The sequence below is a fragment of the Streptomyces sp. NPDC055966 genome (assembly GCF_042269865.1).
In the GTDB taxonomy this organism is placed as follows: Bacteria; Actinomycetota; Actinomycetes; order Streptomycetales; family Streptomycetaceae; genus Streptomyces.
In genome coordinates this window covers 1-229,356 of record NZ_JBHJYK010000003.1, presented here as the reverse complement: position 1 = coordinate 229,356, position 229,356 = coordinate 1, and the positions used below count along the sequence as shown (strand labels likewise).

The following is a 229,356-nucleotide window of genomic DNA, read 5'->3' as shown; positions in this document are numbered from 1 at the left end:
CCTCGACTTCGAACCGGACCTCGCCGAACGCGAGGGCACCTCCGCCGACGAGAAGGACCGCATCGCCAAGGCGGCCCTCACGGAACTGCCGACCGAGGGCACGATGATCCTCGACGCCGGTACGACGGTGGCGCGGCTGGCTGCCGCCATCCCGCTGGAGTCCTCGCTCACCGTCGTCACGCACAGCCTGCCGATCGCGGCCCGCCTCGCGGACCACCCCGGCATCCAGCTCCACCTCGTCGGGGGGCGCGTACGGCACCGTACGCGCGCCGCCGTGGACGCCTGGGCGCTGCGCGCGTACGGCGAGATCCGGGCGGACGTGCTCTTCGTGGCGGCCAACGGCTTCTCCGCCGAGCACGGCCTGACCACCCCCGACCTCGCGGAGGCCGCGGTGAAGCGGGCCGCGGTCGCCGCCGCCCGCCGCGTGGTGCTCCTGGCCGACTCCGCCAAGCACGGCCAGGAGCACTTCGCGCGCTTCGCCGACCTGAGCGACGTGGACCTGCTGATCACCGACAGCGGGCTGAGCCCCGAAGACACCGCCGCCATCGAGCGCGGCGGCACGGAAGTAGTGCGCGCATGATCCTCACCGTCACCCCCAACCCCTCCCTCGACCGCACCTACGAGGTCCCCACCCTGGAGCGCGGCGAGGTCATCCGCGCCACCGGCGAGCGCATGGACCCGGGCGGCAAGGGCGTGAACGTCTCGCGCGCCGTGGCGGCCGCCGGACAGCGCACGGTCGCCGTCCTGCCCCTGGGTGGTGCGCCGGGGGCGCTCGTCGCCGATCTGCTCGACGCGCAGGGCATCGAGGTCGCGCCGGTCCCGGTCGCCGGAGCCACCCGCTCCAACATCGCGCTCGCGGAGTCCGACGGGGTGCTCACCAAGATCAACGCGCCGGGGCCCGAGCTGTCGCCCTCGGAGCAGGAACTGCTTCTGGACACCGTGCGGGAGCAGTCGCGCGACGCCGACTGGATCGCGTGCTGCGGCAGCCTGCCCCGGGGGCTCGCGCCCTCGTGGTACGCCGATGTCGTCACGCGGGCTCACGCCGGGGGCGCGCGCATCGCCCTGGACACCTCGGGGCGTGCGCTGCTGGAGGCGCTGCGCGCGCGGCCCGACGTGGTGAAGCCGAACGCCGAGGAGCTCGCGCAAGCCGTCGGCCGCCCCCTGGCCACCGTGGGCGACGCGCTGAAGGCGGCCGAGGAGCTGCGCGGCATGGGCGCGCGCGCCGTGCTCGCGAGCCTGGGCGCCGACGGGCAGCTCCTCGTGGAGGACACGGGCGCCTGGTTCGCCCACGCGCGCGTGGACGCCGTCCGCAGCAACGTCGGTGCCGGCGACTCCTCCCTCGCCGGCTTCCTGATCGCAGGCGGCAGCGGCCCCGGGGCCCTCGCCTCCGCCGTCGCCCACGGCGCCGCCGCCGTCCAGCTCCCCGGCAGCGTGATGCCGACGCCGGCCGGCCTGGACCCGGCGGCGGTGACCGTCACGGCCGAGATCCCGCTCGACCGCGAACTGACGGAGCCGGTGTCATGACCCGGCTCGCGCTCCGTGGCGGACGCCCCGGCACTCGGCACCTTGGCGCGCGCCCCCGACCGGCACCCCCAGGCGCACGCACCCCACCGGCCCCGAAGCGGCGGGACTCCCCGTTACTCGCCGCGGCCACCGGGCGGCACCACCGGCCGAGCCACGGTGCCGCCCCCGGGAGGCGGGGTTTCCCCGGCCCCGCCTCCTGCCCGATCCCATGCCCCCACCGCACCCCCGTCCCCCTTTCCGCCCACTCCTCCCCCCGGGCGATACGCGTGCATAGGAGCCCGCGATGAGCGACATGATCACCGCGGACCTGGTCGACCTCGACCTGTCCGCCGACACCAAGGAAGCGGCGGCCCGTGCCCTCGCCGAGCGCATGGTGGCCCAGGGCCGGGTGACCGACCTGGAGGGCTTCCTCGCCGACGTGGCCGCCCGCGAGGCCCAGATGCCGACCGGCCTCGACGGCGGCATCGGCATCCCGCACTGTCGCAGCGCGCATGTCACCGAGCCGACCCTCGCCTTCGGCCGCAGCGCCGCCGGTATCGACTTCGGCGCCCCGGACGGCCCGGCCGACCTGATCTTCCTGATCGCGGCCCCTGCCGGCGCGGACGACGCCCACCTCACGATCCTCTCCTCCCTGGCCCGCCAGCTGATGAACACCGAGTTCACCTCGGCGCTGCGGGCGGCGTCGGACGCGGAGACGACGGCGGCACTGATCCGCGGGGACGAGAAGCCGTCGGCTGCGCAGACGGCGGAGACTTCGGGACACGGCGCGGACGGTACGGCGGGCGCGGCCGGCGCGGAGCGCGCGGCGAGCGCCGGGAGCGCGGGCGCAGCCGAGGGCGCGGAGGCCGGCGAGGGCGCCGTGAGCGCCCCCAAGGACACCGCTGCGACGCCGGTGGCGGCCTCCGCCGGCGCCGCAGCGGTCACCACGACGGCGCGGGCGCGGAGCGCGTCCGCCCCGGACTCGGGCGAGCGGCCCTTCCGTATCGTCGCCGTCACCTCCTGCCCGACCGGTATCGCCCACACCTACATGGCGGCCGAGTCCCTGGAGAACGCCGGTCGCGAGGTGGGCGTCGAGCTGGTCGTCGAGACGCAGGGCTCGGCCGGCTTCACCCGGCTCGACCCGGAGGCGATCGCGGCGGCGGACGGCGTGATCTTCGCGCACGACGTCCCGGTACGCGACAAGGACCGCTTCGCCGGCAAGCCGACCGTCGACGTCGGTGTGAAGGCCGGCATCAACCGTCCCGCCGAACTCATCGGCGAGGTGCGCGAGAAGGCGGCGCGCGGCGAGACGAGCGCCCCGGCGTCCGCGTCCGGCGGCACACCGGTCGAGCGCGCGGGCGACTCCACCGAGGGCTACGGCACCAAGCTCCGCAAGTGGCTGATGTCCGGCGTCAGCTACATGGTCCCGTTCGTCGCCGCGGGCGGCCTCCTCATCGCCCTGGGCTTCGCGATCGGCGGCTACAAGATCAACAAGGCGCCGTCGGTGATGGACCACTTCGTGTGGACCCAGGCCGACAGCTGGGGCGCCCTGCTCTTCCAGATCGGCGCCGTGGCCTTCGGCTTCCTGGTCCCGGTCCTGGCCGGCTACATCGCCTACGGCATGGCCGACCGGCCCGGCCTGGTGCCCGGCTTCGTCGGCGGCGCGATCTCACTGACCATCAACGCGGGCTTCCTCGGCGGCCTGGCCGCCGGTCTGATCGCCGGTGGCGTGGTGCTGGCGATCCAGAAGGTGCGGATCCCGGCGGCGTTGCGCGGCGTCATGCCGGTGGTGGTGATCCCGCTGATCTCCTCGGCGCTCGTCGGATTCCTGATGTTCGTCGTGATCGGCAAGCCCATCGCATCCGCCCAGAAGGGCCTCACCGACTGGCTGAACGGCCTCACCGGCACCAACGCCGTCCTGCTCGGCGCCCTGCTCGGCCTGATGATGTGCTTCGACCTGGGCGGCCCGGTCAACAAGGTCGCCTACACCTTCGCCACCGCCGGCATCGCGGTCGCCAACCCCAGCGACTCCGCGATGAAGATCATGGCAGCGGTGATGGCGGCCGGCATGGTCCCGCCGCTGGCGATGGCCCTGGCCACCACCGTGCGCGGCAGGCTCTTCACCCAGACCGAGCGCGAGAACGGCAAGGCCGCCTGGGTCCTGGGCGCCTCCTTCATCTCCGAGGGCGCGATCCCGTTCGCCGCGGCCGACCCGCTGCGGGTCATCCCGTCCGCCATGGTGGGCGGCGCGCTCACCGGCGCCCTGTCGATGGCCTTCGGCGCCACCCTGCGCGCTCCCCACGGCGGCATCTTCGTGGTCCCGCTGATCGGCAACCCGTTCCTGTACCTGGTCGCCATCGCGGCCGGCGTCTGCGCCACCACGGCCCTGGTCGTCCTCCTCAAGGGCATGCGCAAGCAGACCCCCGAGTCCACGCCCGGCGGCCCCGCCGCGAACACCACGACCGCGAAGGGCACCAAGCAGCCGGTGGCGGCCTGACCGCCGGCCGCGCCACCCCGCCCCACACCTTGTCCCTTTAGGTCCCTTTAGTTCGCTGTGAGTTGTTCACGGCACCTGCGAGATACGTCACGGTCCGGGATCAAAGTCCCGGACCGTGGTGTGTACTGGGCGCATGCCTGAGCACGTCCCGACTCTCCAGCTGATCGGCGTGGCCGTCCTCGCCGTGGCGGCCGTCGTCTGGGCCGTCACCCTGCTGCGCCTGCTGGATCGCGCCGGTCTGCGGTCCCCCGTCCGGCACACCACGAGCCTGCTGCCGGCCCTGCCGCGCCAGACCCGGGTCGGCCCCGAGCTGGAGTCCGTCGAGCTGACCCCCGCCGAACAGGACGCGTTCGCGGGCCTGGCACGGCAACTCGCCGACGGCTGACGGCACAAGGCGCCCACGCCGGCCGCACGCGCACCGGGTGCACTACCCCCGGCGTACGACCCCTGGTGCGCTACCCGTGCCGCGCCGCCCGCCGCTCCATGGCGTCCCGCGCCTCGTCCTCCGACATGTAGACCTCGCACATGTGCCGTCCGTCGGGCGTCGCCGTGTGCTCGACCTCCCACAGGGAGATCTCGCTCTCGTCCGGCAGCAGGAACGCGTGCTCGTACAGCGCGTAGCTCAACCCCACGCGTCCGGCCCGCCCCGGGCGCCCGAACGCCTGCGTGATCTCGTGCGCCGTCGCCGTCGCCAGCAGCGCCGCGGTCTGCGCGCCGGGCCGGTCCGGATTCTCCGCGCGGCGCAGCAGCCGGCGCGCGTGGTCCGCCGAGTCGTCGGAGGCGAACACATGCCGGGGCTCGGGAATCGCCCACAGCCGCATCGGCGCGGGCAGCTCGAACTCCGGCGCGTCCGGCGGCAGCCCGAGCCGGGCCGTGGCCGTCTGCAGCTCCTCGTCGTCGACGTACACCTCGTGTTCCGGTGCGCTGCCCGGCGTGGGGTTGTGGACGAGTTCCCACAGCGTGACCGCCGAGCCGTCGGCGAGCAGCCAGGTGTGCCGGTACGTCTCCCGGTGCAGCCCCGCGCTGTGGTACGCGGAGTGCAGCGAACTGTCGTGCGCCAGTGCGCAGTCGAGCTGCCGTATCACGTCGTCGGGCAGCTCGAAGGAGTTCAGGGCACGGCCGAGGAGTCGCGCGAGATGCTCCTCCGGAGACTCGGGCGACTCGGCTGGTTCGTACGCTGCCGTCTCGTACGGAACGCTCAAGACATCTCCCGGCGTTGCTGCATGTCACCTTGTGGGTGCATACCGTAGCCCCTCGGTCGGACATCATGTCCGGGAACCGAGAAAACGTACGCCGGGAAAACGCGCGGGCCGCGCGAGAAGTTCCCGCGCGGCCCCACATCACGTCAAAAGTCGCCGCTCAGACGGCACTTCCGGCGGTCCAGGCGCTCCACGACATGTTCCAGCCGTTCAGCCCGTTGTCCGGGGCGACCGTCGTGTCCGGGGAGTTCTTCACGATCACGACGTCCCCGACGAGCGAGTTGTCGAAGAACCACTTGGCCTGGGTGTCACCCTGCGCCCCCTGCACGTCCGCGAGCCCGACACAGCCGTGGCTGGTGCCCGAGCGCCCGAAGGGCGGGTTGCCCTTGTTGTACCAGTAGTTGCCGTGGATGAACGTCCCCGACGAGGTCAGCCGCATCGCGTGCGGCACGTCCGGGATGTCGTACTCCCCGCCGAAGCCGACCGTCGAGCCGTTCATGCGGGTCTGCACGAACTTCTCGGCGATCACCATCTGCCCGTTGTACGTCGTGTGCTCCGCGCTGCCCGCGGAGATCGGCACCGACTTGATCGTCTGGCCGTCCCGCACGACCGTCATCGTCTGCGTGTTGGCGTCGACCGTGGACACCTGCGCGCGCCCGACGGTGAAGGTGACGGTCTTCTTCTGCACCCCGTAGACACCGTTCGCGCCCTGGACCCCGTCCAGGTCGATCTTCATCGTGACCTTGGAACCGGCCTTCCAGTACTCCTGCGGCCGGAAGTCCAGGCGCTGGTTCCCGAACCAGTGCCCGACCACCTGCTGGCCACTGCTGGAGTTGACCGTGATGTGCGACTGCACGGCCTTCTTGTCGGTGATCGCCTTGTCGAAGGTGAACGACACCGGCATGCCCACCCCGACCGTGCTGCCGTCGTCCGGCGTGTAGGTGCCGATGAAGCTGTTCGCCGAGGTGACGGTGGTGAAGATGGAATTGGCCGCCGCGGTACGCCCGTTCGCGTCCTTCGCGGTCGCGGCGATCTGGTACTTCGTCCCGCGGTCCAGCTGCTCCTTCGGCTTCCAGGTGCTGCCGTCCGCCGATATCGCCCCGGCCACGGTCTGCCCGGTCCCCGACACGGTCATCTTCACGTCCGTCAGCTTGCCGTCGCTGACCTTCACGCCGGTCGCGTTGATGGACGCGCTGGTCGAACCGTCCTTCGCCGAGATCATGATCTTCGCGGTCGACGTCTTGGGGGAGTCCTTGCCGCCCTTGTCGTCGGTGGCGTTGGCGCTGCCACCACAGGCGGTCAGGGTGAGGGTGCCGACCATCAGGGCGGCACAGGCCCCCAGTACGCGCCGCGCTGCAATGTCCGGCGTTGTCACGGGCTGCTCCAGGTTCATGTGATGTGCGTGATCCGTTCCAGTGCGTGGAGAAAGAGTGCTCCGGCACCCGGGTAGGTTCCCGCCGGCTCCCCTGAACGCCATCACGTGACAGAACCGCGACAATCCGGCCCCGCCGGACCCCCGCACCACCCCTACCGCTCCTCGTACAACTCCCCGTACGACGGCCACACTCCGCCCGGCCCGTCGACCGACTCGGCGGCCCGCACGCCCCGGACGATCGCGCGCGTCACGAGATCCGCGCCGGCGGCCAGGATGTCGTTGAGCGCCAGGGGATGCCCGTCGAGCGGGCGCGCGCCGGTCGCCAGCGCGAACACCGTGTCCCCGTCGTGCAGGAGGTGCACCGGACGCACGGCGCGCGCGATGCCGTCGTGCGCCGTCCCCGCCAGCTTCTGCGCCTGCGCCTTGGAGAGGTCCGCGTCGGTCGCGACCACCGCCAGCGTCGTGTTGAGCGGGGGCGGCGCGTTCCTGGCGGCGGCTTCGTCGAGCCGTCGGCGCGCGGCCGCCACCACGCGTTCCTGCGGATACTCCACCCGCCCCCGCAGCAACAACTCTCCGTACAGCGCCCCCGTACCGGTGTCCACCACGGCACCCGCGGCGTTCACGACCGCCAGCGCGGCCACGGTGACGCCCGAGTCGAGCACCGTGCTCGCGGTTCCCACCCCGCCCTTCAGCCGCCCCGCCACGGCGCCCGCACCGGCCCCGACACACCCCTCGGGCACATGGGCGCCCGGGGCGGTCGCCGCCGCGGCCTCCACCGCCGCGCGGCCCGTCGCCGCGTCGGGCCGCGCGCGGAAGTCTCCCCCGCGCCCCAGGTCGAAGAGGCACGCGGCGGGCACGACCGGCACGACGTGCGCCGGGTCCGGCCCCACCCGCACTCCGCGCGAGCGCTCCTCCAGCCAGGCCATCACCCCGGACGCCGCGTCGAGCCCGTAGGCGCTGCCCCCGGTCAGCACGATCGCGTCGATCCGCTGCACCACGTTGCGCGGGTCGAGCGCGTCGGTCTCCTTCGTGCCCGGGCCGCCGCCGCGCACGTCCACGGCGGCGACGGCGCCGCCCTCGGGAGCGAGGACGACGGTGGTGCCGGTGAGCCAGCCGTCCCCGGTGCGGGTGGCGTGCCCCACCCGCACCCCGGCGACGTCCGTCAATGCGTCAACTGTCATGGGGGCAAGTGTGGCCGCCCGGGCACCGGCGATGGCTCAGTGGGCCGATGCGCCGCCGCTCGCCGCACGCTCCCGGCCGGCCATGCGCGCCGTCAGCGTCACTCCGGTCGCCACCGCGCCGGCGCAGACGAGCCCGGCCGCGAGCACCGCCCAGTGGCCCAGGAAGGTGCAGCAGATCACCAGCAGCGCCGTGCCCGGCAGCACCAGCTGCTGGGCGATACCGACCTTGAAGTGCCGCGAATGCAGCGCCCAGACGGTCAGCAGATACAGCGCCGTGGGCAGGGTCACCGCAGCCGAGGCGGACAGCGTGGAGATGTGGGTCTTGCCGACCGTCTGCTCCACCGCGACCTCCAGGCCGGCGCCGATCGCCGCGGCCGACGCGAAGATCAGGTAGTGGCCGTAACCCCAGAGGAACGCCTGCCCGTTGGAGCGCAGGTGACCGTGGATGGGCACCACGAAGTAGATCCACCACGCGGAGAAGACGATCAGCAGGCCGCCCGCCGCGATCGGCAGCAGCTCGCCCAGCGCGCTGTGCTCGTTCACCGCCGACTTCACGGCGATCGTCGCCGCGGAGATCGTCTCGCCGAGCACGATGATGGTGAACAGGCCGTACCGCTCGGCGATGTGATGCGGATGCCAGGAGGTCGTGCTGCTCTTCTCGGCGTACAGCGGCACGCACATCTCCGCGATCGCCATCACGAGGAACACCCAGGGCCGGGCGGGCCCGGGCAGGACCACCAGCCCGGTCCAGCCGACCTGGCACAGCAGCACACCGCACGCGTAACGGAGCGCCATCGTTCTCTCCGCGCCGGTGGCCGCTCTCGCGGCTCTCAGCCACTGTGCGGCCATCGCCAGCCGCATGATCAGGTAGCCGAGCCAGACCATCAGGTAGTCGTGACTCTGGAAGGCCTGGGACACACCGGCGGCCAGCACCAGGACACCGGCGATCTGCACCAGGGTGACGACCCGGTAGAGGGCGTCGTCGTTGTCGTACGCCGAGGCGAACCAGGTGAAGTTCATCCAGGCCCACCAGATGGCGAAGAACTGCATGGCGTAGTTGAGGATTCCGCCGCCGGCGTGCCCTTCGGCGACGGCGTGGACCAGTTGCACGCCCGCCTGCGCGATCGCCACGACGAAGCACAGGTCGAAGAACAGCTCTAGCGGGGAGGAGACCCGGTGCGCTTCGTCGCGCCCGCGCGAGGTGAGCCGTCGCAGAGGCCCGGGGAGCCGGGGTGCGCCCGAGGAGGCGGGCGGCGGAGCGGAACTCGACGTCATGCCTCCCAGGACAGCAGAAATCCGCCCCGAAATCTTGTGAACGGATTCACAAATGCCCTGGCCGCCGGAGGCGGGGCCGTACCCTTGGGGCATGAGCACCGCCCCCGAATCCGAGCCCCGCGACCCGAAGCCCGCGCTGGTCTTCGACGACCCGCTGGACCAGCAGTCCTCGGACGACACCGACCGCGGATGGGGCGAGCGCACGGACGGTGACAGCGCCGCCGACCTGTTGCGCTTCCTCGACGAGAAGCCGCCCCACCACCTCTGAGCCCGCCGCCGCCTCCGAGCCTCGCGCGGCGGCGCCGCTAGCGTTCGTCGTGCCCCGACCCGCGCTGGGCGACCAGCGCGTCGCGGATCTCCTTGAGCACCTCCAGCTCGGTCACCTCGATGACCTCCTTCGTGCCCTCCCGCGCGGCCTTCTGCGCCGCCTGCCGGGCCAGGTACTTCGACATCGGCAGGACCATCAGGAAGTACACGACTGCCGCGGTGATCAGGAAGTTGAGCGTGGCACCGAGGACGGAACCCCACATGATGTGGATGCCCTGGTTGGCACCGCACGTGGAGCTCAGGCAGGAGCTGTAGTTGTCCAGGCTCTTGGTGCCGAAGGCGCCGACCAGCGGGTTGATGACCCCCTTCACGACCGAGTTCACGATGTTCGTGAAGGCCGCGCCGATAACCACCGCGACTGCCAGATCGACGACGTTGCCGCGCATCAGGAAGGCCTTGAAGCCCTGCCAGACGCTCGGTTCCTTCTTCGCGCTCACCTCGGGGACACTCCTCGCGTGCACAGGTTGTGGAACGAAACGCTCCGCAACCTACGGCACGGTGCGGCCATTGTGTCCAGTCCCGTCGCTCGATCGAGCGACTTGACAGCAAGCCGCCGAAGAATCGTCCCCGTCGGTTCAGCACAGCGTCACCGCCAGGCGGGCCGTGGCGCTCGCGCCGACGAGCCGGGCCGCCGTGGCGCGCGGTACCGACAGCACCACGAGCGCCCCGCTCTCGGCCCCGCCGTCCAAAGGCTCCGGAACCCTGGTCACGCGCACACCGCGCGCGAGCACTCGGGCGACGCCCCCGGCCGACGGGTCCTCCGCGGCGATCACGTCGACGCGGTCGCCGGGCCGTAGCAGCCGGACCGTGGCGGCGTCGGCGATCCGCACGGGTGCCGTCACCACCTCCACCGGCGCATGGCGCCGTACAGGGGCGGTGACCGGATGACCGCGGGGCTGTTCCGCGCCGTGCGGTGCGGTCGCCGTGCGCGGCCCGGCCGCGACGAGCGCGGCCGCGGTCACCGCGAGGCCGGCCGCGATGGCCCGCCGGCGGTGTCGTACGAGCCGTTGCAGCTGATACCGCCCGCCGCGCACCCACACCGGAGGGAACTGCGGGACCTCACACGTCGCGGGGGCGTCCGTGCCCAGCGGACGCGGGAGCCGGATGGGAGGCGGACAGGGGAGAGGAGCGGGAGGAGGCGAGGGCGGAGCGGGGGGCGACGAGGGGGACGACGAGGACCAAGGCATGGGAGACCACCGCCTGCGACGAGGAATTCGGCTTGCGATGCCACGATGGGACATCGCGCCGAATCCCGTCGGAGCCGGTGGAAGACGGACGGGTTGTGGACAACTCGGCCACCCGAACGGGGAATTCCGCCCCCTTGTCCACAGGCCCGGCCGTGAACCGGCCCCTAACCGGCCAGTGTCTTACGGCAGTTCGAAGCCCGGGTCCATCCCGCCGAGCGCGTTCCCGCACGGGCAGTCCCGCTCCCCGGTCCCGGGCAGCGCCGCCACCGCGTCGAACAGCACACCGCGCAACCGGTCCACGTTGGCGGCGAACACCTCCAGCACCTCCTCGTGCGAGACGCCTTCGCCGGTCTCGGCGCCCGCGTCGAGGTCGGTGACCAAGGTCAGCGACGTGTAGCACAGCTCCAGTTCCCGGGCGAGCGCCGCTTCCGGGTGGCCCGTCATGCCCACGACCGACCAGCCCTGCGCCTGGTGCCACAACGATTCGGCACGCGTCGAGAAGCGCGGCCCCTCGACCACGACCAGCGTGCCGCCGTCCACCGGTTCCCAGTTCCGGCCGCGGGCCGCCTTCAGCGCGGCGGCGCGTCCGGCGGGGCAGTAGGGGTCGGCCATGGAGACGTGCACGACGTTCGGCACCGTGCCGTCGGGCAGCGGCAGCCCGTCGAAGTACGTCTGCGCCCTGGACTTCGTACGGTCCACCATCTGGTCCGGCACGAGCAGGGTGCCGGGGCCGTACTCGGGGCGCAGCCCGCCCACCGCGCACGGGCCGAGCACCTGACGGACGCCGACGGAGCGCAGCGCCCACAGGTTGGCGCGGTAGTTGATGCGGTGCGGCGGAAGGTGGTGGCCGCGGCCGTGCCGGGGCAGGAAGGCGACCCGCCGGCCGGCGATCTCGCCGAGGAAGAGGGAGTCGCTGGGCGGCCCGTAGGGGGTGTCCACCTGGACCTCGGTCACGTCCTTGAGGAACGAGTAGAAGCCTGAGCCGCCGATTACACCGATCTCTGCGTTCGCCATGGTCAGCACACTAGCTGTCGGCGAAAGAGCGGGGGAGGCGGTGCCCGGAAACGCCGGAAACCCTGCCGTCGCGCGACGGCAGGGTGCGGTGTGAGCGGGTCAGGCGGCGGAGCTCTTGGCGGAGCTCGACGAGGAGGAGGACGGCTTCGCGTCGGACGACGAGGACGTGGTGCCCGACGACGTGGTGCTCGACGACGAGCCGGACGGCTTGGACGCCGGGCTGCTGCTCGACGTGGAGCCGCGGGAGTCGTTGCGGTAGAAGCCGGAGCCCTTGAAGACGATGCCGACCGCGGAGAACACCTTCTTCAGGCGGCCACCGCAGTTGGGGCACTCGGTCAGGGCGTCGTCGGTGAACTTCTGCACCGCCTCGAGGCCCTCGCCGCACTCGGTGCACTGGTACTGGTAGGTCGGCACTGTCTTCCTCCTGGCACTCTCACTCGATGAGTGCTAACGACGGTCCATAGTGACGTATTCCCGGGGATCAGTCCACCGTCACCGGCACGCGGTGACCGACGCCACGTGCGACGGTGACGTTCCGCCGGGGTGCGACCAGCCGCGATCGCAGCGTCACCAGGGTCGACAGCGCGAGCACGGTGCCCGCCGCCGGCACCAGGAATCCGGCACCGTTCCACAGCCGGTCCTCAAGCTGGCCGGCGACGGTGACGGCGGCCGCCTGCCCGAGCGCGACCGCGCCGGTCAGCCAGGTGAAGGCCTCGGTGCGGGCGGCGGCCGGCACCAGGCCCTCGACCAGCGTGTAACCGGTGATCAGCGCCGGTGCGATGGACATGCCGACGAGCAGGCCGAGCCCGGCGAGCAGCAGGACCGAGTGTGCCGTCCACAGGGCGGACGCGGTGATCGCGAGCGCCGTGTAGCCGGCGACCAGGCGGTGCTGGGGCGCGACCTTCCACGCGATCGCGCCGCAGACGATGCCGGACAGCATGTTTCCGGCGGCGAAGACGCCGTACAGGACGCCGTTCAGGCCGGGCTCGCCGATCGACTCGGTGAACGCCGCCAGCGACACCTGCATGCCGCCGAAGACGGACCCGATCCCGAGGAACGTCACGACCAGTACGCGCACGCCGGGCACGCGCAGCGCGGAGGCGTGCTGCACGCGCGCGTGCCCGGTCTCCACGGTGACCGGCGGCTGCGTGCTCTTCTGCGCGGCGAACAGCAGACCGCCGACGAGCGTCAGCGCGCCCTCGGTGACCAGGCCCGCCGCGGGCGTCACGGTGGTGCACAGCGCGGTCGCCAGCAGCGGACCGAAGACGAAGGTCAGCTCGTCCGTGACCGACTCGAACGCCGCCGCGGTGGTCATCAGGGGCGAACCCTGGAGCTTCACGCCCCAGCGCGCCCGCACCATCGGGCCGACCTGCGGCACCGAGGCGCCGGTCGGGACGGCCGCCAGGAAGAGCGCCCACAGCGGCGCGTGCGCCAGCGCGAGCGCCGTCAGGGTCAGGCCCGACAGCGTGTGCACCAGAACGCCGGGGACCAGCACGGCGCGCTGGCCGTAGCGGTCGGCGAGACGGCCGCTGTACGGCGCGAACAGCGCCATGGACACACCGGTCGCGGCCGCTGCGGCGCCCGCCGCGCCGTACGAGCCGGTGGTGTGCTGCACGAGCAGCACGATCGAGAGGGTGAGCATCGCGAACGGCTGGCGCGCGGCGAAACCGGGGAGCAGGAACGTCCAGGCGCCGCGGGTGCGCAGCAGCTGTCCGTAGCCCGGGCGGGACGACGCCGACGGGTTCTCCGCCGGCTCGGTGGTGACCGTGGATTCCACGGCCCGTGCCTTTCTTCCGCCTGGTAGCGCGCCCGTGCGGGGGCGCCGAGAGCTGTCCTCTTGCGCGGAACTGCGGTAGATACCGGTGCCACTGCGGAGGGCGTTCCGGCCGCCATACGGTCGCGCCAGCTCTGCATCAGACAGAGTTGGTTCGATCTGGGTGCCTTGATACTACAGGGAGCAAGGGCTTGTGCACCTGTGAAAACGAGCACGGTCGGGCCGGTTCACCTGTGATTGGCGCGCGTGTGAATCGCACGAAACGCACCCGTAACGCACGCCCTCCCCGCTCCCGTGCGCCCCGCGCTCACCGCCAGGCGGTCGCCCCGCTCACGCCCAGCCACCCCGCCAGCTTGCCGCCGTGGGCGACCGCGCGCAGCCGCCGTTCCGTCGCGTCGCGCACCGGGTCGGTGGCGACGACCAGCAGTTCGTCGCCCTGGCGCAGCACGGTCGTCGGCAGCGGAACGAACGATTTTGCATCGCGGACGACGAGCGTGACGGCGGCCCCGGTCGGCAGCCGCAGTTCGTTGACCTCGACGCCGTGCATCCGGGAGCCCTCGGGGATCGAGACGGAGAGCAGGTGCCCGCGCAGCCGCTCCAGGGGTGCGGACTCGATGCCGAGGTCCGCGGCCTCGCCCTTCTCGCCCAGCCGCAGCGTGCGCGCCAGCCAGGGCAGGGTCGGCCCCTGGACCAGGGTGTAGACCACGACCAGGACGAAGACGATGTTGAAGATGCGGCGGCTGCCGGCGACGCCGTTCACCATCGGGATGGTCGCCAGGATGATGGGTACGGCGCCGCGCAGTCCCGCCCACGACATGAGCGTCTGCTCCTGCCATGCCACGCGGAACGGCGCGAGGCTGAGGATCACGCTCAGCGGGCGGGCCACCATGGTCAGGGCCAGGCCTATGACCAGGGCGGGCCAGACGTCCTCACCCAGCTCGTGCGGGGTGACCAGCAGGCCGAGCAGGACGAACATGCCGATCTGGGCGATCCAGCCGAGCCCCTCGGCGAAGCCGCGCGTGGCGGGCCAGTGCGGGAGCTTGGCGTTGCCGAGCACCATCGAGGCCAGGTAGACGGCCAGGAAGCCGCTGCCGTGCCCCAGGGCGCCGGCGGCGTACGCGGTGACGGCGATGGCCAGCACGGCGATGGGGTAGAGGCCCGAGGCGGGCAGGGCCACGCGCTTGAGCCCCCAGGAGCCGATCCAGCCCACCGCGAGCCCTATGGCGGCGCCGACCGCCAGCTCCAGAAGTATCCGGCCCAGCAGGACGTACCAGTGCTCGACGGGCCCCGCCGTGGAGAAGGCGACGACCAGGATGACCACCGGGGCGTCGTTGAAGCCGGACTCCGCCTCCAGCGTGCCCGTCACGCGCGCGGGGAGTGGAATCCTGCGCAGCACGGAGAAGACCGCCGCCGCGTCCGTCGACGACACCACCGCGCCGATGATGAGCGCCTGGCGCCACTCCAGCCCGACCAGATAGTGCGCGCCCGCCGCCGTGACGCCCACGCTGACGGCGACGCCGACGGTCGCCAGGACGGAGGCGGAGGCCAGGACCGGGCGGACCTCTTTCCACTTCGTGCCGAGGCCGCCCTCGGCGAGGATCACGACCAGGGCCGCGTACCCGATGACCTGGGTCGTCGCGGCGCTGTTGAAGTGGATGTGCCCGATGCCGTCCTGGCCCATGAGGATGCCGATCCCCAGGTACACGAGCAGGCTGGGGAGCCCGCTGCGCGAGGAGATCCGGACGGCCGCGACGGCGACGAGCAGGACCAGGGAGCAGACGAGCAGGAGCTGGTCGAGGTGGTGGACAGTCAGCGGCGGTTCCCTTCCTTGGCCCGCGCGCGGGGCGCGCGGGCACACGTACACAAGATCCGAGGCTGCGGCACGCCGCACCCAAGTACTTCGTTACCTTACCTAACTCTTGACGCTTTCTTGACGCTCGCCGAGGCAAGATCGAACGTTCGTACACGCTGGTTCCCCACTCCGCGTCAAGCGGGACAGGGCCCTGCGCCTATGGTTGCTCCAGCGCTCATTCAAAGTCACAGCCCGACCTGCCGCTCGCGTTAGGACAGCAAGGACAGCGATGCCCCCGAATACCACCGCCACAACGGGTGACAAGCCCGCCAAGTCCGGCAGGAAGAAGGGGCGCAGAGCCCGACTGATCGTGCTGGTGCTGGTCCTGGCCGTCATCGGCGGCATCGCCTACGGGGCGTACTGGTCGATCAGCACCGTGCGCGCCTCCTTCCCGCAGACCACGGGTTCGCTCACGCTCCAGGGCCTGTCCGGGCCGGTGGACGTGAAGCGGGACGGCAACGGCATCCCGCAGATCTACGCGTCCTCCGACACGGACCTGTTCATGGCGCAGGGCTACGTGCAGGCGCAGGACCGGTTCTACGAGATGGACGTGCGCCGGCACATGACCTCCGGGCGCCTGTCGGAGATGTTCGGCAAGAGCCAGGTCAAGAACGACGAGTTCCTGCGCACCCTCGGCTGGGACCGGATCGCCAAGCAGGAGTACGACACCAAGCTGTCGGCCTCCACGAAGAAGTACCTCGACGCGTATGCCAAGGGTGTCAACGCCTACCTCCAGGGCAAGGACGGCAAGGACATCTCCCTGGAGTACGCGGCGCTGGGCCTCACCAACGACTACACGCCGCAGCCGTGGACCCCGGTCGACTCCGTCTCCTGGCTCAAGGCGATGGCCTGGGACCTGCGCGGCAACATGCAGGACGAGATCGACCGCGCGCTGATGACGAGCCGGTTCGGCCCGCAGCAGATCAAGGACCTGTACCCCGAGTACCCCTACAGCCGTAACAAGCCGATCGTGCAGGAGGGTCAGTACAACGAGCTGACCAGGACCTTCCAGCAGAGCGGCGCGACGGGCGGCTCCCAGGGCACAGGCGTGACGGGTGCGACCGGCGGCAGCACGGGCTCCACGGGCGCCTCTGCGGGCGCGACGGGTACGACCGGCTCCGCCACCTCGGGCGCGACGGGATCGTCGCTCACGAGCCAGCTGGGGGGCCTCTACAACGTCCTGGACAACGTCCCGACCGCCGTCGGCGTGAACGGCCAGGGCATCGGCTCCAACTCCTGGGTCGTCTCCGGGAAGTACACCATCACCGGCAAGCCGCTGCTCGCCAACGACCCGCACCTGTCGGCGTCCCTGCCGTCCGTCTGGTACCAGATGGGCCTGCACTGCCGGACCGTCTCCGCCCAGTGCCAGTACGACGTCAGCGGTTACACCTTCGCCGGCATGCCGGGCGTGATAATCGGTCACAACGCCGACATCGCCTGGGGCATGACCAACTCCGGGGTCGACGTGACCGACCTCTACCTGGAGAAGGTCACCGCGAACGGCTACCTGTACGACGGCAAGGTCCGGCCCTTCCAGACCCGCGAGGAGACCATCAAGGTCGCCGGCGGCTCGTCCAAGACGATCGTCGTCCGCCAGACCCAGGACGGGATGCCGCTGCTGTCCGACCGGGACGACGAACTCGTCCAGGTCGGCAGGAAGGCCACGGTCAACACCGCCGCGCCCGACCGCGGTGACGGCTACGGCGTCGCCCTGCGGTGGACCGCGCTCGACCCGAGCACCTCCATGGACGCCGTCTTCGCCCTCGACAAGGCCTCCGGCTGGAGCGAGTTCCGCCAGGCCGCCGCCCTGTTCGACGTGCCGTCCCAGAACCTGGTCTACGCCGACACCAACAACAACATCGGCTACACGCTGCCGGGAAAGATCCCCACGCGCTCCTCGGTGGACGACGGCTCCGTGCCGGCGCCGGGATGGGAGTCGAAGTACCGCTGGACCGGCTTCGTCAAGCAGGGCGAGCTCCCCTACGAGTACAACCCCAAGCGCGGCTACATCGTCACCGCCAACCAGGCCGTGGTCGACAAGGGCAAGTACCCGTACACGCTGACCACCGACTGGGGCTACGGCACGCGCAGCCAGCGCATCACCGACCTGATCGAGTCCAAGATCAAGGACGGCGGCAAGATCTCGACCGACGACATGCGGCAGATGCAGCTGGACAACAGCAGCGAGATCGCCAAGCTCCTGGTGCCGAAGCTGCTGAAGATCAACCTGGACGACAAGAACGTGCGCCAGGCGCAGAAGCTGCTGGAGGGCTGGGACTACACCCAGGAATCCGACTCCGCGGCGGCCGCGTACTTCAACTCGGTCTGGCGCAACATCCTCAAGCTCGCCTTCGGCAACAAGATGCCCAAGGAGCTGCGTGTCAAGGGCCAGTGCCTATGGGTCGACAAGATCGACAGCACCGGTCCGGTCGACGACAACACCAAGGTGCGCGAGTGCGGTGAGCGCGACGCCGACCAGGCGCAGCCGGACGGCGGCGACCGCTGGTTCGAGGTCGTGCGCGACCTGATGGACAAGCCGGACAGCGACTGGTGGAAGACGCCCAAGTCGGGCACCCGCCCCGCCGCGAACAACATGGACCAGCTCTTCGCCCGCGCCATGATCGACGCCCGCTGGGAGCTGACCGCCAAGCTCGGCAAGGACATCGACACCTGGAGCTGGGGCCGGCTGCACCGCCTGTTCCTGAAGAACCAGACGCTCGGCACCGACGGCCCCCAGGTCCTGCAGTACATCCTCAACCGGGGCCCCTGGAAGCTCAGCGGCGGCGAGGCCACGGTCAACGCGACCGGCTGGAACGCCGCGGGCGGCTACGGCGTCGTCTGGGTGCCGTCGATGCGGATGGTCGTGAACCTCGCCGACTTCGACAAGTCCAAGTGGATCAACCTGACCGGCGCCTCCGGGCACGCCTTCAGCGCGCACTACACGGACCAGACGAGCCTGTGGGCCAAGGGCGAGCTGCTGCCCTGGTCGTTCTCGGCCACGACGGTCGACAAGAGCACGAGCGACACGCTCACCCTGAAGCCGTGAGCACCTGACGGCACGCGATCCGAAACGGCCCTCCACGCACGCGTGGAGGGCCGTTTTCCGTGAGGGCGGCGCCCGCTCAGGCGCCTCGGAAACGGTGCACGCCGGAGGGCGTCACCACCGCGTGCACCGGCTTGTCGTGCGCCTCCGCCGGGACGTGGGCGACGACCTCCGTGTCGTGGAGCAGGACCACGAGGCGGGGTCGTACGCCCGCGCGCTCCAGGCGGGCCAGCACGCGGTCGTACGACCCTCCGCCCCGCCCCAGGCGCATCCCGCGCGCGTCCACCGCCAGCCCGGGCAGCAGGACCACGTCGGCGCCCGTCACCGCGTCCGGGCCGAGGCGCGCGCCCGCGGGCTCGAAGAGCGCCATCTTTCCGCCGTGTCGGATCCGCGCGAGGGAGTCCGGGCCGGTGTACTCGCCCCAGTCCAGATCGTTGTCCGGCAGCAGTGCGGGGAGCAGGACCCGCACGCCCCGCGCGCGCAGCGCGTCCAACAGCGCCCGCGTGCCGGGTTCGCTCCCTACGGAGACGTACGCCGCCACCGTGCGCGCACGCGCCAGTTCGGGCAGCTCCAGCGCGCGCTCCGCCAGCGCGCGCCCTGTCGCGTCGGCGTCATCCGGTGTCAACCTGTTCCTCACCGTGAGGAGCTCCCGCCGCAACGTTCGCTTGTCAGGCTCGCTCATGCGTCCCTCGTGTTCCACGGGTCGTCTGCGTCCTTCTTGATTGTTCAATGCGGTCATAAAGGGTCAACCAACCGGCACTACGGATTCCGTACAAAGAGCCGGTTAAGGTGGCGGGCATGACTCAGTCGCACCCCAGGATCAGCAAGGCTGTCATCCCTGCGGCAGGCCTCGGTACGCGGTTCCTGCCGGCCACCAAGGCCACTCCCAAGGAGATGCTGCCGGTCGTCGACAAGCCGGCGATCCAGTACGTGGTCGAGGAGGCCGTGGCGGCGGGTCTCGACGACGTGCTCATGGTCACCGGACGCAACAAGCGTCCCCTGGAGGACCACTTCGACCGCAACTACGAGCTGGAATCGGCCCTTCAGAAGAAGGGCGACGCCGGCCGGCTCGCCAAGGTCCAGGAGTCCAGCGACCTGGCGACCATGCACTACGTCCGCCAGGGCGACCCCAAGGGCCTGGGCCACGCCGTCCTGTGCGCCGCCCCGCACGTGGGCCACGAGCCCTTCGCCGTCCTCCTCGGCGACGACCTGATCGACCCTCGCGACCCGCTGCTCCAGCGCATGATCGAGATCCAGGAACAGCACGGCGGCAGCGTGATCGCCCTCATGGAGGTCGCTCCCGAGCAGATCCACCTCTACGGCTGCGCGGCCGTGGAGGCCACCGCCGACACCGACGTCGTGAAGGTGACCGGACTGGTCGAGAAGCCGGACCCGGCGGACGCCCCGTCGCACTACGCGGTCATCGGCCGCTACGTCCTCGACCCGCACATCTTCGACATACTCCGCCGGACCGAGCCGGGCCGCGGCGGCGAGATCCAGCTCACCGACGCCCTCCAGCAACTCGCCCAGGACGAGAAGGTCGGCGGTCCGGTGCACGGCGTCGTCTTCCAGGGCCGCCGCTACGACACCGGCGACCGCGGCGACTATCTGCGTGCCATTGTCAGACTCGCGTGCGAACGTGAAGACCTGGGCCCGGACTTCCGGGCCTGGCTTCGCAGTTACGTAGCCGAGGAGATGCAGCAATCTTGAGCAGCGCCGCGACCCGCCCCGCCGGCCCGGACCATCTGTGGTCGGTGGACGAGCACCTGGAGGACATCCTCTCCGCCGTCCGCCCCCTGGAGCCCATCGAGCTGCAACTGCTCGACGCCCAGGGCTGCGTCCTGGTCGACGACGTCACGGTGCCGGTGTCCCTGCCGCCGTTCGACAACAGCTCCATGGACGGGTACGCGGTGCGGGTCGCGGACGTCGGGGGTGCCAGTGAGGAGTTCCCGGCCGTCCTGGACGTCGTCGGGGACGTCGCGGCCGGCGCGGCCGACCCGGTCCGGGTCGGCCCCGGGCAGGCCGCCCGCATCATGACCGGCGCCCCGCTGCCGCCGGGCGCCGAGGCCGTCGTCCCCGTCGAGTGGACCGACGGCGGGCTCGGCGAGGGACCGGTGAGCGGCATGCGGGCACGCAGCCTGGCCCCCGAGGGCGCCGAGGGGCAGGTGCGCGTGCACCGTCCCGCCCGGGCACGCGCGCACGTGCGCGCCAAGGGCAGCGACGTGAAGGCCGGCGAACGCGCCCTGGAGGCCGGCACGATCCTCGGCCCGCCGCAGATCGCGCTCCTCGCCGCGATCGGCCGCGGCACGGTACGCGTGCGCCCGCGCCCGCGCGTGGTCGTCATGTCCACCGGCAGCGAACTCGTCCAGCCCGGCGAGGACCTGGCCGACGGCCAGATCTACGACTCCAACAGCTTCGCCCTCACCGCCGCCGCGCGGGACGCCGGCGCCATCGCCTACCGGGTGGGCGCGGTCGCCGACGACGCCGACACCCTGCGCTCGACCATCGAGGACCAGCTCGTCCGCGCCGACCTGCTGGTGACCACGGGCGGGGTGAGCGTCGGGGCGTACGACGTGGTCAAGGAGGCGCTGTCGTACGCCGGTGACGAGGACGAGGCGGGCGGCGGCGTGGAGTTCCGCAAGCTCGCCATGCAGCCCGGCAAGCCCCAGGGCTTCGGCTCGATCGGCCCCGACCACACGCCGCTGCTGGCCCTGCCCGGCAACCCGGTGTCGTCGTACGTCTCCTTCGAGCTGTTCGTCCGCCCCGCCATCCGCGCCCTGATGGGCCTGCCGGACCTGCACCGGCCCCGTACGCGCGCGACGCTGAAGGCGGACGAGGCGCTGCGCTCGCCCAAGGGGCGCCGGCAGTTCCTGCGGGGCGCCTACGCCGACGGCGAGGTGGCCCCGGTGGGCGGGGCCGGTTCGCACCTGATCGCGGCGCTGGCGCAAGCCGACGCGCTGATCGTCGTCCCCGAGGACACCGAGTCCGCCGAGCCCGGCGACGAGGTGGAGGTCGTCCTGCTCGGCTGACGCACGCGCGCGTGAGCGAGCGACGGGGCCCCACGGGGGTCCTGGCCCGGTGCGTGCGCCGACTTGGCGGTACCGTGGCGCGCACAGCAGGCCCGCGCAACCGCACTGTGACGGGCCCGGACCGGGAGCGGCACAGAGCATGAGTACGCAGGACGGACTGACGCACATCGACGAGGCGGGCGCCGCCCGTATGGTCGACGTATCCGGGAAGGACGTGACCGCGCGCACCGCCCGTGCCAGCGGCCGCGTGCTCGTCTCGCCCCGCGTGGTCGAGCTGCTGCGCGGCGAGGGGGTACCCAAGGGGGACGCCCTCGCCACCGCGCGGATCGCGGGCATCATGGGCGCCAAGCGCACCCCGGACCTGATCCCGCTGTGCCACCCGTTGTCGGTGTCCGGTGTGAAACTGGATCTGTCGGTCGCGGACGACGCCGTGGAGATCCAGGCCACCGTGAGGACGACGGACCGTACGGGCGTCGAGATGGAGGCCCTCACCGCCGTCACGGTCGCCGCGCTGACCGTGATCGACATGGTCAAGGCGGTCGACAAGGGAGCGGTCATCACGGACGTACGGGTGGAGGAGAAGACGGGCGGCACGTCGGGCGACTGGAGCCGGGCATGAGCTACCGGGCTCTGGTGGTCACCGCCTCCAACCGGGCCGCGGCGGGTGTCTACGAGGACAAGGGCGGCCCGTTGATCGTCGACGGCCTGACGGGCTTCGGGTTCGCCGTGGACGGCCCCCGGATCGTGCCCGACGGGGATCCCGTGCGGGAGGCCCTGCTGGCGGGCGTGGCCGCCGGGTACGACGCGATCGTCACCACCGGCGGCACCGGCGTCTCGCCGACCGACCGCACTCCCGAGGCGACCCGCGCGGTGATCGACTACGAGGTGCCGGGCATCGCGGAGGCCATCCGGGCGTTCGGCAGTCAGAAGGTGCCGACCGCCGTGCTGTCCCGGGGCCTGGCCGGGGTGGCGGGACGGACCCTGATCGTCAATCTGCCGGGCTCCACGGGCGGGGTGCGCGACGGCCTCGCCGTGCTGGAGCCGCTGCTGGTCCACGCCGTCGACCAGATCCGCGGCGGCGACCACCCCAGACCCACGAGCGGGGGTGCGAGCTGAACAGCCCCTACTGGCCCGTCGTGCTGGCGGACGGCGATGTCGTCCTCCGGCCGATAAGGCTGCGCGACCAGCGAGCCTGGCGCGAGGTGAACCGGCGCAACCGGGACTGGCTGCGCCCCTGGGAGGCGACCATTCCGCCGCCCACGCCGAGCGGGCCGATCACCCACCGGCCGACGTACCGCCAGATGGTCCGGCACCTGCGGTCGGAGGCCAACGCGGGCCGGATGCTGCCGTTCGTCATCGAGTACCAGGGGCGGCTCGTCGGGCAGTTGACGGTCGCCGGGATCACCTGGGGGTCGATGTGCTCGGGGCACGTCGGGTACTGGGTGGACGAGTCGGTGGCCGGCCGCGGCGTGATGCCGACGGCGGTCGCGCTCGTGGTGGATCACTGTTTCCGTGCCGTCGGGCTGCACCGCATCGAGGTCTGCATTCGGCCCGAGAACCGGCCCAGCCGCCGGGTCGTGGAGAAACTCGGATTCCGCGAGGAGGGGCTCCGGCCGCGCTATCTGCACATCGACGGGGCCTGGCGCGACCACCTGGTCTTCGCGCTCACCGCGGAAGAGGTGCCCGACGGGTTGCTCGCGCGCTGGCAGCGGGCACGCTCCCAAAGGGAGCGGCACATCGAGCGCCCGGCGGACGACGCGGATCCGTCGCGGAATCCGCAGAACACGCCGGGGAATCCCGCCTAGGCCCGCCGAAATTGAATATGTGTTCGAAATTGATCGGATGCTGACCGTCTCAGGGCATTGAATTCGCGACTGAGGCGGTCCTCTGATCGCATGGATCGCAAAAAAAGCTGGAAATATCAGCCAGATCGTGCGACACACCGGCCCAATTGGCGGATGGCCTCAGGCAAACCCCTCTACGGTGTGAGGCGTGAGCAGCAGCGGCCTCATCTACGCAGTCATTGTCGGGGCCTGGGCCGCCTACTTGGTGCCGATGTGGCTCCGTAGGCAGGACGAGCTGAACGAGGCCCGTCCGACGGAACGCTTCAGCACCGCCATCCGGCTGCTGTCCGGACGGGCGGGCATGGAGCGTCGATACGCCAGGGACCTGCGGGCGCGCTCCGCCCAGGAGGGGGAGCCGGACGCCGGTGACCCGGACGCCGCCACCGACTCGGTGGACGTCCGGGCCTTCGCCATGCCTCCGGCCCGTCGTCAGGTGCACGCGGAAGCCGGGGGAGAGTCACCCGGAAGAGCGGAAGCGGCACGCGGACAGGAGCCCGCACGGGCGCCCAAACCGGCGCCCGCGCCCCCGCAGCGGCCGGTGCCGGCCGCGCGGCGCACGGCCTCGGCACAGGCGGCCGCAGCGCGCGACCGGCGCCTGAAGGTCCTGGCGCGCCGCCGGCGCACCACCGTGATGCTCTTCCTCGGCTTCACGCTCGGTGCGATCGTCGCCGCGGTCGGCGGGCTCGCCTTCCTGTGGGCGCCCGCCGTACCGGCCGTGATGCTCAGCGGGTACATCGCGTACCTGCGCTCCCAGGAGCGCCGTCGCTTCGCCTACCAGATGGACCGCCGGCAGGCCGAGGTCGCCGCGCAGCGGCTGCGGGAGCGCGAGCGTCAGCCGCGTCGGCGCGTGTCGCCCGATACGACGAGCGCCGGCGCGGACGAAGCGGAGGAGGTTCAGGAGGCCGAGACGGATCCCGGTCTCTCCGCGCTCGCCGCGGACCGGCGTGCCCTGGTCGAGCAGACCGACCACGCCGAGTGGGTCGACCAGCAGCGTGAGCGGCAGCGGCGGCCCGGCGGGGACAGCTGGGAGCCCGTGCCGGTGCCCCTGCCGACGTATGTGACCGCGCCGGTGGCGCCGCGTGCCACGTCCGACGTGGACCTGGGGGCGCCGGACACCTGGAGCTCGGCGCGTTCCAGCTCGGTCGCGCCGGAGCAGGAGGCCGTCCACGCGCCGGAGGCCGGCGCCGACGAGCAGGCGCCTGTGGCCGAGGACAAGCCGGCGGGCGGCCGCAGCGACGCGCGCCGCGCCGCGTCCGCGCGCCGGGCCCGTGAGCGCGGACGCACGCCCCTGTTCGATCAGTACGAGGACGGCGACCGCCCGCGCGCGGCGAACGAGTAACTCCCGCACGCCCCTCCGGCGCGCTCCCCGTCGCGCGCCCCCTCCGGAGACCCCCGCCGTGACCAGTCACGGAACGGATTTCCAAGCACCCCGACGGGGATGCTAGAGTTTCACTCGTTGCAAGGGCCTGTGGCGCAGTCCGGTAGCGCACCTCGTTCGCATCGAGGGGGCCAGGGGTTCAAATCCCCTCAGGTCCACGCAGCATGAAGCCCCTGTCGGCAGTAGTCGACAGGGGCTTCATCGTATGTCCGGGCGCGGTGTCGGACCGCGTTCAGGCCTGCCGGGGCTCAAGCGGGCCTGGTGTGATCCGAGTTACCGGCTCAGGGCCGCTCAGAGCTTCTTCGCGAAGCAGAGGCTCTCCTCGTGGAAGCGGTAGTAGCCGAACTTGGCGCACGGCTCGTAGCCGCTCGACGTGTACAGGGTGACGGCCTCCGGCTGCTTGCTGCCCGTCTCCAGCACCATGCGGATCCGGCCGGCGGTTCGGGCGTCCTCCTCCAGGGCCGCGAGCATGCGGCGCGCGAGGCCCCGGCCGCGCATGTGCGCGACCACGTACATGCGCTTGAGTTCGGCGTCGCCGTTCTCGTTGCCCTCGTCGTTGAGGTCCTGGCTGCGCCAGCCGCCGGTCGCGACGGGGCGGTCGAGCTCGTCGTACGCGATCAGGTAGGCGCCGCGCGGCGGGTCGAAGTCCGTGGTGTCCAGAGCCGTGGCGTCGCCGTCGCCGCCGTAGCGCAGCTGGTACTCGGCCTGTACCTCGTCGTTGAGCGTGACGGCGTCGGGGTGATCGAAACGGACGCGGCGTATATTCATGCTGGGCATCGTACTTCTATGCAGGACGGTGTTCGTCGGACGGTGTGGACGGGCTCCGACCAGTGTGCCGGTATCGTGCCCTGGTGCTGACTGTGACCTCGGTGAACGTGAACGGGCTGCGGGCCGCCGCCAAGAAGGGCTTCGTGGAGTGGCTCGCCCGGACGGAGGCGGACGTCGTCTGTCTCCAGGAGGTGCGTGCCGAGCCGCACCAGCTGCCCGAGGAGGTCCGGGAGCCCGACGGCTGGCACGTCGTGCACGCCCCGGCCGCCGCCAAGGGGCGTGCGGGCGTCTCCCTCTACACGCGGCGGGAGCCGGACCGCGTCCGGGTCGGCTTCGGTTCGGACGAGTTCGACGGCAGCGGCCGCTACGTCGAGGCCGACCTGCCCGGTGTGACGGTCGTCTCCCTGTATCTGCCCTCCGGCGAGGTCGGCACCGAGCGGCAGGACGAGAAGGTGCGCTTCATGGACGAGTTCCTCGTCCACCTCAAGGAGCTGCGCGCGCGGGCCGCCGCCGACGGGCGCGAGGTCGTCGTCTGTGGCGACTGGAACATCGCCCATCAGCATTCCGACCTCAAGAACTGGCGCGGCAACACCAAGAACTCCGGCTTCCTGCCCGAGGAGCGGGAGTGGCTCGGCCGGGTGCTCGCCGCCGAGGAGGGCGGTTACGTCGACGTCGTGCGCGCCCTGCACCCCGATGTCGAGGGGCCGTACACCTGGTGGTCGTACCGCGGGCGGGCCTTCGACAACGACTCGGGGTGGCGCATCGACTACCACGTCGCCACGCCCGGGCTCGCCGGCAAGGCCGTCAAGGGGGTCGTGGAGCGCGCGGCCACGCATGCCGAGCGGTGGTCGGACCACGCGCCGGTGACCGTCGTCTACGACCTGTAGGCGCGGCCCCGCCCGCTGGTCCGTCGGCGGCAGGCGGGCTCAGATGGCGCGTTCGCCGGATTTCTTGGTCAGGCGGCGGTCGAGGGCCAGGGAGAGTTCCGCCTCGACCACGCTGCGGGCCAGGGGGCGCAGGCGGTGGAGGTCCTCCTCGGGGGCGTGGCGCAGGATCAGGTCGGAGAAGAGTTCAGCCAGGGCGTCGGCGTGTTCGCGGACTCGGGTGGCGGCCGTGAGGACCTCGCCGAGCGGGATGCCCTCGCGGACCAGGGCGGAGGAGACGTCCAGCAGGCGGCGGCTGATGTGGACGATCTCGTCGCCGTCGGTGCCGAGGTAGCCCAGTGCCATGGCCGCGGCGAGGTTCTCGGGGGTGACCTCGCCCTCGAAGCGGGCGGCGAGTTCCTCGGGCGTGAGCCGGACCGGCTCCTCCTCGGTGGGGGTGCCGACGCCGAGCAGGTCGGCGACGTCGCGGCCCTGGTCGAGGGCCTCCGCGAGTTCCGCGATGCCGTTCAGCGTGTGGCCGCGCTCCAGCATGGCGGCGATCGTGCGCAGGCGCGCGAGGTGGTGGTCGTCGTACCAGGCGATACGGCCCTCGCGCCGGGGCGGCGGGATCAGCTTGCGCTCCCGGTAGAAGCGCAGGGTGCGCACGGTGATCCCGGCGAGCCGGGCCAGCTCCTCCATGCGGTACTCGCGCCGTTCCCGCGGCCTTGTCCCCGAGTGTTCTGCGTCCTCTGCCACGTCCGCAGCCTATGTTGTACCGCCGGTAACTTTCGTGCCCCCGCCCCCTACCGCTCGGTACGGAGCTGCTCTACAGTCCCATTGCGCCAGTGTTCACTGGCAGGGTCGAAGGCGATGCGTGGAGGCTTCGGGATGGCCGAGCACGAGCATGTACGGGTGGCGGTGATCGGGTCCGGGTTCGGCGGGCTGGGGGCCGCCGTGCGGCTGCGCCGCGAGGGGATCACCGACTTCGTCGTCCTGGAGCGGGCCGACAGCGTCGGCGGCACCTGGCGGGACAACAGTTACCCCGGGTGCGCCTGTGACGTACCCTCCCACCTCTACTCCTTCTCCTTCGCGCCCAACCCGGACTGGCCGCGTACCTTCTCGGGGCAGCAGCACATCCGTGCCTACCTGGAGCACGTCACCGACCTTTTCGGACTGCGCCCGCACCTTCGCCTCGACTCCGAGGTCAAGCTGATGACCTGGGACACCGAGAACCTGCGGTGGACCATCGAGACCACGCGCGGCTCGCTGACCGCCGACGTCGTCGTCTCCGCCACCGGACCGCTGTCCGACCCGAAGATCCCCGGGATCCCGGGCCTGGAGTCCTTCCCCGGCAAGGTGTTCCACTCCGCCCGCTGGGACCACGACTACGACCTGCGCGGCAAGCGCGTCGCGGTGGTCGGCACCGGGGCCTCCGCGATCCAGATCGTGCCCACGATCCAGCCGCAGGTCGGCCGGCTGACCCTCTTCCAGCGCACGCCGCCGTGGGTGATGCCCCGAGTGGACCGCGCCATCAGCGGCGTCGAGCGCGGACTGCACCGGCTGCTCCCGTTCACGACCCAGGTGCGGCGCGGACTGCTGTGGGGCATCCGGGAGCTTCAGGTCCAGGCGTTCACCAAGCACCCCGACGAACTCGGCCTGGTCGAACAGCTCGCCAAGCGCAACATGGCCCGCGCGATCAAGGACCCGGCCCTGCGCGCCAAGCTCACGCCCGACTACCGCATCGGCTGCAAGCGGATCCTGCTGTCCAGCGCGTACTACCCGGCGCTGGCCAGGCCGAACGTGGACGTCGTCGCCAGCGGGCTCGGCGAGATCCGCGGATCGACGCTCGTGGCGGCCGACGGCACCGAGGCCGAGGCCGAGGCCGACGCGATCGTCTTCGGGACGGGCTTCCACGTCACGGACATGCCGATCGCCGAGCGGGTGGTCGGCGCGGCGGGCGACACGCTCGCGGACTCCTGGAAGAACGGCATGCGGGCGCTGCGCGGTGCCACCGCCGCCGGGTTCCCGAACTTCATGACGATCATCGGGCCCAACACCGGCCTCGGGAACTCCTCCATGATCCTCATGATCGAGTCCCAGCTGAACTACATGGCCGACTATCTGCGCCAGCTCGACGTCCTCGGCGGCCGCACCGCCCTGGACGCCCGGCCCGCCGCCGTCGAGTCCTGGAACCACCGGGTCCAGGAGCGCATGAAGCGGACGGTGTGGAACACCGGCGGCTGCACCAGCTGGTACCTGGACGCGAGCGGCCGCAACACCACGATCTGGCCCGGCACGACGTCCGAGTTCCGCAGCGCGACCCGGCGCGTGGACCTGGCGGAGTACGAGGTCGTCCGGAACGCCGACGGCAAGCCGGCCGGTACGGCCGTGCGGCGGACGCCGGCCGCCGTCGTGGAGAGCGAGGGCGCCGCATGAGCCGGACCGCCCCCGCGCCCGCCCCTGTCACCGGCGGCCGCTACGCCCCGCCCGCCCCCGCCCACGAACTCACCGTCGTCTCCGCCGACGGCGCGCCCCTGCACGTCGAGGTGCACGGCCCCGAGAACGCGCCCCCGATCGTCCTCTCTCACGGCTGGACCTGCTCGACCGCCTTCTGGGCGGCGCAGATACGGGACCTGGCGAGGGACCACCGGGTGATCGCGTACGACCAGAGGGGGCACGGGCGCAGCCCCGCGAGCCCCGCGTGCACCACCCGGGCGCTGGCGGACGATCTCGAAGCCGTGCTCGCGCGGACGCTCGCACGCGGGGAGAAGGCCCTGATCGTCGGCCACTCCATGGGCGGCATGACGGTCATGGCCGCGGCCACGCGCCCCCGCTTCCAGGAGCACGCCGCCGCCGTCCTGCTGTGCAGCACGGGCAGTTCGCGGCTGGTCGCGGAGTCGCGCGTGGTGCCTATGCGCGCCGGGGGCGTGCGCACCTGGATCACCGGGCACATCCTGGGCTCGCGCGCTCCCCTCGGGCCGGTCACGCCGGTTGCGAAGAGCGTCCTCAAGTACGCCACCATGGGCGCCGGTTCCGCCCCGCACATGGTGGAGGCGTGCGCCCGGATCGTGCACGCCTGCCCGCGCGCCGTACGCCATGCGTGGGCCGGGGTGCTGGCGGCGCTCGATCTCGACCACGGCGTACGGGAGTTGCACACGCCCACCGCGATCGTGCACGGCGCGTCCGACCGGCTCACGCCTGCGGTGCACGCCCGCGCGCTGGCCGCCGCGCTGCCGGAATGCGTCGGTCTCACCGAGCTGACCGGCGTCGGGCACATGACCCCGATCGAGGCCCCCGACCTGGTGATCGGCAGGATCCGGGAGCTCGTCACCACGTATGTCACGGCGCAGATCAAGGAGGGCGCATGAGCAGGGTCAGCCTCGAAGGGCAGGTCGCGGTCGTCACGGGGGCGGCGCGCGGCGTCGGTGAGCTGCTGGCGCGCAAGCTCTCGGCACGCGGCGCGAAGGTCGCGCTGGTCGGGCTGGAGGAGGAGGCGCTCAAGGAGGTCTCCGGGCGGCTGCACAGCGACAGCGCGTACTGGTACGCCGACGTCACCGACCACGAGGCGATGGGCCGGGTCGCACGGGAGGTGAAGGAGCGGTTCGGGAAGGTGGACATCGTGGTCGCCAACGCCGGTGTGGCGACGGGCGGTCCGTTCATCGACTCCGATCCGCAGGCCTGGCGGCGGGTGATCGAGGTCAACCTGATCGGTTCGGCGGTGACCGCGCGCGCGTTCCTGCCGGTGCTGGTCGAGAGCAGGGGCTATCTGCTCCAGATCGCCTCGCTCGCCGCGATCACGCCCGCGCCGATGATGACGGCGTACTGCGCCTCCAAGTCGGGCGTGGAGGCGTACGCGCACAGTCTGCGCGCCGAGGTCGGCTACCAGGGCGTGCGCGTCGGCGTCGGCTACCTGTCGTGGACGGACACCGACATGGTGCGCGGTGCCGACCAGGACGACGTGATGCGGGAGTTGCGCCAGCGGCTGCCGTGGCCGTCGAACAAGACGTACCCGCTGGGCCCCGCCGTGGACCGGATCGTGGAGGGCATCGAGCGGCGCTCGGCGCACGTGTACGGACAGTGGTGGCTGCGCGGCATGCAGGGGGTGCGCGGATATCTGCCGGCGCTCATCGGGACCGTGGGGCAGCGCGAGATGAAGCGGTTCGCGCCCCGGTTGCAGGGGATGAGCTCGGGGCTCGTGGGCGCGGGCGGCGCGGCCGACGACGCGGCGCGGGCTACGCACCGTAACTGATCCACATGCGTTGCCCGGTCCGCCGTGTGAGTCTGGTCGAGGCCCCAGCGGGGCCGTTCCCCCGATTTCCCTCTCACTCACCACAGGAGTGAACCCTCATGGGTATGAAGGACCAGTCCCGGAACAAGGCCGGCGAACCGAAGCAGCGGGCGAAGGGCAAGGGCGACCAGGCCCGTCAGCAGGCCGGGCAGCGCGGTAAGCAGCAGGCGCCGCCCGAGCGGGGACTCAAGCACGAGAACATGCGTGACATCGAGGACTCGGACCAGGAGATGAAGGACCGGTTCGACCGGGACTACGACGCGTAGCCGCTGCGCTCGGCTTCGGCCGGCTGTTCGGCGCGGGGCACCCTCCTTCTGGAGGGTGCCCCGCGCTCCTTATTGACGGCCCCCTTGCCGACTGTTCCTCGGCGGCAGTTTCGGGCGGGAGCGGTTCGGGACGTCGCTGTAGTCCGGGGGGATGGCCGCGGGGGTGGTGGTCAGGAGGTCCAGGGCGAGTTGGATCGCGTCGTCCATCTGGGCGTGGCGGCCCTCGGCCCAGTCCAGGGGGGTGCGCATGATCTCCAGGTCGGGGGCGACGCCGTGGTTCTCCACGGACCAGCCGTAGGCGTCGAACCAGGCCGCGTTCATCGGGACCGTGATGACCGTGCCGTCGCCCAGCCGGTGGCGGCCGGTCATGCCGACCACGCCGCCCCAGGTGCGCTGGCCGACCACCGGGCCGAGCCTGAGCAGCTTGAAGGCGGCCGTGATCATGTCGCCGTCCGAGGAGGTCGCCTCGTCGGCGAGGGCCACCACCGGACCCCGTGGCGCGTTCGAGGTGTACGACACCGGCTGGGCGTCCCGGGTCAGGTCCCAGCCCAGGATCGTCCGGGTCAGCTTCTCGATGACGAGTTCGCTGATGTGCCCGCCCGCGTTGCCCCGCACGTCCACGATCAGCGCGGGCCGGGACACCTCCATGCGCAGGTCGCGGTTGAACTGGGCCCAGCCGGAGCCGCCCATGTCGGGGATGTGCAGATAGCCGCACTTGCCGCCGCTCAACTCCCGTACGACGCCGCGGCGTTTGGCGACCCAGTCCTGGTAGCGCAGGGGGCGGTCGTCGACGAGCGGGACGACCGCGACCCGCCGGGCCCGGTCCGCGCCCCCTTCCGCGGGCACGAACGTCAGCTCCACGGTTGTTCCGCCGGCGCCGGCGAGGAGCGGATACGGCCCGGTCACCGGGTCGACCGGGCGGCCGTCGACATGGGTGAGCACGGCGCCCTCGCGGATGCCCGTGCCGGCCAGCGGCGAGCGGGCCCGGGAGTCGGAGGAGTCGCCGGGCAGGATCCGCCTGAGGGCCCAGCCGGCTTCCCGGCGGACGAAGTTGGCGCCGAGCAGGCCCTGCCGGCGCTGGTAGTGCGGCGGGCCCTCGTTGCGGCGGGCGGCGGTGACGTACGCGTGCGAGGTGCCCAGTTCGCCGAGGACCTCGCGCAGGAGGTCCGCGAACTCGTCGGGGGAGGCGACGCGTTCGACCAGCGGGCGGTACTGGTCGAGCACCGCGTCCCAGTCGATGCCGCACATGCCCGGGTCCCAGAAGTAGCCGCGGATGATGCGCCCCGCCTCCTCGTAGGCCTGGCGCCACTCGGCGGGCGGGTCGACCTCGTGCAGGATGCGGCGCAGGTCGATCCACACGGTCGTGTCGCCGTCGCCCGGTTCCGTGGACGGGACCGCGCGCAGCTCGCCCTCGTCCACGACGACCAGGCGGGTGGCGTCGCCGCTCACCGCGAACCAGTCCAGATGGTCGACCAGTTCGGACTTCTTGGCCTTGGTGATGTTGAAGTACTCCAGCGTCGGACGGCCGCTGGTGTCGGCCGGGTTGGCGAAGGTCTCGCCGAGCGCGCCGGAGATCGGCCAGCGCAGCCAGACCAGGCCGCCGCCCGCGACCGGGTGCAGCGCGGAGTACTTGGAGGCGATGACCGGGAACGGCGTGACCCTGTTCTCCAGGCCCTCCACCTCCACCGTCACCGTGCCGGCCTCGCCCGTCTCCTCGTCCTCGACCGGGTCGAGCCCGCCCGCGGCCGGGCGGCCCTCGGGGTTCAGCGCGAAGGGGGAGGGGGTCGCCGAGCTCAGCGGGACGAGGTACGGCCGGCAGCCGAGCGGGAAGGAGAGGTCGCCGGTGTGGACGTCGTACACCGGGTCGAAGCCGCGCCAGGAGAGGAAGGCGAGGTAGCGGCCGTCGCGGGTGAAGACGGGGTTCTCGTCCTCAAAGCGGCCGTTGGTGACGTCCACGATGTGCCGGTCCTTGATCCGGGCCAGCTTGATCTCGCGCAGGGAGCGGCCGATGCCCGGGTGGGACCAGGCGAGCCAGGCGCCGTCGGGGGAGAAGGCGAGGTCGCGGACGGGGCCGTTGACGGAGCGGATCAGCTCGGTCACCTGGCCGGCCGTGCCCCCCGGCACCTCGGCCCGCGCGCTCTCCCCGGCCTCCTCGCCCTCCTCGGGCCCCTCTGCTTGCGCGGAGCCCTCGGCGGCGGCCCGCGCGGCCGGGGTCTCCGCGGCCTCGCCGCCCTCCCCCTCCCCCGTGTCGAGCAGCAGCAGCCGCCCGTCGTGCGAGGCGATGGCGAGCCGTTCGCCGAGCGGGTCGCAGACCATCTCCAGGACCCGGCCGAGCGCGCCGGAGGCCAGCCGGTGCGGGGCGCGGTCGCCGGACGCGCGGGGCAGCTGGGCGATCTCGACGGCGTCCTCGCCGTCGGCGTCGGTGACGTACGCGACCTTGCCGGTCGTGCCCAGCATCTCCGGCAGCCGTACCCGGACGCCGGGCGTGTCGGCGATGGTGCGGGCCGGGCCGTCGCGGTGGGTGAGCCAGTACAGGCTGCCGCGGACGACGACGGCGCCGGCCCGGCCGGTCTCGTCCACGGAGATGCCGTCGACGTTCTGCGCGGCGGGCACCTGATAGCGGCGGCGGCCGGTGGCGGGCCCGGCGAGGCGGACGTCCAGCTTGTGCGGCACGGCGTTCGGGGAGAAGTCGTCCACGAGCCACAGGTCGCCCGCGCACTGGTAGACCACCCGGGTGCCGTCGCCCGCGGCGTGCCGGGCGTAGTAGGCGTCGTGGTCGGTGTGGCGGCGCAGGTCGGTGCCGTCGTACGCGCAGGAGTAGAGGTTGCCGACGCCCTCGTGGTCGGAGAGGAAGGCGACGCGGCCGGCGACGAACATGGGGCAGGCCAGATGGCCGCCGATGTCGGGCACGAGCTGCTCGCCGTGCAGCCACAGGCGGCCCATGGCGCCGCCGCGGTAGCGCTTCCAGGAGGCCGGTTCGTGCGGCGGGGTGCCGGTGAGCAGCAGGGTCCGGTGTTCGCCGTCGACGTCGGCGACCTGGATGTCGGTGACCGGCCCCCAGGGCAGCCGCGCGCCGGGGTCGCCGTCGGTGGGGACCTTGTAGGCCCAGGTGAAGTAGGAGAAGGGCTGGTCGTGCGAGGCGACCGCGAGGATGTCGCTCTCCCCGTTCTCGGGGGGCGTCCAGCCGCAGACCCGGGTGTCGGAGCTGCCCCAGTACGTCAGCTGCCGCGCGGGACCGCCGTCGACGCCGACGAGATGGATCTCGGGGTCGAGGCTGCGCCAGGTCGTGTAGGCGATGTGGCGGCCGTCGGGCGAGAAACGCGGGTGGCCGGTCTTGGTACGGTCGGCCGTGAGGCGCCAGGCGCGGCCCGGCGCGTCGAGGGGGGCCAGCCAGAGGTCGTCCTCGGCCACGAAGCACAGCAGGTCGCCGCTGAGGTGGGGAAGGCGCAGATAGCTCACCTCCCTATGCTTTTCCGGGCAAACGGCACGGGCAACTCGTACGCGGGAGACCGGCGCCGGTTTATGGAAAGCCAACAAGCGTGACCCAACCCACGTACGAAACGGTTTCGTTTCGCTCGCTCTCAGGGTATGTTCATGGAGTACGAAACAGGAGGCTCCGGAGCGGAAGGGTGAGTGGCATGACCGAGGTCGTCGCAACAGGGCGCCGCAGTCGGATCACGCCCGAGCGGGAGGCCGAGTTGTACGAGGCCGTGCTCGACCTGCTCCGCGAAGTCGGCTACGACGCCCTCACCATGGACGCCGTCGCCGCCCGTACCAAGTCCAGCAAGGCGACGCTCTACCGCCAGTGGGGCGGCAAGGCCGAGCTGGTGGCGAAGGCGGTGCGGCACACCAAGCCGGGCGGCATGGGCCTCGACGAGATCGACACGGGATCGCTCAAGGGCGACCTGCACGCTCTCACCCTGCGCTCGGACGACTGCGAGATGGAGCAGAACTCCGCGCTGATGCGGGGCCTGGCCATGGCGGTGCACAGCAATCCGGATCTCCTGCGGGCGTTCCGGGATCATCTGATCGAGCCCGAGATGGCGTCGTTCCGCCGCGTGGTGCAGCGGGCCGTCGACCGGGGCGAGGTCCGAGCGGACAACCCGGCGGTCGAGTTCATGATGCACATGATGCTCGGAGGGTTCGCCGCCCGCACCATGATCGACGAGCTGCCGCCGACGCAGGCCTTCCTGATGTCGTACATCGACGCCGTGGTCCTCCCCGCCCTCGGCGTTCCCACCGACTGATCTCTCTCCCCAGCAAGCCCACCTTCTGACGTCTCCGCTCACGTCGTCGGGCTGACCACCCCTGCCCTGATCAACCCCACGACCTGACCGGGAGTACGCCTCCGTGGCCACATTCCTGTACAAACTGGGCCGTCTCGCCTTCCGGCGACGGCACTTCGTCGCCCTCATATGGGTGGCGCTGCTGACCCTCGCCGGGGTCGGCGCCGCCTCCGCGCCGCCTGCCGGCAGCACGTCCTTCTCCATCCCCGGCACCGAGGCGCAGAAGGCTTTCGACCTGCTCGAACAGCGCTTCCCCGGGATGAGCGCCGACGGCGCCACCGCACGTGTCGTCTTCAAGGCGCCGGCCGGCGAGAAGATGACCGACAAGCTCAACAAGACGGCCGTCGAGAAGACCGTCAAGGAGCTGGGCAGCGGTTCCGAGGTCGTCTCCGTCGCCGACCCGTACGCCGGGCACGCCGTCAGCCGGAACGGCTCGATCGCCTACGCCTCGGTGAAGTACAAGGTCTCCGGGATGGAGCTCAAGGACTCCTCCAAGAACGCCCTGAAGGAAGCCGCGCAGCACGCACGCGACGCCGGGCTGACCGTCGAGGTCGGCGGTGACGCGCTCACCGCGACCCCGGAGACCGGCTCCAGCGAGGTCATCGGCATCGCGATCGCCGCCGTCGTCCTCGTCATCACCTTCGGCTCGCTGCTCGCGGCCGGATTCCCGCTGCTGACCGCGCTCATCGGCGTCGGCATCGGCGTCTCCACGATCACCGCGCTCGCCAGCGCCCTGGACCTGGGCTCCACGACCTCCACCCTGGCGTCGATGATCGGCCTGGCCGTCGGCATCGACTACGCCCTGTTCATCGTCTCCCGCTACCGCGCCGAACTGGCCGAGGGCCGCGAGCGCGAGGAAGCGGCCGGCCGCGCCGTCGGCACGGCGGGCTCGGCGGTGGTCTTCGCGGGCCTGACCGTCGTCATCGCCCTGGTCGGCCTGTCGGTCGTCAACATCCCGATGCTCACCAAGATGGGCATCGCGGCCGCCGGCACCGTCGCCATCGCCGTCCTCATCGCGCTGACGATGATCCCGGCGCTGCTCGGCTACGCCGGCCGCAGGGTCAAGCCCGCCGGCGAGAAGAGCAAGCTGCTCGGCGGCGGCCGTAAGCCCAAGAACCCGGGCCGGCCCAACATGGGCACCCGCTGGGCGAGCTTCGTCGTACGCCGCCCGGTCGCCGTCCTCCTCCTCGGTGTGATCGGCCTCGGCGCGGCCGCGGTCCCGGCCGCCTCCCTCCAACTCGGCCTCCCGGACGACGGCTCCCAGCCGACCTCCACCACCCAGCGCCGCGCCTACGACCTGCTCTCCGAGGGCTTCGGGCCGGGCTTCAACGGCCCGCTGATGGTCGTCGTCGACGCCAAGGGCAGCCAGGACGCGAAGGCCGCCTTCACCAAGGTCGGCGACGAGATCAAGGGCCTGAAGGACGTCGTCACGGTCACCCCGGCCGTGCCCAACAAGGCCGGTGACACCGCGACCATCACCGTCGTCCCCGGATCCAAGCCGTCCTCGAAGACGACCGAGGACCTGGTGCACACCATCCGCGACAAGGGCGCGGAGGTCGCGCGGCAGACCGACTCCAAGATCCTGGTCACCGGCTCGACGGCGATGAACATCGACGTCTCGCAGAAGCTGAACGACGCGCTGCTGCCGTACCTGGCGCTGGTCGTCGGGCTGGCCTTCCTCCTGCTGATCGTGGTCTTCCGCTCCGTCCTCGTCCCGCTGAAGGCGGCCCTCGGCTTCCTGCTCAGCGTGACGGCGGCGCTCGGCGCCGTGGTCGCGGTCTTCCAGTGGGGCTGGCTGTCCGGCCTGTTCAACGTCTCCGAGACCGGCCCGGTCATGTCGATGATGCCGATCTTCATGGTGGGCGTCGTCTTCGGTCTCGCCATGGACTACGAGGTCTTCCTCGTGACCCGGATGCGCGAGGCGTACGTCCACGGCGAGAAGCCGACCCAGGCCGTGGTCACCGGCTTCCGGCACGGGGCGCGGGTCGTGACCGCCGCCGCGGTCATCATGATGGCCGTCTTCTCCGGCTTCATCGGCTCCAGCGAGTCGATGATCAAGATGATCGGCTTCGGCCTCGCGATCGCCGTCTTCTTCGACGCGTTCATCGTCCGCATGGCGATCGTCCCGGCGGTGCTCGCCCTGCTCGGCAAGCGGGCCTGGTGGCTGCCCAAGTGGCTCGACCGCGCCCTGCCGAACGTCGACGTCGAGGGCGAGGGCCTGCGCACACAGTCCTCCACGGACGGCAAGGACACCGACCCGGACGGGGAGCGGGAGCTGGTACGCGCGTGACGTACCGCTCGTAGTCCGCAGGGACTACGAGGACCAGCCGGTGAGGGTGCCCGTGGGGACGGGGCTGCACCCTCACCGGCTGCTTTTGTTCCGGCGGCAGCTGAAAACGCCGTGAGCACGGCCGGAACGATGCCGTAGCGTGCCCCGCATGACGACGACCGCCACCGGCACCGGCGAGTCCGGTGCCCACCCCCGGTTCGCCGAAGCGATGCGTGCGCGCGGGCTGGAGGACGTCCTCGCGCGGACCCGGCGCTTCCCGGAGGCCACCCGGACCGCCGCCGAGGCCGCCGCCGCGATCGGGTGCGGGCTGAACCGGATCTGCAAGTCGCTGGTCTTCGCCGCCGACGGCGTCCCGGTGCTCGTCCTGATGGACGGCGCCTCGCGCGTGGACCTGGAGCGCGTGCGCGAGGAACTGGGGGCGGGCGAGGTCACCCGGGCCGACGCCGGTGTCGTGCGCGAGACCACCGGGTACGCCATCGGCGGCGTCCCGCCCTTCGGACACCGCACGCGCACGCGTGTCCTCGCCGACCGCTTGCTGCTCGCGCACGACGAGGTGTGGGCGGCGGCGGGCACGCCGTACGCCGTCTTCCCGGTCGAGCCGCAGGCGCTGGTGGCGCACGCCGGTGCGGCCGTGGTGGACGTGCGCGAGCAGATCACGTGACAGCGGACATCAGGTGGCGGTGAGAGTCCCGGTGACGCGCGTCAGCGTGGCCGGGGCGGTGCCGGACAGGTTGGTGAACAGGTTCGCCGTGACCGTCCCGCCCGCGGAGACGGTCCACAGGTCGGGTGTGCCGTCACCGTTGGCGTCGGCGGCCTGCAGGTCCAGTGCGGCTCCGGTGTTCCACCCGGTGGCGACCGTCCAGTTGTTCCAGTCCGCGCTGCCGTCGTCGTGGTGGTGCGCCCGGGGCGGGGTCTGTGTGACGAGGACGAGCCCATGAAGTCGTCGGCTTTCCGAGGGGGCCGACCGGCCCCGAATGGAGTCAAGTTACGGTATGCGTCACGGGAGTTCGCAGGGTCCCTACGGACTGTCCGACCAGGTCGCGCCCGGACTCTCGCAGCTGCGTGCCGACCCGTGCTGCTTCCGGAGCAGCAGGCGTGAACCGCCGTACGCGTGCGTGCGTGTGTCCGTCCGCGCCGCGAAGATGGCCGGGGACCACGTGGCCGGGGACCATGCGACAGCAGCCGGACGACGACAGGGAGCCGTCAATGACCGACAAGCCGACCGTGAGCGTGCTGGGCACCGGCATCATGGGGGCCGCCATGGCCCGCAATCTGTGCCGGGCGGGGCTGGACGTGCGGGTCTGGAACCGGACGCGCGAGAAAGCCGAACCGCTCGCCGCCGACGGCGCCCGCGTCGCCGCCACGCCCGCCGAGGCCGTGGCGGGCGCCGACGTCGTCCTGACGATGCTCTACGACGGCCGGACGGTCCTGGACACCCTGCGCGCGGCCGCCCCGGCGCTGCGCCCCGGCACGGTGTGGGCGCAGTGCACCACCGCCGGGGTCGACCTGGTCACCGACCTGGCGGGCTTCGCCCGCGAGCACGGGCTGGTCTTCTACGACGCTCCCGTCCTCGGCACCCGCCAGCCCGCCGAGGCCGGTCAGCTGACCGTGCTGGCCGCCGGGCCCCAGGAGGGGCGGGCCACGGTCACGCCGGTCTTCGACGCGGTCGGCGCGAAGACCGTGTGGACCGGGGACGACGGCGCCTCGGGCAGCGCCAGCCGGCTGAAGCTGGTGGCCAACAGCTGGGTCCTCGCCGCCACGGCCGCGACCGGTGAGGTGCTCGCCCTCGCCCGGGCCCTCGGCGTGGATCCGCAGGGCTTCTTCGACCTCATCGAGGGCGGCCCGCTCGACATGGGCTATCTGCGCGCCAAGGCCGCGCTGGTGCTCGACGGCAGGCTGTCACCGGCGTCGTTCGCCGTGGCCACCGCCGAGAAGGACGCCCGGCTGATCGTGCAGGCCGGTGAGCGCGGCGGCGTACGCCTCGACGTCGCCGCCGCGACCGCCGAGCGGTTCGCCCGCGCCGCCGCCCAGGGCCACGCCGACGAGGACATGGCCGCCGCGTACTTCGCCAGCTTCGACGAGAAGGGCGCGTAGCCGAGAAGGGCGCGCAGGCGCCGACATGACGGCCGGGGGTGCCAGGGCGCACCCTGGAAGCAGCGGTCTTCGGAGGTGGTCGTCATGTTGCAAACCGCTGTCGGATGGCATGTCGAGATGGAGTTCGTGGAGGACGATCTGCACACGCGCGCGGTGGCCATGGTGCGCTTGCCCGACGGCTCGGAGATGCGCGCGCACGGCCGGGCCAGCAGGCACACCGTCGACGCCAACCAGCCCAGGGTCGGCGAGGAGATCGCGGGTGCGCGCGCCCTCAACGAACTGGCCATGCAACTGCTCACCAAGGCCCACGAGGAGATCGACGCGGCGTCCGGACGGACCTCGCACCCGATCAACGTGTGACACCGGGCGGGCCCGGCGGCGCGCGTTACGCGAGCGCCGTGCGCAGCGCCCGTACCAGCGCCTGCGCCCGCGGGTCCGCCGTCACGCTTTTGTGGAAGCCGTTGGTGACGTAGCCGAAGGAGACTGCGGTCTCCGGGTCGGCGAACGCGAGGGCGCCGCCGCGGCCCGGGTGGCCGAAGGAACCGGGGGTGAGGAGCGGGGACGCGCTGCCGTGCAGCATGTGGCCGAGGCCGAACCGGGTGCCCACCACCAGGACCCGGTCCGGTCCGGCCGACCGCTCGGTGCGCGCCAGTTCCGTCGTCTGCGGGGTGAACAGGCGCGTGCCGCCGTCCACGTCGCCGATGAGGGACGCGTAGACGCGGGCCAGCCCGTCGGCGGTGGCGATGCCGTTGGAGGCGGGCAGGGCGGCCGCGCGGTAGGCGGGGTCGTTCTCGTCGGGGAGCGGGGTGATGGCGGCGAACGCCCGCCGGGTCAGCGAGTCGGGATCGGCGTAGGCCTCGGCCACCGCGCGCTTGGGGCGCGTCTTCAGCGTGCCCGCGGTCTCCGGCGCCTGGACCGGTCCGACGCGGCCCACGCGCGCGTGCTCCGATTCCGGCAGCCCGAGCCAGAGATCCGCGCCGACGGGTCCGGTGATCTCGTCCGCGATCCAGTCGCCGACCGGGCGCCCGGTGACCCGCCGGACCAGCTCGCCGGTGAGCCAGCTGTAGGTCTGGGCGTGATAGCCGTGGTCCGTGCCCGGCTCCCACACCGGCGCCTGCGCGGCGACCGCGGCGGCGCCCAGGTCGGGGTCGGCGGCCTCGGCGGGGGTCAGCGGGCGGTCCAGCACGGGTATGCCCGCGCGGTGGGCCAGCAGATGCCGGACGAGGGTGTGCTCCTTGCCGGCGGCCTTGTACTCGGGCCAGTACGTGCCGACCGGGGCGTCCAGGTCCAGTTCGCCGCGCTGGTGCAGGAGCAGCAGCGCGGCGGCGGCGACGCCCTTGGTCGCCGAGCGGACGATCTGCGCCGTGCCGCGCTCCCAGGGAGCCCCGTCGGCCCTGCCGTCGACGTCCTTCGCGCCCGCCCACAGATCGACGACCTTGTGCCCGTCGCGGTACACGGCCACCGCCGCGCCGCGCTCCCCGAGCAGCGCGAAGTTCGCGGCGAACGCCTGCTTGACCGGCTCGAAGCCCTCGGCCACTGTGCCGTGCACGTCCACGCCCACGTCCGTCGTCCCTTCCCGCACTGTCCCGTCGCCTGCGACAGTGCGTGCAACGCCGCCCGTGGGCCTGCGATTCCTCGGCGGGATCAGCCCAGAAGAATCGTTACGTCGATGTTGCCGCGCGTCGCGTTGGAGTACGGGCAGACCTCGTGCGCCGCGTCCACCAGCTGGGCCGCCAGGTCGGCGTCCAGGACCGGAAGGGAGACGCTGAGGGCCACGGCGAGGCCGTAGCCGCGCTGCTTGTTCGGGCCGATGCCGACCTTCGCGGCCACCGTGGAGCCGGTCAGGTCGTAGCCCGCGCGGTTGCCGACCAGGATCAGCGCGTTGTGGAAGCAGGAGCTGTAACCGGCCGCGAACAGCTGCTCCGGGTTGGTGCCGTCGCCGTCGCCGCCCAGCTGCGGGGGCATCGCGACCTTCAGCGCGAGCCGGCCGTCCTGGCTGGTGACATGGCCGTCCCGGCCGCCGTGGGCGGTGGCTTCGGCGACGTAAATGATCTTCGTCGGACGGGTGTCGACGGCGGAGTCCTCGGTCATGGCCGGCCTTCCCCGGAATGAGTGGTGCACAGATACATCGTGCACAAGGTACTGGCCGGTAGGTCGGTGTGTGCCGTCAGGGTGGGCGACCGCGGGTAAGGCGGGATCAGCGCGCTCGGTGCCGGTCGGCCGCCGTGGCGGCGCGCTCGGCGAGGTCCCGCAACTCCGCGCGCAACCGCGCCACGTCCTCGGCGCCGAGCCCCGTCGTGGTGAGGAGCGCGCCGGGGACCCGCGCCGCGCGCTCCCTGAGTTCCTCCGCGCGCCCGGTGCACGCGACGAGCACCGAGCGCTCGTCGTCCGCCGCGCGCTCCCTGCGCACCAGACCCGCCGCCTCCAGCCGCTTCAGCAACGGCGAGACGGTCCCGTAGTCCAGGCGCAGGGCGCGCGCCAGTTCCTTCACGCTGGTCTCGCCGTGCTCCCAGAGCACCAGCAGCACCAGGTACTGGGGGTAGGTGAGCCCGAGGTCGTCCAGAAGTGGACGGTATGCGGCGGTCACGGCGCGCTGTGCGGCGTACAGCGCGAAGCAGAGCTGGTCGTCCAGCAGCAGCGACCCGGCGGCCTCTTTGTCGTCTCGGTCGTCTTGAGGCGTCACGCGCCCCATTCTCGCGGACGTGTGTCGCCGGTCGGCGTGAACAACCGGTCGCCTCCGGGGGCATAAATCGGAAAATATGGCACATTGGAGACAAAGCGGATGCGGGACTTCCGTGAAGGTGACTCAGTGTGAAAGGGCAGTCCGATGTCTGTGGTCGAACAGTACGCGCGCGTCCACATCGTCACGGAAGAGGACGAGGAGGATCCGGAGGCCGTACCGGTGCTGCTGCGGTACGACCCCGACAGTGATCCACGCTCGGTGCGGATCGACCTGCCCGGTACCCACGAGTGGACCTTCTCGCGCTCCCTGCTGGAGCAGGGACTGCGGACGCCGGCCGGGAGCGGCGACGTACGCGTGTGGCCGTGCGGCCGCGTGCAGGCCGTCGTGGAGTTCCATTCCGACAACGGTGTCGAGGTCGTCCAGTTCGAGTCGAAGGCGCTGCTCAGGTTCCTGCGGCGCACCTACACCGCGGAACCCGTAGGGACCTGATCAGCCGCCCGTCTTCAGCAGCGTCGCCACGATCGGCCCGGCCGTGTCGCCGCCGTGGCCGCCCGCCTGGACCACCCCCGCCGCCGCGAGGTCGCCCTTGTAGGCCGTGAACCAGCCGTTCGGCTTCTTCTGGCCGTCGACCTCGGCGGAGCCCGTCTTGGCGCCGTAGTCCCCGCTCATGCCCGCCATCGCCTTGGCGGCCGTGCCGTAGTCCGCCGTGAACTTCATGACGTCCTTCAGCTGGGACTGGGTCTTCGCCGACATCGTGCGCGCGGCCTTCGCCAGCGTGCGGTGGTCCACCGAGGGCGCGACCAGGTACGGCTGGTGGAAGGAGCCCGACTCGACCGTCGCCGCCACCGACGCCATGTTCAGCGGGTTCATCCGCACCGCGCCCTGGCCGATCAGCGAGGCGCCCATCTGCGCGCCGCTCTGCACCGGCACGGAGCCGTCGAACGACGGGACACCGATGGCCCAGTTGTCCATGCCGAGGCCGTAGACCTGCTGGGCCTCCTTCGTCAGGTCGTCGTTCGACAGCTTCGGCGCGAAGTCGATGAAGGCGTTGTTGCAGGAGGCCCCGAAGCTCTGCCTGAACGTGCCCTTCTTGATCTCGGAGTTGTCGTCGTTGTGGAACGTCCAGCCGGCGACCTTGTACGTCTTGGGGCAGGGGTGGGAGGCGTCCGGGGTGATGAGGTTCTTCTCGAACAGCATCGTCGACGTCACGATCTTCATCGTGGAGCCGGGCGCGAGAGAGCCCTGGAAGCCGACGTTGAAGCCGTGTCCGCTGTTGGCGACCGCGAGGATCTCGCCCGTGGACGGCCGCACGAGCACCACCGAGGCCTGCTTCTGCTTGCCCACCTGCTGCTCGGCGGCCGCCTGGAGCGTGGGGTTCAGCGTCGTCTGCACCGTGCCCGGTGTGCCCTGGCTCAGCGCGACGAGCGTCTTGTCGGACAGCTCGGCCTTCTGCGACGCCTTGCCGCGCACCACGCGCAGCTCGATGCCCGCCTTGCCGCCCGCGGTCTTGCCGTACTTCGCGCGCAGCCCGTCCAGCACCGGGCCCAAGGAGGGGTACTTGGCGGCCGTCAGCTCGCCGCCGTCGCGGTCCAGCGCCTTGACGGGCGGGGTGCCCGACGCGCCGGTGACGAGGGTGTCGCCGTCCTCCAGGTCCGGCTGGACGACGGAGGAGTGCCAGTCGACCAGCGGCGTGCCGTCGCTCGCCCGGCGCACCACGGTGAGCGAACTGCCGTACGTCAGCGGCTTGCTGAGCTTGTCGTACGTCACCGTCGCCTTGACGGAGAAGGGCACCTTCGCGCCCGTGGCCGTGCCCGGGGTGAGGGTGACGCCCGTCAGGTGGGCGTCCTTGGCGACGCCGGTGAGCAGCGCGGTGGCGGCCGAGGCGTCGTTCGTGGCGCCGGCCGCGTCGGCGACCTTGCCCTGCTGCCAGGCCGACAGGAAGCGGGTGGCGGCCGCGTGGACCTCGGCGGCGCTGAGCGGACCGGTCTTGACGGCCTTGTGGTCGGCCGAGGCGGACGTGCGCTCGTCGGCCGCCGCGCCGCCGTCCGCCACCGCGTAGACGGCGAATCCGGCGCCGGCGGCGACCACGGCGATCACCCCGCCGAGCACCGCCGGCCTCGTCGTCCTCCGTCGCTCGGCGACGCGCCTTCTGTTGCCCACAGCCTCAGTTCCTCCGTGCGTTCCCCAGGGTCCCCGCCACCCCTTCACTCTCCCCAACGACGGCAATCACCTTAAAGTCCCCACCTTTGAGGGTGACGTCAGTCGGCATTTCGTAGCACGGTTGCGACAATCGGGCCGGCCGCGTCAATGCCGTGCCCGCCGTCCTGGGTCATCGCGGCGGCGGCGACGTCGCCCCGGTAACCGGTGAACCAGCTGTTGGACTTCGCCTGTCCGTCGACCTCCGCCGAGCCGGTCTTGGCGCCGATGTCACCGCCGAGCCCGGCCATGACGCCGGCCGCCGTGCCGCTGTGCGCGGTGCGGCTCATCATGGCGCGCAGCTGCTGGACCGTACTCGGCGACAGCCCACGCGCGCGTGCCGGTTCACGGCCGTCCAGGGAGAGTGGCACGACGACCGGCTGGCGGAACGTTCCGGTCGCCGCGGTGGCCGTCACGGAGGCCATGTTCAGGGGGTTCATCTGGACCTGGCCCTGACCGATCAGGCCGGCCGCCGTGTCCGGGCCGCCGGAGGCGGGGACCCGGCCGTCGAAGGACGGCACGCCCACCTTCCAGTCGCCGCCGAGCCCGAAGCACTGCTCGGCCTCCTGGGTGAGCGAGTCCACCTTCACCGAGTCGGCGAACTTCACGAACGCCGTGTTGCAGGACCGGGCGAAGCTCTCCGCGAGGGTGGCGTGCTCGTCCGGCGCGAGGCCCGTGAGGTTGTGGAAGGTCTGGCTCTGCCAGACGGCCGACGGCGGGCAGGGCGCCGGGCCGTTCGCGGTGGTCAGACCGGAGTCGATGAGGGTCGCGGCGCTGATGATCTTCATCGTGGAGCCGGGCGCGAGGGTGCCGAGGAAGGCCGCGTTGAAGCCGTCCGCGCGGTGGTTGGCGACGGCCAGCACCTCGCCCGTGCTCGGCTTGACCGCCACGACCGACGACTCGGCGTACTTCTGCACGGCCGTCTCGGCCGCCGCCTGGGCGCTCGCGCTGAGCGTCGTGCGCACCCGGCCCGGTCTGCCCTCGGCGAGCGTGAGGAGCGGGGTGTCGGCGTCGTCGCCCGCGTGACGGATCGCCAGCTCCACGCCGGCCGTGCCGCCCGCCCTGTCGCCGTACCGCTCGCGCAACTGGTCCAGAAGGGGACCGAGGGACGGGTACTTCTCCTTCGTCAGCACCGCGCCGTCGCGGTCCACCGCCTCGATCGGCGGGGCCGCCGACTCACCGGTCGTGAGCGTGTCCCCCTGGCGCAGCCGCGGATGGACGACCGACGGCCGCCAGTCGACCAGCGGACGGTGCGAGGTCTCGCCGCGCACGACGGTCAGCGTGCTCCGGTAGGACAGCGGCCGGCTCTTCCTGCCGTAGGACACCGTCGCCTCGACCGTGAACGGCACGCGCGTGCCGGTCGCCGTGCCCGGTGTGACACGCACCTTGCCGATGTGCGCGGCGCCGGCGTAGGCCGTCAGCAACTCCCGGGCGGCCTGCGGATAGTTCGTGTACGACGCCGCCGTCGCCGCGTCGCCCTTCTCCCAGGCGGCGAAGAAGCCCTCGGCGGCCTCCGTTACCTCGGAGCCGCCGGGCGGGCCGGTCTGCACGCCCGCGTGGCCGTTCGTACCCGCGTCGCCGTTCAGCGCGGAGACCATGGTGTAGGCGCCGTAACCGGCTCCGCCCAGCATCACCGCGCACACGGTGCCGATGACGGCACCCTTCACCCCGTTGCGCATCGCGCGCATCCCTTCCCCGTTTCCCCGTGCATGACCGAGCCCTGTTGAACGCGTTCAACAGGGCAGCGGGGGAACTGTAAGCGCTTGTGGGGGAGTTGCGACCGATGTTGTCGAAACCGTGACTCGGGCCGTGGGCTAGACCCACGTATCCAGCCACATCCGCGCCCGCCACTGGTCTATGGGGATCGCGGTGCCGGTGTAGAGCGGCCAGAAGTAGATGAAGTTCCAGATGATCAGCAGCACCAGCACCCCCGCCGCGGACGCGCCGATCACGCGGCGGGTGTCCGAGGAGCCCGGTGGGCCGATGATCGCGCCGAGCAGCATCGCCACCGCCAGACACAGGAACGGCAGGAAGACGACCGCGTAGAAGAGGAAGATCGTCCGCTCCTGGTACATGAACCAGGGCAGCCAGCCGGCCGCGATGCCGCAGGCGACGGCACCGGCCCGCCAGTCGCGGCGGAACGCCCAGCGCCACAGCACGTAGAGGATCGCGAAGCAGGCCGCCCACCACAGCAGCGGTGTGCCGATCGCCAGCACCTCGCGCGCGCACTTCTGGCCCGCGTCCGCCGGGCAGCCGTCCGCGCCGGGGTTCGGGGACTCGTAGAAGTACGACACCGGGCGGCCCAGCACGATCCAGCTCCAGGGGTTGGACTGGTAGGTGTGCGGGGAGGTCAGCCCGACGTGGAACTCGTACACCTCGTGCTCGTAGTGCCACAGACTGCGCAGCCAGTCCGGCAGGAACGTCCAGCTGCCGCCCTTGCCGTCGGTGGCCGCCCAGTTGCGGAAGTAGCCGCCGGTGCCGTCGGACGGGGAGAGGATCCAGCCGAGCCAGGACATCAGGTAGACGGCGATGGCCACCGGAACGGTCGCGACGAAGGCGAGGCCGGTGTCGTACTTGAGAGCTGCGGCATACGGGTGATGGGCACCGGCCGTCTTCCGGGCGCCGACGTCCCACAGGACGGCCATCACACAGAACGCGACCAGGATGTACAGGCCGTTCCACTTGGTGCCGATGGCCAGGCCCAGCATCAGCCCGGTCGCCCAGCGCCAGGGGCGCGGGCCGAAGCGGAACGTGTCGGCCACGCGCGCGTCCGGGCGGACCCGGCCGTCGCAGTCCACGGGCAGGGCCGCGGCCAGCCGCGCCCGTGACCGGTCCCGGTCGAGGACCAGGCAGCCGAACGCGGCCACCACGAAGAACATCAGCACGCCGTCCAGCAGCGACGTCCGGCTCATCACGAAGTGCAGGCCGTCCACCGCCATCAGCGCGCCCGCGAGGCAGCCGAGGAACGTCGAGCGGAAGATCCGGCGCCCGATCCGGCACAGCAGCAGCACGCTCACCGTGCCGAGCAGGGCGGTCATGAACCGCCAGCCGAACGGGTCGAACCCGAAGAGCAGCTCGCCCAGCCCGATCACGTACTTGCCGACCGGCGGATGCACGACGTACGACGCGTCCGTCGGGATCGCGAGATGGCCGTGCGTCTGCAGGACCAGGTCGTTGGCGTTCTTGTCCCAGTTGACCTCGAAGCCGCGGTGGACCAGCGCCCACGCGTCCTTGGCGTAGTACGTCTCGTCGAATATCACCGCGCGCGGGCTGCCCAGGTTCCAGAACCGCATCAGGCCCGCCACCAGCGTCACCAGCAGCGGGCCGAGCCAGGCCGACCACCGGGTGATCCGCCCGGCGAGGACCGGCGGCACGCCGAGCGCCTGCCACAGCCGCGGGCTCGGCTCGGTGTACGGGGGTACCAGACGGTCGCGCACGTCGCCCGACGGCGCGTCCTTCGCCGGTACGTACCCGAATCGGCGCAGCCGCTGCTGCCACGCCGGCCGCCGGTCGTGCGGCGACTGGCCCTGCCGGAGGTCCATGGAGGACGCGGTACTGGTCACCGCGCCATCGTAGGGAACCGTTCTGTGGGAGTCCCGTGCATGTGCGGTACCGGCCGGGGCGCGGTCCGCTTCCCGGGCCGGACTGTCAGTGGTTCCTGGGAGGATGGGGGTGTGACTGGAACCCTTGTCCTCGCAGGTACCCCCATCGGCGACATCGCGGACGCGCCGCCCCGGCTCGCCGAGGAGCTGGCCGGCGCCGACGTGGTCGCCGCCGAGGACACCCGGCGGCTGCGCCGGCTCACCCAGGCGCTCGGCGTCATGCCCAAGGGGCGCGTGGTGTCGTACTTCGAGGGAAACGAGTCCGCCCGCACCCCGGAGCTGGTCGAGGAGCTGCTCGGCGGCGCGCGCGTGCTGCTCGTGACGGACGCCGGGATGCCGTCCGTCTCCGACCCGGGCTACCGGCTCGTCGCGGCGGCCGTCGAGAAGGACATCAAGGTCACCGCCGTGCCCGGCCCGTCCGCCGTGCTCACCGCGCTCGCCCTGTCCGGGCTGCCCGTCGACCGGTTCTGCTTCGAGGGCTTCCTGCCGCGCAAGGCGGGCGAGCGGCTGTCCCGGCTGCGGGAGGTCGCGGACGAGCGCCGCACCCTCGTGTACTTCGAGGCCCCGCACCGGCTCGACGACACCCTCGCCGCCATGGCCGAGGTCTTCGGCGCGGAGCGGCGGGCCGCCGTCTGCCGCGAGCTGACCAAGACGTACGAGGAGGTACGGCGCGGTCCGCTGGCCGAGCTGGCGCGGTGGGCCGCGGAGGGGGTGCGCGGGGAGATCACCGTCGTGGTCGAGGGGGCGCCCGAGGCCGGGCCCGAGGAACTCGACGCGGAGGAGCTGGTGCGGCGCGTGCGGGTGCGGGAGGAGACCGGGGAACGGCGCAAGGAGGCCATCGCGGCGGTGGCGGTGGAGGCGGGGCTGCCGAAGAGGGTCGTTTTCGATGCCGTGGTGGCGGCCAAGCGCTCCGCCGGGTGAGGTGTTTCGGGACCCGCCCCCACCTGCGGGAAAACACCCTCTGAGCAGGGGTGTTCTCGGGTGAGCGAGTGGGCCATGGGACGGCAAAAGGCTGTCGCCGATGGCAAAGCGAAAAGGGACCGGACGGGGCGTATTCGGCAAGGAAGCGCCAAATCGCCTCCAACACTCGACAGGCCGGATGCGTTCGGCTCCACGGAAGCGTCCACTGGTCGAAGGGACGCACACGGGTCCCTCGACCAGCGGACCAGAGGAGCTGGCATGAGCGAGATCGCAGGGCAGACCGGCCTCCGCGGTACGGCCACAGCCGTCGTTCACGAGTCGTATTCGTTCGCCTGCATGCGCTGCGGGCACGGCTGGGAGCAGTCGTACGAGATAGAGCACCACAAGGATGCCGACGGGCAGGAGTTCGTGCTGTACGTGGCCGACGGCCGGGTCGTGCCGTCGCCGCTGAGCAGGCCCAGCTGCCACAACTGCGACGGTCACGTCGTGCGGATCATGCGCGCCGGGCAGGTCTCCTCGGTGTGCGGCACCGCGGAGCACCGGCACAGCGTGCCGCAGGCGGGCCCGGTCGAGACCCCCGCGGTGCCCTCCGGGGCCGTGGCGCCCGAGCTGCCCCGGGAACCGCACCACTGGCATCTGTCGGATCTCCTGCACCCGTTCCAGCGCAAGGCGGGCTGAGCGGGCGCCGGCGTCCGGCGGCATGCCCCTTTCGTAGGATCGGGGCATGCCTTCGAACGCCGGCCAGAGCACCAAGGACGACAAGAACAGCGCACCGCCGCTGCCGCCACCCCTCACGGTGCCCGTCGCCGACTCCCACACCCACCTCGACATGCAGTCGGGCACGGTCGAGGAGGGCCTCGCGAAGGCCGCGTCGGTGGGGGTGACGACCGTCGTCCAGGTCGGCTGCGACCTCAAGGGCTCGCGGTGGGCCGCCGAGACCGCGGCCGCGTACGACAGCGTGCACGCCACCGTCGCCCTGCACCCCAACGAGGCCCCGCGCATCGTGCACGGAGACCCCGACGGCTGGTCGCGGCAGGGCGCCCGCGAGCCGGGCGGAGACGCGGCACTGGACGAGGCCCTCGCCGAGATCGACCGGCTGGCCGGGCTGGCGCAGGTCAAGGGCGTCGGCGAGACGGGCCTGGACCACTTCCGCACCGGCCCCGAGGGCAAGGCCGCCCAGGAGCGGTCCTTCCGCGCCCACATCGAGATCGCCAAGCGGCACGGCAAGGCGCTCGTCATCCACGACCGCGACGCGCACGCCGACGTCCTGCGCGTCCTGAAGGAGGAGGGCGCCCCCGAGCGCACCGTCTTCCACTGCTACTCCGGCGACGCCGAGATGGCGGAGATCTGCGCGCGCGAGGGCTACTTCATGTCCTTCGCCGGCAACGTCACCTTCAAGAACGCCCAGAACCTGCGGGACGCCCTCGCCGTCGCCCCGCTGGAACTGGTCCTCGTGGAGACCGACGCGCCCTTCCTGACCCCGGCGCCCTACCGGGGCCGGCCCAACGCTCCGTATCTGATCCCGGTCACCGTGCATGCCATGGCCGCCGTGCGCGGCCTCGACGAGGACACGCTGGCCACGGCCCTGGCCGCGAACACCGCCCGCGCCTTCGGTTACTGAGCGCACACGGAACACGCGGCACACACGCGCGTACGGGCAACAGTGCGTAGTCGCGTCGCTTTGGAGAGTGACGACCGCTCCGCTAGGTTCTGGGGGCCCGATCCGGACCCCTCTGGCGCCTCTGGAGCGTGTCGGTGTGAGCAAGTCGCAGTACGAGACGTTCGAGCAGTACGAGCCGTACGGCCCTGACGTCTCCGCCCCGCCGTACGGCCCCGGCAGGGTCTCCGCCCTGGTGTACGGCCGCGGCGCGTCCGTGCACCACACGGAGACCCAGTCGTACGGGCCGTACGAGGACACCTACCGGCCCGCCTACGAGGCGCAGGCGTACTACGTCACCGAGCCGGTGCTGCCCCGGCAGGGCGGCGCGGGCTGGGACGCGGGCTGGGACACGGTCGGCGCGCACGCCGGGAGCGCGCTGGAGGAAGAGGCGCACACGACAGAGTGCGACACCGGGACGCCCGCCGGAGCGAGTCGGCGTGCCGCGCGCCGACGCAGGGGGCGCGGCGCCGCGCGCCCGGAGTCCACCGCGCGCCGTCTGCTGCCGCAGGCGCTGGTCGTGGCCTTCCTGGCCGGCGGCACCACCGCGTTCATCGCCAAGGACAAGGCGGTCGAGCTGACCGTCGACGGCAAGCCGCGCACCCTGCACACCTTCGCCGACGACGTGCGCGAGCTGCTGGAGGACCAGGGCGTACGCGTGGGGTCGCACGACATGGTCGCGCCCGCCCCCGACGCGGTGCTCGCCAGCGGCGACGCCATCGCCGTGCGCTACGGGCGCCCCGTCCGGCTCACGCTGGACGGCGAACAGCGCGAGGTGTGGACGACGGCGCACACCGTGGCGGGAGCGCTGGCGGAGCTCGGCGTGCGCGCCGAGGGCGCGTATCTGTCCACCTCGCGCGCCCAGCCCATCGGACGCTCCGGGCTCGCGCTCGACGTGCGCACCGAACGCGCCGTCACGGTCATGGCCGACGGCCGGGCCCGCACCATCCGCACCAACGCGGCCACCGTCGCGCAGGCGGTCGAGGAGGCCGGGGTCACCCTGAACGGCCAGGACACCACCTCCGTCCCGCCCGACAGCTTCCCGCGCGACGGACAGACGATCACCGTGCTGCGGGTCAGCGGCGTCCGGGAGATCCGCGAGGAGGAGCTCCCGTTCGCGACCGAGCGCACCGAGGATCCCACCCTCTTCCAGGGCACCGAGGTCGTCGCCCAGCCCGGCCGGCCCGGACTGCGGCGCGACGTCTACCTGCTGCGCACCGTCAACGGGGTGCAGGAGAAGCCGCGCCGGGTGACCTCCGAGGTGGTCCGCACGCCGCGCCCGCAGATCGTGAAGGTGGGCACGAAGAAACCGCCCGCCTCCGTGGACGGCGCCGACGGCCTGAACTGGCAGGGCCTCGCCGCCTGCGAGTCCGGCGGCCGCCCGGACGCGGTCGACGCCTCGGGGACGTACGGCGGGCTCTACCAGTTCGACACCCACACCTGGCACAGCCTCGGCGGCGACGGCCGCCCCCAGGACGCGTCGGCCGACGAACAGACGTTCCGCGCGAAGAAGCTGTACACGCGGCGGGGGACGACACCCTGGCCGCACTGCGGGGCGAAGCTGCACGGCTAGGCGGCTTCGTTCCGATCGGCGGGCGGACCAGGGGTCACCGCCCCGTACCCTTGTCCCGTGAGCAGCCCCACCCCCGACGCCCTCCTCGGCCCCGCCGACATCCGTGAGCTGGCGGCCGCGCTCGGTGTCCGTCCCACCAAGCAGCGCGGCCAGAACTTCGTGATCGACGCCAACACGGTCCGCCGCATCGTCCGCACCGCCGAGGTCCGCCCCGACGACGTGGTCGTCGAGGTCGGCCCGGGGCTCGGCTCCCTCACGCTCGCGCTGCTGGAGGCCGCCGACCGGGTCACCGCCGTCGAGATCGACGACGTCCTGGCCGGCGCGCTGCCCGCGACCGTCACCGCGCGCATGCCGGCGCGCGCCGGCCGGTTCGCGCTGGTCCACTCCGACGCGATGCACGTCACCGACCTGCCCGGCCCGGCCCCGACGGCCCTGGTGGCGAACCTGCCCTACAACGTCGCCGTCCCCGTGCTGCTGCACATGCTGGCCACGTTCCCGACCATCGAGCGCACCCTCGTGATGGTGCAGTCCGAGGTCGCCGACCGGCTCGCCGCCGTGCCCGGCTCCAAGGTGTACGGCGTGCCGTCCGTGAAGGCCAACTGGTACGCCGAGGTGAAGCGCGCCGGGGCCATCGGCCGCAACGTCTTCTGGCCCGCGCCGAACGTCGACAGCGGCCTGGTCTCGCTGGTCCGGCGGACCGAGCCGATCAAGACCACGGCCACCAGGGAAGAGGTCTTCGCGGTCGTCGACGCCGCCTTCGCGCAGCGCCGCAAGACCCTGCGCGCGGCGCTCGCCGGCTGGGCCGGGTCCGCCGCTGCCGCCGAGGCCGCCCTGGTCGCGGCCGGGGTCTCGCCGCAGGCGCGCGGGGAGGCGCTGACGGTGGAGGAGTTCGCGCGGATCGCCGAGCACAAGCAGCAGGGGGAGAGCGGCAAGTGAGCGTCACGGTACGGGTCCCGGCCAAGGTCAACGTCCAGCTCGCGGTCGGCGCCGCGCGCCCCGACGGGTTCCACGACCTGGCCAACGTCTTCCTCGCCGTCGGCCTGTACGACGAGGTGACGGTGACCCCCGCGGACGAGCTCCGCGTCACCTGCGAGGGCCCGGACGCCGCCGAGGTCCCCCTGGACCGCACCAACCTGGCCGCGCGCGCCGCGATCGCGCTGGCCGCGCGCCGGGGCATCGAACCGAACGTCCACATCCACATCGCCAAGGACATCCCGGTCGCCGGCGGCATGGCGGGCGGCAGTGCGGACGGCGCGGGCGCGCTGCTCGCCTGCAACACGTTGTGGGGCACGGGTGCGTCGCGGGCCGAACTCCTCGCCGTGTGCGCCGAGTTGGGCAGTGACGTGCCCTTCAGTCTGGTGGGGGGCACGGCTCTGGGGGTCGGGCGCGGCGAGCAGCTGACGGCCCTGGAGACCGGCGGCACCTTCCACTGGGTGTTCGCGATGGCCGAGCGGGGGCTGTCGACCCCGGCGGTCTTCCGCGAGTTCGACCGGCTGGCGGAGGGGCGGGAGATCCCGGAGCCGGTGGCTTCGGCGGAGCTGCTGGAGGCGCTGGCGAAGGGGGACGTGGAGGCGCTGGCGGCGGCCGTGTCCAATGACCTTCAGCCTGCGGCACTGTCCCTGTTCCCGGAGTTGGCGGACACGCTGGAGGCGGGGCGGGGGGCGGGTGCGCTTACCGCGCTGGTCTCGGGTTCCGGGCCTACGACGGCGTTCCTCGCGCGTGATGCGGAGTCGGCGGAGAAGGTGGCCGCGGCCCTGCGGTCGTCGGGGACGTGCAGGGCCGTGCGGATGGCGGAGGGGCCGGTGGCGGGGGCGACGGTGGTCTGAGGGACGTCCCCTCAGAGCTCGTCGATCGCCGTCAGGTCGATGTCGATGGGGTATGGCTTGTCGACCTTGACGCGGTCCCGGTAGGTGCCGGTCGACCGATACGTCCCTGTGTCCGCCGAGAGTTCGAAGACCTCGACAACGGGGTGGTCGTGCGGCTCGGTCATCTCGACCAGCCAGTAGTACCGGATACCTGCCGCCGCGTACTTGTGCGTCTTGGTCAGCCGATCCCGGGCCTCGGACTCCGGAGAGATGACTTCTACGGCGAGCACCACGTCCTTTCCTTCGAAGTACGTCTGGTCCAGTCCCTTCCTCGCGGCAGCCTTGATCACGGAGATGTCGGGCTCGGGGCCGTTGCGGCGATCCAGTACCACCGTCATCTCACGCGCGACCTTCAGGTCAGACGGCACGGTCTGGCGCAGGCCGCTCACCAGCAGGTCGATCGTGGCGAAGTGGAAGTAGCGCTGCGGGCTCACAAGGACCAGGCTCCCGTCGATCAATTCTGTGTGCGGCGGGAGATCCGGCAAGGTGAGCAGGTCGTCAATGGTGTAGCCGTCCAGCGGGGGCATTCGCCATTCCGGCTGCTCAGCACGCTGGGCTGTCATGGTTCCTCCCATGGACGGGATCCTGCTGCCTGCCCTCCACGGTAGCGGCCCGCTCCCGATCACGTCATCACAAAGAGTGACTACCCCCTCGCTCCCCGCCCCCGCCCCCCGAGGCCCTACGCTAGAAGGCTGACCGACCCCCGCGCACAGGAGTGAAATGGCCGTCAACCTGGTCAATGTCGAGAACGTCAGCAAGGTGTACGGCACCCGTGCCCTGCTGGACGGCGTCTCACTCGGCGTGTCGGAGGGTGACCGGATCGGCGTGGTGGGTCGCAACGGCGACGGCAAGACCACCCTCATCCGGATGCTCGCCAAGCTGGAGGAGGCCGACACCGGACGCGTCACGCACTCCGGCGGGCTGCGCCTCGGCGTGCTCACCCAGCACGACTCCCTCGACCCCGCCGCCACCGTCCGGCACGAGGTCATCGGCGACATGGCGGACCACGAGTGGGCCGGAAACGCCAAGGTCAGAGACGTACTGACCGGACTGTTCGGCGGGCTCGACCTGCCCGGCTTCCCGAAGGGGCTCGACACCGTCATCGGACCGCTGTCCGGTGGCGAGCGGCGCCGGATCGCGCTCGCCAAGCTGCTCATCGAGGAACAGGACCTGCTCGTCCTCGACGAGCCCACCAACCACCTCGACGTCGAGGGCATCGCCTGGCTCGCCCGGCACCTGCAGAACCGACGGTCCGCGCTGGTCTGCGTGACGCACGACCGGTGGTTCCTCGACCAGGTCTGCACCCGCATGTGGGACGTGCAGCGCGGCGACGTGTACGAGTACGAGGGCGGCTACTCCGACTACGTCTTCGCCCGCGCCGAGCGCGAGCGCATCGCCGCCACCGAGGAGACCAAGCGGCAGAACCTGGTGCGCAAGGAGCTGGCCTGGCTGCGCCGCGGCGCCCCCGCCCGTACGTCCAAGCCGCGCTTCCGGGTCGAGGCCGCCAACGAGCTGATCGCGGACGTGCCGCCGCCCCGGGACAGCTCGGAGCTGATGAAGTTCGCCTCCTCGCGGCTCGGCAAGACGGTCTTCGACCTTGAGGACATCACCGTGCAGGCCGGGCCGAAGGTGCTGCTCAAGCACGTCACCTGGCAGCTCGGCCCGGGCGACCGGATCGGCCTCGTCGGCGTGAACGGCGCCGGCAAGACCTCGCTGCTGCGCGCCATGGCCGAAGCGGCCCGCACCGAGGGCGAGGAGCAGCCGGCGGCGGGCCGTATCGCGGTCGGCAGGACGGTCAAGCTCGCCTACCTCTCCCAGGAGGTCGCCGAACTCGACCCCACCTGGCGGGTCCTGGAGGCCGTGCAGCGGGTACGCGAGCGCGTGGACCTCGGCAAGGGGCGCGAGATGACCGCCGGGCAGCTGTGCGAGACGTTCGGCTTCAACAAGGAGAAGCAGTGGACGCCGGTCGGCGACCTCTCCGGTGGTGAGCGGCGCCGGCTCCAGCTCCTGCGCCTCCTGATGGACGAGCCCAACGTCCTCTTCCTGGACGAGCCCACCAACGACCTCGACATCGAGACCCTCACCCAGCTGGAGGACGTCCTCGACGGCTGGCCCGGCTCGATGATCGTCATCTCCCACGACCGGTTCTTCGTCGAGCGCACCACGGACCGGGTGTTCGCCCTCCTCGGCGACGGCGCCCTGCGGATGCTGCCGCGCGGCATCGACGAGTACCTGGAGCGGCGCCGGCGCATGGAGGAGGCGGTCGCCGCGCAGCCCTCCGCCGCGGCTCCCAAGCCGGCCACGCAGGAGAAGACCGCCGCCGACCAGCGCGCCGCCAAGAAGGAACTCCAGAAGATCGAGCGCCAGTTGGACAAGATCTCCGAGAAGGAGTCCACGCTGCACGCGCGGATCGCCGAGAACGCCACCGACTTCGCGAAGGTCGCCGACCTGGACGCCCAGCTGCGCGACCTCGCCTCGGAGCGTGAGGAACTGGAGATGCGCTGGCTGGAGTTGGCCGAGGACGCGTAGCGCGGGCCCTCCCTCCACGACGTGAACCAGCCACCGCGCCCCCTCCTCGCGTGCACCGCGTGAAGGGGGCGTGAAGGCGCGTAACGGCGGCATCACGGGCCGGTTCTCCCTTGGGAACAGCGACGGATCCGGGCCCGTGCGCTGTCAGGGGCGGGTGATAGAAAGGGCCGTCTGAGAACTGTCTGAGTAACGACCCAGGGTCCGTCAAGATCCTCAGGGCGTGGCTAAAAATCAGTGAACGAGGGGGAAGAGCGCTGATGACCCAGCCGCCCAACCAGCCGCCGCAGGGCGGTTTCGGAGCGCCGCAGGACCAGCCGCCGGGCGGCGGATTCGGAGCCCCGCAAACGCCGCCGGCCCAGGGCGGTTTCGGCCCTCCGAGCGCCCCGCAGACCCCTCCGGCCGCACCGCAGGGCACCCCTCCGCCGCCGGCCCAGCCGCCCGCGGCCCCGCCGCAGCCCCCGGCCGGACCCCAGCCCGGTTACGGCTACCCCCAGCAGCCCGGCCCGTATGGCGCCCCGGCCGCGCCCGGCGCCCAGAACCCGTACAACTCCCCGACGCCGCCCGGTACTCCGGGCCCCTACGGCTACCCGCAGCAGCCGCAGCAGCCCGGTTTCGGGTACCCGCAGCAGCCGCCGTACCCGGGCGCGCCCGCCGGCGCGCCGGGTGCCGGGGGCGGCAGGCGGAAGACGGCGCTGATCGTCGGTGCCGTGGTGGCCGCGCTGGCCGTCATCGGCGGCACCGTGTACGCGGTCACCAGCGGCGGCGACGGCAAGAAGAAGCCCGTCGCCCAGCAGAGCGACGACCCCAAGAACGCCTCCGGCTCGCCGAGCCCCTCCAGCAGCGGCGGCGGCGACGACCCGGAGAACCTCAACTCGGGCCGCCAGGCCGGCGAGGCGAAGGTGCTCTGGTACCAGTCGGCCCCGGACGTGCCCGGTTCCGGCGCCGACGCCCCCGGCATGTGGATCACCGACAAGGTGGCGGTGAAGGCGGCGTACAAGCAGGTCTTCGCCTACGGCATCGGCGACGGCAAGCCCGCCTGGGCCCCGATCGGCTTCCCGCAGAAGATCTGCGCGGTCACCCCGCAGAAGTCGGCCGACGACAAGGTCGTCGTGGCGTACATGAGCGGTGTCAGCGACAACGCCAAGTGCAACCAGCTCCAGCAGATCGACCTCGCGACCGGCCAGAAGGGCTGGAGCGGCGAGGTCGCCGACGGCGGGCTGTTCGACAGCGCGCTCAACGTCGAGCTGACCGTGAGCGGCAGGACGCTGATGGTCGCCCGGTCGGAGTCGGGCACGGCGTACGACATCGACAGCGGCAAGAAGCTGTACGACGAGAAGAAGTACGGCTCGGCCTGTTTCCCGGCCGCGTACGCGGGAAGCGCGAGCCGGCTGATCCAGGTGGCCTCGTGCGGCGCCGGCACGTCCGGCGAGCACGACGAGATCCAGGAGCTCGACCCGGCCACGGGCAAGGTCAAGTGGACCCAGGCGGTGAAGAAGGGCTGGCAGGTCAGCCGGATGTTCTCCGTCGACCCGCTGGTGGTCTACCTGACCAACCAGGACAAGAAGGCGTGGAACATCTCCACCTTCACCAAGGACGGCAGGTTCCGCTCCGAGGTGAAGGTCGACGAGAAGTTCGCCCCGCGCTGCGGCTGGCAGATCCTCGAACGCGACCTCCAGGGCTGCCAGGGCGTCGTCGCGGACGCCGACACGCTGTACCTGCCGACGGACACCACCAGCAGCGCCAACGAGATCGTCGCGGTCAGCCTCGCCGACGGCAAGGCGAGGTGGCGGGCCAAGTCCCCGGCGGACGAGCCGATGTACCCGATGAAGGAAGACGGCGGCAAGCTCGTCGCGTACGTGCAGCCGTCGTACGACGCGGGCGGCCAGGTGGTCTCGATCCCGCTCGGCGGCTCCTCGCACCCGACCTCCAAGCTGCTCCAGAACCCCTCGGGCACGGCCCGGATCGAGGACACCTTCTACGACGGCGTCATCGACTGGTCCGGCGGGCGGTTCCTCATCTCGTCCGGCCGGCTGTCCGGCAATGACAAGACGAAGGAGAAGCTGATCATGGCCTTCGGCAACTGAGCCGCGGCCTGCGTCGCCTTCCCCGTCCGTCCACGTCCCCGTCCCTGTGCCGTCAGGCCGTCCGCCGGCCCCGCCTCACCGAGGTACCACGTCATGACCCAGCCGCCCCCTCCGCCGCCGAACCAGCCCCCGCAGCAGCCCGGCTTCGGCCCCCCGGCCCCGCCGCCGGGCGCGCCGCAGGACCAGCCGCCGGCCGCCCCGCCGGCGCCCCCCGCGCCGCCGGCCCAGCAGCCGCAGCCCGGTTACGGCTACCCGCAACAGCCCCAGCCCGGTTACGGCTACCCGCAGCAGGCGCCGGCCCCGCAGCCGCCGCAGCCCGGCTACGGATACCCGGGCGGGCAGCCGGCGGCCGCCCCCTACGGCGCTCCCGGAGCGCAGAACCCGTACGCGCAGCCCACACAGCCGATGCAGGGCGCGCAGCCGGGCTACGGCTATCCGGGCCAGCCGCAGACCGTGCCGATGCAGCCGGCGCCGGCCGGTGGCGGCCGGAACAACACCGCCCTGTTCATCGTCGTCGCGGCGGTCGTCGCCATCGCGCTGATCGTCGGCGGCGGAATCTGGTACGCCGGTTCCTCCGGCGGCGACGGCAAGAAGAGCGACACCGCCTCCTCCAGCGGCGGCAAGAACGGCGCCGGCGGCACCGGCGGCACCGGCGGTTCTGGGGGCAGGGAGAAGGTGCCCGCGAACCCCGCCGCCGGCGTGCTGTTCCAGGTCCCGATGCCCACGACGGACAACCTGGTCAGCACCCCGGGCTCGTGGCTGACCGACAAGGTGTACGCGAAGAGCGGCATCGCCGAGGTCGTCGGCTACGACCCGGCCACGGGCGCCAAGCGGTGGACGATCAAGCTGCCCGGCCCGGTCTGCCAGGCCAGCGAGCACATCGGCGCGGACAACCGGACGGCGATCGCCTACCAGCCGAAGATGCCCGGCAAGAACTCCTTCGCGGGCTGCACCCAGATCGCCGCGATCGACCTCGACACGGGCAAGAAGCTGTGGACGAAGTCGGTCAACTCCGGTGACTCTCCGATCAGTTTCGAGAATGTGACGGTCGCTCAGCACACCGTCGCGGTCGGCAGCACCAGCGGCGGCGCCGCGCTCGACCTGGACTCCGGCACGGTGCTGTGGCAGCCCAAGGCGGACGACACCTGTTACGACGCGGGCTACGGCGGCGGCGCCAAGCTGGTCGCGGTGCGCAAGTGCGGCGATTTCGGCAACCAGCAGGTGCACATCCAGAACATCGACCCGCGGTCGGGCAAGGTGATCGCCGACTACACGATGGACTCGGGCATCGACTACGCGTCCGTCGTCTCCACCGACCCGCTGGTGGTGGCGGCCCAGGCCGGCTCCGACAGCAAGTCCCTGGAGTACTTCTCCGTCGACGACAAGACCGGCAAGCTGCTCGCCCACATCTCCGCGCCGAACGACACCTACGGCGGCCACTGCGAGACCACGACCGTCGAGAGCTGCAAGGAGATCGTCGTCGGTGGCGGCAGGCTGTACCTGCCGACCGCGGAACACGACGGCAACGGCGAGTTCGGCAGCACCAACGAGATCGTCTCCTTCGACCTGAACACCGGAAAGCCGACCGGCCAGCGCGTCGAGGCCGGGGACGGCTACACGCTCTCCCCGCTGCGCATGGACGGCTCGAACCTGCTCGCCTACAAGCGGCCGCCGTACAACAAGGGCGGCCAGATCGTCAGCATCGACGGCGTCGGCTCCAAGGCCACCGAGCTGCTGGAGAACCCCGCCGCCCAGGACGTGCGGAACGCGGAGACCAGCATGCTGCCGGACTCCGCGGAGATCCTCTTCGGCGACGGCCGGCTGTTCATGTCGGCGGTGTTCGCCAACAAGCCGTACGCGGGGGCCGGCAAGCAGTATCTGGTGACGGCGTTCGGCACCAAGGGCTGAGCCTCGCGCGCCTTCGCCCGAATGGGTGACATACCAAGAAGTGCCCCGGATTTCATCGATCCGGGGCACTTCTCATCAAGAGGGGCAGCAATACGTCGAACAAGCGTGTAGCTTCCGGGGGCATGAAGGGCGAGGTGCCGGGGGGCCCTCTGTCCTTGCGGACCGGTGGACGTCCATAGTGGGGCGTCCACGGGGGGACTGGGGGGTGGCTCTATGGGAGTACGGCTCATGGTCGTCGACGACCATCGCCTGCTCGCGGAGGCGCTGGCGTCGGCGCTCAAGCTGCGCGGGCACCGGGTGCTCGCCGCCGCGGCACCGGCCGCGGGCGCGGCGGACCTGGTGATCGCACGGGCGCCCGAGGTGTGCCTGCTGGGTACGGCGGCACCGGCCGAACCGGGCGTCTTCGACCCGGTGGTAAAGATCAAGCGGGAGCGGCCGCAGGTGGCGGTGGTGGTGCTCGGCCCGGTGCCGTCGCCGCGCGGCATCGCGGCGGCGTTCGCGTCGGGGGCTTCGGGGTACGTCCGGCACGACGAGCGGATCGAGGGCGTCGAGCGGGCCATCATGAAGGCCCGGGCGGGGGAGGCCGCGGTGGCTCCGCAGCTGCTCCAGGGCGCGTTCGGGGAACTGCTCAACCCTGCGGCCCAGCCCGACGACGAGGCGCAGCGGCTGCTGGAGATGCTCACGCCGCGGGAGGTGGAGGTGCTGGTCCGGGTGGCCGACGGCGAGGACACCCGCCTGATCGCGGCCGGCATGGGCATCGCCCCGAGCACCGCACGCACGCATGTGCAGCGGGTGCTGATGAAACTGGGGGTGGGGTCGAGGCTGGAGGCGGCGGCACTGGCCGCGAGGACGGGGTTGCTGGACAGGGCGGGGCCTTTGAACTCCGGCCCGGAGTAAGCGCCCCGAAGGGGCGCGGGGCTGTGTCGATTTGCGGCTTCGCCGCGTGGGCGCGACCAGCCTCCGCGCACCCGCAGTCGGGAACGGAGCCTTACTCCCCCTGCGTCTCCTGCGGCGAAACCGCCGGAGGTGTCGGTCGCAACTTCAGCCACACCAGGAAGAACGCTCCCAGCAGCAGCATGCCGATCCCGGTCCAGAGGTTGATGTTGACGCCCTGGGCCTTGTCGATGGCCGACTGCGAGTCGGTGATGCCGGTGATCGTGACGATGACGCCGTACAGCACGAACAGGCCGCCGATGATGCGGCGCAGGTCGAAGATGCGGGCCGCCGTCGCGGACTTGCTCTCCAGCTCGGTGACCTCCCGCTGGACGTCCTCCTCGCTGTAGTGGAAGCCGTCGTGCGCGTTGTCGCTCATGATTTCCTCGGTCCTTCCGCGTCAGAACGAGAACGGGATGTAGCAGGCGGCGGCCAGGACGACCGCGCCCCAGCCCAGCAGGGCCGGCTTGCGGTACCAGGCGTCGTCGCCGGCGGCGGGCGCCTCGGCCATGCCGGGGGAGCGGGTGCCGTAGACCAGGCCCTGGAGTTCCTCCGCCGGCTTCGGCTTCGTGAAGAAGGACACCGCGATCATCACGACCGCGCCGGCGACGAACCCCGCGATGGCGGAGACGAAGTTGGCGCCCTGGTCGGAGGGGAGCGAGATGATGCCCTTCTTGTAGAGCACGAAGTAGTTGACCATCGCGGTCACGGTGCCCGCGAGCAGGCCCCAGAAGCCGGACTTGGCCGAGGCGCGCTTCCAGAACATGCCGACGATGAAGACGACGAACATCGGCACGTTGAAGAAGGAGAACAGCGTCTGGAGGTAGCTCATGATGTTCGAGAACGAGGACGCCAGGAACGCCGTGCCGACCGAGGCGGCCACGCCGATGGCGGTGATCAGGCGGCCGAAGCGGACGTAGTAGGCGTCCTCGCGGCCGCGCACCACGTACTTGGCCCAGATGTCGTTCGTGAACACGGTGTTGAACGACGACACGTTGGCCGCCATGCCGGCCATGAAGGCGGCGAGCAGACCGGTGACCGCGATGCCGAGCACGCCGTTGGGCAGCAGCTCCTGCATCAGGTAGGGGATGGCGTCGTTGTACTGGTAGCCGGAGGCGGCGGTGCCGAAGTGCGGGACGACCGCGGCGGCGACCAGGCCCGGGATCATCACCAGGAAGACGATGAAGATCTTCGGGTAGGCGGCGATCAGCGGGGTGCGCTGACCGGCGGAGAGGTTCTTCGCGGACAGGGCGCGCTGCACCTCGGCGAAGTTCGTCGTCCAGTAGCCGAAGGAGAGGACGAAGCCGAGGCCGAGGACGATGGTCAGCCAGTTCGCGCCGAGCGGGTTGACGCTGCCGATGCCGGTCCCGCCCCAGGCGGTGGTGAAGTTGTGCCCGTGGGACTCGGTGAGCTTGTGGGTCAGACCGCCCCAGCCGCCGACCTTCTTCAGGCCGAGGACGGCGATCGGGATGAGGGCGGCCAGGATCACGAAGAACTGGAGCACCTCGTTGTAGATCGCCGAGGAGAGGCCGCCGAGGGTGATGTACGCGAGGACGAACGCGCCGGCGACGACGATCGCGACCCACTGCGGCCAGCCCAGCAGCGCCTCGACGACGATCGCGAGGGCGTAGAGGTTGACGCCCGCGATCAGGATCGCGGCGAGCGCGAACAGGATGGAACTGAGCAGGTGGGCGGCCCGGTCGAAGCGCAGCAGCAGGAACTCGGGGACCGAGCGGACCTTGCTGCCGTAGTAGAAGGGCATCATCACCAGGCCCAGGAAGACCATGGCCGGGATGGCCCCGATCCAGTACCAGTGCACGGTGTAGGCGCCGTACTGGGCGCTGTTCGCGGCCATGCCCAGGATCTCGGTGGCCGCCAGGTTCGCCGAGATGAAGGCGAGGCCGGTGATCCAGGCGGGCAGCGAGCGTCCCGAGAGGAAGAAGTCGAGGCTGGTCTTCACCGAGCGGCGGGCCGCGAAGCCGATGCCGAGCACGACGACGAAGTAGATCGCCAGGATCGTGTAGTCCAGCCAGTTGACGGGGAGCTGTAGCCCCGCCGCCAGATTCGTCGGTCCGTATGTGGGGGTTTGCATGAGTACTCGCTTCGTTGCGCGAACTGATCCTCAGCGGAACCTACGCCTCCGCGTTTAGTAATTGAACACTTCTGTTGGTGTTCTTTGTTTGATTGTGATGATCCTGGGGGTGGTGAGTTGTGGTCTGTTATGTTTGATTGTGTTGAGTGATTGGGTGCGGGATGCAGTGGGACGCAGAGGAGTCCGGCGTTGAAGAAGACCTCGACACGGCTGGCCGACGGTCGTGAGCTGATCTATTACGACCTCCGGGACGACACCGTCCGCGACGCCGTCGACCGCCGTCCCCTGGACCGTACGGTCACCACGTCCGAGATCCGCCGGGACGCGCTGCTCGGCGACGCGGTGGCGATCGCCTCGCACCGCCAGGGCCGTACGTACCACCCGCCGGCCGACGAGTGCCCGCTGTGCCCGACGCGGGACGAGCGGCTCAGCGAGATCCCGGACGCGTCGTACGACGTCGTCGTCTTCGAGAACCGCTTCCCGTCGCTGGCCGGTGACTCCGGCCGCTGCGAGGTCGTCTGCTTCACCTCCGACCACGACGCCTCCTTCGCCGGCCTCACCGAGGAGCAGGCCCGCCTGGTGCTGGACGCCTGGACGGACCGCACCTCGGAGCTGTCCCACCTGCCCGCCGTCGAGCAGGTCTTCTGCTTCGAGAACCGGGGCGAGGAGATCGGCGTGACCCTCGGCCACCCGCACGGGCAGATCTACGCCTACCCCTTCACCACCCCGCGCACCGCGCTGATGCTCCGCTCGCTCGCCGCCCACAAGGAGGCGACCGGCGGGGAGAACCTGTTCGACGCGGTCGTCGAGCGGGAACTCGCCGGTGAGCGGGTCGTCCTGGAGAGTGAACACTGGGTGGCCTTCGTGCCGTACGCGGCGCACTGGCCGTACGAGGTGCACCTGTACCCCAAGCGTCGCGTACCCGACCTGCTCGCGCTCGACGAGGCGGCACGCACAGAGTTCCCCCAGGTCTATCTGGAACTCTTGAGGCGCTTCGACCGGATCTTCGGCGAAGGTGAGCCTCCGACGCCGTACATCGCGGCCTGGCACCAGGCCCCGTTCGGCGCACTGGAGGAGTTCGACGGTGTCACGCGCGACGACTTCGCGCTCCACCTAGAGCTTTTCACCGTCCGCCGCACTTCCGGCAAGCTGAAGTTTCTCGCGGGTTCCGAGTCCGGCATGAGCGTGTTCATCAACGACGTGCCGCCGGAGCGCGCGGCCGAACGACTGCGAGAGGTAGCGAGTTCATGAAGTACCTGGTGACGGGCGGGGCGGGTTATGTCGGCAGCGTGGTCGCCCAGCACCTGCTGGAGGCCGGCCACGAGGTGACGGTCCTCGACAACCTCTCGACCGGGTTCCGCGCGGGCGTCCCGGCCGGGGCCGCCTTCATCGAGGGCGACATCCGTGACGCCGCCAAGTGGCTCGACCCCTCCTACGACGGCGTCCTCCACTTCGCCGCGTTCTCGCAGGTCGGCGAGTCGGTGGTGAAGCCGGAGAAGTACTGGGACAACAACGTCGCCGGCTCCCTCGCCCTGCTCGGCGCGATGCGCGAGGCGGGCGTGCGCAGGCTCGTCTTCTCCTCCACGGCGGCCACGTACGGCGAGCCGGAGCAGGTCCCGATCCTGGAGAGCGCCCCGACGAAGCCGACCAGCGCCTACGGCGCCACCAAGCTCGCCGTCGACCACATGATCACCAGCGAGGCGACCGCCCACGGCCTGGCCGCGGTGTCGCTGCGCTACTTCAACGTCGCGGGCGCGTACGGCGCCTTCGGCGAGCGGCACGACCCCGAGTCGCACCTGATCCCGCTGGTCCTCCAGGTCGCCCAGGGCCGCCGCGAGGCGATCTCGGTCTACGGCGACGACTACCCGACCGAGGACGGCACCTGCGTCCGTGACTACATCCACGTGGCGGACCTGGCCGAGGCCCACCTGCTGGCGGTCGCGGCGGCCCGTCCGGGCGAGCACCTGATCTGCAACCTCGGCAACGGCAACGGCTTCTCGGTCCGCCAGGTCATCGAGACCGTCCGCCGGGTCACCGGCCACCCCGTTCCCGAGGTCGCGGCCCCGCGCCGCGGCGGCGACCCGGCGGTCCTGGTCGCCTCGGCGCGGACGGCCCGCGAGAAACTGGGCTGGAACCCGTCCCGCGCGGACCTCGCGGGAATCGTCGCGGACGCCTGGGAGTTCGCGCAGCACATCGCTAAGGAGCACTAGTGGCACCAGTGGGGGCACAGCAGGTCGCGGCCCGCTTCGCCGAGCTGTACGGCGCCGGGCCGCAGGGGGTGTGGGCGGCGCCGGGCCGGGTCAACCTGATCGGCGAGCACACCGACTACAACGACGGCTTCGTCATGCCGTTCGCGCTGCCGCACCGGGCGACCGCGGCGGTCTCGCGCCGGGACGACGGCGTCCTGCGCCTGTACTCGGCGGACATCGGGGGCGACGCGGTGGAGCTGCGCCTGGACGCCCTCGCCCCCGGGAGCGACGCGAACTGGACGGCGTACCCGGCGGGTGTGGTCTGGGCGCTGCGCGAGGCGGGCCACGGGGTCACGGGCGCGGACGTCCACCTGTCCTCGACGGTCCCGACGGGCGCGGGCCTGTCCTCCTCGGCGGCGCTGGAGGTGGTGATCGCCCTGGCCCTGAACGACCTCTACGGCCTGGGCCTCAAGCGCTGGCAGCTGGCCCGCCTGTGCCAGCGCGCCGAGAACGTCTACGTCGGCGCGCCGACCGGCATCATGGACCAGACGGCCTCGGCCTGCTGCGAGGCGGGCCACGCGCTCTTCCTCGACACCCGCGACCTGTCCCAGCAGCAGATCCCCTTCGACCTCGCGGCCGAGGGGCTGCGCCTGCTGGTGGTCGACACCCAGGTCAAGCACGCGCACAGCGGCGGCGAGTACGGCAAGCGCCGGGCCGGCTGCGAGAAGGGCGCGGCCCTGCTCGGCGTCGACGCCCTGCGGGACATCCCGTACGCGGACCTGGACGCGGCGCTGGAGCGGCTGGGCGACGAGGAGGAGGTGCGCCGTCTGGTCCGCCACGTGGTGACGGAGGACCAGCGGGTCGAGCGGGTCGTCGGCCTGCTCCGTGCCGGTGAGACCCGCGCGATCGGCCCCGTCCTCACCGAGGGCCACGCCTCGCTGCGCGACGACTTCCGCATCTCCTGCCCGGAGCTGGACCTGGTCGTCGACACGGCTCTCGCGGCCGGCGCCCTGGGCGCCCGTATGACGGGCGGCGGGTTCGGCGGCTCGGCCATCGTCCTGGCCGACGCCACCGAGGTGGACACCCTGACCAAGGCGATCGAAGAGGCCTTCGCCAACGCCGGCTTCACGCCCCCCCGGGCCTTCGAGGCGGTGCCGTCGGCGGGGGCGGGACGGGTGGTCTGAGTTCCGCGACCCCGGGATGCGACGGCGCCGGTGTCACGAGCCGGCGTCGCCGCCCGCGAAGCGGACCGGTGAAACGAGGGCGATACGGATCAGTCCGGGCTCGGGTGGCGGGGCGTCGTAGACGTAGGTGACCGTGAGCGCCGGGCGGGTGTCCGTGGCCTCGATGCGTGTCGTGTACAGCTTCATGTCGCCGACCGCGCTGCGGGCCTGCCGGCCGAGGGCCGGGCTCTTCTCCAGTTCGGCGCGGAGGGTCTCCACGGCTTCGAGGGCCCCGTGGCCGATGGCCCGACAGCGCGCGAGGGCCTCGTGCGTGATCTCGGCGACGGCAGGCTGCTGGTTCTCGGTCAACGGCCGGACCCTCGGGTGGCCCGGATCTCGGCGACGGCCGCGGCCACGGCGGAATCGAAACCGGGATCCTGGCGGGCGGCGATCCGGCCCCGGAACTCCTCCACCAGACGGACGACGCCGCTGAGATCGGCCGGGTCGGCGTGGTTGATCTCGCGCGCCAGCTCGGCCTCGAAGTCGTCGGCGTCGCCGGGGAAGCCGTAGCCCAGAGTGAGGGCCGCACGGAGTTCACCGATGGTGCGCATGGCAGGGAGACGGGACGAGCCGGGGGCTGCCGGGTCTGCGGTCATGACGGTCGGGCTCCCTTCATGGTGAGGGTTTCACCGTACCGGTAGCCGCTTCGTCAGCGTGTACTCCGTGATCCCCGGCGGATAGTCCGGGATCACGCAGACCACCTCGTAGCCCTGTTTCTGGTAGAAGCGGGGGGCCTGGAAGTCCCAGGTCTCCAGGCGGGACGCCGTGCAGGACCGGGTGGTGGCGATGTGCTCGGCCCGCGACAGGAGGCGGGAGCCGAGCCCCGCGCCGCGGTGGACCGCGTCGACCCACAGGTAGGTGACGTGCAGCCAGGTCGCCCAGGTGTGGCCGACCAGGCCGCCGGCCAGGCCGCCGGTCTCGTCCAACGCCCAGACGTGGAGGGGGACTTCGCGCGCGCCCGGGGTACCGCGCAGCGCGGCCAGCACCGGGGACGCCGCCGTGTTGGTGTCCCGCAGCCGGGAGTGGAGCAGATCGCGTCGGGCTTTGTCGACTTCCGCCTCAATACGAAACATGCGGCACACGATAAACGCGCCGGACGGCCAGTTCTGTAAATCTGCTTCCGCTGCGTGCTCGCATCCGTACTCTGAGGAGCAGCACCGGTGGGGGCCGGTGCTGATCAGGGGGCGAGACATGCGGGTACGGCGCCCGCGGTGGGGGTAGCAGTCTCCGCGACGGCGGCGGCCGTGCGGGGTGTCCTTTCCGCGGGTGTCGTGCTCCGTGAGTGTCGTGCCCGACGTGGGCCGGCGTTCGCCGGACTTCGGCCGGTCGGCCGGGTTTTCCAAACCTTGGGTATCCCCTGCTCCGCGCGGAGCCTGGGGAAGGGGGTTTCGTGGTTCGCATCCGAGTCCTGGTCGTGGACGACCACCGCATCTTCGCCGAGTCGCTCGCCGCCGCCCTGGCCGCCGAGCCCGACGTCGAGGTCTCCGCCGCCGGCAGCGGTCCCGCCGCGCTGCGCTGCCTGGAGCGGGCGGCGAACGACGGGCGCCGCTTCGACGTCCTGCTGGTCGACGCCGACCTCGGCGGCAACGTGCCCGGCAGCCGCCCGGCCGTGCCCGTGCAGGAGGGCAACGCGGAGGGGCTCGTCGACGGGATCTCGCTCGTGACCGGGGTCCGGGCCGCTCAGCCGGCGGTGCGCATCGTCGTGCTGGCCGAGAAGGACGATCCCCGGCGGGCGGCGCTCGCGCTCCAGGCCGGGGCCTCGGGCTGGGTCGCCAAGGACTGCTCGCTGTCCCGGCTGCTCACGGTGATCCGGGGCGTGCTGCGCGACGAGACCCATCTGCCGCCCGCCCTGCTCACCGGCGTCCTGCGCGAACTCACCGCCGCCCGCCGGCACCGTACCGAGAGCGAGCGGCTCGTCGAGTCCCTCACCCCGCGCGAGCGGGAGGTGCTGCGCTGCATGGTCGCCGGGCTGGGCCGCAAGGCCGTCGCCGAGCGGCTGTTCCTCTCCCCGCACACCGTGCGCACCCACATGCAGAACGTCCTCGGCAAGCTCGGGGTCCACTCCACGCTGGCCGCCGTGGCGCTCGCCCGGCGCGCGGGCGTCGGCCCGGCCGACCTAACCGGGGATGTTGTCGAACGGGGCGGTCAACTGGCGTAGCAGCCCGGCCAGTTCGGCGCGCTGGGCGCGGGACAGCTCGGCGAGGATCGCCCGCTCCTGCTCCAGCAGGCCCGCGAGCGCCTGGTCGGCGCGGTCCCGGCCGGTCCCGGTCAGCCGGACCAGCACACCCCGCCGGTCGCTCGGATCGGGCAGCCGCTCCACCAGGCCCTTCTGGGCCAGCCGGTCGATCCGGTTGGTCATGGTGCCCGAGGTGACCAGGGTCTGCGTCAGCAGCTGCCCGGGCGAGAGCTGATACGGCGATCCCGCGCGGCGCAGCGCGGTCAGCACGTCGAACTCCCAGGGCTCCAGCTGGTGCTCGGAAAAGGCGAGCCGACGCGCGCGGTCCAGGTGCCGGGCCAGTCTGCTCACCCGGCTGAGCACTTCCAGCGGCTCCACGTCGAGGTCCGGGCGCTCCCGGCGCCACGCTGCGACCAGCCGATCGACCTCGTCCTCCATGCGATCAGTGTAGTGGTTCTGTCGACATGAAGTCTCTTGACCTCAAGTCTCTTGACATCAAGATAATGGGGAGGGGAGAGTGGTGGGCATGACGAACCCCACCTGGGACCCCGGTCAGTACCTGCGCCACGCCGGCCATCGGGCCCGCCCCTTCGCAGACCTCCTCGCCCGCGTCCCCGCCCTCCCCACGCAGCCGCCCGCCGGGCACCCGCGCATCGCCGACCTCGGCTGCGGCCCCGGCAACGTCACCGTCCGGCTCACCGAGCGCTGGCCGGGCGCGCACGTCACCGGGTACGACAACTCGCCCGAGATGCTCGATGCCGCCCACACCGGCCACGCGGGCCCCACGGCCCAGGGAGGCCTGCTGGACTTCGCCGCCGCCGACGCGCGCACCTGGACGCCCGCGGTGCCGTGCGACCTGATCGTCTCCAACGCCACGCTCCAGTGGGTGCCGGGCCACGCCGACCGGTTCGCCGACTGGATCGGCGCCCTGAAGCCCGGCGGCACCTTCGCCTTCCAGGTGCCCGACAACATCGACGCCCCGCTGCACGCCCTGATGCGCGACCTCGCCGCCACGCCCCGCTGGAAGACGCGCCTCGGCGACGTCCTGCGCCGCACCGACTCCGTGCACACCCCCGGCGCCTACCTCGACCGGCTCGCCCGCCTCGGCTGCGCCACCGACGTGTGGCAGACGACGTACCACCACGTCCTGCACGGCGAGGACGCCGTCCTGGACTGGGTGAAGGGCACCGGACTGCGGCCCGCGCTGACCGCGCTCGCCGACGACCCCGAAGCACGCGACGCGTTCCTCACCGAGTACCGGGACCTGCTGCGCGAGGCCTACCCGAGCGCGCCGTACGGCACGGTCATGCCGTTCCGCCGGCTGTTCGCCGTCGCCGTGAAGGAGGCCTGAGCATGCTCGTCGCGGTCGATCACGTGCAGCTCGCGGCCCCGCCCGGGTCGGAGGACGCGCTGCGGGCGTACTACGTCGGCGTCCTCGGCATGACGGAGATCCCCAAACCGCCGGTGCTGGCGGCACGCGGGGGCTGCTGGTTCGAGGCGGGCTACGTCCAGCTGCACATCGGCATAGAGGAAGCCCCCGCCGGAGGCGGAGCATGTCACTGGCGGGCGGCGAAGAAGGCGCACCCGGGGCTCAGGGTCACGCGGATCGAGGAGTACGCGGCCCGCCTCGAATCGCTCGGCGCCCCGGTGACCTGGGACGACAACCTCCCTGGCCATCTGCGCTTCTACTCGCAGGACCCGGTGGGCAACCGGCTGGAGTTCCTCCAGCCCCGGTGACCGCCCAGGACTACGCCTTGCGGTGCCCTATCAGCCGCGGCTTCTGCTCCAGTCCGTCCAGCCCGTGCCACGCCAGGTTCACCAGATGGGCCGCGACCTCCGCCTTCTTCGGGCGGCGCACGTCCAGCCACCACTGGCCGGTCAGCGCGACCATGCCGACCAGCGCCTGGGCGTAGAGGGGAGCGAGCTTGGGGTCGAAGCCCCGGCTCTTGAACTCGCGGCCCAGGATGTCCTCCACCTGGGTGGCGATGTCCGAGATCAACGAGGCGAAGGAGCCCGTCGACTGCGGGATGGGGGAGTCGCGGACCAGGATGCGGAAGCCGTCCGTGTACTCCTCGATGTAGTCCAGCAGGGCGAAGGCGGCCTGCTCGCACAGTTCGCGCGGGTGCCCGGCGGTCAGCGAGCCGGTCACCATGTCCAGCAGGCGGCGCATCTCGCGGTCCACCACCACCGCGTACAGCCCCTCCTTGCCGCCGAAGTGCTCGTACACCACCGGCTTGGACACCCCGGCCTTCGCCGCGATCTCCTCCACCGACGTGCCCTCGAAGCCCTTCGCCGCGAAGAGGGTGCGACCGATCTCCAGCAGCTGCTGGCGGCGCTCGGCGCCGGTCATACGGGTCCGGCGGGTCCGCCGCGGTTTGTCGGTGCTGGAAGTGCTGCTGGAGTCGGTCGCCACGGCCTCCATCATGCCGCCTCGGCGCTCACCTTCCGGCGCCGGGAGCCGTCATCACCGGTGTTACGGCGCGAATCGATACGTGAGCGTGACGGCCAGCGCACGTCGTACGCCCAGCCGAGCAGCTCGAAGATCCGGATGAAGCGGGCCGAGGAGTCGACCTGGCCGCGCATCACCCCGTGCCGCGCCGACGTCGGGTCGGCGTGGTGCAGGTTGTGCCAGGACTCCCCGCAGGACAGCACCGCCAGCCACCACACGTTGCCCGAACGGTCCCGCGACCTGAACGGCCGCTTGCCCACCGCGTGGCAGATCGAGTTGATCGACCAGGTCACATGGTGGAGCAGCGCCACCCGGACGAGTGAACCCCAGAAGAACCCGGTGAACGCGCCCCACCAGGACATCGTCGCCAGACCGCCGACCAGTGGGGGCAGCGCCAGCGACACCGCCGTCCACATCACGAACTGCCGGGAGATCGCCCGGATCGCCGGGTCCTTGACCAGGTCCGGCGCGTACTTGTCCTGCGGGGTCTGCTCCTCGTCGAACATCCAGCCGATGTGGGCCCACCACAGGCCCTTCATCAGCGCCGGCACGGTCTCCCCGAACCGCCACGGCGAGTGCGGGTCGCCCTCGGCGTCGGAGAACTTGTGATGCCGGCGGTGATCGGCCACCCAGCGCACCAGGGGGCCCTCGACGGCCAGCGACCCCATGATCGCCAGCGCGATCCTGAGCGGCCGCCTCGCCTTGAACGAACCATGCGTGAAGTACCGGTGGAAACCGATCGTGATGCCGTGGCACCCCAGGAAGTAGAAGAAGACCAGCAGGCCCAGGTCGAGCCAGCTCACCCCCCAGCCCCAGGCCAGCGGCACGGCCGCCACCAGTGCCAGGAACGGCACGATGATGAACAGGAGCAGCGTGATCTGCTCGATCGAACGCTTCTGCTCGCCGCCCAGCGTGGCGGAGGGGGCGGAGGTGTCGGTGGCCTTACGGGCTTCGTCGATCACATCGGAACTGGAGGTCATGCGCGTCCCCTGGCGGGTCGAGGGTCGGGGCGGACACCGGGCGGCCGGAACCGGACGGGAGTCGACGATATTCCCTACGGTTCCGTAACCTACGGCGTCGTAAGTATGGCAGCGTGTCACACAGCGGCAAGAGCCCCACAGCCTGCGCCTCCGTATGGACACCTATCCTTGGTCTCGGTCGGACAGCGCGGTCCGCTGAAGTTTCCTTCCCGGACGCTCCGGCCCGTATGCGGCTCCCCGCCGCGTGGCAGACCGCCGGGTTCCCTCCAGACGTTCCACACTGCAAGGAGCCGCACCTGTGAGCAGTGCCGACGACCAGACCACCACGACCGGCAGCGAGCTGCGCGCCGACATCCGCCGCCTGGGTGATCTCCTGGGCGAGACCCTCGTACGGCAGGAGGGCCCGGAGCTGCTCGACCTGGTCGAGAAGGTCCGCCGCCTCACCCGCGAGGACGGCGAGGCCGCCGCCGAGCTGCTGCGCGGCACCGAGCTGCAGACCGCGGCCAAGCTGGTCCGCGCCTTCTCCACCTACTTCCACCTCGCCAACGTCACCGAGCAGGTGCACCGCGGCCGCGAGCTGCGCGCCCGCCGCGCCGCCGAGGGCGGCCTGCTCGCCCGCACCGCCGACCGGCTCAAGGACGCCGACCCCGAGCACCTGAAGCAGACCGTCCGGCACCTCAACGTCCGCCCGGTCTTCACCGCGCACCCCACCGAGGCCGCCCGCCGGTCCGTCCTCAACAAGCTCCGGCGCATCGCCGCCCTCCTGGACGCCCCCGTCCTGGACTCCGACCGCCGCCGCCACGACGTCCGCCTCGCCGAGAACATCGACCTGGTGTGGCAGACCGACGAGCTGCGCGTCGTACGGCCGGAACCGGCGGACGAGGCCCGCAACGCCATCTACTACCTCGACGAACTGCACGCCGGGGCCGTGGGCGACGTCCTGGAGGACCTCACCGCGGAGCTGGAGCGGGTCGGCGTGAAGCTGCCCGACGACACCCGCCCCCTCACCTTCGGCACCTGGATCGGCGGCGACCGCGACGGCAACCCCAACGTCACCCCCCAGGTCACCTGGGACGTCCTCATCCTCCAGCACGAGCACGGCATCAACGACGCCCTGGAGACCATCGACGAGCTGCGCGGCCTGCTCTCCAACTCCATCCGCTACGCCGGCGCGACCGAGGAACTGCTGACCTCCCTCCAGAGCGACCTGGAGAAGTTGCCCGAGATCAGCCCCCGCTACAAGCGCCTCAACGCCGAGGAGCCCTACCGGCTCAAGGCCACCTGCATCCGGCAGAAGCTGGAGAACACCAAGCAGCGCCTCGCCAAGGGCACCCCGCACGAGGACGGCCGCGACTACCTCGGCACCGGCGAGCTGCTGAGCGACCTGCGGCTCGTCCAGACCTCGCTGCGCGAGCACCGCGGCGGCCTCTTCGCCGACGGCCGCCTCGGCCGCGTCATCCGCACCCTGGCCGCCTTCGGCCTCCAGCTCGCCACCATGGACGTCCGCGAACACGCCGACGCCCACCACCACGCCCTCGGCCAGCTCTTCGACCGGCTCGGCGAGGAGTCCTGGCGCTACGCCGACATGCCCCGCGAGTACCGCGCCAAGCTCCTCGCCAAGGAGCTCAGGTCGAGGAGGCCGCTCGCGCCGACCCCGGCACCTGTCGACGCGGCCGGCGCCAAGACGCTCGGCGTCTTCGAGACCGTCAAGAAGGCCCTGGCGGTCTTCGGCCCCGAGGTCATCGAGTCGTACATCATCTCCATGTGCCAGGGCGCCGACGACGTCTTCGCCGCCGCCGTCCTCGCCCGCGAGGCCGGCCTGATCGACCTGCACGCCGGCTGGGCCAAGATCGGCATCGTCCCGCTCCTGGAGACCACCGACGAGCTGCGCGCCGCCGACACCATCCTGGAGGACATGCTCTCCGACCCGTCCTACCGGCGCCTGGTCGCGCTGCGCGGCGACGTCCAGGAGGTCATGCTCGGCTACTCCGACTCCTCCAAGTTCGGCGGCATCACCACCAGCCAGTGGGAGATCCACCGCGCCCAGCGCCGGCTGCGCGACGTCGCCCACCGCTACGGCGTACGGCTGCGCCTCTTCCACGGCCGCGGCGGCACCGTCGGCCGCGGCGGCGGCCCCTCCCACGACGCGATCCTCGCCCAGCCCTGGGGCACCCTGGAAGGCGAGATCAAGGTCACCGAGCAGGGCGAGGTCATCTCCGACAAGTACCTGATCCCCTCCCTCGCCCGGGAGAACCTGGAACTGACCGTCGCCGCCACCCTCCAGGCCTCCGCCCTGCACACGGCACCCCGCCAGTCCGACGAGGCCCTCGCCCGCTGGGACGCCGCCATGGACGTCGTCTCGGACGCCGCCCACAGCGCCTACCGCAGGCTCGTCGAGGACCCGGACCTCCCCGCGTACTTCTTCGCCTCCACCCCCGTCGACCAGCTCGCCGACCTCCACCTCGGCTCGCGCCCCTCGCGCCGGCCCGACTCCGGCGCCGGACTCGACGGCCTGCGCGCCATCCCGTGGGTGTTCGGCTGGACCCAGTCCCGCCAGATCGTCCCCGGCTGGTTCGGTGTCGGCTCCGGCCTGAAGGCCCTGCGCGAGGCGGGCCTGCGGCAGGAAGGGGACACCGTGCTCGACGAGATGCACCAGCAGTGGCACTTCTTCCAGAACTTCATCTCCAACGTCGAGATGACCCTCGCGAAGACCGACCTGCGCATCGCCCAGCACTACGTCGACACCCTCGTCCCCGACGACCTCAAGCACGTCTTCGACACCATCAAGGCCGAACACGAGCTGACCGTCCGCGAGGTCCTGCGCGTGACGGGCGAGCGCGAACTGCTCGACGCCCAGCCCGCGTTGCGGCAGACCTTCACCATCCGCGACGCCTACCTGGACCCGATCTCCTACCTCCAGGTCGCCCTGCTCAAGCGCCAGCGCGACGCGGCCGCCGCCGGCGCCGAGGCCGACCCGACGCTCTCCCGCGCCCTGCTCCTCACCGTCAACGGCGTGGCGGCCGGCCTGCGCAACACCGGCTGACCCGGCCCCGACACAGACGGTGCCCCCGAGGCCGTACGACCCCGGGGGCACCCTCTTTTTCGCAGCCTTTTCCTCAGCTCACTGGATCGCCACGAACGCCGCCGTCAACAGCCCCGCGCCGGACAGCCCCAGCACCCAGGCCACCCGCGTCAGCCGCATCCCGCCCGCGACCACCACCGAGGCCAGCAACAGCGCCCCGCCCAGCGGCACCCACGCGTACAGGATCCCCGCCGGCCCCGAGCGCACCGCGTCCGCCGTACCCGGCTTCAGAACCACGTCGTACGTCCGCCCCGCACGCACCGCCACCGACTCCGGCAGCTCCACACGCGCGCGTGCCCGCGACCCCGACGTCGTCGGCGTGAACGGGCCGGCACACGTGTTTCTGGCGCAGGAGGTCACCCGGACCGTGCCCGCCTCCCGCCCCTTGGCCAGCATCACGTGCTGCGCGGTCCCCCACGAACCCCACACCCCGGCGAACAGGATCAACGCGGCGACCGCGCCCATCGCCACGACCCGCCCGAGGCGCAACGCGGACACGGACACCTGGCGGGCGGTGGCGGCTGTGGCAGGCATGGCCGGGATCATTGGCCATACCCACGCGGCGGGTCAACCCGCGTGTCCGCCGTAGAAGCACATGTCAGGAGTTGTACGCGCTCTGCGCCCGCTCCAGCCCCTCCGCCAGCAGGCACTCCACCGCGTCCGCCGCACGGTCCACGAAGTAGTCCAGCTCCTTGCGCTCCGCCGACGAGAAGTCCTTCAGCACGAAGTCCGCCACCTGCATCCGCCCCGGCGGCCGCCCGATCCCGAACCGCACCCGGTGGTAGTCCGCGCCCATCGCCTTCGTCATCGACTTCAGACCGTTGTGCCCGTTGTCCCCGCCGCCCAGCTTCAGCCGCAGCACGCCGTAATCGATGTCCAGCTCGTCATGGACCGCGACGACGTTCGCCACCGGCACCTTGTAGAAGTCCTTCAGCGCGTTCACCGGACCACCGGACAGGTTCATGTACGACGCCGGCTTCGCCAGCACCACCCGGCGGCTCGCCGGCCCCGCCGGCCCGATCCGCCCCTCCAGCACCTGCGCCTGCGCCTTGCCCGCCCGCTTGAACTTCCCCCCGATCCGCTCCGCGAGCAGGTCCACCACCATGAAACCGACGTTGTGCCGGTTCATGGCGTACTCCGGCCCCGGATTGCCGAGCCCGACGATCAGCCAGGGGTCACTGGCGGCGGTGGTCACGTCCATGTCTCCTTGATACGCGCCAGCCGCCGCCCCCGGACAAGGGAGCGGCGGCTGAACAGTTGACGACGCCTACGGCGCTCAGGCCTCGGCGGCCTCTTCGCCCTCGGCGGCCTCGCCCTCGGTCTCCTCGGCCTGCGCGGCCAGGACCTGCAGCACCACCGCGTCCTCCTCGACGGCCAGCGTGGTGCCCTTCGGCAGCACGATGTCCTTGGCGAGGACGGAGGCACCGGCCTCCAGACCCTCCACGGACACCGTCACGGCGGCGGGGATGTGCGTGGCCTCGGCCTCGACCGGCAGGGCGGTCAGGACGTGCTCCAGCAGGTTGCCGCCCGGGGCCAGCTCGCCCTCGGTGTGCACCGGAACCTCGACGGTGACCTTCTCACCACGCTTGACCAGCAGCAGGTCGACGTGCTCCAGGAAACCCTTGATCGCGTCACGCTGGACGGCCTTCGGGATCGCCAGCTCGCTGGCCTTGCCGTCGATGTCCAGGGAGATCAGGACGTTCGGCGTACGAAGCGCCATCTGAAGGTCGTGGCCCGGCAGGGTCAGGTGGACCGGCTCGGTGCCGTGGCCGTACAGGACAACCGGAACCTTGTTCTCGCGGCGGATGCGACGAGCCGCACCCTTGCCGAACTCGGTACGGGTCTCGGCGGCGAGCTTCACCTCGGACATGCTGATCACTCCTCGTAGAGGTAGGAACGGACGGGGTCACCCGGCCACGAACGGCCTGCTACGAAGAGCGCGTCGATAACGGAGCGCCGTACATACGCGTACGGCCTCCCTCGCCGAGCAACTTCAGCAGTCTACTCGGCGGGCAGGCCGTACCCAAAAGGATCTTCAGCGACTCACTGCTCGTCGAACAGGCTCGTCACCGAACCGTCCTCGAAGACCTCACGCACCGCGCTCGCGATCGTCGGAGCGATCGACAGCACCTTGATCTTGTCCAGGTCCGCCGCCAGCTCACCCGGCGTCGGCAGCGTGTTCGTGAACACGAACTCACTCACCGGCGAGTTCTTCAGCCGGTCCGCGGCCGGACCGGAGAGCACACCGTGCGTCGCCGTGACGATGACGTCCTCGGCGCCGTGCGCGAACAGCGCGTCGGCGGCCGCACAGATCGTGCCACCCGTGTCGATCATGTCGTCCACCAGGACACACACCCGGCCCTTGACCTCACCCACGACCTCGTGGACGGTCACCTGGTTCGCCACGTCCTTGTCACGCCGCTTGTGCACGATCGCCAGCGGCGCACCCAGCCGGTCGCACCAGCGGTCCGCGACCCGCACCCGGCCCGCGTCCGGCGACACCACCGTCAGCTTGTCCCGGTCCACCTTGTCGCCCACGTAGTCGGCGAGCAGCGGCAGCGCGAACAGATGGTCGACCGGGCCGTCGAAGAAGCCCTGGATCTGGTCCGTGTGCAGATCCACCGTCAGGATCCGGTCCGCACCCGCCGTCTTCATCAGGTCGGCGATCAGACGCGCCGAAATCGGTTCACGACCCCGGTGCTTCTTGTCCTGCCGCGCGTAACCATAGAAAGGCACGATCACCGTGATGGAACGGGCCGACGCACGCTTCAGCGCGTCCAGCATGATCAACTGCTCCATGATCCACTGGTTGATCGGAGCCGTGTGGCTCTGGATCACGAAGCAGTCCGCACCACGCGCCGACTCCTGGTACCGGACGTAGATCTCGCCGTTCGCGAAGTCGAAGGCCTTGGTCGGGACGACCCCGATACCCAGCTGATGGGCGATCTCCTCGGCAAGCTCGGGGTGGGCGCGGCCGGAGAAGAACATCATCTTCTTCTCGCCGGTCGTCTTGATCCCGGTCACAGCACTGTCTCCTCAGAGGTTGTCTCATCCAGCCGGCTGCTCGTACGGCCTCCCGTCTGGGCATGAAAGGCCGAACCAGCTGGTAGGGGTGCGGGTGCACGCGTGCGGATGTGCACTTATCACGGTACGCCGTGTTTGGCGCACACGTTTCCGGTCAGTCCTCGCTCTCGCCCTGCCGGGACGCCGCCTCGGCCGCCTTCGCCGCCGCGCTCCCCGGACGCTTCCGGGCCACCCAACCCTCGATATTCCGCTGCTGACCACGGGCCACGGCCAGCGAACCGGGCGGCACATCCTTCGTGATCACGGACCCGGCGGCGGTGTAAGCGCCGTCCCCGACCGTGACAGGAGCCACAAACATGTTGTCCGAACCCGTCCGGCAATGCGACCCGACGGTGGTGTGATGCTTGTCCTGGCCGTCGTAGTTCACGAACACGCTCGCCGCGCCGATGTTCGTGTACTCACCGATCGTCGCGTCACCGACGTAGGAGAGATGGGGCACCTTCGTCCCCTCCCCGATCGAGGCGTTCTTCGTCTCGACGTACGTCCCGATCTTGCCCTTGGCACCCAGCCGCGTCCCCGGCCGCAGATACGCGTACGGACCCACCGTCGCGTTCGCACCGATATGGGCCGAGTCGGACACCGTGTTGTCCACCCGCGCGCCCGCACCCACCTCGGTGTCCTTCAGCCGGCTGTTCGGCCCGACCTCCGCGCCCTCGGCCAGGTGCGTGACACCGGTCAGCTGCGTCCCCGGATGCACGACCGCGTCCCGCTCGAAGGTCACGGTCACGTCGACCCAGGTCGTCGCCGGGTCGACGACGGTGACCCCGTCGAGCATCGCGGCCGTCAGCAGCCGGTCGTTGAGGATCCGGCGCGCCTCGGCGAGCTGCACCCGGTTGTTGATCCCGGCGATCTCGCGGTGATCGCCCGCCACCGACGCCCCGACCCGGTGCCCGGCCTCCCGCAGGATCCCGAGCACATCGGTCAGGTACTCCTCGCCCTGGCTGTTGTCCGTCCGCACCTTCTTGAGCGCCTCCGCCAGCAGCTGCCCGTCGAACGCGAACACCCCGCTGTTGATCTCCCGGACCGCCCGCTGGGCCTCGGACGCGTCCTTGTGCTCGACGATCGCGGTGACCGCGCCGGTGGCCTCGTCGCGCACGATCCGCCCGTACCCCGTCGCGTCCGGCACCTCGGCCGTCAGCACGGTCACGGCGTTGCCGTCGGCGGCGTGCGTCCCGGCGAGCTGCTTCAGGGTGTCGGCGGTGAGCAGCGGCGTGTCCCCGCAGACGACCACGACGGTCCCCTCCACGGTCCCGCCCAGCTCCTCCAGACCCATCCGCACGGCGTGCCCGGTGCCGTTCTGCTCCGCCTGCACGGCGGTCCTGGTGCCGGGGTCGATCTCGGCGAGGTGCGCGGCGACCTGCTCACGGGCGTGACCGACGACGACCACGAGGTGCTGCGGGTCCAACTCACGGGCGGCGGCCAGCACATGGCCCACGAGGGAACGGCCGCAGATCTGGTGCAGGACCTTCGGTGTGGCCGACTTCATACGGGTGCCCTCACCCGCTGCGAGAACGACGACGGCGGCCGGGCGAATGGCGCTCACGGGGTTGCCCTTCGGCTCTGGATGGGTGGGGATACAGCCGCAGGATACCGGGGCGTTTCGTGGAGGACATGAGAGCGGGCCCTGACGGTGATGACACCGGTCAGGACCCGAACTGAGGTTGTGCTCCCGGGGGAGGACTCGAACCCCCATGATCAGAACCAAAATCTGACGTCTTGCCCTTAGACGACCCGGGAATTCCGCTATGTCCGATTTGCTAGATCGGCTGCGGTGGCAGCACCTACTATGCCGTACCAGGCGCCTTCGATGCGACGGTACAGCTCTGCGCTCTGCCGTACGGTGAGAGCCAGGCAGCCGCGGTAGTTGTCCCCCGTGTTCTTGCGCACGGTTTTCGGGTTGTGCCGTTTCACGGTGGTCTTGCCGAAGGTGCTGAGGTCCGCCTGGACGACGCCCGCCCAATATTGCTCGGCGGCCTCGATGTCGGCTGACTCGTGGATCATCAAGTGGAACCTGATGCGCTCCCGCTCAACTTGGAGTAGGTCGAGCCAGGCGAGGAAGAGGCGGATCATGTTCGGGTCGCTGTTGACGAAGGTGACTCGTTCGCGCCGTGCGTGGGGCTTGTCCTTGGTGCCTTCCGCCCAGTAGGCGGCGACACCAGCGATGAACAGCTCGCGGGTGCTCATCGTGCCGATCTCGCTTGCGGCGGCCGCCTTGGTCTGCTGCCTCTCCTCGTCCCTCACTGCCAGTTCGTGCTCCCACCTCTTGCGGGCCGCCAGCTTCGCCTGCTGGGTTGGCTCGTGTCGCTCCGGCTTCGGTAAGTCCCGCACCCACAGCGAGATCGAACTCTTCGAGCACCCCAGCTCGACCTGGATCTGGTCGTACGTCCAGCCCTGGAGTCGTAGCTCCCGCGCCCTGTCCCGCAGGTCGTCCTTCGCGTTCGGGCGCTTGGTCCAGTCCGGCGGGGGCTCGCCCTCCAGGAGGCGGTTGAGGATGTCGTTGTTGTCGACGTGCAGGCGGTCGCGGATCTGTCGTCGGCTGAGGCCCGCCCGCCGCAAGGCCGCCGCCCGTTGCCGTAACCCCTCGAAGTCGGCGTATTTGCCGTGTGCATGTGTCATACGCATACCGTCCTGACGGAATGATCCGTTCCGGACGTGAACGGGTGTGGTTCACCAGTTCGAGGGATATCGGATCGTTTCGAGGTCGCTCGGTCACGGAGTGTGGTGTGTTGCGGTAGGCGAAAGTCGCCGGAAATGGCGGACCGGTCGCCCGTAGGCTGGATGCATGACCACGACGGGGGAAGAGCACACCGGGGGCCCGACCGGCCCCTGGTGGTGGGCCAGGTGGCGCAGTGCGGTGCTCGACGGGAGTCTCGCGCTGGTGTCGGCTGTGGAGTGCGGTGCCGAGGGGGTGCCGTTCGCGCGGGACGCGGGGATTCCGGTGTCCCTGGGGGTTCTGTTCGGGGTGATCGCCGGGTCCGTGCTGTTGGTGCGGCGGAAGTGGCCGATCGCCGTCGTGCTGGTCGCCATCGCGATCACGCCGGCCGAGATGGGCTTCCTGATGGGCATCGTCGGCCTGTACACGCTGGCGTCGTGCGAGCTGCCGCGGCGGGTCATCGGCGCGCTGGCGGGGATGACGTTGCTGGGCACGATGATCGTGACGTTCGTGCGGGTGCGGCAGAGCACGGCGCGCGGGGATCTGACGCTGGGTGACTGGTTCGTGCCGTTCGCGGCGGTGACGACGTCGTTGGGGCTGACGGCTCCGCCGTTGCTGTTCGGGCTGTACGTGGGTGCGCGGCGGCGGTTGATGGAGAGCCTGCGGGAGCGGGCGGACTCTCTGGAGCGGGAGCTCCAGTTGCTCGCGGAGCGTGCGGAGGAGCGGGCCGAGTGGGCGCGGGGTGAGGAGCGGACGCGGATCGCGCGGGAGATGCACGACGTCGTGGCGCACCGGGTGAGCCTGATGGTGGTGCATGCGGCGGCGTTGCAGGCGGTGGCGCGGAAGGATCCGGAGAAGGCGGTGCGCAATGCCGCTCTGGTGGGGGACATGGGGCGGCAGGCGCTGACCGAGTTGCGGGAGATGCTCGGGGTGTTGCGGGCCGGTGAGGACGTGGTGGGCCGGCGGGGTGCGGGGGTGCCGTTGGCGGCGGTGCGGGAGGCGGCTGCTGCGGCGGCTTCGCGGGCGGTGGACGAGACGGTGTCCGGGGACGGGCCGTGTCTGTCGGAGCTGGACGAGTTGATCGGGCAGTCGGCGGCGGCGGGGATGGTCGTGGAGCTGTCGGTGATGGGGGAGGCGCGGTCGTATGCGGCGCAGGTGGAGCAGACGGCGTACCGGGTGGTGCAGGAGGCGCTGACGAACGTTCACAAGCATGCGGCGGGTGCGAAGACGCATGTGCGGCTGGCGCACCGGGTGTCGGAGATCGCGATGCAGGTGGAGAACGAGGCGCCGCCGGAGCCGGGTTCCGCGTCCGCGGCCGGGCTGCCGTCGGGTGGGAACGGTCTGGTGGGGATGCGGGAGCGGGTCGCGGCGCTGGGCGGCGTGTTCGTGTCGGGGCCGACGGACGCGGGGGGCTTTCGGGTGTCGGCGGTGATTCCGGCGGTGTAGCCCGGTGGCGTCCGTGCGGTGGGCCGGTGGTCAGCCGGCGGTGAGGCGTACGGGTTCGATGCCGGTGATGAGGGTGGCGAGGGCGTGGTCGATGTCGGGGCCGACGTACCAGTCGCCGGTGTGGTCGAGGGTGTAGACGCGTCCTTCGGTGTCGATGGCGAGTGCCGCGGTGGTGTCGGTCTCCTGGCCGAGGGGGCACAGTTCGGTGCCGAGGGCGAGGCCGAGGTCGCCGAGGGTGCGGGCGAGGTGGCGGCCGTGGAGCGGGTCGAGGTGGAGGGTGGCGGGTGCGATCTGGCGGCCGGGTCCGCCGGGGGTGATGCGGAGTCCGCCGAATTCGGCCCAGGCCTCGACGGCGGCGGGGAAGACGGTGTGCCGGTGGCCGGCGGGTGAGGTGTGTTCGCGCAGGGTGTCGGCCCAGTACTCGGCTTGTTTTATGTCCCAGCGTCCCGGTTGCCAGCCGGCGGAGCGCAGGGCGGCGTCGACGGGGACGGCGAAGCGTGGTGCGGTTGCCCCGTGCTCGGTGGTGGGGCGGTGGTGCTTGGGGGTGGTGGCTTGGTCGGGGTGCATCTGCCCTTCGTTCGTCGTGCCGGCGGTGGTGCGGCGTTGGTACTGGGGGTGACGGCGGTTTTCGGCCGTCGGTTGCCGCGGGTCAGCCGTCGGTTGCCGTGGGGTCGACGATGCGGACGCCGAAGTGGGCGCTGAGGGCGGTGCAGGCGCGGCAGGGGGTGGCGAAACTGCCGTGGAGGGGGTCGCCGTCCTCGCGTATGCGGCGGGCGGTGAGTTTGGCGTGTTTGAGGGCTTTGCGGGCCTCGCCGTTGGTCATGGGTTTGCGGGCGGCGCGTTTGCTGCGGGTGGCGTCGGCGGCGGTGATGTGCCGGGAGATGAGGATCGTCTCGGCGCAGCGGCCGGTGAAGCGGTCGCGTTGGGCGCTGGTGAGGGTGTCGAGGAAGTCCTGGACGAGGTGGTGCAGGGCGGGGGGTGTGTCGCCGCGGGCGGCGGTGCCGGTGAGGGTGGCGCCGTGGACGGAGAGGGCGGCGGCGACGGTGGGCAGGATGCCGTCGCGGCGGTGGCGGAGGGTGGGGACGGGGGGTGCGTCGGGGCCGCTCCAGCCGATGCGGGGGTCGCCGGAGCGCACGTCGGTACCTCCGTGGTGCAAGGTATTCATGATCGTCTTCCCCTCCCGGGCATCCCCCCGAAGGACACAGGGTGCCAAATGCCGTGGCTGGTGCGGAAGCTGGGGCGGGGCGACACGCCACGGTCGGGGCAGGTCGTCACGGTGGGGTGACGGCCGGTCACGGAAGCGGAGGGGTGCTTTCCGCGGGGTTGCGGTGGGCCGGTGACCGGGGTGCGTGTACCGCATAGGCTGTCGCCATCCGCGATCGACACCGCCGATTGAGGCCTAAGAGAACGCCGCAGGGGGCTACCGCCATGACGACAGGTCGGCTCGGGCAGCAAGCCGCGCCACCGAACGCGGCCTACGCCGGGCAGGTCGTGCACTTTCCGGATCCGGTCCGGGCGGCGCGTCACCCGAGAGGAGTACGGGTCGACGAGCGCGGTTACCCGGATTTCGCTCCGTACGCGCGCGTGGCGGTGGAGATCGCCGAGCCGCCGGACGGGTTCGGGGTCGACGAACTGCGGCTGACGGACTACGTGTCGGCGAACGCCGCGCTGGCCGCGGACCGGCACGAGTTGTGGGACACGGTGCCGGACGTGGCGACGCCGCACGGCTGGACGTGGCACCACGTCGCGGGTACGCGGCGGTTGGAGCTGGTTCCGGTCGAGGTGAAGGCGCTGCTGCGGCATCACGGCGGGATCGCGACGGCGCCGGTGGACCACGGCAAGCGCGGGACGCGGCCGTTGCAGGAGACGCGGCCGGCGCACTTCGGGCTGCCGAAGTCGGGTGCGGCGGTGTCGGAGGCGCAGGTGCTGGGGGTCGAGGAGGATCTCGGTTACCGGCTGCCGGGCGCGTACCGCTCGTTCCTGAAGGCGGCGGGCGGTTGCGCGCCGGTGGGCACGGCGTTGGACGCCGAGTTGGGTCTGCTGGTGGACCAGCCGTTCTTCACGGTGCGGGACGAGGCGGCGGTCAATGACCTCGTGTACGTCAACAAGTGTCTGCGGGACCATCTGACGAAGGACTACCTCGGTGTCGCGTTCGTCCAGGGCGGTCTGCTCGCGGTGAAGGTGAAGGGCGCGCGGCCGGGTTCGGTGTGGTTCTGCGCGTACGACGATGTGCGGGACGTGGATCCGTCGTGGTCGCCGGCGGAGCGGGTGGAGCGGTTGCTGCTGCCGGCGGGCGACGACTTCGACGCGTTCCTGTCCCGGTTGGCGGGTAGTCCGCCGGAGTTGGAGACGGTGGCGAATCTGATGGTCGACGGTGGTTTCGCCCATGTCGTCCCGGTGTCGTCCGGTTCGGCGTCGTCCGGTCCGGTGGGGGAGTGAGCTTCAGGCGATGGTGACCTACGCGCAGGCGCAGGAGCGCGCCGAGGAGTGGATCAACGGCGACGTGCCCGCGTACCAGCATCGTGAGGTGCGGGTGCGGGAGTTCGAGCTGGGGTTCGTGGTGTGGGGCGAGGACCGGGCGGAGGGCCCGCGTTCGGACGGGGGTGCGCAGCGGCTCGTCATCGCCCGCGACAGCGGGGAGGCGACGCTGTGGCCGGCGCTGCCGGTGGGTGAGGTGATCCGCCGCTTCGAGGAGGAGTACGGCGGGCCCGACGGCCCGCAGGGCGCGGCACCGGCGCCGGCGCCCGCCCGTGTCGACCTGAACCAGACGTCGTTCCTGCTGACTCCGCCGGAGTGGTTGCAGGAGGCGGCGGACAAGATGGGCATCGGCGAACGGCGTCCGGAGCCCGGGTCCGGTGCCGGGGTTTCGGCTGCCGGTGGTGCGGGGCCGGCGCAGACGCAGGCCGGGGTGCCGGCCGCCGCGCCCCCTGCGGCCGCGCCTCCCGCGGGTGCGCCTGCTGCCGATGTGCCGGTGGGCGCGACGCCGTGGGCGGGTACGGACACCAACGCGGACCCGGGTGAGGACGACCGTTCCGTGCCGCTGCCCGCGACGGTGTTCGCGCCGCCGCTGAGCGAGCCCGACGTTCCCCGGCCTCCGGCGTCCACGCCGGAGGCGAAGACGGCGCTGATGTCGGGGGGCAGCCAGCTGCCGCCGACGGCGGTCGCCCCGGCGCTCGACGCTTCCCGGCTGCCGGGCACGCAGGGCGGTCCGCCCGCTCCCGCTGGAGCGCCGGGGGCGCCCGGTGCACCCGGGGTGCCCGCGGCTCCGGCCGTGCCGGGTGCCGCGCAGACCAGCACGCCCCCGCCCCCGCCGCCCGGTACGGCGCCGTACGGCTACCCGCAGGCGCCGGGCGCACCCGGCACGCCGCCGCCGGGCGTACCGGCCCAGGCACCGGCGCCCGGTGCCCCGTTCCCGCCTCCGGGCGCCCACATGCCTGCGCCGCCTCCGGGCGCCCCCTCGTACGGCTATCCGCAGGCGCCGGGCGGCGCTCCGGACGCGTCGCTGATGTCGGCGGACTCCGGCACGTCCGGGCGGTCGCTCGCGCCGAACGCCGGGGACATCGCGGACGCCGCGACGAGCAAGGCCGCGCCGCCGCCGAGGAAGGCGCGCGGTGGCGCGGGTGCGCCGCCTCCGCCGCCAGGTGCTCCGGGCACGCCGGGCGCGCGCCCGGGGGGTGCGACGCCGCCGCCCGCGCCGAGCGCGTCCGCGAACGCGTATGTACCGACGCAGTTCGCGCCGGCGCTCGGGCCGGAGGGGCTCCAGGGCCCGGGCGCTCCGGGCACGCCGAACGCGCCGGGCGCCCCCAACCCGCCTGCCCCGCCCGGAGGCAACGTGCACCAGGCGGCCACGATGCTGGCCGACCCCAGCCAGCTGGGCGGCGGCGCACCGCAGCCTCCGGGCGCCCCTGGAGCTCCGGGTGTCCCGGGCATGCCTCCCGCGCCCGGCGCGCCCCAGCCTCCGGGAGCCCCCGGAGCCCCCGGAGCCCCCGGGGCTCCTGGCGCACCCGGCGTGCCGCAGCCTCCGGGCGGTCCCGGTGCGCCCGGTGGCGGCCGGGGTGCCGTGCACCAGGCGGAGACCATGCTGGCCGCCCCGCCGGTGGGCGGACCGGGCGCGCCTGTGCCGCCCGCCCCGCCTGCCCCGCCCTCTCCGGGCGCCCCCGGGATGCCGCCGGGCGCCCCGCAGCCGATGCCGCCGGGCGGGCCCGTTCCGGGGCAGCCGCCGGCGTACGGGTATCCGCCGCAGGGGCAGCCGACGGTCGGCCCCGGCTACCAGGCCGTGCTGCGCTACCGCGCGCAGGACGGTTCGGAGCAGCAGCTGATCCGGCGTTCGGCGCCGGGCACGCCGCATCCGGAGTGGCAGATCTTCCATGAGCTGCGGGCGATGAACGTGCCGTCGGACCAGGTGCTGGAGCTGCACACGGAGCTGGAGTCGTGCGAGCTGCCGGGTGCCTACTGCGCGCGGATGATCCGGGAGCAGTGGCCGCAGGCGCGCATCGCGAGCATCGCGCCGTACGGCACGGACCACGCGAGCCGGCAGCAGGGGATGCAGCAGTTGCTGGCGCACCAGGGCGAGTTGCACCAGGTGGCGGACGGGCCCGCGCGGCCCGCGCCGCTGCGGGCGCCGCTGCCGCCGGTGCAGGCCGTGCCGCCCCTGCCGCCGGAGGGGATCGCGCAGGAGCTGGCGGCGGCGTTCGGGCCGGCGGTGTTCCGGTTCGAGCAGCAGGCGGTGTCGCGGCAGGGCGTGCCGCCGGTCGTGGCGCACACGCTGGTGGTGGCCGGGCTGCCGGTGGACATGGGGCCGTTCTTCTGGGCGCAGGCCCAGCCGGGCCGGCCGGTGCCGACGCTGGCGGAGCTGGCGGCCGAGCGGGGGGTGCAGCCGGCGGCGGACGCGGGCTCGTACCTCGTGATGGGCACCGACTTCGGCCGGGCGATCTGTGTGCAGTACGGCACGGCGAACATCGTCGCCGTCCCCGTGGAGGCGGGGCCGGGCGGTGCTCCGGTGCCGCCGCAGTTCGTGAACACCGGGCTGCCGGAGCTCGCGCGCTGTCTGGCGCTGCTGGGCCGGATGTGGCGGCTGCGGTACGGCCTCAACCAGGAGCAGGCGGGCCGCTGGACCGTCGACTTCCAGGCGCAGCTGGCCGCGCTGGACCCGGCGGCGCTCGGTTCGCCGGAGAGCTGGTGGTCGGTGCTGCTGGAGCAGATGTGGGACGGCCTGCTGTAGCGAACGCCGTCCGGTGGTGAATTCGGGATGCCCTTCACGCGTGCGTGGAGGGCATCCCGCGTTGTGCGGCCGGTCCGCGTTCCGCCCGGGCGCCCGTCGGCCGAACGGGTTCGCGGTGTGGTCGTCCGCCGTGCCGACCAGCTGCCGCGAACGGCCGTCCGTACGACGCCGATCGCGGTGTGCGGGTATTCGAGCGTGACGTGACTGCGGAGTGTCGCGTTATGAACACTTACGCCCGATCCATCAAGATGTGCGCGAAATCAACCTGACGGGTATGTCGTGGATGTCTGGTGGAGAGGGGTTCCCACGGTGACCAGTGCATCGATGCCGCCGCACGGCTTCGTGACCGTCCGGGGGCGCGGCTACCGCCCGGATCAGGTGGACGCCTTCGTGCGGGCGCTGTTCGACGACCGGGACGCCGCGTGGGAACGCGCCGCGCGGCTGACCGTGCTCGCCCGGGAGATGGGGGAGGAGGCCGCCCGGGCGCGCGAGGTCGTCGCGCAGCTCGCGCCGCAGACGTACGAGACGCTCGGGGACTCCGCGCGGCGCCTGTTCCAGGTCGTGCAGGAGGAGGCGGCGGACCTCAGGAAACGCGCGCGGCGTGAGGCGGAGAAGCGGGTCGCGCAGGCCGAGGCGGACGCGGCGCGTGCCCTTCAGGAGGCGCGGGACGCCGCGGACGCGCTCCGCGCGGAAGCCGACGATTACGCCCAGCGGCTCCTTCTCGCCGCACGCGCCGAGGCCGACGACTACCGCATCGGCAGCCGGCGGGCGGTGAAGGCGGGGCGTACGGAGGCGCTCGCGGCGGTGCGCGAGGTACGGCAGCGCGCCACCGGCATGCTCGGCGAGCAGTCCCGGGAGCACACCGAGCGCTGGGCCGAGGTGGAGCGCGTGGAGGCCGAGCGGGCCGCCGCGCTGGACGCGCGGTACACCGAGCGGATGAGCCGGGCCGAGGCCGAACTGGCCGCGGCCGAGCGGGCCCTGCGGGAGGCCGAGGAGGCGGCGGTCCGCGACCAGGAGGAGGCACGCGTGCGTGCCGCCGAGATCCTCGCGCACGCGCGCGTGCGCGAGGAACGCATCGCCGGCGAGACCGAGCAGGTGCTGCGCGAGCACGGCGAGACCTGGGACGTCGTGCACGCGCAGATGGACACCGTGCGCAACCGCCTGATGATGCTGACGGGGCGAGCGGTGGACTAGTTGCGGTCAGCCGGTCTCGTGGGATCGGGACCGGAACTGTTCCGCCACCACCGCCGCCATCAGCTCGGCGTCGAAGGCGGAGGCGTCGGCGAGGCGGGTCGGGGCGCTCAGGGAGTTGAGGAGGGTCTTGGTGACCCTCAGGGCGGTCGGGGGACGGCGGACGATGGGCCTGGCCCAGGCGCTGACGGCCGCGTCGAGTTCGTGGGCGGGGACGGTCTTCTGGAGGACGGACAGGGCCGCGGCCTCCGTGGCGTCGAAGACGCGTCCGGTGAGGATGAGTTCGCGCACGCGGGCGGCGCCGACCTCGCTGATCAGGCGCGGGAGCAGGCCGCCCCAGGCGGTGGGCAGGCCGAGGGCGAGCTCGGGGAGGCGGAAGGTCGCGTCGTCGGCGCCGACCCGCAGGTCGCAGGCGAGGGCCAGGGCGAGGCCGGCGCCGATGGCCTTGCCCTGCACGCGTGCGATGGTGACGGCGGGGTTGGCGGTGAGCGCGTCGCAGACGCGGCGCGCCTTGGTGCCGGAGAGCCGGATGCCGCTCGCCGTGGGGTCGGCGGCGAGGTGCTCGGCGAACTCGCTCCGGTCGCCGCCGAGACAGAAGTCGGGGCCGGCCGCGCGGAGCACCAGGACCCGAATCGCGGGGTCCTCGTCGCCGAGGACGGTCAGCAGGTCGTCCAGCATCGCGTCGGTGACGGCGTTGCCCTGTTCGGGGACGTTCAGCTCGATGGTCAGCACGGGACCCTGCCGGTCGGCGCGCAGGGTCTTGAGTGTCCGGCCGGCCGGGAGCGCGGTGAGGGGCGGGGCGGTCGTCATGTCGTCACTTTCAGGGAGGCGGCGCGTCTGAAGACCATACGAGGGGCGTAGACGGGTGGCTGGGCGGGCCGCAACGCGGGGAAGCGGCGCAGCAGTTCGGTGAGCAGGACCCGGGCCTCCAGCCGCGCGAGGGCCGCGCCGAGGCAGTAGTGCGCGCCGCCGCCGAAGGTGAGGTGGCTGCCGCGGCGCCGGATGTCGAAGACGTGGGGCTCGGGGTTGCGGCGGGGGTCGTGGTTCGCGGCGCCGTACAGGACGTGGACGGCGGTGTCCCTGGCGATCGGCACCCCGGCGAGGACGGTGTCGTCCGCGGCGACACGGGAGTTGAGGTGGATCGGCGGGTCGTAGCGCAGGACCTCGTCGATGGCGTCGTCGAGGTCCTCGGGCCGGCGGCGCAGCCGTTCGGCCCGGGCGGGCTCGCCGGTCAGCAGCCAGACGGCGTTGGTCAGCAGGGTCGCCGTGGTCTCCAGGGAGGCGATGGTGACGAACATCGTCAGGTCGTAGAGGATCTGGTCGGCGGCCGCGCGGTCGCCCGCGTGCACGGCGTCCCAGTAGCGGATCCAGCCGGACAGGACGTCGTCCCCGGGGCGGGCGCGCCGCTCGCTGATCAGGCGGGTGAAGAAGGCCCGCATCTCCAGGGTGGCCTCGGCGGACACGGCGAGTTCGCTCTTGGTCGGCAGCAGTTCCTGGGCGTGCACCTGGCGGTGGGTGAAGCTCAGGATGCGCGGATAGTGCTCCTCCGGGATGGCGAGCCACCGGCCGACGGTGTGGATGGGGAGCTGTTCGCCGACGACGGCGGCGAAGTCGGCCTCGCCCCGGCTGCGCAGTTCGTCGTCGAGGCGGTCCAGGAGCCGGGTGACGTGGGCGGTGACCTGGGGCTCCATGACCTCCAGCGTGCGCCGGTCGAAGAGGTTGCCCAGGGCGCGGCGCTGACTCGTGTGAGCGGGCGCGTTGAGCCGGGAGAGGGTCCGGGTCATCTCCTGGGTGGCAGGCGCATGCCAACGCTCGGCGTCGGACTGGCGCTGCTGCCAGGCGAAGTCCGGGGTCAGCCAGTTCCTGCCGCGCAGGACCTGGTCGCAGGCGTCGAATCCGGTGACGAAGAAGCCGCCCCAAGGGGCGGGCACCACATCGCCCAGAGCGCGTAAATCGGCCCAGACGGGGCGGGGGTTGGACTGCCCCTCGGCAGAACGCAGGCGACGGAGAAGGGAGATGACGGCCCGGCGGTCGGTCGTGGTACCGCGTATGTCGCCAACGGCGGTCACGCGAAGCTCCTTTGTGGCGTGGACGCTACCGATACCGCCGGAACCTACCCTTCCCCTCCCCCGCATCATGCGCCTCTGTGTGTTGCTCCTGTCACATGCCGTGGCTGGATTTCACCGCCGTCACTTTTCCGCCACAAGTACGGCGTCCGGTTCCGTGTCAGACACGGAAAATGTCCAGGAAGGAGCTCCAGAAACCCTTCTTCCTGGCCGGTTCCTGACGCGTGGACGCGGCGGCCGGCGCGACCGGGTGCGGCTGCTCCGCCGGGACGTGCGCGGACCGGCTCTGGAGGTGCGCCGCCATCCGGGTGGCCGGCGCGGGGCTGAACGCCACCGGCATGGCGACCAGCGCCCGGTGGAAGGGGCCCGGCCGCCACTGGAGGTCCTTCTCGGGGACGACCAGGGTCAGGTCGGGCAGCGCGTTGAGCAGCCGTTCGACCGCCGTGACGGCGATGACCTGTGCCGGGTCCTTGGCCGGGCAGGCGTGCGGGCCCGCGCCCCAGGCCAGGTGGGCGCCCTTGCCGTGGGCGCGCCGGGCCTCGCTCAGCGTGGGGTCGCTGTTGGCGGCGGCGAAGCTGATGACGACCGGGGTGCCCGCCCCGGCCACCACGCCCCCGAGGTCGACGTCCTGGAGCGGGTAGTGGGTGGCGTAGTTGGCGATCGGCGTCTGGTGCCACAGCACATGGTCGATCGCCTCCTCCACCAGCATGCCGGCGCCCTGGTCCTCGTCGGGCGCGAGCAGCAGGAGCAGGGCGTTGCCGATGAGGTTGCGCTCGGGTTCGACGCCCGCGCCCATCAGCATGACCAGCTGGTCCTTGAGCTCCTCGTCGGTCAGGCCCGCCGGGTGCTGGATGAGCCAGGAGGTGACGTCGTCGCCGGGCTGGCGGCGCTTGAGGGCGATCAACGCCATGAGGCAGGCGGTGAGTTCCTCGTTGGCGCGCACCGCGTCCTTGCCGTCGAAGATCGCCGACATGGCGCTGGTGAGGGTGTCGCCGATGTCCGCCGGGCAGCCGAAGAGCTTGTTGAACAGCAGCAGCGGCAGCAGCTTGGCGTAGTCGTTGAGCAGGTCGGCCCGGCCGCGCTCGCTGAACTGGTCGATCAGGTAGTCGGCGATCGGCTCGACGTCGCGGCGGATCCGGCTGATGTTGAGCCGCGCCAGGCTGTCGGTGACGGCCTTGCGCAGCCGCAGGTGCACCGCGCCGTCCGTGAACAGGCAGTTGGGCCGGTACGCCATCATCGGCAGGACCGGGTTGTCCATGCCGATGCGCCCCTCGTTGAGGGCTTTCCAGCGGCGGGCGTCGCGGGCGAAGAGCGTGGGGTTCTGCAGGACGCGCAGCGCCGTCTCGTACCCGACGACCAGGGTGGCGTCGACACCGGGCGCGAGTTCGACGGGGCCGGCCGGGCCCTTCGCGCGCAGCCGGTCGTAGACCTCGTGCGGGTCGGCGGCGAACGTGGCGTCGTGCATGGGGCATCTGCCACCGACGGCGGCGGATGCGATCGGGCTGTCCATGAAACTTCTTCCTCCAGGTCCCGGCGCGAGGGCCGGGGGTGGGCCGGCGGGCTGGTCAGGCCGCGCGGTCGAGCAGATGACGGACCAGCGCGATCAGCGCGTGGCCGGAGGACTGGCGGTCGCGGGCGTCGCAGTAGACGACCGGGGTGTCCGGGAGCAGGTCGAGCGCCTCGCGGACCTCCTCCTCGGCGTAGACCCGGTCGGCCTCGAAGGTGTTGACCGCGATGGCGTATTCCAGCCCGTAGCTCTCGATGAGGTCGATGACGGGGAACGTCTCCTCCAGCCGGCCGGGGTCGACCAGCAGCAGGGCGCCGAGCGCGCCGCGGGCCATGTCCTCCCACAGCTGCATGAACCGCTGCTGGCCCGGGGTGCCGAACAGGTACAGCACGAGTTCGTCGCTCAGCGTCAGCCGGCCGAAGTCCAGGGCCACGGTGGTCGTGGTCTTGCCCGTCACGCCGTGCAGGTCGTCCACGTGGAGCGACGCCTGTGTCATCTTCTCCTCGGTGCGCAGCGGGGTGATCTCCGACAGCGAGCCGATCAAGGTCGTCTTGCCCACGGCGAAGTGCCCGACCACCAGGATCTTCGCCGCGCTGGTCACCTCGCTGGAGACGTAGATGGAGCCGCCTGGGCTCCCGTCCGCCGTCTCAGCCGATGAGGGATTGGAGTCCATTCAGAACCTTTTCGAGGGTCGCTCTGTCTACGTTCTGGTGTCGGGGCGGGGCGGCGCGCAGCAGCAGGTGCCCCTGTGCCGATAAGTCGGTCAGCAGCAGCCGGACGACGCCGACGGGCAGTTCGAGGTGGCCGGCCACCTCGGCGACGGACAGGTATCCCCCCGAGACCAGCTCCCAGATCGCCCTGACCTCGGGGCCGGCCCCCAGCGGAAGGGTCCGCTCGGGAGCCAGGGTGACGAGGCTGTGCAGGGCGAGGTCCTCGGAGGTGGGCAGGCTCCGGCCGCCGGTGATGACATAGGAGCGGACGAAGTCGCTGGTGACTGCTTCCTCGCCGGGCGTCCTCATGAGCGGGCACCGCTCTCCGAGCGGGGCGCCACGCTCATCGCCTTGCTGAGGGCGTTCACCGTCTTCTGCATCCGGAACGACACCGCCTCCATGTCGACGTCCAGCGCGGCCGAGACCGCCAGGTAGGATCCCTGGCCGGCGGCGCTGAGGAAGATCCAGCCGCCGTCGTACTCCAGCAGCGTCTGCTTCCAGATCCCGTGACCCGCCCCGACGAACCCCGCGACGGCGCGGCTGAGCGACTGCATCGAGCTCATCGCGGCTGCGTTGGTCTCCGCGTCGTCCCGGCTGATGTCGTCGGAGCGCTGCAGCAGCAGGCCGTCGCCCGAGACGAGGATGGCGTGGCGGGCCCCGCGCACCTCAAGCACGTCGTTCAGCACCCACGACAGGTCGGTGTTCACTGGTTCTGAGGTCCTTCCGTGGTGTTGTCCCGCCCGAGCTGCGTTCCGCGGGCGAACGCTCCGATCCGCGACGCCGTCACCTCGCTGGCGGGTACGGACGTGCCTTCCTGTGCGAGGGGCGCGGCGTCGGGCACGGCCGCCACCGGGACGGGGCCCTTGCGCCGCCGGCGCTTGGGCAGACCGCCCTGCGTGGTCCCCACCACGTGCGAGGGGCCCACGACCGGGACCGGGGCCAGCCGCTGCGGGGCGGGGGCCTCCTCGACGCCGGGCTCCTGGACGGGCTCGGGCTGCGGGACGTCGGCGGTCAGGAGATCCTCCGGGACACGAATCACTGCGCGCACACCGCCGTAGGGCGAGACCGAGCCGACGGACACGGCGAAGCCGTAGCGGGCGGCGAGCATGCCGCAGACGGCGAAGCCGAACCGGGGCGGGTCGCCGAGCGCGGTGATGTCCACCGGGCGCTCGGGGGAGAGCAGGGCGGCGGCGCGGTCCTTGGTCTCCTGGTCCATGCCGAGACCCGCGTCGTCGACGATGAAGCACACGCCGGTGGGCACGGCCTGGATGTTGACCTCGACCGGCGTACCGGGGGCGCTGTAGTTGGTCGCGTTGTCCAGCAGCTCGGCGAGGACGACGGCCACCGGCTCCACGGCCTTGTTCGCGATGGAGATGCTGACCTGGGAATGGACGCCGACGCGGCTGAAGTCCTTGATACGGCCCTGGGCGCTGCGGGCGACGTCGTAGACGCTGGCGGCGCTGTCGCGGCGGCCCAGCCAGCCGCCGCACAGCACCGAGATGCCCTTGGCGCGGCGGCCGAACTGACTGCCGGTGTGGTCGACGGACATCAGGTCGGCGAGCACGCCGGTGTCGTCGCCGTACTTCTTCAACAGTCCGTCCAGGAGGAGCTGTTGCTCCTCCGCGAGGGACTGCAGGGTGCCCATCGCGGACTTGAGCACGGCCTTGGTCGCCGCCTCGGCGTCCGCGCGGACGTCGGCCAGGTCGTGGTCGTGCTGCGCGCTCAACGTCGTGATGTGCGCGTGCAGTTGGCCGGCCTCGCCGCGGGCGGCGGTGAGGCCGGCTTCGAGGTCGTTCTTCTTTCTTCGGAGAGCCTGGTTGGTTCTCCTGGCCCGCAGTACTGCGATCACCGCAGCGGCGAGCACAACAATCAAGATCCACAGGAGTGGATCTTGGGTCAATGACGTCATGAGACTCTCTTCAAGTCGCGTCGCGCGGGGGAACAGGCCTCAGTCCTACAGGCGGACCAACATCCACTCCTTAGCGACGGGGCCTTGCAGACTTCCCCCGCGCGCGTCATCACGACGCGCCGTCAGCCTACCGAAAAGTGGCATGATCGTATCAGTCACAAGGCGTCAACAAGCGTGCACCTGTTGGTGTTTAACTGGTCATCACCGAACGTCCACATGTCTCGGTGGTGAAAAAACTTGACTCTCCGTCAATTCCCCCTGCGTACGGCCCCCGCGAGGATCCAGCCCTCCACCGCCTCGTACTGGCGCCGCTGCTGCTCCGCCTTGTCGCGCCCGGAGGCCAGCGTGCCGAGCCAGCCGAACAGGAAGCCGGCCGGGATGGAGACGATGCCGGTCGTGGTGAACGGGAAATAGGTGAAGGAGGCGTGCGGGAACGCCGCGAGGGGCGAGCCGGAGACCAGCTTGGTGCCCGGCATGAGCAGCAGCACGCTGAGCGTGCCCCCGATCAGCGTGGCCAGCAGTCCGCCACGGGTGTAGCGCCGCCAGAAGAGGCCGTAGACCAGGGCGGGCGCGAGGGCCGAGGCGCCCAGGCAGAAGGAGAGCGTCACCAGGGGCTGCAGGCTGTGGTGCTGCACCAGGGTGGCGAGCAGGATCGTCGGCACACCGATCGCGAGCGCGGACACGCGCGCGAGGGCCATCTCGCGCCGGGGCGGCATCTCCCGCACGTGCGCGGCGAAGACGTCGTGGGCGAGGGAGTTGGCACAGGCGAGGATCATCCCGGCCACCGAGGCGAGCAGGGTCAGGAAGATCGCGGTGGTGACCAGGGTGAACAGGAAGGTCTCCGGCACCGACACGTCCGCCCCGAACGCCGCCCGGGAGCCCAGCAGATACGCCGTGTTGCCCTGCGGATCGGCCCCGGCGATCACGCCGCGTCCGAGCAGCGCGGTGGCGCCGACGCCGACCACCGTGATGACCAGCACGAACAGGGCGACGATCGACACCGCCCAGGACATCGAGCGGCGTACCTGGCGGGCGCTGGAGGCGGTGTACATGCGCATGGTGATGTGGGGCAGGCAGGCGCCGCCGAGCACGACGGTCAGCTCGGAGGCGATCATGTCGAGCCGGGAGCGGCCCGAGGTGCCGAACTCCAGCCCGGAGTGCAGGAAGGCGGGCCCGGCACCGCTGCGCCGGGCGGCGGCGGAGAACAGGGCGCCCGGGTCCCAGTCGAAGCGGCGCAGGATCAGTACGGCGACCACGGCGCCCGAACCGACCAGCGTCACGATCTTCAGGATCTGGATCAGGGCGGTGCCCTTCATGCCGCCGATCGCCGCGTACGCGATCATCAGGGCGCCCAGCGCCACGACGCACGCGGTCTTCAGCGACGCGTCCGAGAAGCCCAGGATGAACGCCATCAGCTGCCCCGCTCCGGCGAGCTGCACCAGCATGAGCGGCAGCAGCGCGGCGATGGTCACCGCGCAGGCCGTGACGCGCACGCAGCGGCCGGGCAGCCGGCGCGCGAGCGCGTCGCCCATGGTGAACCGGCCCGCGTTGCGCAGCGGTTCGGCCAGCAGGAACATCAGCAGCATCAGCGACAGCGCCGTGCTGAGGGCGAGCACGAGCCCGTCGTAGCCGCACAGGGCGATCACGCCGCCGGTGCCGAGGACGGTGGCCGCGGAGATGTAGTCGCCGGCGATGGCGAGGCCGTTGCGCAGCGGGGACAGGGAGCCGTAGCCGGTGTAGAACTCGTCGAGGTCGTCGTGGTCGGGGCCGGTCATCACGCACAGCAGCAGGGTCACCGTGGCGACGGCCGAGAAGGCGACCAGGGACATGGTCTGGGTCCGGCCGCTGAAAGCGGTGAGGCCCCACACGGCGGGGGAGACGGCGGCCGCGCTCATCGGACCGCTCCGCGCCGGGCGTCCAGCGCGGCCTCCGCGCGGATGCGGTCCGCGAGCGGATCGACGTGCACGCGCGCGGTGTACTCGTACAGGGCGATCGCGAGCCAGGTGACGGGCAGTTGGAGCAGGGCGAGCAGCAGGCCGGCCGGGATGCCGTCGGCGACCGGGCGGGTCATGACGCCGGGCGCGCCCGCGGACAGCACCAGGAACAGCGTGAAGTAGCCGAGCGCGGTGAGCGTGGCGGTGCGCCGCTGCCACCGGTAGGCGCCGCGCAGGACGCGCAGGTCGCGGTGGTGACCGACGGGCGCGCGGGGCGGGCGGCGGGGCACGGGCGCCGGTTCGGGGGGCGGGGGCTGCCAGGGGTAGGTGAGCGGGGACGGGGGCTGCGGGCCGTACGGCGCGCGGGGCGGCGCGTACGACGCGTGCGGGGGGTGCGACGGGTCGTGGGACATCCCGGGGCTCCTTGCGTGGCTCGGGTCCGTGGCGGCGGACCGCAGGGAGGTGGGGGGTGGGCGGAGCCCCGCACGCTACTCGCGGGTACCCGGGCCGCGCGGCGTTTTCGCCGAACTGGCCGGTCGGTATGCGCTTACTTCGCAAAAACGTTTCCGACCTGGGGTGTCACCCGCGTCGACCAAGCCGTGCCGGGCCGGGCGCCGGCGCTCACTCGGTGCGGACCGGGAACCGCCGCGGTGCGAGGAACAGCAGGACCAGGAAGGCCAGGGCCGCCGCGCAGGCCGCGCCGAGGTACACCGCGTGCACCGCGTCCGCGATCGCCCGCCGGGTCGCGCCCGGGGCCGTACCGGCGTTCAACGCGCGCGTGACGGAGTCCAGATCGCCCGCGCCGCCCAGCCGCGCGGCCAGCACCCCGTTGGCGACGGCACCGAACAGCGAGGCGCCGAGGGTCTGTCCGGTCTGCCGGCAGAACAGCACGGACGCGGTCGTGGTGCCCCGCTCCGACCAGCCCACCGTCGACTGGACCCCGACGATCAGCGGCAGCTGGAACAGCCCCAGCGCGCCGCCCAGCAGCAGCATCAGCAGCGTCGGCTGCCACCACGACCCCGGGTAGGGCAGGAACGGGAACGCGAACAGGATGAGCGTCGCCAGGCCGATGCCGAGCAGGGCGGTGTCGCGGAAGCCGATGCGCCGGTAGACGTGCTGGCTGAGCGCCGCCGACACCGGCCAGCTCAGCGTCCACACCGACAGCACGAACCCGGCGGCCACGGGCGCGAGTCCGAGCACCGACTGCGCGTACGTCGGCAGGAACACGCTCGGCGCCACCATCAGCAGCCCCAGCGCGCCGAGCGCCAGGTTGACCGCCGCGATCGTCCGGCGCCGCCACACCCACCCCGGGATGATCGGCTGCGCCGCCCGCCGCTCCACCCACACCACGACCCCGGTCAGCGCGAGGCCCGCCGCGAACAGCGCGAGCGAGGGCGCCGACAGCCACGGCCAGGCGACCCCGCCCTGCACCAGCGCCGTCAGCAGCACCCCGCCGGCCGCGAACACCGCGAGCGCCCCGGCCCAGTCCACGCGCGCGCGTGCCCGCTGTCCCGTGCCCTCTTCGGCGCTCTGCGGCAACTCCCGCGCGGGCTCGTGCAGATGGCGGACGACCAGCCACAGCGCGGCCGCGCCGATCGGCAGATTGACCAGGAAGATCCAGCGCCAGTCGGCGTACGCGGCGAGCAGTCCGCCGAGCCCCGGCCCGGCGACCGCCGACACCGCCCACACCGTGGACAGCTTCGACTGGATCTTCGGGCGTTCCGCGAGCGGATACAGATCGGCGGCCAGGGTCTGCACGGTGCCCTGCAACGCCCCGCCGCCCAGGCCCTGCACGACCCGGAACGCGATCAGCGCCGCCATGTTCCACGCGGCCGCGCACAGCAGCGAGCCCAGCAGGAACACGGCCGAGCCCACCACCAGCACCGGCTTGCGGCCGAAGGTGTCGGACAGCTTGCCGTAGACGGGCAGCGAGACGGTCACGGCGAGCAGGTAGCCGGAGAACAGCCAGGAGAAGACGGAGAACCCGCCGAGGTCGCCGACGATCTGCGGTACGGCCGTGGAGACGATGGTGGAGTCGAGCGCCGCCAGCGCCATCGACAGCATCAGCGCGGCGACGACCGCCCCCCGCCGCCGGGTGCCGTGCCGCTCGCCGGTGCCGCCGCGTATCGCGGGCCGTGTACTCCCCACCGCTGATCCCTCCCCATGCGTCCCGGGCTGCCGGAATCCCCGGATCCCCGGGGAACCTACCCCGTGCCCCTTGCAGCCATCTGCGTTCCGCGAGGCCGCCGCGAGGCCGCCGCGAGCCCGTGGACTTGACCCTGACGCGACGGGAGGGTGGAGGCTCGGGGCGTCGAAGGGTGGAGACGACCCCGAGACGGCCTCCGCCTCAGGACGGAGGACCCCTAGGGGTGTCTCCGTACCAGGGCTCGGGGAGGGTTCGTCCGGGCGGAGGAGGAGACGGGCCGGGAGCGTTCCTTAACCTGGCTTTACGCCGCTGGGGGGCGGCCGGCCGAACCGGCGGGGGTGGGGTTTACCCCAGGGGAAGACGGGGCTTCGCACCAGCGCGCGGCGCCCCCGCCGGCCGCGAGACTCATCGACGTACCCAGGACGACGCACCGCACCGCGGCGCACCCTGCACCGACCTGTCAACCGACATAGGAGACATACCGTGACATCGGCTGTGACCATTCCCAGGCACGGGGGTACTGGAGGGACTACGGCCGTTGCCGCGCGGGCGCGGCAGGTCGTGAAGGCGTACGGGTCCGGCGAGACCCGTGTCGTCGCCCTCGACCACGTCGACGTGGACATCGCCCGCGGCCAGTTCACCGCGATCATGGGCCCCTCCGGGTCCGGCAAGTCCACCCTGATGCACTGCCTCGCCGGCCTCGACACCGTCTCGTCCGGGCAGATCTACCTGGACGAGACCGAGATCACCGGCCTGAAGGACAAGAAGCTCACCCAGCTGCGGCGCGACCGGATCGGCTTCATCTTCCAGGCGTTCAACCTGCTGCCGACCCTGAACGCGCTGGAGAACATCACGCTGCCCATGGACATAGCCGGCCGCAAGCCGGACCGGGCCTGGCTGGACCGCGTGGTGGAGACCGTCGGGCTCGCCGGGCGGCTCAGGCACCGGCCGACCCAGCTCTCCGGCGGACAGCAGCAGCGCGTCGCCGTGGCCCGCGCGCTCGCCGCCCGCCCGGAGATCATCTTCGGGGACGAGCCGACCGGAAACCTCGACTCGCGCGCGGGTGCCGAGGTGCTCGGCTTCCTGCGCCGTTCCGTGGACGAACTCGGCCAGACCATCGTGATGGTCACCCACGACCCGGTGGCCGCCTCCTACGCGGACCGCGTGCTGTACCTCGCCGACGGCCGGATCGTCGACGAGATGTACCAGCCGACGGCCGATCAGGTCCTCGACCGCATGAAGGACTTCGACGCCCGGGGACGTACGTCATGACCGTCCTGAAGACCTCGATGCGCAACTTCTTCGCGCACAAGGGCCGGATGGCGCTCTCGGCGGTCGCGGTCCTGCTGTCGGTGGCGTTCGTGTGCGGCACCCTCGTCTTCACCGACACGATGAACACCACCTTCGACAAACTGTTCCAGGCCACGGCCTCGGACGTGACGGTCAGCGCGAAGAGTTCCTCCGACACCGGCCAGACGACCTCCCGCACCGGCAGGCCCCCGGTCCTGCCGGCCGCCGTGCTCGGCACGGTCCGCGGTGCCCAGGGCGTGCGGTCGGCCGAGGGCACCGTGTTCTCCACGTCGGTCACCGTGATCGACGCGAACAAGGACAAGCTGTCGCCGAGCAGCGGCGCCCCGACCATCGTGGGCAGCTGGAACGGCAACGACGCCCGCACCATGCAGATCACCAAGGGCGCGGCGCCCAAGGGCCCGGACCAGGTCATGGTCGACGAGGACACCGCCGACAAGCACCACCTGAGGATCGGCTCCGACATCGGCATGATCTCGGTCGTCGGCACGCACCACGCGCGCGTGTCCGGCATCGCCGCCTTCAAGGTCACCAACCCGGGCGCGGCCATCTTCTACCTGGACACGAAGACCGCCCAGCAGACCCTGGTCGGCCGGACCGGCGTCTACACGAACGTCAACGTCACCGCCGCCCAGGGCGTGACGAACGACCAGCTGAAGAAGAACGTCACGGCCGCCCTCGGCCACGGCTACAAGGTGCAGACCGCCAAGGAGGTCGCCGACGCCAACCAGAAGAGCGTCAAGAGCTTCCTGAACGTCATGAAGTACGCGATGCTCGGCTTCGCCGGGATCGCCCTCCTCGTCGGCATCTTCCTCATCATCAACACCTTCTCGATGCTCGTCGCCCAGCGCACCCGCGAGATCGGCCTGATGCGCGCCATCGGCTCCTCCCGCAAGCAGGTCAACCGGTCCGTGCTGGTCGAGGCCCTGCTGCTCGGGGTGATCGGCTCCGTGCTCGGCGTCGGCGCGGGCGTCGGCATCGCGGTCGGCCTGATGAAGCTCATGGGCCAGATGGGCATGCACCTGTCCACCGACGACCTGACCATCGCCTGGACGACTCCCACGGTCGGCCTGCTCCTCGGCGTCGTGGTCACCGTCCTCGCCGCCTACCTGCCCGCCCGGCGGGCCGGCAAGATCTCCCCGATGGCCGCCCTGCGCGACGCCGGCACCCCGGCCGACGCCAAGGCCGGCCTGCTGCGCGCCGTGATCGGCCTGCTCCTCACCGGCGCCGGCGGCTACAGCCTGTACGTCGCCGCCACCGCCGACAAGGCGAAGGCCGGCTCCGGCTGGCTGGGCCTCGGCGTGGTGGCCACCCTGATCGGCTTCGTCGTCATCGGCCCGCTGCTCGCCGCCGGCCTGGTCCGGATCCTCGGCGCGATCATCCTGCGCGTCTTCGGCCCGGTGGGCCGCATGGCCGAGCGCAACGCGCTGCGCAACCCGCGCCGCACCGGCGCCACCGGCGCGGCCCTGATGATCGGCCTGGCCCTGGTCGCCTGCCTGTCGGTGGTCGGCTCCTCCATGGTCGCCTCCGCCACCGACCAGCTCGACAAGACCGTCGGCACGGACTTCATCGTCCAGCCGGACAACCAGCAGCTCATCGCCCCCCAGGCGGTCAAGCTCCTCAGGGCCACCCCGCAGCTCGCGCGGGTCACCGAGTACCGGCCGGCCCAGGCCGACCTCACCACCCCGGACGGCCGGACGCTCAAGGACACGGAGATCACGGCGGCCGACCCGACGTACGCGACCGACCTGCGCAAGAAGACCGTCGCCGGGGACCTCAAGGACGCCTACCTGCCCGACTCGATGTCCGTCCACGACAAGTTCGCCAGGGCGCACGGCATCCACCTCGGCTCGAAGATCACCGTGGCGTTCAAGGACGGATCCGCCGCCCGCCTGACGGTCCGCGCGATCACCAGCAGCGACGACGTGATCGACCAGAGCGCCCTGTACACATCGATCGCCACGCTCGCGCAGCACGTCCCCGCCGACCGGATGCCGCTCGACCAGATGGTCTTCGCCACCGCCAGGGACGGACAGCAGGCGGCCGCCTACAAGGCGATGAAGTCGGCCCTGCACGACGACTTCCCGCAGCTGACCGTGCGCGACCAGACCGACTACAAGAAGGCGCTGAAGGACCAGATCGGCCAGCTGCTCAACATGATCTACGGCCTCCTCGCCCTCGCGATCATCGTCGCCGTCCTGGGCGTGGTGAACACCCTGGCCCTGTCGGTGGTCGAGCGGACCCGGGAGATCGGCCTCATGCGGGCCATCGGACTCTCCCGCCGCCAGCTGCGCCGCATGATCCGCCTGGAGTCCGTGGTGATCGCCCTCTTCGGCGCCCTGCTCGGCCTCGGCCTGGGCATGGGCTGGGGCGCGACCGCCCAGAAGCTCCTGGCGCTCCAGGGCCTGAAGATCCTGGAGATCCCCTGGCCGACGATCATCACGGTCTTCGTCGCCTCGGCCTTCGTGGGCCTGCTCGCCGCCCTGATCCCGGCCTTCCGCGCGGGCCGCATGAACGTCCTGAACGCCATCGCGACGGACTAGCGGCCACAGGGCCGACCAGCTGCCGCAGCTGGTCCAACGACCACCGCATACGGGGGTTGCGGGGGAAAGACCCGGTGCCGGGGAGTTCTGCGGGACTCCCCGGCACCGGGTTGTCCACAGGCCCGACGGCGACGTCGGCAGCGTCGTACGCTGGGGGACGTTGCCCACTCCTCGGACGGAAAGCCCACATGAGCCTGCACGGTCTGCTCGACGCCCTCGTCAAGGACCCCGCCCTCGCGGAAGCGATCACGGCGGCCGCGGACGGCAACCGCATGCACGTCGACCTCGTCGGCCCCCCGGCGGCCCGCCCCTTCGCGGTCGCCGCCCTCGCCCGCGAGGCGGGCCGCCCGGTGCTGGCCGTCACGGCGACGGGCCGCGAGGCCGAGGACCTGGCCGCCGCCCTGCGCTCCCTGCTGCCCGAAGAGGGCGTCGTGGAGTACCCCTCCTGGGAGACCCTCCCGCACGAGCGGCTCAGCCCGCGCAGCGACACCGTCGGCCGCCGCCTCGCCGTCCTGCGGCGCCTGGCCCACCCCAGCCCCGACGACCCCGAGACCGGCCCGGTCTCCGTCGTCGTCGCGCCCGTGCGCTCCGTGCTCCAGCCGCAGGTCAAGGGCCTCGGCGAGCTGGAGCCCGTGTCCCTGCGGACCGGGCAGAGCGCCGACCTGAACGACACCGTGGCAGCCCTCGCCGCCGCCGCCTACGCGCGCGTGGAACTGGTCGAGAAGCGCGGCGAGTTCGCCGTGCGCGGCGGCATCCTGGACGTCTTCCCGCCCACCGAGGAACACCCCCTGCGCGTGGAGTTCTGGGGCGACGACATCGAGGAGATCCGCTACTTCAAGGTCGCCGACCAGCGCTCCCTCGAAGTCGCCGAGCACGGACTGTGGGCCCCGCCGTGCCGCGAACTGCTCCTCACCGACGACGTCCGCGCACGCGCGCGTGCGCTCGCCGAGGAACACCCGGAGCTGGGCGAGCTCCTGAACAAGATCGCCGAGGGCATCGCGGTCGAGGGCATGGAGTCGCTCGCGCCGGTCCTCGTGGACGACATGGAGCTGCTGCTCGACGTCCTCCCCAAGGGCTCGATGGCCGTCGTCTGCGACCCGGAGCGGGTCCGCACGCGCGCCGCCGACCTCGTGGCCACGTCCCAGGAGTTCCTCCAGGCCTCCTGGGCGGCCACCGCCGGCGGCGGCGAGGCCCCGATCGACGTCGGCGCGGCCTCCCTGTGGTCCATCGCCGACGTCCGCGACCGCGCGCGCGAGCTGGACATGATGTGGTGGTCCGTCTCACCGTTCGCCGCCGACGAAGAGCTTGACGCGGACACCCTCAAGCTCGGCATGCACGCGCCCGAGACCTACCGCGGCGACACCGCGCGGGCCCTCGCCGACACCAAGGGCTGGCTCGCCGACGGCTGGCGCGCGGTGTTCGTCACCGAGGGCCACGGCCCCGCCGCCCGCACCGTCGAGGTCCTCGGCGGCGAGGGCATCGCCGCCCGCCTGGACACCGACCTCACCGAACCGACCCCGTCGATCGTGCACGTCTCCTGCGGCTCGATCGAGTACGGCTTCGTGGACCCGGGCCTGCGGCTCGCCGTGCTCACCGAGACCGACCTGTCCGGCCAGCGCACCGCCGGCCGCGAGGGCGCGCGGATGCCGGCCCGCCGCCGCAAGACCATCGACCCGCTCACCCTGGAGGCGGGCGACTACATCGTCCACGAACAGCACGGCGTCGGCCGCTACATCGAGATGGTGCAGCGCACCGTGCAGGGCGCCACGCGCGAGTACCTCGTCGTGGAGTACGCGCCCGCCAAACGCGGCCAGCCCGGCGACCGGCTGTACATCCCGACCGACCAGCTGGAGCAGATCACCAAGTACGTCGGCGGCGAGGCGCCCACCCTGCACCGCCTCGGCGGCGCGGACTGGACCAAGACCAAGGCCCGCGCCAAGAAGGCCGTCAAGGAGATCGCCGCCGACCTGATCAAGCTCTACAGCGCGCGCATGGCCGCCCCCGGCCACTCCTTCGGCGCCGACACACCCTGGCAGCGCGAGCTGGAGGACGCCTTCCCCTACGCCGAGACCCCGGACCAGCTCACCACCATCGCCGAGGTCAAGGAGGACATGGAGAAGACGGTCCCCATGGACCGCCTGATCTGCGGCGACGTGGGCTACGGAAAGACCGAGATCGCGGTGCGGGCCGCCTTCAAGGCCGTACAGGACGGCAAACAGGTCGCCGTCCTCGTGCCGACGACCCTGCTGGTGCAGCAGCACTTCGGCACGTTCTCCGAGCGGTACGGCCAGTTCCCGGTCAACGTGAAGGCCCTGTCCCGCTTCCAGACCGACACCGAGGCCAAGGCCGTCCTGGAGGGCCTCAAGGACGGCGCGGTCGACGTCGTCATCGGCACCCACCGCCTGTTCTCCTCCGAGACCCGGTTCAAGGACCTCGGCCTGGTCATCGTCGACGAGGAGCAGCGCTTCGGCGTCGAGCACAAGGAGCAGCTGAAGAAGCTGCGCGCCAACGTCGACGTGCTGACCATGTCGGCCACGCCCATCCCGCGCACCCTGGAGATGGCGGTCACCGGCATCCGCGAGATGTCGACGATCACCACCCCGCCCGAGGAGCGCCACCCGGTGCTCACCTTCGTCGGGCCGTACGAGGAGAAGCAGATCGGCGCCGCCATCCGCCGCGAACTGCTGCGCGAGGGCCAGGTCTTCTACATCCACAACCGGGTCGAGTCCATCGACCGGGCCGCGGCCCGCCTGCGCGAGATCGTCCCCGAGGCCCGTATCGCCACCGCGCACGGCCAGATGTCCGAGCAGGCGCTGGAGCAGGTCGTCGTCGACTTCTGGGAGAAGAAGTTCGACGTGCTCGTCTCGACCACGATCGTCGAGTCCGGCATCGACATCTCCAACGCCAACACCCTCATCGTGGAGCGCGGCGACACCTTCGGCCTGTCCCAGCTGCACCAGCTGCGCGGCCGCGTCGGCCGAGGCCGCGAGCGCGGGTACGCGTACTTCCTGTACCCGCCGGAGAAGCCGCTGACCGAGACCGCGCACGAGCGCCTGGCCACCATCGCCCAGCACACCGAGATGGGCGCGGGCATGTACGTGGCCATGAAGGACCTGGAGATCCGCGGCGCCGGCAATCTGCTCGGCGGCGAGCAGTCCGGCCACATCGCGGGCGTCGGCTTCGACCTGTACGTCCGCATGGTCGGCGAGGCGGTCGCGGACTACCGGCGCCAGCTGGAGACGGGGGAGATCGAGGAGGAGGCCCCGCTCGAAGTCAAGATCGAGCTGCCCGTCGACGCGCACGTCCCGCACGACTACGCGCCCGGCGAGCGCCTGCGCCTCCAGGCCTACCGCGCCATCGCCTCCGCCAACAGCGAGGAGGACATCAAGGCCGTCCGCGAGGAACTCACCGACCGCTACGGCAAGCTGCCCGAGCCGGTGGAGAACCTGCTGCTCGTGGCCGGACTGCGGATGCTCGCGCGCGCGTGCGGCGTCGGCGAGATCGTGCTCCAGGGCACCAACATCCGCTTCGCGCCCGTGGAGTTGCGCGAGTCCCAGGAACTGCGCGTCAAGCGGCTGTACCCGGGCACGGTCATCAAGCCGGCCGTGCACCAGGTGCTCGTCCCCCGCCCGAAGCCAGCGAAGGTCGGCGGCAAGCCGCTGGTCGGCCGCGAACTGCTGGGCTGGGTCGGCGAGTTCCTCGCCTCGGTCCTCGGGTCGTAGCGGGCGGACCCCGGAGCTGCGTCAAGGCCGAGCGTGCGGGGGTGCGGAGTGACCGGGCGCACAGGAGCCGCGGCCGTACTCCCCCTGGCGGGCCCCCGTATGCCCCAACTCGTTCGCGAATTGCGTGGATACGCCCATTTTGGCCCCATCTCCCCCTGGTCATAGGGCGGTTACCGTAAGGGAAGGAACGATTCCGCCTGTGTCCGCGGGCGGGCCGGGGAGAGCGAGCGAGGGGGACGTACCGTGACGCGTCTGAGGGGCGGGGCGGTCGCGGCCGCCGCCGTGGTGGTGGTGACCGCCGTGGCCGGCTGCAACACGGACAAGACCAAGGGGGCCTCCGGGCCCGAGCGGTCCGGAGGCGGGGGCGCGGTCATGGCCGCCGTCGACTCACTGACCGTCAAGGGGCGTGCCCCGAAGACCGGTTACTCCCGCGCCCGGTTCGGCACCGCCTGGGCCGACACCGACTCCAACTCCTGCGACACCCGCGACGACATCCTCAAGCGGGACCTGAAGAGCGTGAAGACCACCGGCGGCAGCTGCAGGGTCACGTACGGCCTGCTCGAACCCGACCCCTACTCCGGCAAGGAGATCACCTACCGGCGCGGCGCCAGCCAGGTCGACATCGACCATGTCGTCCCGCTCTCCGACGCCTGGCAGAAGGGCGCCGAGTACTGGGACGCCGGCAAGCGCATCGCGCTGGCCAACGACCCCCTCAACCTCATCGCGGTCGACGCGGGCACCAACCGCGGCAAGGGCGACGGCGACGCGGCCACCTGGCTGCCGCCGAACGGGGCGTACCGCTGCACCTATGTGGCCACCCAGGTCGCCGTGAAGAAGAAGTACGGCCTGTGGGTCACCGACGCCGAGAAGGCCGCCATGAAGAAGGTCCTCGCCGGCTGCCCGAGCCAGAAACTCCCCTCCGGCGGCAACCCGACGAAGGCGCCGGAGCGCTTCACGGCGAAGTGAGCCGGGAAATCCGGTACCGGGCCGGGCGGGGCGCCGCCTACCGTGAAGGTCATGGACGTCAAGGTGAGCAGTGTCGCCGAGCGGCCCGACCGGCTGCGCGCGGTGTTCGAGATGGCCGACACCTGGCCCGAGTTCGTCACCAACGACCCCGTGGGCACCGCGCACTACGGCCGTATCGCCGCCGAACTGCCGCAGCACGCGCTGTTCGCCGAGGACGAGCACGGCGAGATCCTCGCCCACGCCTTCAGCGTGCCCTTCGCCCTCGACGCCGAGGGCCGGGGCGCGCTGCCCGCGCGGGGCTGGGACCAGGTCCTGCTGTGGGCCTTCGCCGACCTGCGCCGCGGCATCCGCCCGGACACCGTGAGCGCCATCGCCGTCACCATCGCCCCGCGCGCCCAGGGCCACGGCCTGTCCGCCGTCATGCTCTCGGCGATGCGGGACAACGCCCGCGCCCACGGCTTCCGCGAGGTCGTCGCCCCCGTCCGCCCCAGCGCCAAGCACCTCGAACCGCACACCCCGATGACCGAGTACGCCTGCCGGGTACGCCCCGACGGGCTGCCGGAGGACCCGTGGCTGCGCGTCCACGCGCGCGTGGGCGGCACCATCGACTCCGTCGCCCCGGCCTCCATGACGGTCGGCGCCGCACTGGAGGAGTGGCGCCGCTGGACCGGGCTGCCGTTCGACACCACCGGGGACGTCGAGGTACCCGGGGCGCTCGTCCCGGTCCGCTGCGAGGCGGAGCGCGGGTACGGCGTCTACGTCGAGCCCAACGTGTGGATGCGGCACGCGCTGTGAGGGCGCGGGTGAGCCGCGGCCCGGAGGCCGCGGCTCACGCCCATGCCGTACGCGGGCGGGGGCCCGGCTCCTGGATCAGGCGGTCCTGATGTCCTTCAGGGAGCCGAGGACCTGGGCCGTCACCTTTCGCGCGGACGCGGCGCCGTTGTCGCTGCCCGCCGTGGACAGCACGGTGACCACGGCGGTGCCGGACCGGACCGCGAGGAGCGTGGTGCCGTTCTGCCAGGCGTCGCTCGTCAGGGTCATCGTGTAGGCCTCGTCACCGAGTCCGGGCGTGGACCGGCCGGTGACCTTCACCGTGGCGTGGGCCTCGGTGTCCGTGAACGTGGCGCACTCGGCGGCGACGGACCGCAGGTCCTTCATCAGCGCGGCCGCCGCATCGCCCTGGAACTCGTCGATCTCCTGGGCCACTTCCTGGGTCTTGTCCTTGGTCGCGTAGTCGTTCTGAGCGAACGACACGCCCCCTTCGAGACCGGTGGTCTGGATCCAGGACGTGCCCCCCAGCCGGGTGCAGTCCGGCTTTCCGGTGCTCTTGCCGGACGGCGAGACGAACTGGACGCCGCTGTCCGCGGCGCCGTCGGCCTCAAGGGTGAGCCCGGCCGGGAAGGCCGACGCGGGCGCCAGCGCCTGCTTCAGCTGCGTACCGGTGGCCGGCCCGGCGTTCACGTCCTTCTCCTTGGCCGGCCCGGCGCTCGCGGAGGCGCCGGTGGACGCATCGGAGGAACCGGAGGAACCGGAGGAACAGGCGGTGAGGGCCAGCGGGAGTGCCGCGACGGCGAGGAGCGTGGCGACGCGGGACGAGTGGCGCATGACAGTCCTTCAGGGGATGGGTGGAACAGGGTGAACGGACAATGGAGCGTGTGAGCGGCCGGCGGTGTTACGGGAGGGGCCTGGTCAGGAGGCCTTCTTCCAGTCGCCGCAGCCGGTCGTCTTGAAGTAGGCGTCGCCGGCGCCGATGGTCACGACGGCGGTGCCGGTCACGTTGTCGTTGGCGGTGATCGAGTCCACGCCGTGCTCGGCGTCCTTGGCGCGCTCCCAGTAGCAGGAGCCGTCCTTGTTCCCGGTCGACCGGTAGGTGCCCGGCGCGATGTCCGTGCCGACCTTGAACATGCCCCCGTCGCCGGCCATCGAGGTGGCGGGGGTGCCCTTCGCCCCGGGGCCGACGGCCTCCCAGTCCTTGCAGCCGCTGGATTTGAAGATCTTGTCGGTGGCCTTGACGGTCACGTAACTCGTGCCGCTGACGCTGTCGTTGGCGATCAGGGAGCCGGTCCCGCCCGAGGCGTCCTTGGCGCGCTCCCAGTAGCACATGCCGTCGGTGTTGCCGCGCGTGCGGTACGTGCCCGGCTTCACGTCGGAACCGACCCGGAAGTCACCGTCCCCGGCGAGCGCGGCCTTCTCGGCGCCGGCCTCACCGTCCCCCGTGCTCTTTCCTGAGCCCTTCCCCGAGCCCTTCGTGCCACCGGGTTGGTGCCCGGCGGAGGCGGACGCGTCCTCGCCGTGTCCGCCGAAGCCGTCGCCGCCCTTGCCGTTGCTGCCCGCGTTCGCGGACACGGCGCCGATGACGGCGATCCCCACGACGGCGCCCAGCGCGAGCCTGGCCTTCATGCCCATGGCGAATTCCCCTCCCCAGCGAGGCGGCCTCCCCCTCCGGCGGCCGCTCCGTTCGCTGGGTCAATGAGAGCAGAGGCTGTGAACCGAGTCAACATGATTCATGTGGCTGGTTGTGTACACGGCCGTGAATGCGTCGGTCCTGTCTACGCCGGTATGCTCGGCGCACACACGGTACGAGGGGAGCGGGGCCGGTGCAGGACAACGCGACAGAGGTGACCGCGGCCGGTATCGCCCGGCTCGCCGGAGTGGGCCGCGCCGCCGTCAGCAACTGGCGCCGCCGGCACGCCGACTTCCCCAAGCCGGTCGGCGGCACCGAGACCAGCCCCTCCTTCGCACTCACCGCGGTCGAGGCCTGGCTGCGCAAGCAGGGCAAACTCGCCGAGGTGCCGCTGCGGGAGCGCGTCTGGCAGCAACTGGCCGGCCACCCGGAGGGCCCGCTGACCGCCCTGGTGCACACCGGTTGCGCCCTGCTGCTGATCCACGAGCGCCCGACCGTCTGGCTCGACGCGAGCGCGGGCTCCGACGCACGTCTGGCCGCCGTGCTGACCGGTGCGCTGGAGCAGGTGCTGACCCCGCGCTTCGGCGGAGCGCCGGGGCGGGGGATGCACGGCGGTGGGCGCCGGGACGCCGGGGAGGCTGTGAACGCATCAGGCGAGGCGCGGGCTGTGAACACCTCCCGCGAGACGCCGGGTGTGAACGCGGTCGGCGAGACGCCGGGTGTGAACGCGGTCGGCGAGGTGCCGGGTGTGAACCCTTCTGGAGGTGGGCCGGGTGTGAACGCTGCCGGTGGCGCGCTCGGTGTGAACGCTGCTGGAGGGATGCAGCGTGTCAACGCCTCCCACGACGCACAGGATGTGAACGCCCCGCCGACTGTTCACGGCACGCCCGCCGCTCACGCCGCAGCTCACACCGCCCCTGTTCACACGAGCCCCACCCGTCACGCCGCCCCCGCCGTCCGTATTCCCACCGGCCCCCAGCTCCTCCCCTCCGTCCCGCTCCTGAGGGGCGCCGCCGAGCTGGCCGCGGAGATGGGGGCGCGGCAGGCCTTCGAGTTCCTGCTGGGGCGGCATCTGGACGTCAATCCCCGCCAGTACACCCTCACCCCGGCCGAACTCGCCGGTCTCATGGCCGACCTGGCCGGCCCCGCCCGCACCGTCCTGGACCCGGCCTGCGGCACCGGCGCCCTGCTGTGCGCCGTGGACACCCGCCCCGACCAGGAGCTGTACGCCCAGGACAGCGCACCCGGCCTGGCCGCGCTCACCGCGCTGCGGCTCGCGCTGCGCTCCCGGGCGACCGTGCGCGGCGCCGTCGGTGACACCCTGCGCGCGGACGCCCACCCGGAGCTGCGCGCCGACGCGGTGCTGTGCCATCCGCCGTTCAACGAGCGCAACTGGGGCCATGACGAACTCGCCTACGACCCGCGCTGGGAGTACGGCTTCCCGGCCCGCACGGAGTCCGAACTGGCTTGGGTGCAGCACGCGTTGGCCCGGCTGGCCGACGGCGGCGCGGCCGTGCTGCTGATGCCGCCGGCCGCGGCCTCCCGCCGCTCCGGGCGCCGGATCCGCGCCGACCTGCTGCGCCGGGGGGCGCTGCGGGCCGTGGTCGCGCTGCCGGTCGGGGCGGCACCGCCGTACAACATCCCGCTGCACGTGTGGGTGCTGCGCCGGCCCGACCGGACGCCGGCCGCGCCCGAGGTGCTGCTCGTGGACACCGGGAGGTTCGCGGGGGAGGGGCGCGGCGGTCCGGACTGGGCGGCGGTGCGCGAGGCCGTCCTGGACGCCTGGCGGAGCTTCGAGCGCACCGGCCGGCCGGCGGAGCGGCCGGGGCTCGCGCGGTCCGTGCCGGTCATCGAACTCCTCGACGACGACGTCGACCTCGCGCCCGCACGCCATCTGCCGCCGGCCGCCGTGGCCGACGGGGCGGAGCAGCTCACGGCGGTGCGCGAGCGCCTCGGCGCGACCCTGCGCCTGACCGCCGATCGCACGCCTCCTCCTGCCGTGCCCGCGCCCGGCGTGCGCTGGCCGCTCACCACCGTCGGTGAACTCGCGCGCGGGGGCGCGCTGGTGATGCGCACCGGTGGAAACGGCGGCCACGCGCGCGTGCCGGTACTCACCGACCACGACGTCCTCGCCGGAACCGCACCCTCCGGGACGTTGCCGGAGAGCGAGGAGGAGGCCGTGCTGACCGAGCCGGGCGACGTCGTCGTACCGGTGCTCGGCGGTGGCGCGGTGGCGCGCGTGATCGACGACGCGACGGGAGGCGCCGCCCTGGGGCGCAACCTCGTGCTGCTGCGCCCCGATCGCACGGCGCTCGACCCTTGGTTCCTCGCCGGATTCCTGCGCGGCACCGCGAACAACCGGCAGGCCAGCAGCTACGCCTCCACCGCGACCCGGCTGGACGTGCGCCGGCTCCAGCTGCCCCGGCTCCCGCTGGACGAACAACGGCGCTACGGCGCGCGTTTCCGCGCGCTCGACGAGTTCGAGCGGGCGCTGCGGCTCGCGGGCCGGCTCGGGGAGCAACTCGTGCGCGGGATGTACGACGGGCTGACGGACGGGACGGTGGCGCCGGAGTGACCGTGGCACCGGCCTGAGGGCGCGTGGCGCGGCAACGGTTCGGTACACCCGGAACCGGCTGTCCGTGTCGGCCTATACGCTCGGACTCAGCACACACGTCCGCACGCATCAGGCCTCCAGGAGCAGCCATGCACGGCCACGGCTACGCGCCGCCTCCGCCGCAGCCACCCTCGACCGGGGTGCTGGTCGTGTTGCGCGTGATCTTCGTGGCGGTGGCGCTCCTCAGCCTCGGATTCCTGGCGTGGGTGGCGCCGCTGCGCGCGGCGATCGTGTCGCGAAGGCCCGCCGAGTGGTGGTTCTTCGGCGGTTCCGTGGTGCTCCTCGGCATCTGCTTCGGCCTCTTCAGCACCGACCACACCGACGACTTCAGCTCGCCGAACGGCAACCTGGGCATGAGCATGCTGCTGCTGAACGCCGTCGCCTGCGCGGGCTACTACCTCTACGCGGACATACGCCACTTCCATCGGCTCCGTCGGGCCTACGCCGGGCAGGTGCCGTCGGCGCCGGGCTACGGATACCCGCGGCCCGGGGCACCGTTCATCGCGACGACCACCCCGACCGCCCCGATCACCGCGAGCACGCCGCAACTCCCGTACGCCCCGGCCCCGATACCGCACACCGCCGCGCCCGGGCCGCACATCCCCGCACTGCCCCAGCGCCCGGCGCCCAGCCACATCGAGCAGGTCCGTGCCGAACTGGACGAGCTGAGTGACTACCTGCGCAAGCACGACGGCCGGCCCGACGGGCACGAGGGCGGAAGGTGAGCGTGGCGGCAGGACGAGTCGTCGCCGGCCGGTACGAACTGTCCACGCTCATCGGGCAGGGCGGCATGGGCCAGGTGTGGACGGCGTACGACCGGCGGCTCGACCGGCGCGTGGCGGTGAAGCTGCTGCGCCCCGACAAGGTGGCGGGCCAGGAGGCGGACGAGCTGCGCCGCCGGTTCCTGCGCGAGTGCCGGGTGACCGCGCAGGTCGACCACCCCGGCCTGGTCACGGTGCACGACGCGGGCAGCGAGGGCGAGGAGCTGTTCCTCGTCATGCAGTACGTCGACGGCGCCGACCTGTCCGACCACCTCGCCGAGCACGACCCGTACCCGTGGCCGTGGGCGGTCGCGGTGGCCGCGCAACTGTGCGCCGTACTGAGCGCCGTGCACGCCGTGCCGATCGTCCACCGCGACCTCAAGCCGCGCAACGTGATGGTGAAGCAGGACGGCACGGTCACCGTGCTCGACCTGGGCGTGGCCTCGGTCATGGACACCGACACCACGCGCCTGACCCACACCGGCTCCCCGATCGGCTCGCCCGCCTACATGGCGCCGGAGCAGGCGATGGGCGGCGCGGTGGGCCCGTACACCGACCTGTACGCGCTCGGGGTGCTGCTGCACGAACTGCTCAGCGGGGACGTGCCGTTCGCGGGTTCCACGGCGCTGGGCGTGCTGCACCGGCATCTGTACGAGCCCCCGCAGCCCGTGCGCCGGATCCGCCCCGAGGTCCCCGAGGCGCTGGAGACGCTCGTCCTGCGGCTGCTCGCCAAGGACCCCCAGCACCGGCCGGGCTCCGCCCAGGAGGTGTACGAGGACCTGGCGCCGCTCCTGCCCGCGCGGGGGACGCCCACCGGGGCGCCCCTGGACCCCACCCGCCCGTTCCTGCGCCCGCACGCCCCCTGGCCGGACCGCGCGCGGACGCCCGCGCCCCAGCCCGCCCCCGTCGCGCCGGTGCCCCCGGTGGACGGGAAGCCCGATGTCGCCGCGGCCGTGGACGAGGTCAAGCGGCTGCTGGGGGAGGGGCGCATCACCCAGGCCGTGGACATCCTGGGCGCGATCCTGCCCGCGGCCGCCGCACAGCACGGGGAGCACTCCCCGGTCGTGCGCTCCCTGCGCAAGCAGTACGCGGCCACGCTCATGGACGACGGCCAGTACCGGCGCGCGCTGCCCGAACTGCGCCGCCTGGCCGCCGAGCGCGCCGCCGAGGCCGGCCAGGCCGACCCGCAGTCGCTGCGCTACCGCTACGAGTCGGCGCAGTGCCTGGAACAGCTCGGCGAACCGGCCGCGGCGCTCGCCGAGTACCGCGCGCTGCTGCCGTACTACGAGAACCAGTACGTCTCCGGCGACCCCCAGCTCGCGCACGAGGTGCGCCGGCGCATCGGCCATCTCCTGCTCGCGCTCGGCGACCGGCCCTCCGCCCACGACACGCTCGCGCGCCTGCTGATGGACGTGGAGCGGCTGCACGGCCCCGGCCACCCGATGGCCCTGGAGATCCGGCGCACCCTGCAATGGCTGGGCCAGGTGCGCGGCTAGCGGGGGCAGTTGATACCTTGCGCTTCGCTCTGCCGGGTGAGGCAGGGGCGACACACGCAAGGGGTGGGGATCATGGCCGGTCACCGGCAGTCGAAGAAGCGCAGATACATCACGTGGGCGGCGGTCGGCGCCGCCGTGGTCGCCGGGGCCGGGATCGCCGCGCAGACCTCCATGGCCGCGACCGTCTGGCCGGCGCAGAAGACGTTCACCGGGCGCGCGTTCGACACGTGCACCGCGCCCTCGCTGTCCGCGATGAAGGCCTGGCACACCGGCTTCTACGGCGCCGCCGCCGTGTACGTGGGCGGCAGGAACCGCGGCTGCGCCCAGCCCAACCTCACCGCCTCCTGGGTGAAGTCGGTCGACTCCCTCGGCTGGAAACTCGTCCCGCTCTACGTCGGCGCCCAGCCGCCCTGCCAGTCCGGCTCCAACCCGGAGAAGCTGACCGCGTCGACGGCCGCCTCCCTGGGCACGCAGGACGCCGCCGACGCCGTGGCCAAGGCCTCCGCGCTCGGCATGAAGGCGGGCAGCCCGGTCTACCTCGACATGGAGGCGTACGACACCACGAACACGGCGTGCAACGACGCCGTGCTGACGTATGTGCGCGCCTTCGACAAGGGGCTGCGCGCGAAGACGTACCGCAGCGGCTACTACGGCTTCAGCAGCTCCAGCGCCAAGGCGATCGCGACCGCCAAGGACAGGACGGACCTGCCGGGCAACCTCTGGTACGCGCTGTGGGACAAGCAGAACACGACGACCGCGGACTGGCCGTGGGGGACGAGCCAGTTCACGAACCACAGCCGCGGCCATCAGTACATGGTCAACAGCAAGGAGACGCACGGCGGCGTCACCCTCACCGTCGACCGCGACGCGTGGGACGCGCCCGTGGCCGTCGTCGGCTGAGCCCTGCGGCGTAAGAGGCGCGTGCGGCGGTGCCCGAAGCGCGCGTGAATCGTTGGTCCCATGGGTTGGCCCCGGCCCTCCCACTGCCTACCATCGATCACCGCAAGACTTTGTGCTCCGTCGCACAATCTCCCCTTGGAGGTTTCCTTGCACCGCCGCCGTCGCACCGCGCTCGTCCTCACCGCCGCGATCGCCGCCGCGGCACCCCTGCTGACCGCCTGCGGAAGCGATGCGCACCCGGGCGCCGCGGCCGTCGTCGGCGGACAGCGGATCACCGTCTCCCAGCTGGAGAACCGGGTCGACGAGGTCCGCAGGGCACAGCGGGCCGCGGTGCCCGACGAGGCCCAGTACCAGCAGGTCCTCGCCTCCACCAGCAGCCTCACCCGCGACACCCTGCACAACATGGTCCTCGACCAGGTGCTGCACCGCGCCGCGCAGGACCAGGGCGTCTCGGTGACCCGCCACGAGGTCGAGCAGATGCGTACGAGCCTGGAGCAGCAGGCGGGCGGCGCCACGGCGCTGGAGACGGCCTGGCTGCAGAAGTACGGCATCGCCCCGGCCCGCCTCGACGACAACCTCCGGCTCCAGCTGGAGGCGCAGAAGCTGGCCAAGCAGCTGGGCACCGACACCAGCCAGCCCGCCTTCTGGAAGGCGCTGTCCAAGGCGTCCCAGGAACTGCGCATCGACCTCAACCCGCGCTACGGCACCTGGGACATGCAGAAGAGCAGCCGCGTGGACGCCAGGACACCCTGGGTGCGGGAGGTCACGACGGGCGCCGGGGGCGGAGAGCCGGTGACGGCGTAGTACGGCCCTGCGGCCCACGGACGTCTGCGCGTCGGTGTGTCGGTCATACGATCACACGACTCTCCCCTGCCTGTGGACAACCGAATCCGCTCGTCGGCGCCGTGGGCTACGTTCGGATCGTGAACGCATCCAGCTCCGACCTCGCCCCCACGGCCGGCCCCGGCCGCACCGTCCTGCTCACCACCAGCCACCGCGTCGCCCCCGGCCTGCTGTCCTGGCCCGCCTGGCAGGCGCTGCGCGCGGCCGACACCGTGCTGTGCGCGGACGGCGCGCACCCGCAGCTGCCGTATCTGCGCGAGGCCGGGATATCGGTGATCGAGGCGTCCCCGACCGCGCAGGAGCTGGTCGACGCGTGCGCCGGCGGGCGGACGGTCGTGGTCGTGGCCACCGGCGAGGGCGAGCCCGCGCTCACCGACGGCCTGGCCCGGCTGGCCGGCTCCGGCCGGGTCGCCATGCCGGAGCTGGAGCTGCTGCCCGCCTCCTACGACCTGCCCGGCGCCCGCCTGCTCGACCTGGTGCAGGTCATGGACCGGATCCGCGTCGAATGCCCCTGGTCCTCCCGGCAGACCCACGAGGGCCTCGCCAAGTACGGCATCGAGGAGGCGTACGAACTGGTCGAGGCGATCGAGGCCGGCGACCGCGAGGAGTTGCGCGAGGAGCTGGGCGACGTCCTCCTCCAGGTCGTCTTCCACTCCCGGATCGCCGAGGAGCACCCGGACGCGCCGTTCTCCGTCGACGACGTGGCCGGCGGCATCGTCACCAAGCTCATCCACCGCCACCCGCACGTCTTCGGCGACGAGAAGGCCGAGACCCCGGAGGACGTCAAGGAGCACTGGCTGCGCACCAAGGCCGAGGAGAAGCGGCGCACCTCGGTCACGGAGGGCGTCCCGCTCGGCCAGCCCGGCCTGGCCCTCGCCGCCAAGCTCGCCTCCCGCGCCCGTACGGCGGGCCTGGACGTCCCCCTCCCGCGCGGCGAGGGCGTCGGCTACGACCTGCTCGGCCTGGCGGTCCGTGCCGAGGCGGCCGGCGTGGACCCGGAGGCGGCCCTGCGCGCGGCGGCGCGGGTGTACCGGGACGCGATACTCCGGGCGGAGGGCACGGCACCGGAGCAGGGGTGACGGGCGGGTCCGGATACCGTCGAGGGGTGACCGACCAGCACCACCCCTCGCCCGCCCCCGGCGCGCCCGGCGTTCCCGAGCTGTTCTCCTGGGAGTTCGCCACCGATCCGTACCCGGCGTACGCCTGGCTGCGGGAGCACGCCCCCGTGCACCGGACGCGATTGCCCAGCGGGGTCGAGGCGTGGCTGGTCACGCGGTACGCCGACGCCCGGCAGGCCCTCGCCGACCAGCGGCTGAGCAAGAACCCGGCCCATCACGACGAGCCCGCGCACGCCAAGGGCAAGACCGGTATCCCCGGCGAGCGCAAGGCCGAGCTGATGACACATCTGCTGAACATCGACCCGCCGGACCACACCCGGCTGCGCCGGCTGGTCAGCAAGGCGTTCACACCCCGCCGTGTCGCCGAGTTCGCGCACCGGGTGCAGGAGCTGACCGACCAGCTCATCGACCGCTTCGCGGAAAGGGGGTCCGCCGACCTCATCCACGAGTTCGCCTTCCCCCTGCCCATCTACGCCATCTGCGACATGCTCGGCGTCCCGCGCGAGGACCAGGACGACTTCCGGGACTGGGCGGGGATGATGATCCGGCACGGCGGAGGCCCGCGCGGCGGGGTCGCGCGGTCGGTCAAGAAGATGCGCGGCTACCTCGCCGAGCTGATCCACAAGAAGCGCGAGGCGCTGCCCGCCGAGCCCGCGCCCGGCGAGGACCTGATCTCCGGCCTCATCCGCGCCTCCGACCACGGCGAGCACCTCACCGAGAACGAGGCCGCCGCCATGGCCTTCATCCTCCTGTTCGCCGGTTTCGAGACCACGGTGAACCTGATCGGCAACGGCACCTACGCCCTGCTCACCCACCCCGGGCAGCGCCGGCGGCTCCAGGACTCCCTGGCGCGCGGGGAGCGGGACCTGCTGGAGACCGGTATCGAGGAACTGCTGCGCTACGACGGCCCGGTGGAGCTGGCCACCTGGCGGTTCGCCACCGAGCCGCTCGTCATCGGAGGGCAGGACATCGCGCCCGGCGACCCGGTGCTCGTGGTGCTCGCGGCGGCCGACCGGGACCCGGAGCGGTTCGCCGAGCCGGACGTGCTGGACCTCTCCCGCCGGGACAACCAGCACCTCGGCTACGGCCACGGCATCCACTACTGCCTCGGCGCGCCGCTCGCCCGCCTGGAGGGCCAGAGCGCGCTCGCCACCCTGTTCACCCGGCTGCCCGACCTGCGGCTCGCCGCTGATCCGGCCGAGCTGCGCTGGCGCGGCGGGCTCATCATGCGGGGGCTGCGCACCCTGCCGGTCGAGTTCACCCCGGTCCCCGCCGGCGGGGGAACCGCCGCTGCCGCACAAGCGTCGTAGGGGTGGGCGAAACCGGCGTAACGGCCTCGTGGGAAACGAAACATGACAGGGATTCAACCCTGTGATCTTCACGTGATCTGCGCGGCATTAACTTGTGACAAGTGATCGTGTGCCGATACGTTCACCCATCAGCGTGGCGACCGGCACCGTCCGCCGCCGCGCCGGTCCTGCTGTCGCACGAAAGGCTTCCGCATGCTCACCGGGAACGGTCGTCACCGTCGCCCCCGTCAGGCTCCGGCCCTCCTCGTCGCGGCCGGCGTGACCGGCTCCGCCATCGCCATCCCGCTGCTCGGCGCCGCGAGCGCCCACGCGGCCGACGGCACCACGTGGGACAAGGTCGCCGAGTGCGAGAGCGGCGGCTCCTGGAGCCAGAACAGCGGCAACGGGTACTACGGCGGTCTCCAGATATCGCAGGACGACTGGGACAAGTACGGCGGCACGCAGTACGCCGACAGCGCCGACCAGGCCAGCCGCAACCAGCAGATCGCCGTCGCCGAGAAGATCCTCGCCGACCAGGGCACCAAGCCGTGGACCATGTGCGCGCTGACCGCCGGGCTGACCTCCAACTCGGGTTCGGTCGAGGTCGACACGGGCGTCGGGAACTCCGGGAGCGGCAAGAGCTCGGGTGGCGACTCCGGATCGACGAACGGTTCCGACTCGTCCGGTCTGTCGGACTCGTCCGGGTCCGACTCGGGTTCCGGGGACGGGTCGGGCGCCCACTCCGGCTCGAAGTCCGGCTCCGGCGCGGACGCTTCCTCGGATGCCGGTGCCACGCCCGGACCGAGCGCGAGTGACGGGGGTGGCAAGGAGTCGGGCGCGTCGCACGGCTCCAAGGGTGCAGGCAGCCACAAGTCCGACAAGGGCGACAAGGCGGGCACATCCGGTTCCGGTGGCTCCATCGGGTCCTCCGGTGGCGGAGGCGCGCAGGGCGGCGACAGCTCGCCCAGCGCCACCCCCGGGACCGACGAGTCGGACAATTACCCGCAGAGCACCGGTTCCTGGAGCCTCGTCGACACGGGAGCGCTCAGCAGTGGCGGACGTCACCGCGGCGGAAGTGCGGACGAAAACGTGACAAACGGTCAGGATGCCGCGTCCTCGGGCCGCCACGCGGGCCACCGGACGAACACCTATACGGTCCGTGAGGGCGACACGCTCGCCTCCATCGCTGGCTCTCTCGGTGTCGACGGCGGATGGCGCGCGCTCTATGACGGCAACAAGAAGGTGATAGGGGCCGACCCGAACCAGATCACCGCCGGTCAGACCCTGGAAGTCGGTAACGAAAAGGACGCGGAGTAAGGCGAGTTGGCGCCCCGCTTGATCGCTAATGTCCGTTTTGGCGAAAGTGTGGGATGAGTCTCAGAAGCCCTGATCGTCTTTGAAATTCCGTCGATCGCCTGTCTACGGTCAGGACCGCTCGTCACCACGAGCCCCGGCTGCCGCAACGCCGAATCCTGCCAGCGGCCGTCCGGGAACAGTCGTCGCGTCAAGCGCCGTAGGCAGGAGCGGGGGACCCAAGGTAGGCGCTGGAACCGGCAGTTGACGCCGGATCCGGCTTGGGGTGAAGCCGCAGGCCCGCGACAGCGGGCGTGCGGCCGGGCAACTCAACCGGCCCGAACCCGACAGCTCACCTCGCAGGCGTCGGTGAGGGGATCGATCCATGCTGTTTTCCGGCAAGGGCAAGCACCGTCGTCCGTCCAAGGCCGTCCGCGTCGTCGCGCTGGCCGGTGTCACCGGTGCCGCCGTCGCCGCCCCGCTGATGGCGGCCGGCAACGCCTCCGCCGCCACCGCCTCCGAGTGGGACGCGGTCGCCCAGTGCGAGTCGGGTGGCAACTGGTCCATCAGCACCGGCAACGGCTTCTACGGCGGCCTCCAGTTCTCCGCCTCCACCTGGGCCGCGTACGGCGGCACCGCCTACGCCTCGACCGCCAACCAGGCCACCAAGGCGCAGCAGATCGCCGTCGCCGAGAAGGTCCTCGCCTCGCAGGGCAAGGGTGCCTGGCCGGTCTGCGGCACGGGCCTGTCCTCCGCCCCGTACAACGGCTCCGCCCCGAGCACCGGCTCCGGCTCCACCGGCAGCGGCTCGGCGGGCAGCGGTTCCTCCGGCAGCGCCACCACCCGCTCCGCCGACCAGCAGGCCGCCACCCGCTCCACCGAGCGCACGGCCCCGAAGGCGAGCAAGACCGTCACCACCCCGACCGGCAAGAAGGTCAAGAAGGGCGACGGCGAGTACAAGGTCGTCAAGGGCGACACCCTCAGCTCCATCGCCGAGAAGCACCACGTCGCCGGCGGCTGGCAGAAGCTGTTCCAGCTGAACAAGGACATCGTCGACAACGCCGACCTCATCTTCCCCGGTCAGCAGCTGCACCTGAAGTGACATCCGGCTCCGGCCGGACGCACAGCGCCCTCACATCCCCACCCCCCACACCGAGGACCCCGTGAGGGTCACCCCCGTCCCCACGGGCTCCCCGTCCCGGCGCGTGTTCCCCCGTACGCGCCGGGACGGGGCTTTCTGTTTCCCCGCTCTTCAGCCGGGCCTCATCGACAGCCCCCTTTGTTCCGAGGGTGAACAATGGGTACCGTCTGCATGTCCCACCGCGTTCACGGGGCGGTCGGTCGCGGGCCGATCCCCCGGAGACGGTTAGGCTCTAGTCGCACGGCGCAGCCGCAAGGCACACCGCCCCGCACTTCCAGCGTCACATCCAAGAAGGAGATGCTCGTGCCGTCCATCGACGTCGTCGTAGCCCGGGAAATCCTGGACTCCCGAGGCAACCCCACGGTCGAGGTCGAGGTCGGCCTCGACGACGGCAGCACGGGTCGTGCCGCCGTTCCGTCGGGCGCCTCGACCGGTGCCTTCGAGGCCATCGAGCTGCGCGACGGTGACCCGAACCGCTACCAGGGCAAGGGCGTCGAGAAGGCCGTCCTCGCCGTCATCGAGCAGATCGGCCCGGAGCTGGTCGGCTACGACGCCACCGAGCAGCGCCTGATCGACCAGGCCATGTTCGACCTGGACGCCACCGACAACAAGGGCTCCCTCGGCGCCAACGCCATCCTCGGCGTCTCCCTCGCCGTCGCCCACGCCGCCTCCGAGGCCAGCGACCTGCCGCTGTTCCGCTACCTGGGCGGCCCGAACGCGCACCTGCTGCCGGTGCCGATGATGAACATCCTCAACGGCGGCTCGCACGCGGACTCCAACGTGGACATCCAGGAGTTCATGATCGCTCCGATCGGCGCGGAGTCCTTCTCCGAGGCGCTGCGCTGGGGCGCGGAGGTCTACCACACGCTGAAGAAGGTCCTGAAGTCCAAGGGCCTGTCCACCGGCCTGGGCGACGAGGGCGGCTTCGCCCCGAACCTGGAGTCGAACCGCGCCGCCCTCGACCTCATCCTGGAGGCGATCAAGGAGGCCGGTTACGTCCCCGGCCAGCAGATCGCCCTCGCGCTCGACGTCGCCGCCTCCGAGTTCTACAAGGACGGCAAGTACCTCTTCGAGGGCAAGGAGCGCTCCGCCGCCGAGATGACGGAGTACTACGAGGAGCTCGTCTCCGCGTACCCGCTCGTCTCCATCGAGGACCCGCTGTTCGAGGACGACTGGGCCGGCTGGAAGGTCATCACCGACCGCCTCGGCGACAAGGTCCAGCTCGTCGGCGACGACCTGTTCGTCACCAACCCCGAGCGCCTCGCCCGCGGCATCGAGGAGGGCACCGCCAACGCCCTGCTGGTCAAGGTCAACCAGATCGGCTCGCTGACCGAGACCCTGGACGCCGTCGAGCTGGCCCAGCGCAGCGGCTTCAAGTGCATGATGTCGCACCGCTCCGGCGAGACCGAGGACGTCACCATCGCCGACCTGGCCGTCGCCACCAACTGCGGCCAGATCAAGACCGGCGCCCCGGCCCGCTCCGAGCGCGTCGCCAAGTACAACCAGCTGCTGCGCATCGAGGAGATCCTCGACGACGCCGCGGTGTACGCGGGCCGCTCCGCCTTCCCGCGCTTCAAGGGCTGAGCCGTTAAGAGGTAAGTCCTAGCCAGTCGTACGTACGTCCCCGTACCGGTCCCGTACCGTGTCCGGGGACGTACGCACGTGTGAGGCGTGCCAGGCACAGCGCAAGGGGAGGCGAGAGCCAGATGGCCGCGAGGGACCGGGACCGTTTCTCCACCGCGACCAGGCTGCGGCTGCTCGGCGAGCAGACGGCGGCCCGGGTCTACCGCTCCCAGACCAAGCGGCAGGCCCGCCGCTCCCGGCTCACCGGGCGCGCGGCGCTGCTCGTGCTGGTGCTGTGCACGATGATCGTCGCGCTCGCGTACCCGATGCGCCAGTACGTCTCCCAGCGCGCGCAGATCTCCGACCTCCAGCGCCAGAAGCAACAGGCCGAGCAGCGCGTCGAGCAGCTGCGCGACCTCAAGGCACGCTGGCAGGACGACGCCTACGCCGAGCAGGAGATCCGGCGGCGGCTGCATTATGTGATGCCGGGGGAGACCGGGTACACGGTCGTCGATCCCGGTATGGCCAAGCAGTCCCGCGCCGACCTGAAGGCCGCCCAGCGGCCCTGGTACGCCAACGTCTGGGACGGGGTCGACAAGTCCGACGCCTCCGACCAGTGAACCGACAGCACGCCCCGATCCACCGCCCCTTCTGAGAAAGCCGCTCTGAAAGCAGTCATGGAAACCCCTCCGCCGCCCACTTCGCGCACCGAGCCCACCGACGCGGACGTCGAGGCCTTCAAGCAGCAGCTGGGCCGCCCGCCGCGGGGTCTGCGGGCCATCGCGCACCGCTGCCCGTGCGGCCAGCCGGACGTCGTGGAGACGGCGCCGCGGCTGCCCGACGGCACGCCCTTCCCGACGCTGTACTACCTGACGTGCCCGAAGGCGTCCTCCGCCATCGGCACGCTGGAGGCCAACGGCGTGATGAAGGAGATGACCGAGCGCCTGGCGGCCGACCCGGAACTGGCCGCCGCCTACCGGGCCGCGCACGAGGACTACATCCGGCGCCGGGACGAGATCGAGGAGCTGAAGGGCTTCCCGAGCGCGGGCGGCATGCCGGACCGGGTCAAGTGCCTGCACGTCCTGGTGGCCCACTCGCTGGCCGCCGGCCCGGGCGTGAACCCGCTCGGCGACGAGGCGCTGGCGATGCTGCCGGAGTGGTGGCGCAAGGGCGCGTGCGTGACGCCCACCGAGGCCACCACCGAGGGGGACGAGAAGTGACGCGTGTCGCCGCCATCGACTGCGGGACCAACTCCATCCGGCTGCTGGTCGCGGACTGCGACCCGGCCACGGGTGAACTGGTCGACCTGGACCGCCGGATGACCATCGTGCGGCTCGGCCAGGGCGTCGACCGCACCGGGCGGCTCGCGCCCGAGGCGCTGGAGCGGACCTTCGCGGCCTGCCGCGAGTACGCCGCGATCATCAAGGAGCACGGCGCCGAGAAGCTCCGCTTCGTCGCCACCTCCGCCTCCCGCGACGCCGAGAACCGCGACGAGTTCGTGCGCGGTGTGCTGGACATCCTCGGGGTCGAACCGGAGGTGATCACCGGCGACCAGGAGGCCGAGTTCTCCTTCACCGGTGCCACGAAGGAGCTGACCGGCCGCGCCGACCTGGCCCGGCCGTACCTGGTCGTGGACATCGGCGGCGGCTCCACCGAGTTCGTCGTCGGCGAGGAGCACGTGCGGGCCGCGCGCTCGGTCGACGTCGGCTGTGTGCGGATGACGGAGCGGCACCTGGTGCACGGCGGCGAGGTCTCCGACCCGCCCTCCGCGGCCCGGATCGCCGCCATGAGGGCCGACATCGAGGCCGCCCTGGACCTCGCCGAACAGAGCGTCCCGCTGCGCGAGGCGCACACCCTGGTGGGTCTCGCCGGGTCCGTCACCAGCGTCTCGGCCATCGCCCAGGACCTGCCGGAGTACGACTCCGCGCTCATCCACCACTCCCGGGTCTCCTACGACCGCGTCCGCGAGATCACCGAGTCGCTGCTGCGCTCCACGCACGCCGAGCGCGCCGCGATCCCGTCCCTGCACCCGGGCCGGGTCGACGTCATCGGCGCGGGCGCCCTCGTCCTGCTCGCGATCATGGAGCGGATCGGCGCCGGGGAGGTCGTGGTGAGCGAGCACGACATCCTCGACGGCATCGCGTGGGCGGTGGCGGAGGAGCTTCGCTAGTGCCGCGGTGACGCGGAGCGGCCCCGGTTCCGCAGGGGGAGGAACCAGGGCCGTCGCCTCGGTCACGGGGGATGACCGTCAGGCGCAGAGGATGCCGATGAGAGCGTGGCATCCGTGCCCGCCGGCCGGGGCGGCCGCCTGGACGGTGGTGAGGTGGGAGGCGGGTGTCGCCGCCACGGCGGATGCGGCCGTCGCCGTCCCCGCGGCGAGTGCGACACCCAGGACCGCGCTGATCGCGCTTATACGTTTGGCGGCCTTACGGGAGGCCTTCGGTGAAGTGTTCATGTTTGGCACGCTAGGGGAGCTTCGGCCGGCTCTCGCGCGGTGCGTGGCTGACGGGTGAACGGCCGGGCGACCGGGTGACGCGCTGTTGCGCGGCTCTCTTTTATTACTCCCCGGTAGCCTTCTGCTGAGCAGGTCGGATAACGTTTGAGCGGCTTCCCGGGGGTCTTCCGGGCCCCTCGGTGACGTGCCGTCGGAAAACTTCGTGAAGTTCTTCACAAGGAATTGGGCCCGGTCGGGGCGCGCAAGGGGTCCTGTTGGGCCTTTCGGGGGCCGAAGAGCCCTTTGAACGTGTTCAGATGGGGGTCGTACGACACCTTCGGATCGCGTGCCGAGGGGGGTGTTCCGACCGGCTCGCACCCCCGGTCGTGACCCGGAGGGGCAGCTCACGCGGCCTTGACAACGGACATCGGGCTGCCGCGGTTCCCCTCGCCCGTCATGACCTGTGTCACGCGAGCCGCGGAGTGTAGCACGGGCACTGTAGAAGCTTGTGAAGGGGCGCACGAGCACCCCCCGGGGAGCGGGTGGATACTCGATGCCATGAGCACCACGGAGCGTCCCAGGATCCTCGTAGTAGGCGGTGGGTACGTAGGCCTGTACGCAGCTCGGCGCATTCTCAAGAAGATGCGCTTCGGAGAGGCGACCGTCACGGTCGTCGACCCCCGGTCGTACATGACCTACCAGCCCTTCCTCCCCGAAGCCGCCGCCGGCAACATCTCCCCTCGCCACGTCGTCGTCCCGCTGCGACGCGTGCTGCCGAAGGCGGAGGTCCTCACCGGCCGGGTCACCACCATCGACCAGGACCGCAAGGTCGCCACGATCGCCCCGCTGGTGGGCGAGGCGTACGAGCTGCCCTTCGACTACCTCGTCATCGCGATGGGCGCGGTCTCCCGCACCTTCCCGATCCCCGGCCTCGCCGAGCAGGGCATCGGCATGAAGGGCATCGAGGAGTCCATCGGTCTGCGCAACCACGTGCTGGAGCAGCTGGACAAGGCCGACTCCACGACCGACGAGGAGATCCGCCGCAAGGCGCTCACCTTCGTCTTCATCGGCGGTGGCTTCGCGGGTGCGGAGACCATCGGCGAGGTCGAGGACATGGCCCGGGACGCGGCCAAGTACTACAAGAACGTCTCCCGTGAGGACATGCGGTTCGTCCTCGTCGACGCCGCCGACAAGATCCTTCCCGAGGTCGGCCCGAAGCTCGGCCAGTACGGCAAGGAGCACCTGGAGAGCCGGGGCGTGGAGATCTACCTCTCCACCTCCATGGACTCCTGCGTCGACGGCCACGTCGTGCTGAAGAACGGCCTTGAGGTCGACTCCAACACGATCGTCTGGACCGCCGGCGTCAAGCCGAACCCGGCCCTGTCCCGCTTCGGTCTGCCCCTCGGCCCGCGCGGCCACGTGGACTGCGAGCCGACCCTCCAGGTCAAGGGCACGGACTACATCTGGGCCGCCGGCGACAACGCGCAGGTCCCGGACCTCGTCGGCCGCAAGGCGGGCAACGAGAACGCCTGGTGCCCGCCGAACGCCCAGCACGCGCTGCGCCAGGCGAAGGTCCTCGGCGACAACGTGGTCTCCGGTATGCGGGGCTTCCCGCAGAAGGAGTACGAGCACGCCAACAAGGGTGCGGTCGCCGGTCTCGGCCTGCACAAGGGCGTGGCGATGATCGTCATGGGCAAGATGAAGATCAAGCTCAAGGGCCGCCTCGCCTGGTACATGCACCGTGGCTACCACGGCATGGCGATGCCGACCTTCAACCGCAAGATCCGCGTCTTCGCCGACTGGACCCTCGGCATGTTCCTCAAGCGCGAGGTCGTCTCCCTCGGCGCGATGGAGAACCCGCGCGAGGAGTTCTACGAGGCGGCCAAGCCGGCTCCGGTCGCCGCCAAGACCGAGGAGAAGGCCAAGGCCTCCTGACCTCGCGTCACCTGAGCACAACCCGAAGGGCCTCCCGCCATCCGTGGTGCGGGAGGTCCTTCGGCATTCCCGGGACCCGGAAACTACGTGGCCGCTACAGCGGTTTTGCCCAGTCGTAACTCCTTTGCGGGACTGCACCGAGGCCGTCGTGGTGTTTACGTGGTAACCGGCATCCGGGATCGTCGTCTTGGAGGTGTGCGCCATGGCCGACGCCGCGTCGCGGCTGAGTCGTCTTGCCGAGCAGATGCTGGGAGTTCCGCTCCCGGTACGGATCCGGGCCTGGGACGGATCGCAGGCCGGGCCGCCGGGCGCGCCGGCGCTGGTCGTGCGCAACCGCCGAGCCCTGCGCCGCATCCTGTTCAAACCGGGCGAACTGGGCCTCGCCCGCGCCTGGGTCGCCGGCGACCTGGACGTCGAGGGCGACCTGTACACCGCGCTGGACGCGATGGCGTCCCTGGTGTGGGAGCGCGGCGAGGACGACCGCACCCTCCGCCAGGCCCTGCGCGACCCCGGCGTACGCGCCGCCGCCCTCGACCTGCTCAGGCTGGCCGGGCCCCCGCTGCCGCCCGCCCCGCCGCGCGAGGAGGTCCGCCGGCCCCGCCTCCATCTGCACACGCGGCGCACCGACAGGCAGGCCATCAGCCACCACTACGACGTCGGCAACGACTTCTACGAGCTGGTCCTCGGCCCCTCGATGGTCTACTCCTGCGCATACTGGGGGACCGCCGAGGATGCGGAGACCCTGGAGTCCGCCCAGCGCGACAAGCTCGAACTCGTCTGCGCCAAGCTCGGCCTGAAGGAGGGTCAGCGACTGCTGGACGTCGGCTGCGGCTGGGGCTCGATGGCGATCCACGCGGCCCGCGAGCACGGCGTGAGCGTCGTCGGGATCACCCTCTCCCAGGAGCAGGCCGCCTACGCCCGCAAGCGGGTCGCCGACGAGGGGCTGGCCGACCTGGTGGAGATCCGCGTCCAGGACTACCGGGACGTCGTGGACGGCCCCTTCGACGCCGTCTCCTCCATCGGCATGGCCGAACACGTCGGCGCCGAACGCTATCTGGAGTACGCGAGCCAGCTGTACGCCCTGCTCAAGCCCGGCGGCCGGCTGCTCAACCACCAGATCGCCCGCCGCCCGCAGCGCGACGAGACGGCGTACGAGGTGGACGACTTCATCGACGCCTACGTCTTCCCCGACGGCGAACTCGCCCCCATCGGCACCACCGTCACCCAGCTGGAACGCGCCGGGTTCGAGGTGCGGGACGTGGAGGCGATCCGCGAGCACTACGCCCGCACCCTGCGCCGGTGGGTCGGCAACCTGGAGGCGGACTGGGACCGCGCGGTCCGGCTCACCAGCCCCGGCCGCGCCCGCGTCTGGCGCCTGTACATGGCCGCCTGCGCGCTCTCCTTCGAGCGCAACCGCATCGGCGTCAACCAGGTCCTGGCCGTGCGCACCCCGGAGTCGGGCGCCTCGGGGCTGCCGCCGCGCACCCGCACCTGGAACACCGCCTGAGGGTCCGTGACGGGAAGGGGGCCCCGCTGCCGCGGGGCCCCCTTCCCGTTCGCTGCCCTGCGGCTACTCGGCCTTGATCGCCGTCAGCATGTTCAGCCTGGCCGCGCGCCGGGCCGGCCACAGGGCGGCCAGGACGCCGACCGCGCCGGCCAGCAGCAGGAAGAGCGCCATCCGGCCCCAGGGCAGGACCAGTTCGTACGTCGGCATCTTGGTGCCGAGCAACTGGCCGGCCGCCCAGCCGAAGAAGACGCCCAGGCCGATGCCGAGCACGCCGCCGAACAGGGAGATCACCAGGGACTCCAGGCGGACCATCCGCTTGACCGCCCTGCGGTCCAGGCCGATCGCGCGGAGCATGCCGATCTCCTGGGAGCGCTCGAAGACGGACATGGCCAGGGTGTTGATGACACCGAGGACCGCGACGATCACCGCCATGCCGAGCAGGCCGTAGAGCATGTTCAGCATCGTCGTGAACATCTGGGCGATCTGGTTGGAGATGTCCTTCTTGTCCTGGATCTTGATCGCCGGGTTGGTGCCCAGGTCCTTGGCCAGCCGGTCCTTCGTCGCCTCGGAGGCGCCGTCCGCCGTCTTGACCATGACCTGCATGTCGGCCGGGTTCTTCAGGTGCGGGGTGAGGACCTTGTTGTCGAGCATGATCCCGTTGATCATGTCGTTGCCCTCGTAGACACCGGCGACGGTCAGCTGCCGGGCCTTGCCGTCCTCGAAGTGCGCGGTGAAGTGCGAACCGGGCGTCCAGCCGTACTCCTTGGCCCGGTCCTTGTCCACGACGACCTGCGAGCCGCCGACCTTGAACGCGCCGTCGTCGACCTTCAGGTCCGTCAGCTTCGCGATGGACGCGCCGTCGACGCCCGTCAGGAACTCCGTTTTGCCGTCGATGCGGGAGGCGGCGTTGCGCAGCGGGCTGCTGGCGGTGACGCCGTCGGCCGCGGCGAGCTTCGTCGCCACCTCCGGGGAGAGCGGGGAGCGGTTGGCCATCGAGACGACGTAGTCCGCGCGGATCGCCGAGGAGGCCATCTTGTCGATGGCGGTCTGCAGACTGCCCGCCATCACCGTCATGCCGGTGATCAGGGTCAGACCGATCATCAGCGCGGAGGCCGTGGCCGCCGTACGGCGCGGGTTGCGCACCGAGTTCTGCCGGGCCAGCTTGCCCGAGACGCCGAAGACGCGCAGCACCGGGGCGGCGGCCGCGATCAGCGGGCGGGACAGCAGCGGGGTCAGGATGAACACGCCGATGATGAGCAGGACCGCGCCGATGCCCATCGGGCCCTGGGCGGAGTCGGCGTTCATCGACGTGGCCGCGAGGACCACGGCGACGCCCGCCCCGGAGAACAGCGCGCCGAACGTGTTGCGCAGCACCAGCGACTTGGTGGTGGCCTTGGCGTGCACGCTGCTCATCGCCGCCACCGGCGGGATCTTCGCGGCCCGGCGGCCGGGCAGCCAGGCGGCCAGCATGGTGACGAGGACGCCGACCGCGAGCGCGGAGACCACGGTGCCGGAACTGATCACCAGCGGCCCGTCGGGCACGCTCGCGCCGAAGGAGCCGAGCAGCGAGCGCAGGCCCGCGCCGATGCCGATACCGGCGGCCAGACCGGCCACACCGGCGACCGCGCCGACCGCGAACGCCTCGATCAGCACCGAGCGGGTGACCTGGCGGCGGGAGGCGCCGACCGCGCGCATCAGGGCCAGTTCCCGGGTGCGCTGGGCGACCAGCATGGTGAAGGTGTTGGCGATGATGAACGTGCCGACGAACAGCGCGATGCCGGCGAACACCAGCAGGGCCTGCTTCAGCCCGCTCATCGAGTTCGCGATCGTCTTCGCCTGGTCGTCGGCGAGCTGCTTGCCGGTGGTGGTCTCCACCAGGTGCTTCGGCAGCGCCGAGTCCAGCGCGGACTTCAGCGCGGTCTGGCTGGTGCCGGCCGCGGCCTTGACGTCGATCTCGTCGTAGCCGCCCTTCTTGCCGAAGAGCTGCTGCGCGGTCGGCGTGTCGAACAGGGCGAGGCTGCCGCCCGCGGCGACGTTGCCGTCGTCGGTGGTGAAGATGCCCGCGACGGTCGGGGTGAGGACCGGGCCGTCGACGGAGAGCCGCACGGTGTCGCCGACCTTGTAGCCGGCCCGCTTCGCGGTCTCGGAGTCGAGCAGCACCTCGCCCTTGCCGCGCGGGGCGTGGCCGCTGACCAGCGGGTACCGGGCGTCCTTGGTGCCCCAGTAGTTGCCGCCGGCGGACTGCCAGTCGCCGCCGAGCAGTTTGCCGTCCTTGCCGGCGACGGCGGTGAAGCCGCTGACGACGCCGGTCGCGGAGGCGGCGCCGGGGACCTTCGCGGCCTTGTCCAGCACGGCCTGGGTCAGGTCCGGCGTCCTGCCGACCCTGTCGCCCTCGGAGTCCTGGTACGTGGCCCGGACGGCGACGTCGACCTGGTCGAAGCCCTTGGCGGAGCTCTTCTGGTAGGCGTCGGAGATGGTGTTGGTGAAGACGAGCGTCCCGGAGACGAAGGCCACGCCGAGCATGACGGCGAGGACCGTCATCAGGAGCCGGGCCTTGTGCGCGAGGACGTTGCGCAGGGCGGTGCGGAACATCAGCTGGTACGGCCCTTCGCGTCGAACTGCTTCATGAGGTCGAGGACGGCGTCGGCGGTCGGGCCGTGGATCTCGTCCACGATCCGCCCGTCCGCGAGGAAGACGACGCGGTCCGCGTAGGCGGCGGCGACCGGGTCGTGGGTCACCATGACGACGGTCTGGCCCAGCTCGCGCACCGAGTTGCGCAGGAAGCCGAGCACCTCGGCACCGGAGCGCGAGTCGAGGTTTCCGGTCGGCTCGTCGCCGAAGATGATGTCGGGCCGGGAGGCGAGGGCGCGGGCGACCGCCACGCGCTGCTGCTGGCCGCCGGAGAGCTGGGAGGGCCGGTGGCTGAGCCGCCCGGACAGGCCCACCATCTCGATCACCCGCTCCAGCCAGGCCTTGTCGGGCTTGCGGCCCGCGATGTCCATCGGGAGGGTGATGTTCTCCAGCGCGGTCAGCGTCGGCAGCAGGTTGAAGGCCTGGAAGATGAAGCCGATCTTGTCCCGGCGGAGCCTGGTGAGCTGCTTGTCCTTCAGGGAGCCCAGTTCGGTCTCGCCGATGCGCACGGAACCGGAGGAGAAGGTGTCCAGGCCCGCCACGCAGTGCATCAGCGTGGACTTGCCGGAGCCGGAGGGGCCCATGATCGCGGTGAACTCGGCCTGCCGGAACTCGACGGAGACCCGGTCCAGGGCGACCACCCGGGTCTCACCCTGCCCGTAGATCTTCGACAGCTCCGTGGCACGTGCGGCCACGCCGGTGGTCCGGCCTGCGGTGGGTGTGGTGGTCACGGGGAGGTGCTCCTGTCGGGGGGTGACGTGTGTTCCTGAGGACCGCTCCATCGTCTCGGCGCGAACGGCGCGCCGCGTCAGTCGCTGTTCCGGTTCCCGAGGGCGACTCGGGGCGGACAAGAGGCGGCCGTGTCATACCTGGGGAGGACGGCGGACCCTGAGGAACCACATCGAAGGAGGCACGCTCGCGCGGTGGTCGCGGCAATGTCGAGAACAGGTGGAACGCCCTCGTTCGAACGGTGAAATTCCGTCATTTCACGTACACGCGTGCCCCCCTCACGTCACGCTGTCTGGCAAGTGCGGATGGCGCGTTCCATGGGCTGATGCACCCTCAGACGTCAATAAAATAAGACAACATCGGTCCGCCCTTCCGCTGTTCGGGGGATGGGCCCCGATAGGCTCGGATCCTCGACGCGGAGCCCACGGCCTGCCCGGATGGTGGAATGCAGACACGGCGAGCTTAAACCTCGCTGCCCCTTCGCGGGCGTGCCGGTTCAAGTCCGGCTCCGGGCACCACCGCGCCGCTCTCCGCCTTCACCGTTCAGCCATTGACATCACCCACACCCCGGCGGAGACTCATGCCCGCCCATTGGTGAAGAAAATTTCACCAGGCGAACAAGGGCTCGTCGCTGTGGGAAGGGGCAGGATCCATGCGCACCACCGTCGGGATCATCGGAGCGGGGCCGGCCGGGCTGCTGCTCGCGCGACTGCTGCACCGCGCGGGCATCGACGCGGTCGTCCTGGAGAGCCGCGACCGGGCCTACGTCGAACAGCGCCAGCGCGCCGGGATCCTGGAGCAGGGAACCGTGGACGTGCTGCGCGCGGCGGGCGCCGGGGAGCGGATGGACCGCGAGGGCCTGCGGCACGACGGCATCGAGCTGCGCTTCGACCGCACCCGCCACCGCGTCGACTTCCCCGCCCGCACCGGCGGACGGTCGGTGATGGTCTACGCCCAGACCGAGGTCTGCAAGGACCTCATCGCCCTCCAACTGGCGGAGGGCGGACCGCTGCTGTTCGGGGCGGAGGCGCTCGCCGTCGAGGGGGCCGCCGGCGACCGCCCGCGGGTGCGGTTCCGGCACGAGGGGCGCGAGGACGTGCTGGAGTGCGACTACGTCGTCGGCTGCGACGGCTTCCGGGGCGTGGCGCGGGCCGCCGTACCGGCCGCGGTCGCCCGTGTGTCCGAGCGGACGTACCCCTACGCCTGGCTCGGCATCCTCGCCGACGTCCCGCCCTCGCACGACGAACTCGTCTACGCCCGCCACGACCGCGGCTTCGCCCTGCTGTCGATGAGGTCCTCGTCCGTCTCCCGCCTCTACCTCCAGGTGCCGGAGGGCACGCGGGCGCAGGAGTGGACCGACGACGAGATCTGGTCGGAACTCGACCGGCGGCTGGAGACGGACGACGACTGGCGGCTGGAACGGGGTCCGATCACCCAGAAGTCGGTCACGCCCATGCGTTCCTTCGTCCACGAACCCATGCGCCACGGCCGCCTCTTCCTCGCCGGTGACGCCGCTCACATCGTCCCGCCGACCGGCGCCAAGGGGCTGAACCTCGCCGTCGGCGACGTCGTCACCTTCGCCCGGGCGCTCGTCCACGAGCGGGAGACCGGCTCCCCGGACCTCCTCGACGCCTACTCGGCGACCTGTCTGCGCCGGGTGTGGCAGGCCGAGCGCTTCTCCTACGACATGACGACCCTGCTCCATCCGGCCCCGGACACCACGCCCTTCGACGCCGGGCTCCAGCGGGCGCGGCTGGAGCGGATCGCCTCCTCGCGCGCGGCGGAGACCGACCTGGCCGAGGCGTACACGGGGTTTCCTCTCGGTTAGGTCCCAGGTTCGTCATGGAACGCGATCATCCGTGGCCGGGAATCGCCCGCACGCGTAGCGTGTTGCGCAGCACGGCAGGGGAAAGATCCTCCTCAAGTATCATGGTCGGTCCTTTGCCAATCCATTACGCTTTGAGCCAAGGCTGCGCACGGCAGCCATGGAGGAGTGAGATGAGGAGCAGTAACCCGGTCTTCTCGCGACGGGGGTTCAGCCGCGACAACGGCTACGCCGGCTTCAACACCGCACCGCAGGCCGGGTACGCACAGGGCAACCCGTATGCGCAGAACCCCTACGCGCAGAACCCGTATGCCCAGAACCCGTACGCCCAGCAAGGCCTTCAGCAGGGCGCGCCCCCGCAGGCCCCGGTCACCACCGACCGGATGACCATGGACGACGTCGTCGTCCGCTCGGCCATGACGCTCGGCACGGTCGCCCTCGGCGCCGTCCTCGCCTGGGCGCTGCTGCCGGTGTCGACGACGAGCTACGGCCTGGCCGTCGGCTCCGCGCTGGTGGCGTTCGTCCTGGCGATGATCCAGAGCTTCAAGCGCACCCCGTCCCCCGCCCTGATCCTGGGGTACGCCGCGTTCGAGGGCGTCTTCCTCGGCGTCATCAGCGAGATGTACAACAGCCGCTGGAGCGGCGCCCCGTTCCAGGCGGTGCTCGGCACGATGGCGGTCGCCGGCGCCACCCTGCTGGTCTACAAGGCGGGCTGGATCCGCGTCACCGCGCGCTACGCCCGGATGGGCCTCGCCATCGCGATGGCGTTCATGGCCGTCATGGCGGTCAACCTGCTGCTGGTCGTGTTCGGCGTCGCCGAGAACGGCGGCCTGCGCAGCTTCGGCCCGCTCGGCGCGCTCGTCGGCATCTTCGCCATCCTGCTCGGCGCGTTCTTCCTGACGCTGGACTTCAAGCAGATCGAGGACGGCATCGCCTACGGCGCCCCGCGCAACGAGTCCTGGCTCGCCGCGTTCGGTCTCACCATGACCCTGGTGTGGATCTACGTCGAGATGCTGCGGCTGGTGGCGATCTTCACCAGCAACGACTAGCGGCCGAAGTCGACTGAAAAGGCCCCGGGCTGTCACGGCCCGGGGCCTTCTCGCGTCTAGAGCAGCTTGCGGGCCGCCCTCCTCAAGTCGTACTCGTGCACGATCGCCTTCGCGTGGCCGTACGCGAGGTCGTACTCGTGCCTGAGCCAGCTGACCTTCTCCTCGAAGCGGACCAGGGCGGGGCCTTCTTCTACGGTGCGCAGCCAGTCGGAGACTTCACGACCGGTGCAGTGGGGAATGCGGGCGAGCAGATTGCGGTGGGTCTCCTCGGAGAAGAGCTGGGACATCGGCGCCTCCGAACGCAAAGGGGATGTAAGCCGGTCCTTCACGTCACCGTGCCTGAGCGTTCGCGTGTTGGCAACAGTGCGGCGGGTTACGCTCGGCGCGTGGTTGATACGACGCCCCTGACCCAAGCAGTGGAGTTCTTCGCCGACCGGTTGCGGGCCGCCCCGCAGAGCCGGCTGCAACGAGGCGCGGCCGCAGAGGCGCTGGCGCTGGCCCGGCAGTTGGCCCGGTGGGCGCAGCGTGTCGAGGAACCGGGGAGCGAGCCCCGGGAGATGCCGGACGCCGGGATGTTCGCCGCCGCCGATCAGATCCTCGTGGCCGCACACGATGTGGGACTGGTGCTGCGGACCGAGGACGAGGTGGCCGAAGCGGTGCGGCTGGTCGAGGAGGCGCGGCAGAAGGCGGGGGTCTGAGGGCCCGCCGCGAAGGACCCTTACAGGGACGCGATGACCCGGTCCGCCAGGATGTACACCGTCTCCTCGCCGCAGGCGAAGGTCAGGGTGTAGGCGCCGGAGATGCCCGAACCGCCGAGGAGGTAGGGGGTGTCGCCCGACTGCACGGCCGCGGCCAGGCGTTCGGCGGTCTCCCGGTGGCCCGGGGTCATGCACAGGGTGGTGCCGTCGGCGAAGACGTAGACGTCGAGGGTGCCGAGCGGGCCCGGGCGGACGTCGGCCAGTTCGACACGGTCGGCGGCCAGCTGCTCCAGCGTGGTCACCGTGCGCTCGTGGTCGCCCACGACCGGGGACTGCACCGGGACGAAGTCGGGGTGCGAGGGGTGCCGGCGGCGGGCGGCGGCCAGCTCCGGGGAGTCTCCCGCGAACTCGTCGGGCTCGGCGGTCGGCTCGGACACCGGCTCCAGGCCGGCGAAGTCGCCCTGCCGGGGCAGGAACAGCTCGGTGTCGCTCAGCCCGAGCAGGGACGGCGCGTCGGAGGCGTCACGGGCTTCCTGGGCGGCCCAGAAGGCGCGCGCCTCGGCCAGCTCGCGCTCCCGCTCCTCGGCGAGCGCCTCGGTCACGGCGGCACGTATCTGCTCCGCGTCGGCCTGCGTGCGGGCGCTCGGCAGCAGGGCGCGCGTGGCGGCGGCCCGGTCCTCGGCGAGCTGCTGCTGCAGCGCCGTGAGCTGGCGGCGCAGCTGCAGGACAGTGCGCAGGACGGCGACGCCCACGGCGCCCGTGGCGACCGTGGTGAGCAGCAGGGCGATCGGCATGGCGCTCACTGACGTACTCCCGGTTCAAAGTCGACCCCCGACTTCCTACATCAGCTTGAAGGGCGGACTATCCAGCTGTCAGTGCGTAACGTCACGAAACGGACAGGACTTTGGCCTCGTGGGCTCCCCCCGTGCCGCGCTGACCTGCGTTGACCTGCACTGATATGACCGGCAGGCGAGATAGGTCACATCCTGGGTGAGATTGGATCACGAAAAGGCCCGGAACCGTGGCGTTTCCTCGGTTCCGGGCCGATTCATGACGGGACGTGCCCGTCCCGTTACGGTTGGTGGCTCAGCTGAGGCGCTCGATGACCATCGCCATGCCCTGGCCGCCGCCGACGCACATCGTCTCCAGGCCGAACTGCTTGTCGTGCCACTGGAGGGAGTTGATGAGCGTGCCGGTGATGCGTGCGCCGGTCATGCCGAAGGGGTGGCCGACGGCGATGGCGCCACCGTTGACGTTCAGCTTGTCGAGGTCGATGCCGAGGTCCCGGTAGGAGGGGATCACCTGGGCGGCGAAGGCCTCGTTGATCTCGACCAGGTCGATGTCGTCGATGGTCAGGCCGGCGCGGCGCAGCGCCTGCTTGCTGGCCTCGACCGGGCCGAGGCCCATGATCTCGGGGGACAGGCCGGAGACGCCGGTGGACACGATGCGGGCGAGCGGGGTCAGGCCCAGCTCGCGGGCCTTGGTGTCGGACATGATGACCACGGCCGCGGCGCCGTCGTTGAGCGGGCAGCAGTTGCCGGCCGTGACGAGCCCGTCGGGGCGGAAGACCGGCTTGAGCCCGGACACGCCCTCCAGGGTGACGCCGGCGCGCGGGCCGTCGTCCTTGCTGACGACCGTGCCGTCGGGCAGCGTCACCGGGGTGATCTCGCGCTCCCAGAAGCCGTTCTTGATGGCTTCCTCGGCGAGGTTCTGCGAGCGGACGCCGAACTCGTCCATCTCCTGGCGGGTGACGCCCTTGACGCGGGCCAGGTTCTCGGCGGTCTGGCCCATCGAGATGTACGCGTCGGGCAGCAGGCCGTCCTCGCGCGGGTCGTGCCAGGTGGAGCCGGTCGACTCGGCCACGGCGGCGGTACGGGCCTCGGCCTCGGCGAAGAGCGGGTTGTGTCCGCTCGGCATGTCCGAACTGCCGTTGACGTAGCGGGAGACCGTCTCGACACCGGCCGAGATGAAGACGTCGCCCTCGCCGGCCTTGATGGCGTGCAGGGCCATGCGGGAGGTCTGCAGGGAGGAGGAGCAGTAGCGGGTGATCGTGCAGCCCGGCAGGTGGTCCATGCCCATCTGCACGGCGACGATGCGGCCCAGGTTGTGGCCCTGCTCGCCGCCGGGGAGGCCGCAGCCGAGCATCAGGTCGTCGATGTCCCTCGGGTCCAGCTCGGGGACCTTGGCGAGGGCGGCCTGGATGATCGTGGCGGTCAGGTCGTCGGGGCGCAGATCCTTGAGGGAACCCTTGCCGGCGCGGCCGATGGGGGAGCGGGCGGTCGAGACGATGACGGCTTCGGGCATCACGGCTCCAGTGGACGGGAAGTTGGGCAGGGCCGCTTGGGAAGTTACCGCTCCGTATGGTCCAGGTCACGTGTGTGGTGGTGTGACTCTGACCGCAATTTACTAAGCGCTTGCTTGGGCATCTGGCGGCTCGGCCGAGAGAGGTGCGGGTGGGCAGGGGCGGTCATACCGACGGGGTCGCCGGTTCGGCTTCCGGGACGCGGCGGCGGCGCCGGCGCTTCAGCAGGGCCCAGGGGCCGCGGGGGCCCGTCGGCATCGCCGCGGTGACCTCCGTGCCCGCCTCCGAGGCGGCCTCGGCCGCGGCCCGGGCCACCGGCAGGAAGCCCTCGCGCCGCATCACGTCCGGGCGCTCCTCCTCCGCCGGCCACAGACCGAGCGCCGCGCACACCGTGGGCAGGACGGCCATCGCCGCCGTCGCGTAGCCCTCGGCCGAGGGGTGGTAGTTGTCCGGGCCGAACAGTTCCCGGGGGTTCGCCTCGAACTCCGGGCCCAGCAGGTCGCCCAGCGACACCGTGCGGCCCCCCTGCTCCACCGCGCCGATCGTCTGGGCCGCGGCCAGCTGCCGCGAGGCCCGCCGGGCCAGCCAGCGCAGCGGCTGCTGCACCGGCTCGATCGTGCCGAGGTCGGGACAGGTGCCGACCACCACCTCGGCCCCGGCCGTGCGCAGCCGCCGTACCGCCGACGACAGGTGCCGTACCGAACGGGTCGGCGGCATCCGGTGGGTGACGTCGTTCGCGCCCACCATGATCACGCAGATGTCGGGGACGGGCGAGGGGGCGCCGAGGGTCAGGGACACCTGCCGGTCCAGGTCGTCCGACTGGGCACCGGGCTGGGCGACGTTGCGGAGCTCCACCGGGCGTTCCGCCACCGCCGCGAGTCCCGAGGCCAGCAGCGCCCCCGGTGTCTGGCCCGCCCGGTGCACGCCCTGCCCGGCCGCCGTCGAGTCGCCGAGCATGGCCAGCCTGAGGGGCGGCTCGCCGGGGACGTCGTAGGTGTGGCCGTAGATCCCGTCGGCCACCGGCACCCGGCCGCCGCTGCCGTTGCCCACATGGCGCCGGGCCAGCCGTACCTCCGCCAGCAGCAGGCCGACGGCGGCCGCGCCGGCCAGGCCGACCCCGCCTCCGCCGTACGCCGCTCCGGCCGCGATGCGCCGGGCCACCCGGGCCCTCGACATGCTCGTCATGCGTCGCCGCCACCTCCCTCGTAGCCGTACACCCACTCCTTGCCCCGTACAGCCCGTGCGCCAATCTCAACGGGGAGTGAACGACCACCACGTCGCACGCCTGGGCCGTAGGCTGGCGGAACCACTACGACCACTGTTTTTGTGCACAGCAACCGGAGACAACGGTGCAATTCCACGACTCGATGATCAGCCTCGTCGGCAACACCCCGCTGGTGCGGCTCAACAACGTGACCAAGGGCATCCAGGCGACCGTCCTTGCCAAGGTCGAGTACTTCAACCCCGGCGGCTCCGTGAAGGACCGCATCGCCCTGCGCATGATCGAGGCCGCCGAGCAGAGCGGCGAGCTGAGGCCGGGCGGCACCATCGTGGAGCCGACCAGCGGCAACACGGGTGTGGGGCTCGCGATCGTCGCTCAGCAGAAGGGGTACAAGTGCATCTTCGTGTGCCCCGACAAGGTGAGCACCGACAAGATCAACGTGCTGCGCGCGTACGGCGCCGAGGTCGTGGTCTGCCCGACCGCCGTGGACCCCGAGCACCCCGACTCGTACTACAACGTCTCCGACCGGCTCGTCCGCGAGACCCCGGGCGCGTGGAAGCCGGACCAGTACTCCAACCCCAACAACCCGCTCTCCCACTATCACTCGACCGGCCCCGAGCTCTGGGAGCAGACCGAGGGGAAGATCACCCACTTCGTGGCGGGCGTGGGCACCGGCGGCACGATCTCCGGCACCGGCCGCTACCTGAAGGACGCCAGTGACGGCAAGGTCCAGGTCGTCGGCGCCGACCCGGAGGGCTCCGTCTACTCCGGCGGCTCCGGGCGGCCGTACCTGATCGAGGGCGTCGGCGAGGACTTCTGGCCGACCGCCTACGACCGCACCGTCGCCGACGAGATCGTCGCCGTGTCCGACAAGGACGCCTTCCAGATGACCCGCCGCCTGGCCAAGGAGGAGGGCCTGCTGGTGGGCGGCTCCTGCGGCATGGCCGTCGTCGCCGCCCTGCGCGTCGCCGAGCGGCTCGGCCCGGACGACGTCGTCGTCGTGCTGCTGCCGGACAGCGGGCGCGGATACCTCAGCAAGATCTTCAACGACGAGTGGATGGCCGACTACGGCTTCCTGGAGGACGAGGGCCCCAGCGCCCGTGTCGCCGACGTCCTGAACCACAAGGCGGGCGGCACCATCCCCTCCCTCGTGCACATGCACCCCGAGGAGACCGTCGGCCAGGCCATCGAGGTGCTGCGCGAGTACGGTGTCTCGCAGATGCCGGTCGTCAAGCCGGGCGCCGGCCACCCGGACGTGATGGCCGCCGAGGTCGTCGGCTCGGTCGTGGAACGGGAGCTGCTGGACGCCCTGTTCTCGCAGCGTGCCTCCCTGGAGGACCCGCTGGAGAAGCACATGTGCCCGCCGCTGCCGCAGGTCGGCTCCGGCGAGTCCGTGGGCGACCTGATGCAGGTGCTCGGCTCGGCGGACGCGGCGATCGTCCTCGTCGAGGGCAAGCCGACCGGCGTGGTCAGCCGCCAGGACCTGCTGGCCTTCCTCGCCCAGGGCGGCAAGCAGTAGCCGAACGCACGGTGAACCGCCGGTTTCCGTGCGGCACTTGCGGGTGGTCTGCCGGTCGGGCGGACTTCGCGGAAGTGGTACGAGCGTGTCACGTCCGCGCAGCACACGCTTAACACGGGTCCGGCACATTAGTGGGCGTCGGCAGGGGTGGGAGCGGCTCCCCGCCCAGGCCGACGCCGAACGGCGCCAAGGACCTCCGGAGCGGCTCCCGGACCTCCATGGACGCCACGGACGCGTGATGCCCGGCCCTGACCCGGCCCGCGTCCCTCGCGGGGACCGCCGTCGTCCCGCCCCCCGGAAACGGGGGTGCGGCGGTCCCCGCGAAAGCTTTCCGGACGGCCGTCGGCGCTCGCGGACGGCCGTCAGCCGTCTAGACGGTCGTCCAACTCGCCAGCAGGGCCAGGCGCTCCGCCGTCTCCGACCCCTTCTCCGGGGTGTACACCACGAGCGTCTGCTCCGGGTCCTGGCCGACCGTCAGCGTCTCGTACGGCAGGGTCAGCAGGCCCGCGACCGGGTGCCGGATCTTCTTCACGCCGTAGGCGCACTCCCTGACCTCGTGGTCCGCCCAGAGCCGGCGGAAGTCCTCGCTCCTCAGGGAGAGCTCGCCGACCAGAGCGCACAGCTCGGGGTCGTCGGCGTGCCGGCCGGCGGCGATCCGCAGGTTGGCCACCGTCGTGGCGGCCACCGCCGGCCACTCCGGGTACAGCTCACGGGCGGACGGGTTCAGGAAGACCTGCCGGGGCATGTTCCGCCCGGCCGGGGTGACGCGGCTGAAGCCGTTCACCGCGTCGCCGAGCGCGTTCCAGGCGAGCACGTCCATGCGGCGGCCCAGCACGAACGCCGGGCTGCGCTCCATGCTGTCGAGCAGGCTCTGCACGCCGGGGCGGACCTGCGGCGCGGGCCGGTGCCCGGGCCGTTCGCCCCGGTGCCGGCGCTGCGGGCGGGCCACCGTCCGCAGGTGGGCGTGCTCGGTCTCGTCCAGCCGCAGCACCCGCGCGACCGCGTCCAGCACCGCGTCACTGACGCTCGCCCCCCGGCCCTGCTCCAGGCGGATGTAGTAGTCGACGCTCACCCCCGCGAGCTGGGCCACCTCCTCGCGGCGCAGTCCCGGTACGCGGCGCCGCCCATGGCTGGGCAGCCCCACCTCCTCGGGCTGGATCCGTGCGCGCCGCGAGCGCAGGAAGCCGCCGATCTCGCCGTCCAGCCAGTCCCCGTCCATGGCCCGATCGTAAGGGAGCGGGCGGACGCGAACCTGGTACTGGCGTACCCAGGAAAAGCGCATCCCTGGGTACGGCCGCCGGGCCCGGCGAGGGTGGTGTCAGCCGCCGGGGAGCAGCCCCGGCGCCGATCCCCAGGGGGAACACCCATGTCGTACACGAACCTGTCCGGCCGCACCGCCGTCGTCACCGGAGCCGCCAGCGGCATCGGCGAGGCGCTCGCCGTCCAGCTCGCCGCCGAGGGCGCCCGGGTGGCGCTGCTCGCCCGGCGCGCCGAGCGGCTCCGGGCGCTGGTGGAGAAGATCCGGGCCGACGGGGGCGAGGCGCTCGCCGTGGCCGCCGACGTCACCGACGACGCGTCCGTGGACGCCGCCCGGGACCTGGTGCACGAGACGTTCGGGCCCGTCGACCTCGTCGTCAACAACGCCGGTGTCATGCTCCCGAACCCCGTCGCCGACGGCCGGATCGACGAGTGGCAGCGGATGCTCGACACCAACGTCGGCGGCGTCCTGCGCGTCATCCGCGCCTTCGGCGCCGACCTGGTGGCCGCCGCCGGCGAGGGCCGCACCGCCGACCTGGTCGACGTCTCCTCCGTCGGCGCCCACGTCCCGTACCCCAACTACGCGGTGTACGGCGCCACGAAGGCCGCGGTCACCTATCTCTCGCAGTCGCTGCGCAGCGAGTTCGGGCCGCGGGACGTGCGGGTGACGAACATCGAGCCGGGCCTGACGCAGACCGAGCTGGCGACGCACATCGACAGCACGGAGCTGTCCGGGCAGCTGGACGGCATGTTCGACGTGCTCGGCGGCCTGACGGCGGCGGAGGTCGCGGACGTCGTCGCCTACGCCACCAGCCGTCCCCGGCACGTCAACCTCCGCCAGATCATGGTCCTTCCGACGCGGCAGGTCTGATCCGCTCCCGGCGTCCGCTCAGTCGTCGTCGCGGGAGCGGTCGCGGTCGCGCCGGCCGGCGAGCAGTTCGGGGTTGGCCCGGACCGCCTGGGCGAAGTTGACGCCGACGATGCCGACCCAGGCGGCGATCGTCCCGGTCGTCCCCGCGATGCCGCCGCAGACGGCGGTCAGCGGAATCGCGAGGACCAGCGAGATGATCGCGAACCCGAAGCGCTCCACCCAGGTGTCGCCGTCCTTCGGCCGTCGCGCGCCGCGCGCGCTCGCCATCCGCTGCTCGGCCAGGTGCCGCTGCACCCGGCGGCCCACGATGTCGTCGATGCGCCGCTCGGCCTTCTCCAGGAAGGAGTCCAGCAGCGCGGCGTCGTAGTCCTCGCCCAGCTCGCGGCGTGCCCGCACGGTGGCGTCGAGATCCTTGCGCAGGTCCACGTCCCGCGGGTCAACAGTGGTCATGCCGTTCAGATTAGGCAGCGGCCGCCTTCGCCGCACTGGGGATATCCCCCCTGTCCCCGAGGCCTGGTCGAAGACCAGCTCGGGCGGCACCGGGGAGTCGGCGCAGCCGACGATCACCGCGAACGGCTGCTCCCCGGCGGCGGGCAGGTGCCGCCGGGAGCGGCCGGTGGCGTAGCGGGCGTTGCCGGCGAGGAGTTCGTCGAGCGCGGCGGCCGCCGTGGCCGGGAGCCCGGCCGGGCCGCCCGGGGGTATGGGGCGGGGCGCGGCCGGTGCCGGGGCGGCCGTCAGATCATTGCGACCGGGTCCGGCTACTTCACCAGTCCGTGCTGCCTGGCATAGGCGTCCGCGACGTCCTGGGGATCCTTCTTGTCCGTGTCCACCTGCCGGTTCAGCTCGGTGAGCTGGGCCGTGGTGAGCAGGTTGCCCAGCTTGGCGAGGGCCTTGCGGACGGTGTCGTCGGCCTTGCGGTCGGCGATGAGCGGGACGATGTGCTGGCTGGGGATCAGGTGCTCGGGGTCGGTGAGCACCACCCAGCCGTTGGCCTTGATGTCGGTGTCGGTGGTGAACAGGTTCGCCACGTCCACGTCGCCCTTCTTCAGCGCGCCCTTGACCAGCGGCCCGTCGGAGTCGAGCGACTTGAACTCCTTGAACTCCACGCCGTACACGTCCTTCAGGCCGACCGCGCCGACCTGGCGCTTCTTCACCTCGGGCGCGGCGCCGATGACCAGCCTGCCGTTCTGCTTCTTCAGGTCGGCGAGGGACGTCAGCCCGTACTTCTTCGCGGTCTCGCTGGTGACGACGAAGGCGTCGGAGTCCTCCGCCATGCCGTACGGCAGCACCTGGAGGCCGGCCGGGAGGGCCTGCGTGAGGGTGTTCTGCATCTCGCCCGACTCGGTGGCCGTGGCTTTCGGGGCGAGGTAGTTGAGGAGGGCGCCCTGGTACTCGGGCAGCAGGTCGATGTCGCCGCCCCTGAGGGCCGGGATGACGATCTCGCGGGTGCCGAGGTTGGGGCGGACGGTCGTCTTCACACCGGCTCCCTGGAGGGCGGCGGCGTACAGGTAGCCGAGCACCTGGTTCTCGGTGAAGTTGGCCGTGCCGATGGTGACTCCGCCCTTGCTGGAGCCACCGCCGCCGGCGGCGGAGCCCGAGCCGTTGAGGGAGGTGACGCCGCTCGCGCAGGCGGAGAGGGTGGGGACGGAGGCGACCGCGAACAGGCCGCCGAGGACGGTACGTCGATTCATGTCAGGGGGTTCCCTAAGCGGTGCGGTGGCGGAACAGGAAGCGCTGGAGGGCGGCCAGGGTCATGTCCAGGGCGATGGCGACGACGGCGACCAGCACCGCGCCGCCGAGCACCTGGACCAGGTCGCGCTGGGCGAGGCCGTCGAAGACGTAGCGGCCGAGACCGCCGAAGGAGACGTACGCGGCGATGGTCGCCGTGGCGACGACCTGGATCAGGGCGAGGCGCAGACCCGTCATGATCAGCGGCAGCGCGAGCGGCAGTTCCACCTGGAACAGGACCTGGTGGCCGCGCATGCCCTGGCCGCGCGCCGCGTCCTTCACGTCCGGGTCGACGGCCGTCATGCCGGCGTAGGTGTTGGTGACGATCGCGGGGACGGCGAGGGCGACCAGCGCGACGTACACCGGCAGCATCGACAGGCCGCCGGCCAGGAAGACCAGGACGACCAGGCCGACGGTCGGCAGGGCGCGGCCGAAGGAGGCGAGGTTGATCGCGAGGAACGCGCCCCTGCCGGTGTGGCCGATCAGCAGGCCGAGCGGCAGTCCGATGGCGGCGGCGATGAGCGTGGCCAGCAGGGAGTACTGGAGGTGTTCGGCGAGGCGGTGCGCGATGCCGTCGGGGCCGGTCCACTGGGAGCCGCTGGTCAGCCAGGCACCGAGGTTCTTGAGGAGCTCGTACATCTCAGGCTCGCCTCCTGGTCCACGGAGTGAGGGCGTACTGGACGGCGACCAGCGCCGCGTCCGCCACGACGGCGAGGAGCAGGGTGAGGACCACTCCGGCGATCACCGGGGTCGGGAAGTTGCGCTGGAAGCCGTCGGTGAAGAGCTGGCCCAGGCCGCCGTCGCCGATGTAGGTCGCGACGGAGACCAGGGAGATCGACATGACGGTGGCGATGCGGACGCCGGCGAAGATCACGGGGAGCGCGAGGGGGAACTCGACGGTCAGGAGCGTGCGCAGCGGGCGCGTGCCCATCGCCTTCGCGGCCTCCTTCACCTTCACGGGGACCGAGTCCAGGCCCTCGACGGTGTTCCGCAGCAGGACGACCAGGGTGTAGACGGTCAGGCCGGTGACGGTGGTGGTGCGGGTCAGGCCGCTGACCGGCAGCAGCAGGACGAAGATCGCGATCGACGGGATCGTGAACAGGACGTTGGACAGGCCGAGCAGCAGGCCGCGCAGCCGGGGGAGCCGGTGGGCGACCACGGCCAGCGGCAGCGAGATCAGCAGGCCGAGGGCGACGGCCGTGAGAGCGGCCTGGAGGTGGGAGAGCGTCAGGGTGGTGAGGTCGTCGGTGTGGGCCGATATCCAGGACCAGTCGATCGTCATGCGGCCACCCGCACTTCCGCGTGGGCGCGGCCGGCGTGCTCGTGGATGTCGTCGCGGGAGGTGACGCCGGTGAGGACGCCGTCGGGGCCGACGCGGGCGATCAGGCCGGTGGGGGAGGCGACCGACTCGTTGAGGGCGGAGAGGAGCGAGTCGGTGTCCCGTAGCGGGCGGACCGGGATCTCGGCGTCCTGAGAGGCCCAGTGGAGGGGCTTGCGCTGCGCGTCGAGGGCGAGGGTCCAGGGGCCGCCTTCGGGTGCCGGTCCCTGCGGGACGTCGGCGAGGGTTGTCAGGGACAGCAGCTTCAGTCCGCGCTCGGCGCCGAGGAAGTCGGCCACGAACTCGTCGGCCGGCCGGGCCAGGAGTTCGGCGGGCGGGGCGCACTGGACCAGGTGGCCGCCCGTGCGGAACACGGCGATCTGGTCGCCGAGCCGCACCGCCTCGTCGATGTCGTGCGTGACGAACACGATGGTCTTGCTCAACTCCGCCTGGAGTCGCAGCAGTTCGTCCTGGAGCTGGGCGCGTACCACCGGGTCGACCGCGCCGAACGGCTCGTCCATGAGCAGGACGGGCGGGTCGGCGGCCAGGGCGCGGGCGACGCCGACGCGCTGTTGCTGGCCGCCGGAGAGCTGGTGGGGGTAGCGCCGGCCGGCCTCCGGGGCCAGGCCCACGGTCTCCAGGAGTTCCGCGGCGCGGGCCCGGGCCTCCTTGCGGCGCCGGCCGAGCAGCAGCGGGACGGTGGCGATGTTGTCGAGCACCGTGCGGTGCGGGAAGAGGCCGGCCTGCTGGATGACGTAGCCGATGGAGCGGCGCAGCGCGGCCGCGTCCTGCCGGGTGACGTCCTGGCCGCCGACGCGGATGGTGCCGGAGGTCGGCTCGACCATCCGGTTGATCATCCGCAGGGTGGTGGTCTTGCCGCAACCGGAGGATCCGACCAGGACGGTGATGCCGCCCTCCGGCATCTCCAGGTTGAGGTCGTGGACCGCTGTGGTGCCGTTGGGGAAGCGCTTGTGGACCGCGTCGAACTGGATCATGAGATGTCCCTTGCCCGGCTGTATAACGTCATGCAGAGTTCTTGGTGTGTGAATAGCTTGTCAACGGTTCGACGTTAATCCGCTGTAACGGATGACCGAAGGGCAAGATCGAGTGTCCGGATTGAGGGGAGTTTGGGCGTGTTGTCGTCTCGCATAGTGGATGCATCGCCGTCCGTGTCGTCTGCGCGATCCGCGACCGTGGTGCTGGACGGGTCCGGACTCGGTGTCGAGGACGTCGTACGCCTCGCCGACGGGAGCGCGCGGCCGGTCCCCGCGCCCGAGGCGATGCTGCGCGTGGAGGAGTCCTGGAACGCCGCCCGGCAGATCGCCGCCACCGGACGCGTCTACGGCCGCTCCACCGGCGTCGGCGCCAACCGGAACGAGGACGTGCCCACCGAGGCCGCCTCCGATCACGGCCTGCGCCTGCTGCGCAGCCATGCCGGCGCGATCGGCGGGGAACTCCCCGCCCGGCAGGTGCGCGCCGCCCTCGCCGTCCGCGCCAACCAGTTGCTGGCCGGCGGCGCCGGGCTGCGGCCGAGCGTGGTCACCGCGCTGTGCGAGGCGCTGGAGTCGGGCGCGTACCCGGTCGTCAACGAGTTCGGCTCGGTCGGCACCGGCGACATAGCGGGCCTGGCCCAGGTCGGCCTCGCGCTCGCCGGGGAACACCCGTGGCGGGGCGCGGGCGCCCCCGCCCCGCGGCGCCTCGACAACAACGACGCCCTCGCCCTGATCAGCAGCAACGCCCTGACCCTCGGCCAGTCCGCGCTCGCCCTGCACGAGCTGCGCGGGCTCGTCGGCGCCACCCAGGTCGTCGCCGCCCTGTCCCTGCTCGCCGTCGACGGCTCCCACGAGGCCTACGCCGCCCCGGTGCACGCCGCCCGCGCGGACCGGGGCAGCGCCGAGGCGGCCCGGCGGATGCGCGAGCTGATCGGCGCCGCCGACCGGCCCACCCCGCCGCTCGGCCGGATCCAGGACCCCTACGGCTTCCGGTGCCTGCCCCAGATCCACGGCCCCGCGCACGACGCCGCCGACGCCCTGGAGCGGGTGCTGGACGTGGAGATCAACGCGGCCGCCGAGAACCCGCTCATCGTCCCCGAGGACCAGGCCGCCTACCACCACGGCGGCTTCTACGCGGCCCGACTCGCCCTCGCCCTCGACCACTTCAGGCTCGCCCTCACCCAGGTGGCCCGGCTGTCGACGTCCCGCCTGTCCACCCTCAACGAGCCCGCCTACACCCGGCTGCGGCCCTTCCTCGCCGACTCCGCACCGGCCGCCTCCGGCGTGATGATCCTGGAGTACGCGGCCGCCGCCGCCCTCGGTGACCTGCGTGCCTTCTCCGCGCCCGCCTCGCTCGGCCACGCTGTACTCTCCCGGGGCGTCGAGGAACAGGCGAGCTTCGCCTCGCTCGCCGCGCGGCAGACCCTGCGCGCGTGCGGTGCGTATCGTCTGGTGGTCGGCTGCGAGCTCGTCGCCGCCGTCCGCGCGCTGCGCCTGCGCGACCTGCGGCCCGACCCGGGGCTGCCGGCCGGCCGGGCCTTCGCGCTCGCCGAGCCGGTCCTCGGCACCGACCCGGCCGACCGGCCGCTCACGGACGACGTGGCGGCGGCCGCCGCACTGCTCGACCGGTTCACGGACATCTGGAGGGGGAGCGCGTCATGAGCGCGGACAGGAGTACCGACACCGAGAGTGTGCCGTCCGGCGCCCCGGACAGTCCCGCGGGCCGGTTGCAGGCGCTCTTCGAGGGGCACCGGCTCACCCCGACCCAGCGCCGGATCGCGCACAGCATGGTCCGGCGGGCCGGCGACGTGGCCTTCCTGTCCAGCGTGGAGCTGGCCGAACTGGCCGGGGTCAGCCAGCCGTCGGTGACCCGGTTCGCCGTCGCGCTCGGTTTCGACGGCTATCCGGCGCTGCGCAGGCATCTGCGCGAGGTCGTGCCCGCCGAACCGGCCGCCGAGGCGGGCGCGTTCAACGAGTACCAGCAGGCCGTCGAGGCCGAGATCGAGAACCTGCGCCACCTCGCCGAACTGCTCGCCGACCCGCGCCCGGTGCAGCGGGCCGGCCGGATCCTCGCCGCGTCCCGGCCGCTGCCGGTGCTCGGGCTGCGCGCGGCCGCCTCCCAGGCGTACGGCTTCTCGTACTTCGCGGCCAAGGTCCACCCGGACGTCCGGCTGCTCGACGAGGGCGGCACGATGCTCCAGGACCGCATCGACGCCGTCGTCCGCGCGGGCGCGTCGGCCCTGCTGTGCTTCGCGCTGCCCCGGCATCCGCGCGAGGTCGTCGACACCCTCGCCTACGCCAAGGACGTGGGGCTGACCACGGTCACGGTCGCCGACTCCGCGTTCGCACCGGTCGCCAAGTACTCCGACCTGCTGCTGCCCGCCGCCGTCGGCACCGGGCTCGCCTTCGACACCGCGTGCGCGCCGATGCTGCTCGGCCGGGTGCTGCTGGAGGCGGTCTGCGACGACCTGCCCGAGGCACAGGCCCGGCTGGAGGAGTTCGACGCGAAGGCGGCTGCCCGGGGCCTGTTCGTGGAGTGACCCGTCTGCGGGCTCCCGCAGGTGCTCTCAGGCTCGTCTCAGGTTCGCCCACTAGCTTCCCTGCGACATAGAGGCGCTGTGGGAACACGTGACACGGGAGGCCGACGTGGCGCGCGCAGGACGAGAAGGACGAGAAGGACGCGGGGGACGCGGACTGGCCCGGGTGGCCGTCGTCGTACGGGCCGGGGCCGCACCGCTGTGGTGGTCCGGGGTGGTCGCGGCCGGGATCGGGGTGCTGCCGCCCGGACTGACCGGACGCCGGACCGGGGTGCTGGCCGGGGCCGCGCTGTTCCTCGTGGCCGCGGCCGCGGTACCGCTCGCGCGGCGGGGGCGGTACGACGTTCTCGCGCGCGGCGCGGCCCGCGCGGGCAAGTACGACGTGCTCCAGGACCGGGCGGTGACCGTGCGCGTCTGGCGCCGGGGCCACCGCTGGTGGCTGCTGCTCGCCCTCGCCCTGGCGCTGGGTTCGGCCTTCGTCCTCCCCGCGGCCGGCGGCCTGCTGCTCGCCGGGCTCGGCACCGGACTGCGGCTGAAGGCCGCCTGGATCGGGCGGCGCGAGCGGGCCGGGCAGACGCTGCTGTGGGTGCGCGTCGACCGGCTGGGCCCGCGCGGCGGGAACCCGGTGGGCAAGGCCGTGACGGGCCTGCGCGGTACGGGCATCGCGGCCGGCGACGCGGCCCCGGGCGGGGCCCGCCGCCGCACCGCGGCGCTCGCCTAGGGGCTCAGACCTCCAGTTCCTCCTCGATCCTCCTCAACTGGTGCCGGGCCATCGCCAGGTTGGCCCGGGACGAGTCCAGGACCAGGTAGAGGAACAGGCCGTTGCCGCCACGGCTGGTGAGCAGGCGGACCAGGTGGTACTGGTCGGTCAGCGTGATCAGGATGTCCTCGATCCCGCTCTTGAGGCCCAGCATCTCCATCGTGCGCATCTTGGCGCGGATCACGTCGGTGTTGCCGGCGGCGGCCACGTTCAGGTCGAAGGTCTTGCTGCCGCCCATCGTGCCCAGCGCCATCCCGCTGGTGTAGTCGACGAGCGCGACGCCGGTGGCGCCCTCGATGGAGGTGAGCGCCTCTTTCAGCGCGGTCTCGGTGTTGGCCATGGCGAGTCCTCTCGGATCGTTCAACTGTCGGTTGCGGTGCGCACGTCGGCGCTCGTGGTGCGGGTCGTACGGGGGCGGGTCGGGGGTGCGGGGCTGACGGCGCCGAGCGCCCTGCGGGGCGGGCGGGCGGCCCGGGCGGTGGCCTCGGCGGCGTCGAGCAGCTCCCCGATCCGGGCGCCGGCCCGGCGGCCCTCCAGGTGCAGCCGCCCGACGTTGACCCGGCCTTCGGCGAGCAGGGTCAGCACGGCGGTGCGGCCCGCGGCGTAGGTGGCGACGTAGCCGCCCTCGCCGCGCACCAGCAGCTCGCGGAAGCCGCCGTGTCCCGTCGCGTCGCTGACCCGGACGGCCACGCCGAGCGCGGCGGCGGTCAGCGCGGCCAGGCCCTCGGGGTCGACGCCGGGGGTGTCGTGGGCGACGACGAGTCCGTCGACGCCGGCCGCCAGGGCGCCGGTGAGCTGCGGCACCCGGGTACGCAGCCGGTGCAGCTCCTCCAGGACCGCCCGGAGGTCCTCCTCGGACACCATCAGCTCTCTCCTCTCAGCGGGGCGGTGCTCGGCGGGACGGTGCCGTTCAAAGCGCCTCCAGCGCATCCCTGAGCCTCTTCAGCAGCGCGATGTCGGGGTCGGCGACCGGGGGTGGGTACGGCGGCGCGGGGTCCGGGACCGCGGGGGGCACCGGCGCGAGCCGGCCGGCCGCCGCGAGCCGGCGCACGTCGACCAGCGTGTGGAAGGCCTGCCGGCCCAGGTTCCGGGCGATCCCGGTGGCTGTGCGGACGCCGTCCACGCGGTCCAGGACCGCCCGCTGCCGGGGCGTGAGCGGCGCGGGTGCCACCGGGTCGGCGCGGATCAGCGGGGCGCTGTCGGCGGCCGGGTCGGGCCACAGCCGGTGCAGCAGCAGCCGGCGGCGCAGCGTCTCGCGTTCCAGCGCGACGACCGGCACCGAGGGCAGCGGCCCGGGCCGGGGGGCGTTGTCGTAGCGGAAGCGGCCCGGGGTGCTGCTCGGGGCCAGCGCGAAGTATCCGGCGTCGTACAGCGCGTCCAGGTGGCACAGCTCCAGCGCGCCGGCGGGCAACAGCCCTGATTCCAGCAGGATTTCGGCGGTCCGCAGCGGGCCCGTGGTGCGCGCGGCGGCCTGTTGCCAGGCGGCGGCCGCGAGGGTGCCGTGGGCCGTGAGGAGCACGTCGAGGCCCGGGGAGGAGGGGCTCTCGGCGTGCACCACCCGGCCCTCGGCGAGGTGCAGGACGCCGTGCTCGCGCACCAGGACGCCGGTGGCGCGCTCCTCGGCCAGCCGGGTCAGCATCGGCGACAGGGCCCGGCCGGCCGCCTTGTCGCGCACCGGCAGCGGAGGTATGTGCGTCACGGTCATCCCAGCACCAGCCGGGCGGCCATCTCGCCGAGGCGGATCCGGGCGAGCGCGAGGTTGCCGTCCTCGCGGCCGAGCCACAGGTGCAGGAACACGCTGCTGTCGAAGGACGTGTCCACGAACCGCAGCAGGTGGTAGCTGTCGCGGTTGCTGACGATCACGTCCTCGACGGGTGGCCGCCCGTCGTCGGCGCCATCACCGCGGAGGGCGAACGCGCCGTGCTCGGCGGCCATCCGGGCCAGCTCGGCGGCCTCGGCGGCGGTCGTCTCGTGATCGCCGCCGGGCGCCTCCCCGACCGTGCCGAGCGCCAGTCCGCTCGTCCAGTCCACGAGCGAGGCACCCCGCGCACCGGGCAACCGCATCGCTTCCAGCAGGCACTCGTCGATTCCGGGCACCGTGGCTCCCCTCCCGCCTGGGACTCCGGCTGAGTGACGCCGACACTACGCACCGTGCGCGCCGCGGGTGAGGCCTTTGGCATTTTCCAGTGGAACATGCGTCCGGCGTACTAGTGTGGGTCAACTGGCCTCTGTGACGCTGGAGTTGATCCAGTTGTGCGCGGGGGAGCGGCGTGCGTCAACGGCTCCCGGGCGCCCGCAGGATGGTGAGCGCGTCCGCGTGCGCCCCTCCGGACTCCGCCACCACCTCGGCGACGGTCTGCGGCTCCCGTACGACCGCGAAGGCGACGCCTCCCGCACCGTCCGGCGCGAAGCCGTAGATGCCGGGCCGGGCAAGGGAGTTGTAGGCGTAGTGGTGGGCGAAGTAGTACGCGCCCGTGTCCAGCGCCGCCGCGTAGTCGCCCTGCTCCAGCGCGGGCAGCGCGCGCCCCTCGGCGAGCAGGTCGCCCGAGAAGCAGGCCGGCCCGGCCACGTCCTGCACCACCTCCGGCCCCTGCTTGGGGCGCCCCTTGGCGTCGTACGCGGCGATCCTGAGCGGCCACGCCTCGGGCGCGTACACCGTCCGCGTCGCCACCTGCACGCCCGCGTGCGTCACCGCGATCCGCCGTCCGCCCGCGCTCTTGGCGTACTCCACCCGCGCCACCACCGTCCCGTGCCGGGCCATGAGCGAGCGCCCGAACTCGGTCACCAGCCCGTAGCGCCCGTCGAACAGTCCCGGCACCTGACCGGCCAGCACGCGCGCGTACTGCGCGTACGTCGGCTCCGTCGCCTCCGAGGCGAAGTCCACGGACAGCCCGCCGCCGATGTCGAGCGTGTCGACCTGCCGCCGGCCGGCGCGCGCGTTGATCTCCTCCGCGAGCGCGTACGTCTCCGCCACGCCCCGCGCCAGCAGCGGCAGCGGGATGCCCTGTGAGCCGGTGTGCGCGTGCAGCCGGGTCAGCCACGGCCGCGCCACGAACGCCCGCACGACCCACTCGCGTGCCCCCTCGTCGCGCAGGGGCACCCCGAACTTCGAGGTCGCCGTCGCCGTGGACGTCGCCCGGATCGAGCCGCCGCCGAGCTGCGGATTGACCCTGAGGCCCAGCGGGGAGCGGGTGGACCCCGTGCGGACGAGTGCGTCCAGCCGGTCCAGCTCCTGCGGGTTGTCGGCGTTCACGGCGATGCCGAGGGCCAGTGCCTCGCGCAGCTCGGCCGGGGTCTTCGCGGGCGCGTCCAGCACCGTCCGCTCCGCCGGCACCCCGGCCGCCCGCGCCAGCGCCAGCTCGCCGGGGCTCGCCACCTCCGCGCCGAGCCCCGCCTCGTGCAGCAGCCGCAGCACCGGCACCAGTGGGGTGGCCTTCACCGCGAAGGCGTGCAGCACCGCCGTGCCGGGCGGCACGGCCGTGTCGAACGCCGCCCGCAGCGCCGCCGCCGACCGCCGGATCCCGGTCACGTCCAGCAGTCCCACCACGGCCGCGTCCGGACCGAGCAGCCCCTGCTCCACGGCCGCGCGCACCGCCTCGTCCCGCCGGGCGGCGCGCTCCCGCGCCTCGGTCTCGACATCCCGCTCCACGGTGTCTCCCCTCAGGTCGGCCCCAGGTGCATCCAGCCAAACACCGACGACGTGCGAACGCGCTCCCCCCGATGTATTGACTAGTTCTATTCAGGAAGTCAGGATGTGAATAGACATAGCAACAGGAGGAGGCAGACGATGTCGGGACCCCGCCCCGTACGAGCCCCGCGCGGCACGGAACTCAGTGCCCTGGGATGGCAGCAGGAAGCCGCCCTGCGGATGCTCCAGAACAACCTCGACCCCGAGGTCGCCGAGCACCCCGACAAGCTCGTCGTCTACGGCGGCACCGGCAAGGCCGCCCGTGACTGGCGCTCCTTCGACGCGATGGTCCGCACCCTGAGGACCCTCAAGCAGGACGAGACCATGCTGGTCCAGTCCGGCCGCCCGGTCGGCGTCATGCAGACCCACGAGTGGGCCCCGCGCGTCCTCATCGCCAACTCCAACCTGGTCGGCGACTGGGCCAACTGGGAGGAGTTCCGCCGCCTGGAGGCCCTCGGCCTGACCATGTACGGCCAGATGACCGCCGGCTCCTGGATCTACATCGGCACCCAGGGCATCCTCCAGGGCACCTACGAGACCTTCGCCGCCGTCGCCGCGAAGAAGTTCGGCGGCACCCTCGCGGGCACGATCACCCTCACCGCCGGCCTCGGCGGCATGGGCGGCGCCCAGCCGCTCGCCGTGACCATGAACGACGGCGTCGCGATCTGCATCGACTGCGACCCGCGCGCCATCGAGCGCCGCATCGAGCACCGCTACCTCGACGTGAAGGCCGACTCGCTGGACCACGCCCTCCAGCTCGCCACCGAGGCCCGCGACGCCCGCCGCCCGCTCTCCGTCGGCGTCCTCGGCAACGCCGCCGAGCTGGTCCCGCAGCTGCTCGCGATGAACGCGCCGATCGACATCGTCACCGACCAGACCTCCGCCCACGACCCGCTGTCGTACCTTCCGGTGGGCGTCGCCTTCGAGGACATGGCCGACGCCGCCGCCAAGGACCCGGCCGGCTTCACCACGCGTGCGCGTGAGTCCATGGCGAAGCACGTCGAGGCCATGGTCGGCTTCATGGACGCAGGCGCCGAGGTCTTCGACTACGGCAACTCCATCCGCGGCGAGGCCCAACTCGCCGGGTACGACCGCGCGTTCGCCTTCCCCGGCTTCGTCCCCGCCTACATCCGCCCGCTGTTCTGCGAGGGCAAGGGCCCCTTCCGCTGGGCCGCGCTCTCCGGCGACCCGGCCGACATCGCCAAGACCGACAAGGCGATCCTGGAGCTGTTCCCGGAGAACGAGTCCCTGGCCCGCTGGATCACGATGGCCCGCGAGCGCGTCCACTTCCAGGGCCTGCCCGCGCGCATCTGCTGGCTCGGCTACGGCGAGCGCGACAAGGCCGGCGAGCGCTTCAACGACATGGTCGCCTCCGGCGAGCTGGCCGCCCCGCTGGCCATCGGCCGCGACCACCTGGACTGCGGCTCCGTGGCCTCGCCGTACCGCGAGACCGAGGCCATGCTCGACGGCTCCGACGCCATCGCCGACTGGCCGCTGCTGAACGCCATGGTGAACGTGGCCTCCGGTGCCTCCTGGGTCTCCATCCACCACGGTGGCGGCGTGGGCATGGGACGCTCCATCCACGCCGGGCAGGTCAGCGTGGCGGACGGCACGAAGCTCGCCGGCGAGAAGATCCGCCGCGTGCTCACCAACGACCCGGGCATGGGCGTGATCCGGCACGTGGACGCCGGGTACGACATCGCCGAGTCGGTCGCGGCCGAGCGGGGGGTCCGGGTGCCGATGCGTGAGGGTGACGGCGCGTGACCCAGCGCTCTGCCGCGCCCCGGCCGGTACGGGCCGACGGCACACCGTCCGTCGGCCCCGCCGGCCACCGCACGCCCTCCTTCCAGGAGATGTGGCGCGAGCTTCTTCCCGTCGGCAGGCACTCCGACTCCGGTGGCTACCGGCGGTACGCCTGGACCGGGGCCGATGCCGAGTGCCGGGCCTGGTTCCAGGAGCAGGCCGAGGCGCGCGGGCTGGCCTACGAGGTCGACCGGAACGGGAACCAGTGGGCCTGGCTCGGGGACCCGGCGGCCGGGGACGCCGTCGTCACCGGGTCGCATCTCGACTCCGTGCCGGACGGCGGGGCCTTCGACGGGCCCCTCGGGGTCGTGTCCTCCTTCGCCGCGCTCGATGAACTGCGCGGCCGGGGCGTGCGGTTCGGCAAGCCCCTGGCCATCGTCAACTTCGGCGACGAGGAGGGCGCACGGTTCGGGCTCGCCTGCGTCGGGTCGCGGCTCACCGCCGGGCAGCTGACCGTCGAGCAGGCGCACCGGCTGACCGACGCCGACGGAGTCACGCTCCCGCGCGCCATGGAGGCCGCCGGGTACGACCCCGACGCCATCGGGGCCGACCCCGAGCGGCTGGCCCGGATCGGCGCCTTCGTCGAGCTGCACGTCGAGCAGGGCCGGGCACTGGACCTGTCCGGGGACCAGGTGGGCATCGCCAGTGCCATCTGGCCGCACGGACGCTGGCGGTTCGACTTCCGGGGCGAGGCCAACCACGCCGGCACCACCCGGCTGGTGGACCGGCGCGACCCGATGCTGTCCTACGCCGAGACCGTGCTCGCCGCCCGCCGGGAGGCCGCGCTCGCCGGTGCCGTGGCCACCTTCGGGAAGATCTCCGTCGAGCCCAACGGGGTCAACGCCATCCCCTCCCTCGTGCGCGGCTGGCTCGACTCCCGCGCCGCCGACCAGGACACCCTGGACACGGTGGTCGGCGGCATCGAGAAGGCGGCCCGGGAGTACGCGGACGCCCACGGCATCGACCTCGACGTCGTCCGGGAGTCCTTCACCCCCGTCGTCGAGTTCGACCACGCCCTGCGCGACGAACTCGGCCGCATCCTGGGCAAGGACACCGGCCTGACCGTGCCCGTCCTCGGGACCGGGGCCGGACACGACGCCGGAATCCTCTCCGGGAGCATTCCGACCGCCATGCTGTTCGTGCGCAACCCCACCGGGGTCTCGCACTCCCCGGCCGAGTCCGCCGCCGAGGACGACTGCCTGGCCGGGGTGCACGCGCTCGCCGACGTACTGGAAGGGCTGGCCCGCACGTGACCAAGGCGACCTACTGGCTGGAGCACGCCTGGCTCGACACCACCGTCGAGCCGGGCGTCGCCCTGGACGTGGAAGGCGGGCGGATCAGCAACGTCCGCACCGGTGTCACCGCCCCGCCGCCCGGCGCCGAGGTGCTGCGCGGCCTGACCCTGCCCGGCCTGGCCAACGCCCACAGCCACGCCTTCCACCGGGCGCTGCGCGGCACCGTCCAGGTCGGCAGCGGCACCTTCTGGACCTGGCGCGAGGTGATGTACTCCGTCGCCGACCGGCTCAGCCCGGAGACCTACCACGCGCTCGCCCGCGCGGTGTACGCCGAGATGGCCCTCGCCGGCATCACGGCCGTCGGCGAGTTCCACTACGTGCACCACGCGCCCGGCGGCACCCCCTACGCGGACCCCAACGCCATGGGCGAGGCGCTGATCGCGGCCGCCGCCGAGGCCGGCATCCGGATCACCCTCCTCGACACCTGCTATCTCTCCGCCGGCTTCGGCGAGGCCCCCAACGCCCGCCAACTGCGGTTCTCCGACGGCAGCGCGGAGGCCTGGGCCGAACGCTGTGCAGTTCTCAAGGAACGGGAACACGCACGGATCGGGGCGGCGATCCACTCCGTACGGGCCGTGCCCGCCGCCCAGTTGGCGACCGTGGCCCGATGGGCCGGGGAACGGCGGGCCCCGCTGCACGTGCACCTGTCGGAGCAGACCGCCGAGAACGACGCCTGCCAGGCCGCCCACGGCTGCACGCCCACCCGGCTGCTCGCCGACCACGGAGTCCTCGGGCCGCGCACCACCGGGGTGCACAACACCCACCTCACGGACGAGGACATCGCCCTGCTCGGCGGCTCGGGCACCGGCACCTGCATGTGCCCGACGACCGAGCGCGACCTCGCCGACGGCATCGGCCCGGCCGTCGCCCTCCAGCGGGCCGGCTCCCCGCTCTCGCTCGGCTCCGACAGCCACGCCGTCATCGACCTGCTCGAAGAGGCGCGCGCGATGGAGCTGAACGAGCGGCTGCGCACCCGCACCCGGGGCCACTGGACCGCGAACTCCCTGCTGCGGGCCGCCACCGCCGACGGCCACGCCGCCCTCGGCTGGGACGAGGCCGGCACGCTGGAGGCGGGCGCTCTCGCCGACTTCACGACGATCGCCCTCGACTCGGTCAGGACAGCGGGCCCGCTGCCCCGACTGGGCGCCGAGACGGCCGTATTCGCGGCGACCGGGGCGGACGTACGGCACACGGTCGTGGGCGGGCGGCAGGTCGTACGCGACGGGGCGCACACGCTCGTACCCGATGTGCCGCAGGCCCTCGCGCGGGCAGTCGAAGCCCTCCGCTCCTGACCACCACCCACGAGGACACCATGAGCAGCAGCACCGTCATCACCAACATCGCCACGCTGGTCACCAACGACCCCTCCCTCGGTGACGGCTCCCCTCTCGGTCTGATCCAGGACGCGGCCGTCGTCATCGACGGCGACCGCGTCGCGTGGACCGGTGAATCCAGCAAAGCACCCGCCACTGACAACCGGGTCGACGCGGGCGGCCGGGCGGTGCTGCCGGGCTTCGTGGACTCCCACTCCCACCTGGTCTTCGCGGGTGACCGCACCCAGGAGTTCAACGCCCGTATGTCCGGCCGCTCCTACACGGCGGGTGGCATCCGCACCACGGTCGCGGCCACCCGCGCCGCGAGCGACGCGGACCTGGAGGCGAACCTGACCCACTACCTGGCGGAGGCGCTCCGCCAGGGCACCACCACCTTCGAGACGAAGTCGGGCTACGGCCTCACGGTCGAGGACGAGTCCCGCGCCCTGCGCATCGCCGCGCGCCACACCGACGAGGTGACGTACCTCGGCGCGCACATCGTCTCCCCCGACTACGCCGACGACCCGGCCGCCTATGTCGCCCTGGTCACCGGCGAGATGCTGGACGCCTGCGCCCCGCACGCCCGCTGGATCGACGTGTTCTGCGAGAAGGGTGCCTTCGACGGCGACCAGGCCCGCGCGATCCTCACCGCCGGCAGGGCGAAGGGCCTGCACCCCCGCATCCACGCCAACCAGCTCTCCTACGGCCCCGGCGTCCAGCTCGCCGTCGAACTCGACGCGGCCAGCGCCGACCACTGCACGCACCTCACCGACGCGGACGTCGACGCCCTCGCGAACAGCGCCACGGTCGCCACCCTCCTGCCCGGCGCGGAGTTCTCCACGCGCGCGCAGTGGCCGGACGCCCGCCGTCTCCTCGACGCCGGTGCGACGGTCGCCCTGTCCACGGACTGCAACCCGGGCTCGTCCTTCACGTCCTCCGTCCCGTTCTGCATCGCCCTGGCCGTCCGCGACATGCGGATGACCCCGGACGAGGCGGTCTGGTCGGCCACGGCGGGCGGTGCGGCGGCCCTGCGCCGCACCGACATCGGCCGCCTCACCCCGGGCGCCCGCGCCGACCTGACCCTCCTGGACGCGCCGAGCCACGTCCACCTCGCCTACCGGCCGGGCGTGCCCCTGGTCAGCGGCGTGTGGCGGCGGGGGGAGCGGGTGGTCTGAACGGCCCGCGCCGTTCGCGGAGTTCAGGCAGCCCCTGCCCGCCAGCGCTGTTCGTCGCCCCCGTCCAGCGGGTCCAGGGAGACGTCGTGGCGGCCGTCGGGGGTCACCGCCGTGTCCGGGGCGATGGCCGGGCGGATCGTGCCGTCGGGGGTGACGGTGAAACGGAGGTTGGCGCCGTTGCGGCCCTGGACCGAGTCGCAGGTCCAGACGCCGACGCCCCGGTCGGTCGCGCCCCGGCTGTCCAGGCAGAACGAGTCGTCGGCCGCCGAACGGACCACACCCAGGCCGGTGTCCACGCGCCAGCGCTGGGTCGGGGAGTCGGAACAGGGGGCCGTGACGACGTCGTTGCCCTGCTCCGGATCGCCGTCGCGGATGTCCAGACAGCGGCCCGTGGCGAGGTTCACCACCTGGGCGTACGACGCTCCCGGGGGTGTGGACGAGGGCGTGGGGCGCGGTGTGGGTGCCGGTGCCGGGGTGGTCGGGCCGAGGGAAGTCCCGGTGGGGGAGGGGGAGTTCGAGGGGCTTGACGGGGACGCGGACGGGGACGGGCGCGGGGGCACCGAGATCGTCGCCGTCACCGTCACCGGGGGAGGGGGCGGGGTCGCCGACGTCGGTTCCCGATCCCGCGTGCGGTCCGGGGTGAGCAGGAAGACCAGGAGCGGGATCAGGGCCACGCCCAGGGCCGCCGAGGTCAGCAGGGCGCGGCGCCCGGCGGGCCACGTCGCTCCCGGCCGGACGGCGGGCGGGCCGGCGGTGGCCGGTGGCTCCTCGGTGCGCAGGTACGCCGCGCCGTTCCAGGGCAGCAGGCCCTCCGCCAGGGTCGGCCGGGGTGCGTCCCGCAGGGCCCGCAGGTCCTCGTAGGCGGCCGTGCAGTGCGGGCAGCTCGCCCTGTGGGCGTCCAGGTCGGCGCTGTGGCGCGGGCCGTCCGGCCGTACCGCCTCCTCGATCAGCCGGCGGAAGTCGGCGCAGCGCGGGTCGTCGGAGGCGGCCAGGCGAAGGCGCAGGCAGGCCCGGGACAGGGAGGTGAGGGCCTGCGGGGTGCCGTACGCCACGTCCGTGCGGCTCAGGCCGAGGAAGGCGGCGGTGCGCTCCTGCGGCTCCTGTTCCAGTACGCCGTACCAGAGCAGGCCCTGGGTGCGGGAGGGCAGCGAGCGGAACGCCGGGAGGAGGGGCGGCACGGGGCCGTCGGGCAGGCCGGACGCGTTCCGCACGAGCAGCAGGCCGGGATCGACGCCCGTGGAGCGCTCGTCGCGCGCCCAGGCCGTCGCCAGCCGGGCGGTCAGCAGCAGGAGGCGGTGGCGCAGCGGGACGGCCGGGTCGACGCCGCGCGCCGTTTCGCGGGCCGCCGTGGTGAAGGTCTCGGCCGCCAGCCGGCGGGCGGCGGACTCGCTCGCCGCGCACAGCCGGGCGTAGGCGAGGACCGCCGGGTGGTGCCGTCGGCGCAGTTCCTGCAACGCGGGGTACGCCGTGGGGGTGGGGGTGCGGAGGAGCTCGGCGAGGCGCGAGTCCGGCGCGTCCGCCAAGCCGCTCTCCGATGTGCCCCCTTCCGGCATGCCTCGTTCCGGCGTGCCGCCTTCCGGTACGGCCCTGTCCGCCCCGGCCCCGTCCGCCTCGGCGTCGTCCCCCTGAGCCATCGTCCCGCCTCCTCGCGACGCCGGGCGGCCGCGCAGTCCGGGCCCCCGTCCGACCTACCGGCCGGTTTGTGGGCCCATGGTGGTGGAGGGTGCCGGGCGGGGAAAGAGGTTTCCCGGGGTAACCGGATAACGGTTGGGGGCGCATGCGTCACCCGGCCCGCACATGCGTCACCCGCCCGCACACGCCGCAGCGGCCCGGTGCCGGTGCGGGCCGGCGGCCGGGCCGTCGCTGCGGCGGTGTCACCTCGAAACGGCGTCGCGGGGTCGCGGGGCGGAGCTCACTCCTCCAGCGTCAGCCCCTTGCGCAGGCGCACCAGCGTGCGGGAGAGCAGCCGGGACACATGCATCTGGGAGATGCCGAGTTCGTCACCGATCTCCGACTGGGTCATGTTCGCCACGAAGCGCAGCGAGAGGATCTTCCGGTCCCGGGACGGGAGTTCGGCGATCAGCGGCTTGAGGGACTCGACGTACTCGATGCCCTCCAGCCCGTGGTCCTCGTACCCGATCCGGTCCGCCAGCGCGCCCTCGGTCTCGTCCTCCTCGGGCTGGGCGTCCAGCGAGGAGGCGGTGTAGGCGTTCGAGGCGGCCATGCCCTCGACGACCTCGTCCTCGCTCAGGCCGAGCCGCTCGGCCAGCTCCGCGACCGTGGGGGAGCGGTCCAGCTTCTGGGCCAGCTCGTCCCCGGCCTTGGCCAGGTCGAGGCGGAGTTCCTGAAGCCTGCGCGGGACGCGCACGGACCACGACGTGTCACGGAAGAACCGCTTGATCTCGCCGATGATCGTCGGCATCGCGAAGGTGGGGAACTCCACCCCGCGCGACAGCTCGAAGCGGTCGATCGCCTTGATCAGGCCGATCGTGCCGACCTGGATGATGTCCTCCATCGGCTCGCTGCGGGAGCGGAAGCGCGAGGCCGAGAACTTGACGAGGGCGAGATTCAGCTCGACGAGAGTGTTGCGGACGTACGCGTACTCGTGCGTCCCTTCCTCCAGCGTCGCGAGACGCTCGAAGAGGGTCTTGGACAGGGCCCGCGCGTCGACCGGACCGATCTCGTCGTACGGCGGGATCTCAGGGAGTCCCTCGACGGGGTCGAGGGGGTCGATGGTCCGATCCAGCTGTTCCGGTGGGGGTGTCGACGTCGCGGACTGGGTATGCGATGCGTCGAGCCGGGGTGACATGGTGTCCTCCATCGTTCTCGGCTTATGGCTGCCGATGCCAATGCGTGCACTGCGGAGTGCGGCGCCTCCAAAGCCGACGTGGGCCGTCGCGGCCCGGTGGGGTTTGTGTCCTTACTAGCCCTACCGGCTTCCGTGAGGCGATCGCAAGTGCGTTCCGTTCGCATATGTCCGAATATGCGAGGTTGTTCAGGTGTCGGAGTGCGTTCGGAAGGCGTAATGTTCGAGGGCATCAGCGGCCACGACCTCGGGAGAGAGAACGGCATGGACCACGGGATGGTCGGCAGCGCACAGTCGGGCCGGCTCCTGGTGGAGGTGCGGGAAGAGGGCTCCAGTGCCGTCGTCCAGCCGGCGGGTGAGCTTGACCACCACACCGCCGATCTGCTGCGCGAGCCCCTCGACCACCTTCTGGCCAAGGGCTTCTCGCGCCTCGTCGTGGACTGCACGCGCCTGGAGTTCTGCGACTCCACGGGCCTGAACGTCCTGCTCGGCGCCCGGCTGAAGGCCGAGGCCGCCGGCGGCGGGGTCCATCTGGCGGGGATGCAGCCGGTGGTGGCCCGCGTGTTCGAGATCACAGGAGCCGAAGCGGTCTTCACCGTGCACGACTCCGTGGCCGCGGCCCTGGCGCCCGGCGCCGACTGAGTCCGCCGGCCCCGCTCGCCCGTCCTTCGCGCCCTGCCCGTCCTGCCCGCGCTCCCGCCCGCCGCTCCGTCGGACGGCGTTCGTGTCCCGCGCCCCCCTTGTGACGAAATCGGGGGGTGTTCCGCCGGATCGGTCGGGCAGGAGAGGGCAGGAGGAGGCGGGAGTGGACACGGGAGTGGGCAGAAGTAAGCAGGAGTGGGCAGGTGGCGGCCGGTCGGTGCGGACCGCTGTCGGCCTTTGAAACGTGAACTGGTGGATCGGTGAGGTGAAGCGCTGATGAGCACCACCCGGCCTTGCTCGCCGGGCGACCGCGGCCCGGAGTCCAGCGGCGCTTCCGGGGCGTCCGAGGAGGGTGCGCCGGGCACGGGCGCGCCCATGGGGGCGGCGGCCGCGCCGGCGGCCGCGGGCATGCCCGTGCGGGCGGAGACGGACGCGCAGGCCGGGGACGCCGGCGGTGCGCAGGGCGTCGGCGGGCGGCAGATCCGCAGGCTGACCCTGGAGGGCGAGAGCGGGGTCGTCCCGCTCGCCCGCGACTTCACGCGCCAGGCGCTGTACGCGTGGGGCTGGCTGCCCGCCGCCACCGCCGACCAGCGCGCCGCCGCCGAGGACGTGCTGCTCGTCGTCTCCGAACTGGTCACCAACGCCTGCCTGCACGCCGAGGGCCCCGACGAACTCGTCCTCGCCTGCGACGACAAGGTGATCCGGCTGGAGGTGTCCGACCGCGGCGCCGGCCAGCCGGCCCCGCGCACCCCGCACCGGGCCGGCCGCCCGGGTGGCCACGGGATGTTCATCGTGCAGCGGCTCTGCCTGGACTGGGGGGTCGTCCGGACCCCGGGGCGGGCGGGCAAGACGGTGTGGGCGGAGCTGGGCGCTCCGCTGTGAGCGCCGCCGGGCTCCCGTAGCTCCCTGAGCTCGCCGGCCGCGGACCGTCTTCGTCACGAATCCTCCCCCGTACCGTCTCTTCCTTCCTCACGCGCCCCGGCGTACCTTGACGGGCCATCTGATGAACCGTCAGGAATGGGGTGGACCGATCGTGTCGTACCCGAAACGAACCGCCGCGCTCGCGTCCGCCGCGGCCCTCGCCGGGTCGGTGCTGCTGCTGGCGGCGCCCGCGGCGCATGCCGATGTCGTCGACGTCAACTACCGCTGCCAGACGCCGATCGGGGTCAAGAGCGCCGTCTCGCCCATCAGCATGACGGGCGTCAAGAGCGGCGCCAACTACAAGATCACGATGTCCTGGCAGAAGGGCGTCTCCTCCAGCCCGGTCGAGCTGGGCAAGGGGGCGATGACCCCGAGCGCCACCATCCGGCTGGGCGGCGCCGACAGCGGCTCGCTCCCGGTCAGCGGGCCCCCCAACGCGGCCGCGATCCCCGCCAACACGCCCATCAAGATCAGCGACTTGAGCGGGACGTACACCCCGAACAAGACCGGCAAGGTCACCTTCACGCCGGGCACGCTCACCATCAAGGCGCTCGGTACGACGACGACCTGCACGCCGACCAACAGCCCGGGGCCGGGTCTGACCCTGGACGTGACGGCGGCCGGCGGTTCCTCCTCCTCGGGCGGCTCGTCCTCCGCGGGGTCGTCCTCGTCCGCCTCGGGCGGCACCTCCGCCGCCGGACAGCTCCCGCAGACCGGCCCCGAGGACTCGGCGGTCGCCCTCGGCACGCTCGGCGCCACGGTGTTCCTCGCCGGCGCGGCCGGTGCGCTGTGGCTGACCCGCCGCGGGCAGTCCGTACGCCGCTGACCCCTGGCCACCGCTGGAGCCGCCCATGCCGTCCGCCGCCCGCGCCCTGACCTGCCCCCTGCCCCTGGCCGCCTGTCTGCTCCTCGCCGTGCTGGGCGCGGCGCCGCCCGCCGCAGCCGCGGACCCGGGCTGGTCCGTCGCACCCGTCGGCGGCGGCCGGCCGTCCTTCTACGCCGAAGGCCCGCCCGGTACCGTCCTCCAGGACGCGGTGTCCGTCACCAACTCCGGGCGTGCGCCGCTCGTCGTCCGGTTCTCCGGCACCGGCCTGCGGTCCGTGTTCGCCCGGCCGTCGCTGCGCGTCCCCGCCCGCACCCGCGCCGAGGTGCCCTTCACGGTGACCGTCCCGGCCGGCGACGCACCCGGAGTCCGCTCCGGCGCCGTCGTCGTACGGGACGCGAGGGGACGCACCGTGAGCGTGCCGGTCCGGCTCCGGGTGGGCGGTCCGGCGCTCGCCGCGCTGACCGTCGAACACCTCGCCGTGCACGCCCACAGCATCACGTACGACCTGGTCAACCGGGGTACGACCGTGCTCGCGCCGACCCTCGCGGTGCGCGCGGACGGCGTGTTCGGCCGGGTGCTGGACCGCGCTCCGCGCGCCCTTGCGCTCCGGGTGCGCCCCGGCGCCCGGATGCGGCTCACCGAGCCCTGGCCCGACCGGCCCGCGCTGGACGCCGTCGACGTACGGCTGACGGTCACGGCGCCGGGCGGCGCGCGCGACACGGCGGCCGCGTCGGCCCGGTTCGTGCCGTGGGCGCCGTCGGCGGGGGCGGGCGGTGTCGTCCTGGCCGGGGCGGGCGCGCTGTTCGCCGTACGCCGCCGACGGGGCCGTACGGCGACGTACGTCCCGCAGGAGTCTGCCGAACTCCCGTGCCCCGACCCTGAGTTGACGGAAGGCGCGGTGAAGTGAACGGACATGTGAGGCCTGCGCGGCAGCCGGTGGGCGCGACGGTGCTCGCGCTGCTTCTGTTCTGCGCGGCCCTCCCCCTCGCCGCCCCGGCACACGCGGCGGACGGCCCGACCGTGAAACTGTCCACGACCCAGGCCGGCACCGGCGGCTCGGTCACCGCGAGCGGTACGGGCTGGCGGCCGAACACGCTGCTGATGCTGCTGGTGTGTGGTCGCGCCACACCCGCCCGGGGCGTGATCGGCGGCACCAACTCCTGTGCCAATGGCGACGGCCGTGCCGTGACCACCGACGCGCAGGGCGCCTTCAGCAAGAGACTCCCGGTCGCCGAACCGCCCGTGCCCTGCCCCTGTGTGGTGCACGTGGCCACGGTCACCGGGACGCAGGCGACGGCGGACGCGGTCCTGGAGGTCGCCGGGCATCCGGTCGCCCCGCTGCCCGCCGAGCCGTCCGGCGGCCGGCTGGCGATCCTGTCGGACACCCGGCTGACCGGTTCGAGCGGCCTGCTGACCTGGTTCGGGGCGCCGCCGAGCCGCAGCCTGGTCTTCACGATCGGCAACACCGGCACGAGCGCGATCAAGGACCCGGTGTTCCAGGTCGGCTCCGCACACGGCGTCTTCGCGCCGCAGTGGGACGACCGGCAGTGGCAGGGCACCCTGGCGCCCGGTAAGAAGGCGCAGGTCAAGCTGCCCGTCGAGCTGACGGCCGGGGCTCACGGCGACTACACCGTGTCCCTGAAGTACGACGGCAAGGTGCTCGCCGAGCAGCCGTGGGGCGTGGGCCGGCCCTGGGGCGTGACCCTGTTCTGGCTGCTGCTCTGCCTCGTGGTCCCGGCCGCGCTGTTCCGGATCGGCATGGCCGTCGTGGACCGGGTACGGCCCCCTCGCCCCGGCGGCGCCCACCGCACCCGCGGCATGCGCCTGCCCGACCTGCGCCTGCCGCTGCCCCGCTCCCGGACCGGCTCCGGCTCCGGCTCCGAAGATCCGCCCCCCTCGACCCCGACCCTGCCGTGGTTCGCCCCGGACTCCGTCCCGGGCGGCCCGGCCGGCCGGCTCTCCGCACCGCACACCGACAGCCCGACGAGTCCTACGACTCCCACCACGAAGGGACCCACGTGAGCAACCGAAGGAGAGGTACGGCCGCGGGCGCCGCGCTGGCGCTGTGCGGTGCGGGCGTCCTGCTCGGCTTCGCCGCGACCCCCGCACAGGCGGCCGAGGTGTCGTTCGCCACCCACTGCGTGCCGCCCGCGGGGATCACCCCCGTCGACGGCACCACCAAGGTCGAGATCACCGCGCCGGCGACCGCGAAGGTCGGCGACACGGTGGACGTCGTGTGGAAGTTCGTCCAGGCCGCGTCGAAGAACCCGAACATCATCGACCTGCCCGCGAACTCGGTCCAGCCGTCCGGGGTGCTGAAGGCGGCCGGCGCGCAGAGCGCCGACATCGCCATGCAGGGCCCGCGGCAGAACCCGGCGATCCCCAAGGGCGGCGACATGGTGCTGTCCGACATGAAGGGCAGCCTGAAACTGACGACGGCCGGCGAGGTGACGCTGACGCCGGACGCGTACACCGTCAACGCGATGTCGACCGACACCAAGTGCACACCCAAGGAGACCGTCCAGAAGGCGGCGACGATCCAGGTGACGGGCGCCGGTGGCGGCGGCACACCCACCACGACACCCACCACGACGCCGACGACCACCCCGACGACCACGCCGACGGCCACCCCGACCCCGTCGGGCACGCCCACGGCCACGTCCACCGGCGGCAGCGGCGGCCAGACCGACTTCACCGGCAAGGAGGTGCAGATCCCGTACGCCTGCAAGACCCCGATCGGCGACAAGAGCGCGACCTCGCCGGTGCAGATCAACGCCAGGAAGAACAGCGGGAACTTCGACCTCACCGTGCAGTTCAAGAAGTCCGTGATGAACAGCCCCGCCGACATCCCGGCGAACTCCGTGAAGCCGTCCATGGAGGTGGTGCTGGGCGGCGCGGACAAGGGCACGGTGCATGTGGAGGGGCCGATGAACGCCGGACCCATCAAGTCCGGCGACCCGATCACCATCCCGGACCTCACCGGCACCTACAAACCGGGCGCGAGCGGCAGTTCGACGCTGTCCCCGGGCGTGCTCACGGTCAAGGCGCTCGGCACGACCACGACCTGCACGCCGACGAAGACCGAGGTCTCGCTCACCCTGGACACCAGCCAGCAGCCGGGCGGCGCGTCCGGCGGCACGTCCACCGGCGGCGGCACGAGCGGCACCACCGGCTCCGGCGGCGGCTCCGGCGGCCTCGCCGACACCGGCGCGAGCGACCACGGTGCCCTGAAGGCCCTGGGCCTGGTGGCCGGTACGGCGATCCTGCTGGGCGGCGCGGTGTTCACGTTCATGCCGGGACGCAGGACGCGATAAACACCCCAGGGGCGCGGGGCGGTATCGACATGCGGCTCCGCCGCGTGGGCGCGACCAGCCACGACGGGCCCGCGGTCGCACACCGAGGCCGGCCCCTGGGGCGCTGCGCGCTGCCTCGCGCATACCAAGAGGGCCGCCGCACCCACATGGATGCGGCGGCCCTCTTCGGCCAAACCCAGCGGCAGCGACTAGTGCACGTCGCCCATCAGCTTGTTGACCTTCTTGCGGTACATCCACACCGCCGCACCGGCGAGCACGGCGAGCGCGGCCTCCAGGGCGACGAAGCCCTGCTTGTCGAGGTTGACGCCGCCGACGGCCGGGTTCGAGAGCAGCGCGGTGATCGAGTCGCCCGCGGTGACCGCGAGGAACCAGACACCCATCATCTGGGAGGCGTACTTCTTCGGCGCCATCTTCGTCGTCACCGACAGACCGACCGGCGACAGCGTCAGCTCACCGATGGTCTGCACGAAGTAGATACCGACGATCCACATCGCGGCGGCCTTGTGACCGCCCTCGGCGATGGACAGCGGGGCGAGGAAGACGAAGAAGGAGACACCGATCAGCACCAGACCGGACGCGAACTTCACGATCGTGCTCGGCTCGCTGCCGCGCCGGTTCAGCCACAGCCACAGCCAGGCGAAGACCGGCGCCAGCGCCATGATCATGACCGGGTTGACCGACTGGTACCAGGAGACCGGGAAGCCCCAGCCGAAGATCGTGTTGTTGGCCGAGCTGCTCGCGAACAGCGACAGGGTCGAACCACCCTGGTCGTAGATCATCCAGAAGACGGCGGCGGCCACGAAGAACCAGATGTACGCCGTCACCTTCGACTTCTCGCCCGCGTCCAGGTCCTTGTCCCGGCGGATGCGGGCGATGACCAGGATCGGCACGATCAGGCCGATGATCGTGAGCGGGATCAGCGCCCAGTTCAGCGTGAAGTGACCGGTGCCGCCGACGACGCCGTAGAAGACGGCCGCGACGGCCAGCCACATCAGGCCCTTGCGCAGGGTGGCGGACTTCTCCGCGGGGGTCAGCGGGGTCGGGACCTCGCTGCTCTTCTCGCTCAGGTGGCGGCCGCCGAGCAGGTACTGGGCCAGACCCAGCGCCATGCCGAGCGCGGCGAGCGCGAAGCCCAGGTGCCAGTTGACGTTCTCACCGATCGTGCCGATGACCAGGGGCGCGACGAAGGCGCCGACGTTGATGCCGATGTAGAAGAGCGTGAAGCCACCGTCACGGCGGGGGTCGTCGGCGCCCTTGTAGAGGTGGCCGACCATCGTGGAGATGTTGGCCTTCAGCAGACCGGAACCGATGGCGACCAGACCCAGGCCGACGAAGAAGCTGGCGGCGACGGGCAGGGCCAGGCACAGGTGGCCGAGCATGATGATCAGGCCCGCGACGGCGACCGTCTTGCGGGGGCCGAGCACGCGGTCGGCGAACCAGCCGCCGGGCAGGGCGAGCAGGTACACGAGCGACACGTACACCGAGTAGATGGCGGTCGCCGTGCCCGCGCTCAGGTGGAGGCCACCCGGGGCCACCAGGTACAGCGGGAGCAGGGCCCTCATGCCGTAGTAGGAGAAACGCTCCCACATCTCGGTCATGAAGAGGGTGGCCAGGCCGCGGGGGTGGCCGAAGAAGGTCTTCTCGGAGCCGGGGGTGCCCGGGCGGACCGAGTCCTTCGTCAGGCTGGACGCCATGGTCGTTCCTTGCTGGTCGGGACGCGCTGCTGGAGCGTTGCGCGCCCGGTGGGGGTGTGGCCGGCACCGGCGAGGTCGGTCGTCCACCCCCACGCCCGGGGGGAGTCCGTCTCCGGATCACGGAAGCGGGGGACGGCGACCACCGGGATCCACGCCCCGACGCGACGATGCGTCCGGGGCCCGGCCAGAGGTCATTCCTTTCAAGGCTGGCGGTCGCCAGCCCGTACACAAAAGAGACCCTCAGCGTCAGATGCCCGCCAAAGGTCCCCGGATGTACTACAGGCGTTCACGTCACTGTACGGCAGGACACTGCCGGATATGGAAGGACTTGAGACGCGGATCACAGGTGTCAAGGGAACCGCAGGAACGATTTCGAAGGTCCCTCCACGATCGCATCTCCGGACCGATGGTCCGAACCAACAGTTCAGCAAGGTAAGAGTTCCAGGAAGCGATCACACCCCAGCGAGGCGCGCGGGCGGTCTACCATCACCTCTATGACCCGTGTACTGCTCGCCGAGGACGACGCGTCCATCTCGGAGCCGCTGGCTCGCGCCCTACGCCGGGAAGGTTACGAGGTCGAGGTGCGCGAGGACGGCCCCACCGCGCTCGACGCCGGAATGCAGGGCGGTGTCGATCTGGTCGTACTGGACCTGGGACTGCCCGGCATGGACGGCCTGGAGGTCGCGCGCAGGCTGCGGGCCGACGGCCACACCGTGCCGATCCTCATCCTGACCGCGCGGGCCGACGAGGTGGACACCGTCGTCGGCCTGGACGCGGGCGCCGACGACTACGTCACCAAGCCCTTCCGGCTCGCCGAACTGCTCGCCCGCGTACGGGCCCTGCTGCGCCGCGGCGCCGCCGAGCCGCAGCAGCCGCCGGCCACCCACGGCGTCCGGATCGACGTCGAGTCGCACCGCGCGTGGATGGGCGACGAGGAACTCCAGCTCACCGCCAAGGAGTTCGACCTGCTGCGGGTGCTGGTGCGCGACGCCGGCCGGGTCGTCACGCGCGACCAGCTGATGCGCGAGGTCTGGGACACCACGTGGTGGTCGTCCACCAAGACCCTCGACATGCACATCTCCTGGCTGCGCAAGAAGCTCGGCGACGACGCGGCGAACCCTCGCTACATCGCCACGGTCCGCGGCGTGGGCTTCCGCTTCGAGAAGAGCTGAGCCCCGCCGGGGGGCCGTGCTCCCTCCGGGCCGATCACCTCAGGTAACGGAACATGCGCCGACGTCTCATCCAGTCCACCCTCGCCGTCGTCCTCGTCGTGATCGCCGTCTTCGGCGTCTCCCTGGTGATCGTCGAGTCCCGGACGATCAGCAACAGCGCCCAGGAGCGGGTGGACTCCGAGGCGGTGCGGCTGGCCAGCATCGTGGACAGCAGGATCCTCGCCGCGGAGAACGTCAACGCGGACGTGCTGCGCAATCCGGTCAGCAAGGAGCAGTACGCGGTCATCCGCATGCCCGGACAGCCCCCGATCGAGATCGGCACCAAGCCGCAGGGTGATGTGATCCACTCCACCCAGCACGGCGAGGAGGGCGAGACGGTCACCGTGCAGGAGCCGCGCTCCGCGGTGACCCGGGAGGTCGGCCGTACCCTGCTGATCATCGGGCTGGTCGCGCTGCTCGCCGTCGTCGCCGCCGTCCTGCTCGCCGTCCGCCAGGCCAACAAGCTCTCGTCCCCGCTGACCGATCTCGCCGAGACCGCCGAGCGCCTCGGCTCCGGCGACCCGCGCCCGCGGCACAAGCGCTACGGCGTCCCCGAGCTGGACCGGGTCGCCGATGTGCTGGACTCCTCCGCCGAGCGGATCGGGCGGATGCTGACCGCCGAGCGACGGCTCGCCGCCGACGCCTCCCACCAGCTGCGCACCCCGCTGACCGCGCTCTCGATGCGGCTGGAGGAAATCACCCTCACGGATGACCCGGACATCGTGAAGGAAGAGGCGAACGTCGCGCTCACCCAGGTCGAGCGGCTCACGGACGTGGTCGAGCGGCTGCTGACGAACTCCCGCGACCCGCGCACCGGCTCCGCCGTCACCTTCGACCTGGACGAGGTCATCCAGCAGCAGCTCGCCGAGTGGCGGCCCGCCTACCGCAGCGCCGGCCGGGCCATCGTCAGCTCCGGCAAGCGCCATCTCCAGGCCGTCGGCACGCCGGGCGCGGTCGCCCAGGTGCTGGCGGCGCTGATCGAGAACTCCCTCATGCACGGTGGCGGCACGGTCGCGCTGCGTACCCGGGTCACCGGCAACCAGGCCGTGGTCGAGGTCACCGACGAGGGTCCCGGCGTCCCGGCCGACCTCGGCGCGCGCATTTTCGAGCGCACGATCAGCGGCCGCAACTCCACGGGGATCGGCCTGGCCGTCGCCCGCGACCTCGCGGAGGCCGACGGCGGCCGTCTGGAGCTCCTGCAGACCGCGCCCCCCGTCTTCGGCCTGTTCCTCTCCCGCACCCCGCCGGCCCGCAAGGCGGACGAGAGTCGGCCGACGGTCCGCTGAGGCACAGAAAAGTGGGCCCCCGGTCGGGGGCCCACTTCGTGCTCGATCTGTGCGCGTGTCCTACGGGACTCGCTGCGTCTTCGGCTCCGGCTCGGTCCGCGACGTCTGCGACGCGGCCGCCAGGATCGACTCCGCCTCCTGCGCCGGCTGCACCCGGAACACCCAGGTGCGGTACGACCAGAAGCGGAAGAGCGTGGCGACGCCGATGCCCACGAACTTGGAGATGTTGCTCTGCAGCGAGCTGTCCCAGCCCATGCCGTAGGTCGCCGCGTACAGCACGCCGTTCTCGATCACGAGGCCGATCGCACTGAAGAACAGGAACAGCGTGAGTTCCTTGGTGCGGCCGCTCTTCTCACGGTCCCGGTACGTCCAGTAACGGAAACCGACGTAGTTGAAGGCGATGGCGACCACGGTCGCGATGATGCTCGCGCGCACGACCGGCAGGCCGGAGGCGTGTCGCACCAGGTTGAAGACAGCGAGATTGACAAAGATGCCCGCGACACCGACGGTGCCGAACTTGGCCACCTCGCGCACGAGTCGTTGCAGCCCCGAGGAACGAGGTTCCATGGCTGGGCAGCTCCCGTCGGTAGGTTTCGTCAGCCCAGCCATGCTAACCAGGTGAACCGGCCGACGCCTGCGCTCCAGGCCACAGCTGGGAAACAGTCCGGAAAGAGGTCGGGAAGCCCGCGGTAAGAGGCCGCGCGAGGGACGCGATCCGGCTCCCTCGAAGTGGCCGATACGCTATAGGCGTGACGTTCCCGGTAGTCGGCATGGTCGGCGGGGGGCAGCTCGCGCGTATGACGCACGAAGCGGGCATCCCGTTGGGCATCAGGTTCAAGCTCCTCAGTGACACCCCTCAGGATTCCGCGGCGCAGGTCGTGAGTGATGTCGTCATAGGCGACTATCGCGACCTGGACACGCTGCGTGACTTCGCGCGCGGGTGCGATGTGATCACCTTCGATCACGAACACGTGCCCACCGAGCACCTCAGGGCCCTGGAGGCGGACGGCATTCCCGTGCGCCCGGGCCCCGACGCGCTGGTGCACGCCCAGGACAAGGGCGTGATGCGCGCGAAGCTCGACGCGATCGGCGTTCCGTGCCCCCGGCACCGGATCGTGGCCGACCCGGAGGACGTGGTCCGCTTCGCCGCGGAGGGCGACGGCTTCCCGGTCGTCCTCAAGACCGTCCGCGGCGGCTACGACGGCAAGGGCGTGTGGGTCGTGGAGACCCCCGAGGAGGCCGCGGAGCCGTTCCGCGCCGGTGTCCCGGTCCTCGCCGAGGAGAAGGTCGACTACGTCCGCGAGCTGGCCGCCTGCGTCGTCCGCTCCCCGCACGGCCAGGCCGTCGCCTACCCGGTCGTCGAGTCCCGGCAGGTGAACGGCGTCTGCGACACCGTGATCGCGCCCGCCCCCGGCCTGCCCGAGACCCTCGCGCTCCAGGCCGAGGAGATGGCGCTGCGGATCGCCAAGGAGCTCGGCGTCGTCGGGCATCTCGCCGTCGAGCTGTTCCAGACCCGCGACGGCCGTGTCCTCGTCAACGAACTGGCGATGCGACCGCACAATTCCGGCCACTGGACCCAGGACGGCGCGATCACCAGCCAGTTCGCCAACCACGTCCGCGCGGTCCTCGACCTGCCGCTCGGCGACCCGCGCCCGCGCGCCCCGTGGACGGTCATGGTCAACGTCCTGGGCGGCGACTACCCGGACATGTACTCCGCGTACCTGCACTGCATGGCCCGCGACCCCAAGCTCAAGATCCACATGTACGGCAAGGACGTGAAGCCCGGCCGCAAGGTCGGACACGTCAACACCTACGGCGACGACCTGGACGACGTGCTGGAGCGCGCCCGTCACGCTGCCGGCTACCTGAGAGGCACCATCACCGAATGAGTACCGCCGCCGGCCCCGTCGTGGGCATCGTCATGGGTTCGGACTCCGACTGGCCCGTCATGGAGGCCGCCGCCCAGGCCCTGGACGAGTTCGAGATCGCCTACGAGGTCGACGTCGTCTCCGCGCACCGCATGCCGCGCGAGATGGTCACGTACGGCGAGCAGGCCGCCGACCGCGGGCTGAAGGTGATCATCGCGGGCGCGGGCGGCGCCGCCCACCTGCCCGGCATGCTCGCCTCCGTGACCCCCCTGCCGGTCATCGGCGTGCCCGTGCCGCTGAAGTACCTGGACGGCATGGACTCGCTGCTGTCCATCGTGCAGATGCCGGCCGGTGTGCCCGTCGCCACCGTCTCCGTCGCCGGCGCCCGCAACGCCGGACTGCTCGCGGCCCGGATCCTCGCCACGCACGACGAGGACCTGCTGCACAAGATGCGCGACTTCCAGCACGACCTCAACGACCAGGCCACCGAGAAGGGCAAGCGGCTGCGCGCCAAGGTCGAGGGGTCGAGCGGCTTCGGCTTCGGGAAGTAAGACGTAATGACCTCAACTGACGAAGCACGGTCCCTGCTCCGCGAGTTCCCCGTCGTCGACGGCCACAACGACCTGCCCTGGGCGCTGCGCGAACAGGTCCGCTACGACCTCGCCGCCCGCGACATCGCCGTACCGCAGAACGAGCACCTGCACACCGACATCCCCCGCCTGCGCGAGGGCGGCGTCGGCGCGCAGTACTGGTCGGTGTACGTGCGCTCGGACCTGCCCGGCGCGGTCCCGGCCACCCTCGAACAGATCGACTGCGTACGGCAGTTGATCGCCCGGCACCCCGCCGACCTGCGGGCCGCGCTGACCGCCGCCGACATGGAGGCGGCGCGCGCGGAGGGCCGTATCGCCTCCCTGATGGGCGCGGAGGGCGGGCACTCGATCGACAACTCGCTGGGCACCCTGCGCGGTCTGTACGAGCTGGGCGTGCGCTACATGACGCTCACCCACAACGACAACAACGACTGGGCGGACTCGGCGACCGACGAGCCGAAGGTCGGCGGTCTGTCGGCGTTCGGCCGCGAGGTCGTCCGGGAGATGAACCGCCTCGGCATGCTGGTCGACCTCTCCCACGTGGCGGCCACGACGATGCGGGCCGCGCTGGACACCACGTCGGCGCCGGTGATCTTCTCGCACTCCTCCGCGCGCGCCGTGTGCGACCACCCGCGCAACATCCCGGACGACGTGCTGGAGCGGCTGCCCGCCAACGGCGGCATGGCGATGGTGACGTTCGTGCCGAAGTTCGTGCTCCAGGCGGCCGTCGACTGGACCCTGGCCGCCGACGAGAACATGCGCGCGCACGGCTTCCACCACCTTGCCTCGACGGCGGAGGCGATGAAGATCCACCGCGCCTTCGAGGAGCGCAACCCGCGCCCGATCGCCACGGTGTCCACGGTGGCGGACCACCTGGACCACATGCGCGAGGTGGCCGGCATCGACCACCTGGGCATCGGCGGCGACTACGACGGCACCGCCTTCACCCCGGACGGCCTGAGCGATGTCTCCGGCTACCCGAACCTGCTCGCCGAGCTGCTGGAGCGCGGCTGGTCCAAGGCCGACCTGGCCAAGCTGACCTGGCAGAACGCCGTGCGGGTGCTGGGCGCCGCGGAGGACGTGGCCCGCGGTCTTCAGGCGACGCGCGCCCCGTCCAACGCCACGATCGAGTCGCTCGACGGCGACGTCTGAGCGTCGGGCGCGTCGAGGGCGGGGTAGTCGTTGTAGCCGGCGGCCCCGCCCACGTACATGAAGTACCGGTCCCGGACCGGGTTGAGGGGTGCGCCGCGGCGCAGTCGCTCGACCAGGTCCGGGTTGGCGAGGAACGGCCGGCCGAGCGCGACCAGGTCGGCCCCGGCGGCCAGCATCTCCCGGGAGGCGCGGGCGACGGCCTCGCCGGACAGGTCGGTCAGGTCCGGGTTGCCGATCAAGGCGCCGGGCCAGGCGGCGCGGATCCGCCGGTACCAGCCGGCCGCCGGGTCGGAGCGCACCAGGTGCAGATAGGCGAGGTCAAGGCCCGTCAGCCGGGCGAGGAGCGTGGCGTAGAGGCCGTCGGTGTCCTCCTCGCGCACGCCGTTGACGGTGGAGGCGGGGGAGATCCGGATGCCCACCCGGTCGGCGCCGACCGCGTCGGCCACCGCCTCGGTCACCTCCACCGCGAACCGCACCCGCCGCCCGGCCGGGCCGCCGTAGGCGTCGTCGCGCCGGTTGGTGTTGTCCGCGAGGAACTGGTGCAGCAGCATCCCGTTGGCCGCGTGCACCTCGACCCCCTCGAAGCCCGCGTCGACCGCCCGTCGCGCGGCGGCGGCGAAGTCGGCGATCGTCGTACGGATGTCGTCGGCGGTCATCTCCCTCGGCACGGCGCCCGGTCGGTGTCCTCCGGCAGTGAAGATCGTCTCCGGCAGGGGCACCGCGGACGGGGCGACCGGGGTCAGCCCGGTGGTCGCCGGGTGGCTGACGCGGCCGCCGTGCTGGAGCTGGAGGAACATCCGTCCGCCGGCCGCGCGGACCGCGTCGGTGACCTTCCGCCAGCCCTCCTGGTGCCGGTCGGTGTGGATCGCGGTGATGTCCGGGTACGTCTGCCCGACCGCGTTCGGCGTCGAGCCCTCGGCGACGATCAGCCCGGCGGAGGCACGCTGGGCGTAGTGCGTGACCATGAGGTCGGAGGGGGTGCCGTCGGCCTCGGCGCGATTGCGGGTGAGCGGGGCCATCACGAGGTGGTGGGGGAGTTCGAGCCGGCCGAGCCGGGCGGGGGCGAGGAAGTCTGTGGTGTCCGTTGTCCGCGTCATGCCGGCACGGTAGAACTTGACACCGATGTGAGATTCAAGCCCTCGGCCGGCGGAGGCGGACATGCGGATCGGCGAACTGGCCCGGCGCACCGGGGTGAGCGAGCGGTCACTGCGCTACTACGAGACCCAGGGTCTGCTCGCCGCCGAGCGCACCCCCGGCGGCCACCGCGACTACCCCGAGCCGGCCGTCGACCGGGTCATCAGGATCCAGGAACTGTACGCGGCCGGGCTGCACAGCGAGAAGATCCGGCAGCTGCTGCCCTGCATGCGCGACCAGGACGGCGGCCCCTCCGCCATCGCCACCCCTCGCCTGGTCGAGGACCTCACCGCCGAGCGCGACCGCATCGACCGGATGATCGCCGACCTCGTACGCTCCCGCGACACCCTGGACGAGGTCATCCGCACGGCCCGCGACAGCTGACCGGCGTACCCCCGAACGCCCCACTCACCAGGAAGCTCCCGCTCCCTCCGTGCGACCGTGACGAGTACGCCTTCACCACGAGGTAGCTCAACCACGACGTAGCTCACGACGACGTACGGAGCCGCCATGGCCGACCTCCAGCACGGCATACCCACGACCACCGAGGCCGGCGCGGGAGAGGGCCTGCCGGACGACCCCTTCGCGCAGGACGACCCCGGCGCGCTCCTGGTGCGGGCCCACGCGCTGCTCGCCGAGCACCCCGTCGCCGACGGCTACAGCGGACTGCCCTGGGCCCTGCGCCATCTGCCCTGGTACGACCTGGAGCTGGGCGAGGCGGCCGTCGACACCGATGTGCCCCGGATGCGCGAGGGCCACGTGGGCGTGGTGTTCTGGTCGCTGCACCTGCCCGAGGGCCCCGGCGGCGACCGGGCGACGGCGGCGACCCTGGAGCAGCTGGACCAGGTGCGCACGGTGATCGAGGCGCATCCGGAGGGCCTGCGCCTGGTGGGCACCGCAGGGCAGGTCATCGACGCCCGCAACTGCGGCCGGGTCGCCGTGGTGCCGGGCCCCGCGTACGCCGCCGCGCTCGACGACTCCCTCGGCATCCTGCGGGTCCTGCGCACCCTCGGCCTGCGCGTCCTCACCCTGACCGGTACGGCCTGGGCGGGGGAGCGGGGGCTGAGCCGGTTCGGCGAGGAGGTGGTCCGCGAGATGAACCGCATCGGCGTGCTGGCGGACGTCTCCGGCGCCTGTGCCGCCACCGTCGAACGCACCCTCGCCCTGTCCAAGACCCCGGTGCTGTGCACCCGCTCCGCCGCCCGCGAGCTGCGCCCGCACCCGGCCAACCTGACCGACGAGCTGCTCACGGCGCTGGGCGCGGCGAAGGGGGTGTGCATGGTGCCGCTGACCGCCGAGCAGACCGGGCCGACGGTCAGGGACGTCGCCGACCATCTCGACCACGTCCGCGACGTGGCCGGCCCGCAGTGCGTCGGCCTGTCCGGCACCTACGACTCCGGCGCCGTCCACCCCCGGGACCTCGCCGACGCCTCGCGCTACCCCCACCTGATCGCCGAGCTCCTGCGCCGCGGCTGGACCGAGGCCGAGCTGTCCCTGCTGACCTGGGGCAACGTCCAACGGGTGCTCCGCAGCGCGGACTTCATGGTCCGGGCGGCACAGCGGCGCGCGTGAAGCGCGGCGATTCACAGGCAGTTCACCGGCCGGGTATGTGTCCGGTGGTGCAGAATGCGGGAGGACGCCGGTTCGGCCGACTGAGCCTCGGCCGAACCGGCGTCGTCCCGGACGGCTACGCCGTGGGGCGGCCCATCGCCCGGTACGTCCAGCCCGCCCGGCGCCACAGCTGCGGGTCGAGGGCGTTGCGCCCGTCCAGGATGAGGCGGGCCGCCGCGACCTCGCCGAGCGCCGCCGGGTCCAGCTCGCGGAACGCGCGCCACTCGGTCAGGTGCAGCACGGCGTCGGCGCCGCGCACGGCCTCCAGCGCCGAGTCGGCGTAGCCGAGCGTCGGGAAGAGCTTGCGGGCGTTGTCCATGCCCTTCGGGTCGTACACGGTGACCTGGCCGCCCTGGAGGTGGATCTGACCGGCCACGTTCAGCGCGGGCGAGTCACGGACGTCGTCCGAGTCGGGCTTGAAGGTGGCGCCCAGCACCGCGATCCGCCTGCCGAGGAAGGACCCGCCGCCGAGCGCCTCGCGGGTCATCTCGACCATCTGACCGCGCCGGCGCATGTTGATGGAGTCGATCTCCCGCAGAAAGGTCAGCGCCTGGTCGGCGCCCAGCTCGCCGGCCCGCGCCATGAACGCCCGGATGTCCTTCGGCAGACACCCGCCGCCGAAGCCGATGCCCGCGCGCAGGAACTTGGCTCCGATCCGCTCGTCGTACCCGATGGCCTCCGCGAGCTTCACCACGTCACCGCCGGCGGCCTCGCACACCTCCGCCATCGCGTTGATGAAGGAGATCTTGGTGGCGAGGAAGGAGTTCGCGGCCGTCTTCACCAGCTCGGCGGTCGGGAAGTCGGTCACGACGAACGGCGTGCCCTCGCCGACCGGGACGGCGTACACCTCGCGCAGCAGCTTCTCGGCGCGCTCCCCGCGCACGCCCACCACGATCCGGTCCGGGTGCAGGGTGTCCTGCACGGCGAAGCCCTCGCGCAGGAACTCCGGGTTCCAGGCCAGCTCCGCCTCCGCGCCCACCGGGGCGTTCGCGGCCAGGTACGCCGCCAGCCGCTCGGCCGAGCCGACGGGCACGGTCGACTTGCCGACGACCAGGGCCGGGCGGTGCAGATGCGGGGCGAGCGAGGCGATGGCGGAATCGACGTACGACATGTCGCAGGCGTACTCGCCATGCTTCTGCGGGGTGTTCACGCACACGAAGTGGACATCGCCGAAGGCGCCGATCTCGGCCCAGTCTGTGGTGAACCGCAGCCGCCCGCTCGACCCCTCGATCCCGGCGACGTGCTTGCGCAGCAGCTCGTCCAGCCCCGGCTCGTACATCGGCGTCTCGCCGCGCTCCAGCAGGGCGATCTTCTCGGGGACGACATCGAGCCCGAGCACCTCGAAGCCGAGTTCGGCCATGGCGGCGGCGTGCGTGGCGCCGAGGTAGCCGGTGCCGATCACAGTGATCTTCAGGCTCATGGGGGTGCGCTCCAGCTCGGACTCGGGTACGTCGGGGATGCGGCCCCGAGCATAGTCGGGCACCTCACCGGGCAATTTCCCCGCTGTCGTGTAGCTCACGTAGGCGCGGCGCGGGCAGGCCTCTAAAATTTGAGTTACTTAACGGTAATTAGCGTCAGTATCACTGCGTCTTTGGAGCGTGAGAGACCGTGGCCGGATCGGCTGACTTCGACCTGTACCGCCCGTCCGAGGAGCACGACATGCTCCGCGACGCCGTCCGTTCCCTGGTCGAGGCGAAGATCGCGCCGTACGCCGCGGCGGTGGACGAGGAGGCCCGCTTCCCGCAGGAGGCCCACGACGCCCTCGTGGCGGGCGACCTGCACGCCGTGCACGTACCCGAGGAGTACGGCGGCGCCGGCGCCGACGCGCTCGCGACCGTCATCGTGATCGAGGAGGTCGCCCGCGCCTGCGTCTCCTCCTCCCTGATCCCCGCCGTGAACAAGCTCGGCTCGCTCCCGGTGATCCTCTCCGGCTCGGAGGACCTGAAGAAGAAGTACCTGTCCCCCCTGGCCAAGGGCGACGCGATGTTCTCGTACTGCCTCTCCGAGCCGGAGGCGGGCTCGGACGCCGGCGGCATGACGACCAAGGCGGTCCGCGACGGCGACCACTACGTCCTCAACGGCGTGAAGCGCTGGATCACCAACGCGGGCGTCTCCGACTACTACACGGTCATGGCCGTGACCGACCCGGCCAAGCGCACCAAGGGCATCTCCGCCTTCGTCGTCGAGAAGTCGGACGAGGGCGTCTCCTTCGGCGCCCCGGAGAAGAAGCTCGGCATCAAGGGCTCCCCGACCCGCGAGGTCTACTTCGACAACGTCCGCATCCCCGCCGACCGCATGATCGGCGCCGAGGGCACCGGCTTCGCGACCGCCATGAAGACCCTGGACCACACCCGCATCACCATCGCCGCCCAGGCGCTCGGTGTCGCCCAGGGCGCCTTCGACTACGCCAAGGGCTACGTCCAGGAGCGCAAGCAGTTCGGCAAGCCGATCGCCGACTTCCAGGGCATCCAGTTCATGCTCGCGGACATGTCGATGAAGATCTCGGCCGCCCGCGCCCTCACCTACCAGGCCGCCGCCGCCTCCGAGCGCGGCGACGCCGACCTCACCTACCTGGGCGCCGCCGCCAAGTGCTTCGCCTCGGACGTGGCCATGGAGGTCACCACGGACGCCGTCCAGCTGCTCGGCGGCTACGGCTACACCCGTGACTACCCGGTGGAGCGGATGATGCGAGACGCCAAGATCACGCAGATTTATGAGGGCACGAACCAAGTGCAGCGGATCGTCATGGCGAGGAACCTTCCCTAGCGGGGTTTTTGCGGGTCAGAAGCTGTTTTGAAGGTCCGGAAGGACACCCTCGGCTTTCTGCCCGTTGCGGCCCGATCAGTGCCGTTCCTGGGCGTCATGCTGGGGGAATCCTGGGCAGATGCCGGGCTGCAAACAGCCACTGACCTGCACAAACAACACAGCCCCCGGCGCGACGCCGGGGGCTGTTGTCGTACGCGTATCAGGCGACCTCTGATGCCTCCGTCGGGTCGTCGGCGTCGGGCGTCAACATCGTTGCGATGGCGGCCCGACCGCGCTGCTCGGCCCCTTCGAAGATGTAGTGGTAGTGCTCCCTCAGCACGTCCGTACTGCTGTGGCCCATCCAGTCGGCCACATCGTTCTCCGGGACTCCGGCGTACAGCAGCCGCGACCCGTAGTAGTGCCGGAGCGAGTGCGCCTTGCAGTACTGCACCTGTCCCTTGCCCAGAGCCTCCATCCAGATCTTCGGGTAGAAGTACGACGCGTAGAGGTAGCCGGTCCGCGTCACGTTGGGGAAGAGAAGCCGCTCCGGCCCCCATACGCCGTGGTTCTTGATGTGCCGCCGCAGCTCGAAGGCGACGTTCGGCGGGAGGGGGACGGAACGCCCTGGCTCGCCTTCTTCACGAGCCTTGATGTGCCGACGCTGGATCGCGCTGTTCTTCCCCGACTCGGTGTCTCCGTCCTCAGCGATCTGGAAGTCGACGCGAAGCGTCTCGGCCTTGAAGTCGATCTGATCGCGGGACACCGCCATGGCCTCACCCAGCCGCAGGCCGCACCCGGCCATGAGCCACAGCATCGCGCGGTATCGCGGAGGAGCGGCATCCAGCATCGCCAGAACTTCCCGCGTCGTGAGCCGCCTTGCGGTGCTCTTCTGCTCCCGGATCTCCTTGGCGCGGCTGCCCGCGCCCTTGACCTTCTTGCACGGGTTCCGGCCGACGATCTCGTTGACGACAGCCCAGTCCATCATCCCGGAGAAGAACGAGAACCGCTGACGCCGTGTGCGGGCGGACAGCTTCCGGTCCTGCTCCATCCACAAGAGCCACTGCACAACATCAGCGACCTTCAGGGACACGATGGAACGGGCCTTGAAGAACGGCTCAATGGTCGTGTTGAGGATCGACCGGTACTGCTTCTTGGTGCTGTTCTCCAGCTTCCTTTGATTCGTCCACTGCTCCCACACGGCCGTCACGGGCTGCTTGCCCAAGCGGTCGTCCAGGTAGGTCCCGGCGTCGAGTTCCTGCTCCTTGCGCTTGCGCTGGTCATCAGCCCGCTTCTTGGTCTCGAACGTCTTCTGTCGTTGCTTGCCGTCCGGGTCGTACCAGAACGTCGTCCACTTCTTCGGGTCGTCCTTTGACCGCGCGACCCATGCCCTTGCCACTGAAGCGGCCCCCTCCTGCTGCTGCCGACATACGGGCCCGCCCCGTCGTCGCGCCGGTCACTCCCCGGCGTTTCAAGTTTGCCCATGGGTCACCCTGGGTTGTCAACACAGGGTGGAACCCCCTGGGTGTGCTAACTTGAGCGATATGGAAGCGGATGACGGCGGGTTCGAGATCACTCAGCAGCAAGGCGCCTGGGTGGTCCGCATGTGGTGGCCAGTGGGGCCGGTCAACGGGGGGCCAAAGCGGATCACCATCGAGCCGGCCGACGATGCCCCTGCTCGTGAGGTGGCGCGGGGCATCTCGACCACTGTCCTGCGCAGGCTCGATGTAGCCGCAGCCCTGGAGTTGGCCAAGCAGGCTCCCGAAGCCCAGCGGACGTTGGAGGAGGTGGCAGGGAGGCTGAATGGGATGGGAGAGGCGGCGGGGCTCGCCCTGGAGGGCGAAGGCGTCTCAGAGCGGTACTTGGCCTTGCTTGTTGCCACGTACACCGCCATGGCGGATTTTGGGGCTCCTGCGCCCATTCCGTGGCTGGCACGGCTCATCGGCCGGCGACCTGAGACGGTGAAGGATCACCTGAAGCGGGCCAGAAGGGACGGCTTCCTGACCACAGTTGCCGGTAAGGCGGGTGGAGAGCTGACGGACAAGGCCAAAGCAGTACTTGAGGAAATGGCTGAAGCAGGTAGCCAAGGCGGCTGAACTACCTAGCACTTCATACGCATGAGCCCCCGAGGGTCTTCGGGGGCTTTCTTGTTTCTTGGAGGACGGATGGCGCTAGCCAAGCTGATGACCGTTGATGACGTAGCCGACTATCTGAACAAGCCCCGTTCCTGGGTGTAGGGGAACTGGAAGGCCGAACAGATCCCGTTCCGGAAGGTAGGGCAGTCGCTTCGATGCCGCCCTGCCGACCTGGATCGCTGGCTGGACGGCCAGGGGGCCGAGTGAGCTACCACTTTGCCAAGGTCTACCGGCCTGAACACTCCAATCCTGCAATCCGCAGCGCCGTACTTCATCTCGAACTTCGCATGTGGCTGCTGGCTTTGGACCGCATGCAGCGGGGAGGGCATTCACCGTTGGGATCCGGCGAATTGCAGCTCATCCTGACCAAGGAGAACGGAGAGCCGTACACCAAGGGTCGCTACTCGCAGGCGCTTGGATCCCTCAAGGCTGCTGGACTTCTGGCCCCGTCCGCCAGTTACCGATGCCTGCTCATCCCGTCTACCGTCGCGTCGATGGACGCCCCGTCAAGGAAGAAGCGAGAGGAGTGCGCCACGCACGGGCACAAAATCCCGTGGAACGGCAGGCACGGCGACTGGATGTTCAGCACGCCGGAAGCTGCTCAGCGTTGGGAAGCGGAGTGCGACAACATCGCCCGTCGCGGATCCCCGTTCCCCTCGAACGAGTGGGCACAGAGCGTCCGACTCAGGTCCGAGGAGTTTAACGAAACGGCACCCTCGGCCGCTTGATACCAAGGGCGAGTCCTACGCCCCTTCTTAAATACAGTTGACATGGCGACCTGGTGCAGTGCGGCGCTACTTACCTCGCAGCGCGGCGTACTTATTCGTCTCAGCGTCGATGTTCTTAGCGATGCGCTCCAGCTCCCAGCTGAATGGGCTTCTCCAATTATCAACGCCATGCTGAATTTTTACTCCGCAGCCGGAAAGCCGTTCCAGGCTGGCTCGAAGTTCACCGATAAGCTCCTGATGTCTAACCGGTTCAATAACCCAAGTCTTCACTGTCTCATTGGCGATCGGCAGCGCCTTTGTCAATTCTAGATGCGCTCGCCTAACCCGCTTACGCTCCTCTTCGACAGCCTTCAGTTCAGCGGCACGATCCTCGTCCATCTTGACGTGCCGGAGTTGCTGCCTCTTCTCCCGGTCACCCTTCATGATCTCGACGCGGTGCCGCAGATCGTCAACCCAGATCATGGTTGCCTCAAGCGAGGCTTTCCGCCAAGCCGTGATCATTCCGGCAGCGAAGCCGAAGACCAGCGTGCTAATGAGTCCGGCCCAGTCGACCACGTGTCCCCCTATTGCGCAGTCAGAGTGTCCAGGAATCTTACTCCCGGGCACTGACAGTGCGCGTCTCTCTTGACGAGCAACCTGGGCCTACCCCTGCCAGCCACGGGGGACATCTTGCCGGGGCTCGGAGGCGTCAGCCGTATAGCCGTCAAAGTGCACCTAGACCGGCTTCGGCGCGTACATCAGATTGTTCCTCCTCCCACACCACCAGGGCGAAGGACGTGCAGAGGCGCCGGAAGCCACCATGTCCGGTCCGGCCGGTATGGCTTATGCACCCGACATCGACGGAGGCCCCATCCGTTGAAGGGGTGGCCTGCCGGTCGCACTCATACGTCAGACACTCGGCCTCGAAGGTCACGTCAGTATTCGAGTGCCGGGTTGGTGATCTTGTGTTCGATCCAGCAAAGGATGGAACGGGGCATCACGGGCAAGTGAAGTCCAGCGAGGGACCGAAGCACCGGCAAGCCAAGCCGGTACAGGGCAGGTGCAGCAGAGTTACTAGCAAGTGGAACAGGCTTAATAATTCCCAGAGTTGGGGCGAACCGAAGAACAGGTGAGATGATTCCGGAGGGGTCCCTGATCTTCAGGGACCCTCTTCTCGTTCACTGATCAACCACATATGATCACCGATCACACGAACCATGTGGGGGGTCCATCTACATGCCAACGACACAGGGCAACCGCCCGCTGAGAAACATCGTTGACCGCTACGGCTGGCCGAAGGTGCTTCTCGTCGCCTGCATCATCGGCGCCTCGGGTGGCTGGATCAGCTCTCACATCGGCCACAACGACGGGCCGCCGGCCTGTGCGAAGCGGTGGGCTGGCGTGTGTCCGGCGTAAGTAACGCGGACGCGAACAAGATGGTCGAGTGTGACGACCCAACGGGATTACGTGATCCATGGTCTCTGAAGCTCCGCCGCAGTACACACAGCAACCTCTGACGGGGGAGCAGACGACTCGTCGAACCTCGTGCCAGCCTGCCACGATTGCGACCAACGTAAGGGCGACAAGACGCCGGCCGAGTTGATGATTGGATGGGATCTGCGCTCCCGGTGGAGCGGGAAGGGAACAGCCCAAAAGTCAGACTTCGGCGGCAAGAGTCTTCGGGACATGTACCTGTCTATACATGAAGAAGTGTTGACGCTGTTCGATGATCTCGACACGGTTGCGGCCGAGATAGCAGACCCGAAACGCCGGGCGTGGTTCATCTGGGCAACTCCCTTCAAGTACCCCAGTGACATGGGTATCGGGTACTACCGCGCGCGCTTCGCCGAGGAGGTTCAAAAAGCCAAGGCGGAGGGGTGGCCGGACAACCGTCCCGAATCGGTCAAGAAGAGGAGTGCCTAAACAAAGAAAAGCCCAGCTCGAAGGCCGGGGCTCTCTCGTTGCTTGGACTACGCGACTGGGCAGGCCAGTTCAGGGTGCGAACGATTCGGGGAGCACGTCACCACTGCCAGGGACAGATACGAGGGACGTTCGAGGTAGAAGCCGTACGACACATCAGCACCTGAGTGCAGTTGTTCGGCAGCAGCGTTCACCCGTCGGGCCAGGCGCGTGGTGTCTCGGTCCCTCTCCGATGCGAAACGGGGGGTGTACTCGGGCAGACGCTCACCGAGCCAGGCCGCAGCTTCCTTCGCCTCATCCCACGTGCCCCGAACCAGTGAATGGGGCTTGACGAGCCAGTACGCCGTTTCCAGCGGCGGGAGATCCGACGTGGGGAACTCTGCGGCCACCTCGCGGTAACGAAGGATCAGTTCTGGCCTGCTTCCGGCCGGGGGCGGCTCAGGATGTGGAGGTCGCCGCAGGGCCTCATTGTCGAAACGCTCTTTCGGGCCGGTCCATAGATAGCCGTGGTGGTGCACCAGTCGTTCCGTTCCGAGGAGTGCCAGCCGGGCCGAACCCAGGGACGGGGGATGGACCCGGCCCGGCTGGCTAGAGGGGGAGGATCAGACGTTCAGGCCGAAGCGGGCCGGGTCGATACCGGCCGCGTCCAGCTCCTCCGTAGTGAAGCGCAGCGGCTCTGCGTTCGGCCGCTTGCTGTCACTGAGGGCCCAGGCGTCCTCGCCGATGCGGGCCAGGGTCACGCACCCCTCGGTGCAGGGGCCACCGCACGCCTGGACGAACGAGGCCCCACTGATGTCGAGCGCGTACAGGTCGGTTCCGTTCTGCATCACTGCACCTTCCTGCTCAACTAATCGCGGCCATGACTGACCGCCGCCGCCCGTAGCGGGCGGGAGTCCAGGTCCGCCACAACTGCGGCAGGGGCTCTACTCGGCGCGAACGACCATGGCGAACGAGGTCCTGATACGTCGGAAACCGGCGTGACCAGAGCGGCCCGTGTGGCTTATGCACTCCACATCGAGGGATGCCGACTCGGTGGAAGGTGTCGCCTTCCACTTGCAGTGCAGGCACTCAGCCTCAAAGGTCACGTCCGTATCCGGGTGCTCGGTGATCCTGTGCATCACGTACCGCATCACCGTTCTGATGGTCACAGCCGGCCCCTACGGCTCTGCGCGTTGGCTTCGGCAACTCTGCTGCTCAGTCCCTCTGTCGACCCATTCGGCGGGGTCTTGTAGTCAGGACACTTCGGGATCCCACACTCGCACCGGGGCCAGCGCAAGGCCGAACTGGGCGCCATGTCGGCGCCTTCGGGGCCAGGATCGCTCTTGTGCACCATGAGCACGCCGCCTACGCCGAATGCATCGGAGAGACGGGATAGGAACTGTCGGGCCTCACTGCTGCCCAGATGATCAGCCGGTTCGGTGCCCCGCGCCCTGCTTTCGCCCATCACGCCGCGCCCTCCCGATCGTTTCCGCGTCGATGTGCCGACCGTAGGAAGTGGCGACTGTCGGGCTCCACAAACTTGCACGAGCTTGCACGCCAATTCTTGTGGCTGGTAGCCATATTGACGCTGTCTCCACAGGTCAACGAAGCTGATGCAAGCCCGAGCAAGCACCTAGACCAGGGAGCCAGCCATGGCCGTAGAGTTCATTGGAATCGACCCCGACACGGACCGGGACCACTGCCCCACCGTGTGGGCAGACGCCAAAGCTCAGGAGGTCTTGTTGCAGGGGTGGAAGCCGAGCACTGAGACTCAGGCGGACTGCGAGGCAAGCAGCCCCGCGAACGGTCCGGTGCCCGAGAGCGAAGCCATCGTGAGGATTCCGGCCCGGATGATCCCGATGATCAGGGAGGCGTGTGATGCTGTCGAGCGTGCCCAGCTTCGCTGAGCTGCTTGGCCAGTGCGAGCGGTCCGCTGTCCACCTGGAGCTGCGTGACGCCTACGCGCCAACGGATCGGTTCGAGGCCTGGAAGAGGGGCGAGCGGATCAACTGGGAGGACCGTGAATCCTGGTGGCACCCCTACGACCAATTGATCACGGACACCGTGGCCCGGGGCGTGGCGATTCGCCGAGCCCGGGTGGTCTCCGAGCCGGTATCGGATTACATCCGGTGGGAGCACTACGTCACCCGCGCCAACGTCACGGCCGGTGAGGAAGTGCGGTGGTTGCCACGGCGACGGGCCACGAGTATCCCTCTGCCAGGGAATGACTTCTGGTTGTTCGATGGTGCGCTGCTACGGGTGCACCACTTCTCAGGTGACGGTGCGGTGGTGGAGGACGAGGTAACGACGGACCCAGAAGCCGTGAAGCTGTGCTCCGCCGCGTTCGAAGCAGTCTGGGAGCGAGCGATCCCGCACCACCTGTACAAGATCTGACGAAAGCCAGCTCCGTGCCCACACACCCGTCCTCACGCGTTCAGCAGGTCCGCGAAGAGCTGGCCGGCCGTCTGCGTGAGATCCGGAAGGATGCGGGGATCAGCGGGCGGGAGCTGGCCGTCAGGTGCGGTTGGTCAGAGTCGAAGTCATCCAGGATCGAGAACGCGAAGACGCCTCCCTCCGATAGGGACATTAGAGCGTGGTGCCGAGCCTGCGCCGCTGATGATCAGGTCCCCGACTTGATCGCGGCTAACAGACAGTCCGCCGATGCTCACGTGCAGTGGAGACGACTCCAGCGGAGCGGCCTACGTCGCCTGCAAGAGTCCACAGGTGATCTGTACCAACAAACCAAGCTATTCCGGATCTACGTCTCCGACGTGATTCCCGGATTCCTCCAGACGCCCGGATACGCCACTGCCCTGCTGTCATCCATTGCAGACTTCCGAGGAACCCCGGATGACGTGAGTGACGCTGTGACGGCCCGCATGAGGCGTAACGGGGTGCTGAGCAACGGCACACGCCGGTTCTCGTTTGTACTGGAGGAGTCCGTGTTGCGGTACCGGCTGTGCAGCGCAGAGACGATGGCAGCGCAGCTTGGTCATCTGCTCGGGGTCATGGATCTCCAGAACGTTGCCGTGGGGATCGTCCCGTTCTCGGCGCAGCGGACTATGTGGCCGATGCCAACCTTCACGATCTTCGACGGCACCAGGGTGCACGCGGACACGCTGGATGCTGCTGCCACCCTCACGCAGCCCAGCCAGGTCGAGTTGTACGCCCGAGCCTTTGACCGGCTCTCGCAGGTGGCCGCGAGGGGAGCAGCGGCACGTTCCCTGATAGCGGATGCGGTGGCCTCCCTCACGTGACAAGCGATGTCGGTGCACCCCTCGGTAGTGATCATGGGGAAATGCTGGGGGAGTACCTCCTGAAGGGTATGTTCGTGCAGGTCAACGCCATGTGACCTGTAAGGCAAAGGGATCTACGAGGGCACGAACCAGGTCCAGCGGATCGTGATGGCCCGCAACCTGCCGTAACGGCACGGCGGTTCACAGCTCGGTGAAAGGCGCCCTCTGGGGCGCCTTTTCGCTGCCCGGGGGCACCTGCCGACCGGTCGGTCACATGCGGGACCCCGGCGCCTGACATAGGACGGAAGCACGCGGGGACCCGTCCAGGGGTCCCACTTCCCCCAGGAGGAGCCATGACCCAGTCCGGAATGACGATGAAGCCCATGACGCAGCAGATGCAGGAGTGCGTCGACGCCTGCATGACCGCGCACCGTATGTGCGAGGAGACCATGAGCTCCTGCATGCACATGGGCGGGCAGGTGCAGATGAAGATCATGCGTGCGCTCATGGACTGCTCCGAGACGACCCGCATGTGCGCCGACATGATGATGCGCCGCTCGCCCATGGCGGGCGAGATGTGCGCGATGTGCGCCAAGGCGTGCGACATGTGTGTCGAGGCGTGTATGACGATGCCGGACGACCCGCAGATGATGCGCTGCGCGGAGGCGTGTCGCCGCGCGGCGCAGATGTGCCGGACGATGGCGGGCGCCGCTATGTGAGAGTGCGGCCGACCACGGCGGAGGGCGCCCACGGGGGCGCCCTCGGCTGCGTGCACGGGCCGGTCTAGTTGCCGGAGACGGTGACCTTCTGGTCGTTGTTCAGCTCGTCCACCAGCGTCTTCACCTTGGTCTTGTCCCAGACGAGGTTGCCGCCGACCGAGCCGGAGATCGGCATGTTCAGGGACGTGCCGGCACCGCCCTGGACCCCCTTCATCGCCCAGAACATCGAGGCCAGGTCCCACAGGCCCATGTCCTTGTCGACGATCAGCGAGTCCAGGCCCGCGCCCATCACCGGGTAGAACGTGAAGGGGTTCAGGATCGTCGAGGGCGTCGCCACCTGGTGGGCCAGTGCCGACAGGAACTTCTGCTGGTTCTTGGTGCGCTGGAGGTCGCTCGCGGCGAAGGCGTGCCGGGTGCGGACGAAGGCGAGGGCCTGTGCGCCGTTCAGCGTCTGCTGGCCCGCCTTGAAGTTCGCGCCGGACCATTTGTCCGAGAAGCCCTTGTCGATGTTGATATCGACACCGCCGACCGCGTCCACGATGTTCGCGAAGCCCTGGAAGCCGATCTCCACGTAGTGGTCGATGTGCAGACCCGTGTTCGCCTCGATCGTGCGGACCAGCAGCGTCGGCCCGTCCTCGGCGTAGGTCGCGTTGAGCTTCTCCTGCCGGCCCTGCGCCGGGTAGACCTTCCCGGACGTGGAGCCCTTGTACGACGGGACGGTCACGTTCGAGTCGCGCGGCAGCGAGACCAGCGTGTCGCCGTTGTCGCCGACGTGCAGGATCATCATCGAGTCCGTGCGCTTGCCCTCGGCGGAGCCGGTGTGCAGCTTCTGCTCGTCCGCCTTGGACATGCCCTCGCGGCTGTCCGAGCCGACGATCAGGTAGTTCGTGCCGGAGCCCGACGCGGGCCGGTCGATCACCTGGGACAGGTCGACCTCGCGGCGCAGCTTGGAGTCGGCCCAGAAGTAGGTCGCGACCGACGTGACGACCAGCACGGTCGCCAGCGTGAGCACGGTCCACTTGATCCGCCGCCGCCAGTTCGGCGCGGGACGCGCCCCCCGGACCGGCGCACCGCCCGGCCCCTCCGGCCCGCCCCCGCCGGGACCGCCGTAGACCTGGCCCGTGTTGTAGCCGCTGTCGTACTCGCCGTAACCGTCGTCGTACGACGGCTGCTGCGGCACGCCCGCCGCCCCGTACGGCGGGGCGGCCGGGCCGCGGTTGCCGTACGCCGAGCGCTGCCCGGGCGGTGTCGCCGGGCCGCGCCGCACCTGGCGCATCACCTGGGCGCCCTCCGGCTGTGCGTCGGAGCTGCCGCGCCCGTAGCGCGGGCCGCGGTTGTCGTCGGACCATCCCTCGGGCCAGTCATTCATGGGCCCAGTGTGCAGGGCGCGGACATGGGCCGTACAAGAGCTGTCGGAAAATAGGAGCGGCGCTGTTGCGAAGCCGACACAAATTCCGTGAAAGTCGCATCGGCATAAGGTGGAGGGCATGACAGACCAGGCCACGGACGTGGAACGGGACATGGAACCGGACATACCAGGCAAGCCGACGTCCGCCTCACGCACCACTCTCAGCCACATCATGACCCACAACGACACCAACCTTCTGGGCACGGTGCACGGCGGCGTGATCATGAAGCTGGTCGACGACGCGGCGGGCGCGGTGGCGGGCCGGCACTCCGGCGGTCCCGCCGTCACCGCGTCCATGGACGAGATGGCCTTCCTGGAGCCGGTCCGCGTCGGCGACCTGGTCCATGTGAAGGCCCAGGTCAACTGGACCGGCCGGACCTCCATGGAGGTCGGCGTCCGGGTCCTGGCCGAGCGCTGGAACGAGTCGGCCCCGGCGACGCAGGTCGGCTCGGCCTATCTGGTCTTCGCCGCCGTCGACGCCGACGGCAAGCCGCGCCGGGTGCCCGCGGTGGTTCCGGAGACCGACCGCGACCGGCGCCGCTACCAGGAGGCCCAGATCCGCCGCACGCACCGCCTGGCCCGCCGCCGGGCGATCCGGGAGCTGCGGGAGCGGCGCCTTGCCGAGGGGTTCGAGGACTGACCGGGTCCTAGGACCCCGCGCACACCACGTCGCTGCCGCGCACCGCGCGCGGGGCCGGCTGCCCCGGGTCCTCGAAGCGCACCTTGTGCACGTCCTTGAAGTCCGCCGCGACCGTCAGCCTCAGCAGCTGCCCCTGCCCCGGTACGGCCCGCAGCTCGGCGCCCGGCAGGGCCGCGGCGAGGGCGCGGGCGGAGCGGTCCCAGCGGGGGTCGTAGGAGATGACCGAGTGCGGGACATGGGCCGGGGCCGTCACCGGCTGCCGGGTCGTGGTGAAGCCCGCCTCCGCCAGCGCCGCGTCCACCCGCTTGGCCAGTCCCAGGGTGGCCGAGCCGTTCGCCACCTGGACCCGGACCTGCCCCGGATCCACGTCCACCGGGGTCACCGGGGCCGGTGCCGGGCCGTCGTGCCGCGACTGGTCCGCGGTGAGCGGCTTGTCGTCGCGCAGGGACGTGAACAGCTCGTCCGCCTTCGCCTGGTCCCACTTCAGGGTCGAGCCGATGCCCCTGACCTCGTAGTTCATCTGCCCGATGGGCACGGTGACGAACTCGGAGGAGGAGGGCGAGAAGTCCCGCATGGCCCGGCCGAGGTCGAGCAGCTCGTCCGTGCCGAAGGTCTCGTCGGCGCGGACCGAGCCGAGCACCGCCCGGGCCACGTCCCTGAACCGCATCGGGTTCAGCAGCACCCCCGAGGAGGCGGCCTTCTCGATCAGCGAGGCCAGGAACCGCTGCTGCCGCTTCATCCGCCCCAGGTCGCTGGTGCCGTCGACGTGCCGGGCCCGCACGTACTGCAGCGCCTGCCCGCCCTTGAGGGTGTGCGTGCCGGGCGCGAGGTCGAGCCCGCTGTACGTGTCCTTCAGCGGGGTCGGCGTGCAGATCTTCACCCCGCCGAGGACGTCCACGGTCTTCATGAAGCTGGTGAAGTCGACCTCCAGATAGTGGTCGATCTTCACATGGGTCATGTTCTCGACCGCGCGGACGGTCAGCTGGGGGCCGCCCTCGGAGTAGGCGGCGTTCAGCCTGATCGGGTGCGCCGGGTGCTGCTGCCCGGTGGCCTGGTCGGTGCGGGCGGGCACCTCGGCGTAGGAGTCGCGCGGCAGGCTCACCACGGTGGCCCGGTCCCGGTTCTCCGAGATGTGCACGATCATCATCGTGTCCGTGCAGTGGCAGGGCGCCCCGCCCAGCCGGTACGCCCGCCGCTCCTGCTCGGTGATCTTGTCGCGGCCGTCGGTGCCGACCAGCAGCACGTTCATCCCGTGGCCCGCCCGGGGCCGGTTCTTCATGTCCTTGAACGCGTCGACCCGTGTGATGCCCGCGTCCAGGCTGCTGATCACCGTGTGCCCGATCCCGGCCGAGGCCAGCACCACCACGGACAGTGTGCACAGCGCCCGCATGGCCCAACGCGGCCGGCGGGGGGCGCGCAGGGACCTCACCGGCCCTACGGGCGGGCGCGGCACACGGCGGGGCGGCTGCGGTCGGCGCTGCGGAGGCGCGGGGGACCGGGGCGGGCTGGCCAAGGGGGACACCTCCGGGCGAGGCCGTACGTGGGATCCGTGAGCACGGTAGGCCGATACGATCTCCAGCCCGGTCCTGCGCCCCTGCGGCACGCAAAGGTGTCCCCCGTTCGCGGTAACGTGAGCCCCCTATGAACGCCAAGTCCGACGTGCGGCTCCCCGCTGTTTCCGTGATCATGCCCGTCCTCAACGAGGAGCGGCATCTGCGCGGGGCCGTCCAAGCGATCCTCGCGCAGGAGTACGCCGGCGAGATGGAAGTCGTGATCGCCCTCGGTCCGTCCACGGACCGCACGGACGAGATCGCGGCCCGGCTCGTGGCCGAAGACGCGCGCGTGCACACCGTTGCAAACCCGACCGGCCGTACGCCCGCGGCGCTGAACGCGGCGATCAAGGCCTCCCGGCATCCGATCGTGGTCCGCGTCGACGGCCACGGCATCCTCTCGCCGAACTACATCACGACCGCCGTCCGGCTCCTGGAGGAGACCGGCGCGCAGAACGTCGGCGGCATCATGCACGCCGAGGGCGAGAACGACTGGGAGCACGCCGTCGCGGCCGCCATGACCTCGAAGATCGGGGTCGGGAACGCCGCCTTCCACACGGGCGGCGAGGCCGCCCCCGCCGAGACGGTCTACCTCGGCGTCTTCCGCCGGGAGGCGCTGGAGCGGCAGGGCGGCTACAACGAGGAGTTCATCCGCGCCCAGGACTGGGAGCTGAACTTCCGCATACGGGAGGCCGGCGGCCTGATCTGGTTCTCGCCGGAGCTGAAGGTGTCGTACCGGCCGCGGCCCTCCGTGCGGGCGCTGGCCAAGCAGTACAAGGACTACGGCCGTTGGCGGCACGTCGTCGCGCGCTACCACTCCGGCTCGATCAACCTGCGCTACCTCGCCCCGCCGACCGCGGTGTGCGCGCTGGCGGCGGGCGTCGTGGTCGGCGCCGTTCTCACCCCGTGGGGCTTCGTCGTCCCCGGCGGCTACCTCGCGGCGATCGCCGCGGGCTCCGTCCCGGCGGGCAGGGGCCTGCCCCTGAAGGCCCGCCTGCAGATCCCCGTGGCCCTCGCCACCATGCACATGTCGTGGGGCTGGGGCTTCCTGACCAGCCCGAGGTCGCTGGCGAAGAAGGTCATCGCGTCCCGGCGGCCGGCGGTCCTCAGCTCGCACTGAGCCGGCGAACAGGGCCCCTCTCCGGCAGGGGCCCTTCCGCTACCACTGATACGGCTTGTACACGTCCATGCACTGCGACGTGTCCGAGCCGTTGACGGCGTCGGAACCCGTGGGGATGTCCCCGGCCTTCGGCTTCGACTGCCGGGGGTACGACGTGCCGGTGCGCCAGTCCGCGCCGACGACGACCGTGACTCCGGACACCCCGGTCGACTGCTGCACCGAACCCGCCGGAATACCCAGCGCCTTGGCCACGGCCTGGGCGTCGCCCGCCAGGTCCGCGCTCGGGTACTGCACGACCGTCTTGTCCGCGGACTGCGTCACGGAGGTGTCCGCCGCCGCCCTCGCGTAGCCCTGCTGCGCGAGGGCCTGGCCGATCGCCCCCGCCCGGCCCGGCACCGCCGCCTCGGTCGAGCTCTGGGTGGCGTTCTGCACCAGCACCCCGAGCCGGGCCGGGTCCGTCGAGGGGGCCTTGGCCGTCTTCCCGGACTTGTCCGCGGTGTCCGCCTTGTCCGCGGGCTGCTTCGTGTCCGCGCCCTTGCCGCCGCCGTCGTCCTTGCCGTTCTTGTCGAGCGGCACGTCGTCGCGGAGCATCTGCCACAGCTTGTCGGCGTTCGCCGTGTCCGGCACCACGTGGTTCGTGGGGTCCTGCGGATCCTCGATGTTGGGCATCGTCACCGACGTGATGCGGTCGGACGGCACCGACTTCATCTCCATGCCCAGGTCGTACAGCTTCTTGACCGTGCCGATCTCCTCGGAGACCTTCAGGGACTTGGTGGCCGCCTCGGCCAGGTTCATCAGGCGCCCGGTGTCGGTGAAGACGTTCTGCTGCCGCAGCGTGCGCATCATCGAGTTCAGGTACATGTGCTGGGCGCGCGCCCGCATCAGGTCACTGCCCCAGGCGTGCCGGGTACGCAGCCACTGCAACGCCTGTACGCCCTGGACCTTGTGCGTGCCGGCCGTCAGCTTCAGTCCGGAGCCGCCGCGCTGGGCCGCGGTCGGGTGGTCCCACACGTTCTGCTTCACACAGACGTCCACTCCGCCGATGGCGTCCGCCATGCTCACCACACCGGAGAAGTCGATCGTCATCCAGTGGTCGATGTAGACCCCGGTGAGGTTCTCCCAGGTGGACAGCGTGCAGCCGGCCCCGCCGCGGGCCAGGGTGGTGTTGATGATGTTGTTCGTCGCCGGGTAGACCTTGCCCGTCTCGGAGTCCGTGCACCGGGGGATGTCGACCCGGGTGTCCCGGGGGATGCTCACCATCGCGGCGCTCTTGCGGTCCGCGGACAGGTGGATGAGCATCTGCACGTCCGCGTTCGGAGGGCCCCCGACGCTGTCCCTGCTGCCGCCGAGCTGCAGGTTCTCGGGCGAGTTGCGGCTGTCCGAGCCGATCAGCAGGATGTTCAGCGGGGTCTGCCCGGCGGCGTTCGGCGCGGTCTTGTGCGCCTTGGAGTCGCCGCTGCTGCGCGCGCCCTTCTGGATGTTGCCGTTGAGGTGCTGGTAGTAGAGGTAGCCGGCGCCCGCCGCGCCGAGTATGACCACCGCGAGCACGCTCGCCGACCAGCGCAGGGCGCGCCGTCTGCGTCGTCGCCGGTCGGTCTTCGCGCCGCCCGGCGGCCGGCCTCCGCCGTGCCGGCCGGAGCCGTCCGCCGCGTCCGTGGACCGCGGCGTGAGCGACATCGTGTCGCCCTCCGCGGGAGCCTCTCCCCGCACATCGCTCTGCGCCAAACTTCCTGCCCTCCCCACCCTTGCGCCCCACCCCTGGTCATGAAAACGGGCCCGTCCCGCGTCGGGTTAGACGCACGACGGGCCCGAAGGGTTACCTATGAAGCGCACTTGGCCTCGCCGGCCGTCGACCCGTCGACCTTCGGTGCCTTCGACGGAGCGGTGAGCGAGACACCGGCGCCCTTGAAGTCCTTGCCCAGGGTCAGCGTCATCGCCGGCAGACCCTGGGAGTTGATCACGCTCTTGCCGGGGACGAGCGCAGAGCCGGGCAGCCCCATCAGGGCGGCCAGTTCCCGGGCCTGGGCGGCCTGGTCGGGGGCGTACTCCAGCGTGGTGTTCTTCACCTCGGCCGGTGCGTTGCCCGCGTTCTCCGACTTCAGCACGCCCTTGTCGGTCTGCAGCCAGGACAGCTCCTCCTGCGCGCTGCCCGACTGGGCACCGCCGTTGAGGATCCGCACCCGCACGTCCGACGGCGCGGACCTGCTGCCCTTGAGCTGGGCGGCCTGGGCGTCCTTCGCCGCCTTCTGCTTCTTCTTCACGTCGGTGAAGGAGACGTCGTTCTGGATCGCCTGGAAGACCGCGGGTGCCGTCGACTGGTTCACGACGACGGTCGCGTGGACCTTCTCGGCCGGGTTGTCTATCACCGGCACCGTGGTGAAGGTGATGTTCTTCGGCGGCACCTTCTTCATCTCCAGCGCCATGTCCTTGAGGGTGCTGATGCTCTTGATGCCGGTGTCGACGGTCAGCGCCTTGGTCGCGGCCTCGGCCAGGTCCAGCAGCTTGGAGGGGTTGGTGAGGGTGTCGCTGGAGGACATCTTGCGCATCAGCGAACCCAGGAACTGCTGCTGGACCTTGATGCGGTCCAGGTCGCCCTGGTTGCCGAAGCTGTGCCGGGTGCGCACGAAGGCGAGGGCCTGCTCGCCCTCCACCACCGACTTGCCCGCGGGCAGCTTCAGATGGGACTCCTTGTCGTTCACCGGGTGCGCGACGCACACCTCGACGCCGCCCACCGCGGTCGACAGGGTCTTCACCGCGTTGAAGTCGGCCATCATGAAGTGGTCCACGTGGATGCCGGTGACCTCCTCGACGGTGCGCATGGTGCAGCCCGGGTCGCGGCCGTCCTGCCCGAGGCTCGTGTTGAAGCGCACGTTCTCCGTGCCGGGGATCACCTTGGTGCTGCCGTCCGGCTGCTTCGTCGGGCAGTCCGGGATGTTGACGATCAGGTCGCGCGGGATGCTCAGCGCGGTGGCGTTCGTCCGGTCCTTGGACACGTGCAGCAGGATGTTGGTGTCCGCGTGCCCGACGCTGCCCGCGTCGCCGTAGCCCTCGTTGCCCTTGCCCGTGCGCTTGTCGGTGCCGATGACCAGGAGGTTGAAGGCCTCGTCCTTGCTGAAGCCCTTGGAGCCCGCGTCGCCGACGTCGGTCGAGCTGATGTTGCCTTCGAGGTGCTGGAGATAGAGATAGCCGGCGGCACCCGCTGCGACCAGCACGAACGCCGTGCCGCCCGCGGTCCACGCGAGGACCTTCTTGGCCTTCGACTTCTTCTTCCCGTCCCTCTGCGCCGGCCGTCGCGCGGCGCGTCGCCCCTGCGGGGTCTCCGGCTCGCCGCCCCGGCGCCGGGCCGAGCGCGGCCGGGGCACCTCGGCGCCGCCCACCTGGCTCATCTCCCGGGTCTCCCCGGCGGCCATGTCGTTACGGCGGCGCCGCGCACCGCCGCCCTCCTGGGCGGCCGGTCTGCGGGGAGAGGGCACCTGCGACTGCGCTGCGGAAGTACCCAGTCGCAGTTCGTATTCGCCGGTATTCGGATTGAGTACCCACTGGTCGGCGGGATCGATGTTGTCCGCCCGCCCACGGCCTTGCGCGTCCACGGTTGTCCGAATCCTCCGTCGGGGCCACGCGGCGCCTTCCCCCGCAAAGGCGCTCGGGTCTCGGTGAATCGGTGCACGGCTCCAGGACTGGCCTCGCGCCGGGTGCACCGGATCGCTCACACTATCCGCCCAGTTCAGCGTCCAGCGACGCCGGTGACAAATTCGCCCTCCCTACAACTGGGCAATCCCCCTCATATTCTGAACGGAATTCGGGCGCGCCGGTGTGCGCTCACGCGCAGCCGTGCTCGGCGGCCGTACTGCCGCGGAAGGTCGGCGCGGGGGAGGGCGAGCCCTTGCCGCCCGTGTCCCCGCCGGGCCGCGCGGTCTTCCCGGGCGTTTCCCGGGCCACCGCCACGGGCTGATCGGCGCGCAGCCGCGTGAACAGTTTCCCGGCCTCCGGCTCCACGAGTTGGTCACGGTTGGCGTCGTGGACGTACGGCTTCCTCGGTACCGTCAGGAACTGCACCTGTTTGATGGGAATGTTGCGCAGCCCCCGCACCAATTGGTACAAGCCGCGCAGACTGGCCAGTTCCGGATCGGCGGTCAGTGAAGAGGTCGCCGCGTCCAGCACCGGATAGAGCTTCACCGGATTCAGCAGTACGTCGCTGCTCTGCATCTTGTTGACGAGTGCGCCGAGGAACTGCTGCTGCCGTTCCATCCGCTCGGTGTCGCTGCCGTCGCCCAGCGACTCGCGGGCCCGGACGAACCCGAGCGCCTGCTCGCCGTCCAGCATGACCTCCCCCGCGGGCAGCGTCAGCCTGGCCGCCTTGTCGTGGACGGGCTCCTTCAGGCAGACGCGCACCCCGTCGACGGCGTCCACCATCTCCTTGAACCCGCTGAAGTCCACGACCACGTGATGGTCGATCCGGATACCCGTCAGCTTCTCGACGGTACGGATCGAACAGGCCGAACCCCCCACCGCGTAGGCGCTGTTGAACATCGTGAACACCGGCGCGCTGCGACTGCCGTCCGCCCGCAGACAGCGGGGGACGTCCACCATCAGGTCTCGCGGCAGCGACACGGCGGTGGCGCTGCGCCGGTTCGCGGCGAGGTGCAGCAGGATCGTGGTGTCGGACCGCTCGCTGCCCAGATCCCGCCCGTAGCGCGCGTTGCCGTCCCCGGACCGGGTGTCGGAGCCGATCAGCAGGATGTTCTGCGCACCCTTCACCAGCGCGGTGGGGCGCTCCCGCTCGTACCGGGCGAGCTCCCGGGCGGCCGCGTCGTCCGCGGTGATGTTGGCGTCGAGGGCGGCGTAGAGGAGCCAGCCGCCCCCGGCGGCCGCCGCGACGGACGCGGCCAGCCCGAGCGCCCCCCGCCGCATCCACCGCCGCCGACGCCTCCGCGCCGGCCCGTCCCCGACGGCCGAGGCCCCGAGCCCGGGACCGAGGGCCCTGCCTGCGGTGTCGGTCACGGGCGGGGCACCCCCTCATCGGCGTACGAGCGTCACGTGCTGCTCTCTCGACGATGGCCGGGATGGCGGCGGGCGGCGCCCTCAGCTAGTCCGAGCGGGGGAGAACGGCCCCTACCGCCGTACCGCGGTCACCCGCTCGCTCTCGATCCGCTGGGCGAGCGCCTCCTCGCCCAGCCGGTCCGGATGCCGGCAGAGCACCACGGACCCACCGGAGGCGAGCGGCGAGAACAGCCCCGCGCTCAGCCCCTCCCAGGTGTCGTACGGCAGCCCCGACAGCAGCCGCGAACCGGGCCCCGTCAGCTCCAGCTCCGCCGCGTCGGCGAGCGCCTTCTGCACGACCTCGGCCGCGCTGAACTCCGCGCCGGCGACGATCAGCGCCGGCGCGTCCGCGTCCACCGGAGCGAACGGCACGAACCGGTCGCCCTGCCCCGGCACCTCCACGGCGTAGTCGAGGAACCCGTCCGGCGGCTGCGGGAAGCGCCCGCCCAGCGGCCGCAGCGCGAGAGCGACCCGCTCGCCCCGGCACGCCCGCGCCGCGTCCAGCGAGTCCGGCCCGCTGACCACCACGTCGGCCACGGACGGCTCCCCGCCCACGTCGGCGAGGGCGCCCACCGACGCACAGGCCAGCAGCCACACGGCCGTCTGCCAGTGCGCGGGCAGCAGCAGGGCGACCCGGTCGCCGGGCTCGACGGAGAGTTCGCCCTGAAGGAGGTTCGCGGTCTTGGCCACCCAATTGGCGAACGTGGCCACGGACAGTTCGACACGTTCGCCCGTGGCGTCGTCGTAGAAGGTCACCAGCGGGCGGCCGGGGTCCGCGGCGAGCGCGGAAGCCAGCAGGTCGGCAGGGGTGCGATCGGTGGCGTTCACCCGGGAAAGGGTACGCGCGGGCGGTCACCGGCCGTGCGTGCCCGTGCCACCGGTTCGGCGGAACCTTTCCGACGGTCCGTCAGATCACCTGTGGACAGACTTGTCTGACTGTGTTCAAGATCGTAACCATGCGTGGACTTCTCACCCATTTTTCCGGTGTGCCCCTGATTGCCACCGCGTGCGCTGCCACCGCTCTCGCGCTCCCCTCCCTGCCCCTGCCCGCGAACACCGCGAACGCCGCGCCCGTGGCCGCCGTGTCCGCCGCGACCGCCGTGTCCGGGGCCGGCGACCCGGGAAGCACCCGCTCGCTGCCCCTCGCCCCCCTCTCCCGCGCGCGCGTCCTCGGCGCCGCCCCGGAACAGGGCCTGTACCGGGCGGGCGGCGAGCACTTCTCGCTGCTCGGGGTGGTGTGGGACGACCCCGGCGCCGAGCTGCGCGGCCAGGTCCAGGTGCGCACGCGGGCGGCCGGCACGGGGGCCTGGTCCGACTGGCAGGACGTCGAGACGCACAACGGGGGACACGGCCCCGACCCCGGCACGGCGGAGGCGGCCTCGCGCCGGGTGCGCGGGGCGACCGCACCGCTGTGGGTGGGGGCCTCGGAGGGGGTGGACGTACGGGTCCGCGCGGCGTCCGTACCGGTGCGGGACGGACGCCGCGCGGCCGGAGCGCGGACCTCGGCGCCGTTGCCGTCCGGGCTGCGGCTGGAACTCGTCGATCCGGGGGACGACGGAACGCCGCCGGACGCACCGGCCGGCACGCCCCACACCGTTCCGGACACGGAGGCGGCGCGCGCGGCCTCCGCCGCCAACACCGACGTCGCGGGCTTCGGCGCCCTGGAGATCCCGGAGCTCGACAAGGCGGCGACCGAGCGGGAACTCACCCGCCTCAAGGGCCCGGCCCGGACGGCGTCGTACATCGGGGCGCGCCCGCGGATCGTCACCCGCCTGGGCTGGGGCGCGGACGAGTCACTGCGCGAACCCGGGTTGGGCTACACGAGGACGGTCAAGGCGGCCTTCGTGCACCACACGGGCTCGGGCAACCAGTACAGCTGCTCTCAGACCCCCTCCGTCATCCGCAGTATCTACCGCTACCACGTCAAGAGCATGGGCTGGCGGGACATCGGCTACAACTTCCTCGTCGACAAGTGCGGAACCGTCTACGAGGGCCGGGCCGGGGGCGTGGCGAGGGCGGTGCTCGGCGCGCACACTCTCGGGTTCAACGGCGACAGCATGGGCATCGCCGTGATCGGCACATACACCGGGACGGAGCCGTCCGACGCGGTGGTCACGGCCCTCGCCCGGCTGACCGCGTGGAAGCTCGGGCTGAACGGCGCCGATCCACAAGGCAGGACATATCTCACGTCGGGTGGAGGCAACCTCTACCGGAAGGGTAAGAACGTGCAGCTGAACGTGATCTCCGGCCATCGGGACGGGTTCGCCACCGACTGCCCCGGCGCGGCGCTCTATGCCAGGCTCGGAACGGCTCGTTCCGCTGCCTCCGACTACCAGGGACGCTGAACGGGCGGCCGTCGCGGGCGCGGTGAACGGGGCTCGCGTTCACCGCCGTCGGCGGGGGCGCGCCGGTCTCACACCGTTCTATTACCGATCTCGTGGAAAACCTCGCGGTCGTCAAGGGCGCCGTCGCTACGGTCTGCATACACTGACCGGCCGAAGCCGAAACGAGTAGTAACGAGTAGTTCGACCGGTCCCGGCAGGAAGAAAGCAGAGACGACAGGTGACAGAAGCGATCCTCCTGGTCGGCGGCAAAGGCACCCGGCTGCGTCCACTGACGGTCCACACGCCCAAGCCCATGGTTCCGGCCGCCGGCGTACCGTTCCTCACGCACCAGTTGGCGCGGGCCAAGGCGGCCGGCGTGGACCACATCGTCCTCGCCACCAGCTATCTGGCCGAGGTCTTCGAGCCGTACTTCGGCGACGGCTCCGCTCTCGGACTGAGCATCGAGTACGTGACGGAGGAGGAGCCCCTCGGCACCGGCGGCGCCATCCGCAACGTCGCCTCGCGTCTGCACTCCGGGCCCGACGAACCGGTCCTGATCTTCAACGGCGACATCCTGACGGGCCTGGACATCGAGGCCCTGGTCGACACGCACCGTTCGACGGGCGCGGACGTCTCCCTGCACCTGACGAAGGTGGCGGACCCGCGCGCCTTCGGCCTGGTCCCGACCGACGAGACCGGCAGGGTGCTGGCCTTCCTGGAGAAGCCGCAGACGCCCGAGGAGATCGTCACCGACCAGATCAACGCGGGGGCGTACGTCTTCCGCCGCTCGGTCATCGACTCGATCCCGCTGGGCCGCCCGGTCTCGGTGGAGCGCGAGACGTTCCCGGACCTCCTCGCGGCCGGAGCCCACCTCCAGGGCATGGTCGACTCCACCTACTGGCTGGACCTCGGCACCCCGGCAGCCTTCGTCCGCGGCTCGGCGGACCTGGTCCTGGGCCGCGCGCCGTCCCCGGCCGTCCCGGGCCGCTGCGGCGACCGCCTCGTCCTGCCCACGGCCACGGTGGCGCCGGACGCCAAGCTGACGGGCGGCACGGTGGTGGGCGAGGGCGCGTTCGTGGCCGAGGGCGCCCGTGTCTTCGGCTCGACGATCCTGCCCGGCGCCGTCATCGAGCCGGGCGCGGTCATCACCGACTCCCTGATCGGTACGAAGGCCCGCGTCGGCGAGCGCTCCGTGCTCACCGGCACGGTCGTCGGCGACGGCGCGATCGTCGGCCCCGACAACGAACTGCGCGAGGGAGTCCGGGTGTGGTGCGACGCCCGCATCCCGGCGGGCGCGGTGCGGTTCTCCTCGGACCAGTAGTGAAGGGCCGGTAGTTCGCCGGTAGTTCGGGTCAGCAGTGACGAGGGGGCCCGGGGACCACTCCCCGGGCCCCCTCGGCCGACCCCGGCGCAGGACGCCTCACAGCAACCCGATGTCCACCCGAGGCATCTTCGGTGCCCGCCGGGCCGGCACCTGCCCGCTCAGCAGGATCAGCCGGGCCGCCCGATGCCGCTGCCCGGCGTACGGCTCCAGCAGGCGCAGCATCCGGGCGTCGTCGGCATGACGGTCCCCGGCCAGCGCCCATCCCACGATCCCCGGCAGATGCAGGTCCCCGACCGTCACCGCGTCCGCCGCACCGTGACTGCGCTGCACGACCTCCGCCGACGTCCACGGCCCCACTCCGGGCACGACCTCCAGCCGCGTCCGCGCCTCGGCGGCCGGCATCCCCACCGCCTGCTCCAGCCGCGCGGCGACCCGTACGGCCCGCAGGATCGTCGACGCCCGCTTGTCGTCGACGCCCGCCCGGTGCCATTCCCAGGAGGGGATCAGCGCCCAGGTCCGCGCCGCCGGCATCACCCGCATCGGCCGCTCGGACACCCCGGCGGGCCCCGGCGCCGGCTCCCCGAACCTCCGCACCAGCAACCGCCAGGCCCGGTACGCCTCGTCGGTCGTGACCTTCTGCTCCAGCACCGACGGGATCAACGACTCCAGCACCAGCCCGGTCCGCGTCAGCCGCAGCCCCGGCCGCCGGTGCCGCGCCAGCGCCACCACCCGGTGCCGGGGCACGAACGCCTCCGGGTCGTCGGCCGCGCCCAGCAGTTCGGGCAGCCCGTCCAGCAGCCACTCGGCCCCCGGCCCCCACGCCTCGCCGAGCACCTCACCGGCGTACGCCCGCACCCGCAGCGTGCCCGGCCCGGCCGGCGTACGGCAGGCCCGCCACACGGATCCGTCCGGCGTGGCCCGGAACGTGGGATCGGCGGGCCCGCGCCGCAGCGGTCCGAGCACCAGCCCGAGATCCAGCGGTCCCTGCGGCGTCCACCGCCGCACCCGCGCCGCCGCCGTCGCCTGCCGCGGGATCGGGCCAGGGGGGAGCGTGGGCCGCTGGGGGAAACGTCCTGCCACGAGTGAGGTCCTAGGAGAGCCGGTGCCGTGCTGCTACGAGAGTAGGCGGTGCGGGAAGGAGCCGTGCGGGACTTTCCCGCACCGCCCCCTCCCGGCTCACCGGACCTCGATGAACGCCCCCGCGTCCCGCTCCGGCCGCGGTCCCGGCTCCGCTGCCGGATGCCCGACCGCCACCGCGCCCATCGGATCCCAGTCCGCCGGCAGCCCGAGCGCCTCGCGCACCACGTCCCGGCAGAACATCGTGGACGACACCCACGCCGAGCCCAGCCGCTCCCCGGCCAGCGCGACCAGGAAGTTCTGCACGCCCGCGCCCGCCGCGACGACGAACATCTCCCGCTCGGCGCCGTCCCGCCGCGCGTCCCCGTAGTGGTGCGAACCGTCCATGACGAGACACGGCACGACCAGACAGGGCGCGTGGCGCAGCACATCGCCCCGGCGCACCCGCTTCGCTATGGACTCCTCGCTCCTGCCGTCCCGGCGCAGGTCGGCGATCCAGGCCTCCCGCATCGCGTCCAGCAGCCGCAGCCGTGACTCCTGCGACTCCAGCAGCACGAACCGCCACGGCGTCGTGTGGTGCGGTGCCGGTGCCGTCACCGCCGCGGCCACCGCGCGCCGGACCGCGCCGGGGTCCACGGGCTCGTCCGTGAAGGCCCGGACCGTGCGCCGCTGGGTGACCGCCTCGCGGACCGCCTCGGAGGTGCCGAGCCGGAACATGTCGTCCCGCGCGGTCCGCACCAGCGCCCGCGCGCCCTCCTCCGGCTCCCCGCCGACGACATGGGGCAGACCGCGGACGACGGCGACCGGCCGCCCGGACGCCTTGCCCTTGACCAGGTCTCCCGCCGCCGCCAGTTCGTCCGCCGTGGCCACGACCGTCGCGCTCAGCGGATTGCCGTACGCGTCCGTGCCGCCGCGCAGGTCGTCCAGCACGCGCACGCCGGCCGCGCCGATCGCCACGTCCGTGAGCCCCGAGCGCCAGGGCCGCCCGAAGGTGTCGGTGACGACCACGCCCACGTCGACGCCGAGCGTGGCGCGCAGCCCGTCGCGGATCGCGCGCGCGGAGGCGTCCGGGTCCTCGGGCAGCAACAGCACCGTGCCCGCGGGGGTGTTGGAGGCGTCGACCCCGGCCGCGGCCATGACCAGGCCCTGCCGGTTCTCCACGATGCGCAGCGTGCCGCGGCGGGCCACCACCCGGACCGTCTCGGCGTCGATCGCCGCCTCCCGGTCGATGGCCTCCGTGATCCGGCCCTCGGCCTTGGATACGATCTTCGAGGTGACGAGCAGCACGTCCCCGTCGGCCAGGCCCGGCTCGGCGGCGGCGATCAGCTTGGCGAGGTCGTCACCCGGCTGCACCTCGGGGATGCCGGACAGGGCCCGGACCGTGTACTGCGCGCCCTGCGGGCGGTCCTCGCTCACGCTCCCCGCACCTCCTCGGCCAGCGCCAGCGCCTCGCGCGCCATCTGCGCGGCCGCGTCGACGTCGGTCATCATCAGCGGCACGGCCCGGCAGCGGATGCCGTCCGCCTCGACCCGCTCCACGGCGGCCGCGTCCACGGTGTCGACGAGCCAGCCGTCCAGCAGCCCGGAGCCGTAGTGCTCGGCGACCGCGGCGGCCGTGGACTCCACGCCGACCGCGGCGAGGACCTTGTCGGCCATCCCGCGCACGGGCGCGTCCCCGACGATGGGGGACAGGCCCACCACGGGCACGCCCGCCTCCGCGATGGCCTCCCGGATGCCGGGCACGGCCAGGATCGTGCCGACGGACACGACCGGGTTGGACGGCGGGAAGAGGATGACGTCCGCCGCGGCGATGGCCTCCAGGACGCCGGGCGCCGGCTTGGACTGCTCGGCGCCGACGGGCACGATCGCCTCCGCCGGGACCTCGGCGCGCAGCCGCACCCAGTACTCCTGGAAGTGGACCGCCCTGCGCTCGCCGTCGACCTCGACGGCCACGTGGGTCTCCACGCGGTCGTCGGTCATCGGGATCAGCTTCACGCCCGGCTGCCAGCGGTCGCACAGCGCCTCGGTGACCGCGCTGAGCGGATAGCCGGCGCCGAGCATCTGCGTCCGCACGATGTGCGTGGCGAAGTCCCGGTCGCCGAGGCCGAACCACTCGGGCCCCACGCCGTAGGCCGCCAGTTCCTCCTTGACCCGGAAGGTCTCGTCGGTCCGCCCCCAGCCCTGCTCCTCGTTGATACCGCCGCCCAGCGTGTACATCACCGTGTCGAGGTCCGGGCAGACCTTCAGCCCGAAGAGATGGATGTCGTCGCCGGTGTTGCCGATCACCGTGATCTCCGCGTCCGGCACGGCCTGCTTCAGACCGCGCAGGAAACGGGCACCGCCGATGCCGCCTGCCAGAACCACAATGCGCATGGCACCAAGTCTTGCAGGCGGGTACGACAACGCGTCAGGCAGTCACCGGACGAGCCTCGCAGTGCGGGGACGCGTGCATGGGCATCTCGGTCAGGCCCGGGTGGTAGACGTGCAGGCTGACCGCGGGCTCCAGGGCGTCGTTGACGACCTCGTGGACGTACCCCGGCGCGAACACGCGCTGGGCGCCCGCCGCCAACGCGCGCGTGCCGCGCTCGGTGCGCTCGGTGAGGGCGCCCTCCAGGACGGTGAGGACACCGGAGGAGCGGCCGTGGTCGTGCAGGCCGCTGCCCTGTCCGGGCACCCAGCTCAGCAGCCACACCTCGTAGCCGGGCCCGGTGCGCAGCCGGTGGTACCAGCGGGTCGTCGCGTCGTAGCGGACGAGGCGGGCCCACTGGGAGCGGTCGGCGGCGATCGTGCGCGCGAGGCCCGCGAACTCGGCGACGGTGGCCGGGTGCTCACGCGGCGGCTGGAGCAGGTGCGGGACTTCGAGGATGTCGCCCGCGATCTGGAGGTCGTTGTCGCTGTTCATGGGTGCGCTGGTTCCTCGGTGAAAGGAGGTCAGAGGGAACGGAGAAACGGGAACCGCGTCGCGGGGGACACGGCCGACAGCTGGAGCGGGGTGTGGCTCAACAGCCGGAACAGCAACAACAGCTACAGCGCGCCCGGGCAGCACCATGGGACCCGGCGGTGCGGGTCGAGGTGAGTGCCGAGTGCGCGAGCATGCCCTCTAGAACAGCGGTTCACACCTGTGGTGTCAACTCGACGCCCGACATGTGGGACACGCTTCACCTCATCCGGTTCATCTGTCAGGTGAAAGGTTTGCTCAGCCGAGTACCCGGACACATGCGCCACAACCGGGCACTCAAACCTCGTGCAACTCGATCGAACGCGGAGCCGTCTTTCTCCGTACAGAGATCTGTCAGAGGTCTGTACGAGGTTCGACCACCTCCGGAGCCCTCGCCTGCGCGTCAAGGTTTATGGCGATTTGAACACTTTCCGCACGGCCTTGGTTCCGCAGAGTGAATAACGGGCCCAATAGCAGATCTCGGCTTGACTCGCCCGGAGCAGCACACTTGTAATTTCACTCGTGTCGTTCAGCCGAAATCGGTAACGGCTGACGCACGGGGACGCGAAAGACAGACGAGGGGCGCACATGACCGAGCTGGTGCAGCAACTGCTGGTCGACGACGCGGACGAGGAACTCGGCTGGCAGGAGCGCGCGCTGTGCGCCCAGACCGACCCCGAGTCCTTCTTCCCCGAGAAGGGCGGCTCCACCAGAGAGGCGAAGAAGGTCTGCCTCGCGTGCGAGGTCCGCTCCGAATGCCTTGAGTACGCCCTCGCCAACGACGAGCGCTTCGGTATCTGGGGCGGCCTGTCCGAGCGGGAGCGCCGCCGCCTGAAGAAGGCCGCCGTCTGACCGCACATCCACACCAGAACGTCACGAACGGCCCGTCGCATGTGGGTTATCCACAGGCGGCGGGCCGTCGTCGCGGTCAGCCGATAGTGTGGTCGCTCGTCCGAGACGCACCGCTGTCCCCTCGACGCACGAGGAGACACAGGCGTCCACCGCAGTCCATCGAACCGGGGCCCGTACCTCGATGTCCGTGCACAGCCATACGGCAGCCCAAAACCCCGCCGCCACGTCGGGGTTCGACCCGTCCCGCCCGGGCGCGTTCGACCCGTCCCGCCCGCCCGAGTTTCCGCGCCACGTGGTCACCGCCGTCCTCGTCGCCCACGACGGTGCCCGCTGGCTGCCCGACGCCCTCGCCGGCCTGCTCGGCCAGGAGCGCCCGGTCCAGCACGCGGTCGCGGCCGACACCGGCAGCGCGGACGACTCCGCCCGGCTGCTCACCGAAGCCCTCGGCGACGCCGGCGTCCTGCACCTGGCGCGCCGCACCGGCTTCGGCCAGGCCGTGGAGGAGGCGAGCCGCACCGCCCCGGTCCTCACCCCGGAAGAGCTGCCGTATCTCAAACGCCCCAGCGGCTGGGACCCGGTCACCCGCTCATGGCGCGACGACGCCTACGACCTGCCCGAGCTCCCGTACGGCGAGCCCGTCCAGTGGCTCTGGCTGCTGCACGACGACTGCGCCCCGGAACCCGACGCCCTCGCCGAGCTGCTGCGCGTCGTGGAGAACGAACAGGAGCTGGGCCGCACCGACGTGGGCATCGTCGGCCCCAAGCTGCGCGGCTGGTACGACCGCCGGCAACTGCTGGAGGTCGGCGTCTCCATCGCCAACTCCGGCCGCCGCTGGACCGGCCTGGACCGCCGCGAACAGGACCAGGGCCAGCACGACCACGTCCGCACCGTGCTGTCCGTGTCCACCGCCGGCATGCTCGTCCGCCGCGACGTCTTCGAACAGCTCGGCGGCTTCGACCGCCGCCTGCCCCTCATGCGCGACGACGTCGACCTGTGCTGGCGCGCCCACAGCGCCGGGCACCGCGTCCTCGTCGCCCCCGACGCGGTCGTCCGGCACGCCGAGGCCGCCGCCCGCGAGCGCCGCACCGTCGACTGCGCCGGCCGCACCAGCGCATCCCCGCACAAGGTCGACAAGGCCGGCGCCGTCTACACCCTGCTCGCCAACACCCGCACGGCAGCGCTGCCCTGGGTCCTGCTCCGGCTCGTCCTCGGTACCGCCCTGCGCACCGTCGCCTACCTCGTCGGCAAGGTCCCGGGCCAGGCCGTCGACGAGATCCGCGGCCTGCTCAGCGTGTTGCTGCGCCCCGAGCGGATCATCGCCGCCCGGCGCCGCCGCGGCTCCTCGCGGCTCGACAAGGGCGAACTGCGCCAGCTCCTCCCACCGCCCGGCGCCACCATCCGCGCCACCGTCGAGCAGGTCGCGGGCAACTTCTCCAGCGGCCGGGACAGCGAGACCTCCTCGGCGGGCCGGCACGGCGGCGCCATGGAGTCCGGCCCCGGCGGCGACGACGGCGACTTCCTGGAGATCGAGCAGTTCGCCCGGCTCAAGCGCATCGCCCGCAACCCCGGCCCGGTGCTCTTCCTGACCCTGCTGCTGATCTCCCTCGTCGCCTGCCGCGCCCTGCTCGGCAGCGGTGCGCTCGCGGGCGGCGCCCTGCTGCCCGCCCCGGCCGGCCCCGGCGAGCTGTGGTCCCGCTTCGCCGACTCCTGGCACCCGGTGGGCGCGGGCGGCTCCCCGTCCGCACCGCCCTACCTCGGGATTCTCGCGGCCCTCGGCACGCTCCTGTTCGGCTCCACCGGACTCGCGGTCACCGTCCTGCTGATCGCCGCCGTGCCGCTCGCCGGCTTCACCGCCTACTTCGCCTCCCGGCCGCTCGTCACCTCCCGGCTGCTGCGCGCGTGGGCCGCCATCGCCTACGCCTTCCTGCCCGCCACCACCGGCGCCCTGGCCGGCGGCCGCATCGGCACCACCGTCCTCGCCGTGCTGCTGCCGCTCATCGCGCGCGCGGGCATCGCCGCGAGCGGCCTCGCGAACCGCTCCGGCGCGCGCGGCAGTTGGCGCGCCACCTGGGCGTACGCGCTGCTGCTGACCATCACCACCGCCTTCACACCGATCGTGTGGCCCATCGCGCTGCTCCTCGGCCTCGGTGTGCTGGCCCTGCGCCGCACCGACCCCGTCGCCCACGGCCTGCGCTTCCTCGCCCAGCTCGGCACCCCGCTGCTGGTCCTCGCCCCCTGGTCGCTGACCCTGCTGCCGGCCGGCTTCTTCAAGGAAGCCGGCCTGGACTACGGCGCGTCCAGCGCCTCCGCGCTCGACCTGCTCGGCGCCAGCCCCGGCGGCGCGGGCACCGTGCACGGACTGATGCTCATCGGCATCGTCCTCGCCGCGCTCGCCGCCCTCCTGCGCTCCGAGCGACAGCTGGGCATCCGCACCGCCTGGGCCGTCGCCCTGGTCGCCCTCGTCTTCGCCGTCCTGTCCAACAGGTCCGCCTGGGCCGGACCGGCCACCCTCGTCTACGGCATCGCCCTGCTGGCCGCCGCCGCCCTCGGCGCCGACGGCGCACGCGCACGCGTGGCCGAGCAGAGCTTCGGCTGGCGCCAGCCGGTCGCCGCCCTGATCGCGCTCGCCTCCGTGGTGGGCCCGCTGCTCGTCGCCGCGGGCTGGATGATCGGCGGCGCCGACGGCCCCGTGAAGCGCCAGGACCCCACCCAGGTGCCCGCGTTCGTCGCCGAGGACGCCACCACCGGCGACCAGGCCCGCACCCTGGTCCTCGACAGCGACTCCACCGCGCGCGTGCGCTACACCCTGGTCCGCGGCTCCGGCGCCCGCATGGGCGACGCCGAACTCAGCGCCGCCGACGGCACGAACAGCCGGCTGGACAAGATCGTCGCCAACCTCGTCGCCGGCTCCGGCGCCGACCAGGCCGGCGAACTCGGCGGCTTCGCCGTGCGCTACGTCCTCGTCCACAAGGGCGCGCCCCGCGACTTCACCCGCGTCCTCGACGCCACGCCAGGCCTGTCCCGGCTCAGCCAGCAGAGCGGCAGCGCCCTGTGGCGCGTCGACCAGGAGGTCTCCCGCGCCGCCATCGTCCCCGCCGGCGGCACGGGCACCGCCCAGCCGGTCGGCGCCGGACCGGTGGAGATCCACACGACCGTCCCGTCCGGCGCGGACGGCCGCGTCCTGCGCCTCGCCGACACGGCCTCGGCCGGCTGGACGGCCACCCTGGACGGCAAGCCGCTCACCCGCACCACCGTCGACGGCTGGGCCCAGGGCTTCCAACTGCCCGCGAACGGCGGCAGGCTGGATGTCGTCTACGACGACCCGATCACCCACACCGCCTGGCTGTGGGCCCAGGGCGCGCTCGCTGTCGTCCTGGTCGTCCTCGCCCTGCCCGGCCGCCGCCGCGACGTCGACGACGACCTGCCCGAGGCGGAGCCCGTGCCGGCCCAGGTCCCGGCCGGCGAGGGCCGCCGCGCCCGGCGCCTGCGCGCCCAGGCCGAGGAACAGGCCGCCGAGCAGGCCGCCGAACAGGCCGGTGAGCCGGCGGAGGAGCAGGCCGCCGCGCCCGCGATGCCGGACGCTCCCCCGGCTCCCGCCGCCGTACCCCAGCAGCAGCCCTACGGCGAGTGGGACCAGTCCTCCTACGCGAACGCCGGCTACGGCGGCTACGCGACGGACCAGTACCAGCCCGCCGACCCGTACCAGACGACCGGCTACGACCAGCAGGGCTACGCCCACGACCCGTACCAGAACGGCCAGTACGACCCGTACGCCTACGGCGGCACGGCCGACCAGATGCCGTACGACCCGGCGGCCTACCAGCAGGCCTACGACCCGGCGTACGACCCCGCCCAGCAGGGCTACGACCCGGCCCAGCACCCCCACGGCACCGGCAGCGAGCGCCCCGACGGGAGCCAGCAGTGAACCGCACGACCCTGTCCCTGATCGCCGGCACCACCGCGCTGGCCGCCGTCACCGCGTTCGCCGCCCTCGACGGCCCGTCCGCGTCCGGCGCCACCGCGCCGAAGGCGGCGGCCAGCCTCCCGGTGGAGCGCACGAGCCTGCTGTGCCCGGCACCGAGCATCTCGGACATCGCCGACACGTCGTACACCTCGTTCACGCCCGTCACCCAGTCCACCGCGAGCAGCGGCAAGGCCCAACTCCAGGCGGCCGACGAGCAGTCGGCGGACGGCACGGGCAGCTCCGCTTCGGGCGGCTCCCCGGCCGGCCAGGGAGCCAAGGGGTCGCAGGGCTCGAAGGCCGGCAAGGGCTCCAAGGGCTCCAAGAGCGGGAGCGCGACGGCGAGCCAGCCGGTCCTCACCCCCAAGGCCCCCGGCACCCCGGCCACCGGCGACACCTCGGGCGCCGACGCGCCCGCGCTCATCGGCACCGCCGACGGCAGGTTCGCGCCCGGCTGGACCGTGCAGGAGACCACCGAGGTCGCCGCCGGCACCGGCCGCGGCCTCCAGGGTGTCAACTGCACGCCCGCGGACACCGAGTTCTGGTTCCCGGGCGCCAGCACGGCCGCGAGCCGGACCGACTACGTGCACCTGACCAACCCCGACGACTCCGCCGCCGTCGTCGACATCGAGCTGTACGACAAGAACGGCGCGGTCAAGTCCCCGCTCGGCGAGAACCTCACCGTCCCGCCGCACGCGAGCAAGCCGATCCTGCTCTCCACGCTCACCGACGAGCAGCAGTCCGACCTGACCGTGCACGTCAGCGTGCGCAGCGGCCGGGTCGGCGCGGCCGTACAGGCCCTGGACGCCAAGGCGGGCGGCGACTGGCTGGCCGCGGCCGCCGACCCGGCGCCCGAACTGGTGCTGCCCGGCATCCCCGCGGACGCCACCGACGTCCGGCTGATCACCTTCGCCCCCGGCGGCAACGACGCCGACCTCAAGGTCCGCCTGGCCACGTCCAGCGGTCTGATCACCCCGGCCGGCAACGAGACCGTGCACGTGAAGTCCGGCATGACGACCGCCGCCGACCTCGGCCCCGTCACCCGCGGCGAGGCGGGCTCCCTGGTCCTGACCCCGACGGACCAGTCGGTCCCGATCGTGGCGGCGCTCCAGGTCGTGCGCGGCAAGGGCGACAAGCAGGAGACGGCCTTCATCCCGGCCACGGCCCCGGTCGCCGCCCGCGCGACCGCTGCCGACAACAGCGCCAAGGGCTCGACCCTGTCCCTGACCGCACCGACCGCCACGGCCACGGTCAAGGTCACCGCCTCGGCGGGCAGCGACGGCGGCACCGCGACGTCGAAGACCTTCACGATCAAGTCCGGCACGACCCAGAACGTCGCGGCCCCGGTCCCCTCGGGCCTCCAGGGCACCTACGCCCTCACGGTCGAAACGACCTCGGGCGGCCCGGTCTACGCCGCCCGCACCCTCACCGCCACCGAGGGCGGAGTCCCGGGCTTCACCATCCAGACCCTCCCGAACGACCGCGGAATGGTGGCCGTGCCGCAGACGACACAGGACCTGGGGGTGCTGCAGAAGTAGAAGCACCGGGGGCACCCGCCCCCGGCCCCCCTAGTCCTCCCCGTACCGGGGATCCACGGTCTCCGGGGTCAGCCCCAGCAGCTCGGCCACCTGCTCCACGACCACCTCGTGCACCAGCGCGGCCCGCTCGTCGCGTCCCTTGGTCCGGATCTCCACCGGCCGCCGGTACACGACGACCCGCGCCTGCTGCCCGTCCCGCGCGGGCACGACCCCGCCGAGCGGCACGGCCTCGTCGCTCCACACCTGATCGCCCCGCGCGTCCAGCCGGGGCACCTCCAGCACGAGGAAGTCGATGTCGGCGAGCTGCGGCCACCGCCGTTCGAGCCGCTCCACGGAGTCCCGCACCAGGTCCGCGAACACCTCGGCACGGCTGGCCGAGAGCGGCACCTGCGGCGGTGCGATCGGTCCCCGCATGCCCCGCCCGTGACGATCACGGCGACGGGGCCCGGGGCCGCTGGCACGGGGCGGTACACGGTTGTCCATCACCGGTGAAGCGTAGTCCCCGCCCGCGTCCCCCGCCCTGCTCCACACGACGGCCTCGACCTCCCCGGGACGACCGGCCGGCCCCCGCGTCCCGCGGCCGTAGCCCACCCGATGTCACAGGATGACCATTCAGGCCAACGTCTGGCTCGTTTCCTTAACCCTCCAAGACCGCCGAGCTCAAGGCAATTGACGGTGTTTGTGCCGACTCATGACCGGATCGAATACCGCCCGCGACGCGCCGGGGACTCGTCCACGCAGGTCAACAGGGCCTCCACGAAAGGGTGTGTGGGGCGTTTCACAGCCCGACACGGTGGAGTGACCTGGTGGAGAGTCGTCGCGGCCCGCTCAAGAGTGCGGTACCGTCCAACGTCGTGAGCCCTGTACGTCGCTGTTCGCGCACCGCCTGCGGCCGACCCGCCGTGGCGACGCTGACGTACGTCTACGCCGACTCCACCGCGGTCCTCGGCCCGCTCGCCACCTACGCCGAACCCCACTGCTACGACCTGTGCGCCGAGCACTCCGAGCGCCTCACCGCCCCGCGCGGCTGGGAAGTCGTACGCCTCCTGGACGGCTCGGCCCCCGCGCGCCCCAGCGGCGACGACCTCGAAGCGCTCGCCAACGCCGTGCGCGAGGCGGCCCGCCCCCAGCAGCGCGCGGCCGAGGCGGGCGGCGGCGGAGCCCGCACGGCCGACCCCATGGAGGTCGCCCGCCGCGGTCACCTCCGGGTCCTGCGCTCCCCGGACAACTGAGCAGCCTCCGCCACCCCGGAGGCTCAGCCTCCACATGGTGTCCGCACACCTCCCCCTTACCCCCGACGGGTAGTTTGTGCTCACCCATAGAACTTTCAGGAGGGTTGGCCGTGGCTGCTGATCTGTCGCAGATCGTGAAGGCGTACGACGTGCGGGGAGTGGTCCCGGACCAGTGGGACGAATCGCTCGCCCGGCTCTTCGGCGCCGCCTTCGCGCAGGTGACGGGCGCCACGGCGATCGTCGTCGGCCACGACATGCGCCCCTCCTCCCCGGGCCTGTCCCGCGCCTTCGCGCAGGGCGCGGCGGACCGCGGCGTGGACGTCACCGAGATCGGCCTGTGCTCCACGGACCAGCTGTACTACGCCTCGGGCGCGCTGAACCTGCCCGGCGCCATGTTCACGGCCTCCCACAACCCGGCCCAGTACAACGGCATCAAGCTGTGCCGCGCGGGCGCCGCCCCGGTCGGCCAGGACACCGGCCTCGCGCAGATCCGCGAACTGGTCGAGGGCTGGCTGGAGTCGGGCGCCCCGGAGCCGGTGGCCGAGCCGGGAACCCTGTCCGGGCGCGAGACGTTGGACGACTACGCGGCGTACCTGCGCTCGCTGGTCGACCTGACCTCCATCCGCCCCCTGAAGGTCGTGGTCGACGCGGGCAACGGCATGGGCGGCCACACGGTCCCCTCCGTCTTCGAGGGCCTGCCCCTGACCCTCGTCCCGATGTACTTCGAACTGGACGGCACCTTCCCGAACCACGAGGCCAACCCGCTCGACCCGGCCAACCTCGTGGACCTGCAGAAGCGGGTTCCCGAGGAGGGCGCCGACCTCGGTATCGCCTTCGACGGCGACGCCGACCGCTGCTTCGTCGTGGACCAGCACGGCGACCCGGTCTCCCCGTCCGCGATCACCGCCCTGGTCGCCGCCCGCGAGCTGGCCCGCAACGGCGGCACGGGCACGATCATCCACAACCTGATCACCTCCCGCACGGTCCCGGAGGTCGTGCGGGAGAACGGCGGCACCCCGGTGCGCACCCGCGTCGGCCACTCCTTCATCAAGGCGGAGATGGCCGAGTCCGGCGCGATCTTCGGCGGCGAGCACTCCGCCCACTACTACTTCAAGGACTTCTGGAACGCCGACACGGGCATGCTGGCCGCCCTGCACGTCCTCGCGGCCCTCGGCGGCCAGGACGGCCCCCTCTCCTCCCTCGTCGCCCAGTACGACCGCTACGCCGGCTCCGGCGAGATCAACTCCACCGTCGCCGACCAGGCCGGCCGCCTCGCCGCCATCCGCGCCGCGTACGGGGACCGCGCCGACGTCACCCTGGACGACCTCGACGGCCTCACGGTCGCCGCGGCCGACTGGTGGTTCAACGTCCGCCCCTCCAACACGGAGCCCCTCCTCCGCCTGAACGCGGAGGCGAAGGACGAGGCGACGATGGCGAAGATCAGGGACGAGGCCCTGGCGATCATCCGGGCCTGAGGCCTGAGGGTCCGGGCCCGCCGGGCGAACGGGGCGGCGGGGCCAGAGCGGTCGGGCGGCCGGGCCGGGGCGACGCGACGGCTTCCCGGCCGACGCCGCCGTTCCCGCCCGTATCCGCTTCGTCCCCGTCCCCGTCCCGCCCCTGTGCCCCGGCCCAACCTGCCCGGCAGCGGTACGCTGACCAGCGGCCAAAGAATCCTCGCCCCGAAGGGACATCCCATGCCGCTCGAAGCCGGCCTCCTGGAGATCCTCGCCTGCCCCGCGTGCCATGCCCCCCTGGAGGAGCAGGACACCGAGCTGGTCTGCACGAGCCAGGACTGCGGCCTCGCCTACCCCGTCCGCGACGGCATCCCGGTCCTTCTCGTGGACGAGGCCCGCCGCCCCGAGTGACGAGGCGCTTCACCTCGTAGCCCAGGCGCCCGCCGCACCGCGTACCGGCGCCACCCCCTGGAGGGCTCCGCACAGGACCCCGGCGATCGGAGGCTGCCGCCCATGCTGGACGAATCGCTGCTCGACACCCCGGAGGGCCTCGCCGAGGCCGACCGCCGGGGCCTGCTGCGCGGTGCCGCCGAGGCCGGCGCCCGCGTCCGCACCGCCGCCCGGCACGCCGCCGAGGCCGGGATCGGCGACCTCAAGCCCGACGGCCGCCCACGCGCCGTACTGATCGCCGGCCCCGGCACCGCCGCCACCCACACCGCCGACCTCATCGGCGCGCTGGCCGGCGTCGGCAGCCCCGTGGTCCGGCTGGCCCCGACCGGCGTCGCCCCGGCCGCCGGCGCCCTGCGCTGGGAGCTCCCGGGCTGGGCCGGCTCCGTCGACCTGCTTCTGATCGCCACCCCAGACGGCACCGAACCCAGCCTCGCCCTCCTCACCGACCAGGCCTACCGCCGCGGCTGCTCGGTCGTCGCCGTGGCCCCGGCCGGCACGCCGCTCGCCGAGTCCGTCGCCGGCGCGCACGGCCTGTTCGTACCGATGGCGACAGCGCCGTACGACCAGGACGAACCGCTCGCCGCGTCCTCCCCGGGCGTCTTCTGGGCGCTGCTCACCCCGCTGCTGGCCCTCCTGGACCGCATCGGCCTGCTCAGCGCCCCGCCCGAGGAGCTGGAGAGGGTCGCGGACCGGCTGGACCACGTAGCCGAGCGCTGCGGCCCCGCCATCGCGACGTACAGCAACCCGGCGAAGACCCTCGCCGCCGAACTCGCCGACGCGCTCCCGGTGGTGTGGACGGAAGGCACCTCGGCGGGTCCCGCCGGGCACCGCTTCGCCGCCGCCCTCGCCGAACTCGCCGGCCGCCCCGCGCTCGTCGCCGAACTCCCCGAGGCGCTCGCCGCGCACAGCGCCCTGCTGGCCGGCCCGCTGGCCGCCAGCGCCGACCCCGACGACTTCTTCCGCGACCGGGTGGAGGAGGCGCCCGCGATGCACGCGCGCGTGGTGCTGCTCCGCGACCGCCCGCTCAGCGGCCTCACCGCCGCGCCCGCCGCCCGCGACCTGGCCCTCAGCCACGACACGCCGATCAGCGAACTCGAACCGGAGGAGGGCGGCGAACTGGAGACCCTCGCGGACCTGATCGCCGTCACGGATTTCGCCGCCGTTTACCTGGCGCTCGCTTCCGGGGCCTGATGTGGGCTCCGGGCCGGCCCCGCCGCGCCCGCGCCCTCACCGGCCGACGCCGACCGAGTGACACCGGCCGATGCCGACCGAGCGGCGTACGGACCGAGCCGCGTACGAACGACAGACAGAGAAGACACGGACACATGGACCGCCTCGACAACACCATCCGCCCCTACGCCTGGGGTTCCCCCACCGCCATCCCGCACCTGATCGGCGTCGAGCCGACCGGTGAACCGCAGGCGGAGATGTGGATGGGCGCCCACCCCGGTGCCCCCTCGCGCACCGCGCGCGGGAGCCTCGTCGAGGTCATCGACGCGAACCCGGAGGCCGAGCTGGGCAAGGCGGCCGTGGCCAAGTTCGGCCCGCGCCTGCCCTTCCTGCTCAAGATCCTCGCCGCCGGCGCGCCCCTCTCCCTCCAGGTGCACCCCGACCTGGCCCAGGCGAAGGAGGGCTACGCGGACGAGGAGCGCCGCGGCATCCCGGCCGACGCCCCGCACCGCAACTACAAGGACGCCAACCACAAGCCCGAACTGATCTGCGCGCTCACAGAGTTCGACGGCCTGTGCGGCTTCCGCGACCCCGTCCAGGCCGCCGACCTGCTCGCCGGCCTCGACGTCGACTCCCTCAAGCCGTACGTCGACCTGCTGCACGCGCGCCCCGAGGACGCGGCCCTGCGCGAGGTCCTCACCGCGATCCTCAGCGCCGCCCCCGAGGAGATGGCGCACACGGTCGCCGAGGCCAGTGCCGCCTGCACCCGCCTCGGCGGCGCCTACACCCCCTACGCCGACATCGCCCACCACTACCCGGGCGACCCCGGCGTCATCGCCGCGATGCTGCTCAACCACGTCCGGCTCCAGCCCGGCGAGGCCCTCTTCCTCGGCGCCGGCATCCCGCACGCCTACCTCAACGGCCTCGGCGTCGAGATCATGGCCAACTCCGACAACGTCCTGCGCTGCGGCCTGACCCCCAAGCACGTCGACGTCCCCGAACTGCTGCGCGTCGTCCGCTTCGAGGCGAGCGACCCGGGCGTGCTGCGCCCCGAGGCCTCCGCGGCCGGCGAGGAGGTCTACGAGACGCCGATCGACGAGTTCCGCCTGTCCCGCTACGTGTTCGCCGAGGGCACCACCGCCCACGACCTCACCCTCGACACCCCGCAGATCCTGCTGTGCACCGCCGGTTCGGTCCGCGCGGGCGAACACGAGCTGGGCCCCGGCCAGTCGGTCTTCGTCCCGGCGGGCGAGAAGGCGGCCGTCTCCGGCGCGGGAACCGTCTTCCGCGCCACTGTGATCGTATGACCGGGGTTGTGGATACCTGACGCGGCGAGCCCCGGCCGGGCTGCAACAATGGCCCACCGGCAAAGGCCGGGCAAAGCCGGGCCGCCCGGACGACAGCGACGTCCGACGGCGGCACAGGCGGCACAGGCCGCACAGGCCGCAGAGGGCGACAGAGGCGAAGGGACAACGCGGACACATGAGCGCGTCAGGCGGTACGAAGGCGATCGTGGCGGCACTCGGCGCCAATCTCGCGATCGCGGCATCGAAGTTCGTGGCGTTCGCGTTCAGCGGCTCCTCCTCGATGCTCGCCGAGGGCGTCCACTCGCTCGCCGACTCCGGCAACCAGTTCCTGCTGCTGCTCGGCGGCAAGCGCGCACAGCGCGAGGCCACCGCGCAACACCCGTTCGGTTACGGCCGCGAGCGCTTCATCTACGCCTTCCTGGTCTCGATCGTGCTGTTCTCGATCGGTGGCATGTTCGCCGTCTACGAGGGCTTCGAGAAGATCAGCCACCCGCACGAACTGGAGAACTGGTACTGGCCGGTGGGCGTCCTGCTCTTCGCGGTCATCGCCGAGGGCTTCTCCTTCCGCACGGCCATAAAGGAGTCCAACGAGCTGCGCGGCGCGCTGTCCTGGGCCCAGTTCATCCGCCGCGCCAAGGCGCCCGAGCTGCCCGTCGTCCTGCTGGAGGACTTCGGCGCCCTCATCGGTCTGGTCCTCGCCCTGCTCGGCGTCGGCCTGTCCGTCCTCACCGGCGACGGCGTCTGGGACGGCATCGGCACCGTGTGCATCGGCGTCCTGCTCGTCTGCATCGCCCTGGTCCTCGCCGCCGAGACCAAGTCGCTGCTGCTGGGCGAGGCCGCCGGCCCGGACGTGATCAAGCAGATCGAGGAGGCGACCGTCGACGGCGACACCGTCACCGGCGTCATCCACATGCGCACGCTGCACCTCGGCCCCGAGGAGCTGCTGGTCGCCGCCAAGATCGCCGTCCAGCACGACGACACGGCCACCGAGGTCGCGAACGCCATCAACGCCGCCGAGGCCCGCATCCGCGCCGCCGTCCCGATCGCCCGCGTCATCTACCTCGAACCGGACATCTACAGCGAGTCCGAGGCCGCCAAGGGCCCCGACCCGGAGGCCACCCCCGGCGGCCCGAACCCGCACGCGGCCGGCCACTGACCAGCCGTCAGCCGCCCATCGACGGCGCGGGCCAGGACATCGCCGGCACCGGCGCCGCCTCCCGCCGCCGTACGACGAGAAAACCGATCCCGAGCCCGACGCCGACGAGCACCAGCACACCGCCGAGGAGCCCAGCCGTGACGCCGAGGGCCGGGACGGTACGGTCGTCCGTCACCCGGCCCAGCACCGCGCTCTCGGACACCGTCCCGCTCTGCTCGTCGAGATGGAAACGCGAGTCCTGGGAGTCGGCGCGGTAGTCGCCCAGGAGGAACAGCCGCCCCTGAGGGACCGTCACGTCGTACGCCCTGTCCACACCGTCGGCGTCACCGCCGTACACGTACGGCTCCTCGACCGGCTTCCCGTTCACGCTCACCCCCTCCCGCGAACCCACCGCCGTGCAGCACCGCACCCGGTCCCCGCCCACGCCGATGACCCGCTTCACCAGGGGCGCGCCGATCCCGTACGACGTCGGCGGAGTGAACACCACGACGTCGCCGCGCCGCACCTCACCCCCGTCGACACGCTCCCAGACGATCCCGGTCCCGCGCGCGTACGTCGGCCGCATGCTGTCGCCCGCCAGGGTGGAGACCCCGTACGCGGCCCGCAGCCAGGCGACGGCACCGACCGCCAACACCAGGCCCAGCACCCCCAGCACCAGCGCCGAGATCCCCAGCCCCCGCCCTCGCGTTCTCCCCGCCATGTCCCGTCCTCCCCAAGAGCCCCATCCGAGGCGCGGAGAATAGCGGCACGCTGTGAACGGACTGTGCGGAGGTGCCGGTCCGCAGGAGAAGAGACGGACGGGACGGCGCGTACAGCGCCGCGTACGGCGGCGCATACGGGACGGGGAACTCGGGCCCGGGCATCGATCACCGGGGCCCGCACCCGTCAGCCCGTTCGTCCCCGTCGGCTCATCCGACCTCGGTGAGCACGTCGAGTACCGCCCGCTCGTCCGGCGCCGCCAGCAGCCGCTCCCGGAAGCCGGGGTCCATCAGCTTGCGGGACAACAGCGCGAGGATCCGCAGATGTTCGTCACCGGCGGCCGCCTCCGGTACGGCGATCATGAACACCAGCCGGGCCTTCGTACCGTCCAGCGAACCCCACTCGACCCCCTCGGCGGACCGCGCGAACCCGACGACCGGCGCACTCACCGCATCGGTCTTCGCATGCGGGATGGCGATCTCCTCGCCCAGCCCGGTCGTGCCCTGCTCCTCCCGCCGCAGCGCGGTCGCCACCAACTCGTCCACATCGGAGACCCGCCCACTACGGCCCAGCAGCTCGGCCATCTCCCGTATCGCGGCCTCCTTGTCCCCGGCGGCGAGCGCGACGCGCACGGTGCGCCCGCTGAGATAGCCGGACAACACCTCGGCCTCCGTACCCGGACCGGCGGTAACAAGCACCGAACCCCCCGAGCCCGCGGGCCCGGCCTCCGCCGCCGCCACCGCCTGGTCAGGCACGGCCACCTGCGCCGCCGAATCTCCCCCCACACCCGACGAACCCGAGCCCGCGCCAGTGTCCGCGCCCGAACCCAAGTCCGAGTCCGCGCCCGATTCCGCACCCGAAGCCGACGACGAATCCGAACCCGAAGCCCTGCCCGAAACCGTGGGAACAGCCCCCACACGCCCTCGCCGCCCACTCACATCAACCAACGTCACGGTCACCAGCGCGGTCACCACCGCACCGATCACCACTGCGACGAAGAACATCGGCACCCCGCTCACGGCACCGAGCACCGCCACGATCGGCCCCCCGTGCGGCACCGCGTCCTTCACCCCGGCCAGCCCCGCGACCGCACCGGCCACCGCGCCACCGAGCATGTTGGCCGGAATCACCTGCGCGGGCCGCGCGGCCGCGAACGGAATCGCGCCCTCCGAGATACCGAAGCAGCCCATGAACAGCGCCGCGAGACCGGTCTCCCGCTCCTGCTCGGTGTACAGCCCGCGCCGGATCAGCGTGGCCAGCCCCTGCCCCAGCGGCATCACCGGAATCGCGGCCGCGCACATGCCCATCACCGTCTGGTTGCCGCTCGCGATGAGCCCGGCACCGAAGAGGAACGCCGTCTTGTTGACCGGCCCGCCCATGTCGAACGCGATCATCAGACCCAGAATCGCGCCGAGCAGGATCGCGCTGGTCCCCGTCATCCCGCCGAGCCAGCTCGTCAGGTGCTCGAACACCCAGGAGATCGGCCTGCCGATGACATAGATGAAGAACAGCCCGAGCGCGGTCGTCGCCACGATCGGGATCACGATGATCGGCATGATCGGCTGTACGAACTTCGGCACCCGGACCTTCTTGATCCACAGCACCAGGTACCCGGCGAGGAACCCCGTCACGATCGCGCCGATGAACCCCGCGCCGGCCTTCGAGTCGTACAGCGCCCCCGTGTTCGCGATCCAGCCCCCGATCATGCCCGGCACCAGCGCGGGCCGGTCGGCGATCGCGTACGCGATGTAGCCGGACAGGATCGGGATCATCAGCTGGAACCCGATCCCGCCGATCGCATTGACGTGCGCCCAGAAGGTGCCGTCCGGGATCACGTACCCCTTCGCCGTCGCATGGCCGCCGAGCGCCAGCGACACCGCGATCAGCAGACCGCCGACGACCACGAACGGGATCATGTACGACACGCCGTTCATCAGCGCCTTGTACACCGGCCCCCGCTCCCGGCCGCCGCCCCCGCCACCCGAGGTCCCCGCAGCGCTCCCGGCCCCGCCCGGCGCGTGCACCGGCGCCGACCGCACCCGCTCGATCAGCTGCTCGGGATGGTGGATGCCCTCGGCGACCCCGACCGTCAGCACGCGCTTGCCCGCGAACCGGCTCAGGTCGACGTCCTTGTCCGCGGCGACGATGATGCCGTCCGCGTGTCTGACATCGTTGTCATCGAGGACGTTTTCGGCCCCGATCGATCCCTGGGTCTCCACCTTCATCTCGATGCCACGGCTCGCCGCGGCCTGCGCGAGCTTCTCCGCCGCCATGTACGTGTGCGCGATGCCGGTCGGGCAGGCGGTCACCGCCAGCAGCTTCACCCGCCGCCGTTCGTCATCACGGCCACCCGTGGAGGGCGGTCCGGCCGGACTGGTCACGTCGATACTCCTCACACCTTCGTCGCGCGCGGTGCCGTCCCGGACACCCCGCGAGCGCGGACCGGGATTCCCGGCCCCCTGCATCCTGCCGCACCCTCCCCTCGGACCTCAGAGGCGAAAGTTCCTGTTCATCCCGGTCTGCGGGCTCCCGTCCCTGGGGATTCGCACCCCTGCCGGCACGCTTCCTGCCCCCGCAGTGCCGCTCGAAACCGCCCTCCCAGTGGCTCGAACCTTGCGGCGGCGGACTGGGGGCGACCCGGCCCTCCGGTGTAGCTTGGGACGGAGCCAGACGTCGCTGCTGATGGCGGTCGGGCGGTCCTCGCGGACCGGCCGAGGGAGAGAGGGCCTCCGACGGACTGCGCTGCGCGTACGGGGGCATGCCTGTGTGCTCTTCGCGGGCACCCGTGTGTCCGCCGCCGCGCAGATCAGCCGTATCCACCTCGATCCCGACTCCGAGGAGCAGCTCGTAATGACGACTGTCGACAACCGACAGGACTTCAAGGTCGCCGATCTCTCGCTGGCCGAGTTCGGCCGCAAGGAGATCACCCTCGCCGAGCACGAGATGCCCGGCCTGATGGCGATCCGCAAGGAGTACGCCGAGGCGCAGCCCCTGGCCGGCGCCCGCGTCACCGGCTCCCTGCACATGACCGTCCAGACCGCCGTGCTCATCGAGACCCTCGTCGCCCTGGGCGCGCGGGTCCGCTGGGCCTCCTGCAACATCTTCTCCACCCAGGACCACGCGGCCGCCGCCATCGCCGTCGGCCCGAACGGCACGCCCGACAACCCGCAGGGCGTCCCGGTCTTCGCCTGGAAGGGCGAGACCCTGGAGGAGTACTGGTGGTGCACGGAGCAGGCGCTGACCTGGCCGGACAGCCCCACCGGCGGCCCGAACATGATCCTGGACGACGGCGGTGACGCCACCCTCCTCGTCCACAAGGGCGTCGAGTACGAGAAGGACGGCAAGGTCCCCGGCCTGGACACCGCCGAGTCCGACGAGCACCGCGTCATCCTCGACCTCCTGCACCGCACCATCACGGACGGCTCGCAGAAGTGGACCCAGCTGGCCTCCGAGATCCGCGGCGTGACGGAGGAGACCACGACGGGCGTCCACCGCCTGTACGAGATGCAGCGCGACGGCGTCCTCCTGTTCCCGGCGATCAACGTCAACGACGCCGTGACCAAGTCGAAGTTCGACAACAAGTACGGCTGCCGCCACTCCCTGATCGACGGCATCAACCGTGCAACCGACGTCCTGATCGGCGGCAAGACCGCGGTCGTGTGCGGCTACGGCGACGTGGGCAAGGGTTGCGCGGAGTCGCTGCGCGGACAGGGCGCCCGCGTGATCGTCACCGAGATCGACCCGATCTGCGCGCTCCAGGCGGCGATGGACGGCTACCAGGTGACGACCCTCGACGAGGTCATCGACAAGGCCGACATCTTCGTCACCACGACGGGCAACAAGGACATCATCATGGCCGCGGACATGGCCAAGATGAAGCACCAGGCGATCGTCGGCAACATCGGTCACTTCGACAACGAGATCGACATGGCCGGTCTGGCGAAGATCCCGGGCATCGTGAAGGACGAGGTCAAGCCGCAGGTCCACACCTGGACCTTCCCGGACGGCAAGAAGATCATCGTGCTGTCCGAGGGCCGCCTGCTCAACCTGGGCAACGCCACCGGTCACCCGTCGTTCGTGATGTCCAACTCCTTCGCGGACCAGACCCTGGCCCAGATCGAGCTGTTCACCAAGCCGGACGAGTACCCGGTCGGTGTGTACACGCTGCCCAAGCACCTGGACGAGAAGGTCGCCCGCCTCCACCTGGCCTCCCTCGGCGTGAAGCTGACCACGCTGCGTCCGGAGCAGGCCGCGTACATCGGTGTCGAGGTCGACGGCCCGTTCAAGCCGGACCACTACCGCTACTGAGCCCCCGGGTTCCGTAGCCCCGCTCGCCGGGGAGCACGCCGGTGCACCGCCGCGCTCCACGACAGCAGGTCTCCCGAGGCAGGCCCCCGCACCCCCGTGCCGGGGGCCTGCCCCTTTCCCGGAACCGTCAGCCGGCCCCGGAGCCAGTCCGGACCGGCTGAACCGGCCCGGGCCGTCAGCCCGTCAAGCCCCAGGACCCCCATGCCGCGCGGCCGTTATTCGCTCCACGATCCGCATGATCACACCCCCCTCGCAGAAGAGCACTTCCAATGCGCCCCCGGCCCGTCCGGCTGGCGCTACGTCTCCCGGCTGACCGGCCCCGCCGGTGACCAGCACGGCTCGGTCGACCTCGCCCTGGACGACCTCGGCCGCCCCATCCGCCTCGAACTGCACGCGGGAGGCTGGCAGGTGCGAGGCGCCGCCCTCGACGGCGTCACCTGGGTCCGCACCGACCCCACCGGAACCCATGCCACCGAAGGCAATGTGCGCGCCCACGCCTTCACCGGCACGTCCCCCGCGTTCCTCGTCGCCACTGCCCGTCTGCTGCGCCTCACCCCCTCGTCCGCCGCGACCCGCGTACGCCTGGTCGCCTTCACGGATCCCGTCCTCGCCCCCCGCACCGTGGACCAGTCCTGGGCCTTGGTGAACAGCGAAGCACACGCCACTGACAACGGCCCCCTGACCGTGGACGAATACCAGGTCACAGCCCTGGACACCGGCGAACGGCACAGCGTCCACATCGCCGGCGACGTCGTTCTGGCCGCGCCCGGCATCGAGCTGGAGGAGCTTGAGACACCGCCGTCGTCCTTCGACTGAACGCGGCGGAACCCGACCGCCGAGTACTCCTCGGACCCCGCCTCAGGCCGGCGGTGCGAATCCGGTGGACGGGCGGTCGGCCGACGGCTCCTCCACCGGCCGTGCGGCATGCGCGGCCGACGGCGTGACGGGCGTCTGCGGCCGCAGCGGATCCCGGTCCTGCGGTCCGGCCGGCGGAACGACGTTCCACGGAGGGCCCGCGACAGGAGCGGGCGGCGGCTGAGGAGCGGCGGGTGCCGTCGGCGTGCCGGTCCGCCCCGCGGCCGGGGCGAAACCGCCGGCACCGAACGCCTGCCGGACTTCACGGGACTGCCGCTCGTGCACCACGGCCGCGAGAAAGGCGGCGGCCGGCAGATCCGGCGACACCGAAGCACCCGTACGCGCCGCGAGATCGGCCGCCAGCCGCTGCGCCATCCCCACGGAGACCTGCGGATCGAGCTGCGTCATCCGCGTCAGGTACTGCCGCACGGCCAGCCACAGCCCGTCCGGCACGGCAGACAGGTCCAGCTCGGCGAACCGCCCCACGAGCCACGGCGGCGGAGGCGGCACGAACCCGGACGAACCGGCGGGTATTCGCTCACGGACGACGAGCGTGCCCGCGAACACGTCCCCGAGCCGCCGGCCCCGCGCGGACACCAGCGAGGCGATGCAGGCCACCACACCGAACGTCAGCAGGATCTCGACCACACCGATCGCGCCGCGCACCAGCGCATGCCGGAACCGGATCGGTCCGCCGTCGTCCCGCACCACCCGAAGCCCGAAGGCCAGCTTCCCGAGCGACCGCCCATGACTGAGCGTCTCCACCGCGATCGGACCGCCGACCAGCACCAGCAGAAACGTCGCGATCGACAGGGCCACCTGCGCAGCCTCGTCCATCGAGGCCGTCGACATCACCAGCGCCACCGTGACCACGACGTACGCGGTCACGGCCACCACCAGGTCGAACAACACGGCCAGCGCCCTGCTCGGCAGCCTCGCCGGCAGCAGTTCGAGCGCCACCGCCTCGCCGGTCACCAGCTCACTCACGCCCGCCGCCCTTCCCCGATCTGCCCCCGGAACCGCAAGTCTGCCAAGCTGTGGGCGCATCGCGCCCCAGTGCGACAAGCTGACAGTAGATGCGAGCATCCACGACGAGCGGACGAGCTGTCGACGACCAGCCGAGGAGCAGGCAGACCCCATGGACCTGGACGTCTTCGTCTCCGCGCACCGCGCCGAATGGGACCGCCTCGACGCCCTGCTCCGCCGCCGGCGCCGTCTCAACGGCGCCGAAGCCGACGAACTCGTCGCGCTCTACCAGCGCACCGCCACTCACCTCTCCCTCATCCAGTCCAGCGCTCCGGACCCGCAACTGACGGGACGGCTCAGCCAGCTGGTGGCACGCGCGCGTAGCGCCGTCACCGGCACCCGCCGCGCGTCATGGCGTGACGTCACGCGCTTCCTGGGCCAGGGCTTCCCGGCAGCCGTCTATCGCGCGCGCCATTGGTGGGTACCCACAGCACTTGTGTCCACGGTCATCGCGATCCTGCTCGGCTGGTGGATCGGCACCCACCCGGACGTGCAGTCGTCCATCGCGGCCCCGGGCCAGCTGCGCGAGCTGACCCGCCCCGGCGGCGAGTACGAGACGTACTACTCCAGCCACCCCGCGGCCGCCTTCGCCGCCCAGGTGTGGACGAACAACGCCCAGGCGGCCGCGATGTGCCTGGTCCTGGGGGTGTTCCTGGGGCTGCCCGTCCTGTGGATCCTCTTCGAGAACATGCTCAATCTGGGCGTCGGGTTCGGCCTGATGTCCTCCGCCGGCCGCCTCGACACCTTCCTGGGGCTGGTCCTCCCGCACGGCCTGCTCGAACTGACCGCCGTCTTCGTCGCCGCCGGTACGGGCCTGCGCCTGGGCTGGACCCTCATAGACCCGGGTCCCCGCACCCGCCGTACCGCTCTCGCCGAGGAGGGACGGGCCGCGGTCGGCATGGCGATCGGTCTGGCCCTGGTCCTCTTCGTCTCCGGCGCCATCGAAGGCTTCGTCACCCCCTCCGGCCTGCCCACCTGGGCCCGCATCGGCATCGGTATCGCGGTCGAGCTCGCATTTCTGACGTACGTCTACGTCCTGGGCGGCCGAGCCGTACGCGCCGGCGAGACGGGCGATCTCGAAGCGACGGACCGCAGCGCCGGCGTCCCCACCGCTGCCTGATGTGCGATCCACGTCTGTGAGCTGCTAGTCTCCTCTTCGCCCCGCAAACCCGTTGACACGGGTGGCGTGGGGAGGTAGATTCAAACAGTTGCCTAGAGCTGGACAAGCTCGGTGGCGAGCGTTAGAATCTACAAGCTTCCTGAGAAAAGTCGAGAACGACTTCTCGAAGAAGCACCTCCCGATTACTCAGAAATGAGCGGCCGGTCAGACCGGCCAAGAACTTCTGATAAAGTCGGAACCGCCGGAAAGGGAAACGCGAAGCGAAAGCGGAGCGGGAACCTGGAAAGCACCGAGGAAATCGGATCGAGAAAAGATCTGATAGAGTCGGAAACACCGAAGGGAAGCCCGGAGGAAAGCCCGAGAGGGTGAGTACAAAGGAAGCGACCGTTCCTTGAGAACTCAACAGCGTGCCAAAAATCAACGC

General features: G+C 71.6%; 204 protein-coding genes, 3 tRNA genes and 1 riboswitch (1 of these 208 only partly in view). Of the genes, 115 read left to right on the top strand and 92 right to left on the bottom strand.

Annotated features, from left to right (window positions below; all coding sequences use genetic code 11):
* The 4 genes from ACFC8N_RS07920 to ACFC8N_RS07905 form a co-directional block, all read left to right on the top strand.
* Positions 1–580 carry the 3' portion of a DeoR/GlpR family DNA-binding transcription regulator gene (locus ACFC8N_RS07920; RefSeq protein ID WP_071377144.1) on the top strand. 182 nt of this gene lie to the left of the window's left edge, so the window shows 580 of its 762 coding nt (coding positions 183–762); the start codon falls outside the window, past its left edge; it ends in the stop codon at positions 578–580.
* Entirely contained in the window at positions 577–1,524 is a 948-nt protein-coding gene (gene pfkB / locus ACFC8N_RS07915) for a 1-phosphofructokinase (RefSeq protein WP_356036953.1), read from the top strand. Before ACFC8N_RS07920 ends, pfkB begins: the two co-directional genes overlap by 4 nt.
* A 283-nt stretch (positions 1,525–1,807) precedes the next feature.
* Positions 1,808–4,000, top strand: a complete 2,193-nt coding sequence (locus tag ACFC8N_RS07910) for a fructose-specific PTS transporter subunit EIIC (RefSeq protein ID WP_376287379.1) — start codon at positions 1,808–1,810, stop codon at positions 3,998–4,000.
* Positions 4,001–4,133: 133 nt separating this feature from the next.
* Complete coding sequence (locus ACFC8N_RS07905; RefSeq protein ID WP_376287377.1) at positions 4,134–4,385, top strand: hypothetical protein; 252 nt, start codon at positions 4,134–4,136, stop codon at positions 4,383–4,385.
* A 70-nt stretch (positions 4,386–4,455) separates the two neighbouring features.
* On the opposite strand, the gene ACFC8N_RS07900 is transcribed toward ACFC8N_RS07905, so the two are convergent.
* The 4 genes from ACFC8N_RS07900 to ACFC8N_RS07885 form a co-directional block, all read right to left on the bottom strand.
* Positions 4,456–5,202 carry a DUF6227 family protein gene (locus ACFC8N_RS07900; RefSeq protein WP_356036944.1) on the bottom strand — a complete coding sequence of 249 codons (747 nt, stop codon included), beginning with the start codon at positions 5,200–5,202 and terminating at the stop codon, positions 4,456–4,458.
* A 157-nt stretch (positions 5,203–5,359) separates the two neighbouring features.
* The gene (locus ACFC8N_RS07895; RefSeq protein WP_356036981.1) at positions 5,360–6,574 is read right to left on the bottom strand and encodes an Ig-like domain-containing protein; all 1,215 of its coding nucleotides are present in this window, start codon (positions 6,572–6,574) and stop codon (positions 5,360–5,362) included.
* A gap of 152 nt (positions 6,575–6,726) precedes the next feature.
* Positions 6,727–7,755, bottom strand: a complete 1,029-nt coding sequence (locus ACFC8N_RS07890) for a P1 family peptidase (protein WP_376287375.1) — start codon at positions 7,753–7,755, stop codon at positions 6,727–6,729.
* A gap of 36 nt (positions 7,756–7,791) precedes the next feature.
* Positions 7,792–9,030: a low temperature requirement protein A gene (locus ACFC8N_RS07885; protein WP_376287373.1), complete on the bottom strand. Its 1,239-nt coding sequence runs from the start codon at positions 9,028–9,030 to the stop codon at positions 7,792–7,794.
* A gap of 91 nt (positions 9,031–9,121) precedes the next feature.
* Here ACFC8N_RS07885 and ACFC8N_RS07880 point away from each other — a divergent pair, with 91 nt between their 5' ends.
* Positions 9,122–9,298 carry a hypothetical protein gene (locus tag ACFC8N_RS07880; RefSeq protein ID WP_376287371.1) on the top strand — a complete coding sequence of 59 codons (177 nt, stop codon included), beginning with the start codon at positions 9,122–9,124 and terminating at the stop codon, positions 9,296–9,298.
* Between the two features lie 37 nt (positions 9,299–9,335).
* Here ACFC8N_RS07880 and mscL read toward each other — a convergent pair whose 3' ends face one another.
* From mscL to ACFC8N_RS07850, 6 genes are all read right to left on the bottom strand, one after another.
* Positions 9,336–9,794 carry a large conductance mechanosensitive channel protein MscL gene (gene mscL, locus ACFC8N_RS07875; RefSeq protein WP_356036933.1) on the bottom strand — a complete coding sequence of 153 codons (459 nt, stop codon included), beginning with the start codon at positions 9,792–9,794 and terminating at the stop codon, positions 9,336–9,338.
* A 138-nt stretch (positions 9,795–9,932) separates the two neighbouring features.
* Positions 9,933–10,544, bottom strand: coding sequence for a hypothetical protein (locus ACFC8N_RS07870; RefSeq protein WP_376287369.1), 612 nt, complete (start codon positions 10,542–10,544; stop codon positions 9,933–9,935).
* Positions 10,545–10,724: 180 nt separating this feature from the next.
* Positions 10,725–11,558: an S-methyl-5'-thioadenosine phosphorylase gene (locus ACFC8N_RS07865; protein ID WP_362816548.1), complete on the bottom strand. Its 834-nt coding sequence runs from the start codon at positions 11,556–11,558 to the stop codon at positions 10,725–10,727.
* A gap of 99 nt (positions 11,559–11,657) precedes the next feature.
* Positions 11,658–11,972 (bottom strand): FmdB family zinc ribbon protein, encoded by a 315-nt coding sequence (locus tag ACFC8N_RS07860; protein ID WP_356036925.1) that lies wholly within the window; start codon positions 11,970–11,972, stop codon positions 11,658–11,660.
* A gap of 67 nt (positions 11,973–12,039) precedes the next feature.
* Positions 12,040–13,335 (bottom strand): MFS transporter, encoded by a 1,296-nt coding sequence (locus tag ACFC8N_RS07855; protein ID WP_356036923.1) that lies wholly within the window; start codon positions 13,333–13,335, stop codon positions 12,040–12,042.
* Between the two features lie 304 nt (positions 13,336–13,639).
* Positions 13,640–15,196: a potassium/proton antiporter gene (locus ACFC8N_RS07850; RefSeq protein WP_376287731.1), complete on the bottom strand. Its 1,557-nt coding sequence runs from the start codon at positions 15,194–15,196 to the stop codon at positions 13,640–13,642.
* A 217-nt stretch (positions 15,197–15,413) separates the two neighbouring features.
* Between ACFC8N_RS07850 and ACFC8N_RS07845 the strand changes: the two genes are divergently transcribed.
* The gene (locus ACFC8N_RS07845) at positions 15,414–18,230 is read left to right on the top strand and encodes a penicillin acylase family protein (RefSeq protein ID WP_376287366.1); all 2,817 of its coding nucleotides are present in this window, start codon (positions 15,414–15,416) and stop codon (positions 18,228–18,230) included.
* A 76-nt stretch (positions 18,231–18,306) separates the two neighbouring features.
* Here ACFC8N_RS07845 and ACFC8N_RS07840 read toward each other — a convergent pair whose 3' ends face one another.
* Entirely contained in the window at positions 18,307–18,909 is a 603-nt protein-coding gene (locus ACFC8N_RS07840; RefSeq protein WP_356036914.1) for a 5-formyltetrahydrofolate cyclo-ligase, read from the bottom strand.
* Positions 18,910–19,025: 116 nt separating this feature from the next.
* On the opposite strand from ACFC8N_RS07840, the gene galU reads away from it, so the two are divergent.
* From galU to ACFC8N_RS07805, 7 genes are all read left to right on the top strand, one after another.
* Positions 19,026–19,937 (top strand): UTP--glucose-1-phosphate uridylyltransferase GalU, encoded by a 912-nt coding sequence (gene galU, locus ACFC8N_RS07835; RefSeq protein WP_376287364.1) that lies wholly within the window; start codon positions 19,026–19,028, stop codon positions 19,935–19,937.
* Positions 19,934–21,256, top strand: coding sequence for a gephyrin-like molybdotransferase Glp (gene glp, locus ACFC8N_RS07830; protein WP_376287362.1), 1,323 nt, complete (start codon positions 19,934–19,936; stop codon positions 21,254–21,256). Before galU ends, glp begins: the two co-directional genes overlap by 4 nt.
* A 139-nt stretch (positions 21,257–21,395) precedes the next feature.
* The gene (moaC, locus tag ACFC8N_RS07825) at positions 21,396–21,875 is read left to right on the top strand and encodes a cyclic pyranopterin monophosphate synthase MoaC (protein ID WP_071374740.1); all 480 of its coding nucleotides are present in this window, start codon (positions 21,396–21,398) and stop codon (positions 21,873–21,875) included.
* Complete coding sequence (locus tag ACFC8N_RS07820) at positions 21,872–22,372, top strand: MogA/MoaB family molybdenum cofactor biosynthesis protein (RefSeq protein ID WP_356027031.1); 501 nt, start codon at positions 21,872–21,874, stop codon at positions 22,370–22,372. The genes moaC and ACFC8N_RS07820 overlap by 4 nt, the downstream gene beginning before the upstream one ends.
* A gap of 20 nt (positions 22,373–22,392) precedes the next feature.
* Positions 22,393–23,061, top strand: a complete 669-nt coding sequence (locus ACFC8N_RS07815) for a GNAT family protein (RefSeq protein WP_356027034.1) — start codon at positions 22,393–22,395, stop codon at positions 23,059–23,061.
* A gap of 187 nt (positions 23,062–23,248) precedes the next feature.
* Complete coding sequence (gene glpR, locus ACFC8N_RS07810) at positions 23,249–24,439, top strand: gephyrin-like molybdotransferase receptor GlpR (protein WP_356027036.1); 1,191 nt, start codon at positions 23,249–23,251, stop codon at positions 24,437–24,439.
* A gap of 123 nt (positions 24,440–24,562) precedes the next feature.
* A tRNA-Ala gene (locus tag ACFC8N_RS07805) sits at positions 24,563–24,636 on the top strand.
* Between the two features lie 133 nt (positions 24,637–24,769).
* On the opposite strand, the gene ACFC8N_RS07800 is transcribed toward ACFC8N_RS07805, so the two are convergent.
* A complete protein-coding gene (locus tag ACFC8N_RS07800) occupies positions 24,770–25,246 on the bottom strand; it encodes a GNAT family N-acetyltransferase (RefSeq protein ID WP_376287359.1) in 477 nt (158 codons plus the stop codon).
* Positions 25,247–25,329: 83 nt separating this feature from the next.
* Between ACFC8N_RS07800 and ACFC8N_RS07795 the strand changes: the two genes are divergently transcribed.
* A complete protein-coding gene (locus tag ACFC8N_RS07795) occupies positions 25,330–26,133 on the top strand; it encodes an exodeoxyribonuclease III (protein ID WP_376287357.1) in 804 nt (267 codons plus the stop codon).
* Positions 26,134–26,172: 39 nt separating this feature from the next.
* Here ACFC8N_RS07795 and ACFC8N_RS07790 read toward each other — a convergent pair whose 3' ends face one another.
* Entirely contained in the window at positions 26,173–26,808 is a 636-nt protein-coding gene (locus ACFC8N_RS07790) for a MerR family transcriptional regulator (RefSeq protein ID WP_376287729.1), read from the bottom strand.
* Positions 26,809–26,997: 189 nt separating this feature from the next.
* Between ACFC8N_RS07790 and ACFC8N_RS07785 the strand changes: the two genes are divergently transcribed.
* From ACFC8N_RS07785 to ACFC8N_RS07770, 4 genes are all read left to right on the top strand, one after another.
* Positions 26,998–28,545, top strand: a complete 1,548-nt coding sequence (locus ACFC8N_RS07785) for a flavin-containing monooxygenase (protein ID WP_376287355.1) — start codon at positions 26,998–27,000, stop codon at positions 28,543–28,545.
* Entirely contained in the window at positions 28,542–29,477 is a 936-nt protein-coding gene (locus tag ACFC8N_RS07780) for an alpha/beta hydrolase (RefSeq protein ID WP_362821421.1), read from the top strand. Before ACFC8N_RS07785 ends, ACFC8N_RS07780 begins: the two co-directional genes overlap by 4 nt.
* Complete coding sequence (locus tag ACFC8N_RS07775; RefSeq protein ID WP_362821422.1) at positions 29,474–30,358, top strand: SDR family oxidoreductase; 885 nt, start codon at positions 29,474–29,476, stop codon at positions 30,356–30,358. Before ACFC8N_RS07780 ends, ACFC8N_RS07775 begins: the two co-directional genes overlap by 4 nt.
* A 104-nt stretch (positions 30,359–30,462) precedes the next feature.
* Positions 30,463–30,663, top strand: a complete 201-nt coding sequence (locus ACFC8N_RS07770) for a hypothetical protein (protein WP_256256052.1) — start codon at positions 30,463–30,465, stop codon at positions 30,661–30,663.
* Between the two features lie 69 nt (positions 30,664–30,732).
* On the opposite strand, the gene ACFC8N_RS07765 is transcribed toward ACFC8N_RS07770, so the two are convergent.
* Positions 30,733–34,122, bottom strand: coding sequence for a S41 family peptidase (locus ACFC8N_RS07765; RefSeq protein ID WP_376287352.1), 3,390 nt, complete (start codon positions 34,120–34,122; stop codon positions 30,733–30,735).
* Between the two features lie 179 nt (positions 34,123–34,301).
* Between ACFC8N_RS07765 and ACFC8N_RS07760 the strand changes: the two genes are divergently transcribed.
* The 5 genes from ACFC8N_RS07760 to ACFC8N_RS07740 all read left to right on the top strand — a co-directional run bounded on the left by ACFC8N_RS07760 (position 34,302) and on the right by ACFC8N_RS07740 (position 39,693).
* Complete coding sequence (locus ACFC8N_RS07760; protein WP_356027053.1) at positions 34,302–34,910, top strand: TetR/AcrR family transcriptional regulator; 609 nt, start codon at positions 34,302–34,304, stop codon at positions 34,908–34,910.
* A gap of 103 nt (positions 34,911–35,013) precedes the next feature.
* Complete coding sequence (locus ACFC8N_RS07755; RefSeq protein WP_376287350.1) at positions 35,014–37,239, top strand: MMPL family transporter; 2,226 nt, start codon at positions 35,014–35,016, stop codon at positions 37,237–37,239.
* A gap of 148 nt (positions 37,240–37,387) precedes the next feature.
* A complete protein-coding gene (locus ACFC8N_RS07750) occupies positions 37,388–37,900 on the top strand; it encodes a YbaK/EbsC family protein (protein ID WP_356027058.1) in 513 nt (170 codons plus the stop codon).
* Between the two features lie 545 nt (positions 37,901–38,445).
* Positions 38,446–39,333, top strand: a complete 888-nt coding sequence (locus ACFC8N_RS07745; protein WP_356027061.1) for an NAD(P)-dependent oxidoreductase — start codon at positions 38,446–38,448, stop codon at positions 39,331–39,333.
* Positions 39,334–39,417: 84 nt separating this feature from the next.
* Positions 39,418–39,693, top strand: coding sequence for a DUF1876 domain-containing protein (locus ACFC8N_RS07740; RefSeq protein ID WP_356027063.1), 276 nt, complete (start codon positions 39,418–39,420; stop codon positions 39,691–39,693).
* A gap of 25 nt (positions 39,694–39,718) precedes the next feature.
* Here ACFC8N_RS07740 and ACFC8N_RS07735 read toward each other — a convergent pair whose 3' ends face one another.
* The 3 genes from ACFC8N_RS07735 to ACFC8N_RS07725 form a co-directional block, all read right to left on the bottom strand.
* Positions 39,719–40,888, bottom strand: a complete 1,170-nt coding sequence (locus ACFC8N_RS07735) for a serine hydrolase domain-containing protein (protein ID WP_362821497.1) — start codon at positions 40,886–40,888, stop codon at positions 39,719–39,721.
* A gap of 89 nt (positions 40,889–40,977) precedes the next feature.
* Complete coding sequence (locus ACFC8N_RS07730; RefSeq protein WP_376287348.1) at positions 40,978–41,424, bottom strand: organic hydroperoxide resistance protein; 447 nt, start codon at positions 41,422–41,424, stop codon at positions 40,978–40,980.
* 106 nt (positions 41,425–41,530) lie between these two features.
* Positions 41,531–42,025, bottom strand: coding sequence for a MarR family winged helix-turn-helix transcriptional regulator (locus tag ACFC8N_RS07725; RefSeq protein WP_376287346.1), 495 nt, complete (start codon positions 42,023–42,025; stop codon positions 41,531–41,533).
* 135 nt (positions 42,026–42,160) lie between these two features.
* Between ACFC8N_RS07725 and ACFC8N_RS07720 the strand changes: the two genes are divergently transcribed.
* Positions 42,161–42,505, top strand: a complete 345-nt coding sequence (locus tag ACFC8N_RS07720; protein ID WP_356027070.1) for an SsgA family sporulation/cell division regulator — start codon at positions 42,161–42,163, stop codon at positions 42,503–42,505.
* Here the strand turns inward: ACFC8N_RS07720 and ACFC8N_RS07715 are convergent, their stop codons facing one another.
* The 3 genes from ACFC8N_RS07715 to ACFC8N_RS07705 all read right to left on the bottom strand — a co-directional run bounded on the left by ACFC8N_RS07715 (position 42,506) and on the right by ACFC8N_RS07705 (position 47,775).
* Positions 42,506–44,176 carry a penicillin-binding transpeptidase domain-containing protein gene (locus ACFC8N_RS07715; RefSeq protein WP_376287344.1) on the bottom strand — a complete coding sequence of 557 codons (1,671 nt, stop codon included), beginning with the start codon at positions 44,174–44,176 and terminating at the stop codon, positions 42,506–42,508. It lies immediately after the preceding gene.
* 98 nt (positions 44,177–44,274) lie between these two features.
* Positions 44,275–45,891: a penicillin-binding transpeptidase domain-containing protein gene (locus ACFC8N_RS07710; protein WP_376287342.1), complete on the bottom strand. Its 1,617-nt coding sequence runs from the start codon at positions 45,889–45,891 to the stop codon at positions 44,275–44,277.
* Between the two features lie 135 nt (positions 45,892–46,026).
* Positions 46,027–47,775, bottom strand: coding sequence for a dolichyl-phosphate-mannose--protein mannosyltransferase (locus ACFC8N_RS07705; RefSeq protein WP_376287340.1), 1,749 nt, complete (start codon positions 47,773–47,775; stop codon positions 46,027–46,029).
* A 111-nt stretch (positions 47,776–47,886) separates the two neighbouring features.
* Between ACFC8N_RS07705 and rsmI the strand changes: the two genes are divergently transcribed.
* The 6 genes from rsmI to ACFC8N_RS07675 all read left to right on the top strand — a co-directional run bounded on the left by rsmI (position 47,887) and on the right by ACFC8N_RS07675 (position 53,791).
* Positions 47,887–48,735 (top strand): 16S rRNA (cytidine(1402)-2'-O)-methyltransferase, encoded by an 849-nt coding sequence (gene rsmI, locus ACFC8N_RS07700; protein ID WP_376287339.1) that lies wholly within the window; start codon positions 47,887–47,889, stop codon positions 48,733–48,735.
* A gap of 258 nt (positions 48,736–48,993) precedes the next feature.
* On the top strand, positions 48,994–49,413 hold the full coding sequence (locus ACFC8N_RS07695; RefSeq protein ID WP_356027080.1) for a hypothetical protein: 420 nt from the start codon (positions 48,994–48,996) through the stop codon (positions 49,411–49,413).
* A 46-nt stretch (positions 49,414–49,459) separates the two neighbouring features.
* Positions 49,460–50,356, top strand: coding sequence for a TatD family hydrolase (locus tag ACFC8N_RS07690; protein WP_376287337.1), 897 nt, complete (start codon positions 49,460–49,462; stop codon positions 50,354–50,356).
* 136 nt (positions 50,357–50,492) lie between these two features.
* Positions 50,493–51,965: a ubiquitin-like domain-containing protein gene (locus tag ACFC8N_RS07685; protein WP_356027085.1), complete on the top strand. Its 1,473-nt coding sequence runs from the start codon at positions 50,493–50,495 to the stop codon at positions 51,963–51,965.
* A 57-nt stretch (positions 51,966–52,022) separates the two neighbouring features.
* Positions 52,023–52,901 (top strand): 16S rRNA (adenine(1518)-N(6)/adenine(1519)-N(6))-dimethyltransferase RsmA, encoded by an 879-nt coding sequence (gene rsmA, locus ACFC8N_RS07680; protein ID WP_376287334.1) that lies wholly within the window; start codon positions 52,023–52,025, stop codon positions 52,899–52,901.
* Positions 52,898–53,791 carry a 4-(cytidine 5'-diphospho)-2-C-methyl-D-erythritol kinase gene (locus ACFC8N_RS07675; RefSeq protein WP_356027089.1) on the top strand — a complete coding sequence of 298 codons (894 nt, stop codon included), beginning with the start codon at positions 52,898–52,900 and terminating at the stop codon, positions 53,789–53,791. The genes rsmA and ACFC8N_RS07675 overlap by 4 nt, the downstream gene beginning before the upstream one ends.
* A gap of 11 nt (positions 53,792–53,802) precedes the next feature.
* On the opposite strand, the gene ACFC8N_RS07670 is transcribed toward ACFC8N_RS07675, so the two are convergent.
* Positions 53,803–54,393, bottom strand: a complete 591-nt coding sequence (locus ACFC8N_RS07670; protein ID WP_356027311.1) for a Uma2 family endonuclease — start codon at positions 54,391–54,393, stop codon at positions 53,803–53,805.
* Between the two features lie 157 nt (positions 54,394–54,550).
* On the opposite strand from ACFC8N_RS07670, the gene ACFC8N_RS07665 reads away from it, so the two are divergent.
* From ACFC8N_RS07665 to ACFC8N_RS07650, 4 genes are all read left to right on the top strand, one after another.
* The gene (locus ACFC8N_RS07665; protein WP_376287332.1) at positions 54,551–56,359 is read left to right on the top strand and encodes an ABC-F family ATP-binding cassette domain-containing protein; all 1,809 of its coding nucleotides are present in this window, start codon (positions 54,551–54,553) and stop codon (positions 56,357–56,359) included.
* 257 nt (positions 56,360–56,616) lie between these two features.
* Positions 56,617–58,443, top strand: a complete 1,827-nt coding sequence (locus ACFC8N_RS07660) for a PQQ-binding-like beta-propeller repeat protein (RefSeq protein ID WP_376287330.1) — start codon at positions 56,617–56,619, stop codon at positions 58,441–58,443.
* A 93-nt stretch (positions 58,444–58,536) separates the two neighbouring features.
* The gene (locus ACFC8N_RS07655; protein WP_376287328.1) at positions 58,537–60,351 is read left to right on the top strand and encodes a PQQ-binding-like beta-propeller repeat protein; all 1,815 of its coding nucleotides are present in this window, start codon (positions 58,537–58,539) and stop codon (positions 60,349–60,351) included.
* 213 nt (positions 60,352–60,564) lie between these two features.
* Positions 60,565–61,248 (top strand): LuxR C-terminal-related transcriptional regulator, encoded by a 684-nt coding sequence (locus tag ACFC8N_RS07650; RefSeq protein ID WP_376287326.1) that lies wholly within the window; start codon positions 60,565–60,567, stop codon positions 61,246–61,248.
* Between the two features lie 91 nt (positions 61,249–61,339).
* Here ACFC8N_RS07650 and ACFC8N_RS07645 read toward each other — a convergent pair whose 3' ends face one another.
* Together ACFC8N_RS07645 and ACFC8N_RS07640 are read right to left on the bottom strand one after the other, a co-directional pair.
* Complete coding sequence (locus tag ACFC8N_RS07645) at positions 61,340–61,663, bottom strand: hypothetical protein (protein WP_362821456.1); 324 nt, start codon at positions 61,661–61,663, stop codon at positions 61,340–61,342.
* A gap of 21 nt (positions 61,664–61,684) precedes the next feature.
* The gene (locus ACFC8N_RS07640) at positions 61,685–63,376 is read right to left on the bottom strand and encodes a sodium:solute symporter family protein (RefSeq protein ID WP_376287324.1); all 1,692 of its coding nucleotides are present in this window, start codon (positions 63,374–63,376) and stop codon (positions 61,685–61,687) included.
* A 189-nt stretch (positions 63,377–63,565) separates the two neighbouring features.
* Here ACFC8N_RS07640 and galT point away from each other — a divergent pair, with 189 nt between their 5' ends.
* The 3 genes from galT to galK are packed head-to-tail and all read left to right on the top strand — an operon-like array spanning position 63,566 to position 66,749.
* Positions 63,566–64,627: a galactose-1-phosphate uridylyltransferase gene (gene galT, locus ACFC8N_RS07635; protein WP_376287322.1), complete on the top strand. Its 1,062-nt coding sequence runs from the start codon at positions 63,566–63,568 to the stop codon at positions 64,625–64,627.
* A complete protein-coding gene (galE, locus tag ACFC8N_RS07630; RefSeq protein ID WP_356027109.1) occupies positions 64,624–65,586 on the top strand; it encodes a UDP-glucose 4-epimerase GalE in 963 nt (320 codons plus the stop codon). The genes galT and galE overlap by 4 nt, the downstream gene beginning before the upstream one ends.
* Before the next feature lie 8 nt (positions 65,587–65,594).
* A complete protein-coding gene (gene galK, locus ACFC8N_RS07625; protein WP_376287727.1) occupies positions 65,595–66,749 on the top strand; it encodes a galactokinase in 1,155 nt (384 codons plus the stop codon).
* 33 nt (positions 66,750–66,782) lie between these two features.
* Here the strand turns inward: galK and ACFC8N_RS07620 are convergent, their stop codons facing one another.
* Genes ACFC8N_RS07620 through ACFC8N_RS07610 form a run of 3 tightly spaced genes read right to left on the bottom strand, consistent with a single transcriptional unit; the run spans position 66,783 to position 67,861 of the window.
* Positions 66,783–67,097, bottom strand: a complete 315-nt coding sequence (locus tag ACFC8N_RS07620; protein ID WP_356027112.1) for a hypothetical protein — start codon at positions 67,095–67,097, stop codon at positions 66,783–66,785.
* A complete protein-coding gene (locus tag ACFC8N_RS07615) occupies positions 67,094–67,384 on the bottom strand; it encodes a hypothetical protein (protein WP_356027114.1) in 291 nt (96 codons plus the stop codon). The genes ACFC8N_RS07620 and ACFC8N_RS07615 overlap by 4 nt, the downstream gene beginning before the upstream one ends.
* A gap of 30 nt (positions 67,385–67,414) precedes the next feature.
* On the bottom strand, positions 67,415–67,861 hold the full coding sequence (locus ACFC8N_RS07610; protein WP_356027117.1) for a GNAT family N-acetyltransferase: 447 nt from the start codon (positions 67,859–67,861) through the stop codon (positions 67,415–67,417).
* A 317-nt stretch (positions 67,862–68,178) separates the two neighbouring features.
* On the opposite strand from ACFC8N_RS07610, the gene ACFC8N_RS07605 reads away from it, so the two are divergent.
* Complete coding sequence (locus tag ACFC8N_RS07605) at positions 68,179–68,946, top strand: response regulator transcription factor (RefSeq protein WP_356027120.1); 768 nt, start codon at positions 68,179–68,181, stop codon at positions 68,944–68,946.
* Here the strand turns inward: ACFC8N_RS07605 and ACFC8N_RS07600 are convergent.
* The gene (locus ACFC8N_RS07600; protein WP_356027122.1) at positions 68,905–69,402 is read right to left on the bottom strand and encodes a MarR family transcriptional regulator; all 498 of its coding nucleotides are present in this window, start codon (positions 69,400–69,402) and stop codon (positions 68,905–68,907) included. The two genes, ACFC8N_RS07605 and ACFC8N_RS07600, sit on opposite strands and share 42 nt — an antisense overlap.
* An 88-nt stretch (positions 69,403–69,490) precedes the next feature.
* Here ACFC8N_RS07600 and ACFC8N_RS07595 point away from each other — a divergent pair, with 88 nt between their 5' ends.
* The gene (locus ACFC8N_RS07595) at positions 69,491–70,315 is read left to right on the top strand and encodes a trans-aconitate 2-methyltransferase (protein WP_362821460.1); all 825 of its coding nucleotides are present in this window, start codon (positions 69,491–69,493) and stop codon (positions 70,313–70,315) included.
* 2 nt (positions 70,316–70,317) lie between these two features.
* The gene (locus ACFC8N_RS07590) at positions 70,318–70,701 is read left to right on the top strand and encodes a glyoxalase (RefSeq protein ID WP_356027126.1); all 384 of its coding nucleotides are present in this window, start codon (positions 70,318–70,320) and stop codon (positions 70,699–70,701) included.
* A 10-nt stretch (positions 70,702–70,711) separates the two neighbouring features.
* Here ACFC8N_RS07590 and ACFC8N_RS07585 read toward each other — a convergent pair whose 3' ends face one another.
* Both ACFC8N_RS07585 and ACFC8N_RS07580 read right to left on the bottom strand, forming a co-directional pair.
* Positions 70,712–71,389: a TetR/AcrR family transcriptional regulator gene (locus ACFC8N_RS07585; RefSeq protein WP_071379360.1), complete on the bottom strand. Its 678-nt coding sequence runs from the start codon at positions 71,387–71,389 to the stop codon at positions 70,712–70,714.
* Positions 71,386–72,393, bottom strand: a complete 1,008-nt coding sequence (locus ACFC8N_RS07580; protein WP_356027129.1) for a fatty acid desaturase — start codon at positions 72,391–72,393, stop codon at positions 71,386–71,388. Before ACFC8N_RS07580 ends, ACFC8N_RS07585 begins: the two co-directional genes overlap by 4 nt.
* Positions 72,394–72,691: 298 nt before the next feature.
* Here ACFC8N_RS07580 and ppc point away from each other — a divergent pair, with 298 nt between their 5' ends.
* Entirely contained in the window at positions 72,692–75,436 is a 2,745-nt protein-coding gene (gene ppc, locus ACFC8N_RS07575; RefSeq protein ID WP_376287318.1) for a phosphoenolpyruvate carboxylase, read from the top strand.
* A gap of 78 nt (positions 75,437–75,514) precedes the next feature.
* Here ppc and ACFC8N_RS07570 read toward each other — a convergent pair whose 3' ends face one another.
* The 7 genes from ACFC8N_RS07570 to ACFC8N_RS07540 all read right to left on the bottom strand — a co-directional run bounded on the left by ACFC8N_RS07570 (position 75,515) and on the right by ACFC8N_RS07540 (position 81,175).
* Entirely contained in the window at positions 75,515–76,021 is a 507-nt protein-coding gene (locus ACFC8N_RS07570; RefSeq protein ID WP_356027135.1) for a hypothetical protein, read from the bottom strand.
* Between the two features lie 52 nt (positions 76,022–76,073).
* On the bottom strand, positions 76,074–76,676 hold the full coding sequence (gene pth, locus ACFC8N_RS07565; protein ID WP_356027137.1) for an aminoacyl-tRNA hydrolase: 603 nt from the start codon (positions 76,674–76,676) through the stop codon (positions 76,074–76,076).
* Positions 76,677–76,751: 75 nt separating this feature from the next.
* Entirely contained in the window at positions 76,752–77,345 is a 594-nt protein-coding gene (locus ACFC8N_RS07560) for a 50S ribosomal protein L25/general stress protein Ctc (RefSeq protein WP_376287315.1), read from the bottom strand.
* Positions 77,346–77,518: 173 nt separating this feature from the next.
* Positions 77,519–78,499 carry a ribose-phosphate diphosphokinase gene (locus ACFC8N_RS07555; RefSeq protein WP_356027141.1) on the bottom strand — a complete coding sequence of 327 codons (981 nt, stop codon included), beginning with the start codon at positions 78,497–78,499 and terminating at the stop codon, positions 77,519–77,521.
* A 154-nt stretch (positions 78,500–78,653) separates the two neighbouring features.
* On the bottom strand, positions 78,654–80,102 hold the full coding sequence (gene glmU, locus ACFC8N_RS07550; RefSeq protein ID WP_376287313.1) for a bifunctional UDP-N-acetylglucosamine diphosphorylase/glucosamine-1-phosphate N-acetyltransferase GlmU: 1,449 nt from the start codon (positions 80,100–80,102) through the stop codon (positions 78,654–78,656).
* 123 nt (positions 80,103–80,225) lie between these two features.
* Positions 80,226–80,296: transfer RNA gene (locus tag ACFC8N_RS07545), tRNA-Gln, on the bottom strand.
* A gap of 6 nt (positions 80,297–80,302) precedes the next feature.
* Positions 80,303–81,175 carry a hypothetical protein gene (locus ACFC8N_RS07540; RefSeq protein WP_376287311.1) on the bottom strand — a complete coding sequence of 291 codons (873 nt, stop codon included), beginning with the start codon at positions 81,173–81,175 and terminating at the stop codon, positions 80,303–80,305.
* 166 nt (positions 81,176–81,341) lie between these two features.
* Between ACFC8N_RS07540 and ACFC8N_RS07535 the strand changes: the two genes are divergently transcribed.
* The gene (locus ACFC8N_RS07535) at positions 81,342–82,658 is read left to right on the top strand and encodes a sensor histidine kinase (RefSeq protein WP_376287309.1); all 1,317 of its coding nucleotides are present in this window, start codon (positions 81,342–81,344) and stop codon (positions 82,656–82,658) included.
* Positions 82,659–82,688: 30 nt separating this feature from the next.
* Here the strand turns inward: ACFC8N_RS07535 and ACFC8N_RS07530 are convergent, their stop codons facing one another.
* Positions 82,689–83,225, bottom strand: coding sequence for an SUKH-3 domain-containing protein (locus ACFC8N_RS07530; protein ID WP_376287307.1), 537 nt, complete (start codon positions 83,223–83,225; stop codon positions 82,689–82,691).
* Positions 83,226–83,307: 82 nt separating this feature from the next.
* On the bottom strand, positions 83,308–83,823 hold the full coding sequence (locus ACFC8N_RS07525; RefSeq protein ID WP_356027152.1) for a YwqJ-related putative deaminase: 516 nt from the start codon (positions 83,821–83,823) through the stop codon (positions 83,308–83,310).
* A gap of 263 nt (positions 83,824–84,086) precedes the next feature.
* Between ACFC8N_RS07525 and ACFC8N_RS07520 the strand changes: the two genes are divergently transcribed.
* The 3 genes from ACFC8N_RS07520 (at position 84,087) to ACFC8N_RS07510 (ending at position 89,073) form a co-directional block, all read left to right on the top strand.
* On the top strand, positions 84,087–85,097 hold the full coding sequence (locus ACFC8N_RS07520) for an SMI1/KNR4 family protein (protein WP_356027155.1): 1,011 nt from the start codon (positions 84,087–84,089) through the stop codon (positions 85,095–85,097).
* 10 nt (positions 85,098–85,107) lie between these two features.
* Positions 85,108–87,879, top strand: a complete 2,772-nt coding sequence (locus ACFC8N_RS07515; protein ID WP_376287305.1) for an SUKH-4 family immunity protein — start codon at positions 85,108–85,110, stop codon at positions 87,877–87,879.
* Between the two features lie 309 nt (positions 87,880–88,188).
* Positions 88,189–89,073 (top strand): cellulose-binding protein, encoded by an 885-nt coding sequence (locus ACFC8N_RS07510; protein ID WP_376287303.1) that lies wholly within the window; start codon positions 88,189–88,191, stop codon positions 89,071–89,073.
* A 6-nt stretch (positions 89,074–89,079) separates the two neighbouring features.
* Here the strand turns inward: ACFC8N_RS07510 and ACFC8N_RS07505 are convergent, their stop codons facing one another.
* The 10 genes from ACFC8N_RS07505 to ACFC8N_RS07460 all read right to left on the bottom strand — a co-directional run bounded on the left by ACFC8N_RS07505 (position 89,080) and on the right by ACFC8N_RS07460 (position 99,344).
* Positions 89,080–89,880: an enoyl-CoA hydratase/isomerase family protein gene (locus ACFC8N_RS07505; RefSeq protein WP_356027162.1), complete on the bottom strand. Its 801-nt coding sequence runs from the start codon at positions 89,878–89,880 to the stop codon at positions 89,080–89,082.
* A complete protein-coding gene (locus tag ACFC8N_RS07500) occupies positions 89,877–91,139 on the bottom strand; it encodes a cytochrome P450 (protein WP_356027164.1) in 1,263 nt (420 codons plus the stop codon). Before ACFC8N_RS07500 ends, ACFC8N_RS07505 begins: the two co-directional genes overlap by 4 nt.
* A 157-nt stretch (positions 91,140–91,296) precedes the next feature.
* The gene (locus ACFC8N_RS07495) at positions 91,297–92,601 is read right to left on the bottom strand and encodes a cytochrome P450 (RefSeq protein WP_376287725.1); all 1,305 of its coding nucleotides are present in this window, start codon (positions 92,599–92,601) and stop codon (positions 91,297–91,299) included.
* A gap of 100 nt (positions 92,602–92,701) precedes the next feature.
* On the bottom strand, positions 92,702–93,316 hold the full coding sequence (locus tag ACFC8N_RS07490; protein WP_356027166.1) for an ATP/GTP-binding protein: 615 nt from the start codon (positions 93,314–93,316) through the stop codon (positions 92,702–92,704).
* Positions 93,291–93,662: a DUF742 domain-containing protein gene (locus tag ACFC8N_RS07485; protein WP_356027169.1), complete on the bottom strand. Its 372-nt coding sequence runs from the start codon at positions 93,660–93,662 to the stop codon at positions 93,291–93,293. The genes ACFC8N_RS07490 and ACFC8N_RS07485 overlap by 26 nt, the downstream gene beginning before the upstream one ends.
* Entirely contained in the window at positions 93,659–94,060 is a 402-nt protein-coding gene (locus tag ACFC8N_RS07480; RefSeq protein WP_356027171.1) for a roadblock/LC7 domain-containing protein, read from the bottom strand. Before ACFC8N_RS07480 ends, ACFC8N_RS07485 begins: the two co-directional genes overlap by 4 nt.
* Positions 94,057–95,262 carry an ATP-binding protein gene (locus ACFC8N_RS07475; RefSeq protein WP_356027173.1) on the bottom strand — a complete coding sequence of 402 codons (1,206 nt, stop codon included), beginning with the start codon at positions 95,260–95,262 and terminating at the stop codon, positions 94,057–94,059. The genes ACFC8N_RS07480 and ACFC8N_RS07475 overlap by 4 nt, the downstream gene beginning before the upstream one ends.
* Positions 95,263–95,510: 248 nt before the next feature.
* The gene (locus ACFC8N_RS07470; protein ID WP_356027175.1) at positions 95,511–97,157 is read right to left on the bottom strand and encodes a cation acetate symporter; all 1,647 of its coding nucleotides are present in this window, start codon (positions 97,155–97,157) and stop codon (positions 95,511–95,513) included.
* Entirely contained in the window at positions 97,154–97,609 is a 456-nt protein-coding gene (locus tag ACFC8N_RS07465; RefSeq protein ID WP_376287298.1) for a DUF485 domain-containing protein, read from the bottom strand. Before ACFC8N_RS07465 ends, ACFC8N_RS07470 begins: the two co-directional genes overlap by 4 nt.
* A gap of 208 nt (positions 97,610–97,817) precedes the next feature.
* Complete coding sequence (locus ACFC8N_RS07460) at positions 97,818–99,344, bottom strand: MFS transporter (protein ID WP_356027179.1); 1,527 nt, start codon at positions 99,342–99,344, stop codon at positions 97,818–97,820.
* Positions 99,345–99,825: 481 nt separating this feature from the next.
* On the opposite strand from ACFC8N_RS07460, the gene ACFC8N_RS07455 reads away from it, so the two are divergent.
* The 5 genes from ACFC8N_RS07455 to ACFC8N_RS07435 all read left to right on the top strand — a co-directional run bounded on the left by ACFC8N_RS07455 (position 99,826) and on the right by ACFC8N_RS07435 (position 108,676).
* Complete coding sequence (locus ACFC8N_RS07455; protein WP_071374676.1) at positions 99,826–100,614, top strand: ABC transporter ATP-binding protein; 789 nt, start codon at positions 99,826–99,828, stop codon at positions 100,612–100,614.
* Positions 100,611–103,193, top strand: a complete 2,583-nt coding sequence (locus tag ACFC8N_RS07450) for an ABC transporter permease (protein WP_376287294.1) — start codon at positions 100,611–100,613, stop codon at positions 103,191–103,193. Before ACFC8N_RS07455 ends, ACFC8N_RS07450 begins: the two co-directional genes overlap by 4 nt.
* A gap of 188 nt (positions 103,194–103,381) precedes the next feature.
* Entirely contained in the window at positions 103,382–106,915 is a 3,534-nt protein-coding gene (mfd, locus tag ACFC8N_RS07445) for a transcription-repair coupling factor (protein ID WP_376287292.1), read from the top strand.
* Positions 106,916–107,158: 243 nt separating this feature from the next.
* On the top strand, positions 107,159–107,881 hold the full coding sequence (locus tag ACFC8N_RS07440) for an HNH endonuclease family protein (RefSeq protein ID WP_356027185.1): 723 nt from the start codon (positions 107,159–107,161) through the stop codon (positions 107,879–107,881).
* 51 nt (positions 107,882–107,932) lie between these two features.
* Complete coding sequence (locus tag ACFC8N_RS07435) at positions 107,933–108,676, top strand: N-acetyltransferase (protein WP_376287288.1); 744 nt, start codon at positions 107,933–107,935, stop codon at positions 108,674–108,676.
* A 75-nt stretch (positions 108,677–108,751) separates the two neighbouring features.
* Here ACFC8N_RS07435 and ACFC8N_RS07430 read toward each other — a convergent pair whose 3' ends face one another.
* The gene (locus tag ACFC8N_RS07430) at positions 108,752–109,486 is read right to left on the bottom strand and encodes a hypothetical protein (protein ID WP_376287285.1); all 735 of its coding nucleotides are present in this window, start codon (positions 109,484–109,486) and stop codon (positions 108,752–108,754) included.
* A gap of 84 nt (positions 109,487–109,570) precedes the next feature.
* Positions 109,571–110,287, bottom strand: a complete 717-nt coding sequence (locus ACFC8N_RS07425; RefSeq protein ID WP_376287283.1) for a hypothetical protein — start codon at positions 110,285–110,287, stop codon at positions 109,571–109,573.
* Positions 110,288–110,478: 191 nt separating this feature from the next.
* On the opposite strand from ACFC8N_RS07425, the gene ACFC8N_RS07420 reads away from it, so the two are divergent.
* From ACFC8N_RS07420 to ACFC8N_RS07360, 13 genes are all read left to right on the top strand, one after another.
* On the top strand, positions 110,479–112,860 hold the full coding sequence (locus tag ACFC8N_RS07420) for an N-6 DNA methylase (RefSeq protein WP_376287280.1): 2,382 nt from the start codon (positions 110,479–110,481) through the stop codon (positions 112,858–112,860).
* A gap of 128 nt (positions 112,861–112,988) precedes the next feature.
* Entirely contained in the window at positions 112,989–113,624 is a 636-nt protein-coding gene (locus tag ACFC8N_RS07415) for a hypothetical protein (RefSeq protein WP_376287277.1), read from the top strand.
* Between the two features lie 38 nt (positions 113,625–113,662).
* The gene (locus ACFC8N_RS07410) at positions 113,663–115,156 is read left to right on the top strand and encodes a serine/threonine-protein kinase (protein ID WP_356027317.1); all 1,494 of its coding nucleotides are present in this window, start codon (positions 113,663–113,665) and stop codon (positions 115,154–115,156) included.
* 72 nt (positions 115,157–115,228) lie between these two features.
* The gene (locus ACFC8N_RS07405; protein ID WP_356027199.1) at positions 115,229–116,056 is read left to right on the top strand and encodes a glycoside hydrolase domain-containing protein; all 828 of its coding nucleotides are present in this window, start codon (positions 115,229–115,231) and stop codon (positions 116,054–116,056) included.
* Positions 116,057–116,203: 147 nt separating this feature from the next.
* Positions 116,204–116,860 (top strand): SurA N-terminal domain-containing protein, encoded by a 657-nt coding sequence (locus ACFC8N_RS07400; protein ID WP_376287722.1) that lies wholly within the window; start codon positions 116,204–116,206, stop codon positions 116,858–116,860.
* Positions 116,861–116,979: 119 nt separating this feature from the next.
* The gene (locus ACFC8N_RS07395) at positions 116,980–117,978 is read left to right on the top strand and encodes a nucleoside triphosphate pyrophosphohydrolase (RefSeq protein WP_376287274.1); all 999 of its coding nucleotides are present in this window, start codon (positions 116,980–116,982) and stop codon (positions 117,976–117,978) included.
* 26 nt (positions 117,979–118,004) lie between these two features.
* Complete coding sequence (locus ACFC8N_RS07390) at positions 118,005–119,327, top strand: cytochrome P450 (RefSeq protein ID WP_376287271.1); 1,323 nt, start codon at positions 118,005–118,007, stop codon at positions 119,325–119,327.
* A gap of 192 nt (positions 119,328–119,519) precedes the next feature.
* On the top strand, positions 119,520–120,623 hold the full coding sequence (locus tag ACFC8N_RS07385) for a transglycosylase family protein (RefSeq protein WP_376287268.1): 1,104 nt from the start codon (positions 119,520–119,522) through the stop codon (positions 120,621–120,623).
* A gap of 182 nt (positions 120,624–120,805) precedes the next feature.
* Positions 120,806–120,980, top strand: a riboswitch (cyclic di-AMP (ydaO/yuaA leader).
* A 4-nt stretch (positions 120,981–120,984) separates the two neighbouring features.
* Complete coding sequence (locus tag ACFC8N_RS07380; RefSeq protein WP_376287265.1) at positions 120,985–121,701, top strand: transglycosylase family protein; 717 nt, start codon at positions 120,985–120,987, stop codon at positions 121,699–121,701.
* A 336-nt stretch (positions 121,702–122,037) separates the two neighbouring features.
* Positions 122,038–123,324: a phosphopyruvate hydratase gene (gene eno / locus ACFC8N_RS07375; protein ID WP_356027213.1), complete on the top strand. Its 1,287-nt coding sequence runs from the start codon at positions 122,038–122,040 to the stop codon at positions 123,322–123,324.
* 122 nt (positions 123,325–123,446) lie between these two features.
* Entirely contained in the window at positions 123,447–123,923 is a 477-nt protein-coding gene (locus tag ACFC8N_RS07370) for a septum formation initiator family protein (protein ID WP_356027215.1), read from the top strand.
* Between the two features lie 57 nt (positions 123,924–123,980).
* Entirely contained in the window at positions 123,981–124,523 is a 543-nt protein-coding gene (locus tag ACFC8N_RS07365) for a DUF501 domain-containing protein (RefSeq protein WP_376287262.1), read from the top strand.
* Entirely contained in the window at positions 124,520–125,473 is a 954-nt protein-coding gene (locus tag ACFC8N_RS07360) for an exopolyphosphatase (RefSeq protein ID WP_376287259.1), read from the top strand. Before ACFC8N_RS07365 ends, ACFC8N_RS07360 begins: the two co-directional genes overlap by 4 nt.
* A gap of 78 nt (positions 125,474–125,551) precedes the next feature.
* On the opposite strand, the gene ACFC8N_RS07355 is transcribed toward ACFC8N_RS07360, so the two are convergent.
* Complete coding sequence (locus ACFC8N_RS07355) at positions 125,552–125,758, bottom strand: hypothetical protein (protein ID WP_362821480.1); 207 nt, start codon at positions 125,756–125,758, stop codon at positions 125,552–125,554.
* Between the two features lie 537 nt (positions 125,759–126,295).
* On the opposite strand from ACFC8N_RS07355, the gene ACFC8N_RS07350 reads away from it, so the two are divergent.
* Both ACFC8N_RS07350 and ACFC8N_RS07345 read left to right on the top strand, forming a co-directional pair.
* Positions 126,296–127,672, top strand: a complete 1,377-nt coding sequence (locus ACFC8N_RS07350; RefSeq protein WP_356027222.1) for an NAD(P)/FAD-dependent oxidoreductase — start codon at positions 126,296–126,298, stop codon at positions 127,670–127,672.
* 202 nt (positions 127,673–127,874) lie between these two features.
* Positions 127,875–129,179, top strand: a complete 1,305-nt coding sequence (locus ACFC8N_RS07345; protein ID WP_356027225.1) for a cyclopropane-fatty-acyl-phospholipid synthase family protein — start codon at positions 127,875–127,877, stop codon at positions 129,177–129,179.
* A gap of 63 nt (positions 129,180–129,242) precedes the next feature.
* Here ACFC8N_RS07345 and ACFC8N_RS07340 read toward each other — a convergent pair whose 3' ends face one another.
* Both ACFC8N_RS07340 and ACFC8N_RS07335 read right to left on the bottom strand, forming a co-directional pair.
* Complete coding sequence (locus ACFC8N_RS07340) at positions 129,243–131,771, bottom strand: ABC transporter permease (protein ID WP_362821481.1); 2,529 nt, start codon at positions 131,769–131,771, stop codon at positions 129,243–129,245.
* Positions 131,771–132,541 carry an ABC transporter ATP-binding protein gene (locus ACFC8N_RS07335; protein ID WP_376287254.1) on the bottom strand — a complete coding sequence of 257 codons (771 nt, stop codon included), beginning with the start codon at positions 132,539–132,541 and terminating at the stop codon, positions 131,771–131,773. Before ACFC8N_RS07335 ends, ACFC8N_RS07340 begins: the two co-directional genes overlap by 1 nt.
* Before the next feature lie 429 nt (positions 132,542–132,970).
* Here ACFC8N_RS07335 and ACFC8N_RS07330 point away from each other — a divergent pair.
* The 3 genes from ACFC8N_RS07330 (at position 132,971) to ACFC8N_RS07320 (ending at position 135,413) form a co-directional block, all read left to right on the top strand.
* Positions 132,971–133,057 (top strand) — tRNA-Leu (locus ACFC8N_RS07330).
* Positions 133,058–133,191: 134 nt separating this feature from the next.
* Positions 133,192–134,367: a 4-hydroxybenzoate 3-monooxygenase gene (locus ACFC8N_RS07325; protein ID WP_356027233.1), complete on the top strand. Its 1,176-nt coding sequence runs from the start codon at positions 133,192–133,194 to the stop codon at positions 134,365–134,367.
* Between the two features lie 170 nt (positions 134,368–134,537).
* A complete protein-coding gene (locus tag ACFC8N_RS07320; RefSeq protein ID WP_356027235.1) occupies positions 134,538–135,413 on the top strand; it encodes a Bax inhibitor-1/YccA family protein in 876 nt (291 codons plus the stop codon).
* 56 nt (positions 135,414–135,469) lie between these two features.
* On the opposite strand, the gene ACFC8N_RS07315 is transcribed toward ACFC8N_RS07320, so the two are convergent.
* Complete coding sequence (locus ACFC8N_RS07315; RefSeq protein ID WP_067045839.1) at positions 135,470–135,700, bottom strand: DUF4287 domain-containing protein; 231 nt, start codon at positions 135,698–135,700, stop codon at positions 135,470–135,472.
* Positions 135,701–135,799: 99 nt separating this feature from the next.
* Here ACFC8N_RS07315 and ACFC8N_RS07310 point away from each other — a divergent pair, with 99 nt between their 5' ends.
* A complete protein-coding gene (locus ACFC8N_RS07310; RefSeq protein ID WP_079172946.1) occupies positions 135,800–136,111 on the top strand; it encodes a hypothetical protein in 312 nt (103 codons plus the stop codon).
* A gap of 20 nt (positions 136,112–136,131) precedes the next feature.
* Here the strand turns inward: ACFC8N_RS07310 and ACFC8N_RS07305 are convergent, their stop codons facing one another.
* The 3 genes from ACFC8N_RS07305 to ACFC8N_RS07295 all read right to left on the bottom strand — a co-directional run bounded on the left by ACFC8N_RS07305 (position 136,132) and on the right by ACFC8N_RS07295 (position 139,598).
* Positions 136,132–136,914, bottom strand: a complete 783-nt coding sequence (locus ACFC8N_RS07305; RefSeq protein ID WP_356027239.1) for a hypothetical protein — start codon at positions 136,912–136,914, stop codon at positions 136,132–136,134.
* Positions 136,915–137,197: 283 nt separating this feature from the next.
* On the bottom strand, positions 137,198–138,415 hold the full coding sequence (locus ACFC8N_RS07300; protein WP_376287248.1) for an acetyl-CoA C-acetyltransferase: 1,218 nt from the start codon (positions 138,413–138,415) through the stop codon (positions 137,198–137,200).
* Positions 138,416–138,578: 163 nt separating this feature from the next.
* On the bottom strand, positions 138,579–139,598 hold the full coding sequence (locus ACFC8N_RS07295; RefSeq protein ID WP_362821482.1) for an SGNH/GDSL hydrolase family protein: 1,020 nt from the start codon (positions 139,596–139,598) through the stop codon (positions 138,579–138,581).
* 164 nt (positions 139,599–139,762) lie between these two features.
* Here ACFC8N_RS07295 and ACFC8N_RS07290 point away from each other — a divergent pair, with 164 nt between their 5' ends.
* Positions 139,763–141,154, top strand: coding sequence for a cystathionine beta-synthase (locus ACFC8N_RS07290; protein WP_356027247.1), 1,392 nt, complete (start codon positions 139,763–139,765; stop codon positions 141,152–141,154).
* A 370-nt stretch (positions 141,155–141,524) separates the two neighbouring features.
* Here ACFC8N_RS07290 and ACFC8N_RS07285 read toward each other — a convergent pair whose 3' ends face one another.
* Positions 141,525–142,373: a helix-turn-helix transcriptional regulator gene (locus ACFC8N_RS07285; RefSeq protein WP_362821483.1), complete on the bottom strand. Its 849-nt coding sequence runs from the start codon at positions 142,371–142,373 to the stop codon at positions 141,525–141,527.
* A 147-nt stretch (positions 142,374–142,520) separates the two neighbouring features.
* Between ACFC8N_RS07285 and ACFC8N_RS07280 the strand changes: the two genes are divergently transcribed.
* Positions 142,521–143,282 (top strand): SDR family oxidoreductase, encoded by a 762-nt coding sequence (locus tag ACFC8N_RS07280; RefSeq protein ID WP_362821484.1) that lies wholly within the window; start codon positions 142,521–142,523, stop codon positions 143,280–143,282.
* A gap of 18 nt (positions 143,283–143,300) precedes the next feature.
* Here ACFC8N_RS07280 and ACFC8N_RS07275 read toward each other — a convergent pair whose 3' ends face one another.
* The 5 genes from ACFC8N_RS07275 to ACFC8N_RS07255 all read right to left on the bottom strand — a co-directional run bounded on the left by ACFC8N_RS07275 (position 143,301) and on the right by ACFC8N_RS07255 (position 147,323).
* Positions 143,301–143,732, bottom strand: coding sequence for a hypothetical protein (locus ACFC8N_RS07275; RefSeq protein ID WP_376287244.1), 432 nt, complete (start codon positions 143,730–143,732; stop codon positions 143,301–143,303).
* A 308-nt stretch (positions 143,733–144,040) separates the two neighbouring features.
* A complete protein-coding gene (locus ACFC8N_RS07270) occupies positions 144,041–144,973 on the bottom strand; it encodes an ABC transporter substrate-binding protein (RefSeq protein ID WP_376287241.1) in 933 nt (310 codons plus the stop codon).
* Between the two features lie 13 nt (positions 144,974–144,986).
* Positions 144,987–145,649, bottom strand: a complete 663-nt coding sequence (locus tag ACFC8N_RS07265; protein ID WP_356027258.1) for an ABC transporter permease — start codon at positions 145,647–145,649, stop codon at positions 144,987–144,989.
* Between the two features lies 1 nt (position 145,650).
* Positions 145,651–146,292 carry an ABC transporter permease gene (locus tag ACFC8N_RS07260; RefSeq protein WP_356027261.1) on the bottom strand — a complete coding sequence of 214 codons (642 nt, stop codon included), beginning with the start codon at positions 146,290–146,292 and terminating at the stop codon, positions 145,651–145,653.
* The gene (locus tag ACFC8N_RS07255) at positions 146,289–147,323 is read right to left on the bottom strand and encodes an ABC transporter ATP-binding protein (protein ID WP_356027263.1); all 1,035 of its coding nucleotides are present in this window, start codon (positions 147,321–147,323) and stop codon (positions 146,289–146,291) included. The genes ACFC8N_RS07260 and ACFC8N_RS07255 overlap by 4 nt, the downstream gene beginning before the upstream one ends.
* A gap of 141 nt (positions 147,324–147,464) precedes the next feature.
* On the opposite strand from ACFC8N_RS07255, the gene ACFC8N_RS07250 reads away from it, so the two are divergent.
* From ACFC8N_RS07250 to ACFC8N_RS07240, 3 genes are all read left to right on the top strand, one after another.
* On the top strand, positions 147,465–148,982 hold the full coding sequence (locus ACFC8N_RS07250) for an aromatic amino acid ammonia-lyase (protein ID WP_356027266.1): 1,518 nt from the start codon (positions 147,465–147,467) through the stop codon (positions 148,980–148,982).
* On the top strand, positions 148,979–149,860 hold the full coding sequence (locus tag ACFC8N_RS07245; RefSeq protein WP_356027268.1) for a MurR/RpiR family transcriptional regulator: 882 nt from the start codon (positions 148,979–148,981) through the stop codon (positions 149,858–149,860). The genes ACFC8N_RS07250 and ACFC8N_RS07245 overlap by 4 nt, the downstream gene beginning before the upstream one ends.
* Before the next feature lie 106 nt (positions 149,861–149,966).
* Entirely contained in the window at positions 149,967–150,578 is a 612-nt protein-coding gene (locus ACFC8N_RS07240; RefSeq protein ID WP_376287236.1) for a hypothetical protein, read from the top strand.
* A 4-nt stretch (positions 150,579–150,582) separates the two neighbouring features.
* On the opposite strand, the gene ACFC8N_RS07235 is transcribed toward ACFC8N_RS07240, so the two are convergent.
* The 5 genes from ACFC8N_RS07235 to ACFC8N_RS07215 form a co-directional block, all read right to left on the bottom strand.
* Positions 150,583–150,957: a hypothetical protein gene (locus ACFC8N_RS07235; RefSeq protein WP_356027273.1), complete on the bottom strand. Its 375-nt coding sequence runs from the start codon at positions 150,955–150,957 to the stop codon at positions 150,583–150,585.
* Positions 150,958–150,977: 20 nt separating this feature from the next.
* Positions 150,978–151,481, bottom strand: a complete 504-nt coding sequence (locus ACFC8N_RS07230) for a roadblock/LC7 domain-containing protein (RefSeq protein ID WP_362821490.1) — start codon at positions 151,479–151,481, stop codon at positions 150,978–150,980.
* A 46-nt stretch (positions 151,482–151,527) separates the two neighbouring features.
* Positions 151,528–152,322, bottom strand: coding sequence for a transcriptional regulator (locus tag ACFC8N_RS07225; RefSeq protein WP_376287233.1), 795 nt, complete (start codon positions 152,320–152,322; stop codon positions 151,528–151,530).
* Complete coding sequence (locus ACFC8N_RS07220; protein ID WP_376287230.1) at positions 152,319–152,714, bottom strand: hypothetical protein; 396 nt, start codon at positions 152,712–152,714, stop codon at positions 152,319–152,321. Before ACFC8N_RS07220 ends, ACFC8N_RS07225 begins: the two co-directional genes overlap by 4 nt.
* A 178-nt stretch (positions 152,715–152,892) precedes the next feature.
* The gene (locus ACFC8N_RS07215) at positions 152,893–154,281 is read right to left on the bottom strand and encodes a diaminopimelate decarboxylase (protein WP_376287720.1); all 1,389 of its coding nucleotides are present in this window, start codon (positions 154,279–154,281) and stop codon (positions 152,893–152,895) included.
* 123 nt (positions 154,282–154,404) lie between these two features.
* Between ACFC8N_RS07215 and hutU the strand changes: the two genes are divergently transcribed.
* The 4 genes from hutU (at position 154,405) to hutI (ending at position 159,891) form a co-directional block, all read left to right on the top strand.
* Positions 154,405–156,069, top strand: a complete 1,665-nt coding sequence (hutU, locus tag ACFC8N_RS07210; RefSeq protein WP_071374642.1) for a urocanate hydratase — start codon at positions 154,405–154,407, stop codon at positions 156,067–156,069.
* Between the two features lie 89 nt (positions 156,070–156,158).
* Positions 156,159–157,361 (top strand): allantoate amidohydrolase, encoded by a 1,203-nt coding sequence (locus tag ACFC8N_RS07205; RefSeq protein ID WP_376287718.1) that lies wholly within the window; start codon positions 156,159–156,161, stop codon positions 157,359–157,361.
* Entirely contained in the window at positions 157,358–158,695 is a 1,338-nt protein-coding gene (locus tag ACFC8N_RS07200; protein ID WP_362821492.1) for a formimidoylglutamate deiminase, read from the top strand. The genes ACFC8N_RS07205 and ACFC8N_RS07200 overlap by 4 nt, the downstream gene beginning before the upstream one ends.
* Before the next feature lie 20 nt (positions 158,696–158,715).
* Complete coding sequence (gene hutI / locus ACFC8N_RS07195; RefSeq protein ID WP_356027288.1) at positions 158,716–159,891, top strand: imidazolonepropionase; 1,176 nt, start codon at positions 158,716–158,718, stop codon at positions 159,889–159,891.
* Positions 159,892–159,914: 23 nt separating this feature from the next.
* Here hutI and ACFC8N_RS07190 read toward each other — a convergent pair whose 3' ends face one another.
* Both ACFC8N_RS07190 and ACFC8N_RS07185 read right to left on the bottom strand, forming a co-directional pair.
* Positions 159,915–161,444 (bottom strand): ricin-type beta-trefoil lectin domain protein, encoded by a 1,530-nt coding sequence (locus tag ACFC8N_RS07190; RefSeq protein WP_376287717.1) that lies wholly within the window; start codon positions 161,442–161,444, stop codon positions 159,915–159,917.
* Positions 161,445–161,803: 359 nt separating this feature from the next.
* On the bottom strand, positions 161,804–162,712 hold the full coding sequence (locus ACFC8N_RS07185) for an RNA polymerase sigma factor SigF (RefSeq protein ID WP_356027291.1): 909 nt from the start codon (positions 162,710–162,712) through the stop codon (positions 161,804–161,806).
* A gap of 249 nt (positions 162,713–162,961) precedes the next feature.
* Between ACFC8N_RS07185 and ACFC8N_RS07180 the strand changes: the two genes are divergently transcribed.
* The 6 genes from ACFC8N_RS07180 to ACFC8N_RS07155 all read left to right on the top strand — a co-directional run bounded on the left by ACFC8N_RS07180 (position 162,962) and on the right by ACFC8N_RS07155 (position 168,400).
* Positions 162,962–163,339, top strand: coding sequence for an STAS domain-containing protein (locus ACFC8N_RS07180; RefSeq protein WP_356027327.1), 378 nt, complete (start codon positions 162,962–162,964; stop codon positions 163,337–163,339).
* Between the two features lie 276 nt (positions 163,340–163,615).
* On the top strand, positions 163,616–164,221 hold the full coding sequence (locus ACFC8N_RS07175) for an ATP-binding protein (RefSeq protein ID WP_356027293.1): 606 nt from the start codon (positions 163,616–163,618) through the stop codon (positions 164,219–164,221).
* A 151-nt stretch (positions 164,222–164,372) separates the two neighbouring features.
* Positions 164,373–165,086, top strand: a complete 714-nt coding sequence (locus ACFC8N_RS07170; protein ID WP_356027296.1) for an LPXTG cell wall anchor domain-containing protein — start codon at positions 164,373–164,375, stop codon at positions 165,084–165,086.
* Positions 165,087–165,111: 25 nt separating this feature from the next.
* Positions 165,112–165,993, top strand: coding sequence for a hypothetical protein (locus ACFC8N_RS07165; protein WP_376287225.1), 882 nt, complete (start codon positions 165,112–165,114; stop codon positions 165,991–165,993).
* Complete coding sequence (locus tag ACFC8N_RS07160; RefSeq protein ID WP_376287223.1) at positions 165,990–167,108, top strand: hypothetical protein; 1,119 nt, start codon at positions 165,990–165,992, stop codon at positions 167,106–167,108. The genes ACFC8N_RS07165 and ACFC8N_RS07160 overlap by 4 nt, the downstream gene beginning before the upstream one ends.
* Positions 167,105–168,400 (top strand): hypothetical protein, encoded by a 1,296-nt coding sequence (locus ACFC8N_RS07155; protein ID WP_376287221.1) that lies wholly within the window; start codon positions 167,105–167,107, stop codon positions 168,398–168,400. Before ACFC8N_RS07160 ends, ACFC8N_RS07155 begins: the two co-directional genes overlap by 4 nt.
* Positions 168,401–168,588: 188 nt before the next feature.
* Here the strand turns inward: ACFC8N_RS07155 and ACFC8N_RS07150 are convergent, their stop codons facing one another.
* Entirely contained in the window at positions 168,589–170,094 is a 1,506-nt protein-coding gene (locus ACFC8N_RS07150) for a peptide MFS transporter (RefSeq protein WP_376287218.1), read from the bottom strand.
* A 494-nt stretch (positions 170,095–170,588) separates the two neighbouring features.
* On the opposite strand from ACFC8N_RS07150, the gene ACFC8N_RS07145 reads away from it, so the two are divergent.
* Both ACFC8N_RS07145 and ACFC8N_RS07140 read left to right on the top strand, forming a co-directional pair.
* Complete coding sequence (locus ACFC8N_RS07145) at positions 170,589–171,266, top strand: response regulator transcription factor (RefSeq protein ID WP_020940464.1); 678 nt, start codon at positions 170,589–170,591, stop codon at positions 171,264–171,266.
* Positions 171,267–171,319: 53 nt separating this feature from the next.
* Complete coding sequence (locus ACFC8N_RS07140) at positions 171,320–172,591, top strand: ATP-binding protein (RefSeq protein ID WP_356027305.1); 1,272 nt, start codon at positions 171,320–171,322, stop codon at positions 172,589–172,591.
* Positions 172,592–172,651: 60 nt separating this feature from the next.
* Here ACFC8N_RS07140 and ACFC8N_RS07135 read toward each other — a convergent pair whose 3' ends face one another.
* Positions 172,652–173,158 carry a GtrA family protein gene (locus ACFC8N_RS07135; protein WP_356035537.1) on the bottom strand — a complete coding sequence of 169 codons (507 nt, stop codon included), beginning with the start codon at positions 173,156–173,158 and terminating at the stop codon, positions 172,652–172,654.
* Between the two features lie 182 nt (positions 173,159–173,340).
* Here ACFC8N_RS07135 and ACFC8N_RS07130 point away from each other — a divergent pair, with 182 nt between their 5' ends.
* From ACFC8N_RS07130 to ACFC8N_RS07120, 3 genes are read left to right on the top strand one after another with little or no spacing between them, the layout of a single operon-like run.
* Entirely contained in the window at positions 173,341–174,480 is a 1,140-nt protein-coding gene (locus ACFC8N_RS07130; protein ID WP_356035535.1) for a 5-(carboxyamino)imidazole ribonucleotide synthase, read from the top strand.
* A complete protein-coding gene (purE, locus tag ACFC8N_RS07125; RefSeq protein WP_356035532.1) occupies positions 174,477–175,010 on the top strand; it encodes a 5-(carboxyamino)imidazole ribonucleotide mutase in 534 nt (177 codons plus the stop codon). The genes ACFC8N_RS07130 and purE overlap by 4 nt, the downstream gene beginning before the upstream one ends.
* 6 nt (positions 175,011–175,016) lie before the next feature.
* Entirely contained in the window at positions 175,017–176,201 is a 1,185-nt protein-coding gene (locus ACFC8N_RS07120) for a dipeptidase (RefSeq protein ID WP_356035529.1), read from the top strand.
* Here ACFC8N_RS07120 and ACFC8N_RS07115 read toward each other — a convergent pair.
* A complete protein-coding gene (locus ACFC8N_RS07115) occupies positions 176,144–177,298 on the bottom strand; it encodes an alkene reductase (protein WP_376287212.1) in 1,155 nt (384 codons plus the stop codon). The genes ACFC8N_RS07120 and ACFC8N_RS07115 overlap by 58 nt on opposite strands.
* Before the next feature lie 61 nt (positions 177,299–177,359).
* Here ACFC8N_RS07115 and ACFC8N_RS07110 point away from each other — a divergent pair, with 61 nt between their 5' ends.
* Both ACFC8N_RS07110 and ACFC8N_RS07105 read left to right on the top strand, forming a co-directional pair.
* On the top strand, positions 177,360–177,719 hold the full coding sequence (locus ACFC8N_RS07110) for a MerR family transcriptional regulator (RefSeq protein ID WP_071379426.1): 360 nt from the start codon (positions 177,360–177,362) through the stop codon (positions 177,717–177,719).
* Between the two features lie 126 nt (positions 177,720–177,845).
* The gene (locus ACFC8N_RS07105; RefSeq protein WP_376287209.1) at positions 177,846–178,907 is read left to right on the top strand and encodes a dipeptidase; all 1,062 of its coding nucleotides are present in this window, start codon (positions 177,846–177,848) and stop codon (positions 178,905–178,907) included.
* 115 nt (positions 178,908–179,022) lie between these two features.
* Here the strand turns inward: ACFC8N_RS07105 and ACFC8N_RS07100 are convergent, their stop codons facing one another.
* The gene (locus tag ACFC8N_RS07100; protein WP_356035547.1) at positions 179,023–180,366 is read right to left on the bottom strand and encodes a UDP-glucose/GDP-mannose dehydrogenase family protein; all 1,344 of its coding nucleotides are present in this window, start codon (positions 180,364–180,366) and stop codon (positions 179,023–179,025) included.
* Between the two features lie 188 nt (positions 180,367–180,554).
* Between ACFC8N_RS07100 and ACFC8N_RS07095 the strand changes: the two genes are divergently transcribed.
* Complete coding sequence (locus ACFC8N_RS07095; protein ID WP_356035522.1) at positions 180,555–181,712, top strand: acyl-CoA dehydrogenase family protein; 1,158 nt, start codon at positions 180,555–180,557, stop codon at positions 181,710–181,712.
* Positions 181,713–181,911: 199 nt separating this feature from the next.
* Here the strand turns inward: ACFC8N_RS07095 and ACFC8N_RS07090 are convergent, their stop codons facing one another.
* Positions 181,912–183,087, bottom strand: a complete 1,176-nt coding sequence (locus ACFC8N_RS07090) for a tyrosine-type recombinase/integrase (RefSeq protein WP_376287206.1) — start codon at positions 183,085–183,087, stop codon at positions 181,912–181,914.
* A gap of 145 nt (positions 183,088–183,232) precedes the next feature.
* Between ACFC8N_RS07090 and ACFC8N_RS07085 the strand changes: the two genes are divergently transcribed.
* Together ACFC8N_RS07085 and ACFC8N_RS07080 are read left to right on the top strand one after the other, a co-directional pair.
* Positions 183,233–183,784: a hypothetical protein gene (locus ACFC8N_RS07085; RefSeq protein WP_376287715.1), complete on the top strand. Its 552-nt coding sequence runs from the start codon at positions 183,233–183,235 to the stop codon at positions 183,782–183,784.
* Positions 183,785–184,026: 242 nt separating this feature from the next.
* The gene (locus tag ACFC8N_RS07080) at positions 184,027–184,551 is read left to right on the top strand and encodes a hypothetical protein (RefSeq protein WP_376287204.1); all 525 of its coding nucleotides are present in this window, start codon (positions 184,027–184,029) and stop codon (positions 184,549–184,551) included.
* 66 nt (positions 184,552–184,617) lie between these two features.
* Here the strand turns inward: ACFC8N_RS07080 and ACFC8N_RS07075 are convergent, their stop codons facing one another.
* Positions 184,618–185,106 (bottom strand): hypothetical protein, encoded by a 489-nt coding sequence (locus ACFC8N_RS07075; protein WP_376287201.1) that lies wholly within the window; start codon positions 185,104–185,106, stop codon positions 184,618–184,620.
* Positions 185,107–186,216: 1,110 nt separating this feature from the next.
* On the opposite strand from ACFC8N_RS07075, the gene ACFC8N_RS07070 reads away from it, so the two are divergent.
* The gene (locus tag ACFC8N_RS07070; protein WP_376287198.1) at positions 186,217–186,453 is read left to right on the top strand and encodes a hypothetical protein; all 237 of its coding nucleotides are present in this window, start codon (positions 186,217–186,219) and stop codon (positions 186,451–186,453) included.
* 47 nt (positions 186,454–186,500) lie between these two features.
* Here the strand turns inward: ACFC8N_RS07070 and ACFC8N_RS07065 are convergent, their stop codons facing one another.
* The gene (locus tag ACFC8N_RS07065; RefSeq protein ID WP_376287196.1) at positions 186,501–186,968 is read right to left on the bottom strand and encodes a hypothetical protein; all 468 of its coding nucleotides are present in this window, start codon (positions 186,966–186,968) and stop codon (positions 186,501–186,503) included.
* Positions 186,969–187,052: 84 nt separating this feature from the next.
* A complete protein-coding gene (locus tag ACFC8N_RS07060; protein WP_376287193.1) occupies positions 187,053–187,277 on the bottom strand; it encodes a DUF397 domain-containing protein in 225 nt (74 codons plus the stop codon).
* An 804-nt stretch (positions 187,278–188,081) separates the two neighbouring features.
* Between ACFC8N_RS07060 and ACFC8N_RS07055 the strand changes: the two genes are divergently transcribed.
* The 4 genes from ACFC8N_RS07055 (at position 188,082) to ACFC8N_RS07040 (ending at position 190,384) form a co-directional block, all read left to right on the top strand.
* Positions 188,082–188,336, top strand: a complete 255-nt coding sequence (locus ACFC8N_RS07055) for a hypothetical protein (protein WP_376287191.1) — start codon at positions 188,082–188,084, stop codon at positions 188,334–188,336.
* Positions 188,308–188,823 carry a DUF6879 family protein gene (locus ACFC8N_RS07050; RefSeq protein WP_376287188.1) on the top strand — a complete coding sequence of 172 codons (516 nt, stop codon included), beginning with the start codon at positions 188,308–188,310 and terminating at the stop codon, positions 188,821–188,823. Before ACFC8N_RS07055 ends, ACFC8N_RS07050 begins: the two co-directional genes overlap by 29 nt.
* 14 nt (positions 188,824–188,837) lie before the next feature.
* Entirely contained in the window at positions 188,838–189,686 is an 849-nt protein-coding gene (locus ACFC8N_RS07045; protein WP_376287185.1) for a helix-turn-helix domain-containing protein, read from the top strand.
* A gap of 332 nt (positions 189,687–190,018) precedes the next feature.
* Positions 190,019–190,384, top strand: coding sequence for a four-helix bundle copper-binding protein (locus tag ACFC8N_RS07040; protein ID WP_356035519.1), 366 nt, complete (start codon positions 190,019–190,021; stop codon positions 190,382–190,384).
* Positions 190,385–190,448: 64 nt separating this feature from the next.
* Here the strand turns inward: ACFC8N_RS07040 and ACFC8N_RS07035 are convergent, their stop codons facing one another.
* On the bottom strand, positions 190,449–191,753 hold the full coding sequence (locus ACFC8N_RS07035; RefSeq protein WP_376287183.1) for an LCP family protein: 1,305 nt from the start codon (positions 191,751–191,753) through the stop codon (positions 190,449–190,451).
* A 118-nt stretch (positions 191,754–191,871) separates the two neighbouring features.
* Here ACFC8N_RS07035 and ACFC8N_RS07030 point away from each other — a divergent pair, with 118 nt between their 5' ends.
* Entirely contained in the window at positions 191,872–192,432 is a 561-nt protein-coding gene (locus tag ACFC8N_RS07030; protein WP_356035514.1) for an acyl-CoA thioesterase, read from the top strand.
* Positions 192,433–192,439: 7 nt separating this feature from the next.
* Here ACFC8N_RS07030 and ACFC8N_RS07025 read toward each other — a convergent pair whose 3' ends face one another.
* Positions 192,440–193,822, bottom strand: coding sequence for an LCP family protein (locus ACFC8N_RS07025; RefSeq protein ID WP_376287179.1), 1,383 nt, complete (start codon positions 193,820–193,822; stop codon positions 192,440–192,442).
* 251 nt (positions 193,823–194,073) lie between these two features.
* Here ACFC8N_RS07025 and ACFC8N_RS07020 point away from each other — a divergent pair, with 251 nt between their 5' ends.
* The gene (locus ACFC8N_RS07020) at positions 194,074–195,102 is read left to right on the top strand and encodes a glycosyltransferase family 2 protein (RefSeq protein ID WP_356035509.1); all 1,029 of its coding nucleotides are present in this window, start codon (positions 194,074–194,076) and stop codon (positions 195,100–195,102) included.
* A gap of 39 nt (positions 195,103–195,141) precedes the next feature.
* Here the strand turns inward: ACFC8N_RS07020 and ACFC8N_RS07015 are convergent, their stop codons facing one another.
* The 4 genes from ACFC8N_RS07015 to ACFC8N_RS07000 form a co-directional block, all read right to left on the bottom strand.
* A complete protein-coding gene (locus ACFC8N_RS07015) occupies positions 195,142–196,779 on the bottom strand; it encodes an LCP family protein (RefSeq protein ID WP_376287176.1) in 1,638 nt (545 codons plus the stop codon).
* Between the two features lie 143 nt (positions 196,780–196,922).
* Entirely contained in the window at positions 196,923–198,692 is a 1,770-nt protein-coding gene (locus ACFC8N_RS07010; RefSeq protein WP_362823257.1) for an LCP family protein, read from the bottom strand.
* 229 nt (positions 198,693–198,921) lie between these two features.
* A complete protein-coding gene (locus ACFC8N_RS07005; protein WP_356035502.1) occupies positions 198,922–200,103 on the bottom strand; it encodes an LCP family protein in 1,182 nt (393 codons plus the stop codon).
* 111 nt (positions 200,104–200,214) lie between these two features.
* Positions 200,215–200,970, bottom strand: coding sequence for a TIGR03089 family protein (locus ACFC8N_RS07000; RefSeq protein WP_356035499.1), 756 nt, complete (start codon positions 200,968–200,970; stop codon positions 200,215–200,217).
* A gap of 128 nt (positions 200,971–201,098) precedes the next feature.
* Between ACFC8N_RS07000 and ACFC8N_RS06995 the strand changes: the two genes are divergently transcribed.
* The gene (locus ACFC8N_RS06995; protein WP_376287171.1) at positions 201,099–202,487 is read left to right on the top strand and encodes a peptidoglycan recognition protein; all 1,389 of its coding nucleotides are present in this window, start codon (positions 201,099–201,101) and stop codon (positions 202,485–202,487) included.
* 217 nt (positions 202,488–202,704) lie between these two features.
* A complete protein-coding gene (locus tag ACFC8N_RS06990; RefSeq protein WP_356035493.1) occupies positions 202,705–203,787 on the top strand; it encodes an NDP-sugar synthase in 1,083 nt (360 codons plus the stop codon).
* Between the two features lie 99 nt (positions 203,788–203,886).
* Here the strand turns inward: ACFC8N_RS06990 and ACFC8N_RS06985 are convergent, their stop codons facing one another.
* From ACFC8N_RS06985 to ACFC8N_RS06970, 4 genes are all read right to left on the bottom strand, one after another.
* Complete coding sequence (locus ACFC8N_RS06985; RefSeq protein WP_376287168.1) at positions 203,887–204,870, bottom strand: DNA-3-methyladenine glycosylase family protein; 984 nt, start codon at positions 204,868–204,870, stop codon at positions 203,887–203,889.
* Between the two features lie 96 nt (positions 204,871–204,966).
* Positions 204,967–206,283, bottom strand: a complete 1,317-nt coding sequence (locus tag ACFC8N_RS06980) for a coenzyme F420-0:L-glutamate ligase (RefSeq protein ID WP_356035488.1) — start codon at positions 206,281–206,283, stop codon at positions 204,967–204,969.
* Entirely contained in the window at positions 206,280–207,239 is a 960-nt protein-coding gene (gene cofD, locus ACFC8N_RS06975; RefSeq protein WP_376287165.1) for a 2-phospho-L-lactate transferase, read from the bottom strand. Before cofD ends, ACFC8N_RS06980 begins: the two co-directional genes overlap by 4 nt.
* A 34-nt stretch (positions 207,240–207,273) precedes the next feature.
* Complete coding sequence (locus ACFC8N_RS06970; RefSeq protein ID WP_356035484.1) at positions 207,274–207,768, bottom strand: cysteine dioxygenase family protein; 495 nt, start codon at positions 207,766–207,768, stop codon at positions 207,274–207,276.
* A gap of 624 nt (positions 207,769–208,392) precedes the next feature.
* Here ACFC8N_RS06970 and ACFC8N_RS06965 point away from each other — a divergent pair.
* From ACFC8N_RS06965 to ACFC8N_RS06955, 3 genes are all read left to right on the top strand, one after another.
* Positions 208,393–208,656, top strand: a complete 264-nt coding sequence (locus ACFC8N_RS06965; RefSeq protein WP_003975777.1) for a WhiB family transcriptional regulator — start codon at positions 208,393–208,395, stop codon at positions 208,654–208,656.
* 181 nt (positions 208,657–208,837) lie between these two features.
* Entirely contained in the window at positions 208,838–212,581 is a 3,744-nt protein-coding gene (locus ACFC8N_RS06960) for a glycosyltransferase (RefSeq protein ID WP_376287160.1), read from the top strand.
* Entirely contained in the window at positions 212,578–214,155 is a 1,578-nt protein-coding gene (locus ACFC8N_RS06955) for a DUF5719 family protein (protein WP_356035481.1), read from the top strand. The genes ACFC8N_RS06960 and ACFC8N_RS06955 overlap by 4 nt, the downstream gene beginning before the upstream one ends.
* Before the next feature lie 30 nt (positions 214,156–214,185).
* Here the strand turns inward: ACFC8N_RS06955 and ACFC8N_RS06950 are convergent, their stop codons facing one another.
* A complete protein-coding gene (locus ACFC8N_RS06950) occupies positions 214,186–214,638 on the bottom strand; it encodes a metallopeptidase family protein (protein ID WP_356035542.1) in 453 nt (150 codons plus the stop codon).
* Between the two features lie 323 nt (positions 214,639–214,961).
* Here ACFC8N_RS06950 and ACFC8N_RS06945 point away from each other — a divergent pair, with 323 nt between their 5' ends.
* The 6 genes from ACFC8N_RS06945 (at position 214,962) to ACFC8N_RS06920 (ending at position 220,924) form a co-directional block, all read left to right on the top strand.
* Positions 214,962–215,387 carry a DUF3499 domain-containing protein gene (locus ACFC8N_RS06945; protein WP_356035479.1) on the top strand — a complete coding sequence of 142 codons (426 nt, stop codon included), beginning with the start codon at positions 214,962–214,964 and terminating at the stop codon, positions 215,385–215,387.
* Between the two features lie 110 nt (positions 215,388–215,497).
* On the top strand, positions 215,498–216,862 hold the full coding sequence (locus ACFC8N_RS06940; protein WP_362823262.1) for a phosphomannomutase/phosphoglucomutase: 1,365 nt from the start codon (positions 215,498–215,500) through the stop codon (positions 216,860–216,862).
* Positions 216,863–217,081: 219 nt separating this feature from the next.
* Positions 217,082–217,252 carry a Trm112 family protein gene (locus ACFC8N_RS06935; protein ID WP_376287156.1) on the top strand — a complete coding sequence of 57 codons (171 nt, stop codon included), beginning with the start codon at positions 217,082–217,084 and terminating at the stop codon, positions 217,250–217,252.
* A 102-nt stretch (positions 217,253–217,354) separates the two neighbouring features.
* On the top strand, positions 217,355–218,482 hold the full coding sequence (locus tag ACFC8N_RS06930; RefSeq protein ID WP_376287153.1) for an SIS domain-containing protein: 1,128 nt from the start codon (positions 217,355–217,357) through the stop codon (positions 218,480–218,482).
* 134 nt (positions 218,483–218,616) lie between these two features.
* A complete protein-coding gene (manA, locus tag ACFC8N_RS06925; RefSeq protein WP_376287150.1) occupies positions 218,617–219,768 on the top strand; it encodes a mannose-6-phosphate isomerase, class I in 1,152 nt (383 codons plus the stop codon).
* A gap of 175 nt (positions 219,769–219,943) precedes the next feature.
* Positions 219,944–220,924: a cation diffusion facilitator family transporter gene (locus tag ACFC8N_RS06920; protein WP_356035465.1), complete on the top strand. Its 981-nt coding sequence runs from the start codon at positions 219,944–219,946 to the stop codon at positions 220,922–220,924.
* 7 nt (positions 220,925–220,931) lie between these two features.
* Here the strand turns inward: ACFC8N_RS06920 and lepB are convergent, their stop codons facing one another.
* Both lepB and ACFC8N_RS06910 read right to left on the bottom strand, forming a co-directional pair.
* On the bottom strand, positions 220,932–221,624 hold the full coding sequence (gene lepB, locus ACFC8N_RS06915) for a signal peptidase I (protein WP_376287146.1): 693 nt from the start codon (positions 221,622–221,624) through the stop codon (positions 220,932–220,934).
* A gap of 208 nt (positions 221,625–221,832) precedes the next feature.
* Positions 221,833–224,004 (bottom strand): fructose-specific PTS transporter subunit EIIC, encoded by a 2,172-nt coding sequence (locus tag ACFC8N_RS06910; RefSeq protein ID WP_376287144.1) that lies wholly within the window; start codon positions 224,002–224,004, stop codon positions 221,833–221,835.
* Positions 224,005–224,473: 469 nt separating this feature from the next.
* On the opposite strand from ACFC8N_RS06910, the gene ahcY reads away from it, so the two are divergent.
* Complete coding sequence (gene ahcY / locus ACFC8N_RS06905; RefSeq protein ID WP_362823268.1) at positions 224,474–225,931, top strand: adenosylhomocysteinase; 1,458 nt, start codon at positions 224,474–224,476, stop codon at positions 225,929–225,931.
* Between the two features lie 201 nt (positions 225,932–226,132).
* Positions 226,133–226,747: a hypothetical protein gene (locus ACFC8N_RS06900; protein WP_362823269.1), complete on the top strand. Its 615-nt coding sequence runs from the start codon at positions 226,133–226,135 to the stop codon at positions 226,745–226,747.
* A gap of 42 nt (positions 226,748–226,789) precedes the next feature.
* Here ACFC8N_RS06900 and ACFC8N_RS06895 read toward each other — a convergent pair whose 3' ends face one another.
* Positions 226,790–227,773 (bottom strand): RDD family protein, encoded by a 984-nt coding sequence (locus tag ACFC8N_RS06895; protein WP_376287141.1) that lies wholly within the window; start codon positions 227,771–227,773, stop codon positions 226,790–226,792.
* 151 nt (positions 227,774–227,924) lie between these two features.
* Here ACFC8N_RS06895 and ACFC8N_RS06890 point away from each other — a divergent pair, with 151 nt between their 5' ends.
* Positions 227,925–228,932, top strand: a complete 1,008-nt coding sequence (locus tag ACFC8N_RS06890) for a stage II sporulation protein M (protein WP_376287138.1) — start codon at positions 227,925–227,927, stop codon at positions 228,930–228,932.
* The last annotated feature ends 424 nt before the right edge of the window (positions 228,933–229,356 follow it).

Coding starts and splice junctions, on each gene's coding strand:
- ACFC8N_RS07110 (WP_071379426.1), top strand. CDS start 177,360: ATGCGGATCGGCGAACTGGCCCGGCGCACCGGGGTGAGCGAGCGGTCA.
- ACFC8N_RS07050 (WP_376287188.1), top strand. CDS start 188,308: ATGCTGTCGAGCGTGCCCAGCTTCGCTGAGCTGCTTGGCCAGTGCGAG.
- ACFC8N_RS07905 (WP_376287377.1), top strand. CDS start 4,134: ATGCCTGAGCACGTCCCGACTCTCCAGCTGATCGGCGTGGCCGTCCTC.
- ACFC8N_RS07535 (WP_376287309.1), top strand. CDS start 81,342: ATGACCACGACGGGGGAAGAGCACACCGGGGGCCCGACCGGCCCCTGG.
- ACFC8N_RS07255 (WP_356027263.1), bottom strand. CDS start 147,323: ATGATCCAGTTCGACGCGGTCCACAAGCGCTTCCCCAACGGCACCACA.
- ACFC8N_RS07570 (WP_356027135.1), bottom strand. CDS start 76,021: ATGATCCCGGCCATGCCTGCCACAGCCGCCACCGCCCGCCAGGTGTCC.
- ACFC8N_RS07580 (WP_356027129.1), bottom strand. CDS start 72,393: ATGACCTCCAGTTCCGATGTGATCGACGAAGCCCGTAAGGCCACCGAC.
- ACFC8N_RS07260 (WP_356027261.1), bottom strand. CDS start 146,292: ATGACGATCGACTGGTCCTGGATATCGGCCCACACCGACGACCTCACC.
- ACFC8N_RS07040 (WP_356035519.1), top strand. CDS start 190,019: ATGACCCAGTCCGGAATGACGATGAAGCCCATGACGCAGCAGATGCAG.
- ACFC8N_RS07300 (WP_376287248.1), bottom strand. CDS start 138,415: ATGCCCGAAGCCGTCATCGTCTCGACCGCCCGCTCCCCCATCGGCCGC.
- ACFC8N_RS07100 (WP_356035547.1), bottom strand. CDS start 180,366: ATGAGCCTGAAGATCACTGTGATCGGCACCGGCTACCTCGGCGCCACG.
- ACFC8N_RS07515 (WP_376287305.1), top strand. CDS start 85,108: ATGGTGACCTACGCGCAGGCGCAGGAGCGCGCCGAGGAGTGGATCAAC.
- ACFC8N_RS07020 (WP_356035509.1), top strand. CDS start 194,074: ATGAACGCCAAGTCCGACGTGCGGCTCCCCGCTGTTTCCGTGATCATG.
- ACFC8N_RS07175 (WP_356027293.1), top strand. CDS start 163,616: ATGAGCACCACCCGGCCTTGCTCGCCGGGCGACCGCGGCCCGGAGTCC.
- ACFC8N_RS06965 (WP_003975777.1), top strand. CDS start 208,393: ATGACCGAGCTGGTGCAGCAACTGCTGGTCGACGACGCGGACGAGGAA.
- pth (WP_356027137.1), bottom strand. CDS start 76,676: ATGGACGTGACCACCGCCGCCAGTGACCCCTGGCTGATCGTCGGGCTC.
- ACFC8N_RS07315 (WP_067045839.1), bottom strand. CDS start 135,700: ATGTCCCAGCTCTTCTCCGAGGAGACCCACCGCAATCTGCTCGCCCGC.
- ACFC8N_RS07800 (WP_376287359.1), bottom strand. CDS start 25,246: ATGAATATACGCCGCGTCCGTTTCGATCACCCCGACGCCGTCACGCTC.
- ACFC8N_RS07910 (WP_376287379.1), top strand. CDS start 1,808: ATGAGCGACATGATCACCGCGGACCTGGTCGACCTCGACCTGTCCGCC.
- hutI (WP_356027288.1), top strand. CDS start 158,716: ATGAGCAGCAGCACCGTCATCACCAACATCGCCACGCTGGTCACCAAC.
- ACFC8N_RS07505 (WP_356027162.1), bottom strand. CDS start 89,880: ATGACGACCGCCCCGCCCCTCACCGCGCTCCCGGCCGGCCGGACACTC.
- ACFC8N_RS07640 (WP_376287324.1), bottom strand. CDS start 63,376: ATGCAAACCCCCACATACGGACCGACGAATCTGGCGGCGGGGCTACAG.
- ACFC8N_RS06970 (WP_356035484.1), bottom strand. CDS start 207,768: ATGAACAGCGACAACGACCTCCAGATCGCGGGCGACATCCTCGAAGTC.
- ACFC8N_RS07730 (WP_376287348.1), bottom strand. CDS start 41,424: ATGACCGAGGACTCCGCCGTCGACACCCGTCCGACGAAGATCATTTAC.
- ACFC8N_RS07465 (WP_376287298.1), bottom strand. CDS start 97,609: ATGTCCCACGACCCGTCGCACCCCCCGCACGCGTCGTACGCGCCGCCC.
- ACFC8N_RS07435 (WP_376287288.1), top strand. CDS start 107,933: ATGGACGTCAAGGTGAGCAGTGTCGCCGAGCGGCCCGACCGGCTGCGC.
- pfkB (WP_356036953.1), top strand. CDS start 577: ATGATCCTCACCGTCACCCCCAACCCCTCCCTCGACCGCACCTACGAG.
- ACFC8N_RS07025 (WP_376287179.1), bottom strand. CDS start 193,822: ATGCGGGCGCTGTGCACACTGTCCGTGGTGGTGCTGGCCTCGGCCGGG.
- ACFC8N_RS07665 (WP_376287332.1), top strand. CDS start 54,551: ATGGCCGTCAACCTGGTCAATGTCGAGAACGTCAGCAAGGTGTACGGC.
- ACFC8N_RS07135 (WP_356035537.1), bottom strand. CDS start 173,158: ATGGAACCTCGTTCCTCGGGGCTGCAACGACTCGTGCGCGAGGTGGCC.
- ACFC8N_RS07760 (WP_356027053.1), top strand. CDS start 34,302: ATGACCGAGGTCGTCGCAACAGGGCGCCGCAGTCGGATCACGCCCGAG.
- ACFC8N_RS07060 (WP_376287193.1), bottom strand. CDS start 187,277: ATGCAGAACGGAACCGACCTGTACGCGCTCGACATCAGTGGGGCCTCG.
- ACFC8N_RS07775 (WP_362821422.1), top strand. CDS start 29,474: ATGAGCAGGGTCAGCCTCGAAGGGCAGGTCGCGGTCGTCACGGGGGCG.
- ACFC8N_RS07355 (WP_362821480.1), bottom strand. CDS start 125,758: ATGAACACTTCACCGAAGGCCTCCCGTAAGGCCGCCAAACGTATAAGC.
- ACFC8N_RS07190 (WP_376287717.1), bottom strand. CDS start 161,444: ATGCCGGAAGGGGGCACATCGGAGAGCGGCTTGGCGGACGCGCCGGAC.
- ACFC8N_RS07225 (WP_376287233.1), bottom strand. CDS start 152,322: ATGACCGTGACGCACATACCTCCGCTGCCGGTGCGCGACAAGGCGGCC.
- ACFC8N_RS07475 (WP_356027173.1), bottom strand. CDS start 95,262: ATGACGTCATTGACCCAAGATCCACTCCTGTGGATCTTGATTGTTGTG.
- ACFC8N_RS07670 (WP_356027311.1), bottom strand. CDS start 54,393: ATGACAGCCCAGCGTGCTGAGCAGCCGGAATGGCGAATGCCCCCGCTG.
- ACFC8N_RS07530 (WP_376287307.1), bottom strand. CDS start 83,225: ATGCACCCCGACCAAGCCACCACCCCCAAGCACCACCGCCCCACCACC.
- ACFC8N_RS07560 (WP_376287315.1), bottom strand. CDS start 77,345: ATGTCCGAGGTGAAGCTCGCCGCCGAGACCCGTACCGAGTTCGGCAAG.
- ACFC8N_RS07295 (WP_362821482.1), bottom strand. CDS start 139,598: ATGACGAGCATGTCGAGGGCCCGGGTGGCCCGGCGCATCGCGGCCGGA.
- ACFC8N_RS07470 (WP_356027175.1), bottom strand. CDS start 97,157: ATGAGCGCGGCCGCCGTCTCCCCCGCCGTGTGGGGCCTCACCGCTTTC.
- galE (WP_356027109.1), top strand. CDS start 64,624: ATGAAGTACCTGGTGACGGGCGGGGCGGGTTATGTCGGCAGCGTGGTC.
- ACFC8N_RS07690 (WP_376287337.1), top strand. CDS start 49,460: ATGCCTTCGAACGCCGGCCAGAGCACCAAGGACGACAAGAACAGCGCA.
- ACFC8N_RS07280 (WP_362821484.1), top strand. CDS start 142,521: ATGTCGTACACGAACCTGTCCGGCCGCACCGCCGTCGTCACCGGAGCC.
- ACFC8N_RS07345 (WP_356027225.1), top strand. CDS start 127,875: ATGGCCGACGCCGCGTCGCGGCTGAGTCGTCTTGCCGAGCAGATGCTG.
- ACFC8N_RS07055 (WP_376287191.1), top strand. CDS start 188,082: ATGGCCGTAGAGTTCATTGGAATCGACCCCGACACGGACCGGGACCAC.
- ACFC8N_RS07415 (WP_376287277.1), top strand. CDS start 112,989: ATGCACGGCCACGGCTACGCGCCGCCTCCGCCGCAGCCACCCTCGACC.
- ACFC8N_RS07265 (WP_356027258.1), bottom strand. CDS start 145,649: ATGTACGAGCTCCTCAAGAACCTCGGTGCCTGGCTGACCAGCGGCTCC.
- ACFC8N_RS07870 (WP_376287369.1), bottom strand. CDS start 10,544: ATGCCTTGGTCCTCGTCGTCCCCCTCGTCGCCCCCCGCTCCGCCCTCG.
- ACFC8N_RS07275 (WP_376287244.1), bottom strand. CDS start 143,732: ATGACCACTGTTGACCCGCGGGACGTGGACCTGCGCAAGGATCTCGAC.
- ACFC8N_RS07650 (WP_376287326.1), top strand. CDS start 60,565: ATGGGAGTACGGCTCATGGTCGTCGACGACCATCGCCTGCTCGCGGAG.
- ACFC8N_RS07320 (WP_356027235.1), top strand. CDS start 134,538: ATGAGGAGCAGTAACCCGGTCTTCTCGCGACGGGGGTTCAGCCGCGAC.
- ACFC8N_RS07035 (WP_376287183.1), bottom strand. CDS start 191,753: ATGAATGACTGGCCCGAGGGATGGTCCGACGACAACCGCGGCCCGCGC.
- ACFC8N_RS07525 (WP_356027152.1), bottom strand. CDS start 83,823: ATGAATACCTTGCACCACGGAGGTACCGACGTGCGCTCCGGCGACCCC.
- ACFC8N_RS07105 (WP_376287209.1), top strand. CDS start 177,846: ATGGCCGACCTCCAGCACGGCATACCCACGACCACCGAGGCCGGCGCG.
- ACFC8N_RS07030 (WP_356035514.1), top strand. CDS start 191,872: ATGACAGACCAGGCCACGGACGTGGAACGGGACATGGAACCGGACATA.
- ACFC8N_RS06950 (WP_356035542.1), bottom strand. CDS start 214,638: ATGGACAACCGTGTACCGCCCCGTGCCAGCGGCCCCGGGCCCCGTCGC.
- manA (WP_376287150.1), top strand. CDS start 218,617: ATGGACCGCCTCGACAACACCATCCGCCCCTACGCCTGGGGTTCCCCC.
- ACFC8N_RS07350 (WP_356027222.1), top strand. CDS start 126,296: ATGAGCACCACGGAGCGTCCCAGGATCCTCGTAGTAGGCGGTGGGTAC.
- ACFC8N_RS07490 (WP_356027166.1), bottom strand. CDS start 93,316: ATGGACTCCAATCCCTCATCGGCTGAGACGGCGGACGGGAGCCCAGGC.
- ACFC8N_RS07520 (WP_356027155.1), top strand. CDS start 84,087: ATGACGACAGGTCGGCTCGGGCAGCAAGCCGCGCCACCGAACGCGGCC.
- ACFC8N_RS07115 (WP_376287212.1), bottom strand. CDS start 177,298: ATGACGCGGACAACGGACACCACAGACTTCCTCGCCCCCGCCCGGCTC.
- ACFC8N_RS07750 (WP_356027058.1), top strand. CDS start 37,388: ATGACGACGACCGCCACCGGCACCGGCGAGTCCGGTGCCCACCCCCGG.
- ACFC8N_RS07595 (WP_362821460.1), top strand. CDS start 69,491: ATGACGAACCCCACCTGGGACCCCGGTCAGTACCTGCGCCACGCCGGC.
- ACFC8N_RS07015 (WP_376287176.1), bottom strand. CDS start 196,779: ATGTCGCTCACGCCGCGGTCCACGGACGCGGCGGACGGCTCCGGCCGG.
- ACFC8N_RS07405 (WP_356027199.1), top strand. CDS start 115,229: ATGGCCGGTCACCGGCAGTCGAAGAAGCGCAGATACATCACGTGGGCG.
- ACFC8N_RS07615 (WP_356027114.1), bottom strand. CDS start 67,384: ATGACCGCAGACCCGGCAGCCCCCGGCTCGTCCCGTCTCCCTGCCATG.
- cofD (WP_376287165.1), bottom strand. CDS start 207,239: ATGCGCATTGTGGTTCTGGCAGGCGGCATCGGCGGTGCCCGTTTCCTG.
- ACFC8N_RS07370 (WP_356027215.1), top strand. CDS start 123,447: ATGGCCGCGAGGGACCGGGACCGTTTCTCCACCGCGACCAGGCTGCGG.
- ACFC8N_RS06995 (WP_376287171.1), top strand. CDS start 201,099: ATGCGTGGACTTCTCACCCATTTTTCCGGTGTGCCCCTGATTGCCACC.
- ACFC8N_RS07380 (WP_376287265.1), top strand. CDS start 120,985: ATGCTGTTTTCCGGCAAGGGCAAGCACCGTCGTCCGTCCAAGGCCGTC.
- ACFC8N_RS07610 (WP_356027117.1), bottom strand. CDS start 67,861: ATGTTTCGTATTGAGGCGGAAGTCGACAAAGCCCGACGCGATCTGCTC.
- ACFC8N_RS07085 (WP_376287715.1), top strand. CDS start 183,233: ATGGAAGCGGATGACGGCGGGTTCGAGATCACTCAGCAGCAAGGCGCC.
- ACFC8N_RS07890 (WP_376287375.1), bottom strand. CDS start 7,755: ATGACAGTTGACGCATTGACGGACGTCGCCGGGGTGCGGGTGGGGCAC.
- hutU (WP_071374642.1), top strand. CDS start 154,405: ATGTCGGGACCCCGCCCCGTACGAGCCCCGCGCGGCACGGAACTCAGT.
- ACFC8N_RS07655 (WP_376287328.1), top strand. CDS start 58,537: ATGACCCAGCCGCCCCCTCCGCCGCCGAACCAGCCCCCGCAGCAGCCC.
- ahcY (WP_362823268.1), top strand. CDS start 224,474: ATGACGACTGTCGACAACCGACAGGACTTCAAGGTCGCCGATCTCTCG.
- ACFC8N_RS07540 (WP_376287311.1), bottom strand. CDS start 81,175: ATGACACATGCACACGGCAAATACGCCGACTTCGAGGGGTTACGGCAA.
- ACFC8N_RS06960 (WP_376287160.1), top strand. CDS start 208,838: ATGTCCGTGCACAGCCATACGGCAGCCCAAAACCCCGCCGCCACGTCG.
- ACFC8N_RS07585 (WP_071379360.1), bottom strand. CDS start 71,389: ATGATGGAGGCCGTGGCGACCGACTCCAGCAGCACTTCCAGCACCGAC.
- ACFC8N_RS07710 (WP_376287342.1), bottom strand. CDS start 45,891: ATGCGCAACGGGGTGAAGGGTGCCGTCATCGGCACCGTGTGCGCGGTG.
- ACFC8N_RS07600 (WP_356027122.1), bottom strand. CDS start 69,402: ATGGAGGACGAGGTCGATCGGCTGGTCGCAGCGTGGCGCCGGGAGCGC.
- ACFC8N_RS07430 (WP_376287285.1), bottom strand. CDS start 109,486: ATGCGCCACTCGTCCCGCGTCGCCACGCTCCTCGCCGTCGCGGCACTC.
- purE (WP_356035532.1), top strand. CDS start 174,477: ATGAGTACCGCCGCCGGCCCCGTCGTGGGCATCGTCATGGGTTCGGAC.
- ACFC8N_RS07450 (WP_376287294.1), top strand. CDS start 100,611: ATGACCGTCCTGAAGACCTCGATGCGCAACTTCTTCGCGCACAAGGGC.
- ACFC8N_RS07245 (WP_356027268.1), top strand. CDS start 148,979: ATGAGCGCGGACAGGAGTACCGACACCGAGAGTGTGCCGTCCGGCGCC.
- ACFC8N_RS07740 (WP_356027063.1), top strand. CDS start 39,418: ATGTTGCAAACCGCTGTCGGATGGCATGTCGAGATGGAGTTCGTGGAG.
- ACFC8N_RS07845 (WP_376287366.1), top strand. CDS start 15,414: ATGCCCCCGAATACCACCGCCACAACGGGTGACAAGCCCGCCAAGTCC.
- ACFC8N_RS07340 (WP_362821481.1), bottom strand. CDS start 131,771: ATGTTCCGCACCGCCCTGCGCAACGTCCTCGCGCACAAGGCCCGGCTC.
- ACFC8N_RS07660 (WP_376287330.1), top strand. CDS start 56,617: ATGACCCAGCCGCCCAACCAGCCGCCGCAGGGCGGTTTCGGAGCGCCG.
- ACFC8N_RS07785 (WP_376287355.1), top strand. CDS start 26,998: ATGGCCGAGCACGAGCATGTACGGGTGGCGGTGATCGGGTCCGGGTTC.
- ACFC8N_RS07695 (WP_356027080.1), top strand. CDS start 48,994: ATGAGCGAGATCGCAGGGCAGACCGGCCTCCGCGGTACGGCCACAGCC.
- ACFC8N_RS07150 (WP_376287218.1), bottom strand. CDS start 170,094: ATGGCGTCCAGCCTGACGAAGGACTCGGTCCGCCCGGGCACCCCCGGC.
- ACFC8N_RS07180 (WP_356027327.1), top strand. CDS start 162,962: ATGGACCACGGGATGGTCGGCAGCGCACAGTCGGGCCGGCTCCTGGTG.
- ACFC8N_RS07235 (WP_356027273.1), bottom strand. CDS start 150,957: ATGGCCAACACCGAGACCGCGCTGAAAGAGGCGCTCACCTCCATCGAG.
- moaC (WP_071374740.1), top strand. CDS start 21,396: ATGAGTACGCAGGACGGACTGACGCACATCGACGAGGCGGGCGCCGCC.
- ACFC8N_RS07165 (WP_376287225.1), top strand. CDS start 165,112: ATGCCGTCCGCCGCCCGCGCCCTGACCTGCCCCCTGCCCCTGGCCGCC.
- ACFC8N_RS07780 (WP_362821421.1), top strand. CDS start 28,542: ATGAGCCGGACCGCCCCCGCGCCCGCCCCTGTCACCGGCGGCCGCTAC.
- ACFC8N_RS07325 (WP_356027233.1), top strand. CDS start 133,192: ATGCGCACCACCGTCGGGATCATCGGAGCGGGGCCGGCCGGGCTGCTG.
- ACFC8N_RS07145 (WP_020940464.1), top strand. CDS start 170,589: ATGACCCGTGTACTGCTCGCCGAGGACGACGCGTCCATCTCGGAGCCG.
- ACFC8N_RS07185 (WP_356027291.1), bottom strand. CDS start 162,712: ATGGAGGACACCATGTCACCCCGGCTCGACGCATCGCATACCCAGTCC.
- ACFC8N_RS07720 (WP_356027070.1), top strand. CDS start 42,161: ATGTCTGTGGTCGAACAGTACGCGCGCGTCCACATCGTCACGGAAGAG.
- ACFC8N_RS07070 (WP_376287198.1), top strand. CDS start 186,217: ATGTACCTGTCTATACATGAAGAAGTGTTGACGCTGTTCGATGATCTC.
- ACFC8N_RS06935 (WP_376287156.1), top strand. CDS start 217,082: ATGCCGCTCGAAGCCGGCCTCCTGGAGATCCTCGCCTGCCCCGCGTGC.
- ACFC8N_RS07885 (WP_376287373.1), bottom strand. CDS start 9,030: ATGACGTCGAGTTCCGCTCCGCCGCCCGCCTCCTCGGGCGCACCCCGG.
- ACFC8N_RS07590 (WP_356027126.1), top strand. CDS start 70,318: ATGCTCGTCGCGGTCGATCACGTGCAGCTCGCGGCCCCGCCCGGGTCG.
- ACFC8N_RS07385 (WP_376287268.1), top strand. CDS start 119,520: ATGCTCACCGGGAACGGTCGTCACCGTCGCCCCCGTCAGGCTCCGGCC.
- ACFC8N_RS07790 (WP_376287729.1), bottom strand. CDS start 26,808: ATGGAGGAGCTGGCCCGGCTCGCCGGGATCACCGTGCGCACCCTGCGC.
- lepB (WP_376287146.1), bottom strand. CDS start 221,624: ATGGCGGGGAGAACGCGAGGGCGGGGGCTGGGGATCTCGGCGCTGGTG.
- ACFC8N_RS07770 (WP_256256052.1), top strand. CDS start 30,463: ATGAAGGACCAGTCCCGGAACAAGGCCGGCGAACCGAAGCAGCGGGCG.
- ACFC8N_RS06900 (WP_362823269.1), top strand. CDS start 226,133: ATGCCGCGCGGCCGTTATTCGCTCCACGATCCGCATGATCACACCCCC.
- ACFC8N_RS07365 (WP_376287262.1), top strand. CDS start 123,981: ATGGAAACCCCTCCGCCGCCCACTTCGCGCACCGAGCCCACCGACGCG.
- ACFC8N_RS07270 (WP_376287241.1), bottom strand. CDS start 144,973: ATGAATCGACGTACCGTCCTCGGCGGCCTGTTCGCGGTCGCCTCCGTC.
- ACFC8N_RS07120 (WP_356035529.1), top strand. CDS start 175,017: ATGACCTCAACTGACGAAGCACGGTCCCTGCTCCGCGAGTTCCCCGTC.
- ACFC8N_RS07140 (WP_356027305.1), top strand. CDS start 171,320: ATGCGCCGACGTCTCATCCAGTCCACCCTCGCCGTCGTCCTCGTCGTG.
- ACFC8N_RS06930 (WP_376287153.1), top strand. CDS start 217,355: ATGCTGGACGAATCGCTGCTCGACACCCCGGAGGGCCTCGCCGAGGCC.
- ACFC8N_RS07495 (WP_376287725.1), bottom strand. CDS start 92,601: ATGCACGACGCCACGTTCGCCGCCGACCCGCACGAGGTCTACGACCGG.
- ACFC8N_RS07880 (WP_376287371.1), top strand. CDS start 9,122: ATGAGCACCGCCCCCGAATCCGAGCCCCGCGACCCGAAGCCCGCGCTG.
- ACFC8N_RS07745 (WP_356027061.1), top strand. CDS start 38,446: ATGACCGACAAGCCGACCGTGAGCGTGCTGGGCACCGGCATCATGGGG.
- galU (WP_376287364.1), top strand. CDS start 19,026: ATGACTCAGTCGCACCCCAGGATCAGCAAGGCTGTCATCCCTGCGGCA.
- mfd (WP_376287292.1), top strand. CDS start 103,382: ATGAGCCTGCACGGTCTGCTCGACGCCCTCGTCAAGGACCCCGCCCTC.
- ACFC8N_RS07485 (WP_356027169.1), bottom strand. CDS start 93,662: ATGAGGACGCCCGGCGAGGAAGCAGTCACCAGCGACTTCGTCCGCTCC.
- eno (WP_356027213.1), top strand. CDS start 122,038: ATGCTCGTGCCGTCCATCGACGTCGTCGTAGCCCGGGAAATCCTGGAC.
- ACFC8N_RS07230 (WP_362821490.1), bottom strand. CDS start 151,481: ATGGTGTCCGAGGAGGACCTCCGGGCGGTCCTGGAGGAGCTGCACCGG.
- ACFC8N_RS07285 (WP_362821483.1), bottom strand. CDS start 142,373: ATGGACGGGGACTGGCTGGACGGCGAGATCGGCGGCTTCCTGCGCTCG.
- ACFC8N_RS07820 (WP_356027031.1), top strand. CDS start 21,872: ATGAGCTACCGGGCTCTGGTGGTCACCGCCTCCAACCGGGCCGCGGCG.
- ACFC8N_RS07425 (WP_376287283.1), bottom strand. CDS start 110,287: ATGGGCATGAAGGCCAGGCTCGCGCTGGGCGCCGTCGTGGGGATCGCC.
- ACFC8N_RS07725 (WP_376287346.1), bottom strand. CDS start 42,025: ATGGGGCGCGTGACGCCTCAAGACGACCGAGACGACAAAGAGGCCGCC.
- ACFC8N_RS06890 (WP_376287138.1), top strand. CDS start 227,925: ATGGACCTGGACGTCTTCGTCTCCGCGCACCGCGCCGAATGGGACCGC.
- ACFC8N_RS06920 (WP_356035465.1), top strand. CDS start 219,944: ATGAGCGCGTCAGGCGGTACGAAGGCGATCGTGGCGGCACTCGGCGCC.
- ACFC8N_RS07645 (WP_362821456.1), bottom strand. CDS start 61,663: ATGAGCGACAACGCGCACGACGGCTTCCACTACAGCGAGGAGGACGTC.
- ACFC8N_RS07840 (WP_356036914.1), bottom strand. CDS start 18,909: ATGAGCGAGCCTGACAAGCGAACGTTGCGGCGGGAGCTCCTCACGGTG.
- ACFC8N_RS07205 (WP_376287718.1), top strand. CDS start 156,159: ATGTGGCGCGAGCTTCTTCCCGTCGGCAGGCACTCCGACTCCGGTGGC.
- ACFC8N_RS07865 (WP_362816548.1), bottom strand. CDS start 11,558: ATGGCGAACGCAGAGATCGGTGTAATCGGCGGCTCAGGCTTCTACTCG.